This is a genomic window from Rhizobium beringeri (assembly GCF_004306515.1).
Classification (GTDB): Bacteria; Pseudomonadota; Alphaproteobacteria; order Rhizobiales; family Rhizobiaceae; genus Rhizobium; species Rhizobium beringeri.
The window spans coordinates 170,910-401,595 of sequence record NZ_SILG01000003.1; the positions used below are offsets into that span (position 1 = coordinate 170,910).

Genomic DNA, 230,686 nt, shown 5'->3' on the forward strand with positions numbered 1-230,686 from the left:
GAAGGCGCTGATGCAGCGCTCTGATGCGCCGGCGATCCGTGACACGGCCCTCTGGCTCGGCAGCATGGTGGTCCTTGCCGGGCTCGGCGTTTATTTCTGGGGCTCGTGGATCGCGCTGCCCTTCTTCCTCGCCTATGGCGTGCTCTACGGCTCGGCCTCCGATAGCCGCTGGCACGAATGCGGCCATGGCACCGCCTTCAAGACGCGCTGGATGAACGATGTCGTCTACCAGATTGCCTGCTTCATGATCATGCGCAATCCGGTGACCTGGCGCTGGAGCCATGCGCGCCATCACACCGACACAGTAATCGTCGGCCGCGATCCCGAGATCGCCGTCATGCGACCGCCTGATCTCTTCCGGCTGGTGCTTAATTTCTTCGGCATCCTCGACGCCTGGCATGCGATCGTCGACATGCTGCGCAATGCCTTCGGCGGCGTCAGCGCGGCGGAAAAGACCTTCATTCCCGAGATGGAGCAGCCGAAGGCCGTCCGCATCGCCCGCATCTGGCTGGCGATCTATCTTGCAACGATCGCGGCCGCGATCGCCATAGGTTCGATCCTGCCGCTAATGCTGATCGGCCTGCCGCGCCTCTATGGCGCCTGGCACCATGTGCTGACCGGTCTGCTGCAGCATGGCGGCCTTGCCGACAATGTGACCGACCATCGGCTGAACAGCCGCACGGTCTATATGAACCCCATCAGCCGCTTCATCTACTGGAACATGAACTACCACGTCGAACATCACATGTTTCCGATGGTGCCCTACCACGCGCTGCCCAAGCTGCACGCGATGATCAAGCACGACCTGCCGGCGCCGAACCTATCGATCTGGTCCGGCTATCGCGAGATGATCCCGGCCTTCCTGCGCCAGCTGCGCAATGAGGATTATTTCCTGAAGCGCGACCTGCCGGCCACCGCGCGGCCCTATCGCGAGGAATTCCACAACGAGCTGGCCCCGGCCGCGCAATAATTACAATCGAGGGAGGACAAGATGAGCGGAAATTGGATCCAGGTCTGCGACAAGGACGAGATCGACGAGGAGGATGTCATCCGCTTCGATCACGACGGGCGCACCTTCGCGGTCTATCGCAGCCCGGACGACGAATTCTTCGCGACCGACGGGCTCTGCACACATGAACATATCCATCTCGCCGACGGGCTTGTCATGGATGAGATCATCGAATGTCCAAAACATAACGGCCGCTTCAACTACAAGACGGGCGAAGCCAAGGGTGCGCCAGTCTGCGTCAATCTCAAGACCTATCCTGTCAAGATCGAAGACGGCGCCGTCTTCATCTCGCTCTGAGGGAGGCCGGCATGGCTCATTACGTCATCCTGGGCGCGGGCGAATGCGGTGCGCGCGCCGCCTTCGCCTTGCGGGAAAAGGGCTTTGCCGGCGAGATAACGCTGGTCGGCGCCGAGCCGCTTCCGCCCTATGAACGGCCGCCGCTTTCGAAGGCCGGCTCCACCGATGCAAGCGATCCGAAATTCATCGCCGCGGCGGAAAAATATATCGAAAACGGCATCCGGCTGCTGACCGGCCTCGAGGCAAGGTATCTCGACACCGCATCCAGGACCGTCACGCTTTCGGACGGTGCCGTGCTTTCCTACGACAAGCTTCTGCTTGCGACGGGTGCGGCCGCGCGGTCGTTCCCCGGCGCGCCGCAGGGCAGCCCGCATATTCGCGCGCTGAGGACGCATCACGATGCGGCGGCGTTGCGCGATGCGATGAAGCCGGGACGGCATATCGCCATCATCGGCGGCGGGTTCATCGGACTGGAACTTGCGGCAACGGCGCGGCTGCTTGGCGCCGAGGTCACCGTCATCGAGGGGCTGGAACGCGTGCTGAAGCGCGGCGTGCCGGAAGAGATCGCCCATCTGCTCACCGAGCGCCACCGTGCCGAGGGCGTCGACATCCGCTGCGGCGTCTCCATCGAGACGCTGACCGCGGAAAACGGAAAAGCCCTGATCCGATTGTCGACCGGCGAGGTGATCGAAGCCGATCTCGTCCTTGTCGGCATCGGTGCACGGCCGAATATCGAGATCGCCGAAAGGGCCGGGCTGGCAATCGACAACGGCATTGCCGTCGACGCCTATCTCCGGACCTCCGCGCCTGATGTCTTTGCGGCCGGCGATTGCTGTTCCTTTCCGCTGTCGATCTATGGCGGCCGGCGGGTCCGGCTCGAATCCTGGCGCAATGCCCAGGAGCAGGGCACATTGGCCGCGGCCAACATGCTCGGCCTTAACGAGGCCGTTTCGGCGGTGCCGTGGTTCTGGTCGGATCAATACGACATGACGCTGCAGATATCAGGCCTTGCCGAAGGGGCTATCACGCATCAGCGCCGCAAACTCGGCGCTGGCGCCTTCATTCTCTTCCATCTCGACGCCGGCGGTCGATTGATCGCTGCAAGCGGCATCGGGCCGGGCAATGCGGTGGCGCGCGACATCAGACTCGCCGAAATGCTGATCGCAGCGCGTGCCCATCCGGACCCGGCAGCACTCGCAGCCAGCGACATCAAGCTGAAATCCCTGCTGGCCGCCTGAGCTGCCCGATATTTTCACCCGATTTTTTTCAAAGGAATTGATGATGAAAAAACATAGACGCGCAACCGTCGCCGATCTGCTTTCGGAAAAAGGCAAGCGCCAGCTCACCATGCTGCGCGTCACCTCGCTGGAGGAGGCGGAAGCCGCCGAAATGGCCGGAATCGACATCGTCTCCGTGCCGCCCTCGCTGCTCGGGCCAGTCTTTCGCGAGATCGCGCCCACTCCCTTTGCCATTCCGGGGCTCGAATATGGCGATCATGTCTCGGCCGAGGACTATCTGCGTGCGGCCTTCGCGGCGCTGAAGGCAGGGGGTGATGCGGTCTATTGCGCCGCAAGCCTGCAGACGATCCGGCGCATGCGCGATGAAGGCATCCCCGTCTGTGGCCATCTCGGTCTGATCCCTTCCAAGGCGACCTGGACCGGCGGCTTCCGCGCCGTCGGCAAGACGGCGGCGAGTGCGGCCGAGATCTGGCGGCAGACCAAGGCGCTGGAAGAGGCCGGCGCCTTCGCCGCCGAAATCGAAGTCGTCCCAGGGGATATTGCTGCTGCCATCAGCACCAACACCTCGATGCTGATGATCTCCATGGGAGCAGGCAGCGGCTGCGACGCCCAATATCTCTTCGCCGACGACGTGCTCGGCGCCAATCGCGACCACTATCCGCGCCACGCCAAGATCTATCGCGACTTTGCCGCCGAACACGACCGGCTGCAGCGCGAGCGCATCGCCGCCTTCACCGAATTTGCCGAGGATGTCAGGACCGGCGCCTATCCGGAAAAGCGCCATCTCGTCGGTATCGACGACGCGGAACTGGAAATCTTTCTGCAGCGGCTGAAAAGCGAGACGGGCAATAGCTGAGGGCAAACGCGTTCTATTGCCTCGATGATGTGAGAAGCGCCACAAAGGCGCTTCCTCTCCATTGGCTTCCGTCTCCGCCTGTGTCAGGAATTATCCGTTCGATTCATTCGGAACGGAGTATTCGGTCCCCTGTGACGATCGGCTTTGCGCATGCGGAATTGATTGCGGTGCTCGTCGCGGTGACGGGGGACGAGCCGCGCGTAATGACCATCCGTTCCGGCAATGCGCTGCCGTCGGGACCTTTCGAAATGGGTCATCGCACCCTGCAATCGGGCCTGCGCGAATGGGTGCAGGAGCAGACGGAACATCCCGTCGGTTATCTCGAACAGCTCTATACCTTCGCCGACCGCGACCGGAACAACGACATCCCAGGCGGGCGGACGATCTCGATCAGCTATCTCGGCCTCGTCAACGAGCAGTCGGGCGCCGGCCGGCCGGGATGGCACGGCTGGTACGAATATTTCCCCTGGGAAGACCACCGGCAGGGCCGGCCAGCCGTGCTTGACGAGATCATGGCGCGTCTAAGGAGCTGGGCCGATGCCGATCCGGCAAGACGCGACCATCGCCATCGCCGGGCGGATTTCACCTTCGGCCTCGATGGCGGCGGCTGGAACGAGGATCTGGCACTCCAGCGCTACGAACTGCTTTACGAGGCGGGGCTCGTCTCGGAAGCCGGATGCGGGGCGGAGGCCAATCTCGGCCGGGCGATGTTTGCCGATCACCGCCGGATTCTCGCAACCGGAATCGCCCGCCTGCGCGCCAAGATCAAATACCGCCCCGTCGTCTTCGAGCTGATGCCGGAGAGCTTCACGCTGCTGAGGCTGCAGCGCACTATCGAAGCCTTGGCGGGGCTGACGCTGCACAAGCAGAACTTCCGCCGCCTCATCGAACAGCAGGAACTGGTCGAGGAAACCGGCGGAACCGAAAGCGAAACCGGCGGCCGGCCGGCCAAGCTTTTCCGCTTTCGCCACACCGTGCTCGAAGAACGGGCGCTGGCAGGAACGAAATTACCGCTCTCCCGCAATTGACATATGCTCACCGTGAGAATATCTCTTTGCCTATGATATGCTCAAAGAGAGCATAATTAGGAGCCGGTCATGAATTACCCTGTTTCCGCATCCTCGCTCTACGAGCGCGTCAGCCGTGTCATTCCCAAAGCCGAATGGATGACGTTCGAAAATGACGTCGACGCGATCCTCGAGCTCAAGCGCCGCCGCAACGCCGTCATTCTCGCGCACAACTATCAGACACCGGAAATCTTCCACGGCGTGGCCGATATTGTCGGCGACAGCCTGGCGCTCGCCCGCAAGGCGATCGAGGTCGATGCCGATGTCATCGTGCTTGCCGGCGTGCATTTCATGGCCGAGACCGCAAAGCTGCTGAACCCCGGGAAAACAGTATTGATCCCGGATCTCGGCGCCGGCTGTTCGCTGGCGGATTCGATCACGCCCGAGGATATCGCCCTGCTGCGCCAGGCCCATCCCGGCGTGCCCATCGTCACCTATGTCAATACCTCGGCCGCGGTGAAGGCTGCCTCCGACATCTGCTGCACCTCGGGCAATGCCAAGCAAGTGGTGGAATCGCTCGGCGTGCCGAAGGTGCTGATGATCCCGGATGAATATCTGGCCCGCAACGTCGCCCGCGAGACTGATGTCGAGATCATTGCCTGGCATGGCCATTGCGAGGTGCATGAACTCTTCACCGCCGAGGACGTGCGCCAGCTGCGCGAAAACCATCCCGGCGTAACCGTGCTCGCCCATCCGGAATGCCCGCCAGAGGTGGTGGCCGAAGCCGATTTCGCCGGCTCCACCGCTGTCATGTCGGATTATGTCGGCAGGCAGAAGCCGGCGCGCGTCGTGCTGCTCACCGAATGCTCGATGAGCGACAATGTCGCCGTGCACCATCCCGATGTCGAATTCATTCGCCCCTGCAATCTCTGCCCGCATATGAAGCGGATCACGCTGGCCAATATCCGCGCGGCACTCGAGGAAAACCGCCACGAGGTCACCGTCGATCCTGCAATTGCCGTGGCCGCCCGCCGCGCCGTCGAGAGGATGCTGGCGATATGACCGAGATTCTCGAGCAGCTATCAGGACGCACGGTAATCGTCGGCAGCGGCATTGCGGGGTTGATGACCGCGCTGACCCTCGCGCCCGAACCTTCCGTCATCGTCACCCGCGCGGCCCTTGGCGCGGAGACGTCGAGCGCCTGGGCACAGGGCGGCATCGCCGCCAGCATTGGTGCCGACGATAGCGCAGCGCTGCATCTTGCCGATACGCTTGCCGCCGGTGACGGTCTCTGCGATCCGGCCATCGCCGCCGGCATCATTGCCGAGGCGCCAGCGGCGATCGCCGCGCTGGAGCAAGCCGGCGTTCGTTTCGACCGGAATGCCGCGGGAGACCTCTCGCTCGGCCTGGAGGCAGCCCATAATCGCCGCCGCATAGTCCATGCCGAAGGCGACGGCTCCGGTGCGGCGATCATCGCCGCGCTGATCAAGGCCGTGATGAAAACGCCAGCTATATCAGTGCTCGAAGGTTTCGAGGCGCGGCGGATTCTGATGGACGGCGAGCAGGTCGCCGGCCTGCTTTGCGCGACCGCGAATGGCGCCGCCATTCTGCCGACATCGAGGGTGGTGCTCGCCACCGGCGGCATTGGCGGGCTTTACGACGCGACCACCAATCCGATGGGCAATTTCGGCCAGGGGATCGCGCTCGCAGCAAGGGCCGGTGCCGCGCTCGCCGATATGGAATTCGTCCAGTTCCATCCGACCGCACTCGATTCACGCCGCCGGCCGCTGGCGCTCGTCAGCGAGGCGGTGCGCGGGGAGGGGGCTTTGCTCGTCAACGAACGAAGCGAACGGTTCATGGCCCGCATATCAGGCGCCGAACTTGCACCGCGTGACGTGGTGGCGCGTGCCATCAGCGCCGAAATCGCCCGCGGCGGACGAGTCTTTCTCGATGCCCGCGATGCCCTCGGCAGCCGCTTTGCCGCTCGCTTTCCTGTCATTTCCGCCCTTTGCGGCGAGACCGGCATCGATCCGGCGAAAGACCTCATTCCTGTGCGCCCGGCCGTTCACTATCACATGGGCGGCGTGGCCACGGATGCAAATGGCCGCAGCTCGGTTCCCGGTCTCTGGGTTGCCGGTGAGGCAGCCTCGACCGGCCTACACGGCGCAAACCGGCTTGCCAGCAATTCGCTGCTGGAGGCGGCTGTCATGGGCATGCGGGCGGCACGCGACATTTCAGGCATGCCGGCGAGTTTTACCGGCACCATCTCCGCCGGGAGTCTCCCGGCGCCGGCCGATGCGTCATTCGTCCGGCCGATCGTCTCGCGTCATCTCGGCGTGTTGCGCAATGCCGGCGCCATTCATGGCGCGATCGCCGCCCTGCTGCGGCTTGCCGAAGGCAACGGCCCTGCCGCCGATCCGGCCATCGTCGCGCTGCTCATCGCCGTCTTTGCCAGCCTGCGGATGGAATCGCGCGGCGCCCACGCCCGCACCGATTTTCCGTTGAAGCTCGCCAATGCCAACCGGCGCCAGATGTGCCTTTCCGACGTTCTGGAGATCGCCCGCGCGACGCCGCCCTATGCCCTTGCAAGGAGTGCCTGAGATGAGCCTCGTTCCCCTTCCGCGCCTGATCGTCGAACCGCTGGTGCGGGCGGCCCTACTCGAAGATCTCGGTCTTGCCGGCGACATCACCTCGGCATCGGTCATCCCTCGCGATCACCGTTCGACGGTGGTGATGGCGGCCCGTCAGCCGGGCGTAATCGCCGGTCTCGATGCCGCCGAACTCGCCTTCGCCCTCGTCGATCCAGAGATCGTCATGCGCCGCCATCTTCAGGATGGCGACGCAGTAAAGCCTGGCGATGTGATCGCCACCATCGAAGGTCCGTCGCGCGGCCTGCTGAGCGCCGAGCGCACCGCGCTGAATTTCCTCGGCCATCTCTCAGGTATTGCGACTGTGACGGCTCAGATTGCTGCCGCCATTCGCGGCACCAAGGCATCAGTCGCCTGCACGCGCAAGACGACGCCGGGCCTCAGGGCGCTGGAGAAATATGCGGTGCGGGCCGGCGGCGGCATGAACCACCGCTTCGCGCTTTATGACGCAGTGCTGATCAAGGATAATCACGTCGCCATCGCCGGTGGGGTCTCTGAAGCGATCCGCCGGGCGCGGGCCGGCGTCGGCCATATGGTGAAGATCGAGGTCGAAGTGGACACCCTCGATCAGCTGCGTGAAGCGATGGAGACCGGCGTCGATGCCGTTCTGCTCGACAATATGACGCCGGATCAGTTGCGCGAAGCCGTCGCCATCGTCGCCGGCCGGGCGATCACCGAGGCATCCGGCCGCGTCACGCCGATAACGGCCGCCGCAATCGCCGCTTCCGGTGTCGACCTCATTTCCGTCGGCTGGCTGACGCACAGCGCCCCGGTGCTGGATATCGGGCTCGATTTCGTCGAGGCGGCGACCGCAACGGAAACAAGCCCGAGACGGATTGCACAGGTGCTGTAATCTCTTAGGCCCGCTTCGGCTGAGCTTCGACTGCGGCTGAAACGCCAATCCATGATCATCTGGGCGATCTCGTGCGCTTCGGCATATGCTCGAGTTCAACTTCAGACATGCTGACGGCCCAAGGCAATGGGCGATCGCCTGCATACGACGGAGGCATTGGAAACCGTCCAGATGCGGGTCGCTCACAAGAAAAAATGCGCCGGAAAACGCAGATGCAAGCTGAAGGTGCGACAAGAAAATTACGAGCTAAGCGCTCTAAATATTAGAACGCTTATTTCTTCAGCCGCCGCCCCGCTCGGCTGCTGAGGAATTTATACTTTGATTTCAATCAAATAGATGACGTGCCTGCTCACCTCAACCTCAATGCTGTGAATTTCGCCTGTTTTTTCAGCACGAGAATTGAAGCGTTTAAAATCTTGCAGAACGCCGGAAATTCATGAGACAAAAGACCTGCGAGTAGAAGCGGTCTGAGCCTCGGTTCTGGACATTGCTCGACGGGTAAATCTGTCGAGGAGATGTCCTAATGCAGGGAAAAGCCAATGATCTCGCCCCAAAATCCGCAGAGATCGACGCTGGAGCTGGTCACCTTCGCGCGCATCGTTGCTTTGCATGCCTGAGCAGCAAGCATTCTGAAAAACGCGATTGCGCAATTGCCAGGCTCGTCGCGGATGGCTTCGATCCGGAGCGCGTCGCCAATCACTATCCGTCCTTAAAAACCGAACACTAGTTGCGAAAGGTCGACCCATGTCCCGCCACAAGCTTGCCTTCTATGCACTTGCCGCAACCCTTTCTGCCGGCGCCACCTCCGCCGCCGACAAGGTGATCTTTCAGCTCGACTGGCTGCCGGGTGGCGACAAGGCGCCGATCTACGTCTGCATCCAGGAAGGTTTCTGTTCGGACGCCGGCCTTGAGGTGGAGATCGCCTCCGGTCGCGGCTCGACCGACGCCATCTCGCGCCTTGCCGCCGCGTCCTCCGACATCGGTGTTTCCGATATCGGCGCCCTGATGGCCGCCCGCGCCAATGAAGGCGTGAAGGTGACCGCCGTCATGTCGCTGTTCAACAAGGGGCCGCATGCCTTCTACGTCGCCAAGGGCGGTTCGATCGCAAGCGTCGCTGACGTCAAGGGCAAGACGATCGCGACGTCGCCCTTCACATCCTCGAATGTCTACCTGCCGCTGGTGCTCAAGGATGCCGGCATCGACATGGCGGATATCAAGCTTATCAAGGCCGATCCCGGCGCACTCGGCCCGATGCTGATGACCGGCAATGCCGATGGCATCATCGCCTGGATGACCGACCTGACGCGCTATAGCAACCAGGGCAAGGAAGCTGGCAAGGAGATCGTTGCCCTGCCATGGTCGGCAGCCGGGCTCGAGCTTTATTCCGCATCTCTCATCGCCAGCGACGATTTCCTCGCCAAGCGTCCGCAGGTCGCCGCCCGCTTTATCGCCGCCTACAAGAAATCCGTCGAGTTCGCCAAGGAGAATCCGGAGAAGGCTGCCGCTGCTGTCACCGCCATCGTACCGGAACTCGGCTCGGAAGATGTCCAGGGTTCGCTCAAGGACACGCTGCCGTTGATCTTCAACGAGGTGACGGAGAAGGACGGCCTCGGTGCCTTCGAAACCGCCCGCCTTGTCGAAACCTGGCGCCGTGTCTCTGAAGCGCAGGACATCGATCCGGCCAAGCTGGATCCGGAAACCGTGGTCAACCGCACCTTCGCCGTCGCGGAGTAACCGCCATGGCGATGCCCGCTATCCGCTTCGACAGGCTGGGACAGGTTTTCGAAACCCGATCCGGGCGCACGGAAGCCCTGCGCGACGTCAGTTTCGATGTGGCCCGGCATGAGTTTGTCTCGATCCTCGGCCCTTCGGGCTGCGGGAAATCGACCCTACTGCGCATGATCGCCGGCCTGTTGAAGCCGACATCCGGCTCGGTAGACGTCTTCGGTCTGCCGGTGACGGCCCCGCGTGACGACATCGGGATCGTCTTCCAGAAGCCGACGCTGCTTCCCTGGGCGACGGTCGAAGACAATGTCGTGTTTCCCGCCCGCCACAAGACCGGCCGGGTAACGGCAGAGGAGCGCGGGCGGGCGGGTGAATTGCTGAGCATGGTCGGGCTTGCCGGCTTCGAGAAACGCCTGCCGGACGAACTGTCCGGCGGCATGCAGCAGCGTGTCGGCATCGCCCGCGCGCTGCTGATGGACCCGGATATCCTGCTGATGGACGAACCCTTCTCGGCGCTGGATGCCCTGACGCGCGAGGTGATGGGCTTCGATCTGCTGCACATCTTCTCCGAACGTCCGAAGACCGTGGTCTTCATCACCCACTCCGTCAGCGAGGCGGCGCTTCTGTCCGACCGCGTTTTGGTGATGACCGGACGGCCGGGCTCGATCCTGACCGAAGTCACCGTTCCCGTCGGCCGGCCACGCGGCCCTGAAACTGCAAAGGACAAGGCGATCCATGACCTCTCCGATTACCTCCGCGATCTCCTCCTCACCCGTCACGCGGCGTGAGGCCATGCAGAGCCGTACGCCGGTCGCGCTCCTCAAGCAGGTGCTGGCATTGCCGGGCATCACGACCGCCGCGGCCCTGATCGGCACGGTGCTGCTATGGGAAGCGGCGGCGCGGCTCCTGTCGATCCCGACCTATCTGCTGCCGCCGCCAAGCGCGATCCTCGGCTCGTTCTCCTCCATCGGCTTCGAGCGCTGGATGGGTCACATCGCCGCGACGTTGCGGGTGGCGCTGATCGGTTATGCGATGTCCATCGTTATCGCCATTCCACTGGCGGTGGTCATGATGCGATCGCCATTCCTGTCGCGAACGCTCTATCCGCTGCTCGTCATAGTGCAGTCGACGCCGGTGGTGGCGATTGCGCCGATCATCATCGTCGTGCTCGGGGCCGGCGATGCGCCACGCATCGTTATCACCTGTCTCATCACCTTCTTTCCGCTCGTCGTCTCCACCGCAACGGGCCTTGCGGCAACCCCGCCGGAGCTGATAGAGCTGTCGCGAAGCCTGCGCGCCTCGGGCTTTCGTGAGATCACCCAGATACGCCTGCCGTTTGCGGTGCCCTACATCTTCTCGGCGCTGAAAATCTCGATCACGCTTGCCGTCATCGGCGCCGTGGTTGCGGAGTTCTGCGCATCCGAAGCCGGCGTCGGCTATTTCATCCAGCTGTCGACCTCTCTGTTCAAGCTGCCACAGGCCTGGGCCGGCTTGCTGGTGCTCGCCGCCATGTCGCTCTTGCTGTTTCAGGCCGTGGTCCTGACGCAGAAGCTCCTCTTTCCCTGGAGCCTGCCGAAAAACGGCTGAACCCATCCGGAGTAGAAGCAGTCGGGCCTTGCCCGGACATTGCTCCTCAACCGCCGGTTCGCCGGCATTCACGTAAGGAGAATGATATGAATATCCAGACAGACACCCTCGCGGAACTCGCCAAGGAAGCGACCATCGGCGGCATGGGCACGACCGTTGACCGGGAAATCCCCGTCATCGACCTTTCTGACTTCGACAACCGCAAGCACGAGATCGCTGATGCACTCTGGCAGGCCTCGGTCGATATCGGTTTCTTCCAGGTCTACAATCACGGCATCGCCCAGGACGATATCGACGCGGCCTTCGAAACGGCCTGGACATTCTTCGCACTGCCGGCGGAGATTAAGGCGAAAACCCCGATGCCGAAGGGCATCAATGCCGGCTGGGAATTCAAGGCGCAGGTCCGCCCCTCCACCGGTACGCCGGATAACAAGGAGAGCTTCCAGCTCACCCGGCCGGACATGATCCGCCTCAACCTGTGGCCGAGCGAAGACGATCTTCCGGGCTTCCGGGAAAAGATGCTCGGCTTCGAGCGACAGAACTGGGAACTCGGCATGCGCATCCTCTCCGGCTTTGCGCTGAAGATGGGCTTTGCCGAGGATTTCTTCACCAAGGCGCATGACCCGTCTTCGGACCAGTATCAATCGACGCTGCGCCTCATCCATTACATGTCGATGGAAGGCGCCAAGCCGGAAGACTTCTCGTCGTGGCGTGCCGGCGCGCATTCGGACTTCGATTGCTTGACCATCCTTCACCAGAAGGAGGGCGAAGGCGGGCTCCAGGTGTGCCCGGGCAAGGATGCAGCCCTGAAGGAATGGACGGATGTTCCGCCGCGCAAGGGCTACATCACCTGCAACATTGGCGACATGCTGATGCGCTGGTCGGACGACCAGTTGCAGTCGACGCTGCATAGGGTGCGCATGCCGCGCGAGAATGAGTACATGGGCCGCCGACTGTCCCTGCCCTTCTTCTGCCAGGCAAACCGCGATGCGGTCATGCAGGGTCCGCTCGGCAAATACGAGGCGATCACCGCCGGCGAATACCTGACCCGGCGCATAAACGCCAATTTCGCCAAGAAGTAACGTTGAAGATGGTCCGTTGCGGTGACATCGTGGAACAGTCAATCCGACTCCCGTCAGGCAACGGACCCATCATGCTTCATGGACGCGCGCTGCGTTATATCGACGAGGTGGCCCGACAGGGCTCCATCCGCAAGGCGGCAAAGACATTGCATGTCGCCGCCTCTGCGGTGAACCGCTATATCCTGGAGCTTGAGGAAGAGCTGCAGGCACCCATTTTCGAGCGCCTGCCGCGCGGCCTGAAACTGACGAGTTCCGGCGAGATCCTCATCCAGCACATTCGCGAGACACTGCAGGCGCATCAGCGAATGCAGGCGCAGATCCAGTCCCTCAAGGGGCTCAATCGCGGCGAGGTGGTGCTGGCGACCATGGCAACGCTCGCTGCGGGCCGGGTTGCCGAGATCGTTGCCGCCTACCGAGAAAAACATCCGCAGGTCAGCCTGCGGATCATGGTCGGCGACCGGACGACTGTTGCGGAGATGGTTGCGCTCGGCCAGGCCGATCTCGCCATTGCCTACAACCTGCCGGACGATACCCGGCTGCAACGCGCCGCCGAATTCCGCCATGCGCTGGGAGCCGTCGTCGCGCCCGCCCATCCCCTCGCAAACCGCAAGACCGTGCGCATGTCCGATTGCCTGCTCTATCCGCTGGTTCTGGCGGATCGATCGCTGTCGCTGCGCGAGGTCGTCGAGGCGACTGCCCCGGCGCGTGCCACCCTTGTTCCCGTCGTCGAGACCAATTCGATGGAACTGATGAAGCGCCTTGCCCGGACAACGCCTCACATAACCTTCCTCAACCGGCTCGATGTCGACCGCGAAATGGCGACCGGCGACCTGGTCTTCATTCCGCTGACGGGAACCGGCTCGCTGCAACGGCTCAATATCCTCCACCGCGCCCGCGGCTCGCTTTCACCCGCCGGCAGCCATTTCATGCAATTCGCGCAGGAGCGTCTGCTCGCCTCGTTCGACGAGAGCTGACCGCTCGGCAAGCCATCCGATAGAGACCCACCATGAACGATCTTTCCCTGTTTCCCACCCTTGCCGCCCGTCTGGCGAGACAGGAGCGCATTCGTCTTGCGAAGGCGCGCGTCCCGGTCGCGCTGCTTGCAGATGACGTGCCGGGTGGTGGAGAGGTAGACCGGGACGGTTCCGCCCTCGTCGATATTCTGGTCGAGAACGGCATGATCGCAGCGATAACGCCGGCCCTTGCGGATGGTGGCGAAGATGCAGTCGCGCTCGACGGCCGCCATGTCTGGCCGCTTCTGATCGACGCGCACGCCCATCTCGACAAGGGCCACACCATGGGACGTGCGCCCGATTCTGGCGGCACGCATCCCGGCGCGCGCGCCGCGACGACGGCGGACCGGCTTGCCCACTGGAATGCCGACGACCTCCTGCGGCGGATGGAATTCGCTCTTGCAACGGCTGACGCCCATGGCGTGGCCGCTATTCGCACCCATCTCGACAGTCACGAGGGGCAGGCGGAAATCACCTGGAGCGCGTTTGCCGAAACGCGCGAACGTTGGAAAGGCTGCATCACCTTGCAGGCTGCCGGCCTCGTGCCGCTCGATGCCTATCGCGACGACTATGGCACCCGCCTTGCCGATATCGTTGCCGTCCACGGCGGCTTGCTCGGCGGCGTCACCCGCGCCTCCGGGGGCACCCATGGGTCAGGCCTCGACGACATCGACCTGCTGCTCGACCGGTTGTTTGCGCTGGCAAAGGAACGGGAACTGGATGTCGATCTACATGTCGACGAGGCGGCACAGGCCGATGCCCTGCCGCATGTGGCGCGTGCCGCCATCCGCCACGGTTACGAGGGGCGCGTGACGTGCGGCCACTGCTGTTCGCTTGCGCTTCTGGGCGAGCAAGAATTGCGCGACACGATCGCGCTGATCGCCGATGCCGGCCTCTCGATCATCACGCTGCCAACCGTCAACATGTATCTCCAGGATCGCGAAAACGGCCGCACGCCGCGCTGGCGCGGGGTCACGCCCGTGCAGGAATTGCAGGCGGCTGGCATTCCGGTCGCTGCGGCCGGCGACAATTGCCGCGATCCGTTCTTTGCCTATGGCGATCACGACATGCTGGACACCTGGCGGCAAGCGGTGCGCATCCTGCATCTCGACCACCCTTACGCGGATGCGCCCGCTCTTGCCGGCCCGGCTCCCGCTGGCATCATGGGCATCGACGCCGGTACGATCGGCGTCGATCGTCCGGCAGACCTGATGATCCTGGAAGCCTGGAGCCTCGACCAGGTTATCGCCCGTCCGCACTCCGACCGCGTCCTCCTCCGCAAGGGGATCTTCGCCAACAGGACATTGCCCTCCTACAGCATGCTCACAGATTTCCAGACCGCGTGAGCCGCTCTCTAGAGCCAAAAAAGGGACTGGCGAAGCCCGCCGGTCCCCCTTGTCTGTTCAGTCCCGATGTCCGCTATATGACCGCCGATACCAGACCTCCCGGTGCTGGGGCCGCTTTCCGTGCCTGGATCTTCCTTAACAGCAAGAAATAGAGCTTGATGTACCGGCCGACCAGGATCGCGTTGATGGGCATCGTCAACTTAACGAAGGGTGGACTTCGCTGTGAGATCGTTAAGTTTACGATGCTCGCACCACTTTCCCGCGAGATAAAGGCTGAGCATATCGTCACCGAGCATGACAATCCGGCCGATTGGCGCCGCTTCGCCCGGCGTTCGATCGAGCCATCAAAGCGCTCGGACTACACGGTGGCTGCAATTTGGTCGAGAACAGCCCGTGATACGGCCCTTCAATAGCTCAATAACCTGCCGCCAGGGAACGCAAACCGTGTCCTGATGACAGTGTTGATCAAGCATCCCCTGCGCGAGTGACACGCGAATATGCAAATATTCGATGAAATTTCTGCTTTTTAAAGCAAAACCGCTATGCGCCGGGCTCTTATGGCTCTAACATGTCTTTGATTGGCCGGTGCGCTTGTGCGCCTTGGCTTTCAGGGGTGAGAACCGAGATGCGACGGACATCCGGAAGATGCTGACGAACAGGCTGTGCCTGCTCGGAAGACCGCGATTGCTGGCGGCGGGGAAGGAACTCCCCTTGCCGGAGAAGTCTTATTTTCTCCTCGCCATGCTCGCCGCCGAACCCAATTTCGAACTCGACCGCGAAACCGTCAGGCGACAGCTCTGGCAATCGGAGCTGCCGGAAAAACGAGCCGGCAGCCTGCGCCAGCTGCTGGCGCGCATCGAGCAGAGCGTTCCCGCCGGCCTTCCACCGCTGCTTGCCGCGACCCGAACCCATATCGGCCTTGCCGATGGCTGGGAGGTCGACGTTCATATCCTGAAACAGAAGGGGCCGCTTGCACCCGAAGACGGCGGCCTGCTGAACGGCGAATTGCTCGAAGGCGTCAAATCACCGACGCAGGGCGCCGAGGACTGGCTGACCTTTGAGCGCCAGCGTGTCGACGAACTGCGCTCCGCCCATCTCACCCGGCTGGTCGAGACATCAGAAGACAGATCTGATGAAGAGCAGGTCACGCTTGCCAGGCGCCTGCTGGAACTCGACCCTGCCAGCGAGACGGCCTATCGCGCCTTGATGCGCACCTATGTCAGGATGAACGATCCGGCAGCGGCGCGTCAGGCCTATCTGAAGTGCAAGAGCCAGCTGAAGGACGATTTCGACACCGAGCCGGAAGAAAGCACCACCGCTCTTGCGCGCGAACTCAACCTGGTGCCGGCTGCACAGGCGACGTCGGGACATCCTCAGTCGGCGCTTAACCTTTCCGTCGGCCCGCTTGGTCAGCCGCGTATCATCATCCTGCCGCCGGAAAGCATTTTCACCGATCCGCTGATGGAGCGCGTCGGCAGGGCCCTTCTCGAAGACGTCACCATCGGCCTTAGCCAGCAGCGCGGCTTCAAGGTGATCGCGGCGCATACGAGCCTGGAGATCCTCAGCCGTTCGATCGATCCGTCGCGTGCCGTGCCCGGTCCGCTCGACCTCAGCTTCGACTATGCGGTCTACGTCACCATCCAGGGCCGCGACGAGGATGTCTTTGCGACCTGCCGGCTGACGCGGACAACGACATCTGAGGTAATCTGGGCCATCGAACTGCCGCTGGTCATGCAGAAGATCAGCGAATCCTTCGCGCATCTGACGCGGCGGATCGTCTCGTCGCTCGCCGACACGATCGAGCGTCACGAACTGGCGATACCGATCGGCGAAGCGCCGCCGTCCGCCTACCGTCTCTACCTGGAAGGCAAGCGGCTGATTGCCCAGACCGATCTGCAGCATCTGCGCCAGGCGCGCAAATGGTTCAAATCCTCGCTCAATCGTTATGAACATTTCTCCGCCGCCCATGCCGGCATGTCGCGCGCGCTCGGCATGGAATGGCTGATCCGCGGCATGCGGGACAAGGAACTGCTCGACGAGGCGAACGGTGCTGCCCGGCAGGCGCAGCAATCCGACCCGAACAGCGGCCGGGCTTACCGCGAGCTCGGCTTCGTGGCGCTTTATCGCCGCCGCTTCGACGAAAGCCTGGAATATTTCCAGCAGGCCCAGGATCTCAATCCCAACGATGCCGATATCCTCGCCGATTTCGCCGACGCGCTTTCCCATGATGGCGATTTCGATCGAGCACTGGAGCTCAGCCGTGCTGCCTTCAAACTCAATCCGCTGCCGCCAGACTATTATTACTGGAACCTCGGCGGCATCCACTTCATGCGCGAAGAATATGAAATGGCGATCGAGGCGCTGGAGCCGGTGAAGGCGAAGCAGGCAACAGCCCGTCTGCTCGCCGCCTCGCATGCCATGGCAGGCGATACGGGCAAAGCCAGGAATTACGCCAGGGTGGTGCTGGAAAACTTCCCCGATTTCCGCAGCGAGGAGATCCGCCATTTCGTCCCCGATCGCGATCCCGCCTATACGGAACCGCTGATAAAGGGCCTGCAACTTGCTGGTCTTCCGTGATTGCACGGCCTTTTAACGAAGCCTGTAACGCTTAAATGACGGAGGCAATGTTTCTTTCCGATGGTTAACGGCAGCAAGGCGCTGCCCAACCAATCGGAGATGGAACATGAAGACGAATGCTGAAACCACCGCAGCTCAGACACAGTCGCTGCGCTTTTCTGCTGCCGCCAGGGCAGCCCTGAAGCAGGACGAACTCAACGTTTCCGCCAATGCGCTCGAGAGCCTGACGCATGCGCTGAGGTTCCGCTAAGGAACAGATCGGTATGTCCGCTTTCACCGACCTTGAAACGCTAGCCGGTGACCTTAAACGTTCATCGGCCGGTGTCAGCGATTATCATGACCGCGCGGTCACGCCGGCTCAGACCCTCGCGGCCATCAGGCCGCATCTGCGCGAATTCGGCATCACGCGCGTCGGTCTGCTGACTGCACTCGACGTCTTGAACATCCCCGTCGCCTTCGCAACGAGGCCGAACAGCCATACGCTCTCGGTGTTTCAGGGCAAGGGTATCGACAATGATGCCGCCATGACCTCGGCGGCGATGGAAGCGGTCGAGACGCGGATCGCCGAAATTGCCCCCGCCGACCTGACGCAGGCGACGATCGACAGCATGCGGGCGGAGCATGCCGCGATGATCGATCTCGACAATGTCGCACGCTGCGCGCCCGACGAGATCGGCAACAGTCCTATTCCCTGGTGCACGGGGCTCGACATCCCTTCCGGCAGCAGCGTCTTCGTGCCCTGGTGGCTCGTCGGTCTCGACCATCGCGGCGAGAGGCCGCCGGGCTTCGAGCAGTCGAGCGATGGGCTTGCCTCCGGCAACACGCCGTCCGAGGCGGTCCTGCATGGGCTTTGCGAGCTGGTGGAGCGCGACGCCTGGGCCTTGACCCAACTGAAATCGCCGGAACGCCTGAAGGAGAGCCGCGTCGACCCTGCCTCCTTCGGCGATGCGGTCATCGACGTCATGACCGACCGGATCACGCGCGCCGGCATGAAACTGCTGCTGCTCGACATGACGACGGATATCGGCGTTCCCGCCTTTCTGGCCGTCATCATGCCAGGCAATCTTTCCGACCGTGTCGACGCGCGCTGGTCGCATGTTTGCGGTGGCTGCGGCTGCCACCCCGATCCCGTGCGCGCCGCGCTGCGTGCCATCACCGAAGCGGCGCAGAGCCGGCTGACCGCGATCGCCGGCAGCCGCGACGATTTCTCGCCGCGCATCTATCAGCGGCTCGACCGGAGTGCGGCGATGCAGCAGGTGGTCGAACTCTGCGAGGGCGATGGCCGGATGCGCGCGTTCCAGGCCCGCCATCGCCGCCCGGCGACGATCCAGGAATCCATCGGCCATATCGCCGATCGGCTGACGGCGACCGGCATCGAGCAAATCGTCGTCGTGCCGTTTCCGCATCGAGCCCTGCCGATCTCGGTCGTCAGAGTGATCGTGCCGGGACTGGAGGTCGATATCTCAGGCCAATACATTCAGCTCGGCATGCGCGCGGTCAACACCATCAGAGGAGCCGAATCATGAAGGTGCTGTTCGTCGGCCCGAGCCTTGGCAGTGATCTTGCCGCGGCAAGAGCCATGTCTCCTTGCATCGATTTCCGGCCGCCGGCCGCCGCCGGCGACATCCTGAAGGCCGTTCGGAACGGCGCCACGGCGATCGGCCTGGTCGACGGCTATTTCGGCGACCTGCCTTCGGTCTGGCACAAGGAAATACTTTACGCACTCGAACATGATGTCGCCGTTGCCGGCGGGGCCAGCATGGGAGCGTTGCGGGCAGCCGAATGCGCCCCCTTCGGTATGGTCGGGCTCGGCTCGATCTTCGAAGATTACGAGTCCGGACGGCTGCTCGACGATGAGGCCGTCGCGCTGGTGCATGCGCCGCAGGAGCTCGGCTGGCTGCCGCTTTCCGTTCCCTGGGTCGATTTCGAGCCGACGATCGATGCGCTTCACGCCAAAGGCGAGATTTCGCCCGGTGAGCGCAAGAAGCTGTTGCTGGCCGGCCGGTTTCTGCATTTCTCCGAGCGCACCTATGCGAAGGTGGCCGACGAGTGCCATTTCCGCAAGCCGCGCCGCGACCATATCCTCGCCGCCGTCCGCAGCAGCCGCGTCGAGCGCAAGCGCAACGACGCGCGACTTGTGCTGGAATGGCTGCGCCGGGATAAATTCCTCCCCGTCAACCGTGACTGGCGCTTTGCAGCAACCTCACATTGGGAGCTCTTGCACGCCGAAGTCACGCGCAATGCAGTTCCTGTAACGCTTGAATAACGGTCGCGGCGGAAAGATGCAGCAGTGACGGAATCGTAGGGTTCCACGACCAAAGAGGCGGGAACGATGTTTGATCAATACAACGAGGGTACCGGCAGCGAATACGCAAGGATCTTCCGGCTGCTGTCGGCAGCCAAGGATGAGGCTGAAAAGCTTCAGCTGCGCAATCTGATGCACCTGACAAACATGGCGCTGCTGCAGGTCGTCATCGATTGGGACGGCATAGATCCCGACAGGGAGCTTGACGTCAATCTCGAGAAGCTGCTCGGCAGCAAAGCCAAGATCGCAATGAAGGATGCCAGCGAGAATCTAATCCTGATCGATCGCCATTGAGCCCGATCGCTATTGATCCTCATGCCTGATGCCTCATGCGGTCCGTTGGGATCGCGTGAAGGACAACCGGTCTATTCGGCCGCTTCAGCGTCCAACTGTTCGGTCTTGGCAATCGCCTGGACGAGCTTCAGGATCTTCTTGCGAAGCGCTTCGTTCTTGATCGAAAAGAACGCCGCATTGAGAGCCACGCCTTCGCGCGAAATAACGAATTCCTCGCTCGGAGCGGGGTTGTCGTTGGCCGTATCAGGGGTCGACAGATCGTCAAAAAACGTCCTGACATCGACCTTAAGAGCGCCGGCGATTTCGACCAGCATGCTGGCGGAAACGCGGTTGGAACCCTTTTCGTACTTCTGGATCTGCTGGAACGTTACCCCAACACGATCTCCCAGTTCCGTCTGAGAAACTTTCCTCAACAGACGCTGGATACGGATCGTCTTTCCGACGTGAACATCGACGGAATGCGGTTCTTCTTTCATCTCATTTTCCCTTCTGAAGGCAGCGGACAGGGGTCATTCGCCATATCCGTGTCAACAACTTTTAGCCGAGATAAATAAGGCTAGCAATTGCTTGCATGTAGATAGCGTTAAGCCCGAAAATCGGGCGTTTTTTGTCCCGGAACGATACAAAAAACATGCCGAAATGGCACGTCCAGGAGACCGGTCGCTTTATTTTGTGACATCAGAGCGACCAGAGGCGCTGCGCATTGGCGAAAAGCAACTTCGAGCGCTCTGGCTCGCTCACGCCGGAGAGCATCGCATGGGTCGCCGCGACCCAGCTAGAGAGGCCGCCACCGAGCGTGCAGACCGGCCAATCGCTGCCCCAGACGACGCGGTCCCAGCCGAAACTTGCGATCACATGTTCGAGATAGGGCTGCAGCGTTTCTGCCGTCCAGGTCTTCGCATCGGCATAGGCGATAACGCCGGAGACCTTGCAGACCACGTTCGGGCGCCGGGCAATCTCTGATATGCCGGCCTTCCAGGGCTGGAAGGCGTCCGAGCGGATATCCGGCACCCCGCAATGGTCGAGCACGAACTGCACATCAGGCGCAAGATCGACGAGGGCGGTCACACGGCTCGCCTGATGCGGCAATGTGCAGAGGTCGAAAGTCAGGCCGCTGCCGCTCATGCGCCTGATGTTTTCGCGAAACAGGGCGCCTTCGGAGACATCATCGGGCACGACATGCAGCACGCGACGGAACCCCTTGACGAAGGGATCGGCCTTCTGCCGCTCCAGATAGGCGGCAAAGCTTTCCTCTTCGGGCCGGCAGGAGACGATGGCGCCGGCAATCAGACTGCCTTGCTTTTTGGCGATGCTGGCGACGTGATCGGTCTCGGCTTGCATCGCGGCGGGATCGACGTCGACCTCCATATGCAGCACCGTGGTGATGCCGCAGCGCCGGGCCTCAGTCGCATAGGTCTCATAGAGGAAATCATGATCGAGAGCGGGCGCGTCGGAAAGCCACGGATAGGGCAGGGCCGATCGGTCAATGATGTGCAGATGGGTGTCGATGAACACGCTCTTCTCCTCGCAGAGTGGTTTTGCGGCAAACCTATTCCCGGTGAATGGATTGTTCAAATAGAAATTCTAGAGGCCTCGGCCGAGTTGACGACATCGGCGCCGGCAAGCAGCGAAAGCTGGGCGGCGGTCTTCTGCACCAGCGTGATCGCCTGAGTGATATCTGGAGCGGACGGCGCGTTGACGAGCGCGATAAAGGGGCAGGTGAGGGCGGCGATGCAGCGGCGGTCCGGTCCAAGAACGGGAGCGGAGAGATTGTAGACACCTGATGTCTGGGCGCTCGCCATCATCTCGTAGCCGCGCTCGCGGATCTGGTGGAGACGATCGTAGAATTCGGGGCCGAGTTCGATGTCCGAGCGGCTGCGCACATGTTCCGAGATCATCATCTCCCGCTCCTCCTCGCTGCGGAAGGCAAGCAGCACATGCCCCGAGCCGGTGTCGAAGAGGCTGATGTGAGCGCCGATGCGGATCGAGAATCCCCAATAGTCCGGCGCCTCCTGCTGGGCGATGACAACGGCCGCGCCGCGATCGAAGACGGCAAGATGATTGGCCTGGCGCGTGCGCTGGGCGAGATCGCGCATCAGCGGCGTGGCATAGGAGGCAAGCCGGCGCACCGGCGCGTGCAGTTGCGCAAGACCGAAGAGCTTCAGCGTCAGCGAGTAGCGGTCGCCGTCCAGTCGGGTGACGTAACCGCGGCGCACCAGCCGGTCGAGCATGCGGTAGAATTCGTTGGGGCTGCGGTCGAGGCGTTTGGCGATTTCGGCCTGAGTGAGGCCACTGTCGACGCCGGCGAGCAATTCCAGGATATCGAGGCCCTTGTCGAGGGCAGGAGCGCGGTAGCGGTCGGACTCGTCGGTCTCCATTCCTTCCTCCTGTGAATATCACTCTGCATATACGCAGAACCGCAGCCGGAAAAGGAAAACTTCGCACTTGACCCTTGGCCAATCGTCTGTTTGTCTATAAACAGACAAATCATCACTGAAAAGGTCGATCGGAAACGAACGACTGAGGTACCGAAGGCACCCGAGCGGCAGGATCATTAGCAAGCCGGGGCCAGGGAGGAAGACCGTGCAGCGCATGGGAATGGTCATCGGCCCCGCCGCCGGCGGAGATCGCCGAAAAAGCAGCCAATCGGCTGAATCCCCCGCTGATCTGCCTGTGCAACAGCGCCAACTCCTCCATTTAACGCAGAGAGCCGCGAACCTCGGGAAGCAGACCGGCGCGCTCATCACGACCAAGCGTCGCCAAGACATCAACCGCATTCCATCGCCCAGCGTAGACAATTCCAGAAAAGGCCCGTGACATGACAAACAGACTTTCCGGCAAGACCGTTCTCATCACCGCCGCCGGTCAGGGCATCGGCCGGGCGACGGCGGCAGCCTTTGCCGCGATCGGCGCCAAGGTTCACGCGACTGATATCAACACCGAGGCGCTGGCGACGCTTGCAGCCGAAACCGGCGTTTTCACCCATCAGTTGAACGTGCTCGAAGAGGATGCGGTCAAGGCCCTCGTCGCCGAGATCGGCGCTGTCGACGTGCTGTTTAACTGCGCCGGCTTCGTCCATGCCGGCTCGATCCTCGAGATGAAGGATTCCGATCTCGAATTCGCCTTCGACCTCAACGTCAAGGCGATGATCCGCACCATCCGCGCCGTGCTGCCCGGCATGATCGAGCGCAAGGACGGAGCGATCATCAACATGGCCTCCGTCGCCTCCAGCATCAAGGGCGTGCCGAACCGCTTCGCCTACGGTGTCACCAAGGCGGCGGTGATCGGGCTCACCAAAGCCGTTGCCGCCGATTACGTCGGTCAGGGCATCCGCTGCAACGCCATCTGCCCCGGCACGGTGGAAAGCCCGTCGCTGCAGGACCGCATGCGAGCGCAGGGTGATTATGACGCAGCGCGCGCCGCCTTCATCGCCCGCCAGCCGATGGGCCGGCTCGGCTCGCCGGAAGAGATCGCCGATCTCGCCGTCTATCTCGCCGGCGCGACCTACACGTCGGGCCAGGCGATCGCCATCGACGGCGGCTGGACGATCTGATTTCAGCTGATGCGGCCGGCCCGGCAGTCTTGCCGGCCGGCCCGGCCACTGCAATCGGCTCTATATAATCGGCGCATATAATCGGGAGAAACACCATGACCCGCATCACTGACCTTCGTGTCTTCGATCTCCGCTTCCCCACGTCGCAAAGCCTGGATGGATCCGATGCGATGAATCCCGATCCGGACTATTCGGCGGCCTACGTCATTCTCGATACGGATGCGCCTGATCTTGCCGGCCACGGCCTGACCTTCACCATCGGCCGCGGCAACGACATTTGCTGCATGGCGATCGAAGCGATGCGCCACCTCGTCGTCGGCGCCGACCTCGCCGAGGTTCTCGCCCATCCAGGCACCTTCTGGCGGCATCTGACGAGCGACAGCCAGCTGCGCTGGATCGGCCCGGAAAAGGGCGCCATTCATCTGGCGACCGGCGCGGTCGTCAACGCCGTCTGGGATCTGCTCGCCAAACAGGCCGGCAAGCCCGTCTGGCGGCTCGTCGCCGAGATGTCGCCGGAAGAGATCGCCGATATCGTCGACTACCGCTATCTCACCGACGTGCTGACGCGCGCCGAGGCAGTCGAGATCCTCAAGCGCGCCGAGGCGGGCAAGGCCGAACGCATCGCCATCCTCGAAAAAGAGGGATACGCCTGCTACACGACCTCGGCCGGCTGGCTCGGCTACGGCGACGAAAAGCTGCGCCGCCTCTGCCAGGAGGCGATCGATGCCGGCTTCAACCATATCAAGATGAAGGTCGGCCGCGACCTGGAAGACGATATCCGCCGCCTCAGGATCGCCCGCGAGGTGATCGGTCCCGATCGTTACCTGATGATCGACGCCAACCAGGTGTGGGACGTCGGCCAGGCGATCGACTGGGTCAAGGCGCTCTCCTTTGCCAAGCCCTTCTTCATCGAGGAACCGACAAGCCCCGATGATGTCGCCGGCCACCGCAAGATCCGCCAGGCGATCGCCCCGGTTAAGGTCGCGACCGGCGAGATGTGCCAGAACCGCATCATGTTCAAGCAGTTCATCGCCGAGGGCGCGATCGACATCGTACAGATCGATTCCTGCCGCATGGGTGGGCTGAACGAGGTTCTGGCCGTGCTCTTGATCGCCGCCAAGTTCGACCTGCCGGTCTGGCCGCATGCCGGCGGCGTCGGCCTCTGCGAATATGTGCAGCATCTGTCGATGATCGATTACGTCGCGGTGTCGGGCACCAAGAAAGGCCGCGTCATCGAATATGTCGATCATCTTCACGAACACTTCCTCGACCCCTGCCTGATCGAGAACGCCGCCTACATGCCGCCGACCCTGCCGGGCTTCTCCATAGAGATGAAACCGGCCTCGATCAGCAACTATACGTTTCGAGGTTAAGGAAACTTCGCCAGCCGCATGTTAAATTCCTGATTTCGACAGTCTTTCTTGTCGACGATGGGCTTCCAATCTGACGGGACTGCTCCAATTGACTTGGAGGCGGCGAAGCTTGCTTTTTAAAGCGCCAGGAATATTTTCGTAGTGTGAATGCGGAGGGGGCCCAGCACCAGCAGGCCAGCAAATTTTATTTGAACTTAGACAATAGAATGTTTGCGATCGAGCCGAGGGCGTAGAGACCGAAAGAGAAACTGTGCCGCTTACACCTGGGCGGGATCATTTCGAGGTTAGGTATCGAGTGGCACCAACCTTGTAGGGCTATGGCAATTATGGGCCACCGATAGCGCCCCGCCCTTTCATCTTCATCCGGCCGCTCGCGCTCAAGCCGCATACCTCTACACTTTTCAATTCCAAATTTCAAAATACGCGCGTATAATATTGAACTGGGGACTGCAGTATCCGTGCCTTGAGGGGTCGAGGACAATGTGCTGGAATACATCATCAGCATTTACGCCGGTTGGGTTTGCTTTGCGAGGCCCGGCATCTCGCAAGATCGTATGGACGCTGGGCGACGCGGCGCGTCTCCTGATCAACGACTGGCCTTGCGATGACGGCGAGGAATATGTCGCTGCCGTCAAAGCCTGCGTCGACGCATTGAGCGGGAAGATTGCCCCGGAACAATTCCGGGAAGCGCTTCTGCGTGCGGCCGATGAGGCGGGTATCGCCGCTCTATCGCTCGTCCGGCAGGGAGCGGGAGAGCGACGACCGGACCTGCCGTCAAGCGCGCAAAGATAGTCCGAATTTCAAGGGTTACCCGCCTTTTGACGTCACGTTTGTGCGCCAGCAGCGGACATCGTGGCGTCGCAAACTTTTTCTATTTCTCCGTCGATTGGATCACGACCGCCAGGGATATCCTCAATGGGATGGGAAGCACTGGGGCAATGGGGTGAAGGTGCGGTTCGCATCGAACCACTTGCCGGTGGAGTCGCCAACGACGTGTGGAGCCTTCGCATCAACGGGCAGATCGCGGTCGGTCGTTTCGGCTCCAGGACCGACGCTGATCTCGCATGGGAAACCGGGCTGCTCCAACATCTCGACCGTGAAGGGATGACCGTTCCAGTGCCGATCCCCACGACTGACGGCCGGCTGTTCGTGAACGGCCTGGTGGTCATGAAGTACATGGAGGGCGGACCGCCCGAGACGGAGTCCGACTGGCGTCGCGTGGCCGAAACGCTCCGCGAACTGCATCGGTTGACGCAGGGCTGGCCGCAGCGCCCGGGTTGGCGATCGTCGACCGACCTCCTGCATGCCGAAACCGGAACGAGGATCAACCTTGCCGTGATGCCGCCGGAGGGCGTTGTTCGATGTCGCGCAGCATGGGCGCGGCTAGTCGGACGCCAGACATGCGTTGTCCACGGCAACCCCAGCAACCCCGGCAACGTCCGCGTGACCGCGGATCGGGTCGCGTTAATCGATTGGGACGAGGCACATGTCGACGTCCCCGACCTTGACCTGGTGCTGCCCGGCAACGCTGCCGACCTCGACGACGGCGCGCATGACATCGCCGCGCAAGCATCAGCCGCATGGGAAGCCGCCGTCTGCTGGCGGGACGAGTATGCAGTCAAGCGGCTTGCCGAAGTTCGCCCGGTCTGAGCAGTTCCGGCGGATCGACGTTTTCCCGCATCAAGCCGATCCAAGACACCCCACCGATTGAAAGCCTCGATGTCGAGGATACGGGAAATCGGCTCCGCTGAACGGGCGGCACGGCCGTCTCGAGAGGCTAGTTCTCATTTTCGCCGGCTACCGACCAGAGCGCGTGGCCGGTAAATTTACCCCATTCGATCAAGCATTTCGCTTGAATGCCAAACGGCACACTCGGTGTCGCGGAGACCAGGGCTCGGTGACGCAACTTCAAAAGGGTGAACATTATGGACAGACTTTTCTATGTTGGCGTGTCGGCCGCTCTCTTTGCGGCCTTTGCCTTTTCGCTCAACTTCGTCGTGCCCTTTATTATCGGTGACTATTCCACCTTTGATTTTGCCCTCATCCGTCACGTCGTCTCGGCACTCGTCGGGCTTTACATTCTGTTTTCCGAGAAGGGTGTCATGCGCCACCTCACGCTTCGAAACTGCCTGCAAGCCATCTGGCTCGCCTTCGTCGGCTATGTCGGCTACTTCCTGACAGTGACGGGAGCGGCCCTCTTTGCCGGCCCAGTCATCGCTCCGGCCTTTCTCGGGCTGGTACCAATCGTATTGATGGTCATTGGCAATCAGGGTCAGGCATCATTGCCATGGCGATCCCTCATGGTGCCTCTGGCACTGGTGCTGGTCGGCCTTGTTCTCGTCAATGGCACGGCATTCACGGCCGAAGGACTGGACTCTATGCGATCATTGTGGATTGGCGTGCCGCTGGCGCTTGCTGCCGTGGGCCTTTGGGTCTGGTTCGCGCTTTCCAATCAGGCAGCACTCGCCGCACGGCCGGACATGCCCTCCGGCGTGTGGTCGGCGCTGACACTGGTTGGCGGCGGCGTCTTGATGCTGGCCTTCTATCCCATCGGTGCCGCGATGGACCTCTTCCGGCTTCCTACATTGGGATTCGGCTGGAGCGCTGCCGGCAACCTCTATCTCTGGGGCACAACTCTCGCGCTACTGGCCACCGTGGGCGGCGTCTGGGCCTGGAATATCGCCTCACGCAGCCTGCCGGTTGCCTTGGCCGCGCAATTGATCGTCTCAGAGACTGCCTTCGGCGTGATCGGCGGACTTCTCGTGCATGCGCGCTGGCCAACTCCGATCGCAGTCGCCGGGGTTGTTGTCCTGATCGCCGGCGTTGTTCTGTCGGTTCGGATTTTCTATGATCGCCAATTTGCATCTGGAAAGACAGTGCTTGCGAACGAGTGACCCGCTGGACACAGGGCCAAAAACAGGCGCAGGCATCGGAGATGCAATCACGTTCAACGTAAAATCCGCTTTTGACGCAAACATGCCGCCTCGCCAGTCCAATGCGTTGTCCGCTTTCAAGCCGCCGCTTGGCCGGGCTCTGCTAGAGATATGAGGGCGCAAAGCAGCCTTATCCTTCGACGGCGAATAAGTTCGCTTAGGGCCGAACTCCGCCACGGCTCCGATGCACCAAAGGCAAATTCCCCGGCGAAGTCGGCTGCCCAAAGGCTTGCGTGCGGTGGAGTTGCGGCAGCCAGTAAAGTCAACCGGCCGCCCTTCACATTCAGCACGGGAGCCGAGGGCCGGCTCCCTGTCCTATACCATGGTGGCGGCGTCCGCAGTTCGAGCCTTCGACGCCGCAGGCCGTCTCTCAGACTTCAGATTTCAGCTTGCCACCAACCGCCCAGGAATCCTTGGCGATCTCCGTTATCAGGATTTCCAGCGACTCGGGCGGGCACGCCAGGGTTTCGACGGCGGCCTTGGTGGCTTCGCGCGCGAAGGCGCGTTTCTGATCGTCGGTGCGGCCGGGATGCATCTGCAGGTGAAGAATGGGCATGGTTTCTCCTTGGTCAGTGGGGTGGTGTCCGTCGTCTTGGCGTGGGCATGAAGACTATGTTGTAAATGCCCAGGTTGATAAATAAGCTGCGGGTATCGTCATTCGAAACCAACAGGTAGGCAATCGTGGACAAGCTGGCCGGCATGGCGATGTTCGTCAGGGTCATCGACAATGGCAGTTTCGCGGCGGCCGCGGAGATCGCGCAAGTGTCCCCTGCCATGGTTGCCAAGCACATCAAGACCATTGAGACCCGGCTCGGGGCGAAGCTGATCCATCGCACAACGCGACGCCATCAGCTCACAGAGGTTGGCCAGCTCTATTATGAGCGCTGCAAGCGCGCCCTTTCCGAAGTGGCGCTGGCCGAGGCTTCGGCGAGCGAGCTGCAATCGGCGCCGCGCGGCCGGCTTCGGTTGGTGGCACCCGTCAGCTTCGGGACGCAAGTCCTGGTGCCGGCGCTGATCGATTACCAGAACGCCTATCCCGACGTCAGGATCGAGCTATCGCTCGACAACAATGTCCATGACCTCGTCGGCGAGGGGTTCGAGCTCGGTATCCACATCGGCCCGCTCTCGGACAGCACCCTCGTCGCCCGCCCGCTCACGCCCTACCGGCGGATTCTCGCTGCCTCGCCGGACTATCTTGCCCGCCATGGCCGGCCGGCCTCGCCGGAGGCTCTGACGAACCATCTCTGCCTCGGCCACTCCTATTGGCGCATGCAGGATCGCTGGCACCTCGTCGGACCGGGGGGCGAAATGCGCGATGTATTGATTTCCGGAAAATTCTCGACCAACCAGGGGGCGGCGCTACGTATGGCCGCGCTCAGCGGCGCGGGAATTGCGCTTCAGCCGGAACTGCTGCTCGCCGCCGATATCGCCGAAGGACGGCTTGAGCAGGTGCTGCCGGAATGGTCCTACAAGCCTGTACCGATGTCCCTCATCTATGCGCCGAACCGTCGGCCGACAGCTATGTTGCGGACGGTGATAGATTTCCTGGTGGAACGGTTTGGGTAACGACGCTCGATCGAGGCCGACATCGCTGTGCGGCTCTTGGCAGAAACAGCTCATCATGCCAGCCGGTAAAATAAATCCGACATCGGCATAAAGAGCCGTCAGATACTCATTAGGGGCGGCCATTTGCCACGCCCCTTTTTAGCCTATGGACGTCGAAGTTTCCGCATCTAGATGATGATCGGTTGTGGATAGCGTTTGATCAACTGCCTGTCGCCCAGCGGAACAACTCAATGCAAATCACAAGGCTTGCTTTCGGACTTTTGCTCATCGCTATCGTGCAGCCTAACCCTGCGGCTCACGCTGACGAGTTGGTGCGCTTCGACAGCGCAGTCACAAAGCCAAGTCCATTCCTGGAACGCAAGGCCAGGGAACAAGGTGTCACTCTCCCGCAGGCCCAAGCTACGCACTTGCTGGGATATCTGAGCCGACCAGAGGGAGATGGTCCCTTTCCGGCCGTCGTTGTCATGCATGGTTGCGGAGGTATTCGGCCGAACACCAAGACTTACTGGCCGCAGCGGTTGACCTCATGGGGATATGTCGTGCTGGTGGTCGACAGCTTCACCACCCGCAACATTGACAACACCTGTGAACGCTATCTTCCCGATCGAGTGTTCGATGCCTACGGAGCTCTCGATTTCCTATCGACATACACCTTCGTTGACGCCCGACGTGTGGGGCTGATGGGCTTCTCGGCTGGTGGAATCGCAACGCTGGAAGCCACGAAAGCCGAAGGCAACGAGCAGTTTATGGATCGAAAGTTCAAGGCTGCAGTCGCCTACTATCCGGTTTGCGCTCCCCATGAGGGCGATGCGACGGTGCCAACTTTGATCCTAAATGGCGAACTGGACGATTGGAGCCCCGCCGAAAGGTGTCGGCAGAGGCTTTCTCACCTGAGTGGCAAAGGTCCGCCAATCGAACTCAACGTCTATCCGGGTGCATACCATGATTTCGATTCCCCTTATGTCACGGTGGCAACGACGGCATTCGGTCATCGGGAAGAATATAATGCGACGGCGGCCGAGCAGTCCTTTAGCAGCGTTCGAGCATTCCTGGACAAGTATCTCTCTAAATGAAGCCCGCCAGCGTCAAGCTCGTCTGCCCCGCAACAGCATTCATTCTGAGCAAAAAAGGAGCACCAGTTGCAACTGACTTTGGAGCTATTTGTCGAAACGACTGAGAAATCGCTCCATTTCTATCAGCGTGTCCCGGGCTTTGAAGTTCAGGGTTCGGCAAGCGTCGAATACACCATGTTGAAAAACGGTGACGCAGTGATCGCGATCAATTCGCGCAGCGCCCTTTCGAGCGATCATCCGCTACGGATCGAAATCGGCGAAAGGGTTGGTCTCGGCGTCGAGATCGTCTTGAAGGTCGCTGACGTCGAGGATGCCTATCGCACGGCGAAAAAGAGCGGCTGGCCGGTCTCCGGTCTTGCTCTACAGCCTTGGGGGTTGCGTGACTTTCGCCTTGTCGATCCCGACGGCTATTATGTCAGAGTGACCAGCCATCATACGAGCTGATGCGAGTCCGGGCGCGAGCCCGAGGCGGACGAAGACAGATCCCGCTTTGCCCCAACCGCGGTCATCAGATGAGGAGCGCCCGCCCCATCTGGCCGGACACGGACGCGCCACTCCTTCTCATCAGGTTGCTTCGAGCACCATGTTGAGCGGGGTCTGGGCTGCTCGCCGGACATGTGTGAACCCGCCTGACCGGATCACCTCCGTCAATCGCTTCTCTCCCGCCTGGGCGCCAAGTGCTAATCCCGTCTCCTGCGCCAGGGAGGTGGGAACGCAGATCATCGTCGAGGCGGAGTAATAGAGCCGCCCGACCGGGTTGATATTGTCCTCGAGCGTATCCCCGGCCGTGGGCTCGACCACCATCCACGTGCCACCCTGCTTCAGCGCCTTTCTGATATGCGCCGCCGCGGTCTTGGGATCGCCCATGTCGTGCAGGCAGTCGAAGCAGGTGATCAGATCGAAGTCGCTTCCGTCGAAGTCCTGCGCCCGGCCCACCTTGAAGTGCACGTTCGTCAGGCCATCTGCCCGGGCATGGGCAGTCGCGGCCGCAATCGAATCCGCATGGAAGTCGTAGCCGATGAACCGGGAATTGGGGAAAGCCTGCGCCATGAGGATCGTCGACAGCCCGTGTCCACACCCCACGTCGGCCACAGTCGCGCCCGCCTTTAACCTGTCGACGACTCCATCGAGCGCAGGCAGCCAGTCCTGCACGAGGGCGTTCACATAGCCGGGCCGGAACAGCCTCGCCACGGCGCAGAACATGCAGCCGGCCTGATCCCCCCAAGCCACGCCTCGGCCAGTCTTGAAGGCAGACTGCACCTTCGGCTGGTTTTCGACCATCGCGGCCGCCGTATCGAAGGCGCCGATCAGGTTGACCGGGCTGTCGGGTTCAGCAAACACGTAGGCCTGCTCAGGCGTGAGCGAGAACCGGCCATTCTCGTAATGCACGTAGCCCGAAGCCGCCTGCGCTGCCAGCCACTCGCGCACATAGCGCGGCGCGCATGCCGCGGCGTCGGCGAGATCGTCGGCACTCGCGGGGCCGATGTCCCTGAGGGTCTTATAGAGGTCGAGCGCGTCTCCGATCCGCACCAGCGGCACGCTGACTGCACCGCCAAGGTCGCCAAGGATGCGGCCCACGAGCTCATTGAGCGTTGTTTCGTTGAGTTGGGTCATGTCGGATTCCTCCTGATTTACGGGCGGCCTCTTGCCGATCGCGGTTGAAGGATGAGACCCGTCGCGCCTGACGGCATGAGACAGTTGTCCCGCGCAGCTGCGGATTCAGGCCCGACAAAGGGGCGATTGTCCCAAAGGTGGGGGCGACGCAGCGCGCTACCTGGAAAGCGCCATGACGATCGCCTGCGAACGGTTATGCACGCCGAGCTTGCTGAAAATCACCGACAGTTGGTTGCGCACGGTCTTCACGCTCTTGCCAAGGCGGGCTGCGATCGCGCGATTGTCGAGCCCCTCCGCGACGAGGTCGAGAAGCGCCGCCTCGGCCGGTGTCAGACCGGCGTCGCGAACTGCGCGCGGTCGCACGGGTCGATCCTGCCCGAGGAAGGTTGCGAGTTCGGCATGGAAGACGGCCCAGGCCGGTTCGTCTGGCAAGAGCACATGGTTCTTGCTCTCGAGCGGTATGAAGCGTGCTCCGGGAATCGCGGCCGCAAGCTTGCGGCCTTGGTCGAACGGCACGCGCATATCGCCGCGGCTATGCGCAACCAAAGTCGGGACGCGAAGTGTCGTCGCCAGATCAAGCACATCGAGCCCCTGCATCTGCCAGAGCAATTGCGCGGCAACGTCGGGTGCTGCCGTCACACGCTCCAGATCACCCCACCATCGATGCTGTTCGGGTGTCCCATCAGGAATGAAAAGGTTGGTAAAAAACCGACAGAACGCCGGATTGTCGCGGCCCCAGCCGATGCGGATGAGGTTGACGAGCGTCTCGGCCTCCAAGCGCTCGGGCTCGGTCTGCGCGCGAGCCCGCGCACCCTGACTATAGGCATTCAGGAGCACCAGATGTGACACCCGCTCGGGATGCCTCAGGGCGAATGCGATACTGAGGGCGCCGCCTTGCGAAAGACCGAGGAGGACGAAACGCGGTTCCTCGATGGAGGCTGCCACGGCATCCAGGTCCGCGTGCCACGCTTCAACCGAAAGATCGGCGACATGCCGGTCCGATAGGCCGCAGCCGCGCGGATCGTAGCGCACAAACCGGTTGCCGGCCGAGAGCGCCTGCAGCCATGGTCGCCAGACGGGGCTCTCGACATCATAGTCGACATGACTAAGCCAGTGAGCCGCCCGCAGGATCACTTGTCCCGTCCCGCACGACGCGACGGCTATCCGGGTGCCGTCGGCGGAGGCGCAGAACCGTATGGTCTGGCTGAGTTTCATCCGTCAAGATTAGCGCATCGAGAGGTTGCGCAACAGGGCCGTCCCGCGACGGCACAGGGCCGAGACAATTTCGCGTTGCGCACCGAGCAGACATGCCGTTTTGGCGGTGTGCTAGTTGCGGCGCGGCGATGGGTGTAGACTGCCGACACTATTGCATGTTCATGCAAGGCAACGATGATGGGCACCCCCACGCTTGACCGGAAGCTGCTCGCGATCCTGGCGGCGGATATGGTCGGCTACTCGAAGGCGATGGAGGCCGATGAGGCCGGCACCATCAAGCGACTGAAGGCCATCCGCGCCGAACTGATCAATCCCGCCATCTCCCAGCGCCATGGCACCGTTATCAAGCTGATGGGTGACGGCACGCTCGTCGCCTTCGACAGCGTGGTTGATGCGGTTGCCTGCGCCGCGGAGTTTCAGAATGTCGTGGCTGCGCGCAACGCCGACCTACCGGAGCCTGAGCGCATCGTATTTCGCGTCGGGATCAATCTGGGCGATGTGGCCTTGGTGGATGGCGATGTGTATGGGGATGGAGTGAATGTCGCCGCGCGGCTGGAGCATTTGGCCGAGCCGGGCGGCGTGGTGGTGTCGGGCACGGCATACGATCACCTCCAGGGCAAACTCGACTGGCCGCTCGATTTCGCCGGCGAGCAGCAGGTCAAGAACATCAGCCGCCCGGTGCGGATGTATCGGCTGAGACTCGACGGCAAACGGGCGCGTCGGTCCCTTCTCAAAATGATACCGCGCTGGGCCAAGACGGCTGCAGCGGGGATCGTGGCGCTTGCTCTCGCAGGCGGCGGGGTCTGGTGGTTCTCGCAGCCCGAACCTTTGGGTGGCAAGCCCTCGGTGGCGGTGTTGCCCTTCGACAATTATGGCGGCGACGAGGCCAGCGGGCGTCTTGCCGATGGCCTGACTGAGGACATCATCACCGACCTCGCGCGGTTTCCCGAATTCGAGGTGGTGGCGCGGAATTCGACGGAAGTTTATAAAGGCAAGCCCGTGGATGCCCGCCAGGTCGCAAGCGCGCTCCATGTCGGCTTTGTACTGGAAGGCTCGATCCAGCGGCAGAGTGGCCGGGTACGGATCACAGCACAGTTGATCGATGCAAAAACCGGCCACCATCTTTGGTCGGAGAATTGGGACCGGCCCGACGAGGACGTGTTCGCCGTTCAGACCGAAATCGCAGAACAGGTCGCCAACCGCCTCGGCGGCGGAGTGGGACTGATTCAAGAAGCCGGGCGGGCTGCAGCCAAACGCAAACGGCCTGAAAACCTCAATGCCTATGATTACTATCTTCTCGGGTCCGAGAAGATCGAAAAGCTCACCAAAGCCGATGACGAGGAGGCCATCACGTTCCTCAACCGCGCCGTCGAGCTCGACCCGGGGCTGGCACGGGCCTGGGTAGAACTTTACCATGCTCATGATCTGATGGGTGTGTTTGGCGTCAATCCCGAGAGCAATCGCAAGGTGGCCGCCGATGTGGCCGAACGCGCAGTGCGGCTTGATCCGAGCGACGCTGAAGCCCATGCGGTGTTTGGTATGAGCCTTGCCAATAAGGGCGATATGGGCCGCGGCAAGTCCGAATTCGACACGGCCCTTCGTCTGGCTCCGGGTTCGTCCGAAATCCTGACTTTTTACAGCGGCTATGCAGCACGCTTCGGTGAACCAGAACGCGGTGCTCAAATGGTTGACAAGGTCATGCGGCTCGATCCGAATTATCCGATGTGGGCGTCCAACTTCTTCGCACCTGCCTATTTTATGGCGGGGCGGTATGAGGACGCGGTGACGATGCTGGAGCGCATGACGCCCAACAACTACCAAAGATGGACTTGGGTGGTCCGTAGCAGCTCGCTTGCGGCACTGGGTCGAACCGATGAGGCGCATGCTTCAGCTATGGAAACTCTCAAGCAGCACCCCGAGGTGACTGTCGAGAGCATGATCAGTGAACCCGGCCTAAGCATAATCGAGCGCAATCGGTTCATAGAGACAATGCCGCTCGCCGGCTTCCCGGCATGCGCCAAGCCCGAGGCGCTGGCGAACCTCGCCAAACCTGTGCGACTGCCGGAGTGCGAGGCGGGGAAGGCCGAGCCCCTCGGGCAGCCATAGAGCAGCCCTGTGCAACGCCCGCGCCGCTGATCACCCCGGCACCGGCGAGCATTGCTTGCTACATTGCTTACTACAGGCCTGCGATCAATGCCGTGCAGGCGGCTTCACGGCGGCGCGGCGCTGCAGCGCGAAGCGCGCGGCCGAGCAGTTGATGTCGAGAACGCGATCGTAGGTCTGCTGGTAGAGCGTCTGCGCCAGCGTATTGTTGCCGCGATTTTCCGAGGCAAGGGCTGCAAGTGCCGTGCGCTTGTAAGCCTCGACGATCGGCTCGGCGGCATCTTCCGCGTCACCGCCGAATTGCCCTGACTGATCGGAAGTCTAGAGACCGGAAAGGGAAAGCGGTGTGCCGCTTGTACCGTTTATTGCCCCAGAGTGGACCAGGGTTCGTACCTTCCACCGTGCGAGAAGGCAGTTTCCCCATGCCTGAGCGCATTTCGGCGCCGCTTGGCCGATGCTTTCATGCAGGCGAGGCATTTCCGATCGCCCCTCAAAGCAGCACGCGAAGCGAGGCGGCCATGCGGGCGAAATCGGCCTGGCGGCGCGTTCCCGTCTTGGCGAAGATATTGCGGATATGCGTCTTAACCGTGCTGGCGGACAGGCCGAGCTGTTTGGCGATCGCCTTCGGCGCTTCGCCGCGGGCGATCAGCTCGAAGATGCGGGTTTCCGCTGGGGTCAGGCCGTAAATCTGGGTCACGGGTTCGCTCGGCAGCAGCGCCTGGCTGCCGGCCGGCACCAGGAAGAGAGCGGCCGATGCCGGCAGGCAGAGCGCGCCGCGGCTCTGGCGCTGGCGCAGCGGCAGGACATGCACGACATAGGCCGCGCCGTCGGCATGGCGCACGGGAATGCCGGCGCCACCGCTCCGGCCAAGGGCTGCCTCGTCGGATGCGGCCTTGGCGATGGCCTGTTCGAGCGCTTCAGCACCCTCGGCCCTCACCGCCAGCCGGTTGCCGGCCGACCGAAACGGCCCCGGCCGCGACAGCAGGCTTTCGGCGGTCGGATTGGCATGGATGATGGTCATCAGCTCGTCCACCAGCAGCACGCCGACCGGCAGGCGCTCGACCACCGAGGCATAGGCGGATGCTGCGATCGACTGCAGCTCCAGCTGCTGGGCGATGGAGATGGCGCGGCGCAGATGCGGCGCAAGGAGACGCAGCAGGCCAAGCTCGCTTTCGCCCACCGGGCCGGCCGAAGCGTGGCGCCCGAGCGCCAGGCTGGAGACCATATGCGGGTTGCGCTCCAACCCGATCGCCACGGCGTCGATATAGCCCTGCGGCGCGAACCAGCCGCTGTAATAGGGATTGGCCTTCAACCGGCGGCCATCGGCGATCTGCGATTGCAGGATGGGTTCTTCCAGCGGGTATTGCTGGATCCGCGCGTCACCGCCCCAGATATCCATGATATCGGCCCAGTAGCCCGGTAGCTTTTCCATCCACGGCCCTTCGATCCCGACGCTGACGCCGAAGACGGCGTTGCCTTCGGGGAAGGCGCTGATGCTGAGCAGGCCATAGGAAAAGTCGAGCTCGCGCAGCAGCTCGCTGACGAAGGCCTCCCATTTGACCGGTTCGAGAACGCAGTCATAGATCATGCCGACGAGATGCGAGATCAGTTGAAGCGGCGGATGAATATTCATCGGGAAGGGCTACACCGGTGAGGACAGGGAATGGACGAGCCGCACGAGATCGGCCTGCCTGTTCGTGGAGGTCTTGGCGAAGATCCGCAGCAGATGCGTCTTCACCGTCGAGCGCTTCGATTGCAGAGTGCTGGCAATGTCGGCCAGCGTCGATCCCGCCCCCAGAAGCTGGAGGACGCGAGCCTCAGCCGGCGTCAGGCCGTAAAGCGCGCTCAGCGCCTGCTGTGGCGGCGAGCGCGTGGCCATTGGCGAGATCAGCACGATGGCGACTGCCGATTGCCGCACGGGAAGCGGCGGCCTCAAATCCCAGCGCACCGCCATCACCTGGATCACAGCCGGAACGCCGGCGCCGTCGACAGCGATGAAATTGATCGGCACCCCTGATCCGCCGGTTTCGCCGGTCGCCTTCTCCACGGCCTGCTCAAGCGCCTTCTGCGCCGAGGCCGGCCTGAGTTCCAGGCATCCATGCCGCAGACGCACCGGATTGCCGCTTTCGATCATGCTCTCGCCGGCCCGGTTGGCGCGAATGAGGTAAAGCGCCTCGTCGACGAGAAGAACCCCGCTTTCCCAGCCATCCACATTGGCCTCGTGCAACTCGGATGCGATCGCCCGATCGCGGGCGATGCGGCCGATCGACGCAGCCCGCTCGAGATGCCCGATCAGGATGGTATCGAGGGCCGGCCGGGTGGCGATCCTGATATCGCCGTCCCCCCTGTTGCCGTGACCGGCAGCGTCGGCTGCCAATGTCGACAGACAGGGCTGTTCGAAGTCCAGGCCCGATATACCAGATAAAAGGCGCCGGATAGTCTCGATTGTGGCAGGCCAGCGTTCCGGAAAGAGCGCACATTCGTAAATCTGCCCAAGCACGGACGAAAATACATCCGGCGAAATATTTGATGCCATTTGCGATGCTCTTCGGATTTACTGCAATGCAGCAACGATAGTGCAGTCCAAAAATGGGCTCAAGCTGTTTCTCATCCCAATGGTGGACGCCGTTATTTACAACCCTCACTACAGTCGCACCAGAATTCGTCCCGACGCAACGATGAAGGTACGACATGACGACACCGATCATTCTCTCCTCGAATGCTGACGGCGAAGCCGGCAACGGCAATTCGGGTGTGGCCGGCAGCGGCAGCATCTCCCCCGATGGCACTAGGGCGGGCTTCACCTCCTCTGCCTCCAATCTCGTCGCCGGAGACGCGGACGGCCATTCCGACATCTTACTGAAGGACCTGGTGACCGGAGCAGTCACCATTCTCTCGGATGCGGCAGGTGCCGGGAATGCCAGCCTCACGCCGGACTGATCGAAGGCCACCTTCGTCTCGGCGGCAAACAATCTCGCTGTTTTGGCTTAGGTGCTGGAATTCGATGCACCGTTAAATTCTAAGACATTGATTTGGAAGGAATTGTGATGTCTGACATAACTGAAGCCGCACTTACATCCGCCGAAACAGGTGATAGCGCAGACGTAAGCCCCTCAGGAAATCCGAATATCGACCCGCTTCTTTCGGGTACCCGTTGGACGTCGACGACCCTTACTTACAGCTTCCCTGCTCAAGGTTCTTCCTATTCCTATTATCCCTCCGGCGGCTTCGAATATCCGGGCGTCGGACTTGGGCCCTGGTGGGCGCAGCATGTGGGCTTCACCGCCGCTCAGCAGGATGCGACCCGCTCCGCCCTTGCCACGGTCTCCTCTTACACGGGCCTCAACTTTACCGAAGTTACCGAAACGGCGACCGACCACGCCATTTTGCGGTTCAGCCAGTTGAAGACCGTCTACGACAGCGACGCGCCACCCATCGAGAATTTCGATTCGACGATGTTCAATGCCCCCGGTCACACGCCCGAAGCGGGCGACGCATGGTTCAGCCAGGATAATTTCTTTTTTGGCCAGCCGGTAAAGGGAAATTTTGGTTTTCTGGAGATCATGAGGGGCGTGGCGCAGACCCTCGGCCTGGATCAGGGTGGCCATAGCGCCGACGAGTCCATCTTCTTCGGATCTGACCATTCGTTCGGCTACTACGCGGGAGACCAGTCGCAACAAAGCTTCATGCCGGCAGATATCGCGGCTCTTCAATATCTCTACGGCGCCAACTTCACCACCAACGGCGGCGACACAGCCTATTCATGGGACCCGGCCACAGGCGAGCAATTCCACAACGGTGTCGGCCAGGGCGCCCCGGCGACGAACACGATCTACGGCACGGTCTGGGATGGCGGCGGCGTCGACACCTATGACCTGTCGAGCTATGGCAGCGACCTCAAGATCGACCTCGCCCCGGGTGCGTTGTCGACTTTCTCCGACAGCCAGCTGGCCGTTCGCCAACTTTCGGCGAGCAACATCATCACGCCGCCCGAGGGCAATATCGCCAACGCGCTGCTCTATGACAACGATCCGCGCTCGTTGATCGAGAACGCCATCGGCGGATCCGGAGCGGATACGATATCGGGCAACATCGCTGACAACACCTTGAGCGGCGGCGGCGGCAATGATGCGCTCTCGGGCAAGGCGGGCAACGACACGCTGAACGGCGGCGCCGGCAATGACGGACTGCTGGGCGGGGCCGGCAATGACATCCTTCGCGGCGGCGCGGGCGCGGACGTGCTCTACGGCGACGATCAGCCGGCGGGCGTCGGCCTCGGCAGCGGCACGGTGGCCAAGCCTGTCGGCAACGCCATTTCCTCCTTCGCCACGGCGCTCGATATCTCCAACAGCTTCAGCGTCTTTGCCGATGCCAATGTCCAGGATTCGACCGCGGTCCCGCATGTCACGATCAACCTGCCCGACGAAGAAACCTACAGCGAGGGCTATTATCGCGTCCATCTCAATGCCGGGACGACGCTGACGCTCGATATCGACGGCCTGCCTTACGGGACATACAGCCAGGTCGGCCTCTACGACTCGGCGCACGCCTTGGTTGCCTTCAACAAGGCGATGAGCGGACAGCTCGATCCCGGTTCGGTTAACTCGATCGACTCCTTCATCACCTTTACCGTCGCCACGACAGGCGATTATTACATCACGCATTCCGGCAACGGCAATATGGCGCACCAGCTGCATGTCTCGGCGGATGGCCCGGTTTCGCCGATCGGCACGGGCAGCGGCGAGGTCGTCAAACCAGCCACGCTCGATCTTTCCTCCGCTGCCAAGGCGCTCGATCTGACGGATCGCTTCAGCCTGGCGGCCAACGCCGACATCGCCAACGCCACGTCGTTGCCGCACGTGACGGTTAACGCCTCGACCGGTGAGAACGGCTTCGACTACTACCATCTCCGGCTCCTTGCCGGCACCACCGTTAGCTTCGACATCGACAGCACGTCGCCGAGCGTGACCACGGACACGAACATCCGCTTATACGCCGCGCGAGGGCTCGACCTCGCCTACAATGACGATATGACTGGGCCGCTCGATCCGGGATCGACGAATGTAAAAGATTCCCACCTGACATTTACGGTCCAGAATACCGGCGACTATTACCTGGTGGTCGATAATTACTACAACAGGGCCTATGATTATCAGCTGCACGTCTCGGTGGATGTGCCAAGCTACGGCGCGGTCGCTTCCGGCAATGACACCGCCTCCTATTCGGATGCGACGCAGGCCGTGACGGCCAGTCTCGCCGACTCCTCCGTCAACACGGGGGATGCGGCGGGAGACAAGTATTTCTCGATCGAGAACCTCACCGGCTCCGACTACGGCGACACCCTTATCGGCGACAGGCTTGCCAATATCCTGAGTGGCGGCAAAGGTGACGACCGGATATCGGGCGGCGGCGGTGACGACATTTTTTCCGGTGGTGATGGCACCGACACAATCGTGTTTGCGGGCAAATACGCCGATTACCAATGGAACTCGGATCTTCACACCATTGCCAGCGTTGCGGAAGGCAAGGACACATACGGTCTCGATGTTGAATTCGCGCAATTCGCGGATCGCACGGTCGATCTGGGAACCGGCGAGCCGCCTCCGGTCAACACCGCGCCGACCAACATCCAGCTCTCCAAGATGGTCGTCGCCGAGGATACGCCGCAATGGACGACGCTCGGCCTGCTTTCGGCCTTCGACGGCGACGGCGACACGCTGAAATTCAAGCTCATCGACGACGCCGACGGGCAGTTCTCGCTGAAAGGCGACAGGCTGGTCACCGCCAAGGCCTTCGATTTCGAGGCGAAGAGCTCGTTTTCGATCATCGTCGAGGTCTCTGACGGCACCGTGTCAGTCGACAAGACCTTTTCGATTTCGGTCAAGGATGTCGCCGAGCCCGCGGTAAACACCGCCCCGGCCGAGCTCAAACTCTCCCGCGCCAGCATCAAGGAGAACATCAAGGTCGGCTCGTCGGTCGGCCTATTCTCGGCCACGGACGCTGAAGGCAATACGATGAAATGGTCGCTTCTCGACGATGCCGACCATTTCAAGATCGTCGGCAACAAGCTGCAGACGACGGCGGCGATCGACTACGAGACCATTGCCGACCACGCCCTGACAATCACCGCCCAGGCGACCGACAGCCTCGGCGCATCGACCGTCAAGTCCTTCACCATCGACATCCAGAACGTGGCCGAGCCCGTCCTGGCGGTGGCAGCCCATCACGACATGTTTATGTGAGGCGGATATGCCGCTTCTCGCCTCGCTTGCTCTATCGTATGCATTGGTTCTGATCGCGCCAGGGCCAAACCTGCTTATTGTGCTTCGCGTGGCCGTAAGGCCGTCCTGGGGTCGCTTGCTGAGCGTGGCCGCCGGGATTGCCTCCGGCGCCGCCATGGCCTCTTATCTCGCTGCGATCGGAGCCACGTCCCTTTACATGCTGGATGACCTGGATATGTGGGCTTCAGTTGTTCTGTCCTCAATTCTCCTTTATTCAGCCGTCCGGCTTGCGCGCCGTCCTCTTGCGGGAGCGCCTCCTCAACAGCTTGGATCGGATAGCCTGAGTCTCAGGCTCTACAGCTTGGGCTTGGCAACAGCGCTAAGTAACCCATTGTCGGTTCCTTTCTTCGTTGGCCTCTATCTCACACAGCCCGACTTCAGGACCGGTTTGGGTGACGCGGCCTCCTGCGTCATTTTCCTCATGGCCCTCTCCTGGTTTACCTTGGTTGGACTTGTTTTCTCCGTCCCCGCCATTCAACGGCTCGACACGATCTGGGCGAGGGCTGCCCAAACCGTCCTGGCAGCCGCCATGGGGCTTTATGGTTTAATACTGCTTTATGAGCATGTGCTTTGATCCAATCACTCAGGGAGCTAACCACGTTATCCGCGAAGCGATGCGCGATTGGTCCGCCAAATGGCAGCAGCGCAGTGGCGATATCGAAAAGCTGCGCGAGATGTGGGCCGACGGTGGCGGTGAGCGTGGCGGGCTATAGCAGGTCCGGCGATCACCGTCTGGCGACCGGTTTCACGGCGGCGCGGCGCTGCAGCGCGAAACGCGCTGCCGAGCAGTTGATGTCGGGAACGAGATCGTAGGTCTGCTGGTAGAGGCTCTGCGCCAGCGTGTTGTTGCCGCGGGTTTCCGAGGCAAGGGCTGCGAGTGCCGTGCGCTTGTAAGCCTCGACGATCGGCTCGGCGGCCTTTGCCAGCGCCGCGTCATCAGACGGTTCGGCTGCCAGCGAAAGGGCGGCATAGGTTGCATCGCCATCCCTCCCGACGCGGCCGCCGACAGCGCCGTTAAAGCTTTGCTCGGAAACCTGGCGCATGCGCCGGGCATTCTTGATGCATGTCGGAATGCGGCCGGCTTCGGCATTGATGCGCTCGGCCGTCGGGCCGCTTTCCGCGCTGCCGCTGTCGGACAGGATCACGTAGCCGATGATGCAGACGATGGCGAGATAGGCGACACCCATGCCGGCCAGGAAGGCCGGCTGCTTGAGGAGCGATTTTTTCGGCTTGTCGTCACCGACCTTGGAGGCCTCCTTCTTGGGCGCCTCCTTGGCGGCGGCTTTGACGACGAACTGGAACTCGACGTCCTTGCCGAGACGGAAGCTGTCGCCCGCCTTCAGTGACGCCGTCTGCAACAGGGCTTCGCCGCGCAGCATGATCGGGTTCAGCCCCATGCGGCGAATGATGAAGCCGCCGTCGCTCTGCCGCTCCGCCCGCTTCAAGTGCACCGGCCGGCGCCGGGTGATCGAGAATTTCCGAGATCAAGGGCCTGAACAATGACGGCCAGTATATCGTCGAAAGCATCTACAAGCTCGAGGGCGACGGACATTCCAATCCCGATGGCGCACTGCTGTGGACCGGTGTCGTGCCGAGCTTTGCCGCCAATGCGGTGGAAGAGCTGCAAGACGCGGAGCGCCCCGAGTGGGTCGGTGCCGCCGCGCTGCATACAGCTTGAAAACGATCGAAACTCGCCTCTATCAGACGCCGTCCTTTTCGGCGCTGGCCGCCATGTGCGCGAGATCGTCCCAGAGGCTTTCGGCAAAACTGCGCAGGACCGTGAGTTCGAAGCTGTCATCGCCGGTGCGGACGATCTGCACCGAGAGATGACCGATCATCGTCATGGCCGAATGGCCTTCCGGAAAGGCGAAAGGATCGAGATCGACGGCGGTCCCCCTTGAGAGAAGTGCGCGCGAAGAACGGCCGGAAACGCCGATACGCACGCGCCCGTGGCTCTGGTCCATGACGAAGGCCTTTCCCGCAAGCGCCGCAACGAGAGCATCGAGGCTGGCCGGGATAAGCGGCTCGTCGCCGGCGACGAACCATTGCCGGAAGCCTGCCTGGCGGATCGAACTTTTCGCAAAGCCTGCTTTCACCAATTCCGCGGCGAGCGCGGTTGGCTCGATCGCACCCAGCACATGCAGAAGGTGGCCCTCCGGCAAGGCTTCCAGCCGGATGCCCGGCCCTGAGATGCCGTTATATGCTACCCCGGCAAGAACCGGTTTATGTTGCGGAAGATCACGCATGGAGCTTCTCGTTTTCGGGATCGATGAAGACGGGATGGCAGAGCACGGCATCGGTGAATTCGTTGCGCAGGCCGTTCCAGACCGTCACCTTTTCACCGATGCGCTCCGGCCCACGCCTGACGAGCGCCAGGCCGATCGTATGGGCGAGCCCCGGCGAAAAGGCGCTTGATGTGACGTAGCCCTGGTCGTTTTCGAGCGTCGCCGCAACGCCGTCGGCAAGAATATGCGAGCCGGTGCGGAAACCGCTTGCCGGATCGAGCGGCTTGACGCCGACGAGGCGCGGCCGTTCAGGATCCTGCAGGCCTTCACGGGCAAGCATTGCCTTGCCGATGAAATCCGGCTTGGTTGATGAAACCATGCGGCCGAAGCCGAGATCGCCTGGCGTCACCGTGCCGTTGATCTCGGCATGGGTGACATGACCCTTTTCGATGCGCATGACGCCGAGCGCTTCGGCGCCATAGGCGCAGATGCCATGTTTCTCGCCCGCCGCCATGATCGCATCGGCGACCCCTTCGCCGTAGCCGGCCGGTACGGCGAGCTCGTAGGCGAGTTCGCCGGAGAAGGAGATCCGGAAGAGGCGGCCTTCGAGGCGGCCGCCGAAGAGGGAGACCTTGCGGGCACTCATGAAGGGGAAGGCCGCATCCGACAAGTCCTCATCGACGATCTCCTGGAGAATGGTACGCGACTTCGGCCCGGCGACGGCCATCTGCGCCCATTGATCGGTCGAGGAGGCGAAGCAGACGTCGAGTTCCGGCCAGAGCGTCTGGGCGTAGAATTCGAGATGGGTCAGCACGCCGGCGGCAAGTGCGGTCGTCGTGGTCATGAAGAAATGGTCGTCACTGAACCGGCTGGTGGTGCCGTCATCATAGATGAAGCCGTCCTCACGCAGCATGATGCCGTAACGCGCCTTGCCGACGGCGAGCTTGGCGAAGCCGTTGCAATAGATGCGATCGAGGAAGGTCGCGGCATCCTTGCCTGATATTTCGATCTTGCCGAGGGTGGAGACGTCGCAGAGGCCGGCATTCTTCCGGATATTCAGCACCTCGCGGTCGACGCTTTCGCGCCATGTCGTCTCGCCGGTGCGCGGGAACCAGGAGGAACGGTACCACAGTCCGGTTTCGACGAAGACCGCGCCGTTCTTCTCAGCCCAGCCATGCAGCGGCGATTTGCGCGCCGGCTGGAAATGTTTGCCGCGCGATGTCCCGGTCAAAGCGCCGAATGAAACCGGCGTATAGAAGGGCCGGAAGGTCGTCGTTCCCACTTCGGCGGGTGACACGCCACGCGCCTCGGCAAGGATGCCGATGGCATTGATGTTGGAAAGCTTGCCCTGGTCGGTCGCCATGCCGCTTGTGGTGTAACGCTTGGCGAGCTCGACATGGCCGTAGCCTTCGCGGACGGCGAGACCCAAATCCTTGAGATGCACGTCGTTCTGATAATCGACGAAAGCCTTGCCCTTCGAGCCCTTGACCGACCAGAGCGGCTTTGCCTGTGCAGCCGTCTCGGAAGTCGCGGCAAAGGCCGGCTCCGCCGCTGCAAAACCGATCGCCTTCAACGCGGCAGCTGCCTTTGCGGCGCCATCACCGAGGCAGGTCGCGGTTTGCGCCATGCCGGCGGCCGAGCCGGCAACGGTCAGACCTTCCTGCTGGACAGGCGCCAGAAACGCCGAGGCCTCGTTTGACCATTGCGGTTTTGCACCGCGATGACAGGCAAGGTGGATGATCGGGCTCCAGCCGCCCGACATGGCAAGCGCATCCGCTTCGATCCGACGGGTGCCGCCTGCTGCCTCGACGCTGACGCCGCGCAGGCGCTTGCCGCCAAACGCATCGATGACCCTGGCACCCTTCAGCACTTCGGCGCGGCCCTGCCAGCTCTCGCCCGCATCCCCGCGGCTGTCGACGATCGCCGCGACCACGAGGCCAGCGGCCTCGAGATCGGCGGCGGTGCGATATCCGGCATCGTTGGTGGTGAAGATGACAGTGCTTCTGCCGGGCGCGACCGCCTGCCGGTTGAGATAGCTGCGCATGGCGCCTGCCATCATCACACCGGGAATATCGTTGCCGCCGAAGACGATCGGCCGCTCTTCGGCGCCCGTCGCAAGGATCGCCTGGCGGGCGACGATGCGCCACAATCGTTCGACAGGACGATCGGGATCGGGCATCGCTACATGCTTCTGCACCCGTTCGACGGCGCCGAAGACATTGTCGTCGTACCAGCCGAAAACCGTCATGCGCGGCAGGCGGCGCACGTTCTCCAGGCTCGCCAGCTCGGCAAGCAGCTCTCCCAGAAGCGCGTCCGCCGGCTTGCCGTCGACAGTGCCGCTGTCGGAAAGCAGGCTGCCGCCGAGTTCGGGTCCCTCGTCGGCGAGGATGACGCGCGCACCGGCGCGGCCGGCGGTCAACGCTGCGGCAAGACCGGCAGGGCCGGCGCCGATCACCAGCAGATCGCAATGCGCCCAGCATTTCTCGTAGGTATCGGGATCGGCCTCGTAGGAGGCCCTGCCGAGGCCTGCCGCCTTGCGGATCACCGGCTCGTAGAGCTTTTCCCACAAGGCCGCCGGCCACATGAAGGTCTTATAGTAGAAACCGGCGCTGAGGAAGGGCGACAGCAGCCCGTTGACGGCGCCGACATCGAAGCCGAGCGAAGGCCAGCGGTTCTGGCTCTTTGCCGTCAGCCCCTGGTAAAGCTCGATCATCGTCGCGCGCGTATTCGGCTCGGTGCGCCCGCCGCTGCCTGTCGTCACCAGCGCGTTCGGTTCGGCAGCCCCCGCCGTCAGGATGCCGCGCGGGCGGTGATATTTGAAGCTGCGGCCGACGAGCTGGACGCCGTTGGCAAGCAGCGCCGAGGCGAGAGTGTCGCCCGGATGGCCTTCGAGCGGCCTGCCGTCGAAGGTGAAGCCGAGCGTCGTGGCGCGGTCGATGCGGCCGCCGGAGGAAAGGCGGAAGCTCGTCATGCCGGTTCTCCGCCGAGCTTGGAAAGGGCGGCATCCCTGACGCCGTGGACCGCATGGGTGACGGTATCGCGTTCGACGATCAGCCAGCGGCGGCATCCGGAGGAGTGGTGCCAGTATTCGCTGTGCCGGCCCCTCGGATTGTCACGCAGATAGACATAATCGAACCAGGCATCCGCACCGGCATCCGGCGCCGGCCGAGCAAGGCCCGCATCGCCGCGGATCGAAAATTCCTCTTTGGGTCGGGCGCCGCAATGAGGACAGGAAATCAGGCTTGCCATCGTCGAATGTCCTCAGTGCAGATTGGGCTGGGCGCCGACGCCCTTTTCGTCGATCGGGTAGCCGCGCGCGAAGCGGTCGAGCCGGAAGGCGCGGGCGGTCTGATGCGGCGCATTGCGGGCAATCAGATGGGCGTAGCAGAAGCCGGAGGCGGGCGTGGCCTTGAAGCCGCCGTAACACCAGCCGGTGTTGAGATAGAGATTGTCGATATGGGTGCGGTCGATGATCGGCGAGCCGTCCATGCTCATATCCATGACGCCGCCCCAGGAGCGCAGATACCGCACCCGCGACAGCGACGGGATCATCGCCAGCCCGGCTTCGGCGACATGCTCGACCGAAGCGAGATTGCCGCGCTGGGCATAGGAATTGTAGCCGTCGATATCGCCGCCGAAAACGAGGCCGCCCTTGTCCGACTGGGACACGTAGAAATGTCCGGCGCCGAAGGTGACGACCGTGTCGATAAACGGCTTCAGCCCTTCGGAGACGAAGGCCTGCAGTACATGGCTTTCGATCGGCAGGCGAAGGCCGGCCATATCGGCGACGACGGTGGAGTTGCCGGCTGCCGCGAGCGCCAGCTTACCGCAGCCGATGAAGCCCTTGCTGGTCTCGACGCCGGTCACCTGGCCGTTTTCGCTGCGGATGCCGGTCACCTCACACTGGGTGATGATGTCGACACCGCGCTGATCGGCGCCGCGCGCATAACCCCAGGCAACCGCATCGTGGCGCACCGTACCGCCGCGCGGGTGGAAAAGGCCGCCCATCACCGGGAAACGGGCATTGTCGAAATCGAGGAAGGGCAATTTCTGGCGCACCGCCTGCCTGTCGAGAAGCTCGGCGTCGACGCCGTGTAGCCGCATAGCGTTGCCGCGGCGCGTATAGGCGTCGCGCTGGGCATCGGAATGGAAGAGGTTGAGCACGCCGCGCTGCGAGACCATGGCGTTGAAGTTGAAGTCCTGCTCCAGCCCCTCCCAGAGTTTCATCGACAGCTCGTAGAAGGGATTGTTGCCGGGCAGCAGGTAGTTCGAGCGGATGATCGTCGTGTTCCTGCCGATATTGCCCGAGCCGAGATAGCCCTTTTCGAGGACGGCGACATTGGTGACGCCGAATTCCTTGGCAAGATAATAGGCGGTGGCAAGACCATGGCCGCCGCCACCGACGATGATGACGTCGTAATGCGGCTTTGGCGCCGGGTCGCGCCAGGCAGGCGCCCAGCCTTTATTGCCGCGAAGGCCGTTCAGGAAAATCGAAAGAGCGGAATAGCGCATGGGTCACCCCGGAAAGAACAAGTCCATGATGCCAGAAAGAGGCGCGTTGACTTGCACAATAGGGACATTAATCGCTAAGAAAGGGACATGTCCTCACTTGATAGCAGAAATGCCCAGACGATCGGCTTCATCCTTATCCCGGGATTTGCGCTGATGTCCTATGCCTCGGCGACCGAGCCGCTGCGGGCGGCAAATCTCTTGGCCGGACGTGAGATCTATCGGCTGCAGATCTTCTCGCCCGATGGCACACCGGCGCTTTCCTCCTCAGGCGTCAGCGTCCCCGCCGAACCTCTGCCCGTCAGGGGCGCGGGGCTCGGGACGGCCTTCGTCTGCGCCGGCGGGTTGCCCCGCGACTGGCGGTATCCCGGCGTACTTGCCTGCTTGCGGCAGCTGTCGCGCGAAGGCGTGAGGATCGGCGGCATCTCGGGCGGTCCCTATCTGATGGCCGCTGCCGGACTGCTTGACGGCCGCGACTTCACCATCCACTGGGAGCATGCCGCAGCCCTTCTCGAAGCCTTCCCGGACCTCACGCCGCGCCAGGCGCGCTTCCTGATCGACGGCAACCGGATTACCTGCGGCGGCGGCATCGCACCGCTCGACATGATGCATGTGCTGATCGCCGAGCGCATGGGGCCGGATTTCGCCCGCCGCGTCAGCGACTGGTATCTTCATACAGAGGTCAACGAACCCGCTGCACCCCAGCGCGCCTCGCTGGCGGAGCGCTATGGCGTCTATCATCCCGGCTTGCTCAGCGTTCTCGAACGGATGGAGGAGACGATCGAGATGCCGCTCGAGCGTGCCGCCATGGCGCGCATCGCCGGCGTCACCACCCGCCATCTCGACCGGCTCTTTGCGGCCCAGCTCAATACCACCTTCCTCGATCAATACCGCAGGATCAGGCTGCAGCATGCCCATCGTCTGCTGAAACAGAGCCCGCTTTCCGTCTCGGAAATCGCGGTGGCGACCGGTTTTTCCAGTCTGAGCCATTTTTCCCGGATGTTCCGTACCCTCTATGGCATCGCTCCGCGCGAGGCGCGGCGGGAATAGGTTTTCTTCACGGTTGAGAAATTTTCACTATGACGATAGGGTTGCCTTCAGACAAAAGAGAAGGCGGCAGTGGAAAACCCATGAAATCCAAGCGTGAAGCGGCAGAGCAACCGGAACAGGCGCATAGTGGACGCGCTCCCTTTTCCCAGGACCCGCACGCCGTTCGCGAGCCGAAGGAAAACAACCTCGAAATGGCGATCGGCCATGAGGTGCGCGCCTACCGCAAGAAACTCGGCATCACGGTCACCGATCTGGCGGCCGCGACCGGCATTTCACTCGGCATGCTGTCGAAGATCGAGAACGGCAACATCTCGCCGTCGCTGACGACGCTGCAATCGCTGTCGCGGGCGCTCGGCGTACCGCTGACCGCCTTTTTTCGCCGCTATGAGGAACCGCGCAATGCCGTCTTCGTCAAGGCGGGGCAGGGCATCGAGCTCGAACGGCGCGGCACGCGCGCCGGCCATCAATATAATCTGCTCGGCCATATCGACAACAATACCAGCGGCGTCATCGTCGAGCCCTATCTCATCACATTGACGGCCGATTCCGACACCTTCCCGACCTTCCAGCACGAGGGCATGGAATTTCTCTACATGCTCGAAGGCGTGGTCGTTTATCGCCATGGCGACCAGCTTTTCCAGATGGAGCCGGGCGACAGCCTGTTCTTCGATGCCGACGCGCCGCATGGGCCGGAGCAGTTGGTGAAACTCCCGAGCAAGTACCTTTCGATCATCACCTATCCTCAGCGGAGCTCGAAAGGCTGACTTGCCTTAAAAGAAAAAATCTTTCTTCCGAGTTGAAATCCCAAAACAGACCTGCTAGTCCTTTCTCAACACGAACGGAGGTCTGGTCATGTGCGGAATTGTGGGTCTCTTCCTCAAGGATAAAAGTCTCGAACCGGAGCTCGGCGCGCTCCTGTCGTCCATGCTGGTGACGATGACGGATCGGGGGCCGGACAGCGCCGGTATCGCGATCTATGGCGACGCCAGCGGCAGCAATGCCAAGATCACCATCCAGTCGGCCAATCCGAAGAAAGATTTCGCCGGCCTCGAGGCCGAGCTCGGCCAGGCGGTTGGCGCACCGGTCGCCATCCAGGTGAAGAGCACGCATGCCGTCATCACGCTTGCGAAGGATCTGCTCGACGCGGGCAAGGCAGCCGTCGCGGAACTGCGTCCGAACGTTCGCATCATGAGCAGCGGCGATGCCATCGAGATCTATAAGGAAACCGGCCTCCCGAAGGATGTCGTTTCCCGCTTCGCGGTCAATTCAATGGCCGGCACCCACGGCATCGGCCATACCCGCATGGCGACGGAATCGGCCGTCACGACGCTCGGCGCTCATCCTTTTTCCACCGGCTCCGACCAATGCCTGGTGCATAATGGCTCGCTCTCGAACCACAACAATCTGCGCCGCGAGCTGAAGCGCGAAGGCATGACCTTCGAAACGGAAAACGATACCGAGGTCGCCGCCGCCTATCTGACGGCAGAGATGGCCAAGGGCAAGAATCTCGGCCAGGCGCTGGAAGGCGCGGTGGATGACCTCGACGGCTTCTTCACCTTCGTCGTCGGTACGAAGTCCGGCTTCGGTGTCGTGCGCGACGCGATTGCCTGCAAGCCCGCTGTCATGGCCGAAACGGACCAGTATGTCGCATTCGGTTCGGAATACCGGGCGCTCGTCAATCTGCCCGGCATCGAGAATGCCCGGGTCTGGGAGCCGGAGCCTGCAACCGTCTATTTCTGGGATCACCAGAAGGTCGCTTGACCGGCACCTCATGCGCATTCTCCAAGGGTTATCGAAACATGCCTGTCATTGATCTCGCCACTACGCCGTTACGTGAACTCAACAGCGCCCTGCACAACATCCAGAACGGTTCGAACGATCTTTCCTTCGAAGTCGTCAATCCGCGCGGCAGCCATTCGGTTGCCGTCGGCATCGATACGCCCGTCACGGTCGACGTGAAGGGGTCCGTCGGCTATTATTGCGCCGGCATGAACGACGGCGGGACCGTCACCGTTCACGGTTCGGCAGGTCCGGGTGTTGCGGAAAACATGATGTCTGGAACAGTCGTCATCGAGGGCGATGCCAGCCAGTATGCCGGCGCAACCGGCCGCGGCGGCCTCCTTGTCATCAAGGGCAATGCGGCGTCACGCTGCGGCATCTCGATGAAGGGCATCGACATCGTCGTTCATGGCAATATAGGCCACATGTCCGCCTTCATGGGCCAGTCCGGCCACCTCGTGGTGCTCGGCGATGCCGGCGATGCGCTTGGGGATTCGCTCTACGAGGCGAAGCTCTTCGTGCGCGGTTCGGTCAAGAGCTTGGGTGCCGATTGCATCGAAAAGGAGCTGCGTCCAGAGCATCTGACGAAGCTGGCCGAACTTCTCGAAAAGGCGGGCGTGAGCGAAGTGAGGCCCGAGGAATTCAAGCGTTACGGCTCCGCCCGCAAGCTTTACAATTTCAATATCGACAACGCTGACGCATATTAAGGCGAGGGACCATCATGAGCTATCACAACCCCTATACCCCGCCGCGCAAGTCCGCGACCTTCGACGATTACACGCTGGCGGAAATCCGCCGTGCTGCGGCGACCGGCATTTACGACATCCGTGGCGCCGGCACCAAACGGAAGGTTCCGCATTTCGATGACTTGCTGTTTCTCGGCGCATCGATCTCGCGCTATCCGCTCGAAGGTTACCGCGAGAAGTGCGACACGTCAGTCGTCCTCGGCGCGCGCTTCGCCAAAAAGCCCATTCACCTGAAGACGCCGATCACCATTGCCGGCATGAGCTTCGGCGCCCTGTCCGGCAATGCCAAGGAAGCGCTCGGACGCGGCGCGACGATTGCCGGAACCTCCACCACGACAGGCGACGGCGGGATGACCGATGAAGAGCGCGGCCATTCACAGACGTTGGTCTACCAGTATCTGCCGTCGCGATACGGCATGAATCCCAAGGACCTGCGTCGCGCCGATGCGATCGAAGTGGTTGTTGGTCAAGGTGCCAAGCCCGGCGGCGGCGGCATGCTGCTCGGCCAGAAGATCTCCGATCGCGTCGCCAATATGCGCAATCTGCCGAAGGGCATCGATCAGCGCTCGGCCTGCCGCCATCCGGATTGGACTGGCCCGGACGACCTCGAAATCAAGATCCTGGAACTGCGCGAGATCACCGACTGGGAAAAACCGATCTATGTGAAGGTCGGGGGCGCGCGTCCCTATTACGACACAGCGCTCGCCGTGAAGGCCGGTGCCGACGTGGTGGTGCTCGATGGCATGCAGGGCGGAACCGCGGCGACGCAGGATGTCTTCATCGAGAATGTCGGCATGCCGACGCTCGCCTGCATCCGCCCCGCGGTCCAGGCGCTGCAAGATCTCGGCATGCATCGCAAGGTGCAATTGATCATCTCGGGCGGCATTCGTTCGGGCGCCGACGTAGCCAAGGCACTGGCGCTCGGTGCCGATGCCGTTGCCATCGGCACGGCGGCCCTCGTTGCGATCGGCGACAACGATCCGCACTGGGAAGAAGAATACCAAAAGCTCGGCACCACGGCCGGCGCCTACGACGACTGGCACGAGGGCAAAGACCCGGCTGGCATCACGACGCAAGACCCGGAACTGATGAAGCGCCTTGATCCGATCGCCGCCGGCCGCCGTCTCGCCAACTATCTGAAGGTTATGACGCTGGAAGCCCAGACCATCGCGCGCGCCTGCGGCAAGAACCACCTGCACAACCTGGAACCGGAAGATCTTTGCGCCCTGACGATGGAGGCGGCCGCCATGGCCCAGATCCCGCTCGCCGGCACAAACTGGTATCCCGGCAAGGGAGGCTACTGATTTCTACCGGCCGGGCAAACGTCCCGGCCGTCTCGCATCCATAACCAAAGTGTCTCCAAGAAATCCAAAGGGGAACGAGAATGACACTGGACCTTGCTGCTTTTGCCAGAGACAAAGGCATCAAATATTTCATGATCAGCTATACCGACCTGTTCGGCGGCCAACGCGCCAAGCTGGTCCCCGCGGAAGCCATCGCCGATATGCAGAAAGATGGCGCCGGCTTTGCGGGCTTTGCAACCTGGCTCGATTTGACGCCGGCTCATCCCGACCTGTTCGCGGTTCCCGATGCTTCCTCCGTCATCCAATTACCCTGGAAGAAAGACGTCGCATGGGTTGCTGCCGACTGCGTCATGGACGATCAGCCTGTCGAACAAGCACCGCGTGTGGTGCTGAAAAGACTGGTCGCTGAAGCTGCGAAAGAAGGGCTCCGGGTGAAAACCGGCGTGGAGCCCGAGTTCTTTCTTATCTCTGCGGACGGCTCGGTGATTTCTGACCAGTTCGATACAGCCGAGAAGCCTTGCTACGATCAGCAGGCCGTGATGCGTCGATATGATGTCATCGCCGAGATCTGCGACTACATGCTCGAGCTTGGCTGGAAGCCCTATCAGAACGACCACGAGGACGCGAACGGCCAGTTCGAGATGAACTGGGAATATGACGACGCTCTTCAGACGGCAGACAAGCACTCCTTCTTCAAGTTCATGGTCAAGTCGGTCGCCGAAAAGCACGGCCTTCGCGCCACCTTCATGCCGAAGCCCTTCAAAGGCCTGACCGGAAACGGGTGCCATGCCCACATCTCGGTCTGGGACATCGATGGCAAGGTAAACGCCTTCGCGGACAAGGAAATGGCCTTTGGGCTCTCCGCTCAGGGTAAAACCTTCCTCGGCGGCATCATGAAGCACGCCTCCGCGCTGGCCGCGATCACCAATCCGACGGTCAATTCCTACAAGCGCATCAACGCGCCGCGCACGACATCTGGCGCGACCTGGTCGCCGAACACCGTGACCTGGACGGGCAACAACCGCACCCACATGGTGCGCGTGCCGGGACCGGGACGTTTCGAGTTGCGCCTGCCGGACGGCGCGGTCAACCCATACCTGCTGCAGGCGATCATCATCGCCGCCGGCCTCGACGGCATCCGCAGCCAGGCCGATCCCGGCCGGCACTACGATATCGACATGTATGCCGAGGGGCATCTGGTGAAGGACGCGCCGCGCCTGCCGCTCAACCTGCTCGACGCGCTGCGTGCCTATGATGCCGACGAGGGCTTGAAGGAAGCGATCGGGGCTGAGTTTTCCGCCGCCTATCTCAAGCTCAAGCATCAGGAATGGAATGCCTACTGCTCGCATTTCACCCAGTGGGAACGCGACAGTACGCTCGACATCTGAGTGGCTGGACGCCTCTGGCGCATAACCCCGAAAATCGGAATCGATTTTCGGAAAGGATTATGCGCAGATTCAAAGTGATAGAGCGTCCTTGGCGCGTCTGAAAGACGCGCGGCGCTCTATAGACACGCTGACCCGCCGGGGCGAACAGGCTCCGGCGTTATCAGGCCCCCTGCACTTGATATGGCGAAGAAAGTGACAGCATGAAGAACTTCGTACTCACCGTATCCTGCAAATCGACGCGCGGCATCGTCGCGGCGATTTCGAGCTATCTGGCCGACAAGGGCTGCAACATCATCGACAGCTCGCAGTTCGACGATCTCGATACCGGCAAGTTCTTCATGCGCGTCAGCTTCATTTCGGAAGAGGGTCTTTCGGGCGCCGATATCGACACCGGTTTTGCAGCCGTCGCCGCTCCTTTCGAAATGGATTACGATTTTCACGACAGCGAGAAGCGCATGAAGGTGCTGCTGATGGTGTCGCGCTTCGGCCACTGTCTCAACGACCTGCTCTACCGCTGGAAGATCGGCGCGCTGCCGATCGATATCGTCGGCGTCGTCTCCAACCATTTCGACTACCAGAAGGTCGTGGTCAACCACGACATTCCCTTCCACCATATTCCGGTCACCAAGGCCAACAAGGCGCAGGCCGAGGCCCATATCATGGAAGTGGCCGAGCAGACCGGCACGGAACTGATCGTACTCGCCCGCTACATGCAGATCCTGTCGGACGAGATGTGCCAGAAAATGTCCGGCCGGATCATCAACATCCACCATTCCTTCCTGCCAAGCTTCAAGGGCGCCAACCCTTACAAGCAGGCCTACGGCCGCGGCGTGAAGCTGATCGGGGCAACTGCGCATTACGTCACCGCCGATCTCGACGAAGGCCCGATCATCGAGCAGGATACGGCGCGCATCACCCATGCGCAGTCCCCCGACGATTACGTCTCGATCGGCCGCGACGTCGAAAGCCAGGTGCTGGCGCGTGCCATCCACGCCCATATCCACCACCGCACCTTCATCAATGGCAATCGTACCGTGGTCTTTCCGGCAAGCCCCGGCAGCTACGCCTCCGAACGCATGGGTTAGAGACGGGCTGGGGGACGGCAAAAGTTTGGGAAATGCATGTCGGGCGGGGTTGCCACGGCGCGAAAGACTTATATAGTCAGGAAATAAATATTCCGTAGAGGAAACAAAAGGGAACGGACAATGGCTTTATCATGGCGTTTCTCCGTCTTGGCGGATCGGCATCGCGCTCTGGGATCGAAGCTCGAGGACTGGAGCGGCATGGGCACCGCCTGGACCTACGACAAGGACATGTCTGAAGAGCATGTCGCCGTCCGCACCAAGGCCGGCATCATGGATGTCTCAGGCCTGAAGAAGGTGCACCTGGTCGGCCCGCACGCCATCGCCGTGCTTGACTCCATCACCACCCGCGACCTGACGAAGATCTACCCCGGCCGGTCGGTCTACGCGACCATGCTGAACGACCGCGGCCATTTCACCGACGACTGCATCGTCTATCGCACCGGCCCGAATTCCTGGATGCTCGTGCATGGCTCCGGCTCCGGCCACGAGGAACTCGTCAAGCAGGCGGCGGGCCGCAATTGCGCCGTGCTCTTCGACGATGACCTGCACGACCTGTCGCTGCAGGGTCCGATCGCGGTCGACTATCTCGCCAAATATGTCCCCGGCATCCGCGACCTCAAATATTTCCACCACATGCAGACGACGCTGTTCGGCGCACCGGTGATGATCTCGCGTACCGGCTATACCGGCGAACGCGGCTACGAGATCTTCGTACGCGGCCAGGACGCCGTCATGGTCTGGGACAGGATCGTCGAGGAAGGCAAGGAAATGGGCATCATCCCCTGCTGCTTCTCCGTTCTCGACATGCTGCGGGTCGAAAGCTACCTGCTCTTCTACCCCTACGACAATTCGCAGATGTATCCCTTCGCCGATCAGCCGCCCGGCGACAGCCTCTGGGAACTTGGCCTCGACTTCACCGTCAGTCCCGGCAAGACGGGCTTCCGTGGCGCCGAGGAACATGCTCGGCTCAAGGGTAAGGAACGCTTCAAGATCTTCGGCATGCTGATCGATGCCGACGGGCCGGCCGATCTCGGCGACGAAGTCTTTGCCGACGGCAAAAAGGTCGGCGTCATCACCTGCCCGAGCTATTCGTCGCTGACGAAGAAATCCATGGCGATTGCCCGTCTGGACGTTGACAAGGCGGTGCATGGGACGAAACTCGAAGTCCGCGGCAAGACCGTGAAGGCAGGCGCCACCGCCCACACGCTTCCTTTCGACGATCCGGAGAAGAAGAAGAGGACCGCCGTAGGTTAAGGAGCACGCGAATGCTCGTTGCAGGCATCAAAAGCCGACCAGTCTACACAGGCTTAACCATCCAGCCGCGCGCCCGGCGGCACATTTTCGCGCTCGAAGGGGAGGGCGCCAAGGCTCTGCTCGATCAGCAGCCGGCGCTTGACGAAACGGCGCTTTCCCGCAGCGAAATCCTCTATGTCGCCCGCGGCTCGCAGGGTACCGGCCTGGACGAGGCGCTGCGCCGCCTCGGCGCCGACATGTTCTTCACGGCCCCAACGATCGCAACGCTGCTCTTCCGATTGAAGGGTTCGCTTGCCACGGCCCATATGGGCACGCGGCTTTATCTATCGGGCACGGAAGGCTTCATCGGCCAGGCAATGCTGGTGGCGCTCGATTACGGCATGGACTATGCCTCCGTCATCACCGAGCATCGCGGCTCGCTGGCCCGGCGTGTGCAATGCGTCCACTGCAAGGGCGTCACCGACGACGTCACCACCAGCCCCTTTGCCTGCAGCCATTGCGGGCTGACGCTTTTGGTGCGCGACCATTATTCGCGCCGGCTCGCTGCCTTCCAGGGCGTCAATATCGACGCCGAAGAACCGGGCAGCGCGCCTGATCCGGAGGAGTTGTTCCTTTGAGCGGTGGCACTGAAATTCCTGTCCGCGTGACGCGGATCACGCCGATCGCCGAGCGCGTCAAGCGCTTCCGTTTCGAGCGCCTTGACGGCAAGGCGATGCCTTATTTCTCCGGCGGCGCCCACGTCATCGTTTTGATGAACGATGGCGGCCATATGCGCCGCAACGCTTATTCGCTGATGTCGCCGCCGCATGATTGCGCAGCCTATGAGATCAGCGTGCTGCACGTCGAGGATTCGCGCGGCGGCTCCACCTTCATGCATGAGAAGCTCAGCGAAGGCGACGAGCTGAAGGTCAGCTATCCCGTCAACCTCTTCCAGCCGGACTGGCGCGGGCGCAAGCACCTTCTGATCGCCGGCGGCATCGGCATTACCCCCTTCATTGCGATGATGGAGCAGTTTTCCCGCGAGGGCGCCAATTTCGAGCTGCATTATGCCATCCGCACGCGCGACCGCGGTGCCTATTGGCAGCAACTTGTCGAGCGCTATGGCGGACATCGCATCAAGATCTACTGCGATGCCGAAGGCGGCGCCATCCCCCTGACGCGCCTGCTCGGCACCCAGCCGCTCGGCACGCATCTTTATGTCTGCGGCCCATCCGGCATGATCGACGGCGTGCTGAAGGCGGGACTGGACGCCGGCTGGCCGGAGCAGAACCTGCATTCGGAACGGTTCCTGTCGTCGCTGCCCGGCAAGCCCTTCGCGATCGAGCTCCTGCGGTCCGGCAAGACCGTGAAGGTCGGCCATCACGAAAGCATGCTGGAGGCGATCGAGGCGGCGGGCGTCGACGCGCCCTTCCTCTGTCGCGGCGGCGCCTGCGGTCAATGCGAGACCGGGGTCGTCACCTGCGACGGCAAGCTGCTGCACCATGACGTCTATTTGACGAGCGACGAAAAAGCATCCGGCCGCAAGGTGATGATCTGCGTTTCCCGCTTCGAGGGAAACACGCTGCATCTTGATCTCTAGCGGCATCGGAAGCGGAACAAGGAGACCGGACATGGCAATCGTCTTCAAGCAGGAAACCTTCCGGAACGATTTCAGCTATCGTAATAGCCTCGAGAACATCCGGCGTTTCCCGTTTCCCTTCGACCGCGACGAATACATGTATTCGGTCAACATGGAGCCGCATGTGCACGGTCGGGCGGGAACGGTCTACGAAAGCCTGATCGACGTCGACGAGCATTACGTCGCGGAGATGCACGACCGGGCGCTGGTCCTGAAGGAAGATCCGCTACGCTATCAGGCCCTGCCGCATATGATGAGCGCGCAGTGGGACACGCTCGAACTTTTGATGGAAGAGCAGGCGGCAGGGTACCCCGACCATTTCACGCTGATCCGCAACGGCGACCAGTGGCGCTGGATCAACCGCCCGCTCGGCATCGACGACAGCTTCACCTTCGGCGATGCTTCGACGCTGCCCTATGAGCCCTTCGAATATATCACCCGCCAGGCCCAGGGCGATTTCTGCATCGTCGACCAGCGCGACAGCAATCTCTGGATGGATGCCGGCATGGTGACGACTCAGGCCGACTGGTCGCTCGATTTCGATATCGGCATGAACTTCATGGAATGGCACGGGCCGGTGCCGCTCGCCCACCAGATCGGCGTCTTCGACAGGGCGCTGAAATTCCTCCTGAACCTGCAGCAGGGCAAGCCGACACGGCGCTTCAACTGGACGATGACGATCAATCCGCGGCTCGACACCAGCCCCGAGAATTATCACAAATGGGGTCCTGACCGCACGACGGTGACGCCGGAGAATGTCGGCGAGAAGGTGCATCTGCGTGTCGAATTGCAGAGCCTCTGGCGCCTGCCGCGCTCGAACGCCATCCTCTTCGTCATCCGCTGCTACCTGATGAACATGGAAGAGCTCGTCACCGTGCCGAAATGGGCGCGCCGCTTTCCGCGCGTGCTGAAAACGCTGCCGCCCGAGCTTATCGACTACAAGGGCCTCACCCGCTTCCGCGAGACGACGATCGACTGGCTTTCCAAATATGACGATGGGGCGCCGACCAGCCCCGGCATCTATCCGGACTGAGGCGCAGCGAATGTGCGAGATAATGCGATATAATCAAGAGGGGAATGCTTCATGACAAGAGTAGCCGTCATCGGTGCCGGTCCTTCCGGGCTGGCGCAGCTGCGCGCCTTTCAATCGGCTGCCCAGAAGGGCGCCGAAATCCCGGAGATCGTCTGCTTCGAAAAGCAGTCGGATTGGGGCGGGCTCTGGAACTATACCTGGCGCACCGGGCTCGACGAATATGGAGAGCCGGTCCATGGCAGCATGTATCGCTACCTCTGGTCGAACGGCCCGAAGGAATGCCTCGAATTCGCCGATTATTCCTTCGAGGAGCATTTCGGCAAGCCGATCGCCTCCTATCCGCCGCGCGCCGTGCTCTGGGATTACATCAAGGGCCGCGTCGAGAAGGCGAACGTCCGCCACTGGGTGCGCTTCAGCACGCCGGTGCGCATGGTCCGCTTCGACGAAGCGACGAAGAAATTCACGGTCACGGCGCATAACCGCATCGAGGACCGGATGTATGACGAGGAATTCGATTACGTCGTCGTGGCATCAGGTCATTTCTCGACGCCGAACGTGCCCTATTTCGAGGGCGTGAAGACCTTCAACGGCCGCGTGCTGCATGCCCATGATTTCCGCGACGCGCTGGAGTTCAAGGGCAAGGATATTCTGCTCGTCGGCCGCAGCTATTCGGCCGAGGACATCGGCTCGCAATGCTGGAAATACGGCGCAAAATCGGTGACGACGAGCTACCGCTCGAAGCCGATGGGCTTCAAATGGCCGGAGAATTTCGAGGAGCGGCCGCTGCTGACCAAGCTCGAAAACCGCACGGCGCATTTCCTCGACGGCTCGACCAAGGAAGTCGATGCCGTGATCCTCTGCACTGGATACCAGCACCATTTCCCCTTCCTGCCCGACGATCTCCGGCTGAAGACGGCCAACCGCCTCTGGGCCGACAGCCTCTACAAGGGGGTGATCTTCGACAAGAACCCGCAGCTTTTCTATATCGGCATGCAGGACCAGTTCTATACCTTCAACATGTTCGACGTGCAGGCCTGGTGGGCGCGCGACGTGATGATGGGCCGCATCACCCTGCCATCCGAAGAGGAGCTGAAAGCCAATTTCGACATGTGGCGCGCCCGCGAGGAAACGCTCGAGGATGCCGAGCAGATGATCTGGTACCAGGGCGACTATGTGAAGGAATTGCTTGCCGAAACCGATTATCCGAGCTTTGACATCGAGGGCACCAACCAGACCTTCATGGAGTGGGAACATCACAAGGCCCATAACATCATGGGCTTCCGCGACCATGCCTACCGGTCGCTGATGACCGGCAACATGTCGCCGACGCACCACACGCCCTGGGTCGAGGCGCTCGACGATTCCATGGAGGAATATCTGCGCAACTGATGAGGCGGACCTGCATTGCCGGAGGAGGGTGTTCGTGCTCTCTTCCGGCATTGTGACGTGCGCCTTTTTAAATGAGACGACATAAATCCATCTGCAACTCTTCTCTTCGGATGTGGCCTTCATGGATTTTCAAACGAGCATTCTCGGGCGCATGAGCGGTTTTCTCTATCGCTGCCGCGCCGACGAAAACTACACGATGCTTGAGATGACCAACGGCATCGAGCGCATCTTCGGTTATCCGGCCGACGAGATCATCGGCAATCGCACGCGGACCTTCACCTCGATCATGTACGAGGAAGACGTGCCGCTGATGGACGAGATCGTCGGACGGGCGCTGGAGAGGCGCACAGACTGGACGATGGAATACCGCATCCGTCACGCCATGGGCCATCTCATCTGGGTCACCGAGACGGGCGGCGGCATCTGGGACGAGAAGGGTGAACTTCTCTATCTCGAAGGCAGCATCATCAATATCGAATCACTCTATCAGCGAATCGATGACCAGACCGCCGATATGCGCGTCACCGCCTCGAAGACCAATGAGATCCTGCAATCGCTGCGTTACCTGAAGCTGCTCGCCGTCAATGCCGGCATAGAGGCCGCCCGCGCCGGCACGGCCGGATCGGGCTTTGCCGTGCTTGCCGCCGAAATGCGCACGCTCGCCAACTCCTCCGAAGAGGCCGCACGCGCCATTTCCAACGCACAACGCAAGGCGGAAGGCTGAGCGTTACCCAAGCAGCGGCAGATTGGCAGCTCACGTTTGAAGCCGCATCATTAACCGTTCAGTGCTTCCAGAGATTGCAACGCTTTTCCAATGACTTGCGGTAATCCTGCGTTTGAAGAATCTGCTGTGATTATGGGTAATGTTAAGGCCGCGTTAACTTTTTGTTAACCATAGCAGCGGTAGACATGGTCAACGATTTCTTCACATAGATGACCAAAGTGCTAACAGACGCTCGCTCTATCCGCATCAAGGGCCGCTCTTTCCTCGCGGTCATGCTGTCCCCGGATCTTCCGATCGATGATTGGTTGATAAGGCTGGACGATCTGGCCGCGCGTTCGGCCGGCTTCTTCCTCGGACGGCCTGTCGTGCTCGACCTGACGGACCTGCAAATCGACCGGCCGCAACTAAAGGACCTGATTGCCGAACTTGCCAAGCGCAATGTCAGCATCATGGGCATCGAGGGCGCGCGGCCTTCGATCCTCGGATCCGGCATGCCGCCCGCACTCAAAGGCGGTCGGTCGGTTTCCGATATCGAGGTTCAGGCAAAGGAGCCTGTCGATCCGCCCGGTAAACCGGCAGTGGCAGAGACCCGCCCGGCAATGCAATCGATCGTCATCAGGGAGCCTGTGCGCTCGGGGCAATCGGTGATCTTTCCGGAAGGCGACGTCACCGTCATCGGTTCGGTCGCCTCGGGTGCCGAGGTCATCGCCGGCGGGTCCGTCCATATCTATGGCACCTTGCGTGGCCGAGCCATGGCGGGATCCATCGGGAACGCATCGGCGCGGATCTTTTGCCGCAAGCTCGAGGCCGAGCTGGTCGCAATCGACGGCATCTACAAAATGGCGGAAGACATGGCCCCCAATCTTCGCGGACAGGCTGTTCAGCTCTGGCTCGAAGACGACGCGATCATGGCAGAGAAACTGATCTGACGGCAGCGCCGCGCGTCTCTTCGAGAGCCGCAAAGGACGCTTTAACACTTTGAATTACTGGGGCCACGGCAAAGGAGAGACAATGATGGGGAAAGTGATCGTCGTCACGTCAGGCAAGGGCGGGGTTGGCAAGACGACCTCGACCGCCGCATTGGGAGCGGCGCTGGCGCAACGCAATGAAAAAGTCGTCGTCGTCGATTTCGACGTGGGCTTACGCAATCTCGACCTCGTGATGGGCGCCGAACGCAGGGTCGTCTACGACCTGATCAATGTCATCCAGGGCGACGCCAAGCTTACCCAGGCGCTGATCCGCGACAAGCGGCTGGAAACGCTGTTCCTGCTGCCGGCCTCGCAGACGCGCGACAAGGACAATCTGACGGCCGAAGGCGTCGAGCGCGTCATCAACGACCTGAAGCGCTATTTCGACTGGATCATCTGCGACAGCCCCGCGGGGATCGAGCGCGGCGCAACGCTTGCCATGCGCCATGCCGATGTTGCCGTGGTCGTCACCAATCCCGAGGTCTCGTCGGTGCGCGATTCGGATCGCATCATCGGCCTGCTGGATGCCAAGACCGCCAAGGCCGAACGCGGCGAGCGGATGGAAAAGCACCTGCTGCTCACCCGCTACGACGCCAATCGCGCGGAACGCGGCGACATGCTCAAGGTCGACGACGTCCTGGAAATCCTTTCCATCCCGCTCCTCGGCATCATACCCGAAAGCATGGATGTTCTGCGGGCATCCAACATCGGTGCGCCGGTCACGCTGGCAGACAGTCGCAGCGCGGCTGCTATGGCCTATTTCGATGCCGCTCGCCGGCTCGCCGGTGAGACGGTGCCGATCGCGATCCCAGAGGAAAAGAGGAATATTTTCGGCAAGATCTTCGGACGGAGGGCGGCATGAATATTTTCCGTCTTTTCAACAAGCAGAGAACCGCACCGGCCGCCCGCGAACGGCTGCAGGTCCTTCTCGCCCATGAACGTTCCTCGGCGGGGTCGGACCTCGTCTCCCTGCTGCGCGAGGAAATCCTTGCGGTGATCGCAAAGCACGTGCAGCTCGACCACGACAAGGTTCAGGTGACGATCGATCGCAACGAATACGTCTCGACCCTTGAGATCGACGTCGAAATCCCGCTGAATGCAGCCGTGCAGGCCGCGTGAACGACAGCGCGCTGCCTGTTGCGACAACAGGCAGCGCTGACAGTCAGGACTTTCTGGCTTTGCGATTGGCGTAACGCAGGTCGCGTTCGGCCTTTCGGGCCGCTTCATCGGCAATCACACGAGCGATCCGGTCTTTGTCAGCCGCTTCGCGCGCGTCGACTTCAGCGCGCGCTGCGGCCTCGGCGGCAGCCTGACGTTCTGCTTCCGCGGCCTGAGCCCGCTCCAGCTCCTCGAGCTTGACACGTTCTCGCGCAGCGCGACGTTCTTCCCTGGCCGCGGCAATGGCTTGACGCTCCGCCTGCTTTGCCAGCCGGGTGGGTTCGGCCGTATCCTTGGCGTTGCGATACGCATTGAGGAGAGCGGCCTTGGCTTCGGCAGCTGCGCTGCGGCGATCGGAAAGCTCGTTGTTTCTGGCGTTTTTCAAATCTGTTTCCTGACTGTTTGACTTCGACCCTACAGCGCCGCGCGTCTTCAGACGCGCAAAGGGCGCTGCAATATTTTTAACTACCGCATGATTTATCCTGAAATCGAATCCGATTTAAGGAATTATGCGGCAGGGTCAGATTTTCTTTTTCCGCTTCGCGGCAGGCGCAGTCGTCGCTGTCAAGCGATCCTGCAATTCCTTGGCCTCACGGGCCTCGCGTAACCGCAAGGTTTTTTCCTCGCGGGCCCGCACTGTCGAGTCGATCTCTTCGACCGCGCGGCTTCGCTCCAAGAACTGCGACTGCACGTTTCCGAAGGCAATCTCCGCCTGCTTGCGTGATTTGCTGTGTGTCTCTGTCATATTCTTCCCGGATTTTATTACAGCGCCGCGCGTTTTTCAGACGCGCAAAGGACGCTGTAACGCTTTGAATTACTGCATAATTCCTTAAATCGATTCCGCGTTTAAGGAATTACGCAGCAGCCCGCTGGCCGACTCAGCAAAAAGGCCAGGCAACGTGCCTGACCTCAATAGTATCATGCTTTCGACAATGCCGGTACATCCGCGGTCAAAGGAAAGCTGATGTCAGTTCAGGCAGCTTGGAGATTGCAAGCGGACATTTTGCCCGACTTGTTATCGCGCTCAAGCTCGTAGCCGATCTTCTGGCCTTCGACGATTTCACGCATTCCAGCGCGTTCGACGGCAGAGATGTGGACGAAGGCGTCAGCGCCGCCGTCGTCAGGCTGAATGAAGCCGAAGCCCTTGGTGGAATTGAACCATTTAACTGTGCCAGTGGTCATAACAAACCCTTTCATAGCAATTGAACGACCGCACGTGCGGAAGCACGACGGATGATGATCTCGATTTTGAAGAGGGAAGTTCGTCCAGGGCACGTTGCTAGCGTGCGATAACAAAAGTCAAACAAGCAATATCGACTACCGAGATATAGTCATTCAACCTGAATTTGTCAACTTTTAGTTTTTCAGGAATGCGCACTCACCATCAGGTTGCATCTCGATCGCTTTGCATGCCGAGACGCCAATCACCGTCCTCGACCCTAAAAGCAGGCATTATGAGCGTGGCAACGTCTTCTGCGGGTCGTAATGCGAAAGCGGCACGATCGTCGCCGGCAGGCGCTTCTGGTGGCCGTCGAGCTTGCCGATCTCGACCTCGGTGCCGGGGCTTGCATGCATCACGTCGATGCGGGCGAGCGCGATCGTCTTGCCGAGGATCGGCGAGCGCGTGGCGCTGGTGATAACGCCGACCTGGGCGCGGCCGATATGGATGCAATCGCCATGGCCGACGGCCTCGTTGGCCTTGATGTCGAGGCCGACGAGCAGATGGCGCGGATGCTCCTTGCGCCGGATCAGCGCCTCGCGGCCGATGAAATCGTCCTGCTTGGATTTCAGCGGCACCGTGAAGCCGATCCCGGCCTCGAACGGGTCCGTCTGGTCGGTGAATTCGTGATGGGCGAAGATCAGGCCCGCCTCGATGCGGACCATGTCGAGCGCCTCCAGCCCCATCGGCTTCAACCCGTGCGGCTGCCCTGCCTCCCAGACGGCGTCAAACACCGTCAGCGCATCCTTCGGATGACAGAAGATCTCATAGCCGAGTTCGCCGGTGTAACCCGTGCGCGAGACGACGACGGGGGCACCCTCGAAGCCGCCGATGCGGCCGACGGTGAAGCGGAACCATTCGAGCTCGCCGATCGTCGGCTGGCGCGGCGCCGTCCAGATGATCTCCTTCAGGATATCGCGGCTTTTCGGACCCTGCAGGGCGATATTGTGCATCTGATCAGTCGAGGAGCGGACCCAGGCCTTGAAGCCTTTCTTCTCGGCCTGCTGGCGCAGCCATATGCCGCTGAAATCATCGCCGCCAATCCAGCGGAAGTTCTTGTCGCCGAGCCGGAAGAGCGTCCCGTCATCGATCATGCCGCCGTTTTCGTAGCACATGGCGGAATAGACGACCTGGCCGGTCGACAGTTTGCGCACGTCGCGCGTCAGGCAATATTGCAGCAGCTCCTCGGCATCCGGCCCCGTCACCTCGAATTTCCGCAAGGGCGAGAGATCGATGACGGCGGCGCGCTCGCGGCAGGCCCAGTATTCCTCGACCGGCCCTTCGCTGGAAAAGCGGTTCGGCAGCCAGTAGCCGCGATATTCGGTGTAGTCCCGCGTCAACGCGGAGAGGCGGGGATGGAAGGCGGTTTCGCGTGTCAGTTCAGCGTCGGCATCTGGGGTCATGCGATAGGCTACCGCTCGTGAGAATTTCTCTTTTCCGGAAAAGGTGCGGACGTGGATATCCGTCGGATCCCAGCCGTTCGCCGCGTCGATATCGTCAGGGCAGGACGAAGAGACGCAGACGAGGTCGGTCAGCGCCCGCATCAGCACGTAATCACCAGGGCGCGACCAGGGCTCGTCGAGATAGAGCTGGTTGTTGTGGTCGATATTGGTGTTGTAGAAATAGTTCAGCGCTTCCCAGCCCTTGCGGCCGGCAATGCCGTAGGGCGCCAGCGCCGCGTTGAAATTATCCGTACAGTTGACGTGGCCGGGATAACCCATGTCGTCGTAATAGCGCGAATTGCAGGCGGTCGCGAAAGCGTCGTGACGCCCGACCGTATCCTGAACGATCTCGACCAGCGGCTCGAAGTCGCGGTCGAAGGCCTTGGAGGGCAGGCCCGGCATCGGATAGCTGCGGCCGAGCAGCGTGCGGGTGACGGTGGAATCAAGCGCGAGGTCGAGACCCTTGTCGACCTTGCGGGCGGCAAAAGCCTGGAAATCCGTGCACTGACGTCCATAGACGTCGATGATCTGGATGAATTCGCCGGCCCGCACGAAATAGGCTGCGGCGGTCGCCGCCCGGATGCGGATGTCCTCGACCGGATCGGCGGCCGGTTCCGGCAGGGCGGCGGCATAATCGCGGATCAGCAGGCTGCGTTTGATCCTGATCTCGATCGGCGTCGCCGTATCCTGCGCCTCCGGCGACATGGCGCTAGCGGGTGCTGCGACGATCAACAGGCCCTTCAGGGAGATCGTGAATTCCGCCCGGCTGCCCGGCGTCGATCCAGCCCCGAAGATGCTGAGCGCGCCGGCCACCGCCAGATCGGCGCCGCGACGCTGAAGTGCTGCTCGCGTGCGGGCAGCACTCTCATCCTCCGCCTGAAGAATGGCCTTCAAACCCTCGGCCGAATTGCTGAATGCCGTTCCGAGACCGGCCGCCAGGAAGCGCCCTTTCTCATCGAGGAAAGAGATCTCGCAGACCTGTCCGCCCTCGCTGTCGATAACGCTGACGCGGTCGCCCGGCTCGACGCGCACGACGACCGATCCACCGCCCTTTGCCCTGTAGCGCTCGGTTCCCTCCGGCAGGGTGGGAATGCCGGGATAGTGCACGAGGCTCGGAGCCGCCGGCCGCAGGCCCGTCATAGCAGGATGAAGTTCTCGCATACTGCCCTCATGGGAGGATCGGGCGTCCTCGGACACCCACCCATACAGGTTACAAAATGCGCCAGGAAAGTAAAGTCGAGTTGACTAAAAAGAAAAAATCTTCACTATGCATCAAGAGTTGAGACTCGGAGAATCCGTCGGGAACGCGGATCGCCAAAATCATCCGGGCCGGCTTGAGACTGTCAGGGAGACACGTTCAGGGAGACGTACAAAGATACGTCCGGAACAATAGAATGGGGAATTTCACCGATGACAGATGTTGTGGAGGCCGGGATTGCATCCGGCACCGAAGGTAAGCTTGTACGTGCGCTCGACTGGAAGGGCGCATTCTGGGTGGCTGCGGGCGTGCCGCCGCTCGTTCTTTTCTCCATCGGCGGCATCGCGGGCACGACAGGCAAGCTCGCCTTCGTCGTCTGGATCATCTCGATGGTGATGGGTTTCTTGCAATCCTTCACCTATGCCGAAATCGCCGGCATGTTCGCCAACAAATCCGGCGGTGCTTCGGTCTATGGCGCCACCGCCTGGCTGCGCTATTCGAAATTCATCGCGCCGCTGTCCGTCTGGTGCAACTGGTTTGCCTGGTCGCCGGTGCTGTCGCTCGGCTGCGCCATCGCCGCCGGTTACATCCTCAACGCATTCTACCCGATTCCCGCGGCGGATTCGCAGATGGTCCTCGACTGGATCTCAGCGCATGCCGCTTCCATCACGGCCGACAGCCCCCGCGTCGCCGAATATATCGCAGCCCATGCCGGCACCACGCCGGATGACGCCGTCAAGGCGTTGCTCAGCACCGACGGTATCGCCGCACTGACGCCGGCGATCCGCAGCTGGTCGCTCTTCAGCTTCAACATTCCCTTCCTTGCCACCGCCAATATCAACGCCACCTTCTTCATCGGCGGCATCCTGATGCTGATCATCTTCGCGATCCAGCATCGCGGCATTTCGGAAACGGCAAGCGTGCAGAAGTGGCTGGCAATCATCGTGCTGGTGCCGCTGCTCATCATCGGCCTCTATCCGATCGTCAGCGGCCAGATCCTTGCCGCCAACGTCACCGGTCTCGTGCCGCCGACAGCCGCCTATGCCGCCGTCGACGGCACCTGGAGCAACGGCGGCTGGACGCTCTTCCTCGGCGGCCTCTATATCGCCGCCTGGTCGACCTACGGCTTCGAGACGGCGGTCTGCTACACTCGCGAACTCAAGAACCCGAAGACCGACACCTTCAAGGCGATCTTCTATTCCGGCCTTGCCTGCTGCCTGTTTTTCTTCCTCGTGCCCTTCGCCTTCCAGGGCGTTCTCGGCCATACAGGCATGCTGGCCCCCGGCATCGTCGATGGCACGGGTGTTGCCGAAGCGCTCGGCGGCCTGATCGGCGCCGGCCGCGTCGTCACCCAGCTTCTCGTCGTACTGATGATCATGGCGCTCTTCCTCGCCATCATGACGGCGATGGCCGGCTCATCGCGCACGCTCTATCAGGGCTCGAAGGACGGCTGGCTGCCGAAATATCTCGACCACGTCAACGAGCACGGCGCGCCAACGCGGGCGATGTGGACCGATTTCGCCTTCAATCTCTTCCTGCTGGCGATCGCCTCCGATGTCGGCGGCTATTTCTTCGTGCTCGCCGTCTCGAATGTCGGCTACATCATCTTCAACTTCCTGAACCTCAATTCCGGCTGGATCCACCGGATGGATTCCGGCCATATCGAACGCCCCTGGAAGGCGCCGACCTGGCTGATCGGCCTCAACACCGTGCTGGCTTTCGTCAACGCGCTGTTTCTCGGTGCCGGTGCCAAGGTCTGGGGTTATTCCAATGCGCTCTGGGTCGGCTTCATCTTCGCCGCCCTGATCCTGCCGGTCTTCGCCTATCGCCACTATGTGCGCGACGGCGGTAAATTCCCGGCCGGTGCGATGGAGGATCTTGGTCTCATCGGCCAGGATCTCGGCGTCAAGAAAGCCGGCATCCTGCCCTATCTCGCGCTCGCCGCGGGCCTCGCGATCGTTCTGATCGCCAACGTGATCTTCCAGCTTCCGGCCTAAAATCGCCTCCCAAGCAGAAAGGCCGAAAAGCCGCCATGGAAACATGGCGGCTTCTTCATTGGTGGTTGAAGACCGGGCGAGACGGCTCATCCGGTTATAGACGGAAGCTCAGCGGCCGCCCTCGATCTTGCGGTGGCGCTGGTTGATGCCGCCCTTGCCATAGGGATAGTCGAGTGGCTGAGGGGCGCTCACATCGTTCAGTCTCGCCATCTCGTCGTCGGAAAGCTTGAGCTTCATGGCGCCGAGATTGTCGGCGAGCTGCTCCGGCGTACGGGCGCCGAGGATGACTGACGTAATCGCCGGCCGCGCCGCCGTCCAGGCGAGCGCCACCTGCGCCATGCTGACGCCATGCGCCTTGGCGATTTCCTCGACGACGCCGATGATCGCCCAGGTTCGCTCCAGCGCATTGCGCGGCGCATAGGATTCACCGCCGCGATTGGGGTTTTCGCCGAGGCGGGTGGCGCCCGTCGGCATCTCGTCGCGCTTGTACTTGCCGGTCAGCCAGCCGCCGCCGAGCGGCGACCATGGCAGCAGGCCCATGCCGGCATCCTGGCAGGCCGCGACGATCTCGAGCTCGATGTCGCGCACCAGCAGGTTATATTGCGGCTGCAGCGTCACCGGGCGGGTATAACCCCGCGCCTTGGCGATCTCCGAGGCCTTGGCGATGTGCCAGCCGACATAATTGGAGAAGCCGTAATAACCGATCTTGCCGGATGAAACCGCATCGTCGAGGAAGCGCAGCGTCTCCTCGATCGGCGTCAGCGCGTCCCAGGCATGCATCTGGTATAGGTCGATCTGCTCGAGGCCGAGGCGGCGGAGCGAATCGTCGAGCGCCTGGCCGAGATGCCGGCGCGACAGGCCGATATCGTTGGGTCCGTTGCCCATCGGAAAGCGCCCTTTGGTGGCGACGATCGCCTGGCGGGCCTCGGTCGGGCGCGCCTTCAGCCAGCGTCCGATGATCTCTTCCGACTTGCCGGCGCTGTAGACATCGGCGGTATCGATGAAATTGCCGCCCCAGGCGAAATAATCGTCGAGCAGCTTGTGCGAGGCGGCCTCATCAGCCTCCGCGCCGAAGGTCATGGTGCCGAGGCAATAGGCGGTGACGACGGTCCCGCTGGGACCGAGCTTGCGATAGTCCATTTCTTCCTCCTCATGCGGATACCCGCAGCCGACACGCAAACGGTCGGGGTAGAAGCCGGGGCTCCTGCAATCAATGACAATATTGTGCTTGAGGCGGCCGCTTGCCGCCGGATGACGTATAGCGCCCCAGGCTGGGAGCACAGGGGCCGGGGGGAGCATAACCAATCCCGCCCGCGCGACAAGTGAGAAAAAAATATTCCTGCCGTTGTGGCCGGCGACGATCACGGACTTTGCGAAAACGAGCCGGCGATCAGATCGGCTGCGGCGACACCGGTCTCGTAGGCGCCGTGCGCCGTCGAATAACGCGACTTCGAACAGGCTTCGCCGGCAAAGAAGATCCGCTCGTCATGTGGCGCGGCGAGACGGCCGCGCAGATCGGAGGCGCCGGGTTCGGCATAGGAATAGGAGCCGCCGATATGGGGTGTTGCGGCCCAGGCCGACATTGCCGCCACCGACAATTCCTTGCGGATGTCCGCGCCGAAATGTGCCGCCAGTTCATCTCCGGCGAAGGAGAAGGCAGCCTCTCTGCCTTGCCCCTCCAGATCATGCGCGAGGTTGCCGGCAAAATAGGCCTCGACGACGGGCGCGCCGAACGGCCGCAGCTGATAGGTGCCGGTCGCGCCGCGACTGGCAGAGCCGAGCATATGGGTGTCCGCCGGCAGCGCCTCCTGATTTGCGAGCCTCAGGAAGAGCTTGTCGGCGAGCCCGAGCGGCAAACGGGCCGCTGCCTCGATCTTGTCAGGCAAAGGCGGGTCGAAGGCGATCTTGCCGGCGGCAAGCACATTCGTCGACACGGTTACCAGCACCGCGCGGGCACTGAGCACACCCTGGTTCGTCTCGATGCCGATACGGCCGGCGTGACGATGGTCGATGCGTGTCACCTCGGTGCCGAGCTTTGCCCGAACCGGCTTGCCGTAAAGCGAGACCAGCGTTCCATAGCCCTCGCGTACCCGCCAGTCAGGGCCAGGGCCGGGATCATATCTGTTGTAATCGACGACCGACGACCGCTCCAGTTCGGCGCCGGTGATATAGGTGCCGATCGCCCGGATCTGGCCATTCCAGGGATTGCCGGGCTCGAGCATATCGGCCATGGCTGCATCATTCCCCTCATGGCTCTCGAGACGCTCGAAATAGGCGCCGATTGCCTCCCTTGCGGCATGCGCCTCCGCGTCATCCCGCTGAAGCCGCCGTCCGCCATCATTCCAGGGCGCCGGCGTGCGGTCGACCGTCAGTCCGACCTCGCCGGCGATGGCAGTCCAGGCATTGGTCCGCGCGCCATGCAGCCAGCCGCAGCCGAGATCGAGCGCGATATCGGCGTCAGCCAGTCCGACCGTCCAGGCGCGCCCGCCGAAACGGTCGCCGGCTTCAAGCAGGAGGATGGAAAGATCCGGGCGGATTGCCTGCAGGCGGCGGGCGGCGGCGATGCCGGCGGCACCGGCGCCGATGATGACGACATCCTCTTCGGCGCCCTTGCTGTTGTCACCCGGCATGTATTTTCCTTCGGTCGTGCGACGGTTAAGTGGAAAGGGTCGTCTCAAGCCAGCCCCGCTTCGCTATTGCAGCTGCTCCAGCAGCCGCCGGAGTGCTGTCCGCAGATCGTCCATCTGCTGCGGGCTGGTCAAAGCCCCCCAGCTTTCATCGACGCGGCGGCCCGCCGCCATTGCGATCGGCCTGACCCCCTGGCCTTTTTCCGTCAGAAACACCAGCCGGCCACGCCGATCGTTCGGATCGGGCCGGCGCTCGACATAACCCAGGCGCTCGAGTTCTTCCACGGCCTGCGTCATCGTCTGCTTACGAACCCGGGCGAGCTTGGTCAGCTCGCTGACCTGGATGCCCTCGGGCCGCGCGAAAGTGAAGACGTTGGCATGCGGCGGGCGGATATCGCCATAGCCGGCCTCATCGAGTGCCGCTTCGACGGCCTGTGTCCAATGCTGATGGACCAGACGCAACAACAGGCCAAGGGAAGAAGACGACATGAAACCCCGCGCAGCAATATAGACAGGTAACTGTCTATATGATAAATGGACAGCTGCCTGCCTATATAGCACGAAAGCGCGGAGCTCCATATGCCGACCATCGATATCCTCACCTCGTTCATCTCCTACGAGGAGCTGGGGGAGGGCGACCCGATCGTCTTCCTTCACGGCAATCCCACCTCATCGCATCTCTGGCGGAACATCATGCCCGGTATCGGGCCTAGCCGCTGCCTGGCGCCCGATCTCATCGGCATGGGACGATCCGGCAAACCCGACATCGGCTATCGCTATGGCGATCACATCGCCTATCTCGACGCCTGGTTCGATGCGCTTGACCTCGACGACGTCGTGCTCGTCGGTCACGACTGGGGTGGCGCGCTGGCATTCGACTGGGCTTCACGCCACGCCGAGCGGGTGCGCGGCATCGCCTTCATGGAAACCATCCTGCGGCCGATGAGCTGGGAGGATCTGCCAGGCGGCGGAAAGGCGCGTTATGAACTGTTGCGGGGTGCGGGAACCGGCGAGGCCAAGGTCCTCGACGAAAATTTCTTCATCGAACAGGCCTTGCGCGCGACCACGCTGAAAGGGCTCAGCGATGCCGACTGGGATGTCTATCGCGCACCCTATCCGAACCGCGACAGCCGGCGCCCGCTGCTGGAATGGCCGCGCGCCATGCCGATCAACGGCGAGCCGGCCGATGTGGTCGCCAGGATCGAGAGCTATGACCGCTGGCTTTCTGCCAGTCATCAGACTCCCAAGCTGCTGCTGATCTTCGACGGGCCTGCCGAAACGCTGTTGATCGGCAGCGAGATGATTTCGTGGTGCCGCGACAACATCGCCGGCCTGGAGATCAGAGGGTGCGGGCCGGCGCGCCACATTGCTCCCGAGGACCAGCCCGAGGCGATTGCCGCCGAAATCAAAAGCTGGATCGATCGGAAGGGGCTCAGAACAGCACAGCGGAAGGTCGCCTCTCAGGCATAAAAATCTGCGTCTGCGTCACCGTGACTGCGACATGACAGACTGTTGCAATGTTGAGCCGGTTCATGGGTGGGATCAATCAACCACTGTGAAGGTCCAATGCCACGTTTCGATCGACGACGCTTTTCTTCTTGCCTGGCTTCGCGCGCCGCTGCGCATTGCTTCGATCACACCGTCAGGTTCCCGCCTTGCTCCCTGCAACGGGAAATTCGACAGAGAACAGCCGATTTCGATCAGAGGTAAGTCTGTTTTCGTCCCTCCGGATAGTCACCAACCACCCATATGGAGCTCTGAACGTCTAAGCGATCAACTGGTCGAATCGAGGCTCACTTTCCACGATCGACACGCGAAGGAGATCTTTGTCAACTTCAGCAATTGCGGCAGATCGATTTATGTATTGCAGAAAGGCTATCGCTTCGTGTGTAAACAGGTAAATTAGCAGATATTTCGGCGACAAATATACTTCCTATTTTCAATCGTACGGGTGGCAGGCGGACAAGCAACGTTTGAGGCTTTGCACCGATGGATTCGGGCACGGCCTTTCCATGGGAGCGATGGTGATGGTGTTCACATTTGCGCAGGGGCGGGGCCCACGTTTCCTCATCTGCCTATTTCTGCTAATCGCGTTTCAAATCTTGGCGTCACCTGCTCACGCAGAGAAGCGCGCTGCAATCGTCATCGGTAACAGTGACTATCCCTTTGCGCCGCTGAGCAATCCTCACAACGACGCCAAGCTGATCGCGAATACCCTGACTGAATTGAATTTCGACGTCCTTCTGTTTTACGATCTGAAGAAAGAAGCGGTCAAAGACCTGAAAGAGACCATCCGCACCCATCTGATCGGGGCCGACATTGCCGTGTTCTACTATGCCGGCCACGCCTTGCAGGCAAGTGGCCGCAATCTGCTGCTGCCAGTGGATGTCGATACCAGCTCGGCGCAAAAAGTCGTCGCGGATGCGGTCGCCCTCAACGACCTCATCGATATTGTCAAGGACGATCCAGTCGGACTGAAGCTCTTCATTCTTGATGCGTGCCGCAACAATCCGGCTGCAAATTTCGAGGGTCTTCATCAGGGGCTGGCGGATACCGAGGCCGGCAGCGGACAGGTCCTGATGGCTTACGCGACCAGCGCCGGTGAAGTTGCTTATGATGGTACTGGGCTGAACAGCCCCTATTCGTCGGCGCTCGCCAATGCCCTGCAGCGACCGAATCTGGATGTCTACGACACGTTTCGAACAGTTCGCGGCGATGTCAGGCAAGCCACCGGCAATGCCCAAATACCGTGGATCACCGGCTCGATCGAAACACGGTTCGTGTTCCGGCCACAGGCAGCCGTTCTCAACGCAGACCCTGTCGTTCCGCCCACGGAAACGTCTAGTCCGGTTGATATCGACGAGGTACTTTGGACCTTCATTAAGGATAGTCCAGATCCTGCTGATTTCGAGCGCTTCGCCAAAATCTTTCCCAACAGCGCGCATGCGGCGGAGGCGGAAGAAAAGAGCCGTGTCCAGGTTGCCGCCCTTTCCAAACGCGGGCTCTATGTCCGCGAAAGCTTGGTGGCCTCCTCCATTGCCAGTCAGGCGCCGAGCGCAGACGACGCCGAGGCCAAAGAATTCGTGTTCCAGCAATCCGGCGAGCGAGCGGTGAGCGAAACATTCCGGATGTGGCCAAGCGTCTTGCCCGAGGTGGCCGGCGGGATGCGCAGTCTTGTCACCGACTGCGATCTCTACGGTGCCGACCCGAACGATCCCCAGCGACAGGTACCAGGGGTCAGCAATGGCCTCGTCAATGTGCGCGACGCATTACGGGCCTGCGCCTTTGCGCTTGCTGCAGATCCGAACAACGCAAGACTGCAATATCAGCTTGGTCGCGTTCTCGAGATCGCCGGTCGGTACAATTGGGCGGAATATTTCTACAAGATCGCCGGCGGTCACCAGTATAGCGCCGCTCTCGTCAATCTCGGCTACATGGCTCGCATGGGAATCGGCCGCAAGGTCGACTACGATCAAGCCCTCTCCTACTACATGGCGGCCGCAAAAATGGGCAACCTGCGTGCACGCACAAATGTCGGCACCGCTTATATTCTTGGCCAGGGTGTCTCGAAGGAGCCAGAAGAAGGGGTTCTCTGGTATCGTCTTGCCGCATCCAGTGGTTGGGCCAACGCAATCACGGCGCTGGGTGACTGCTACAGGCTGGGCACGGGTGTAAAGCAGGATGCCACGCGGGCCGTTGCACTTTACACTGCGGCAGCCGACACGGGCCAGATCGACGCCATGGCAAATCTGGGTCAGGCCTACATCAGCGGAGAGGGCATCAAGAAAGATCCCGCACGCGGCCTGGAGACTCTGCTGAAGGCAACGGACATGGGCAACAAATACGCCCCCTACTATGCCGCAAGGCTGTACCTGAAAGGCGCCGATAAACTTCCTGCTGATCGAAACCGCGCGCTCTCCCTCTTCAAGCTGTCGGCCGACCGTGGTCTTGAACTCGCCAACCTTGATCTTGCCTTCGGCTACGACAAGGGCAGCTTCACGGGAAAGGCGGATGTGCCGCTTGCATATTATTATGGCGTTCTGGCGGAGAAGCTGGGCGTTAACCGGGCCGATGAAGCGCGCGCGGCAATCGCCAAAAAGCTTGACGCTGCAACGCGGCAAAAAATGGAAGCGCAGGTCGATCTCTTTGTGGAGCAGAACGGCAAATGACAGCCGCGCAACTGACGTGAACAATGGAGCATCGAAAAGCGGATGCAGTACCGCTCGATATCGGATCTTCACAGAGCGATCGTCAACGGGTTGCACATGCTGCCTCGCGATATCGACCTAGTCGTCGGCATTCCACGCAGCGGCTTGCTAGCCGCCAACATGCTGGGTCTTGTCGCCAACCTGCCGATGACCGATCTCGACAGCTTCGTGGAAGGCCGTGTTTATTCCTTCGGCGCGACGAAGAATACGGCTACGTTCAGGGGCGCATCAGACGTTCGAAAGGTGCTGGTCCTCGACGACAGCATCAATACCGGTGGGGCCATGCGGCAAGCCAAAGCCAAGTTGTTGGCATGCGAAAGCCCCGCTCAATTTGTCTTTGCAGCAGTCTATGGCCTGGGCGATAGGGTTGAGGGCGTCGACTTCATATTCGAGGTGGTTGAACAGCCCAGGCTGTTCCAGTGGAATTTCATGCATCATGGACTGTTGTCGAAGGCATGCGTCGATATCGACGGGGTGCTCTGCCTCGATCCGACAGAGGCGGAAAATGACGATGGTCCGACCTATGACTCCTTCTTGAGAAATGCTCGCGCGCTTCACAAACCGACGCGTTTCATCGCCTATCTCGTTACGAGCCGCCTGGAAAAGTATCGGTCCCTGACCGAAACATGGCTTCGCACAAATGCAATCGATTACGGCAAGCTCGTCATGCTCGATCTGCCGACCGCGACGGAGCGTCGGCGGCGCGGCATCCATGCAGGGTTCAAGGCCGCCTTTTATCGGCATAGCGATGCTGAAATCTTCATCGAGAGCAGTCTCAGACAGGCAACCGAGATTGCCAGCATATCGAACAAGCCGGTCCTTTGCACGGAGACCCACCAGATGGTTTTGCCGACCCCTTTGCGCAGCTTGTTCAGAATGAGAATTCCTTTCGACGCCTTTGCCTTTCTGAAGCGAGCGCAGGCAATGCCCGAGGAACTCCGCTATACGATCGCCGACGCGCAGAACCGCGCAAAATCCAGAACTCTCGTCACCTGGCTCGGGCCAAGGCCGGACGGCTTTGTCGATGCCATCGAATCCGTTCGAAAGATTTGCGTAGCCAAGAACGAATATCCGATCATCGTCCTTTCCGAATTCCATCAGGAACTGATGTCCCAGGCAGACACGCCGGTCGAATTTATTCCGCAGGTGCGCCACCTGCCGTCGCTTTCGGCCGGCCAATATCAGGACTACGCGCGCAGGCGTCACGACCTCATGTTGCGTAAATGGGCAATTTCGCGCGAGATCACGTTGGGGCTGGGCTTCGAGGAATTCCTTGCCGAGCAGTTGTCGTAGCGGAAAAGACGAACACACTTAAGACAAACCGCGGCTCAATCTTAAGGTTGAAAAGTGCATCTATTTGGTGCTTGAAAAGCCAGAGCAGTCCTTCAAGTCTGGATAGAACCATAGAAATAATGGGTTTCATCTTGCGGGCATTGACTTTCACAACTTGAAACTGCTTACTAAGAACAAGCTGCGGGGAGGGCAATATATGCTTCGGAAAATCTCTATCCTCGGAACGCTGATACTTGCTTCGTGCACGTCTCAAGGCTCAAACATGACGCTGGCGTCGATGATGAGCGGTTACCGGGGCGCACCGACCAGTGCGGAAACCGTGGCTTGGCGCAACGCACAGCGTAGCAACACCGATCAAGCCTATCGCAATTTCATCAGCCAGTATCCGAACAGTTCCTACGTCCCGGTCGCGACATCGAGGATCACCCGGTCGGTCAATCCCAAACCCGTTGCCGTCAGGGATTTTGGCGGTTCCGATCGCAGCTCATCTTTCGGTCGGAGCGGAAGCGCTTATTGACGCGGCTTGCCGGAAGACTGGCAATTCAATCTGGTAGCTCACTGTGGACCCGATCTGGCTTTCTAATGCATTTTGATATTGTCCATGCAGCCGATCCTCGATTTTATGGAGGCGCGTCATCGGCGGTGCGGGTCGAGATCCAAGCCGCCCGGCAATTTGGTCTCTCGACAGCGCTCCTTCCATTTCTGGGCGTTTCCGACATCCGCTCCAGGCGGTTCGAGGAACGTCTTCTCGACGTTCTCCAGCATCAGGAGGTGCCGTGGCTGACCGGCGAGGAGACAGTCGAGTGCGACATTCTATTTGCGCATAATCCTCTGGCGTTCGCGCACATGCCGACACGGCCACTGCGAATAAGATCGAAGGTCGTCCTACTTTCGGTCCAGCACCCGCCATTCGACGGGGCTGGAAATGCCCAATACAATATCGACGTGGTCAAACGGAACCTGGAGAGAATGTTCGGGGCTCCCGTCATCTTTGCTCCGGTCGGTCCCAAGGTGCGCAATCAGTTCGAAGACATCGTCGCCGGCAGACCCGAGCTCTTGGGTCATGATCTGTTCAACCTCATCGACCTCGGCGAATGGCCAGACAGGGCCGCGCCGCCGCCGCGCGAGCGGGCTATTATCGGCAGGCATTCGCGTCGCGATCTCTTGAAATGGCCGGACACCGAGGCTGAACTGCGCGCAGCCTATCCCGATCTTGGTAATGTCCAGGTGAAGATCATGGGCGGCGTGCCTGACCAGCTCGTGCCTCTTGTTGGATCCAACTGGAACGTCTCGCCCTATTCAAACAGCGGTGTGCCGCAGTTTCTGAACAGGCTAGATTTCTATGTGTTTTTTCACAGTCGACGCTGGATTGAGGCGTTTGGCATCGGCATTGCCGAAGCGATGGCGAGCGGGCTTGTGACCATCCTGGATCCATCGTTTCGGGACCTGTTCGAAGACGGTGCAGTCTATTGTCGGCCTAAGGAGACACCTGACGTGCTGGAGAGATATCTCGCGTCTCCCGAGGAGTTCAGCGCCCAGTCGACAGCCGCGCGCACATTGGTCGAGAGGAAGTTTTCGACGAGCCGCTACCCGGAAAGAATGCGTGCGCTCTATGACGCCCTCGGGCTTTGTGTGCCCCCCACGCTTGCCGTGGTCGACAAGCCCGTCGATGGTGACGGTTTCTCCGCGTCGCACGAGGGGGCAACGGTCCCTTCCGGGCCGCACAGATCGCAACGGTCGCCGATGGGACGACGGCGCGTTCTGTTTGTTGCGACAAACGGCATAGGCCTTGGCCACATTACGCGATTGATGGCGATCGCCGAGCGCATGTCGTCTGACATAGAGCCTGTCTTCCTGACAATGTCGGCCGGCTCTTCCATTATCGAAGCACGCGGGCATCCGGTTGACTATATACCGTCCGCCCCGAAGATCGGTGTGACTGACGACAGCTGGAACGAAGTCTTCGCACAGGAATTGCTGGCTGCCGTCGAGGCGTTTGCCATCAACAGCGTCGTCTTCGACAGCAACCATCCCTTTCCCGGTCTTCTAAAGGTTCTGGCGGCCCGTCCCGATCTGAACTGGGTCTGGATCCGCCGTGGGATGTGGGCTTCCCGACATGGTCTCGATCCGTCAATACAGCGTCTGTTCGACATGGTGATCGAGCCGGGTGAGTTCGCCGCGGACGAGGACCACGGCATCACCGCGCAATTGCGCGCTGGCGTGATCGGCGTTCCTCCCATCCTCCTCGTTGACGAGGAAGACAGGCTCCCGCGTTTGGAGGCTGCATCGGCTCTCGGTGCCGATCCGGCCGGTCTTGTCGCCGTCGTGCAGCTTGGTTCGGAACGCAATTTCGACGTCAGCCGGCTGCGGCCGGCGATCATAAGCGGGCTGCTCAAACATGGCGTCCAGGTTATCGATGCAGTTAATCCTCTCGCCCCGAAGCGAGAAGGCCATATCGGCGGCACCCTCCAGAAGGCCATATATCCGATCGCCAGATATTTCAACGCTGTCGACCTGATGATCACGAATGCCGGCTACAACAGCTTCCATGAATGTATTTATGGCGGCATCCCGGCAATCTTCGTTCCGAACGAGGCGCCCGTAATGGACGAGCAGGCCGTCAGAGCCGCCTATGCGCAAAGCTCCGGATTGGGGCTATGTCTGAGATCGGTGGATGTCGTGCGAGCGCACGAGGCGATCGAACTTGCCTTGTCGGAGGATTTTCTTGCCCAGCATCGCACGCGAGCAGGTCGCATCGTTTTTGCCAATGGGGCGCGTGAAGCGGCACTGGCGATCGAAGAGCTCGTATTCTCCGTCAGGACGGATCGCGCGCTCGGGGGATCGATTGCGCGCGTATGACGTTTTCGCCGCGCCGGTCCGATTGTGCAGGTCAGACCGATCCGCGCCTTCCGGGCGCGTCTTGCCGTCTCCCCGACCACCACTCGACAGGCGCTGGCCTGCTGCACTGTCGATGTCACTTCCGCAGCGACGGGCCTTTATGCTAGGCTTCTCCATCAGGATCGCCGGCGTCACGAGACAGGGGCATTCTCCGCATGGCTGATGATCGCAAGACAACCGTCCAGACGCCGCTCGGATCCGAAGCGCTGACGTTCACGCATCTCATCGGCCGCGACGAGGTCAGTCGGTGTTTTGCCTTCACGGTCGGCTTCATCAGTTCTGACGAGAATGTCGACGCACTCAAGCTGCTTGGAAAACCCCTGTCGGTGGAAGGGGAAGGCGGAGACAAGAAACGCTGGTTCAGCGGACTCGTCACTGACTTTCGCCTGACGCGCATCGAGGAAAGGTTCGCCTACTACGAGGCAGAGATGCGGCCTTGGCTTTGGCTGCTCGGCAACAGCACGGATTGCCGTATCTTCCAGAATATGAGCGTCGTCGAAATCGTCGAGAAGGTCTTTTCGAAGTACAAGGTGGCAAAATTCGAGAAGCGGTTGCAGGGTTCCTACGAGGCGCGGGAATATTGCGTGCAATATGACGAAACCGACCTCGACTTCGTGCAGCGGCTGCTCGAGCACGAAGGCATCATGTATTTCTTCGAGTATGACGAGGGTGAACACACACTCGTGCTTGCGGACGCCATGAACAAACTGAAGCCGGCACGAGGCTATGAGAGCGTCAAGTTCCGGGCCGAGGGCGATCCCGTGCGCCGGGACGAGGAATATATGACGGACTGGGTTGCGACCAGTTCTGTCCTGCCGGGCACCTTCGCCCACACGGACTACGATTTCACCAAGCCGGGCGCCGACCTCATGACGCAATCGGCGCAAGCTTTCTCTCACGCGGAGGCACAGGGCGAGCATTATCGCCATCCCGGTGCACATTTGACGGTCAGCCGCGGTGATGCAGTGGCCGTCGTGCGGCGGGAGGAAATTCAGGCGGCGCATCAACGGATCGCGGCCGCCGGCACCGTACGCGGCCTTGCCTCGGGTTGCAGGTTCAAGCTTGAAAATTTTCCTCGCAAGGATCAGAACGCGGAATATGTCGTGCTTCGCGCAGATTACCGTCTGTTCGACCCCGGCTACCGTCCCGCCGCCGATGCAAGGGAAGAAACCTTCCGGGCGATGTTTCAGGTCGCTCCGGCCTCCATCAGTTATCGGCCGCCTCGCATCACGATAAGGCCGGTCATGCGCGGGCCGCAGACAGCGACCGTAGTCGGTCCTGCGGGCGAGGAGATCTTCACAGACAAATATGCACGCGTGAAAGTCCAGTTTCACTGGGATCGCCTCGGCAAGAAGGACCAGAACAGTTCCTGTTTCGTGCGCGTGTCGCAGACCTGGAGCGGTGCCGGCTGGGGTTTTATCCAGATCCCCCGGATCGGCCAGGAAGTAATCGTTGACTTTCTCGAGGGGGATCCTGACCGGCCCATCATCACCGGCAGGGTCTATAACGGCAAGGAAATGCCGCCCTACGAGTTGCCGGGACATGCCACGCAATCCGGATTGAAGACGAATTCCTCGCCGGGGGGCGGTGGTTGGAATGAATTGCGTTTCGAAGATAAGGCCGGATCGGAGGAGGTCTATTTCCAGGCTCAGAAGGATCACAATCTTTTGATCAAGCACGATCGCAGCAAGCTCGTCCAGCACGACCAGTCGGACCGCATCGACAACAATGCCAAGCACTCCGTCGGTGTGAACCTCGACGAGGATGTCGGCAACAACAAGACGACCAAGGTGGGGGTCCACCGCACTGTCAATATCGGATCGAACGATACCGAGACGGTGGGGGTCAATCGATCTCTGACCGTGGGCGCCAACGAGACGATCAGTATCGGCTCGAACTCGACCGAGACAATCGGCGCCAATCACACTCAGACCGTGGCCATCGTCCAGACGGTGACGGTTGGCGCGGCCCGCGTCGACACCGTCGGCGCGGCGGAGACACGATCGGTCGGCGCGGCTCAGATGAATACGATCGGCACTGCCCGGTCGGTTAGCGTCGGTGCTGCCCAGAGCCACGAGATCGGCGCCTCTGACAGCTGGAATATCGGCTCTGACCAGGACGTGTCGATCGGCGGCGGTCAGGCGAGCAGCATCGGAAAGGGTCGCAGCGCCAAGATCGGCGACGACGACGCGACGGAAATCGGCGGAGGCCGGGCGGTGAAAGTCGCTAAAGGCAGTCTCGTCGAGGTAGGCGAGGATGGAGCGATCAAGATCGGAAAGGACCTTCTGATCGAAGCGGCAGACTCGGTCGTCATCAAATGCGGGTCGGCAAGCATCGCGATGAAGAAGGACGGCACAATCTCGATCGAAGGCAAGGACATTTCGATCAACGCCTCGGGCAAGTTCAATGGCAAGGCTTCGGGAGAGGTCACTTGGAAGGGCAGCAAGATTAACCAGAATTGAGGAACGGTCATATGTCCGATGTTACGGAGCGTATCGAGGGCGTGGTCATCGGCCTGCTTCTTGGTCTTGATGCAGGCGTGCCGCTGGTCGTTTTCCCCGGCAACCCCCAAGATGTTGCCTTGCGCGCGCGAAGCCTAGCCGAGCTGACCTCGGCCATGGTCGGGTCCGAAGTTGCGTTACTCTTTGAAGGCGGAGACGCCTTACGACCGCTAATCGTCGGCCGCATTGTCGATCCGGCTCGTCGCTCGCCAATGCCGAATGTGATCCGTGACGGTGAGCGTGTGCAGATCACTGCCGGGGAGCGGATCGAGCTTCGTTGCGGCAAGGCGACGATCATCATGGAAAAGGATGGGCACATTACCATTCGGGGCACGTATGTGACGAGCCACGCGAGCGCAGCCAATCGCGTCCGCGGCGGGTCGGTGAATCTCAACTGATGACAGCCGCGCCCGTTCTCCGCGAAATCGTCCGGCAACATGCCGAAATGGCGGCGTTCTTATGGACCGTCTATGATTATCACTTGCTTCATCCAGATGAAAATCCGGACATGGATGAGGAGCGCCTTGCTCGACTGGTTGAGAGGCTGGAGGCTCATCTGGACGGCGTGCGCGTGGCAGGAGAGGCGGGGCAAGAGATCGCGAAGGAACGATATGCCGAGTTTCCGGAAGCCGGAGAATTGTTTGTCATCAGGATGCTGTCCGTCAAGGAGCCGCCGCGAATTGCCGATCTCGACCTCGCGAAAGTAAGAGCCTATCTGAAAGCAAATGAACCGAACTGATCCTTCAACGCAAACATTTAAACATCCGATCAGTGGTATCGAACACCAAACCAAGCTGTTCCGTCAAATCGGGCGGCCACAGTGTCTCCTGCACTTGCGATATAGTTGTCGTTCGGGGCCAGTCGATAGGACGTGATCGTGTCTTTGACGTTGGTCACCGATATGCCATCGAACCGGAAAATACCTTCGCCGCCGCCAGCGAGATAAATTTCCTTGCGGAATTCAACAAGGGCGTGGAAGTTGTGACCGGGCTGAGATCGATCGTTCCAGATAGAACCCGCCCCCCGGAAGAGCGTGCCGCCTGCGCCGCAGACAAGGACGTCGCTTGCGTCTCGCGTAAGTAGGCCCAGCAATCGTTGGTTGGTTGGCAAATCGATCGGGGTCCAGGTGCCGCTAGAAAAATGCCAAAACAACCCATTGGCGCCGCAAGCATAGAGATTGTCAGAAGACGTGCCGCGGATCGAGAATATGACATCACCGAGCGGCGAACTGATGGCCGCCCATGCGTTGCCGTCCCAACGATGGACAATCCCTTCGTCGCCAGCTGTATAGACGTTATCGTCTGCGAGACCCCAGATGCAGGTCAGTGCCTGCGAAGAAATCTGCCAGACCGTCCAGCCTGTCCCGTTGTATCTGTGCACATTGCCCTCGGAATCCGTAACGTAGAGGAAACCGTTATCGGAACGCCAGATCGACGTCAGCCATACCTGTATGTCCAACAAGACAGTACGGACATTTGGTGCTGCTTGATCTGCAACGTCAGACTCTCGGCACACATGGGAATTGAAACCTTCGCCATCGCTATAGATGACGATACTGAAGATCGCACCATTGTCATCGAGCGCAACACCGTCGCAGCTCACAGAGTAATTGGCCATATCATTCCTCCTCGTTATAGGGGACCATTGGTTCCTGCGACCTGCTGCTTGAATGAGCCAGTCTTGGGCGCACGACACTGCGTGCTTTCCTTTGCCTGATCGTCACTGCCACTCATCATCGGTTTGAAAAAAGCGTCGCAGATCATGCGCAGGCAACTGACTGCAGGATGTTCTTTGCCGTCCGGGCCATCATTCATCGCTGGCGCCTTGGCTTTCTTCATTGCGTTCAAATTGCCTTCACGAACCTCGCTATACGTGGGGTTCTTGCCAGTATCGCGTTGCTTCTTGGCCCAGTCGTTTTGGGCGGCTGTTTTCTCGCCATGCTCCGTACCTCGCGTGGTCTTGTCGTCGAGGCACACGCACGGTGCGTCGCCGATCTTGTAGTCGGGCGTCGTACTGATCGCAGTGCCGCCACGTGAATTCTGAAAACAGGCATTTTGTAAGATATGGTCGGACTGCTGACTGGAGGAGCATTCCTTGTCGGCGTGTTTGTATGCGTGAACCTTCATTCCGAGATTCGCTAGGATTGACGCGCAGTCCACGCCGCCGATGCTCAGCTGGCCGATTTTTGGCCAAGGCGGGGCGTTGCCGGTCGGAGAGGCGTGGTTGTTGGTCGACAAATCACTCATCCGGCTGACGGGCTCGCCGTCAGCTTTGACGTTCCCGGACCAGGCAACGGCATATTCCTTTCCGGTGTTCGTCGACGTGATTATACCCTTCTTCGCCGCGCAACCGGCCTCAGTTCCGCTGGTTCGCGTGTAATATGACTTATTTTTCTGCGTTATCGTCTTGCCGCCGATCTTGACCGTACCGGTCCCATTGTCGGTATCGGAATCCATGCCAAAAGATGGATAGGGCACGGGCACCCCGGGAGGCGTGGCAGGATTTTCTGGCGGCGTGAAGCAAACATCAGGAAATGCCGCGATCACTTGGTTGGCCTGCGCCTTGCAGGCGACCTCAAGTCCATTTGCGAAGACGGTCATCGGTCCTCCCAAAGGCAAACACAGCAGCGCCGCAAGCGCCGGAATCACTGGACGCTTCGATGAGAACCGGATTGCCGGCAGCATAACCCTTACGGGCTGCCGAGTATGCCATTCCGATCATCATGGGGACGGCCGCGGCACCGACGTTGCCAAGGCTTTCCGCAGCGGACCACAGGTCTTGGAACTCATGCCGACCACGCAACAAGCGCAGGCTTGCCAGTGCGGTCTGCTTGAACCAGTAGGACTCCCCTATGAGATCGGCAACGCGGTAGCCTAGCTGGTTCATTTCGATGCCGGTCTCGTCAAGTGCAGTTCGATAGGCCTCCGTCATGCCGTCACCGCGAAACGGCAGATCTGCGGTATTGTGGATAAAGGCAGGGTCACGCGTAAGACCAAGACCAAAAAGCTGGAATCCACCGCCAACAGAATGGGCGCACAAAACGGCGGCAGCCGCTTCACCAGGAATGAACCCATCCGGATTATCTGCAGTCAGCAGGCGATCGCGCGCAACGTAATGAGCGACGGCGTCCGACGTCAGGTAGCTGTCGACGCCCGCTATGATCACGAATGGGACAGTACCTCGATCGAGCAAACTTCGGGCTTGACCGAGTGCGACATGGCCGGAGGGCCTGCCATAAGCTATGATGCGCGCATGTTGATCAATGCCGATATCGGCGATTTCACAAACTTGTTGCAGCAACCCCAAATCGTCCCGCACGGGCCGTCCCGGGCGGTTCTCTTCTGGCAGGCACAGCATGAGCGCAGTATTGCCGCGCGCCTCCGGCACCTTTTCGAGCGCCTCACAAATGGTCGCCGCTGCCATATGGGCAAGGCGTTTCTCGCCGACGAAATTACGCGGCATTGGTACGGGCGCGCCAATCAACCACGCACCGTCTGAGCCGACAAACCGTGTCTCCTGAAAGCCGTCGAGGCGCGCTCGCATAGCAGCACAAGATGACGGCGCATCAAGACCGACCGCCGTCACCATGCCGATTGATAGAATATCCAGCCTGGCGTTCATGCAGCATCAGCCTCCGCGTTGAACCGGGCGGGCAGATCAAGAAGGCGGATGTAGCGCTTGCCGCTAACACGCGCCCTCAGCATTCCCCTCGTCGGAGGTCCGATCCAGCATTCAGAGAAATCGAGGATCGATCGATGAATTCGCTGCGACACGCGCCAGACAAATGAAAAGCGTCGGTTTTCCAGATCGAATAAAATCGTATCGGGCAATACCGGCCTCTCGAAGGACTTCTCATCGCCTCTGAACAGGGTGATCGGAAGACTGGTGGGCGGTAGCCGGAAACTTTCACGCCCTGACGGGGTCAAGTTGACGATCACCACTTCCTCACCGCCGCTCGGGAAATTTGTCTGCTGATCGGGCGGCGCCATCTGGAAATAGCGCTCATCGAAATCGGCAGGAAGGAAGGGGAAAACGTTGTCGATCCAGTTCTGGTCATAAGTCCCACCGAATTCGATCCTGTCGGGCCAGGCCCGGCCGTAAGGGCCGAAGCTCATAGGGCGGTAGTCGCCGAAGGGCGATCGGACCTCCTCGCCTGTGGCCTGGGTGTTGGGCAAGCGCAGCCCGGGAACGAGACGCTGATTGCCGGTGCGCGCCCAGCCGGTGCCAACTGGGTTTTGCCTGTAGCTCGCGGGCAGCTTGTCGTTAGGATCGAGGCGATCGGTGCCACCCCATGCGGTATCATATGAGAAGGGTTGACGCAGGAAGGGTTGCGGGGCGGAGGCGGCAAAGACCGGTCCCAGCGCCCGCCACTCGCGATCTCCGAGCACATCGAACACTTTCGACCAATTCCCGAGCTTTATTCCAACCGTAACACGTTCGGCCGGTCGGCCCCCGGGAGCATAGGCGCATCCGTTAGCGATGACGTCGCAGCGCGGTTTGCGGAATGCAAAATCCGTCTCCCACAGGGGGGCCGAAAACCCAGGCGCCCCGGTGTGTGTGTCGGCCATGACCAGCGGCATCTGCACAGGTGATTTGCGCACGGCACCACCGGGGGTTTGCGGGAAGTCGAAGGTCCCCTTGACGACAACAACAACATATTCGTGACCGGCCTTGTCCATGCCCATGGTGAATTCGGTCGGATAGCTCGTTTGATTCCAGATCTTCATCAGGTGTCACCCGGGTCTTCGGGGAAAAACTGGCGCAATGCCATGTCGGGCGCGCCAGGGTCGATCTCCACGCTTGCGCAATGGCTCATCCAGAATCTCATACCGCCGACAATATCGCCGGAGGCGGCAGCGGCAGGATAAGGCAGCGTCGCAAGACGCGTGGCCAATGCATCTCCGTCAATCCCTTCCTCTCGTGCCGCTATGCCTGCCGCTTCCAGGTCATCGAACCAGTCGGCCGCAACGCTGGCAATCTCGGCGGCCGCAAGGGGCGGCGCTGCTGCGATCGTCAGCGGAAACTGGCGGCCTGCGCGGTCGGCGCTTGCCAGGATCACGCCCGTCATCGGACCAAATGTGTCGCTGCCGAGGAGAAAACGCAGGATCGGGGGGTAGCCCTGAGGCCCTTGCGAAAGCCGGTGAACCAGATGCCGGCTGATCCAGCAATCCCACCGCCCGACGAAGGAGGCAGGCAGCCGGCGGGTGACGAAATCTCCCATCGCCGGCAACTTTCCGAAAAATCCTGGCAGGATCAAAGCTGCGTCGGGCACGAAAACCTCGCAAACATCTTCAGGTCGAAGGGATTGGCCACACTCCCCGCCCTGAGCTCGAAATCGGCATAATAGCTCTGGGCGGCGAGCCGCAGTTTGAAAAGCTCGGCGAGATTGGTTCCGGTGAGCCGGCCGGCGCGCAGCATTCGCAGGAAGGCCCAGCTCCCGGTCTCGCTGGCCATGACTTCGGGTGAGCCGTCGATCGGCTGGAAGGAGAGGATGATCACGCCGGTACCATCCTTGCCCGGCCAGGTCATTTGTTGTGGGCGGGTAGGGTTGTTGAAATAGGACAGACTCTGCCCGTCGACGTTCAGGGTCACGCGGCTGACCGTGGGCGAAAGATCCTTCGGCTCAAGTGTGAAGGTCAGGATCGGTCCCGCACCGCCAGGAAACAGGCTGTCACGGATCAAGCGGGCTTGCTCCAGCGCCACGAGCGGCGCGGGATCGAGTTTGATGTCGGAGCGCCATTTCCAGGGATGGCTGGTCGTGTCGATATAGTTGACGAGGTTGTTGTTGGTGAAATTGTCGATCAGTCCGCCGGGGCCGAAGACGCGCTGGAAGTCGACCACCGTGACATCGATTGGACTGTCCGGGACGAAGGGATATCGGTTGGTCAATGCCGCCTGACAAAAGGGAAGCACATCGGCGCGCCAGATCGCGTTCAGCTCCGAAGTGACCGCGCCGGTCGCCAGCTCACTGGTATCGCCAGCCAGTCCCGCCAGCCAGTCGTCCAGCGGATCGGGAAGGGTAACGGCCTGTTTTGCCACCGCCCCGGTCAGTTCCGCCAGGCCACCTTGCCGTTTCATGGCGTCCTGGGCATCCGGGCTTGCCGAGACCGTCTGGAGCATGTTCGAGAGGGCAGTCAGGGCTGCGACCGCATCGTTGAGCGCCGGAGGCTGGCCGTCGACCTCGACGACGGCGGCCTTGATCGGTTTAAAATGCTCGGCAACCAGGGCACCCGACAGGTCCACATCCGACTTCGCGCCGGCTGCTGGCATCATTTTCACGCCCTTGGAGGCAAGCTTGCCGATCTTGCCGAGCTTCGACAGGAGTTTGGATGTTCCAGCCGGCGGGGTCTGGCCGCCACCGTCATCCTCGGGGCGTGTCAGTTCCGTCTCGCGCACGATGGCGGTCAGCAAACGCTTCATGGACGAGTCCGCGCTCGAAAGATCCTTGAGATTTTCACCGGCCGTCTGCAGGTCAGAGAGCGGCGCAAGCCGGACGTCCCGCATGAAGCCGTCCCACTTGGCGATATAGTCGTCATAATAGAGCTTGAGGATGTCCTGCGAAAGCGCCGCGACCGACGGGCTGGCGCTTTCAGAGCATCCGCCTGCAAAGACGGAGCGGTCCAGGGCGGCCTGGGTGGCGACATCTTCGAGGCGGGCGAGGATGACGTTGTGAAAACCGTCATAGGTGAAAGCACCGCTGATGCCCACCCTGAGCGTCTTGTCCGAGCGGCGTGCCAGCACCTTCAGGCCATTCGGGCCGACATGGTCGGCCGGAATCCACTGCTTCAGCGCCGCGACCTCCGGATCCGAGAGCAGCGCATTATAGGCGCGCACAGGCAGCGGGATCGAGCAGATCGTCCGCAGAGCTTCGGCCACCAGTGCTTCGTCGGGGGCGACGAAGGCCTGTTCCGTCGCCATATTGTCGATCGCCGCAAGTTGATGATCCGATGCCATTTCGGTCTTGAAGGGCGGTATGGGTGCTGAGCCCGGCAGCGTCTCGACCCACCATAGCTTGGCGAAGTCCGGATCCATCGGCGACAGCCCGGTCATCATGCGATAGGTCTTCAGCGCACCCAGCTGGAATTCGGGATCCCGGATTTTCCGCCACATTGTCGCCTCAAGCAGAGCGACCATGCGCGGCTCCAATATATTGCGCAGCGTGCGGTCATAGGCATCCGACTGCGCCTGATGGATCGCGGCTTCAGCCGAAGGTCCGATCAGAGCGGCCGCGCCTCCAGGCGGGTCCGTGCGGGCGTTGGCAACTTCCGTTGCCGCTTCGAGGCCGAGATCGAGGTCGAGTGGGTCGACAGGTGCCTGGCGCGCGGCAACCGGGGAGAGGGGAAGCTGCAGGCCCTCAAGTTGCTCGGCTTGCGCCGCCAGAGCCGCGTCGTTTCTCCTATAGGACAGGGTGAACAGCAAGGTAGAGATGACCACGAACGCGGTCGCGGCCACCACTGCGCCGCGCCAAATCCAGATACGCCGTTCTTCTGCCGCCGGGTCGAACGTGCCGAGCCCCGCTTCCCTGAAAATCACCTTCGTCAGCAGGTCCTTCAGGAAGAAGCTGCGTTTCTCCACCCGCAACATCGGGGAGGCGGGTTGGGCAGGCAGTCCAAAGGATGACGCCAGCGCCGCCGTCAACCTGTCGATTGCCGTGCCTTCCTGGGTCGCCGACGTCAGATAGATGCCCCGCAACCACGCGCTTTCGGCATACTTGCTTTCGCCGAAGACGGTTTCGATCAAAACCCGCACAGGTTCTGAAAGGCTTTCAACTTGGGCCGGGAACCGGAATATCTCTGCCCGGTCCGCGAGACTTTCCTCGCCTTCGAGCCGCGGGATGAGACGCCGTTCGAGCACGCCTGCAAGTGTGGAAATCTCTTGCGTGACTTCGGCGCCGTCGATGCGCGCGCCCGGAGCAAAGGTCGCCCCCCACACCTGTTCCCGATCTGCCGTCGACAACGACCCGAAGAATTTCTCGAACCCCTTTATCAGGTCGGCCTTTGTCAGCATGAGATAGACTGGCAAGCGGATTCCGAGGCGCTCCTGGAGTTCCGCCAGCCGTTTGCGGATCTGACGCCCATGCATGCGGATTGCCGCATCGTCTTCGGACAGCGTGTCGATACCAAGCGCCACGATCACGCCGTTCAAGGCGCGACGACCCCTATGCTTCTTCAGGAGATCGAGGAAGCCCAGCCATTCGGCGGCATCGACTTCCGGCTGGCTCTCCTGCTGAACATAGCGCCCCGCCGTGTCGATCAGCACCGCTTCCTCGGTGAAGAACCAGTCGCAATTGCGCGTGCCGCCAACGCCATGCAGATCGTCGGTCAGATCGATCGGAAAGCTCAGTCCGGATTGCCTGAGGGCTGTGGTCTTGCCGGTCGCAGGCGGACCGATGATGACATACCAGGGCATCTCGCGCAGAAACTTTCGGCCGCCGACCTTCTGGCGTTTGAGACCCGCCATGACCTCGCGGAATTTTGCACCGACGGCGGCAACGCCTTCTTCGGACGGACTTGGCGGCGCTTCAGGCTGGGGAGCAATTTCGGAAACGAAGAGGCGATTGGCGCGTACCGCACGCCGCCGCGCCACAATCCACCAGAGGATGAACAGGAGAAACAGAAGGCCGATGATGACCAGTCGCACGATCTCGGACGCAAAGGGCGCACTGTCTCCGACGCTGACGATTGGACCGAAGATCCACACGATTAGGGACAACAGGATGAGCCCGATGAAGGTCCAGAGCCAGCGAGACGTGACAATGGCCCAGAGGAACCGGAAGGTCGCCATCTCAGAGCCTCTTTTCAATCAGGATTTCGATGCGCCGGTTGGCAGCCCGCCCCTCGCGCGTATTGTTGCCGGCGAGCGGCTGGCTTGCCGCGCGTCCTTGTGACTTCAACCGTTCGGCCGGCACCCCGGCAGCTGCGAGCAACGAGGCAATGGTTGCAGCGCGCGCCTCGGAAAGGCGCTGATTATTGGACAGGGGATTGGATGCCTGGACCGGGACATTATCGGTATGGCCGGTGATCGTAACGCCACCGATCAATTCCGCATTCTGCTTGAGAACCGTTGCAATGGAAGCAACGAGAGGTTCAAAGTCCTTGGTCAATTCGGGTCTGGCGGACTGGAAAAGCTCAGGTGTGCTTGATTGCAAGAGAAGCGTGACCGAAGAGGCGTTTTCATTTCCCTTCAGGGCCGGGAGCAGCGGCGCAGGGGCGGCGGCGCGGAATTCCGGCAGCAGCTCGATAACGACCGGCTCCACCGGCGGCGCGTTTGGCGGCGGGGTGCGCTTTTCCGGCCGGTAGATTTCGGCGCGCTCGGGCGGTGGCAGTGCCCGCACGAGCGCAGCAAGCCCCTCCGCCTTGGTATCGAGGCGCATTGACAGCGCCAAATAGATCGCGGTCGAGAGTGCGACAGCAACGACAGCCAGGACCCAGATCGGCACGGCAAACCGGGATGGTTCGTCGGCCGCAGCGATCCCCTCCCATCGGGGTGACAGCGGCGCGTCCTCCGCATCGGCATCTTTGAGGAAGCGGGCTGCCGCCGCACGAACGGCGCTGATCGAGCGGTCGCCGGCGCGGCCGGGCACGCGATACTTGCCGCGAAAACCGAGCGCCAGGCAGAAATACTGGAGTTCGAGCAATTCCTTATCGCGCCCGGGATGGCGTTCAAGTTCTTCCAGCCTTGCAAAAAACTGCGCGCCGGCATCGACATCGCCCCGCAGCATGACGACGAGCGGCTGGCGCGGCCACGCGCTTGCTCCACCCCAGGGCGTGTTCAGCGCCAGATCGTCGAGCAGCGAGGCGACAGCCCAGGCGGCCGCGTCTGCACGCTGCAGGACCGAACCGGACGCCATCGCCGCGTCCCGCGCCACCACAAGGTCATCCATCAATCTCGTTCGCAGCACTTCCGGGTTGTTCGGCGGCAAGGCGCTTTCGAGTTCGGGGGCAAATTCCAGCAATTTGGCGAACGCATTGATCAATGTGTTCGGATGAGATCGTGCCCGCCTTGCCAGGCTGGCTGCAGCGGCAGCCTGCCTTGCGCCCGACGATGGCGGAGGCCGGATACGTGTCCGGCCCTGATCGCCCGATAGACCGAATGGATCCTCACTTGCCATGGCGCTACCTGTTTACCGAATAGCAGTCGACCTGTGGTTCACTGGGCAACACGCCGGACACGCCAATCACGAAGCCGGGCGAGCGCAGCAGGGATTCCCAATGTTCGCTGCGCTGATCGAGCTCGAGGCAAAGACGGTCCCCGTCATAGGGAATTTCGCGCGGCTGCGAATGAAGCGGCTTCAGACGGATGCCGGGCAACCTGGACTTCCACAAGGCTTCGAACTCGTCTGCTGCACCGACGGTGACCTGATCGACGAAGATCTTGCGCAGCGCGTCTTCTGACATGTCGCATCCGACGCGTACGACAATACGGCTTGCGGTCAGCAATTCGGGATTATCGACCCGGACCTTCCAGACGTTTGTCGCATGTTTGAGAACGGGCAGTGCCCTTGATTTCGGCTCCACGTAACGCAGGCTGAGGATCAGCGAACGTAGGGTGTCAGCGAGCGCGGCATAGGCGGGTCCCGGCAGCATGTGGTCATAGGTCGGTAGTTCGGTCAGCCGGCGCGACCCTGACCCGTAGGTCGCCATCCGTCCTGCAAGTCCGCTGAGCTCCAGAAAGAGCTCGGCCGGGTGAAAGACCTCCTGGGGAAGGATATGTGCTAGCCGCGCCCGCGCGGTGTTTGCAAGATCGAGCACCAAAAGGTTTTCCACGCTGCGGCCCGCACCGCCGAGGACCATCTTTCCGTGCGCATCGGCAATGCGGTCGAGGCCGGTGATCACTTCCTGCATGAGCTGGCCGTAGAAGGCCACCGCACCGGTCACGAGAGCCGGCGGCAGAAAGTTCTCCCCGATCGCGACGCTCCCGTCAGCGAGCAGTCCGTTGACCTTTGCGACCGGCATCGCCGTATATCCGCCGGTTATTTGCGCCGGCGACAGAAGTAGGGCTTGCGGCCGGGCGATCTCGATTTCCTCCGGATCGGCGCCGCCGTGGACGGCATCGCGCATCGGCTCGATCTGGCCTTTGTAGCGCGCCCCGGTCGGCTCGCCATGGGCGGCATCGAAGCTCACGCCTCCGGGCGGTTCCAGCGGAAGGGCAAGCTGCACCAATCCAGAGCCCATGTCGCGGGCGATGGACAAAGGGGCGGGTGCATCCATGGTCTCGGGAATGGAAAAGGGCGTGCCGTCCGGGAAAATGCCGCGCGCCGACAAGACCGCCACCCGGCCGGCTTCGAGCTGTGCGGCATCCAGCATCAGGGATCTGAAGCCGAACGTCTGCAGCCGTCCAGCCTGCAGCGCGCCGCGCATCAGCGCCTCGGTATATCGATCCTGCTGTTGAAAATGCTGCGTCCGCAAGAAGAGCCCTTCGGACCAGAGCACCTTATTCGTATCGGTCATGGGGAAACGCCCTCCCTTCAGGCGATCGAGAGCGCCATGCCGCTGCTACTCAACGCCACATTCGCGGTTACCGTCGATTCCGGCTTGATCGGTACCGCCCTTCGCCAGACACGCCCGCCTGGCGTCCTGAAGAATGCGACGACCCCGAGGAACGTCGCCTCCGGAGGGAAGGCTACCGTCTTGGAGGCCGATGCGCCGGGCGAGATCGTCAACTGATCGGCGCCAACGAGATCGGCTCCAAGCGCGGAAGACGGATCAGACTGGAGAGCGAAAACATCGGCCGTGTTGAATTTTGAAACGTCCTTGAGCCTGAGGACGAGGAGTGTCACCGGGCGGTCACCGCCGTCCGGCGCAAGATTCATACCCGCCTGTCCCGTCGCCGTGACGGTTACGGTCGAGGATTTCGGCGGTCCGCCCACACAACCGGAAATCAAGGCTGTCGTGCCAAGCATCATCAGAAAGCCGCGTCGGTGAAGCATTATTCTTTCTCCCTCTCTTCATAGCCATCCCGGAAGTCGCTGCCGATCTCGCCGAGAAAACGCGTCGATGCATTCCTGGCAATTTCGCGGTAGCGCTTCTCGTAAAGTTCCCAGAGCTTGGCACGCCGTCCGCCTGTAAGCACCGCGTCCCATGTCGATTGCGACTTCAGCTCGCTTTCAAGCGCTGCCGGATCGAAACGGTCGATCATCCTTGCGAGCGCCGCCTGGACCCCGCGCCACGTGCCCACGTGATGGTGGGCCAGGTCGCGGATGGAGCCGCTGATTGCGGCTTCCGCCGGTAGAAAACCTACGGTGCGCTGTGCGAGGAAGGTCGCGATAACATCGTCGACCGTCGGCATGAATTTGAGCGGATTGACTTCGGATGCACCGACAACGGTTTGCGCGATCCTGGCTTCGCCTTTTTCTTCGGCTCGCTTGCGCAGGAGATGGATCAGGCCCTCCAGCATCATCCGGTACTCCCGCCCGAAACTCTCCATTTGCGCGATCGAATCGGCGGCTGGAAATTCATCCCCGTCAAAACCTAATCCGCGCAGAAACGCTTCGCGCAGCCCGGCATCGGTTGATGGGCTCGCCTGCGGCGGCATTTGCGGCGGCAAGTCAGGTCTGGATTGGGGCTTTGCCTTCTGTTCGGATGCCGTGCGGTCAGGAACCGGCTGATCCGCGTGCCCGCCCGTCAGGAAAAGGTTCAATGCCTTGTCGTCCTGCCTCTGGGCCGGCAGAGGATCGAGACTGAACGGATCATCAAATGGCTGACCGCTCTTTGTGGCTTCCTGCCGATTTAGTGCCTCAAACGCCCCCGCGGCGGGCTGTTCGAACGGGTCCGGCAATCCGGCAGGTCGTCGCGGGGGAGGCTCCACCTTTTCGCTGCGCTCGGAAAAGAAAGTGTCACGCTCGAAACTGATCGGGGCGGGAGACGGCGGGCGTTCAGGCAGGCGATCCGAGGGTGTGCCCTGAACCTCGACACGGACGATATAGTTGCCGAGCTGCAATCTGGCCCCGTCGTGGAGAGGGGCGGAATTTCCTGACCCAAGCGGAACGCGCGATCCATCGATGAAAAGGCCCCCGCTCGACGTATCCGTCACCTCATAGCGGCCATGAACGCAGGCAATCGTGCAATGGGCGCGGGAAATATACATGTCCGGGTCGTCGATCCGCCAGTCGGCATCGGCGCTGCGACCGATCACGAGCTCGCCTTCCACGAGCCGCATCTGGCGAACCGCCTGCTGTTGCGGCGACTGTTCGAGAGTGAGTATCAGCGACATGGCGAATCCTCCGCAAAACCGGCGCGAAAGCCGACGAGTGTGCGCATGCACAAATCGGAAGCGTCGCAATCCTGCTTAGGAGCGAGCCAGGCAATGTGTCCGAGCCGCGCATTGCTCAGCCGCGATGCCGGAACCTCCTCTTTTGCAAGCACCAGCCTGACGTCGATGTCGAGCCCGTTTCCAACCAGATCGCGAATTGCGGTTTTAAGGGCCCTGTGCCGGTCGCTGCCAGGAAGAAACGCGGTGTAATCGGAAAGGGTCAACGGTCCGACCGAAAGCTCAATTCTCTGTTGTCGCTGGAACGTTCTCGGCCCGATCGTCGCGCTTCGGCCAAGCTGTGCGTAGGCGCCGGCGAGGCGGGACTGGAGCCTTTGCGGTATGTCCATCCAGACGCCGACAAACTCGCGAAGCCTGATGGGAACCTTGAAGTGGTCGCCGAGAAACTGCGTGAGCCTTTCGGGCCCATCGACCTGATGGGCAAGGGCTGCGGCGTGGGCGAGCTTCGTCATGTCGATCGCTGTCGGCGCGCGGTCTGCCCTGCCTCGCAGGCCGATCCCCGCCATGGCCGCCGCCATGGCACGAATGCGTCCGCCCTCGGTGCGCTCGATCTGAACGGCCGGGTGCGCATCCGCCCAGGCCCGATAGAAGAGCGCGATCATGCGATGTTGCAGCACATTGACGAAGTCGACGAACGTCGTGTCGCTGACCTCGCGCATGTCGGCACCGGCAAACCAGCGCTGCGACAGGCGATCCAGCACCCAGCGCGTCAGATAAAGCGGCATCGGGCCTTCCGGACCGAGCAGGCCGATAGTCGCGACCGTTACCCGGGCGGGCGCTGTTTCGGTGGCGGGCTCTAGCCTTGCGACATCCTGTACGGCAAAACCAAGCCGAATGTGTTGCCCGAGCCTGGCCGGTTCGCGCTGCGGAGGGCCTGCCTGACCGAAGATCCTGTCGGTATTTTCGAGCTGCCGCAGGAGCTCGAAAAAGTCGAACAGCTCGGCAGATTGGGCGACGTCATTCCTCAGATCAGGAAGCGGTTGCCCGGCGTTATCGGCCATAGCACATCCTCCTGTTTCTGCAGGATTCTCGCTCTTGTGCGCACGAATCCGTTAATCGCCGCATAGCGTGCAAAAAGCCTCGAGAGCAGCGCCGTAAGGAGCAAACTGCTATGCCCGGCAAGCACCGACTGGTCGACATGGAGCGTGATGTCGCTGCCGCGGGCAAAGCACATCGGCCCAGCGATCGGCAGGCGCTCGATGAGAGGTCGGGCCTCGACCCGCGCAATGGCGCGCACATGCCGCGAGAGGCTCGGATCTCCCCGCTGCGCATAAAGATCAAGCAGGGCATGAAGAGGGTCGACCCCGCGGCCTTCCTCCGAAAGACTGAGAAAGTTCAGCGACAATTGTGCAATAAAGCGCCAGGCGAGTTCGTCGGCTCTCGAGGCGTCGACGGCACCGGCTGGCAGCATTGCCGGGATGGATGGCCAAGGTTGGCGCAACGCACCCAGCAATTGGACGGCCTCTACCGGATCGCCGCTTTCGAGCGTCAGAGAGGGCGTGTCGTCCAGTATCGGCAGGTCGCGGTTGGTGCATAGGGCCGTCACCTCGATCCGCTTGGGCGGTCGGGTCGCCTTCGACTGCGCCGGGCGTGAGAGGGTAATGAATACGTCGTCTCCGACGTAGGACGTGCGGGTTTGTCCCTGACGAAGCTCGTCCTCGCTCGGCCGCCGTGGGCGACGTTCGGTATAATAGACCCAGCCGCTTGCGCGGTTCTGACCGAGACTGAAAAGTGCTGGTATCTCGGCATCGGAGCCTTCGCCATCGGCATCCTCGACACGCAACGCGCGATAGATTTCGAAATCGCGCGGCCGCGTCCGATCGGCGTGGAGCACCTGGCGGGTCCGCCGGGGATCGAGCTCGATGACACTGCACGAGCGCTCGAACAGATTGATGATCGGCGTTGCGAAGAGGTCGAGATCCTTCGCGGTAAGACCCGTAAGCTCCGGGACGGGTCGCCGGAGCAGGAAGACCAGTTCCAGCCTCTCGCCGCAATGGCGAACGACCGGCCGCATGCCCGTCACACGGGCATAGTGAAACCGCTCGGGGGCGATGAAATATTCGCGTAAAAGCCGGTAGCCCTCAAAGGTTTCCCTCGTTCGGGGCATGAGCGCCTCGTCGTCCGATATGCCGACCATCTCCGGCGCAGGCAACGGGCTTAACGGATTCTCGCGGCCCTCCGGGCGCGCGCCAACGCCGGTGCAGGCGCCAAACAGCGTATCGAAGAGCAACGGCGCCTTGCTCTTTTCGCTGAAGTAAAGGTCCAGGCGATCGAGCGCCAAGTCGGCGAGCTTACCCTTGCCGGTTCGATTGACCGTGATGCTCAATCCCGAGGCGCCGGGAACCCCGTCAATGGCGCCGATCCCTGCAGCCGCAAGTGCGCTTCGGTCCTGCATGTAGGTCACGGAGCTGATTGCAAGCGGCCAGAGCGTCACGTCCTGGACCGTGGTGAAGATGGACCTTGTGGAAATTCCGGGCCGCACGCTCGAAACGAGCCGCGTTCCCCGCTTCACAAGGTGACCGGCCAGCATCGTTTGAACCTGCTGGCCGGGTTTGAGCAAAGCCATGGCCGTTGCTGGGGCCGGCGAGACGAGGTCCGGATAGAAGTTTTCGAGCACGCTGCGGACATAGCGCATGCTTTCTGCGTCAACCTTCTGGCGTGTGCGGGCGGCCAGAAATGCGACGCCGTCAAGAAGCCGTTCGACGAAGGGGTCGGGGCACGGGACGGTATCGAGCGAAAGATTGCGCGCTATCGAGGGATGCATATCGGCAAACTCGGCGGCAAGCGCGCGAATATGGGTGAGTTCCTCCTCATAATATTCCAGGAAGACGCGATCCATTTCAGGCGTCCTTCAATTCGGTCCTTGCCGAGCCATTGTCGAGATCGAGGATGGTACGGATGCGTAGCCGTTCCGGTGCCGGCGTCGTCAGGAGCAGTGCGTCGATGTCGATCCTGAGACCAACCGACTTGTCGCCAAGGCTGACGGTGACCTTGGTAGCGCTTTCCTTCAGCCGGGGCTCGAATGCCGCAAGCACCTGGGCAATTTCCTTGGCGAGTTCCTCGCGGTCGAAGTCGCGCGATGAGCGGCCCGAAAATGGCGGCACCCCGTAATTGACGACACTGCGGCGAACCAGAGGGAAATCCTCAAGCGATGGAGGGTTGTCGCCGGCCTGGTCGGCCTCTGCATCGGTCAAGAGGGGAGAGGATTCGAAGCGTTGCACATTGAAAAGCGCCTCAATGTCGCGCCGCACCGCCTCGCGAAGCACATCGGTCGATACGACCACGCCGCGACTTTCGAGTTCTGTGCGACGTCGTTCCAGGGAAAGCAGACGATGGATGTTCTTTTTCTGCTCGATGCTGAGATCCGTTGCAGATTCAACTTCCCTGACGCCGCCAGCCACCATTGCGTCCAGCCGCTCTGCGTCTGTGTCGCCTTGCAGCATCTGCCGCAGATCTTTTATTTCGGAGCTGAGCCCCGGCAGGTCATTGACCAGGCGATCCCACAAAGACGGCTGGATGGTTTCGCGGGTTGCGCGCTGGTGCCCGCCAAGGGGCCTCGACTCCCTTCCAAATTCCTTTCGCCAGCCGTCACTTGCCGACATAGACATCCATTTCGACCTCGTCCTTGTCGTCGTAGTTGAACGTGATGTTCTTGTAAGCGAAGCCGACGCGCTCTTCGATGAGATCGGGCTCGTCCTCGCTTGGCATCATATTGTACTTGGTGACCGAAGCCTCCTTCAGCGTAACGACCAGATAATCGCTCGTCTCGCCTTCGATCGTTCTACGCGCCGAGAACTTGACCTCATCGAGAAGCGTGTTGTCGAAAAGCGCCTTCTTCAGATACGGCGAGGATTTGTCGTAATGCTTGATGAACGTGATCATGCCCAGACTGACGCGACCTCGTCGCGAAAGTGAGTTCGGATCGTAAGGACCGACCATTTCAAATTCCACGCCGTGGATTTCGATCTCGTCTTCGTGGCCATCACGTACGCTCGGTCCCGTAATGTCGGGCACCTTGAGAAAACCGTCAATTTTCATGGATAACCTCCAGTTCCCTTGTGAGTTCAGGTCTTCGTCGACGGCAGCTCCGATACGAGGCGCAGCGACGCGTTGATGCCTTCCAACTGATAATGGGGCCGCAGATAAAACCGGGCATTATACCACCCCGGGCGGCCTTCGACGCTGTCGACCTGAACCTCCGCCGCAGCAAGGGGCCGCTTGGCGCGGGCCTTGTCGTCGGCAAAGGCAGGGTTGGCAAGGACGTAGCGGTTGATCCACTCCGTCAGCCAGATCTGCATGTCGGACCGCTCCTTGAACGAGCCGATTTTGTCGCGGGCGATCGCCTTCAGGTAATGGGCGAAACGCGAGACCGGGAAAAGATAGGGCAGATTTGCACTCAGGCGCTCATTGGCCTGTGCATCCGGATCGACCAGCCGCCCGGCACGCGTCTCGTCGTCCTGTAGCGAATGCGCACCGATAAAGGCCGCGATGTCCGTGTTCTTCCGATGGAGGATCGGCATGAGCCCAAGTTTGGCAAGCTCAGCCTCGCGGCGATCGTCGATGGCGACCTCGGTCGGGCATTTCATCGCGACCGTACCATCGTCGGTCGGGAAATTGTGAACCGGAAGGTTGATGACCGCTCCACCGTTCTCGACGCCGCGAATTTGCGTGCCCCAGCCAAACAGCTTGTGGCTTCGATTGATATTGACCCCCATGGGGAAGGCAGCGTTCATCCACGCGTAGCGATGATGATTGCCCTGTACGTCCTCCTCGAAGGCGAAGCCCTTTACCGGAACGGTTTCCGCACCGTAAGGCAGGCGCGCAAGGACCCGGGGCATCGTCAGCCCGATGTAACGCGAATCCTCACTCTCACGCAGCGACTGCCAGGACGCATAGGCGGGCGACGAGACGATCTGTTGCAGGTCCTGGGGATTTGGCAGTTCCTGCCAGCTTTCCATGCGGAAGAGGCGGGGGGCGGCGGCGGCGATGAAGGGCGTATGCGCCGACGCGCAAATGCCGGACATGTTGCGCAGAAGGGCGACGTCCTTTGGGTGATTGGAGAACTCGTAGGCACCGATCAGGCAGCCGTACGGGCTGCCGCCAAGCATGGAATACTCGTCCGTATAGACTTTCTTGAATATGGGACTCTGATCCCACATCTGACCCTCGTAGTCTTCGAGCGTGTCGGCCAGTGCTTCTTTTGATATGTTCATGACGCGGATCTTCAGTTTCTGATCCGTCTCGGTATTGTTGACGAGATACCACAAACCACGCCAGGTTCCTTCGATCTGCAGCACTTCGGGCGCATGGAGGACCTCGTTGACCTGCTCGGTCAGAAGTTTGTCGATGCCGAAAATCAGCGATTTGATCGACTTGATCGCGTTCGAGGAAATCGCCGTCGATTGAGAACGAGCGCGTGCTGCAAGCGCGAGATTCTTGACAAGGGTTTGCAGCTTGTCGCTGTCGTCCTTCTTGACCTTGAAGTCCTTTTCGAGAAGATCACTGAATTCATGAAGATCGACGCCTTCGGCTTCCTTGACGTCGACAGCGGCGGTTCTTTCCTGTTCGGCCATGGTTTAGCCCTCCAACTTGCTGCCATCATCGATCGCCTGGTCGGCGATCTTTGCTAATAGGGGCTCGTTGTTCAAAAGCTGGGCGATGCGCTTTTCGGCGTCGACGCGGCCATCCATGAAGCCCAGCAGTTCCTCTAGCTGGCGGCGCATCTTCAACAGTTCAGCGAGCTGCGGAACCTGTTCGGCAATCCGGTCCGGCGCAAAGTCCCCCATGCTCGTAAAGGTCAGGTCGACGGCGAGTTCCTCGTCCCGCTCTTCGCCAGGCGGTTGAGGAAGCGTGTTCTTGACCCGCGCCTTGACCCGCGGGCTCAGCGCCTCCATGAAGCGACCGAACCGGTTCGCATCGGTTTCGACGAAGGTCCTGTCCCGCACGGATTTGAGAGCCTCCGGCGTTTCGGACGCACCGGCAAGATCAGCCATCACGCCCATCACGAAGGGCAACTCGATCGTGGTCGGGCTGCCATACGTTTCCACTTCATAGGCGATCTGGACGCGAGGCGCCCTGTTGCGTTCTATTACCTTCGCCTTAGTTTCGCTCATTGGTGGTCACCTTTTGTCCCAGGGGCAGGTTTCTTGCTTTCCGAAACGCCGGCTAAAAGCCGGAATTCTTTCAGCCCGGAGGGAGCCAGGTCCTCCATGAGCTCGAGAAAATCCATCGGCACCATGCGCTTGATCCTGCGGGCCAGATGGGGAATGGGGCTTGACGGCTCCGTACGGTCGTAGAAAGCGATGATAAGGTCGATACAACGCGTGACCTCGTCTCGCGAGTTTAGGCGGGAGGGAAAGACTGTCGCTGGCCAGATGGGGGCCTGGTCTGCCGCAGCGCTGACGGCAGCGAGCGTACGCTCGCCGCCAGACGGGTCCTCTTTTGGGCCTTCCTGTTGCGCATTGGGTTTGGCACGCTCCAGGGTCGCTGACACGCGATGCAGAAATCGGCTCAGATCCGGCAGGCCAACGCGCAAATCGCCACCGATCTGCAGGTTGAGCGACTGTTCCGCCGCCTCCAGAGCTGCAACGGCAGCACTTGCACTGGCGGCGATCGCTGCTGCTTCTCCAGGCGCCTGTTCGGCAAATGCCGCGCAGCTGGTCCGTATGCGATTGAGCAATTGATCATGCTCGTTGACAAGCGAGGTCTTTTCAGCAGCACTCAAACCAGGCGCCGCTTCGTTAATAACGGTACGACCGTCGATTGCCCCCCGCTCCAGATCGCGTCCCGTCACCGGACTGACGCCACGTGGAGCAAAGAACGTCATCTTTCGCAGGTCGCCGAGCAGGCCGTCCTTGTCATTTTGAAGCTGTATCAGTGCATTGATGCGGCGAAGAGCGGCATCACGGGGGGGCTGGCCGTCGCGAAGTTCCGGATGCATTGTCTGCCAGTGCATGTCGAAGGTTTGGGCAATCAGCTTCAATCCGTCGGCAAGGCCAACAAACCCCCGCTCATTTGCGAGGGCACGCGTCACGATCACAAGCAGCCTGAGATCGCGCCCGTGCGCTCGCAACTCTTCTGATTTGCGAAGCACGACAGACCAATCGACTGGCACTTCCGTTCGTGAAACGGGGTTGTTGCGCTCGTCTCGGCTGATTTCGATCTGGGGCTGTACGAGGCGCTCGAGTTCGTGGAATCGTCCGTCATTCCGCAGGCTTTCGCCGGACGGGTTGTCACCGTTTATCGGATTCAACCAGAGTGCAGATTCGAACAACATATCCCCCGTTTACCGACTAATATTGTTCTCTCAATCCTGTTTTAGCATAACTTTTCGTTCTGTACTAATGCCACTTGCGGCCAAGCAGCAACTAATTCCGAGTATCGATCAATCGGGTCGTAGTCGATAGGATCGAAACCTGCCCGCTGGCAATAACTGCATGTAAATCCTCAGCAAAGGACTTCGTGGATTCGGTTGTAGGGCGAAGTTGCGAAAATAGAGGACGGTCAGTCTGCATCGCGATTATCAGACTTCTGCCGAAGGTATTGTCGACGGCAAAGGAAAGCTTTGCGGGGTCGGTCGCTCCATCAGCCGTGGAGTAGGCGACACGGATCGTCCGCATGCCGTTGGACACGGTCCCGAGACCGGAAAGCGCGTTGTCCGGGCGCTTGATGTTCGGAAGGACGTTGAACAGATTGCCGGTGACATCGGCGATCGCGACCCAGAGGTAGCCGTTCTTAATCGTAGCCGGAGCAAGCACATCGATGACTGGATTGTCGCCGACCGCGTAGATGCCGGACATGTTTGGCTCGGATTTGTCGCCATAACCGAGCACGATCGTCATCGGTCCCTGCGGCGCATCGGGCAACAATGACTGGACTACGCACAGCTGGCTACTGAGCACTGTCGTATCAAACCGGAGATCGCGATCGCCGAGACGCGGCGCAAGCGTCTGCCGGAGCGCTTCAACATCGCCGCTGGCGGCGACGGCTCCCCGAATAGTGACTGTCGAACCGAGAGGAAAGTTTGTCCCTTCCGGCGCGTGGACGACAAGCGGACCGCAAGTCTCCAGTGGTGCGATGGCCGATTTCAGCTCGTCGGGCGTCAGACTTCTCGGACCTGCGGCAATTCGCACGACCGGCTGGTAGCCCGCGGCCTTGCTCGCCTCGTTGAATCGGCTGACGGCGGCGTCACGTGATGTCTTGTCGGGCGCAAGGCCGGTCAGGCGAACGGTTCGATCCGTAACGTCAAGCTTCCACTCGTCTAGTCCGTCGGCGGCTGCAAAAAAGCTGTCGATGTCCTGTGCCCAGCGCTCGGAAGGTTCGCCCTTCGCGAGACCGAGTGCATCCTTGGGTGCTGCAAGCCCGGCTGCGCGGGTAAAACCTGCCAATATCGCCTGCCGCTGGTCGGCATCGGGAGCGAAACCGGACAAGGTCGTCTGGTGTTGCCCATCGAGCCCGGCGCTGAGTTTATAGGGTGCCTCGACCGGCAGGCTTTTCACAAACAGGCCATCAGGAAAGCCCCCAAACCAAAGCCCCGCGATCGCCGCCACGGCAGCAATGGCTAAGATCGCCAGCCATGGTCGCCAGCCTCGCCTGGCGCCGTGCCCGCCTTCCTGCTGGCCTATACGACCGGTCCGCCACAGCTCGCTCACCTGCTTGACGACGGCCGCAGCGGTTGGCGGGCGTCGCGACGCGTCAGGTTGGGTCAGATCGTCGATCAAAGCCTTGAGTGGCTCGGGAACGCCCGCTGTATCGAGCCGGCGCTCCTTGTAGCGGACGACCTCACCAGGGCTCGTCCCGACAGTTGGAATTTTCCCCCGAAAAGTCGCAAGCAAGGATGCGCCGAGGGCATAAAGGTCCGAACGCGGCTCGGCCTGCCCGTGCAATTGTTCGGGCGCTGCATATTCATATTTGCCGGCAAACTCATTGCCGACGATTGTGCGCGCGCCCGTCGTGCTGTCCTTGGCAATGCCGAAGTCGATGATGACGGCCTCCTCGGGCCGGCCGTTGCGGAGGATGATGTTGTCGGGCGACAGATCGCGATGGACGATTTTGCGTTCGTGTGTCGCAACTAGGCCCTCGGCCACCCTTTGGGCCACGACCAGCAGATCGCCAGCGGAAATCCCGCCACGCTCGAGATAGTCGCTGAGTGGCGTGCCTGCGACGTAATCCATGACCAAATAGACGTGACCCTCGGCTGTCTGGCTGCAGTCGGTATACCGTACGACCGCGTCATTCGAGATGCCGCGCATCTCTTCTTCCCGCTTCATCAGCTCCAGATAGTTGGCATTGGCCGATAGCTCCCGCTTGAGAGCCTTGAGCGCGACGACACGGCCGGTGATCTTGTTGCTGGCGCGGTAGACTTCGCCCGTTCCGCCGCGACCAAGCACACCCTCGATCTCGTAGGTATTGTTGAGTACCTGGCTTTTGCGAAAGATGTCACCGGGCAATGGATCGATCATCTGGCAACTCCAAACCACGCGGTCACACTATTCATCAAAGACATGCGGTTCGAATATTTGTCAAGGACACTATAATGTGGCAGGTTGCCATCGACATCGAAGACTAGGCTTGTTCGTTCCAGAGCACATGGCAGGAGCCCGACCGGCATGCAGCAGAACATGTCTTCCCAGAGCTTCAAGCGTAAAGAACTGATCGGCAAGCTCGATCCGATTTGCCTGCGTGGATTTAAGGCGGCGGCTGACGCCGCCAAGCTTCGGGGCAATCCTTATGTCGAACTCGTGCATTGGATCGAGCAGCTGGCGCTCGTCGACCGCGGGGATTTCCAGTTCATCCTCGCCGACGCTGGCGTGGACCTCGGGCGCCTTGCAGCCGACATGGCGCGGTCGATCGACAAGCTGCCCTATGGCGCGACGTCCATTGAAGAGTTTTCGGACCATATATTCCACGCTGTCCAGGAAGCCTGGAGTCTCGCAAGCCTTCAGTTCGGCTCAGAGGTGGTTCGTGGCGCCTACGTCCTTCTAGCCTGCAGGAAGGTGCCGGTGCTTGACGGCCTGCTCTCGAAGATCAGCGGTGAGTTCGACCGGATCGAGGCCGATTCTGTCCTTGCCCGCTTGGACGACGTACTCTCGGGATCGCTTGAAAATAGCGACAGAAGCGACGCTGGCGAACTCGTGCGCAAGGAACGCGCGGCGGGGGGCGATTCCGCGTTGGCGAAATATGCGACGGATCTGACCAGGCGTGCTCGGGAAGGGAAGATCGATCCGGTTCTGGGTCGCGATCCGGAAATCCGCCAGATCGTCGACATTCTCATGCGCCGACGGCAGAACAACCCGATCCTGACGGGCGAGGCCGGGGTCGGCAAGACGGCGGTCGTCGAAGGCTTTGCACTTCGCCTTGCTGCGGAGGACGTGCCGCCGCCCTTGAAAGGGGTTGCGCTCCACATGCTGGATGTTGGTTTGATGCAGGCTGGCGCAAGCGTCAAAGGCGAGTTCGAAAAACGCCTCAAGACAGTGATCGACGAGGTTCAGGCATCGGAAACGCCGATCATCCTCTTCATCGACGAGGCACATACGCTGATCGGAGCGGGCGGAGCTGCGGGAACGGGGGACGCGGCCAATCTTTTGAAGCCGGCATTGGCGCGCGGCGAACTTCGCACGATCGCGGCAACGACATGGGCGGAGTACAAACAGCATATCGAGAAGGACCCGGCGCTGACCCGACGCTTCCAGGTGGTCAAGATTGAGGAGCCCAGCGAAGAAAGCGCCATCCTTATGCTTCGAGGCGTGGCGGGCATCCTCGAGAAACATCATCAGGTGCAGATCCTGGACGAGGCGATCGAAACGGCTGTCAGCCTTTCGCATCGTTACATTCCGGCCCGACAGCTGCCTGACAAGGCAGTCAGCTTACTGGATACCGCTTGCGCACGTGTAGCGGTATCGCAGCACGCGACGCCGGCCGAGGTTGAAGATCTTTTGCGACGCAAACAGTCGCTTGAGATCGAACAGGGGATCATCGGCCGTGAAAGGTCCATCGGCATTGAAGTTGCAGACCGCCAGGTCAAGGTCGACAAGGCACTCGGCGAGGCGGATACAGCCCTTGCCGCGGCGCGTGCCCGCTGGGAGAGTGAACGGTCGATTGTCTCAGAGATTCTCGACTTGCGGGCGAGGCTACGCGAACAGGGCGTTCGCCTCGATGCGGCGCTGTCGCGGAAAGATGAAACTGCGCCCGTTGCGACGGTCCCAGACGAAAATCCCTCCGCAAAGGAACGCGACAAACACTCTCCCGATGGAAATGCCGATCTTTTGCGCCTGACGGCGCTCACGCAAGAACTTGCCGAGATGCAGGGCGAAACGCCACTGATGCTGCTGTCGGTAGACCGCAACGCCGTAGCCTCGGTGGTTCAGGACTGGACCGGAATTCCCGTCGGGCGAATGCTGGCCGGCCAGACCGAGAGGGCTCTCAAGCTTGCCGGAATTCTGGGCGAACGCGTTGTCGGCCAGGACATTGCCATGGAGGCGATAGCGCGTCGGGTGCGGACCAGCCGCGCAGGACTAGGGGCGCCGGAAAAGCCGGTCGGCGTTTTCCTTCTTTGTGGACCATCCGGCGTCGGCAAGACGGAAACGGCGCTTGCTCTTGCTGAGGTATTGTACGGAGGCGAACAGAACCTGATCTCCATCAACATGTCAGAATTTCAGGAAGCCCATACCGTCTCGACCTTGAAGGGAGCACCGCCAGGCTATGTGGGCTATGGCAAGGGAGGTATTCTGACCGAGGCTGTTCGCCGCAGACCCTATTCCGTCATTTTACTCGACGAGGTCGAGAAGGCGCACCCCGATGTCCACGAGATCTTCTTTCAGGTCTTTGACAAGGGAATGATGGACGACAGCGAGGGTCGACGGATTGATTTTAGAAATACCCTCATTTTGCTGACCTCCAATGTCGGTTCGGATGTCATCATGAGGCTGACAGGCAACGGGCTCTCCCGCGCTGCCACCGAAGAGCTCGAAGCTGCGTTGCGGGCTCCGTTGCTGCAAGTGTTCCCGGCCGCCTTCCTTGGGCGCGTCATTGTTGTGCCTTATTATCCCCTCTCCGATTCCATGATCGAAGCGATCACGCAGGCAAACTTTAAGAAGATTGCAGAGCGACTGCGTACGAGCCATAACGCCGAGCTGGTCATAGGAGAGGGCGTTCTCGAGCTGATCAAGACGCGCTGCACAGAAGTCGAGTCGGGCGGCCGCATGATCGATGCGATCTTGACCAACACGCTTCTGCCGGCGCTCAGCACAGGCATATTGAACTGGGCGCTGGACGGCAAACGCTTGACGAAGGCAACGGTCGGAGCGTCTGCGGACGGCTTCACCTACGCCTTTGAATAGCGCTCAGATACTATTGCGAGCTGCCATTCGCCTTTAGCTGACTGCCTGGAATTCCACGCGTCGGTTCTCGTCCGCTTTCGGCGTTTGCGGATTGAGTGGAAACTGCTCGCCAACGCCAACAGCCTCGAGCCGTTCACGGGGAACATGGCAATCCTCCGTGAAGAAGCGCGCCACTTCCCTGGCGCGCAGCGTGGAGAGGCTCTGATTGTACCGCGCTCCGCCGGAAGCATCGGTGTGACCGATGATGCGAACGAGCTTGATATCCATTTCTTTTACGACACTGCAAAGCTTCTGCAGCATCGGCTTCTGCTTCGGTTCGATGGCGGAGGAATCAAAGGCGAACTGCACGCGATAGTTGATTTGATCATCATCCGGCAACTTCCAGTAAGTTTGAGGTGTCGTTATCGTCGCTGCTGCAGTTGCTGGTGAAGTCTCCGCCGACCCCTGTCCGGACGACGGGGTCGCCTCGACTGTTGCCCCACTGATTGCATTTGCCGGAGTGCCCGAATTGCTACTCGCCTGGCCGGATCCGGTCTTGGCTCGCGTGGTCTCGGGCGTTGCGATCGGCACTGGCGTCGCCTCGGGTGCAGGCGCGGAATTGGTCAGCACGAGGCCGCGGGACGACCCCAGCTTGGCGGCCTTGAACAATTCCATTTGCCTTTGGAAACGTTCCTTGAGCGCCGATTCGTTTAGTTCCTGCGCATTCAATTCACTTCGCAACGCGAAGAATAAAGCGAGAGACACCAGCAGCTTCAAAGTCAGAAGGCGCTTCATTTTAGGTTCCTCTCGGCAAAAATGTTTCGCGTTGCCAAAAATTACTATAGGATGACTTTGGGTGCAACCGCTCCGGTGCCGGCCCTCACGACGGAGCGAATGATGAGGTTCTTCCGGTCATGACCGCGGAGTATCCCAATAGTCCCTCGACGCGCGTCCCGAGCTCGCCGGGCAGGCCGCAAGGGGCTGGGCTGAGTCACACCGGTCATGTTCGCAAACGCAACGAGGATGCAATACTCACGGATCCCTCGGGTGTGCTGTGGGCCGTTGCGGACGGTATGGGCGGCTATGGCCACGGCGACGTTGCGGCCGACCTGGTGATCGAGCACCTGGCCCTGCTTCCCCATGCTCCAATCACGAGCGCCGATCTCGTGGGCGCCCTCGAGGCCGCCAATTCCGCCGTTCGGCGATGGGCAATCTCCGCCGACGTAGCGCAGATGGGCGCAACGGTAGTGGCTGCGCTCCTGGACGGCGGCACTGCTACGCTCGCCTGGGCGGGCGATAGCCGTGCCTATCGCTGGCGCGATCGGGAACTACTGCAGCTGACGCGCGATCATTCGGTCGTGCAGGAGCTTCTCGATGACGGACGCCTTTCTCCCAATGAGGCCTGGCAGCACCCGCAAGCTCATATTGTCACCCGCGCAATTGGAGCGTCCGATCATCTTGTCGTCGAAACCACGGAAGTTTCATTCCGCCCGGGTGATGCCCTCATTCTCTGCTCCGACGGACTGACCGACTGTGTGGCGGATGCCGAGATCACTGCCCTTATGAATGCCGTTTCAACGCCGCCGGTGGCCTGTCAGCGATTGATCAGTGCTGCTCTCGACAACGGTGCCCCGGACAACGTGTCCGTGATTGTCGTCCAGATTGACGGAGCAGCGATATCTTGAGGCCCATGAATGCCATCGCGGCCGTCGTCATCGGCATGAGCATCGTTCTCGCGGCCGTCATCTTTGCGTTTGTCGGTAACCTCCTCCAAGATACGGAATTTGACCCCAATGCGGGCAAATTAGATCGCCTCACGCAGCAGCTTGCCCAGCAGGACAGCGAAATTCGAGGGCTTCGCTCTGAATTGAACGCCCTGAAAGGACGGGTGTCGGACGTCGATGGCAGGGTGACGGAGCTGGAAAAAACACCACGTCTCGACCCTGCTCAGACAGCCCCTGTCATCAGCCCGCAAGGCGGCCAAGCGCCCGATCCGTCACTCCACTTCACGGATCAGTTCGGTGGCATGGCACCGCAGGAAGAAGAAGAAAATCTGACTGAACCGATGCAACTGGCCAAGAAGCGCTTCAACGAGAATGTCATACGCCCGACCCCGGCAGTGCTACGGCAGATATTGGGCGAACCGCGAAGCACCTATTCGACGACCTGCGAACCGATCACCAATCCAAAATTGCTGAATGCACTCGAAACCCGGAATATCGGCCATGTTCGGCTGACCATGATCAGGCCGGCGCTGGATTCGCTGCAGCAGATCATGGCGCGCCTCCAGAAAGAGGAGCCCGATATCTATGCTGCAATCGGGACCGAGGGCGCGCTCTGTGCACGCTATGTGCGGGGGTCAGCGAAGTCGGTGTCCTCACATGCGTGGGGGGCGGCGGTCGACCTGAAACTAAAGAAGAACCTCGACAACATGGGCGACAACAGCACGCAATTCGGGCTCGTGGTCCTCGCGGAATTCTTCAATGAGGCCGGCTGGTATTGGGGTGCGGGCTATAGCCGCGAAGATTCCATGCACTTCGAGGTAGGCGAGGCGCTCCTGCGAAAATGGGCGGCCGAGGGCAAGCTGTGAAGGGCCATCTCGAACCGCCGGGTCCAGCCGCTATCCAGGCAGATGTGCTTCCCGCACTGGCACAGCCCCTGTTGGATCTGGCAAAACGTGCCGAAACTGAAAAGCATCCAGATCCTCGCGAGCTCGCGGCAACGGCGCGTAGCCTCGTCGCCAATTTCGAGACGGAAGCGCGACGCAGGAAGGTTCCACAGGACTGGCTGCTCGACGCACGCGATGCACTCGTCGCTCTGCTCGACGCGCGCGCGCGCAACAATCCGGCATTGTCGATCCGAAAATGGGAGCGCGCGCTTGCCGCTGCTCTTCCGATTGGCGGCGTTATTGCTGCCAGCAGCCTCGCCGAACGGGCGACGGCGGCTGCAAGGGCAGGGCCTGCGCGCCGGGATCTCGCGCGCTTCCTTGGTCACTGTAACGATGCTGTCCAGGCAGCGCTCCTGTCGGCCACTCAGCATAAAACGCGGGCGGATCGCGGTCTTTCTGCTCTTGTGATCGGACTTTTCCTGGCAATCCTCGTGATTTGGGCAGGATGGGCCGAATGGCAGTTTCGCGAGCGGCTTTTGTCGCAACTGCCCGATGTCGCACGCGTCATAGAAGCCGGTCAGGCGGCAACACCTGCCGCGCGCGCGGTTCAACTCGATGCATTCCTGGCCGCAGTTCAGCTCGTTGAGCAGGATGCGAAGCGTTCTCCGCTTGGTCTCATTCATCACATAGGCATGCTCGACCCGGCAGAGGCCGCACGCCGCCGCTATGGCCAAGCCGTCGACGCCCTGGCCGCCAGCCCGCTCGCTGAAGCCCTTGGTGTTGCTCTTGCAACGGAAGGGGAGGCGACTGCACTTTACGATTCCCTACGCGCCTGGTCCATCTTGAGTGGCACATCCGACTGGCAACCGTGGTTTCTGGCAGGCTGGATCGACGATCGAGCTCAGACATTTCCCGAACTTACCGGCCTGGCAGTACATGTCGCTGCCATGTCAGCGGGCCCGGCAGATCTTCAAAAGCCGGATTCCGAAGCAATCGCCCAGGCGAGACAGTTTGCTTCAGAGGGCTCTGCGACCGAGCGTGCCATGCTCGAGCTTTCCCGTGCCGAGAAATCCGCGACCGTGCCTGCCTGGTCTCTCGGGCAGGCGGCCCCTGGTCTCGACAAGATTTTGATCCGCAGGTCCGGACGACCTATCGAGCGGACCGTGCCCAGTCTTTATACGGAGACAGGGTGGGCTTATGCGCGCTCTGGCGCCGCAGAGGAGGCGATCGGGAAGGCAACAGCCGAAACTGCGAAACTCCTGGGCTCCGCCGACAAAACGAGCGCTGATGCAGTTATGGACCTCCTTCAGAAACGAACTCTGGAGACATGGTCGCAGTATCTCGGCGATCTCCGTGTGCGGCCGTTCACCGATCAACCGAGTGCTGTGATCGTCAGCGGTGTACTAAGCGCCAGCAACTCGCCGCTCTCGGCACTGATCCGTGAGGTTTGGCGCCAGGCGGGTGGCACCGACCGTAGCCGAAGCCACGCGAACCAGCTTCGGATTGCCGCGACACTCGGGCCTGCGATCCAGTTCGTGGAACAGGGTCGCATGTCTGAAATCTCGCGCCTTTTCTTATCGCTGAATGTCGCGCTTGCCCTTCTGGACGGAAACACGGAAATCGGAAAAAAGTCGTTGATGGATGCACAGGATCGCGCCAATTCCGTCGTCGCCCTGCAGCAGGCCCCGCTCCTCGTCGTACAAATGGTCGAAGACGTGATCTCGCAGACTGCCTCTCCAAAGCCGGTAGAAAAGCCCGCCGATCCAGTTCCGGCAGCAAAGCCGTCGGGGGCTTGGGGCGAGGTCGCTGTGGCCTGCCAGGCGGCTGTCGCAGGCCGCTATCCGTTCTATGACGGGGCGGACGCGGATATGGCGGAAGTAGCGCGCATTTTCGCTCCGAATGGGCTCGTAGAGACATATTTCCGTACCCAGCTGGCGCCTTTGATGGATACGTCAGCGTCCCCGTGGCGCTGGAAACCCGAAGCCAGGCTCTCCGGATACGCGCCCGAAAGCGCAGCATTCTTTCAAAGGGCTTCCGCGATCGGCGACGCTCTCTTTCGTCAGGGAAGCTCGCCGCATGTCCCTTTGTCGCTTGAGGCGCTGGCGCAACGCGGTGCCGCAACCATCTCGATCGGCGGCGCTCACGCTCCGGTTACCACGTCAGGCGGAACGGTGACTCTTAACTGGCCAGGCGACCTGCCGGCGCGCGGCCTTGAGATCTCCTTCGACAGTAGTGGCGCGGTCGAGAAAAAGAGCGCGCCCGGGCCCTGGGGCCTATTGCGCTTTCTGGACGGGTCACGCTTGCGACCACGCGACGGCGGCCAGCGCTTCCTCGTCGACGTGCGGACGACCGGCGCGCGCGCCTACCTTCAGATGTCATTCGCCGGGCCAGCCAATCCCGTCTCCGCGCGTTTGTTGATGCGGGGATTGACATGTCCGTCGGCGCTCTGAGAGCAACATGGGAGCGCCCGCCCGGTGTGAGTTAATGCTGAAACGCCAACCGCAGTCTTTTGGCCGGATAATCGAGCCGTTCTTCAAGCGCCATCACGACGGACGCGGCGCCGGCCTCGGCCTCAATCTCGTTCGTGACATCCTGCGCATGCACGGCGGCGAGGTGACGATCGACAACCGCAACCCCGGCGCGGTCTGCCGCCTGAGCTTCCCACCGGACAAAACGGCAGGCGTTCACACGCCGCCGCGCCTGGCGACTGCTTAATTCAAAGGGCTAAAGCGTCCTTTGTGGCGCTCGAAAAGATGCGCGGCGCTGTCGTGCGATGGATTAAATCGCGTCTCCGTGACATATAGATTCGATGAGCGTGCACAGAGATTCGCAACTCGACATGTTTGCCAAGGCATCGCCCGCGATTGCCAAGGTGCGCGGTCCAGCGCGCCGGCTACCTTCCCAACCGACCGCCTACTCTGATGAAGACATGGCGCAGACGCTCGAAGAAAGCGGCAACTATCGCATCTTGAGAAAGCTGACCGCCCGGCCGGTGGCGTCAGTCAGACGGCCGGAGTTTTCGCAGCTCGGCGTCATTCTCGATACGGAGACCACCGGTCTCAACCACCGCAGCGACGAGATCATCGAAATCGGCGCCGTCGCCTTCACGTTCAACGATAATGGGGCGGTCGGCGATATCGTCGGCATTTACGGCGGCCTGCAACAGCCGTCCCTTCCGATCCCGCCCGAGATCACCCGGCTGACGGGTATCACCGATGCGATGGTCGAAGGACAGCTCATCGATATCCAATCTCTGAGAGCCCTGATCGAACCGGCGGATCTGATCATTGCCCACAATGCCGGGTTCGACCGGCCGTTCTGCGAAGCCTTCTCGACGATTTTCGCCGGCAAGGCCTGGGCATGCTCGGTTTCGGAGATCGACTGGAGTGCCCGTGGCTTCGAGGGTACGAAGCTCGGCTATCTCGTCGGCCAAGCCGGGTATTTCCACGAAGGCCATCGCGCCGTGGACGACTGCCATGCGCTCCTCGAAATCCTAGATCGAGAGCAGCGCGACGGTGAAAGCCCGTTCACCGAGCTCTACCGCGCCAGCCAGCGCGCGCGCATCCGTATCTTTGCCGAACACAGCCCGTTCGAGATGAAGGACCACCTGAAGGCGAGGGGTTATCGCTGGTCGGACGGAAGCGACGGTCGTCTGAAGTCCTGGTGGATAGAAGTCGGCGAAGAGGATCTCGGCGACGAGCTTTCCTATCTGCGTTCGGAAATTTACCGGTGGAAAGAAGCGGAGCCGCCGACGGTGCGGCTGACGGCCTTCGATCGCTTCAAACTCTGACCGCGGAGCGGTTCGGTCCTGATCGGGAAATCGCTTCCCGATATGACGATCCATGCAATTGCTGCATAGGTGCAGTGATGCATTGGCGCTGTAATAGTCAGAGGTCTCATATTATATACAACTCATCGAAGCGAACGAAGCGCCAAGGACTGGCAGCTGAGCTTCGAAAGCCCACGAAAGGGGATCATCATGAACGTAGCACGCTCTTTCAATAACTGGCGCAAGTACCGTCAGACGGTCGCTGAACTGGGTCGTATGTCCGCACGCGAACTCGACGACCTCGGCATCGGCCGCAGCGAAATCCGCAACGTCGCCCGCGCGGCCATCGCCCGCTAACGGCAAATTAGACCAAGCATCTTCGTGACTATGCCAGCGCCTGCTTCCTCCCGAGCGGGCGCTTTGCTTTTGTGCGTCCGGCGGATGGAGCAAGGTGATCAAGCCGCCCGCTTTTCGCATAACGCATAGCTGCATTGCAAAGAAATGCCTATCAACTGAGCAAGAAATAAGTATGATTATTTCTATCGAAGCGATGCACCTCCTCCCGCGTCCCTTCGATAGACAGACGCCCCATCCTCCTCCCAGGGTCGTCTGTGGAATGACAGCACTCCTCCTCCCAGCTGTCGTTCGGTTTTTTTCGAAAGCCTGCCGCACCTCCTCCCGCGGCAGGCTTTTTCGTTTTGGCCCAAGAAAATACCGGACCGCGCCGAAGCGACCACTTGCGATCATCGCTTATGGCGTCATCATCTCCGGAAATTCTCCTGTCTATTCCCAGATTTTCTTTCGTGCACTTGCCGGTCCCGCGTCTCCTCAAGCGCGCACCGACAAACCTGTTGACACCAAACTTGTCGTACAACTATGTAACCGGATGGATACCGCCGCAGCGGAACAGGCCGGACAAGATCGGCTTCCGCAATAGCGACGACCCGTGGCGACAATGAAGCGGAAGGAAAATTGACATGCAGATCGACGTGAGGCACGCCTCCCATCCAGAGGCCGTGCGTGATTTCGACACGGAGGCGCTGCGGCGTCACTTTCTGGTGGAAACCGTCTTCGCGAGCGGTGAGATCCGGCTCACATATTCGCATTACGACCGGATGGTCATCGGCGGCGCGACGCCGCTCGGCTCCGGGCTGACGCTGACGGCGCCGACGGCGATCGGACAGGAAACCTTCCTTGCCGAGCGTGAGCTCGGCGCCCTGAACATCGGTGGTGCCGGCCGCGTCATCGTCGATGGCACGAATTACGATCTTGCCAAATATGATTGCCTCTATGTCGGCAAGGGTGCCAAGGACATCAGGTTCGAGAGCGCGGATGCTGCCAATCCGGCAAAGTTCTATCTGGTCTCGACGCCAGCGCATCAAGCGCACCCGACCGTGTTGCTCACCCGCGAAAAGGCCCGTCACCTGACGCCGGGCGAAGCCGCAACAGCCAACAAGCGGTCGATCTATCAGTTCATCCATCCGGAAGTCTGCCAATCCTGCCAACTCACCCTGGGCTTCACCATGATCGAGCCGGGCAGCGTCTGGAACACCATGCCGGCCCATACGCACGACCGCCGCATGGAAGCCTATCTCTATTTCGATCTCGAAGCGGAGCAGCGTGTATTCCACTTCATGGGCGAGCCGCAGCAGACCCGGCATATGCTTGTCGCCAACGAACAGGCGGTCATCTCGCCGCCCTGGTCGATCCATTCGGGCGCCGGCACCAAGAACTACAGCTTCATCTGGGCGATGGCCGGCGACAATAAGAGCTTCACCGACATGGACCATATCGCCATTGCGGATCTGAGATGAGCATCGTGGCAAATCCCTTCGACCTTTCCGGCCGGGTTGCCCTCGTCACCGGCGCCAATACCGGGCTCGGCCAGGCCATCGCGGCCGCACTGGCAGGGGCCGGTGCGTCGATCGTCGCCGTCGGACGCTCCTCAATGGACGAAACCGAGGCGCTGGTGAAGGAAGCGGGAAGCCGCTTTCATGTCGTCAAGGCCGATCTTGCCAGCATCGAACCGGTAAAGGGGATCGTCACTGAGACCATCCAGACCTTCGGCGGCCTCGACATCCTCGTCAACAATGCCGGCATCATCCGCCGTGCCGATGCGCTCGACTTCACCGAGGAAGACTGGGACGCGGTGATCGACGTCAACCTGAAGACCGCCTTCTTCCTGTCGCAGGCCGCCGGCCGTCACATGGTCGACAAGGGCAGGGGCAAGATCATCAACATCGCCTCGCTGCTTTCCTTCCAGGGCGGCATCCGGATTCCGTCTTATACCGCCTCGAAAAGTGGTCTCGCCGGACTGACCAAGCTGCTGGCCTGCGAATGGGCCGGCAAGGGCGTCAACGTCAACGCCATCGCCCCCGGTTACTTCGTCACCAACAACACCACGGCGCTGCGCGAGGATGCCGATCGCAATGCTGCCATCCTTGCCCGCATCCCGGCCGGGCGCTGGGGAACGCCGTCCGAACTCGGCGGTGCCGCCGTATTCCTGGCATCGTCGGCGTCCGACTACGTGCATGGAACGGTACTGCCCGTCGATGGCGGTTGGTTGGCGCGCTGATCGGTCTCACCAACCGATCAGCCCCAGAGCGCCGTGCGTCTTTTCAGACGCGCTAAGGACGCTCGATCGCTTTGATTTTCCGCATAACCCCGAAAATCGATTCCGGTTTTCGGGGTTATGCGCTAGAGCATGATGCCGAAAAGTGTGAGCGGTTTTCGGACGACATCATGCTCTAACTATATAATGTAGAACAGGATTCAGATTTTAGGCCAACCCGGCCTAAAATCATCCTGTTCTAGGGCTGCTGCCCACCGGATCGGCGTGGATACGGAATACGAACAGGAAACGAGGTCGGCGCAGCCGCCTCGACACCAGGATTTCGAAACAGGATGGCAGATAAGGACAACGCGGTCTTCAATACCATTCAGCAGGCGCCGAACCTGCGCAGCAACCTTGCCGATATGTTGACGGCGCAAATCGAGTCCGGCGACCTGAAGCCCGGCCAGCGCCTGCCGACCGAACAGGCGATCATGACGGCGACCGGCGTCAGCCGGACGATCGTTCGCGAAGCGCTCGCCGCCCTGCGTGCAAAGGGGTTGATCACCACGCGGCAAGGCCTTGGGGCTTTCGTCTCGAACGATCCGACGCCGAGATCCTTCTCGATTATTCCGAACGACCTGCAGTCGATCGACGAGGTTCTGTGCGTGCTGGAGCTGCGCATGGGGATCGAATACGAAGCCGCCGGTCTTGCCGCGCTGCGGCGCACGCAGGAGGACATCGACCGCATGCAGGACCGTCTCGATGCCCTCGACAAGGCGCTCGAAGAGGGCGGATACGGTGCGCAAGAGGATTACGCCTTCCACAGATCCATTCTGGTCGCGACGCAGAATTCCTATTACGGCCGCCTCTTCGATACGTTCGGCAACATCATGGTGCCGCGGCAATGGGCGCGCTTGGACAAGATGACATCAGCCGAGCGCAAGCGCCATGCGGCGCGCATGCGCAGGGAACACCATGCGATATTCGCGGCGATCCGCGACCGCGACGAATCCGCCGCGCGCCGCGCTATCCGAAGCCACCTGTCGAAGAGTGCCGCGCGCTTCGAAGAGCTGCGCGACGCTACCGCATAATCCCGCAGTGAATGGCGTCCGGCCGCTTCACACCTCAGGCTTCGGCTTCATCAGCCGCCGCCAGGCGGCATGGTCGGTTTGCAGATCGGCAGAGGCGTGGATCGCAGGCAGAAGCGGTTTGCGTTTGCGCCGGCCGAAGCGCCGTTTGAAGCCGAGGATATTTTCGACGAAGCTCCTGGTGTAGAGGCCGGGGCCGCTCGAATAGATCCGCCATCCGCCGTCGACGGCGATCTCTCCCGCCTTGACGCGCTGCCATTCGGCCGCCGCCTGATAGCGGTCATGGAAAGCCGCATCGCTGCTACTGAAATAGGTATTGCGTTGGCGCAGCGACGCATGCGGCAGTGCCGATGTGACTGAAATCGGATTGACGACGGCGATCGCCTTCCAGAGTTCGTTCGCCTCGGCCTCCAGCGCCAGCGTCTCGCAGTAGCGCAGATGCGCATGCACATACATCAGCCCGATCTCGCGGCCGAAGAAGGAGGAAGATTCGGCGCGGCGAAACAGCGTCTCGGGGCCGCCGGCATAGGTCGCCGGCTTTTCCATCAACCGCACGCCGTCGGGGAAGAGCAGATGCTCTTCGATCAGCTTCATATGATCGCGTCGCTGAACCGGCGTGAAGAGGCGGCCGAGCATCGCCTGCGTCATCGAGATCAGCGAGTAATGCAAGCCGGTGCGCCGGTCGCTCGGGTGCAGCAGCAATTCGACGCCATCATGGCTGGGATCGAAGATGCCATAGCCAGCAACGACGCCATCGCGCACGAGATGGCGGTTGAAATCCCGGCGCATCGCCGTTGCGATCTTCCGCAAGCCTTTGGCCTTGTCGCCATGGCCGAGGCGGCGCAGGATCGCGGAATAACGGACGATCTGCTCATAGAGCAGGGCAACGGTCCAACTGCTGACCATCCAATCGCGCAGATGCGGATCGGCCGGCTGCAGGGAATCGTTCCAGTCTCCCTCGCCATAGCGGATCAGATGCGTTCCCGGGATGAAAGCTTCGCGGACGGTCTCGAGCAGCTTCTCGACATGGATCGCAATGGTGTCGGGCTCCGGCGCCCTGGCCATCGTCTTTTCATCACGCCAGGAGACTTTCTCGTCGAGGATGGCGAGATCGCCGGTCGCTTCGATATAGTCGCAGAGCGCCTTCAACGGCCAGACGACGATGTCGCCGTGACTATCGCCCGCCCGGATGTTGGCATAGGGCTCCAGCATGAACCATTGCGGCCAATCGCCTTTTTCCAGGTATTGTTCGCTGAAAACGGTTTTCAGCACCTCCTTGGCTTCGCGGTCATGCTCATAGGCAAGCAGGAATTCGATCGGGCCCTGGCAGGCGTCGCGTGTGCCCCAGGCCGCACCCGTATATTGCTCGAGGCCGTGCGGTACGCTCAGATGCACGATCGCGTCATGCGCAAGCCAGGGCAGCAGGGTCGTCTGCGCCGCAAGGTCGGGCGAGGTGCTGCCGATCGTAATGCCGCGCACGGCGTTCCGCCAGAATTTTGATGCCGGCGCAAGCATGGCTTCATCGGTGACGCCCGCCTCATAACGCTGCGCCAGGCGCTCGGCTTCCGCCGCATCAGTCATCGAGCCGACGACGGCAAAGGAGAGCGCCTGTGTCGGCCGGGATCTGAGCGCGACGAAGGCGCCGTTGCGCGCAACCCCGTCGCTATAGAGCAGTTCGTCGCCGCCGATCTCCTCGATCGCATCGGGCGTCGAACTCACCAGCCAGTAGCCGGCATCGGGATAACGCTCGCCCCAGAGCCAGGCTGGGTCCGGCCGGAAAAGAACGCGTTTGCCTGCCGTATCGAATTCGATCCGCCCGCCCGCATCATATTCGCGCTCGCCGAGCACGACATGGCCGAACACCAGGAAGCGGCATGGCTCGCCCTCGACGGAGACGGTCCACTGCATCGCCGCATCCTCGCCGGAGGCGACCGCCGACACGATGATCGTGCGTTCGGGGAGGCGATAGATCCAGCGGCAATCGCTGAGCCCCATTTCGAAAGCCGACGGCACCGCCAGAAGCTGCCAGCCGGCGCCGACATCCGCCATGATGCGCAGCCCGCTGGCGCGCGTCAAATTGTAGGGATCGCGGGAGACGGAAAAGAGCTTGTGAAAAGACGTATTGCCGATCGTCAGCTGGGCGGCGAAAATGCCCTGCATCCAGCAGGTCGCGGCAAGCGTCGCATCATCGAGCAGCATATTCTCACCGCTTCTGACGATCGCGCCGTGACGGCGCGCCACGATGAGCTCCTTGTCACGCAGGACCACATGGCGGTTCAAAACGCCGTCCGACACGAAAAACGAAAGAAGCTTTCCGTCGACACGCTCTTCCAGGCTCCGCTCCGGATAGAGCTTGGTGGTCGCCTTTTTATCCAGCGCCTCGGCCTTCAGCAGGGCAGCATCCTGTAGCAGGCTGCGGACCGGCGCTGCCTCTGCAATATCGGCGGCTGCACTGTCGGTCGCCGCGAGCTCGTCAAGCCGTGAAAGGTCGGCATCGCTCGACGCCTCGGGATGATCGGCGGCAAACACGGCAAAGAAGGTCGCGGTCACACCGCTTGCCGGGACGGAGAGCGATTTTGACTGGATGGCGGGACATGCCGTCTCCTGTTGGCGCCGTTTGCTCGGCAGGCTGGTGCCGAAGGGGCCGACCAGCAAGTCGTCGAGGCGGTCTTTCGCCTGCACCAGCTGGATCGCATCCGTGGCATAGGCAGCCGCCCCATCACGGCAGCCTTGCACGAGCCAGGGGTTGCGGGCACCGGACTGCTTGAGATTTTGGCGGTTCATCACCACTGGGCCGAAAGTCTCGTGATCGGCGATATGGTGATCGACATATTGCGAGGCATAGGCTTCGCTGTTCATCAGGAAGCCGCGATCGCCGAGACCGACGTCCTGGACCAGCACCAGATCGACCGGCAGCGTCCCATCCTTCAGATGACGGATGGAGGCACGCCAGAACCAGGCCGTTTCGGAGGGATGAAGCTCGAGGCGGACGGTGTAGCCGATATCGCCGCTCTTGCCGCTCCAGGAGAAGCTTGTCGCACCGTGCCCGAAGCTGCCATTGGCGCGAGGCCCGACAATCTCGACGACATCCGACGCAGCACCGCCGATGCGCAGATAAAGGCGACTGACGCCGCCGGTGAGCGGCGAACCCTGGATCTGGTTGATCTGCACCGAACCCCTTTCATCGGCATATTCGATGGCAAACAGCGTGCCGTTCGGCAGGGCCGATATCGACAGGCCGGACCCATTGCTGATCGTGAAGAGGCCAAGCTCTTCGCGTCGGGGCATTTGAAAACTGCGCGTAAGGTCCGGGGCCATTGAGATCTCGTCGATTGGCTTCAGAGGGGAACTGGAGGATGACGCAAAATGATTGAGAGAAATCTTACCGGCGACCGGAAGATCGGCAACTTATCACCACGGTTTTCACGTTGAGGCCGGCCGCCTGGCGAAGGGCACCGAGAGCAGGGCGCAGCCGGTCAGGACGGCGATGACCATCCAGGCTTCGTTGATCGCCTGAACGCTTGCCGCGGTCTGGACCAGCGGATCGAGCAGCGCCGTGGTATCCGCATCAAAACTGCCGCTATGTCCCGATATGGTCTGGAGAGGCGCGCCGACGAATGTCGCTGCCTCGATGTCGCCGGCTTGAAGGCGGGTCCAGAGGGCTTGTCCCAGCGGTTCCGAGCGCGTGTAGATGATGGTGTCGATCAGCGCGATGCCGATCGCCCCGCCGAGATTGCGCATCAGGTTGAAAAGTCCACTGGCATCGGGAATGCGATCTGGCGGAAGTGTGCCGAGCGCCAGCCGCGTCGGCGGCAGCAGGCAGAACATGATGGCGACGCCGCGCACGACCTGCGGCCAGAACATCGCGTCGTAATCCGTGCGAGGATCCTGAAACGCGCTCATCCCGACGCCGATCGCAAAGAGCGCGAAACCGGCCGCCGACAGCAGCCGCGCATCCATGCGCTTCTCCAGCGCGACCGCGATCGGCGCCGTCACCAACTGCGCGATGCCGGTGACCAGCATCGTCATCCCGATCTCAAGCGCGTCGTGTCCTCTGATGAAAGCGAGGAAGACCGGCATGAGATAGACCGAACCGAAAAGGCCGATGCCCAGCACGAAGCTCAGAACCGATCCAACGAGAAAGTTCCGATCGCCGAAATTGCCGAGATCGACGATCGGCCTGTCTCGGCGCAGCGTTCGCCAGACGAAGACGCCTCCCGATGCAAGGCAGACGGTTAGCAGGCTGAGCACATAGGCCGAGATCCAGCCGCTCGTCGGCGCCTCTTTCAGGCTGAGCTCCAGGCTCGTCAGCGCGGTTGCCATCAGCAGGAGCGACAGTCCGTCGAGATGCCTGAGTTCGGACGGATCGGTCGCCTGCCGCGGCAAGGACCGTGCTGCCAGGATTGCCGAGACGATACCGGGGATGATGTTAATCAGGAACAGCCAGTGCCAGGAATAGGTCTGCGTCAGCCATCCGCCGACGATCGGTCCGACGGTCGGCGCCAGCACCGCCAGCACGCCGGCGATCGTCGTCGCAAGCGCCTGCCGCTCGTTCGGAAAGAGAATGAACACGGCTGAAAATACCGAGGGGATCAGCGTTCCGCCGGAAAAACCCTGAAGCACCCGCCAAGCGACCAACTCGCCGAAGCTGCCGCTCGCAGCACAGCCGGCGGAGGCTGCGACGAACAGGCTGATGGCGGTAACGAACAGCCATCGCATCGTCAGCAGCCGGGTCAAGAAGCCGGTGAGCGGGATCGCCACCACTTCGGCGATGAGATAGGCCGTCTGTATCCAGCTCATCTGGTCCGGATCGATGCCCAGCGCCGACTGGATGGTCGGCAGCGATGTAGCCACCACCTGGACGTCGAGGATCGCCATGAACATGCCGACGCACATCGCCATGAAGCCGAGCCAGACGATGGCGGGCGTTTCGTCAGGACGGGCAGATTCAAGTCGTTCCGACATGCGATGATCCCGCGCGCTGCATTCTTCGCCTCGGGTGCGAAGACTAAGGCCAATCGTGGTTGCGATCGAGACGACGGACAGCATGGCTCGGAAGTGAACCGCGATTTCGCCGATCGCGACACCATAGTTCGGATGAGGACAGGAGGGATAGGGACCCGCCGGCACAAATTTGCACGAGTGAGTTGAACGCGATCGAGCCCGACCCGGTGGGCCAGGCTCGATCGTGTGATCAACGGATTTGCTCCGAGCGTCCTATATATCCGGCGTTTAGCTGCGGAAGAGCGACAGGATATTCTGCGACGACGAATTCGCGATCGATAGCGACTGGATCGCAAGCTGCTGTTGTGTTTGCAAGGCAGAGAGTTTGCTCGACTCCTCCTCCATGTCGGCATCGACCAGCCGGCCCACACCCGAGTCGATCGAATCGGAAAGCGCACCGACGAAGTCTTCCTGCAGATCGATGCGCGTCGAGATCGAACCCAACTGCGCACCGGCAGAGGTCATTGCCGACAGTGCGGATTCGATGGTCGACAGCGCCGACTGGATCTGACCGGTGGTGAAGTCGGTGATATCAAGCGAATAGACGGAATCGCCGTTTGCGTCCACCGTTCCGAGGATGCCGGACGCGGTATCGATCGTCCCGCTGCTCATGCCGAACAGCACATTGCCCGTGGAGCTGGTATCCAGAGCATATTCCGTCATTTTAACGGAAACGGCGCCGGAGCCGTCGCGAACGAAGGACGATACGACACTTTTCGTACCATCCGCGCCCGCGACCCAGTTTTCACCCGAGAACGACGCCGACTGGGCAATGCTCAGCAGCTGTTCCTGAAGCTGACTGATTTCTTCCTGGACCTTGGACTTGTCGACACCGTCCTCGGTTGCTGCGACAAGCTTGGATTTGATCTCGTCGACAACGTCGATCGCATTGTCCATGGCCATATAGGCAGTATCGACCTTTGCTGCGCCGAGGCCAAGCGCGTCGGACACGGCCGAGAGCGCCTTGTTGTCGGACCGCATCGTGGTTGCGATCGACCAGTAGGCGGCATTGTCGGATGCGGTGTCGACCCGATAGCCGGTGGAAACACTGTTCTGTGTCGTTTCGAGGCTGGAGTTGATGCTGCGCAGCGTCTGAAGGGCAGACATCGCTGAATTGTTCGTATTGATGCTCGTCATGGGAAATTCGACCCGCTCTTAGAAGTTGAATGTGTTGCATCCCGGGGAACATCCCGGCCGTGGCGAGCAGCCTCATGCTTATCGACCAATGTTCGATCAGGTCGATTCGCCATCGTTGAAAACAATTATGGTACTTAAAGGTACATTAATTATTAACGCCGGAATTATCCTTACAAAACAATGCAGGGAACCGGCCCGGAGACCGTTGCAAAAAGTTTGAGATCGGCAATTGACGTGTCGGCAGGAAACTGACTATCAATATTAAATCAATTTGATTGACTTCAAAAAAACAACAAGGGGAACGATGGAATGAGATTGAGCAAGAGTGCAATCGGCAACAATTCCATGCGTGCCGGCTTTGCGGCGGCAACCGCTCTGACGGCGCTCGTCGTTTTTGGGGCGGGTGGTGCAACCGCAGAGTCGGTGCTGACGATGCATATCGAGGAGCAGAGCAGCTGGGTTCAGAACTTCAATCCGTTCGACCTTGCCGGCCGCCGACAGAGCACGATGGATTTCATCTACGAGCCCCTGGTCATCTTCAATGCCGAGGATGGCGGCAAGCCGGTGTTTCGCCTGGCGACCGACTATAAATTCTCCGAGGATATGAAATCCGTCACCTATACGCTGCGGCCCGGTGTGAAATGGTCCGACGGGCAGCCGCTGACCTCGGCCGACGTAAAATACACTATCGATCTCATGCTGAAGAACGCCGCGCTCGATACCGTCGGCGTCGGCGAGACCGTTGCCTCAGTCGAGGCGCCGTCGGCGACCGAGGTCAGGATCGATCTCAAGGCCGTGAATTCCGATTTCCCAGAAACGCTTGCCGACCTCGCCGTCGTTCCCGAGCATATCTGGAAGGACGTTTCCGATCCGGTCGCCTTCAAGAACGAGAAGCCGGTCGGCTCAGGTCCGATGACGGAGCTGCGCCGTTTCACGCCGCAGGTCTACGAGCAATGCCGCAACCCGAACTACTGGGATGCCGCCTCGCTGCATGTTGATTGCCTCAGACTGCCGCAGATTTCGGGCAACGACCAGATGCTTGCCATCCTGCCGGAAGGCAATATGGACTGGATCGGCTCCTTCATTCCGCAGATCGACAAGACCTTCGTGGCGCTCGATCCCGACCATAACGGCTACTGGCAGCCGCCAGCCGAGACCGTCGCCTTCCAGATGAACTTCAAGAGCGGCAATGAGGGCAACCTTGAGGCCTACAAGGACCTGAACTTCCGCCATGCCTTCAGCCTCGCCATGGACCGCGCGTCGATGGTCGATATTGCCGGCTTCGGCTATCCTGTCGTCAACGAGCATGCGACCGGCCTGCCGCCGCGCTTCGAGACCTGGCGCAACAAGGGCGCCGAAGGCGACAAGGACGCCTTCATGGGCTTCGATACCGAGAAGGCCAACAAGATTCTCGACGATGCCGGCTACAAGAAGGGTGCTGACGGCTTCCGCACCACGCCGAGCGGCAAGCCGATCACCTTCCCGATCATCGTCCCGAACGGCTGGACGGACTGGATCGATGCGGTCCAGATCGCGGTCGAAGGACTGCGTGCTGCCGGCATCAACGCGTCGGTTGCCACCCCGGAATATGAACAATGGCGCAAGCAGATCATCGACGGCAGCTTCGAGGTCGTCATGAACTCCCGCGCCGACGGCGCAACACCGTTCCGCGGTTATTACCAGAGCCTGTCGACCGCTTATGGCGGGCGCATCACCGGCGCCCCCTCGCGCTATTCGAACCCGAAGCTGGACGCGCTTTTCGATCAGTATCTGAAGGCGACGTCAGAGGACGATCACAAGAAGATCTTCAACGACATCCAGCTGCTGATCGCCGATGACTTTCCTGTCGTGCCGGTATTCAACGGGCCGACCTGGTATCAGTTCTCCAGCAAGCGCTTCACCGGCTGGGTCACCGACAAGGATCCCGTCATGAATCCGGAGGATCATGACAACAACCGCATGCGCCTGATGCATCTGCTGCGCCTCAAGCCGGTCCAATAAGCCTCGCGAGGGAGCGGAAATGCGCGTTTCGAGCCGGCGCCTCGGCGTCTATGCAGTCGCCCTGGCGTTCGCCATCGTCATGAACTTCATTCTTCCCCGGCTGATGCCGGGGAGTCCTGTCGATGCCATGGTCGCCCAGCTCGGCCCGCGGGCAACACCTGCCGCCGTCGAGGCGATCAAGGCGCGTTTCGGCGCGGTCGACCAGCCGATGCTCTGGCAGTTCGTCGATTACGTGAAGGGGTTGGCGACCCTCGATCTCGGCGTCTCGGTCAAATATTACCCCCAGACCGTCGTCCAGGTTCTTGGCCGTTCGACGCTCTGGACGGTCTTCCTTGTCACCACCGCGATCATCTTTTCGCTCTGCGTTGGTGTCGTGCTCGGCGCGATCTCGGCGTGGCGCCGTGGCGGACGCTTCGACACCATCGTCTCGCCGCTCTCCGTGATCATGATTTCGGTGCCGCCTGTCATCGTGGCGCTGACGACGCTTTTTGTCTTCGCGGTCTCGCTGCGCTGGTTTCCGGTGGGCTACGCCTACGATCCGAACCTCGATCCCGCCTTCGATTTCACCTTCATTGGCAGCGTCTTCGCCCATGCCATCCTGCCGGTCCTGACGCTTTCGCCGTTCCTGATCGGCGAATTCCAGACGACGATGCGCTCGTCGATGATCTCGGTACTCGGCGAGGACTATGTGACCATGGCGCGAGCCAAGGGGCTCAGCCACCTCACCGTCATGTTCGGCTACGGCGCACGCAATGCCATGCTTCCCGTTTTGACCAACCTAGCGCTGATGCTCGGCGCCGTCTTCGGCGGCTCGATCGTGACCGAGATCGTCTTCAACTATCCGGGATTGGGACTGACGCTCTATACTGCGAGCATCGCCCGCGATTACCCTGTCATCCAGGGGCAGTTGCTGCTGATGACGCTCGCGACGCTGGGCGCCAACTTCCTCGTCGACCTCATCTACGGGCTCGTCGATCCCAGATTGCGGGAGGCCGTATGATGGGCTTTACGCTGCGGCCTATCCTCAGGCAGAAGAAAGCGCTGGCCGGCCTCGTCATCATTGTGGCTCTGTGGCTGATGGCGCTGTTTGCGCCGATCGTTGCGCCCGGCGAGCCCGGAGCGCGTGTCGGGCGCTCGCATCAGCCGCCGTCGATCGAACATGTCATGGGCACCACGAAGATGGGGCGGGATGTCTATCGCCAGTTCGTCTGGGGCGCCCGCAGCTCTCTCTCCGTCGGTTTTGCCACGGGCATTGCCATCACCGTTCTCGGCACGGCCATCGGCCTCATCGCCGGTTATGCCGGCGGCAGGACCGATGCGGTGCTCGATCTTGCGACCAATGCCGTGCTTGTCGTGCCGAATATGCCGCTTCTGATCCTGCTCGCCTCCTTCGCCGGCACGGTTGGGCCGATGACGATCATGGCGATTATCGCGCTGACCTCCTGGCCCTGGGGTGCTCGAATGACACGCTCGCAGACAATGGCGCTTCGCAATCGTGACTTCGTCACGGCCTCCAAGATGATCGGAGAGCCGGCCTGGCGCATCATCTTCGTGGAAATCCTGCCGAACCTGACGACGCTGATCGGCATCAACCTCGTCGGCAGCATCATCTACGCCATCGTTGCCCAGACGACGCTCGAATATCTGGGCTTCGGCGATCCGCTGAAAGTCTCCTGGGGTACGATGCTCTACAATGCCCAGAATTCCTCGGCGATCATGGTCGGCGCATGGTGGGACATCGGGGTGCCGGCACTCGGCATCGCGCTGACGGGGCTAGGCCTTGCTCTTTTGAATTTCACCTTCGACGAGATCGCCAATCCGCAGCTCCGCTCCGGCCCGGCGCTGACGCGCTGGTTCCGCCTCACGCGCGCCCGCAACAGGGAACTGGAGCTTGGCCGATGAGCGACAATCTTCTGGAAATCGAAAAGCTCAATGTCGACTACCTCGTCGACAAGGGAGAATTCCGCGCCGTGAAGGAGGTCTCCTTCAATATCGGCCGCGGCGAGATCTTCGGGCTCGCCGGTGAATCCGGTTGCGGCAAGAGCACGATCGCCTATGCCATCACCCGTCTTTCCAAGGCGCCTGCCTGGATCAGCGGCGGCAGCATAAGGCTCGATGGACAGGATCTCCTGAGGCTGCCGGAACGCGAGTTGCAGAGAATCCGCTGGAAGCGCATCGGCATGGTCTTTCAGAGCGCGATGAATTCGCTCAATCCGCTGATGCGGGTCGAGGCGCAGTTCCATGACGTTCTGCGCCGGCACACCGGTTGCTCGCATGAGGAATCAAGGGCTCGGGCTGAGGAGATGTTCCGTCTCGTCGGTATCCCCACGCATCGCATCGGCGATTACCCGCACCAGTTCTCCGGCGGCATGCGTCAGCGCATCGTCATCGCCATCTGCCTGGCGCTGAGGCCCGAGCTTATCATCATGGACGAGCCGACAACGGCTCTCGACGTGGTCGTGCAGCGGGAGATCCTCGAGCAGGTCCTCGATCTGCAGCGGACCTATGGTTTCTCGGTGCTCTTCATCACCCATGACCTGCATCTGATGGCGCAGCTCTGCCAGCGCATCGGCGTCATGCTGAAGGGCGAACTCGTCGAAGTGGGAGACGTGCGCCAGGTCGCCCAGGCGCCGCTGCACGATTATACCCGCAAGCTTTGGAATGCCATTCCGCAGCTTCCAGGCAATCCGCATCTATCGGGAGTCTTGGCATGAAGGCGGAGGCAAATCCTGTGGTGGCTGAAGCCGTGATCCGGCTCGAAGATCTCAAACGTAATTTCGGCCCGGTACAGGCGTTGAAAGGTGTGTCCTTCTCGCTCTTTCCCGGTCGGGCCTTGGCGCTGGTCGGCGAATCCGGCTGCGGCAAGACGACTTGCGCCCGCATCATCGCACGCTTGGACAAACCGACGGGCGGCAGGCTGTTTTTCCGCGGGCAGGATCTGACCGCCCGCGGCGAGGCGAAGGATGAGCATCAGTACCGCAGAGAGGTGCAGATGGTCTTCCAGGATCCGTTCTCATCGCTCAACCCGGCCTTTACGGTCAGCCATCATCTGGCGCGGCCGCTGCAATTGCACCGGCAGAGCGGCTCCAGGGCAGATCTTGCCGAAGAGATCGGCCGCCTGCTGACAAGCGTCGGGCTGGAACCTGATTTGACCAGGCAGAAATTCCCGCATGAGCTCTCGGGGGGCCAGCGGCAGCGGGTGAATATCGCGCGCGCCCTTGCCGTCGCGCCGAGCGTGCTGGTCGCCGATGAGCCGACCTCGATGCTCGATGTCTCTATCCGCAAGGACATTCTCGATCTGCTCGCGACGGTGAAACGGGAAAATGACCTGGCCATGCTCTATATCACCCACGACATCGCGACGGCCGCACATGTGGCCGAGGAGATCGTCGTCATGTTCGCCGGCCAGATGGTCGAATGGGGCGACACCGATATGGTTCTGTCCGATCCACGCCATCCCTATACAAGGTTGCTGCTGTCAGCCGTTCCGGACGGCAGCCGGCCGTTCGTGACCGGCGGAAGCGCGCGTTTCCTTGAGCAGGCGGAAAAGGTACGCTCGCTCAGCCGTCCTGAATCGACTGTCATCGAGCAGGTTGGCTCCAACCATTTCATACGCGCACTCGGCGTTTCCAGCTGAAGGATGGCAAAGTGGACTATCTCGTCAACCTCTCCACCCTGTCGCCAGACACGCAGTCGCCCGAACGAATGGCGCGCGAGGGTGTGACGATCCGCCGGGCTCTGCCGCCGGAATTCCGGCTGATCACTGGCTGGATCGCGGAACAATTCGGTCAGGGATGGGCGAGCGAGGCATCCGTCGCGATGACCCGCCAGCCGCCGACCTGCTTCATCGCCACCCGCGAGCAGAAGCTCGTCGGTTTTTCCTGCCATGAAGCAACGGCGCGCGGCTTCTTCGGACCGACCGGCGTCGACGAAGACCTTCGCGGGCTCGGCATCGGCCGGGCATTGCTTTTTGCCAGCCTGAACGACCTGAAAGCGATGGGCTATGCCTATGCAATCATCGGCGACGTCGGCCCTTCTGCCTTTTACGAAAAGGCGGTCGAGGCAATGCCGATCCCCAATTCCGCTCCCGGCATTTACGCCGGGATGCTCAAGAGCTGATTTTCAAAGGCCCGATCGTCAAAAAGGCCAGATCTTCAAAAGGAAAGAGTGACCATGTCCACATCACGACCGAAAGCCCTGCGGCTTGAAACCCTTTGGAATCCGCCTGCTGATGGTAAGGAGTTTTCCTACGTCCTGCGCCTCAAAAACCTCGGCACCGAGCCGCTTTCGAATTTCTCCCTCTGCGTGAGCGGCCCGGGCCGTGTCGATCCGGCCGGTCGTGTCGAAGGCGCCACGGTTTCGCAGCGGCTCTCGAATTTCACCGAATTCCAGCCGCCGGCCAATTTCGTTCTCGGCGCCGGCGAGACGTGGACGATTTCAGTCTATGCGCTGAGCTGGCAGTTCCGCCACTGGACGGACGGCGCGACGAGCGGCTATCTCGCTCTGGCCGATGGCAGCACGATCGTGCTCACCATAGAGCCGACGCGATCTTCGGTCAGCAACGCGCCCTTGAAGCGTGGCGCCGAGATCTATCCGGTTCCCGTCAATGCGCCTGTTCAGGTGTCGATCATCCCCTGGCCGAACCATGTGACGGTGGCATCGCGCCGGCCGCTGCCGGCCGGTTTTGCGCCGCAGGCGCAAAACGCTGCAGGGGAGGCGGCAGCCCGCGGCTTCGCAGCGCTGGTCGAGCATCTCTTCGCCGTCGAAGGCATCGTGCGGAGCGAGACGGAAGGCGCGGTTCCGGTTGCCCTGAAGGATGCCGCCGGCTTCGGGCAGGAGGCCTATCGGCTGAGCTTCGAGGGTGAGACGATCGCGATCGAGGCAAGCAGCCAGACCGGCTTCCTCTACGGCCTCGTCACACTCGGCCAGATCTGGCGCGGTGCCAGACTGCATCCCGAGGTCTTCCAGTTTCCGGCATCCGGCGAGATCATTGATGAGCCGTCGATGGGCTGGCGCGGCCTGCACCTCGATGTCGCCCGCCAGTTCTACGGTGCGGCCGAGGTCAAGAAGCTGGTGGCGGTGCTTGCCTGGAACAAGCTCAACCGCTTCCACTGGCACCTTTCCGACGACGAAGCATGGCGCGTCGAGATCGACGCCTATCCTGATTTGACCGCGGTCGGTGCCTGGCGCGGCCACGGTCTGGCCGTTCCGCCGCTGCTCGGTTCGAGCCCGGCCCGCACCGGCGGCTATTACACCAAGGCTGCCATCCGCGAGATCGTCGCCCATGCCAAGAGCTTCGGCGTGGAGATCGTGCCGGAGATCGATGTCCCCGGCCATTGCTACGCCATGCTGCAGGCGATACCGGAGCTGCGCGATCCGGCTGAGGTCGGCAGCTATTATTCGGTTCAGGGCTTTCCCGATAATTGCATCAATCCGGCCCGCGAGAAGACCTATGAGATCATCGAGACGATCCTCTTGGAACTCATCGAGCTCTTTCCGTTCAAGACCATCCATCTCGGCGCCGACGAAGTTCCGCTTGGCGCATGGTCCGGCTCGCCGGAAGCGCTCGAGCGCCTGCGCACGGTGGCGGGCGACGAGGTTGCCGATGCGCATGCCAAGCGGCTGAACGTTGTGACCAATACCCATGGTGCCGATGACATCCACGGCTCGGGTGCCGCCATCCTGCAGGCGGAGTTCCTGAACCGTGTCCAGCGCTTCCTTGCGAGCAAGGGCTGCATCACCGGCGGCTGGGAAGAGGCGGCCCATGGCGATGTCATCGACAAATCGAAGAGCTATCTCTGCAGCTGGCGCAATGTCGAGGTCTCGGCCGAACTTGCCGAACGCGGCTACGAAATCGTCGTCTGCCCCGGACAGGTCTACTACCTCGACATGGCGCTCCGGCCTGACTGGGATGAGCCCGGCGCCAGCTGGGCAGGCACCTCGGATGCCGAGAAGCTCTACAATTTCGACCCCATCGGCGGCTGGACGGCGAGCCAGAAACAGAAACTCCTCGGCATCCAGGCCTGCATCTGGTCCGAGCCGATGACGGATCGCGCCGTTTTCGACCGCCTCGTCTTCCCCCGCCTTTCCGCACTTGCCGAAACAGGCTGGACGAAGCCTTCGTCAAAGTCGTGGGAGCGTTTCAGGGCGCTCGCAGGACTGATGCCACTGCTCTACGGGCTGCAGCAGTCGTAGCACTCAGGTTGGGACCGCGGGTTTTGATTTGACGATCACCCTTGCCATCGCCGGAGACAGTGATGGCGGGGGATACTGACATCGCTTTCAAAGGGCGTTGTCAGGTGCCGCTTCATCTGCCGCGGGCTGACATCCAGGGGCGGCGATACGAATAGGACGTGTTCCAATCGGAGCGCCGGTCGCGCGGTCGATGGTGACGGGATCGATCTCCGTACCGGTCTCAGCGTCGAAGAAGCGGGTGACTGCACCGCCGCTGCGGTGCTTGCGGCCCCAGGCGCCGATTGCGAACAGCACCGGCAGAAAGTCGCGGCCGGCTTCCGTCAGCACATATTCGTCGCGCGGCGGACGCTCGGAATAGCGACGCTTTTCCAGCAATCCTTCCTCCGTCAGCGACGACAGCCGCCCCGTCAGCATTGTCGGGACGATGCCGAGGCTTTTGCGAAATTCATCGAAGCGGGTCAGCCCCGCATGGGCGTCGCGCATGATCAGCATGCTCCACGCATCGCCGACGAGCGCCAGGCTGCGGGCGATCAGGCAGGGCTGTTTGGAAAGATTCTTCATGTCGATATCTTTTTAGTAGTGACTTGCTATCGATTTGATAGTAACAGAATGCGCATGGATGTTCCACGACAAAAACGAAGGCAGACGTCAATGAGCAAGAAAGAACGCGGCATTGCCCTGGTCACCGGGGCTTCCTCCGGCATCGGGCTGGTGACGGCGAAGGCGCTGCGGCGCGACGGTTACCGGGTGTTCGGCACCAGCCGAAAGCCGATGGCCGACACTGCCGAGGGCATCACCATGCTGGTCTGCGACGTCATCGACGATCAATCCGTGCAGAGCGTCGTCGACGAGGTTCTGAAACGCACGGGACGGATCGACCTTCTGGTCAACAATGCCGGGATCGGCCTGCTCGGCGGCGCCGAGGAATCGACGACGGCGCAGGCCAAAGCCGTATTCGACGTCAACGTCTTCGGCACGATGCGCATGACCAATGCGGTGCTGCCGGTGATGCGGCGGCAGCGCAGCGGCCGGATCGTCAACCTGAGCTCGATCCTTGGGCTGATCCCGGCGCCCTTCAACGCGCTCTACGCAGCGACCAAACACGCGATCGAAGGGTATTCGGAATCCCTCGATCATGAAGTGCGCACACAGGGCATCCGCGTCGTGCTCGTCGAGCCGGGTGTCACCCGCACCTCCTTCGAGGAGAACATCACGCGCCCCGACCGGCCGCTTGCCGTCTATGATGCGGTGCGCGCCGAGGCGGAAAAGCTGATGCGCGAGATCGTCTCAAAAGGCGATGCGCCCGAGGTGGTCGCCGCAACTGTCATCCGGGCTGCCAATGCGCCATCGCCCAAGCGACGCTACACGGCCGGAAAGGCCGCAGGACAGGTGCGTTTCATCCGCCGCTTCCTGCCCGAGTCCTTCGTCGACAAGAGCCTGCGGAAATTCAACAAACTTCCCGATTGATGCTGGCTTGCCGTATTGTCGGCTCATCGCAAAACGAAAGTTCGCCCTCATGAAAGCATTCCTGATCGATCGCTACAAGAAAGGCGGCGCCCTCAGGCTCGGCCAGAGCCCTGAACCGCAGCTGCGCGAGAATGACGTCATGGTCGAGATCCATGCCGCCAGCGTGAACCCGCTGGATGCCAAGATCCGGGACGGAGAGTTCAAGCTGATCCTGCCTTACCGGCTTCCATTGGTGCTCGGCAATGATGTCGCTGGTGTCGTGGTCCGGGTCGGCGCCAATGTCCGGCAATTCAAACCCGGCGACGCGGTCTATGCGCGCCCCGGCCAGGATCGCATCGGCACCTTCGCCGAGTATATCGCCATCGACGCTGCCGATATCGCCCTGAAACCCGCCAATCTCAGCATGGAAGAGGCCGCATCCATTCCGCTTGTGGCGCTGACCGTATGGCAGGCGCTGGTCGAGCGCGCCAAGCTGCAGAAGGGGCAGAGGGTGCTGATCCATGCGGGCTCCGGCGGCGTCGGCACCATCGCGATCCAGCTTGCCAAACATCTCGGCGCCCATGTGGCGACAACGGCGAGCACAGCAAATATCGATCTGGTGAAAAGCCTCGGCGCCGACGTGGTGGTTGATTACAAGAAGGACAACTTCGAAAAGGTGCTGAAGGGCTATGACGTCGTGCTGAACAGCCTCGGCAAGGATACGCTGGAGAAATCGCTCGCCGTCCTGAAGCCCGGCGGCAAGCTGATCTCGATATCAGGTCCGCCCGATCCCGATTTCGCCAGGGAAAACGGCTTCGGCTGGCTGCTGCAGCAGGTCATGCGCTTCTTGAGCTTCGGCATCCGGCGGAAATCGAAACGTCGGGGGATCGGCTATTCCTTCCTCTTCATGACGGCAAACGGCGCGCAACTCGGCAAGATCACCTCGCTGATCGAGGCAGGCGCCATCCGCCCCGTCATCGACCGGGCCTTCCCGTTCGAGAAGACCAACGAGGCGCTGGACTATGTGGAAACCGGCCGCGTCAAGGGCAAGGTCGTCATCGCGGTGAAGTGAGGTCTGCAAGGCCGAAGAGCCCTCGGTTTAGCCGAGCGGCTTTTGCAGGACGTCGAAGCGCAGATTGGTTGCGGAAAAGACAAGTGCGGTCGAGCGAAGGGGCTTCACTGTCGTTGCCGGTAGGCAGAGGGTGTGGCGCCTGTGCCCAACTTGAATGCCCGTGTCATGTGGCTCTGGCTGCTGAAGCCGCAGGCCGAAGCAATCTGCGCTATCGGGTCCATGCCTGATAACATCGATTTGGCGCGCTCGACACGCCGGTGAGCCACCCAGCCATGTGGGGACACACCATAGCTTGCCCGGAACATCCGCTGAAAATGAAAGGCGCTGAGCTGCCCGATCGCCGCCAGATCCTGCAAGCGGATTGTCTCACCGAGATTGGCCTCGATATACTCCAGACTCCGGCGCCGCACATGAGGAGCGAGCCCGCCGCTGATCGCGCAGGGACGCATCCCTCCAAAACGCGGATCAACGAAGAAATCGTTGATCGTCTGTGCCATGGCTTCTTCAGCCTGCAGATGACTGCCCGCCACGATCGCTTGCGTCATCTGCCGAAGCGTGCGCGCCAAGGCGGGTGCATCTGCGAAGGTCACTTCGGGAAGAGCCATGAGCCGAGCATCGCGGTCAAACGTCTCCGCAAACATCCGGCGGATCTGGTCGTCGGGAACATACAGATGGACGAATTGGGAGAAGTCGGTGATTTCCCATTCGGACGAGTGCTCCTGTGGCATGATGCACAGCACTCCCGGACGGCCGCGAACGGCGGGGCTGCCATCCAGACGACGCGTTCCGGCGCCACCCCTGAGATAAAGGCTGAACGTATGACCGTTCGGCCGCTCATAGCTCATCCGGTCGTGCGCATTGCTCCAGATGGCAGCTGATCGCCCAAACCCCAAATCGATGGACTGTGACATCCGCGCAGTGGGAGATGCGGACAAAAACCTGAAAACCGAGGGGTGACTATATTTCACCAATTCTTCCCCACACCTGACCATGCCGCGCGAACAATACCGGCGGACGACGCGCATGGCGAGCCGGAAGTCCGGGCAAATCGATTTCATAGCAAGAATCTGCAAGAGGCCTGCTCACGGTTCGCCTATTGGTCGGGAAAACGAGGATCACTCCATGGCAAATGCCGCTCTTTTCATCGCGACCGTCCTCATATGGGGGACGACTTGGATCGCCATTGCGATGCAGGTCGGTCCCGTGTCGGTCTTGGTCTCAGTCTTTTACAGATTTGCGGTCGCAGCAGTGATCCTCGTCGCCATCCTGGCGGTCATGCGGCGGCTCAAGCTCCCTGCCTTGCGCGATCAACCTTTCATCCTTGCGCAAGCGCTCTGCCTGTTTAGCCTCAATTTCATCTGTTTCTACAACGCCGCCGCCTCTATCCCGTCCGGGCTAATCTCCGTGATCTTCTCGCTCGCAACGATCTACAATGCCGTCAATGCGCGCCTCTTCTTCGGCGACCGCATTACAGGCCGCACGCTTCTCGCAGCCGCGCTCGGAGCAACCGGCCTTCTCCTGCTTTTCGGACCGGACGTTGTCGTCGATTTCGATATGGGCACGTTGAAAGGGATCGGGCTCGCAGCGCTTGGCACGCTGTTCTTCTCACTGGGCAATATGGCATCGCGTCGAAACAGCGCGGTCGGAATCTCACCGCTGACCGCCAATGCCTGGGGCATGACCTATGGCACGATCATCCTCCTCTTCCTGATTGCCGTGACGCAAACGCCGATCGTGGCGCCGCCCAACATCACCTATCTTGCCGCGCTGCTCTATCTCGCGGCAATCGGATCGGTGATCGGCTTCACCACCTACCTCATGCTGGTGTCCCGCATCGGCTCCTCACGCGCTGCCTATGCCACCGTCCTGTTCCCGATCGTCGCCCTGTCGTTGTCGACGGTCTTCGAGGGCTACCACTGGACCGGCCTAGGCCTGATCGGCCTGGCGCTGACGCTTCTCGGGAACGTGGTCATCTTTGCGCGACCTCTAGCCCGTCGCTCGCCGCAGTCAGATGCGAGGCTGCCGGCAGGCGGTTGAGAGGCCGGCCTCGGCAATCTCCTGGGCCGAGGTATACTAGAGCCTTTCCGTTTGTCTCCGAATCACGGAAATGCTCTATCTCTTTGTTTTCACGCAATTCCGGACGCAAAACCGCTACGCACTTTTGCTGGAATTGCTCTAGCCGAGCGGCTTTTGCAGGACGTCGAAGCGCGGATTGGTTTCGGAAAAGATCGGCAGAGCGGCGGCGCCGAGGATTGCCGTATCCTTGCCGGTCATGCCGATCATCACCCGAGGTACCGTCCGCTTCTGGTTGGGATCGATCGGGGTGTGCAGCGGCTCCAGCCGCTCTGCAAGCCGAAGCATCAGCGATGTCGAGATGCTGCCGCCGAGCACGATGGTCTGCGGATCGAAGGCAAGCTCCAGAAAATCGACGGTCTGCCGTAGCGGCTGGACGGCCTGATCCAGCCAGGCGTCGAGACCTTCGCTGCCCTTGGCGATCAGCGCATCGAGATCGTCGGGCGACAGCTCCTCGGCATTGGCAATGCCCATGAATTCGTAGGCAACCGCCGGCGAGACGTAGCGATCCAGACAGCCGCGCTTGCCACAGCTGCAGAGCTTGCCATGCGGTTCGACGATGATATGCCCGATCTCGCCGGCATTGTTGCGGCTGCCCTTGTAGAGGTGGCCATCGAGGAACATCCCGGCACCGATGCCGCCGCCGCCGGCGAGAAACAGATAGACGAAGCTGCCCAAACCGCGGGCGACACCGTGAAGACGCTCGCCGATCGCTGCTGCCGTCGCATCGTTCTCGACGAGCACCGGCACTTTTACCCGCTGTTCCAGCTCATGCCCGACAGGAAAACCCTGCCAACCGGGCAGGTTTAACGGGCTGAGAGAGGTGGTGCCGCCATCGGCATAGCGGCCGGGCAGGGCCATCCCGACGCCGAGCAGCCTGTTCCGGTCGAATGCGAAGGCCTGCTGAAGATCCTCGACGATGGCTTGGAGCGCCGGCATGGCCCGTTGCGGATCCGGATGTTCGACATGCCGCTCGATGCGCGCGCAGACAGCGCCGGAGAGATCCGTCAGAACGCCGCTTGCGCGCTGGCGGCCAAGTTCGAGGCCTATCGAATAGGCGCCGCGCGGATTGATGGTGTAAGGGATGATCGGCTGGCCGCGCGCCAGCTTCTGCGCCTCTGACGGAACGAGAAGGTGCGATCGCTCCAGTTCCTCGACGATATTGGACACGGTCTGGGCGGTCAGCGCCGTCATCCGGGCGATCGCTGCGCGCGACAAGGGACCATTCGTGCGGACAGCCTCGATGACCACACGCCGGTTGTGAGACTTGGCCTGCTCGAGATTCGTGCCGGAAATCGCCTTCATGTCGCCTTCAAAGAAATGGTGCGTCACCCTTGTCACAAGACGAACACCGATGAAAGCCACATTCTTCGTCACGTCCCTGGACTAAAGCATGTCGCGCAAAAGTGTACAGCGCTTTTGCGACAACGACATGCGTAAGAACAAAGACCTAAAGCGCGACAAGCGAATCTGAAAGATCGTGACGCGCTTTAGTGGGCTTTGCCTCTATGCAGGAGGCCGATGATCGCTATCCCCGCCAATCCGGTGACGGCGCTCAGGATCGCGGTTCCCGGATAGCCTGTCACATAGGTGCCGGCGGCAAAGACCAGCGCGCCGATCCCGGCGCTGGCAAAGATATTGACGGAGATCAGTGCGCTGCCGAGCCCCGGCCGGTCGGCGATCAGATCCTGCAGATAGGTGATCGGAATGCTGATGATCGCCGACGCTCCCATGCCTGCAAGCAAGGTGAGCGCATAGAGGTGCCACGGCTCGGAGGCAAAGCCGAGCAGGCTGAGGAACACGGCATAGATGATGGTACCGGCGGCAAGCGCTGTCATCTGGCCGGCCTTCCGCGCGATCCGCGACCAGACGATGATGAAGACGACTTCCAGCAATGCGACGATGCCGACGAGAATGCCGACGTCGCTCAGCCTGCCATGCGCAGCGCCAGTGGCGATCAATGGCAGAAGGGCGTCGTTGAGATGCAGCGTGCTGGTGATCAGCGCCACCCCGCAAATATGCGCCGAGATGCGCGGCGAAACCACCTGGCGAAGCGCGCCGAGATAGCTGAGATGATGAGCCGCGGCCATCTCCGTTCCCGTCCGCTTCGGCAAGGCGAAGACGATGATCCCCTGGCAGAGCAGGCACGAGATGCTGGCAAAAAGGTAGGCCGGCAGCATGCTCGATGCGCCTGACAGCAGCAGGCCGGTTATCCCTGGGATCAGCACCCAGGACAGCGAGATCATGGCGCGCACGCCCGAGTTGGCCGTCACCATGTCGCTTCGGTTCATGCCGTGCATCGCCGCGCGCGCATTGGCAAACAGCAGCGAGTTCAGCGCCCCGTAGATCGGCAGGGGAAGCAAGCCGCTGATGACGAATATGGCCGCAGTCGGAAACGCGTAGACCATGCCGTAGCCGACGATGCCGAAGAGGCAGGCGCCGATCATCGTCGACCGGTACTCGCCAAGCCGGTCGGCGAGATTGCCGAGCAGAATGCTGATGACGACGTTGACCGCCGCCGAGACGAAACTCAGGAAGGAATAGAGGCCGTCGCTCAAGCCCAATTCGCGGATACCCACGACCGAACGATAGGGTGCGGTCATCGCCCCCGCCATGCCGAAGGTGAAAATGGCGATCATGCTGGCGCGGATCGCCGGATTGCGGAAGACGTCGGGAAAAAGTCGGCTCATGCGGTCATCGATCAGAAGTAAGCCGGCTTCACAACCTGCTCCTCTCGTCTTCCTCTGGAGCAATTCCAGGAAAAGTGCGAAGCGGTTTTTCGTCCGGAATTGCGTAAAAACAAAAAGTTAGAGCGGTTCTGCGGTTCCATGAAAAGTTGAACCGCTCTGAATTTCAGTAATGTTCCGATTGCGAGAAGGTTCGCGCGAGCTCGGCCTGGCCGGCCGTGAGGCCGCAATCGACAGGCAGGCAGACGCCGGTGATCGCTGCGGCCAGGGGACCGGCAAGGAAGGCCACGGCATTGGCAACATCTTTCGGATCGACAACGCGCTGCAGCGGATACCAGCGGCGTGCTTCCTCGAAAACATTCGGATTGGCTGCCGCGCGTGCTTCCCAGGCCTGCGTCTTCACCGTGCCGGGTGCGACGGCGTTGGAGCGGATGCCGAACTTGCCGTATTCCACGGCGACCAATCGGGTGAAATGCAGAAGGCCTGCCTTGGCGACGCTATAGGCCGGGTGCCCGAACACATGCATGCCGTTGACCGAGGCAATGTTGACGACGGAACCCTTCGAGGCGTTCAACATGGGCTCGAATGCACGAAAACATAAGAATGCAGCCTCCAGATTGAGCGCATTGTCCGCCCGCCAGATCTCGGGCGTCGTCTCGTGCAGGCTGGTGGCGCGGGCGGCACCGGCATTGTTGACCAGGGTTCGAACCACACCGACCTCGGCAGCGCGTCTTGCCAACTCCGCGATGCTCGTCTCGCTGGTCACATCGCATCCGACGGCGACGAAACGATTGTCCGGCCCGAGCTTCGACGCCACCGCAGAAGCAGCCGCAGCATCGATGTCGGCGAGAAACACGATGTCGTGGTCATCGGCGAGCCGTGCGGCGATCGCCGCGCCGATATCGCCGGCAGCGCCCGTAACGATGGCTATCGACTGCGTCATTTTCTGTCGCTCCCGTTCATGAACCTCAATCTCCAAGCAATTGCCGGTCGTCGCCGTCGCGGTGAATGACCAGCTGTTGCTTGATGCGCCGAAGCGTGGTCGTCGCCTTTGGCTGAACGGCGTAGGCGACCAGGCTCGACAGGATATCGACCGTCGCGATGTAGGCGATGCGCGTGGAGGTCGGGCGATAGATATTGTTGCCTTCGGGAAGGTCGATCGGCACGACAATTTCGGCAGCCTTGGCAACCGGGCTGGCCGTCTGGGTCAGGGCGATCGTCTTCACCTTGGTCTGGCGGGCAAGCTCGAACGCCCGCACCAGCTCCATATTCCGCCCGGAGAAGGACGAGCCGATCAACACGTCGCCCGGCCGTGCCGCGGCAGCCATCATCAGCTGCATGCTGTGGTCGGAACTTGCCGTGATGCGAAGCCCGAGACGGAAGAGCCGGTTCTGGAGTTCGTCGGCGATCATCGACGAATTGCCGCCCGACCCGAACGCATAGATCATATCGGCCTTGGCGATATGCGAAACGGCGGCTTCGATCGCGGCAAGATCGAGCGACCGGTGCAGGAGAAAGAGCGCGTTCTGGGCCTTGGTAATGATATCCTGGGCGACATCGGCCGGATCGGTGCTTTTCGACTCCGGTTTCAGATAGCGAACGCCGATATGGGCGGTACGGGCGAGTTGCACCTTGAAGTCGGAAAAGCTCTCGCAACCGAGCCGCCGGCAAAAGCGGGTGACGGTCGGCGGCGACACCTCGGCTCGTTCCGCAAGCTCGATGATCGAGGCATTCACGGCAAACTCGAAATCGTTGACAATGATCTCCGCGATGCGGCTCTCGGAGGGAGAGAGCCTGCTCTTGTCTTCCTGCAGCGTTGAAAAGATATCCAAGCCCGTCCCCCCGATGGTTCTCTATTTATCCTTCGTCTTATAGGCCACGCAGTCGATCTCAACCTTGCAATCAACCATCATCGACGATTGCACACAGGCGCGTGCCGGCGGATGTTCGCCGAAATACTCCTGATAGATTTTATTGAAGGTCCAGAAGTCGCGCGGATCATCGAGCCAGACGCCGACGCGCACGACGTCCTCGACGCCGTATCCTGCCTCATCGAGGATCGCCAGGACATTGGCGATTGTCTTATGGGTCTGAGCAATGATGTTGCCGTCGATGATTTCGCCATCTTCCATCGCAACCTGGCCGGAAACATACAGCCATCCGTCGGCTTCGACCGCACGTGCGAAAGGCAATGCCTTGCCGCCGGCGCCCGTTTGAACAGTGCCATAGCGCTTGATGGGCATGCTGAAGTCCTTGCAAATTATTTTCTTGATAAGTTGACAAGTGACCATAGAAAGCAGAATTTGACCAGTGAAAAACACGATTTATGAAAAGAATTTCAATCTGGGGCAGATATGCGCGATCCTTTCAAGAATCCTTTCCCGTCCGACAGCGCCCGGTACGCTATCTGGGAGATGCTCGTTCCGCGCGATATCGATGCCTTTCTGGCCGCCGATTGGTCGATGGTCGAACATGACTTCGTGGAAGAGGGCTTCATCGGTATCGATGGCCAAAAGGAAGTCAGCCCCGACAAGTGGCGCCTCGCATTTCCGACGCTGTCGGCCTATCGCCAGGAATGGCTGAGGCAGGCAGAGGATTTCGCCAAACAGAGTTTCGCGGAAGATACGCGCACGGCGATCTTCACCACGACAACGCTGGAAGATATCGAAATCGAAGGCGACATGGCGCTTGTCCGCAAGAAATTCGACGGCGGCATTTCAAAGCCTGACGGTACCCGAGACGTCATGCAATGGCAGACGCTCTATTATTGCAGGCTTCACCAAGGACGCTGGAAGATCTCAGGTTTCACCGGCTATCTGCCGAACCCGATGGGTTGACGCGGGGCCGACAACACGAAGGCGACTTTCTTGCGCATTTTCACGGCAGCACTGGCGACCGAGACCAACACCTTTTCCCCGATCTGCGTGGATCGTCGCGCATTCGAAGCCTCTCTTTATGCCCCGCCCGGCCAACATCCCGAAACGCCAACGCTCTGCACCGCGCCGATCACCGTCGGAAGGCGCGTCACCGCTGAAAAGGGCTGGGAACTGATTGAGGGAACCGCCACCTGGGCCGACCCCGCAGGCCTCGTCAACCGGGCGACCTACGAGGAATTGCGTGACGAAATCCTCGGTCAACTCAGCGCGGCAATGCCTGTCGACGCTGTCGTCATGGGCCTGCACGGCGCCATGGTGGCCGCCGGATACGAGGATACCGAAGGCGATCTGCTGTCGCGCATCCGCGAGATCGTCGGGCCTGATGTCCTCATCTGCGCCGAACTCGATCCACACAGCCATCTCACCGCAAAACGCGTCGCAGCGCTTAATTTCGCTGTATATTTCAAGGAGTTTCCACATACGGACTTCGTCGACCGCGCTGAGGATCTCTGGCGCATTACGGTCGAAACGCTTGAAGGCCGGATCAAGCCTGTTATGTCGGTGTTCGACTGCAAGATGATCGACGTCTTCCCGACATCGCGCGAGCCCATGCGTTCCTTCGTCGACAAGATCATGCAGATCGAGAGGGATGATCCGGACATCCTGTCGATCTCGGTGATCCATGGCTTCATGGTGGGCGACGTTCCCGAAATGGGGACGAAGCTGCTTGTCGTGACTGATAACAAGTCGGGAAAGGGCGCGGTTTTGGCGCGCGAGCTCGGCCTTGAGCTATTTTCGAAGCGTGGCACCTTCATGGTCCCGCAGATCGACGAGAAGGAAGCCGTCTCGCGCGCGATGACTGCCACCGCATGGCCTGTTGTCATTGCCGACGTCTGGGACAATCCGGGTGGCGGCACCGCAGGGGATGCGACTGTCATCCTCGGGGAGCTCATGGCCCGCGGCGTCAGGAGTGCTGCGATTGGCACCATCTGGGATCCGGTGGCCGTCCAGATTTGTTTTGCGGCAGGCGAGGGGGCGGAAATTCCACTGCGCTTCGGCGCCAAGTCGGCGCCCGGCACCGGCAATCCTGTCGACGGCACCATCAAGGTCGTCAAGCTGGTGAAGAATGCCGAGATGCAGTTCGGCGAGAGCCTCGCACCTTTCGGCGATGCCGCACATATCGTCCTCAACGGTATCGACATCATCCTCAATTCGACGCGCGCTCAAAGCTTCGATCCGAGCCTTTTTTCGGCGATGGGCATCGATCCCGCCAGGCAGAAGATCCTGGTGATCAAATCCACAAACCACTTCTTCGCGTCCTTCTCGAAGATCGCGGCGGAGATCCTTTACTGCTCCGCCGGAACGCCTTATCCCAATAATCCGGCGACGACACCGTACCGGCGGGCACCGAAGACCATATGGCCGATCGTCGCCGATCCACACGGACCAGAACGCGGAGCCGCCTAGATGCATGACAACAGGTTTGCCGTCGTCGCCAAGGCAGGCGACAGGATCGCCGATCTCTCGACGCCGCGCCCTGTGATCGACGAAGACAGGTTGGCTGCAAACATAAGCCGCGTTCAATCCTATATGGATCAGCACGGGCTGAACTTTCGACCGCATATCAAGACGCACAAGATCCCGGCCCTGGCCGTTGCGCAGGTTGCCGCAGGCGCCAAGGGCATCAATTGCCAGAAGGTCACGGAAGCCGAAGTCTTTGCCGAAGCCGGCTTCGAGGACATCCTCATCACCTTCAATATCCTCGGACCGCAGAAGCTCGAGCGGCTGGCCAAGTTGAACGAGAGAATTTCGGCCCTCAAGGTCGTCGCCGACAGCGAAGTGACGGTCGACGGGCTCGCAGCACATTTCTCCGGCCACAAGCCGCTGAACGTGCTGGTCGAATGCGATACCGGCGGCAGCCGCTGCGGCGTGCAGACCCCGGGGGAGGCGGCCTCGCTCGCCAAGCGCATCGCCGCTGCTGACGGCCTCACCTTCGGCGGCATCGTGACCTATCCGAAACCGCAATCGGCCGCCGCCGTGGAAGCCTTCATCGCCGAAACGCTCGAACAGCTGACATCGGAAGGCATAACCTGCCCGATCGTCAGCAATGGCGGAACGCCGAGCCTCTTCGAGGCGCATCTCGTCACCTCGGCCACGGAACACCGCGCCGGCACCTATATCTACAACGATCGCCAGATGGTGCGCATGGGCCATTGCACCGAGGACGATTGCGCGATGCACGTGCTGGCGACCGTCGTGTCGCGGCCAAACGCCGACCGTGCCGTCATCGATGCCGGGTCGAAGGCGCTGACATCGGATCTTCAGGGTTTTAGCGATTACGGGCTGATCGTCGGCTATCCCGAGGCGCGGATCAGCAGCCTCTCGGAAGAACACGGCGTGATCGACCTGTCGAATTGCACCGGCCCCCGGCCGCAGATCGGCCAGAAGCTCTTCATCATCCCGAACCACACCTGCGTCGTGTCCAATCTGTTCGACACGATGGTCTTCCATCGGGGCGGCATCGTCACCCGCGTCGAGGAAGTCGCCGCCCGCGGCCTCGTCTGGTAGAGGTCGGTTCCGATTGAAGGCGAAGTGGCCCTGATCACCGACGACCGCAGTGATTGGCTGATTGCTCGCGGTCTCGGTATCAGCAAGAATGCAGTCGCTGATATCGCAAGACATGCACGCGGCGGATGATTTCGTTGCGCCAATAACAGACATCAGCTCAGCACCGACGGATGACCGATTTGGGCCGGAAACTGACGGTCGGTTTTCGGCTTCTAAGTATTGAGAGAGCAGCCGTTCCATAGCGCTCGATACGGGACGCAAACCTAGCCCGCAATCAATCGAGATTGCCAGCGCTTCCCCCGACGCTGGATTGTTCAAGATCATCGAGTGGCGTGAGTATTTCGGAGACCTGATCGCGCAGCCAAGTGTGTGCACGGGAGGCCGAATTGCGCCGGTGCCAAATCATTGCCAACAGTGTTGGCGGCAAAGCAAAGGGCAGCGGATGAATGGCAAGCCCCTCTGCAATGGCCACTTTCACGGCCATCCGGCGCGGTACAATTCCGACAAGGTTTGTCGCGGCCACAGACCGCAAGACGGCCGCAAAGGTCGGTACCGAGAGGACGACCTCACGTTGCAGGCCCAATGCAGCAAGTGCGGCAGTTTCTCGATCGGGCGCCATCTCGATGACGCGGAAGGCGGCGTGGCGCAGACTGCAATACAGTTCGACGGGCATCGCCGCCGCCGGCGTAACACCGTGCTGGCGTAGAACCGGATGATCCTGCCGCGCAACAACAGCGTAACTGGCATGAAAGATGGGTCGCCAATCGACCCAGGGCGAAAAATTGCCCGCAGGCAACAAGATCAGATCCAGCCTGGCTTCTCGTAGGTCGTCCATGGTCTGAAGATTGAGCGAGTCGGTATAGCGCAGCGAAATGCCCGGTGCCCGCTGTTCCAGGTTAGCCATTAGGCCGGGTAGCATCATCTCGGTGAAAAAATCCGACGCTGCAATGCGGAAAGTCTGCACCGCACTCACCGGATCGAAGCTTGCCGGGTTTAAGAGGCGGCTTGAATCCTCAAGCAGTTGCGTCAGCGGCAACACCAAAGCAAGTGCAAATTCGGTCGGGCGCATTTGCTGGCCATCACGCATCAGCAGTGGATCGCCGAAGGCGGCGCGCAACCGCCCAAGGGCCGCCGACACGGCCGGCTGCGATAGGCCAACCCGCTCCCCGGCGCGCACGGTAGACCGTTCGCGCAACAAGGCATCCAGCACTTTCAATAGGTTGAGGTCGAAGGCGGATAAATTCATGGGATCAATTCAGTCGATATAATCATCCAATTTATCACAAGCCCGGCGGCGCGCTATTTCGGGGGCCTTCCGATCAACCAACCACGAAGGTCCCTGTATCATGAACATATATACCCAGCCACAGCAGTCTCATAGCTGGAACGGCACCACCTATCGCATCCTGTTGTCCTCCGCCGAAACGCAAGGCGCCATGTCCATCGTCCACGGCGTTGCCGGCCCGCTTGAGGGCCCGCCTTCGCACATCCATGAGGCCGAGGACGAAACCTTCCTTGTGCTGGAAGGCGTCATTGATTTCGAACTTGAGGGCACCGTGTTTCGGCGCGGTCCGATGGAGACTGCGCATATCCCACGTGGCAAGCGTCATAGCTTCCGCACCGGTCCCGACGGCGCTGTTTGCATCGCCGTGCTGACGCCGGGTGGCTTTGAAGGTTTTTTCGAAGAAGTCGCCGCAGCCGGTTTTCAAATACCGCGTGACATCGCCGCGGTTGCCGAATGTGCGGCACGCTATGGCTCGCAGTTTACCGGCCCCGGGCTGGCGCAGAGAGGCTGATATGCGTGACATCGCCTTTATCTTTTTTCTCGCAGCGGTCGTGTGTGTCACCTCTGGCATGGTTTGGGGGATCCAGATGGCAATCAGCGAGGACCACTTGCTGGCGCCGGCCCATGCGCATCTCAACCTGGTGGGATGGACGACGCTAGCGTTGTTTGGCCTGTACTACCGGCTGACCCCCACCGCAGCGCGGGGGATACTTCCCCGCGTTCACGCCGGACTTGCCATCCTCGGTGTCGCTCTCATGGTCCCCGGTATTGCCATGGTCATGGCCGGAGGTTCGCCCGCTCTGGCGAGTGCCGGCGCGATACTGACTTTGGCCTCGATGCTGCTGTTTCTGGTGACCGTTGCCCGCTACGGATTTGGTGCAGAGGCGTGACGACTGACCGCGGGCTTCGCAACGCCCGCGGTCAAAAGGCTTGGTTTAGCCTCCGGGCATTATAAGAAAAGCGGACCGAACGCCGCGAGAACTGCCGTCCGATTGCCAGAGGTTCTGTGGCGGCATGGAGGAATTCGTGATCTAATCACCCGCATGGGGTGGAATATGAACGCCGGCGCAACTCGACCAGCAGGTATCTGGCTGGACCGGCTCAACAATGGCGGAAGGCTGATCCTACCGCTTACCACTGATCTTGGATTTACCAGCAGCAACTGGAGCAACAGGCACCTTCGCGGGCCGGACTCTGCTATCTGCAGGAGATTGTCCAAAGACGTTCGTGGAGTGAAAAGCACCCCGAAATCATGCCGGCGGGCAGCCGTAATTGCTTGGGGTGTCATTCGCGCCTAGCCGAATCCGACCCCTGGCAGGACGAACCGCCGAAACAGGGCCAGTCGGCTCAGGCCGCCGTCGGATTGATCACGTTCATATCGATTTCGGTCAGTTCCACGCGCCGCTCGAAAGCTATGCCCGCCTCGTCGAAGAGGTGGCAATCTGCGGCATTGATGCCGGTTGCAACCGGCACGTCCGCGCGGATGCCGACGCTGCCCGGCAGCATGGCGCAGAAATTTTCGGCCTCTCCGTTGAGCGAGGCGTAAGCGACCGTATTTGCCCCGAGGCGCTCGATAACCGTCGGCGTCACGGTAAAGACGATATCGCCGCCGTTAAGCTGGATATGCTCCGGCCGGATGCCGAGCGTCAAAGCCTTGCCGACAATGCCGTCGCGCGGCGCCACGGGCAAAAGGGCTGTCTGGCCCTGATAATCCACCTCGACGCCATTGGCGCTGACGCTTTTACAGGTCACGGGAAGAAAATTCATTTTCGGATTACCGATGAAGCCGGCGACAAACTGATTTCTGGGCTTGTGATAAAGCTCCAGCGGCGCCCCAGTCTGGGAGATATCGCCGGAATCCAGCACGACGATACGGTCGGCCATGGTCATGGCCTCGACCTGGTCGTGCGTCACGTAGATCATCGTCGCCTTCAACTGCCTATGCAGCTTGGCAAGCTCGATGCGCATGTCGGCGCGAAGTGCTGCGTCGAGGTTGGACAGCGGCTCGTCGAACAGGAATATCTTCGGTTCGCGCACAATTGCCCGGCCGATCGCGACGCGTTGGCGCTGGCCGCCGGAAAGCATGCCGGGTTTCTGTTGCAGCCGCTGTTCGAGGTGAAGGATGCGCGCTGCATTCTCCACCTTGGCCTTGAGCTTTTCCTCCTCCATCTTTTCGACGCGAAGCGGAAAGGCGATGTTCTCGAAGACTGTCATGTGCGGGTAGAGTGCGTAGGACTGGAACACCATGGCGATGCCGCGCTTGACCGGCGGCAGGTCATTGACCCTGATACCATCGATGACGATGTCGCCCGCGCTCGTCGCGTCGAGACCGGCAATCATGCGCAGCAGGGTGGACTTGCCGCAGCCTGACGGGCCGACGAAGACGACGAACTCGCCGTTCTTCACATCGAGCTGCACGCCCTTCAGAACTTCGTAATCGCCATAGAACTTCTGAACTTTGTTGAGAAAGAGCTGTCCCAAAAATCTGTCTCCGCCAGCGGCCTTCGTCGCACATTCGATTACTATCCCTGCATAATTCCATAATCGGATTCGATTTAAGGATAAAATTATGCAGCAATTCAAAGTGCTACAGCGTCCGTTGCGCCTCTCGAAAAGACGCGCGGCGCTGTAGGGGAGGGATCGCGGATGTTGCCTCCCGCGATCCCAAAGAAGCTTACTTGAACGCCTCGACTTCGCCGGCAGCCTTCTTGAGTGCTGCCTCCGGCTCGGCCTTGCCCGTCACCACGGACTGGATCATCTCGATCATCGAGTTCTGGAAGCCCTTATAGTCGGTGAAGAGCGGCTCCGGACCACCATAGCTGATGCCGTCGATCAAGGGCTTCCAATAGGGATCCTTGGCGACGAATTCATCGACCTTTGCGGACGGGCGCAGCGGGGTGAGGCCGGCGCCGCCCTGCAGTTCGTATTCGGACTGCACATCGGGCGAGGTGATGAACTTGGCGAATTCCGTCGCCTTGTCCTCGACCCCCGAACCCTTGAAGATCGCCAGGCTGTCGGTGATCAGCAGCGTGCCGGGGCCCTTGGCGTCGGGACCGAGCGGCAGTGTCGTGATGCCCCAGCTGATCTTCGTTTTCTTCAGGCGGTCGGCCGCACCCGAGCCTGCCTGGATCATCGCGACCTTGCCGTCGAGGAAGATGGCGCGGACTTCGTTCTGCTCGTAGGCCGTCGGGCCTTCTTCGGCGTAGGGAACGATGTCCTTGTAGGCCTTCAGTGCAGCAAGAATCTCAGGGCTGTCGAGCGTGACCTTGCCGTCGGCATCGATCACCGCGCCATTATTGGTGTAAACCCAATGCATGAACTGGTGCATCGTGTTGTCGAACGTCTTGGCGGAGAGACCGAAGCCCGGAATGCCGGTCTTTTCCTTGATGGTCTTTGCCATCTCGATTTCTTCGGCCCAGGTCTTCGGCGGCGTCTCGGGATCGAGGCCGGCCTGCTTGAAGAGATCCTTGTTCCAGTAGAGCGCCTTGGTAGAGAAGGCGATCGGAACGCCCCACTGTGAGCCCTCAAAGGTGACCGTGTCGACGATGTGCGGATAGTAGGTCTTCTTCTCGTCGTCCGTCATCGGCACCGGAACGATGAGGTCGTTCTGCGCGAATTCCTTCAGCGTGCGCGAACCGACATAGGCCATCGCCACCGGCGTACCGGCGGCGGCGAGCGTCGTTGCCTTGTCCTGGCACTGCGCCCATCCGACGACTTCGGGGGCGACCTTCCAGCCTGCGTTCTTTTCTTCCCACTGCTTGATGTATTTGATGTGGACCGGGTCGATCGTGTCGCCGCAATAGATCCAGCTGATTTCCTTGTCGGCCGCCTGGGCAGTGACGGCGGTCAGTGCCGTCGAACCGAGCAGGGCGAGCGCCATAAGGCCTGTCTTGATTGTAATGCTCACGTCGTGACTCCCATTCTTGTGTTAGCTGTTCACTCGTTTTTTGGTCTTATTGTTTCACCGCACCGGCGGTCAGCCCGCCGACAAGGTAGCGCTGAAGGAAGAAGATGACGACCATCGCCGGCGCGATACCGACGAAGGAAGCCGCCATCAGTTCGTTCCAGATGACCTCCTGCTTGCCGAAGTAAGCAAAGAGCCCCACCGGCAAGGGCATGTATTCGGTCTTCGAGTTGAACGTCAGCGCGAAGATGAATTGCTGGGCGTAGGCGCCGATGAAGGTGGTGATGGCGACGACGATAATCCCCGGCATCGCAATGGGCAGGATGACACGGCGCAGCGTGTAGAAATGGCTGGCGCCATCCATGTAGGCCGCTTCGTTGAGTTCCTGTGGAATACGGATCATGTAGGTGCGCAGCAGCCAGATCGCCGACGGAATCAGGAAGGCGACGCCCGGCACAATCATGGCGAGATAGGTGTTGAGCACACCGATGCTGCGCATCAGCCGGAAGAGCGGGATCAACAGCACGGCGCCGGAGAACATGTTCACCGTCAGGAACGCGCCGAGCAGGATCCCCATGCCCTTGAACTCGAACTTCGCAAAGGCATAGGCCGCCGGAATGACGAGGCAGAGCACGATCAGCGTGACGATGATCGAGATGAAGAACGAGTTGAAGATATAGCGCCCGAAGCCCGGCACGCTGATCCACATCGTCCGATAGGCTTCAAACGAGCCGTTCTCCGGCCAGAAGCGGTAGGGCGAGGAGAAGAGCTGGCTGAGCGGCTTCAGCGAAACCAGGAAACCTTCGACGAAGGGCGACAGCACGAAGAAAAGAAACAGCGCGATGCCGCAATAGATCAGGATGATTTCCCACCAGCGGTAACGGTCGATCATGGCTGCATTGCTCATGCGCGCTTCTCCGGATTGAGGCGGCGGGTGACGCGGAAATAGGCGAAGCAAAAAAGCGACAGGAAGATGCAGATCAAAACGGCGCGCGCTGCACCTTCACCGTATTTCTTCGAGCCGATCGCGGTCTGATAGGTATCGATGATCATCGTCGTCGTCTCGCCGCTCGGTCCGCCCTGCGTCAGGATCCAGATGATGTCAAACGAGTTGAAGGTAGCGATCAGCGACAGCATCGACATGGTGATGATCGCCGGAACCATCAGCGGCAGCGTGATGCGGCGGAAACGGTACCAGCGGCCGGCGCCATCGGTCCAGGCAGCCTCGTAGAGATCCTTCGGAATGGATTGGATTGCGGCCAGGAAGTAGATCGTCACCAGCGGCACGCCGATCCACACGTCGGTGATGATCGTTGCCCAGAAGGCGGTGCTTCCATAAGCGAGGAAGGCGACCGGACCATCGACCAGACCGAAGCGCTGCAACATGCCTGATATCATCCCGAACTGGCCGTTATACATCCAGCCCCACATGAAGATGCCGATCGCCATCGGCACGATCCATGGCGGCATGGTCAAAAGCCGGAACAGCGAGCGGCCGGGGACCGCGGCATTCAGCATGGTCGCACCGAAAGTGCCAATCACCATTTTCAGGGCGACCGAGAAGAATGTCCAGATGAACGTACGGATGATAACTTCTGCAAACCGCTCGTTGAAGATCTTCTCGTAATTGGCCCATCCGACCCAATTGGTGGTCTTCCTGAGGGACGCGTCGGTGAAAGAGAGAATGAAGGTATCGACCAGCGGATAGGCGACGATCGCCAGAACATAGAGCACAGCCGGAAGAAGAAGGATGCAAGCGAAGATGAAGGTGCTTCTTTGAACACTCATCTTGCCGCCCTCCTCAAGCCGCTCTTGCGTGAAGGGCTTCGTCGAAGCGGTCCCAGATCGGACGCAGATCGACGACCGCTTTCTTCATCCTCGCTTCGTCCATCGCCAAGGCGAGGATGCCGGCCTCGAGCGCATTCAGCGTGGAAACAGGAAGTTCGAGCCCGGTGCGCACGCTTTCAAGCAGGTCGCTCGCCATCTGTTCATCGGCGCCGTAGTGCTGGGAGAGCTCGGTGGCGGCATATTTGTTTTCGACAATCTTGTTGCCGGTCAGCTGTTCGTGCACATCGAGATAGCCGCGGACGAAATCGCCTTCGGCCATGCCGCGCGAGCCCATGATGGCAAAACGGCGGAATTGATCGGGCACATTGAGATTGGTGTGAAAGTTCATGCCGACGCCATTGGCATATTCGACGATCGCCACCTGATAGTCGATGATATCGGCATCGCTGTCGAAGACCTTGTCCGATCCCATCCACCCGCTCGGCTTGCGGTGAAAAAGCTCGAGGTCGTTGATACCTTCGCGCGCCGGGTCGTTGGCCGGAGTGAAGCTCTTGCGGCCGCCGAAACTTGCGACGCGCTCAGGCCGCGCGCCGACGACACCATTATAGAGATCGAGGTCGTGGCAGCATTTCTCCAGCATGAAGCTGCCGGAATAGCGCTCATAGCGGCGCCAGTCGCGCATGAAGAAGGCGCCGTGATAAGGCTCGATATGTTCGGAGGCCTCGATCGACACGATCTGACCGAGCTTGCCCTCGGCCTGGATGGCGCGGAGATCCTTATAAAGAGGAGAATAGCGCAATACGAGGCCGACCATCAGCCGCTCGTGGCCGAATTTTGCCATCAGATGGGCAAGTTCGATGCTTTCGGCGATCGTGGTGACGATCGGCTTTTCGCAGAAAACCTTGAGACCGGCCTGAAGTCCGAGCCTGATATGATCGAGATGCATGTGATTGGGGGAGCCGATCATCAGGAGATCGAGCTTTTCCGAAGCGAGGAGCTCCTCCGGCGAACCATAGGCCTTGCCGACCGAAATTCCCTTTTCCGTCAATCCGGGAAGTCCGGCGGGTTCCGGATCCACATAGCCTACGATGTCGAAGCTGCTATCGATTGCCTTGAAAACATAGCCGAGATAGCCGAGCCGGAATCCTAGCCCGATGATTCCCACTTTCATGCCGATCAAGTTCCCATTTAGTAATTTATTTTCTTTAAGTTGGGACAAAAATCGGGAGGCGTCAATAGAAAACGGGCCTCAAAGCGCGAGTATGAAATTAATTTTCATAGATCGGTAGCCGGCGGTCGATTGCTGGCTGCGACCGGCCGGACGCCGATTGCCAATGGCAATAGTGCGCATCTCTTGAAGCCAGGGCCGCGAATTCGGCGCCTGTTGGCGCAGCCAGCAATCGCCCCGGCAAGCTCACGCGGAACTCGCGAAATGTTGAAAAGAGCCGCGAGTTTACGTGTGTAGGATGGGGCGACAAGCCGGAGGCAAGGAGGAGCCATCATGACACGTATGACAGCCAAGGATTTCCCTCAGGAACTTCTCGAACTCTACGATTATTACGCGCACGGGAGAATTACCAAGCGCGAGTTTCTCGACCGGGCCGGCAAATTCGCTGTCGGCGGCGTGACGGCAGCCGCCATTCTTGCATCACTGAGCCCTGACTATGCGCTGGCGACCCAGGTCGAGTTCACTGACCCCGATATATCAGCCGAATACATCACCTATCCTTCGCCGAAAGGAAATGGAGATGTCCGCGGCTATCTCGTCCGCCCCAAAAACGCGACCGGCAAAATCGCCGCCGTGGTGGTCGTTCACGAGAATAGAGGCCTGAACCCCTATATCGAAGATGTGGCGCGGCGCGTGGCAAAGGCGGGTTTCATCGCACTTGCACCGGATGGCCTGACCTCGGTCGGAGGCTATCCCGGCAACGATGAAAAGGGGCGGGAGCTCCAGCAGAAGGTCGACCCGGAAAAGCTGATGAACGATTTCTTCGCGGCGGTCGAATTTTTGATGCACAGCGATCTCACCACCGGCAAGGTCGGCATCACCGGTTTCTGCTATGGCGGCGGCGTCGCCAATGCTGCGGCGGTCGCCTATCCGGAACTTGCCGCAGCCGTGCCCTTTTACGGCCGGCAGCCGCGCGCCGAGGACGTGCCGAAGATCAAGGCGCCGTTGCTTCTCCACTATGCCGGGCTGGACAAGGGGATCAACGAAGGCTGGCCGGCCTACGAAGCTGCGCTGAAATCGTCTCAAAAAACCTACGAGGCCTATGTCTATCCCGACGTCAATCACGGCTTTCACAATGATTCCACACCCCGCTACGACGAAGCGGCAGCCAAGCTCGCCTGGCAGCGAACGGTCGACTGGTTTACGAAATACCTTGCCTGACAACGCCGCGGCCTGAACGATGCTGCGGGCGGGGAGGCTTTCCCCGCCGTCTATCCATCTCCGTGGCTTGTCAGGGCGACTGACGGTCTGCAATCAGGCTCCAGAAGGGATCGTCGCCGGACAGGTTTTCCAAATCGGCAAGCCTGCGAAGCTGCAGGAAAGAGGCGCCGGACACATTCCGATTTCCCCAGCGCAAGCAGTCGATGAATTTGACTTCACGTTCATGAACGCTCATCGGCGCTTCGAGCGATCCCTTCGCATGCAAGCGGGACTTGTTCAAAATGCGCCCGTCGCGCATCGTGACCGTGACGACATGCGGGAGGCGCTCCACGCCTTTTTCCTCATCGGCCGAATAGGACTGCATTTCGATGCGCGGCATGAATTCCCGGATTTCCGGCCGCCCTATCTCCTGCCGCGTAAAATCGGAAAGGCTAAGGGAGCCTTTGAGGAAAGCTGTCGCCAGGCAATATTGCATCGAGAAGCGGGCCTGCATCTCGTCGGCGGGCTCGGGATAAGCGAGGTTGCGGACAGCGGATATGCCGACTTTCGTCTTGATCCTGGCAATGTCCCCCGCCAAAAGCCCATGCTCCTGCTTCAGATCCAGAAGCGCGTCGATTGCGCGATGGGTCGAAGCGCAGCAGGGATGGCGCTTGGTCACCACACCACGGCTTTCGACGATATGCTCCTCCTCGAATGTCAGGCCCTCCCAGCCCTTGGCATCATCGCCTCCGAAAAGATCGAGGAAGCCTTGCGGCCGCTCGAGGATATCCGCCCGCCCGCTCATGCCCGCAAGCGCCATTCGTGCCGCATCCACGGCATTGCGCGCGGCAATGCCGGCATGAAGCGGTTTGGCGGTCGTGCCGAATTGCCCTTTCGGGCCGCAGGCAAAGCTCGTCGCGAGGCTCATCGCCGCGGCTAGGCTCTCCTCGTCGGCACCGAGAAGCCGTGCCACACCAGCCGCGGCCCCGATGCTGCCGACCGTCGCCGTTGCGTGCCAGCCCCTGTTGTAGTGAGAGGGATTGACGCCAAAGCCGACAGCCGCCTGCGCTTCCAGCCCGGCCAGGTAGGCCTCAAGAAAGCGTTTTCCGCTTGTCACCTTGCCACTCGTCAGAACCGCCAGCAGCGCCGGCACCAGCACCGCGGAAGCATGCGCCCTCGCCGGATGGAAATTGTCATCGAAATCGAGCGCATGAGCCGCCGTTGCGTTGATGAGTGCGGAGAGAGAGGGCGAGGCGGAGCCGCCGATAACGAGCCGCGCTTCGCCGCCTCCGGCGATTTCCCCGTCGAAAGCGCGGGTGAGCGCTGCGACGCTTTCATCGCCGCTGCCTGCAATCATGCAGCCGATGGTGTCCACCGCAGCATCTCTTGCCCTGTCCATGGCGAGGTTTGAGAACGTCGTTCGCGACAGGACCTGTCCCGCGATCTTCCGGAGAATGGTGGCCATTGACGAAAGTCTTTCCGTGAGTTTGGTTCTCAGCGGAAAATGTTCAACTTTCCGCAGCTCCGCAATCTTATGCGGTTTGCGGGTAGGGCTATCGACACTGGAGATAGAATGGCGCGAGACACGAGTGCGGCGATCAGCCTGAAGCATATCGAGGCCTATGACGCCATCGCCGCGACGGGCTCGACGATCGCCGCTTCCGTCGAACTTGGGATCTCGCAATCCAACGCCAGCCGCTTGTTGCAGCAACTGGAAGACTATCTCGGCGTCCGGCTTTTCGACCGGGAAAAGAACCGGCTTCAACCGACCCGCGAGGGGCTGCAGCTCGGCCCGGAAATCCGTGCCATTTCCGACCGGCTACGCGCCTTGAAAACGGCGGCGATGGAGCTCGAGAGCGGCCGATCGCGCGAGATCATGCTGCGGCTCGCCTTTCCCGCCAGCCTTTCCTCGACGCTCATTCCGAAGCTGGTGAAGAACTTTCTCGCCGCGAATGGTCCGATGCGCGTCGAGGTCGCATCCGGCAGCTATCTGGCAATTGAACGGATGGTGGCCGACGGCGAGGCCGATCTCGGCTTCGCGCGTCTGCCGCTGATGAGCCCGGGATTGAAACAGGAGAAGATCCTGTCGTCGCGGATCATTTGCGCCCTGCACAATGATCATCCCAAGGCCGGCAGCCGCCTATTGTCTGTCGGCGACCTGAAGGGGCAGGATCTGATCATGCTGAACAGGGAGCGACCGGTTCGCCACGAGTTGGAGGCGTTGTTCTACAAGGCCGGCATCCGTCAACGCCCCTTGCTCGAGGCACATTCGGTGGCGAGTGCCTGCGCGCTGGCCGCCCAGGGGCTCGGCATTGCGCTGGTCGGCGAGATCATCGCCCGCGAATATGCGACGCTGCCGCTGCAGTTCATTCCGCTCGAACCCGAACTGCCGGTTGCCTACGCGCTGATCAGCGGAGAGAAATTTCCGATGCCCAAGGCCGCCAGCCTATTCCTTCAAAGCATTTCGGATTGGGCATGATGACGGTGCTTGAACTGTCCCGGGGGATTGCGAACACATGAATATCAAGCAACTGGAAGTCCTGCGCACGCTTCTGGCGACGGGGTCGACGATTGCCACGGCAAAGACGATGGGTCTCAGCCAGTCCGGCGTCAGCCGCCTCCTCCAGCAGCTCGAGGCGGATCTTTCGATGTCGCTTTTCGTGCGCGACAAAGGCCGTCTCGTTCCGACCCCCGAGGCCCTGCTTCTTGCCCGCGATGCCGAGAACATCCTGCTGGCGGTCGATCGGATGTCGGGTCATGCGGAGGACTTAAGAAGTGGCGCCGCCGGCCCTGAGATCGTCCGCATCGGCCTGCCGAGCAGCATGTGGGAGCATTTCGCGCCGGCAATGCTGGTCGATTACATCAGCGATTTCCCCGGTGTGCGGATCGAAACCTTCTTCGAGACGACGACCGCGATCAACAAGCTCGTCGAGCAGAGGGTGATCGACTTCGGCTTTCTGCGCATGGAGGGCGAGAGCGGACCGGGCATCGAGGTCGAGCGCGTCGCTACCGGCGAAAGCGTCTGCGTCGTTCCAAAAGACCATCCTCTTGCGAAACTGGAGGAAATCACGGTCAAGAATTTGCGCGACGTTCCTCTCATTCTGATTGGCCGCCAACGGCCGAACCGCATGGCGCTCGACCAGACCTTCCGGCGGGCCGGCATCAAGCAGATCGTCAAAATCGAGACGCATACCAACAGTTCCGCCTGTTCCTATGTCGCGCATGGCCTTGGGGTCACGATCATCAGCAGCTTTTATGCGAACCTCTATCGCCACCTGCCGGTGGTTCACCGTCCTTTCGTGCCACGCGCGACCCAGGAATTCGGATTGGCAAGGGCGGTCGGGACGCCACTCTCGATTGCCGCCCACGCTCTGAGCGATGCCTTGAAGCGACAGATCCAGCTTTCGCAAAAAGACATTTAAAATCAAATTTTTAGCCTGAACTCTTACGCGAACGCAGCCGCTTTGGTTGCGGTCGTATTCCGCATAGACTTATGACGGAATCGCATAATATTGCGGATATTTCTTCATTCGATCATAGTCTGCGGCAACGAAACCGATGGCGCCGGGCACTGTCCGTCGCCCATCGCGGGGAACAAAAATGCTTAAATTCGTTCTAAACCGCCTGCTGATGGCATTGCCGACGATCGCCCTCGTTTCGGTGACCGTCTTCACGCTGATCCGCTTCATACCCGGCGATCCGGCGGCACTGATGCTGGGCGACATGGCTGAGCCGGCTCAGATCGCGGCAATGCGCTCGGAACTCGGCCTCGACAAATCGCTGCCGCAACAGTTCCTGATCTGGACCGTCAATGTCGTGCAGGGTGATTTCGGCCGCTCGATCGTCAATGACGAGGCGGTTCTGCCGCTCGTCGCATCACGTTTTCTGGTCAGCGCCGAAGTCGTCGTCGTCGCCGTGCTTCTGGCGAGCCTCATCGCCGTGCCGGCCGGCGTCATCGCCGCCTGGCGGCAAAACAGTCTGACGGACCTGGCGCTGGTCGGCACGGCCACGATCCTGCTGTCGATCCCGACATTCTGGCTCGGACTCCTGCTTCTGCTTTTCTTCGGCTTGAAACTCGGCTGGTTGCCGGTCCTGGGCTATGTCTCGATCGGCAGCAACGTCACCGGTGGCCTGCTCTACCTCGTGCTGCCGATCATGACCCTTGTCATTCATGAGATGGGTGTGTTGATCCGCATGGCACGCGCCTCGACGCTGGAAGTGCTGCGTCTCGACTATATCACCCACGCCCGGGCCAAGGGGCTTTCCGAGAGCGCCGTCCTCTGGCGGCACGCCTTCAAGAATGCCTTCGGACCGACCTGGACAGTCATCGGTCTGATCCTCGGCAATCTGCTCGGCGGCATTGCCGTCATCGAGACGGTCTTCACCATTCCGGGGCTCGGGCGACTGATGGTCGACAGCATTTTTGCCCGCGATTACCCCGTGATCCAGGGGTGTCTGCTGTTCGTCTCGCTTTCCTATGTGCTGGTCAATTTGGTCGTCGACCTGCTCTATCCCCTGTTCGATCCGCGGGTAGTCGCCGAATGAAAAACGTCACCTTCAACGGCTTCATCGGCAGCATTCTGATTGCCGTATTGCTCATCTCCGCTGCGATCGGCCTTTTCTGGACCCCCTATGATCCGATGAAGCTCGGCTTCACGGCACGGCTGGCGGCGCCAAGCAGCGCCCACTGGCTCGGAACCGACGAATTCGGCCGCGACGTGCTCAGCCGCCTGATCGTCGGCGCCCGGGCGAGCGTCTGGATCGGCACCTTGACGGTCGTATTCGCGACGGTCTGCGGCACGCTGATCGGTCTCGTCAGCGGTTACGCCCGCGGTTGGATCGATGCAGTCATCATGGCCGTCAACAATGCGCTTCTCGCCTTTCCGGGCATCCTTCTGGCGCTTGGATTGCTCGCCGTCTTCGGCGCCAACCAATATGGCATCATCTTCGCGCTGGGCATTGCCTATTCGCCCTCCATGGCCCGCGTTGTCCGGGGTGCCGTCCTGTCGCTGCGCGAGCGGGAATTCATCGAGGCCTCCAAGGTGATGGGCAATGGCGAGCTCTACACCATGTTCCGCCATATCCTCCCCAATTGCATCGCCCCGATCACCGTGCTTGCGACCTCGATGTTCGGCTGGGCGATCCTTTCGGAAAGTGCGCTCAGCTTTCTCGGTCTCGGCGTCCCGCCACCGGCGCCGACCTGGGGCAACATGCTGGCCGCCGGCCGACCATTCATCGAGCAGGCTGTCTGGCTGGGTCTGTTCCCGGGCCTGGCGATCGCCCTGACGCTCCTCGGCATCAATCTTCTGGGCGACGCTCTTCGGGACAAGCTTGATCCGCGGATGAGGGGGCTGAAATGACCAATAGAACGCTTTTGAATGTCCGCAAACTGTCGCTTCAGGTCACTGGCACCGGTGTGCAGGTCGTCAAGGACGTCAGTTTTGACATCGCGCCAGGCGAGATCTTCGGCATCGTCGGAGAAAGCGGATCGGGCAAGACACTGGCAACACGCGCCCTGATCTCGCTGCTGCCGGCACCCATCAAGGTGATCGGCGGCTCCGTTACATACAAGGGACGCGACGTGCTTTCCATGAACGGCGCGCAATTGCGCCAATTGCGTGGTGCGGAAATCGGTGTCGTCTTTCAGGAACCGATGACCTCGCTCAATCCCTCGATGACCGTCGGCCGCCAACTCGAAGAAGGGTTGCAGCTGCATACGAAACTTTCGCGGGAAGAGCGGCGCAGCCGGATCCTCGACATGCTGAACCGGGTCGGCATCCGCGATCCCGCCGGGGCTCTCTCTTCCTATCCGCATGAATTCTCGGGTGGCATGCGCCAGCGCATCATGCTGGCATCGGTCATGCTGCTGAAACCGGCGCTGTTGATCGCCGACGAGCCGACAACCGCGCTCGATGCCGTGATCCAGCGCGACGTCATGGAATTGATGGTGGAACTGACGCAGGCGGAAGGCACCGCCGTGCTGCTAATCAGTCACGACCTGCCGATGGTTGCCCGTTACACGGACCGCATCGTCGTCATGGAAAAGGGCGTGATCGTCGAAGAAGGACGCACCGCCGATCTGCTCGACGCACCGCAGCGTGCCTATACGAAGAAACTGCTTTCCTCCCTGCCGTTTCGTGGAGAGACGCGGACGATCGACAAGACCAAGGCGCCGATGGTTTCGGCGCGGGATATCGTCGTCGATTATGCGGGCCGGCGGTCGCTGATGAAGAAGGCAACGCCAAAACGGGCGCTGCATGGCGTCAGCATCGATATCCACGAGGGCGAAGTCGTGGCACTAGTCGGCGGTTCGGGTTCCGGCAAGACCACACTCGGCCGCACCATTGCCGGACTGGTCCGGGAGAGCGAAGGCGATATCCGCTTCAAGGGACGCAGCCGCGACGACGACTGGATGGACTATCGGCTGAATTGCCAGATGGTGTTTCAGGATCCTTATTCCTCGCTCAATCCGCGCATGACCATCGTCGCGCTTGTGGAAGAAGCGCTGCGGCTCGTTCCCGATCTCGACACTGCGGCAAAGCGCAAGCGCGCCCTGGAGACGCTGGAAGAAGTCGGGCTTGGGGCCGACTTCGCCGGGCGCTACCCGCATGAGCTTTCGGGCGGCCAGCGTCAGCGCGTAGCGATCGCCCGGGCCATTGCGCGCCGGCCGAAATTCCTGATCGCCGACGAACCGGTATCGGCCCTCGACGTGACGGTCCGGGCGCAGGTGCTCGAACTCCTGTCCGATCTGCAAAAACGCTACGGCTTTTCCTGCCTGTTCATCAGCCACGATCTCGGCGTGGTCGAACAGGTGGCCGATCGCGTCGTCGTCATGCAGGACGGCCGGATCATCGAGGAAGGCGACCGCGATACGGTTTTCGACAGCCCGAAGGAGGCCTATACGCAAAGGCTTCTCTCGGCCATCCCCGCTCTGGACCACAATGCTCAGGGCGGCGTGATCCTCAAATGGCGCCTGGAGAACTGACATGACGACGATGATTGAATCCGCAAAGCTCGCGGAGCGATTGAACGCGATCTGCGATGCCCAGCCTTTCGTGACGCGCTTCATGGTGCGTGCGCTTGGCAGCGGTGAAACGATCGGCAGAGGTGCGGATGAGGAAACGCCCTCCGCCAGCACCAGAAAGACCTCGATCATGATGGCGGCCCTGAAGGCCGCGCATGAGGGGCGCCTGGATCTGGACGAACGGATTACCTACGAAAAGCGTTTCGCCGAGGAAGTGGCGAGCGGGATGTTCCGCTATCTGACGCCCGGTATCGTCATATCGCTGCGCGATGCCATTACCGGCATGATGGTGCTGAGCGACAATGTCTGCACCAAGATGGTCTTCGAAAGGCTGACGCTAGAAGAGGTCGACGATTATTGCAAGTCGATCGGCATGTCAGGCACCAACCATCGCTTCCTCATCCCTCCCTTGGCGCTGTCGCCCGATCATTCCTTGAAAGCCGTCACCACGACGACGGCACGGGATCAGGTCTATCTGCTGCAGACCATCCTGGATGCCCAGGATTCGCGGGAAGCCGCGGACCGGCTCGGCTGCTCGCAGGCGCTGTGCGCTTACGCGCTTCAAACCCTGAAGAACCAGATCCTGCGTTATGCCATTCCTTCCCGGCTGCCATTCGGTGCGCTCGTCGCCCACAAAGGTGGCACGGGAAAGCGCGGCCGCATGAATGCCGGTATCGTCTATCGCGACGGGACCCCCTTCTACATCATCGCCGCCTATACCGACGACGTGCCGCAGGAAATGCCGGACGGCACCCCTGGCTATACAGTCGCGCTTGAAACCATCGGCAGGCTTTCACGCGCCTGCTGGGATGAACTCCAATCCTAACAATCCATAAAAGAGGGTAGAACAATGCATAAGCTTCTTCTTGCAGGGACCATGTTGATGGCGACGACCGGCGTGGTCCACGCCCGCGACATCGTCGTGGCGCAAAGTTCCGATCTGCGCAGCGCCAATCCAGGCGTCAATCGCGACGGCAATACCGATGGCGTCATCCTGCATATCGTCGAAGGGCTCGTCGGCTATGCCAACAACGGCGAGGTCAAGCCGCTGCTGGCAAAGAGCTTCGAAGTCTCGGCGGATGGGCTGACCTACAGCTTCAAACTGCGTGACGACGTCAAATTTCACAACGGCCAGAAATTGACCGCCGATGACGTCGTGTGGAACTGGAACCGCTATCTCAAGCCCGAAACGAAATGGACCTGCCTTCCTGATTTCGACGGTAGCGGCAGCGTGCATGTTACCGGGGTCAAGGCAGTCGATGCTTCGACCGTCACCATCACGCTGGAAAAGCCATCCGCGGTTTTCCTTGGCCTGATGTCGCGCCCCGAATGCGGTTACACCGGGATGATTTCGCCGGAATCGGTCGGCGCGGATGGCAGCTTCATCAAGCCGATCGGCACCGGTCCCTTCAAATGGGATGAATGGAAGAAGGGCGAGTATATCCATCTCGCCAAGTTCGACGATTATGTCTCGCCCCAGAACGACGGCAAACCCGACGGCATGGTCGGATCCAAACGCCCTCTCGTCGATGGCATCAAGTTCATGGTCATTCCCGATGCTTCGACCGTAAAGGCCGGCCTTCAGTCCGGGGTGCTCGACACCGCGGAGATTTCGCCGGACCTCATTCCCGAATTCAAGACGAGCGATACGATGCAGCTGATCGTGGCGCGCAACAACGGCAAAAACCTCTTCTACATCCAGACGCGCGACAAGGTTCTGAGCAATCCCGGCGTGCGCCGCGCCATGGCGATGGCACTCGATCTCGATCAACTCGTCGAGGCAGCCTCCAATGGCACCGGCGCAGCCAACGGTTCCATGGTTTCGGAAGACTCGCTCTATTTCGACGATGTCCAGAAGGAGCGTTTGCCCTACGACCTTGAGGCCGCGAAGAAGGAACTTGCAGCGGCCGGCTACAAGGGCGAGCCGATTTCCATCATCGCCAACAAGCGCAGCAACGTGCCAAGCTTCCCGGCCGCGGTGATGGCGCAGGCCATGATGCAGCAGGCAGGTCTCAATGTGCAGATCGAGGTGCTCGACTATGCGACGCAGGTCGATCGCCGCCGGTCCGGCAACTACCAGATCATCTCGCAATCGGTCGCGCCGCGGCTCGATCCGGCGCTGATGTACGGCTTCTATGTCGGCAACAAGGACAAGAATGCGTCTTTGATGTGGGATGACCCGAAGGCAGTCGAGTTGATGAAGGCCGCCTATGCGGAGTCCGACCAGACGAAGCGTCAGGCGATCTTCGACGAGTTTCACACGCTGATGCTCAAGGAAATGCCGGGCATCTTCCTCTATGACATGGTCGATGTCTGGGGCGCGACCAAGAAGCTGAAGGGCCAGCCCGTCTGGCAATCGAATGCCCGTCTTTGGGAAGTTTCGCTCGACAACTGATCCTGAACTGCCGCGCCCGGTGGTCGGGCGCCACCATCCCGCTTCGACAGTCAACAGAAGATCCGGCAGGCAGTCCTGCCGGGTCCGGTGCAACACATCCCTGTGGCGGCAGGGCAGACAGCGAGGAAATACCATGAATCTTGACGCGATCAGCTCCATTGCCGCGACGATCGAAATGATGAAGCCGGATTATACCGCCCTCAGCGACAGTATCTGGGATTTCGCGGAGTTGAAGTTCGAGGAGCGGCGCTCGTCGCAATTGCTGGCAAGGACACTCGAGGAAAACGGCTTTGCCGTGCGCCGCGGCGTCGCAGACATGGAAACGGCCTTCATCGGCGAATCCGGCAGCGGCAAGCCGGTGATTGCTTTCCTCGGCGAATTCGATGCCCTGGCCGGAATGAGCCAGACCGCCGACGTGGCCGAGCCTCTTCCCGAGGCGGCGGGAGCAACCGGTCACGGCTGCGGGCACAATCTGCTTGGCGTCGGGTCGCTGATGGCGGCGGTTGCGCTTGCCCGCCACCTCAAGGAGAACAACCTGCCCGGGACGGTGCGCTATTACGGCTGCCCGGGAGAGGAGGGCGGTTCCGGCAAGACCTTCATGGTTCGCGCCGGCGCATTCGATGACGTCGATGCCGCCCTGACCTGGCATCCGGCTCCGTTCAACGGCGTTCGTTCGACGAACAATCTTGCCGTTCTCGAATATTACTATCGCTTCAGGGGTGTCGCGGCACATGCTGCCAACAGCGCCCATCTCGGCCGTTCGGCGCTCGATGCGGTCGAACTCATGAATGTCGGCGTCAATTTCCTGCGCGAACACATGCCGCAGGATTGTCGCGTTCACTACGCGATCACCGACACCGGCGGCAGGGCCGCCAATGTCGTGCAGGCCAGCGCCGAGGTTCTTTATCTGATCAGGGCGCCTGACATGCCGCAGGCGCTTGAGCTTGCCGGGCGCGTCGAGAAAGTTGCACGAGGTGCCGCGATGATGACCGAAACCGCGGTCGAGATCGTGTTCGACACCGCTTCGACCAACCTTCTTCCCAACATCACGCTTGAAACGGCAATGCACGAGAACATGGTCGCGCTCGGGCCGATAGCCTTCGACGAGGCCGACATCGCCTTCGCCAGGAAAATCCAGGATACCTTCACTGAGGAAGCGATCAGGAGCAGCATCCGCCTCTATCAGATCAAGGGCGATGTGTTCGCCAACGCCAAGGTCGATGGCTCGACGCCCTTGCACACTGGACTGCGCGATTTCGAGGGACAATCGCATTTCCGGGCCGGATCGACCGATGTCGGCGATGTCAGCTGGGTGACGCCAACCGCGCAATGCTGGGCGCCAGCCTGGGCGATCGGCACCAATCCCCATACCTGGCAGGTCGTCGCGCAGGGAAAAAGCCCGGCCGCGCACAAAGCCATGGCGCATGCGGCCAAGACGCTTGCGACCACGGGTCTGGCATTGATGTCGTCATCCGACCTCCTGGCAGCCGCGACGGCCGAGTGGCGAGAAAAGACCAGCGGCAAAGCCTATACATGCCCGATCCCCGACAATGTGATGCCCGCAACGGTTCACGGCCGGTAGTTCCCGGCCGCTCGGGCTTCCCGGCTATTTCCGCTTGTCGGGCGCGTGCATACTGGTCTTGGCCGTTCTTTACGGCGGGGAGCCATTCTTCGCCGTCCATCCGTCCCCTTGCGACCCGCCGATGAAATTGCCCGGTCAGCGACGGCACCGGAATCGCAGCACGGCGCTTGGCTATTGCGAGCCGCCGGCTTTGCGTCGTCGCCGGCTGACCATCATTCCGCCGACGATGAGAACAATTCCAGCCGCGTTCGCCCAAAATGACGCTGGAACAGCGCTGATATAATCAAACGCTACCCCTGTTACCATCTGGCCACCGATGATCAGCAGAGCCGAATTAACCGCACCTATTCGGGCAATGACCCAACTGCCCGCCGCCACGAAAATAACGCCGATGGAACCACCCAGATAAGCATACCAAGGCGCCTCGGCAGCGCCCGCAGGAAGCAGGCCCCCGACAACGAGGCCAAGGCAGGTGAGGACAGCAAAGCCTATGGCATGATTCCAGAAGGATGCAATCAGCGGCGTGGTGGATATGCTCAACCGCCCATTGAGCTGACGACTGAGGCCGACGAGCACACCGCCCAGGCAGGCGAGGAGAATGAACACCATCACGCCGCGCCTCGCCCAAACAGGATGATGAGTGCAGCCCCCGTGACGACCAAGCCGAGCGCGGCGATGTCTCGTGTATCCGGACGCCGCTTTGGCAGACCGAATAAACCCCAGCTGTCGGCCGCGACGCTGAAGGCGACCTGGCCTGCCAAACCCAAAGCCAAGGTGCCGGAGAGCCCGAGCGGTGAGTTGACCGCAGTTGAGGTCAGAATAACCGTTGCCGCACCGGATATCCCACCGAAATAGGCCCACCAGGGCGCGTTGGGGGCTTTTTCCACCCTTGGCGTGCGCCGGCGGTGGACCACCAGGAGAAGAATGACGGCTGCGATGATGCCCGTGCCGTGTGCGGTCCAAGATGAGAACAGGGGATTCCCATAACGGGCCAACTCCCCATTGAGGTGCACCATGAAAGTCAGGAGCCCGCCCGTGGCAAAAGCTCCGATGAAATAGATGGGATGCGCATTACGCGCTGCTTCGGTGGTCATTGCGGATCCTGTCAAAGAATCGATTGCGCCCGATATTTTTCAAATTGCCACTAAGGCCATTCATCGGCATTTTCAGCAAGATGATTAGCACCGTGCGTCTGTCAGACCGGCCCCTCATTGATGGTGTTCAGGAAGCACGTTTCGAGCGATGCACGGGTGGTGTATTTGACAGGCTTAATTCGAGCGATGCCCCATAATGCAAGATGATGCCATGTCCGTGGACCTCGATGGTCCAGACGCCTCCACGATACCGAAAGCCGGATTGTCGGAAATCCTCGCTCCTGGTCTCTCCGTTATTTTCTGCGGATTGAATCCGGCTCTGTCCGCAGTTCGCGACGGGCATAATTTCTCGAACCCGAGCAACCGTTTTTGGCGGGTCTTGCATCTGGCTGGATTTACACCGCGTCTGCTGCGGGCGGATGAAGAGCGCGAGCTGCTGCAATATGACTGTGGTCTGGCATCCGCGGTTTCACGCCCCACGAAAAGCGCAAGCGAGCTCAAAAGGCAGGATTACCTCAGCGCCGCGCCCATCCTGGAAAACAAGATACGAAAGTTTGCGCCAGCCAATCTGGCCTTCCTTGGAAAGGCGGCATACGCGGCCATCAGTCTTCGAGCCGACGTTGAATGGGGTCGGCAGCCCGAGGAATTTGCCGGCGCCGTCATCTGGCTGTTGCCAAATCCGAGTGGCCTCAACAGAGCCTTCACCTTGACGACATTGACCGAACACTATCTCGAGCTGAGATTGACGTTGTAGCCATCCTCCGTCGATCTCGAAATTGCGGTGATCGTCATTCGGGAGAAATGTCATGGTACACTTGCTTTCGATCAATGTGGGCCTGCCGCGCGACGTCACCTGGCAAGGCAAGATCGTAAACACTGGCATTTGGAAGACGCCGGTCGACGGCCCGCGTATGGTGCGGCGCCTGAACGTGGACGGCGATGGACAAGGCGACCTCGCTGGCCACGGCGGCGAACGCCGCGCAGTCTTTGTCTATCAAATCGATTCCTATCGGTACTGGCAGGAGCAATTGCGCCGAGACGACTTCGTCTACGGGCAGTTCGGCGAGAATTTCACCGTCGATGGCTTACCCGACGCAGAGGTATGCATTGGAGACCGTTACCGGATCGGCGGCGCTTTGTTCGAAGTGACGCAACCGCGCGTCACCTGCTACCGGCTCGGCATACGCATGGACGAGCCGGAGATGGCCGCGCTGGTGGTCAAACACGGTCGGCCTGGTTTCTATTTCCGTGTGCTGGAGGAAGGGGAAGTGCAGGCCGGCGACGAGATCACGAAAGTAGCGTCCGGGCCTGAGGGCATGAGCGTTTTCGAGATCAACGCATTGCTTTATATGCCGGGCCACCCCCGCGATCAGTTGGAACGTGCGCTGCGCATCCCGGCGCTGAGCCCAGGCTGGCGTCATTCTTTCCAAGCGCTGCTCAAGCAGGAGCAGAAGCAGGGCGCGACGACAGGAAATGCCGGGCTGACAGCCGCGTCCGGCCCACCTCCGGCATGGCGCGGGTTTCGCCCGCTGCGTGTGTCGCGCAAGGTGCGCGAAAGCGGCAGCGTGGTTTCCCTCGTACTCGAACCGGCGGATGGCCAACCTGTTGCCGCCGCACTCCCCGGGCAGTTCGTGGTGCTGCGGCTCGGAGGGGCTTTTGCACCTGCGCTGATGCGCAGCTATTCGCTCTCGGGCGAGCCCAGCGCCACGCACTACCGCGTCAGCATCAAGCGGGAAGCCCATGGCGCTGCCAGCGGCTACATCGACGACGAGCTGCAGGTCGGCGACATCGTGCAGGCAAGTGCCGCACGCGGCAATTTCACATTGCGGCCGGGCGATAGGCCGGTTGTTCTGATGAGTGCCGGGATCGGAGTGACGCCGGTGCTCGCGATGCTTCATGTTTTGGCGGCCGAAGCATCGACCCAGGAAGTCTGGTGGTTATATGGAACCCGCAATGGTCGCGAACATCCGTTTGCCGAGGAGGCGCGCGGGCTGCTTAAGGCGCTCGCTCATCATCACAGCCATATTTGCTACAGCTCTCCCGACTCTAAGGATCGGCCCGATATAGATTTCGACGCTCGCGGTCATCTGGATGCGCAAGCGCTCAAATCGCTTAACCTGCCGCGCGATTGTGACGTCTATGTCTGCGGACCGTCGAGCTTCATGAGCGATCTGACCGTCGGCCTTGCTGCCTTGGGCATCGCACCGGATCGCATCCACACCGAGATGTTTGGCGCCGGTCCTGCGATGACCCCCGGCATAGCTGCTTCATCTCGCCGGCCGCCACATTTGCCGGCAGGGCTTCCAGGCTCGGGGCCGCTGGTGTCGTTTGCCCGCACCGGTCTTAATGTGCGCTGGGAGCCGACATTTCAGAGCTTGCTCGAACTGGCCGAGGCCTGCGACGTACCGGTGCGATGGTCGTGCCGAACCGGCGTCTGTCACACTTGCGAGACCGGACTTGTGGAGGGAAGCGTCGGCTACCGGCCGGACCCTGTCGATGCTCCGGCGGATGGCAATGTGCTGATCTGCTGCGCAAAACCTGAGAGCGACATCGTGATTGATTTGTAATGCCTGGACGAACGCGCCGGCCGATTTTGCTCACGACGCGCGGCGCGGTTATGGCCCGGTGTCGTCACTGCCTTGCAAGCATGGAGGATGCGATGCTGCTCAAGGGCGAACGAACATTCGTGGTGCGGGATAGGGGAGGCTTCGTCGCGCACCTCAACATGCCGGGGTGGTTGAAGCCGAAGCCTACCGATCACGGCCAGGGCTCTCTCGCCATGGTCGTTGAATCCATCCTCGATCCTGGCCGCCTGATCGCCATGCACGAGCACAGGAACGACGAGATTATTTCCTGGGTGCCCGAAGGCGTCATGCGTCACGACGACAAGGCCGCTGGCCGGTTGGTAGTCGACCGTGACCATCTGATGGTGATGAATGCCGGAAAAAGCTTTTGGCATTCCGAAGAGACGCTGGCATCCGATCCGCCTCTGCGAATGCTGCAGATCCTTATTCGCCCTTATGCGGTCGATCTGGAGCCGAAGATCCAGCACGGGCCGATGCCAGCTGCCGCGGCAAACGCCTGGCGACACCTGGTCGGGCCGGAAGGAGAGGGCGCGCCGTTCTATGTCCGCAGCGCAATCGACTTCTTCGACATGCGGCTAGACGCGGGCGTACGGGTGGAATTCCCGCAGAAACAAAGCCGAGACCTCTATTTCTATGTCTTTAGCGGTTCCGTTGTCGTCGATAAGCAGACCTTCGCCGAAGGCGAGCAGGGGCTGCATTTATCTGATGACAAGCTCGAAGTAGAGGCGCAGAGTGCAAGCACGTTGGTCGCGTTTCTGCTCGACCCGAACGCATCTATCACCAGGCAGGGGACTGTCGGCGACCACAAGAAGATCCCGCCGGCAATCATCATTCGCGCGTTCCTGCGATGGAAGAAATTTCGCCATATGTGGCGTCGTCATCTTTAGCATCGCCGCTCGAAGACCGAAAAGGCGATATGAATGGAACAAGGATGCCCCTAACGGGTTTCGAACCTTAGCGTTCAATAGGAGGAGCATTTCATGCCTACGGTTGCCGCCACACCCATCACCCCACCAGACCAGCACGTTGTAACAGCGCGCGAAGCCATCGAGCCGCTTTATGAGAAGCTTGAGCTTCAAATGGAATCGCTGGTCCTGTCTGCGGCGCTGGAAGCGGGATGGTCTTCGGATGAGGCAACCGAGGCACTGGCGGCGCTTAGACTGCAGGATGCACTTTCCACCCTTGGACGAACGGCCTGACCGAAAAACCTCCGAGAATAATTGAGTCTCTTTGACAACTCCGACAGATCGGTCGCACGGGCAGATCTACCGTCGGCGACAAGCCAGTTGTGTTGCTACGATGTTGATAATCCAATCAGCTTCAACACGCAGAGCGCGCGATTGGCAAGTTTCCGAACGTTTGGTAGCAGCGCAGGGCTAACCGGATCACAGTAATATCCGCGCACCCAAATGGGCGTAGTGCATCAACTAGTGGTGCATGCCGCAGGCGCTGTCGTCGCTTAGTCCTCACACCGGAACTTAAAACATTCCCCCAAGACATTGATCCGTTAGTTCAATCATTCCGTTCGGTGATGATTTCACATAACAAGACGAAGGAAATGCAGTTTTCCCAATCGCCACTTACCGAGGTGCTACTGTAACTGTCTCACCATGCCCCCGAACAATTTTGGCCTCACTTGTTTTGTAAGCGGTGACTTAACCGGCAATCTTATGATTCTGATTTGATGCCTGGGGTCTCTCGTTTTGCTGCAGCACGAATACGGCTTCTCCGAAGATCTCCCGTCGCCGCTTTGTCCTGGCGCTCAACGCGCGAGCTTGCTCCGACTTTGTTTGGTCGGTCGCAACCGATGTCTCGTTCTCTACCATGTCTAGGAGGAGGTTGCGCATCACCGCATTTTGCTCCCTCAAGTGCATCACCTCCAGGTTCAGAGGAGATGTGGAAAGCTTTCGTGCAATTGCTCGGTCAAGCATGGCCTGGGCTAGTCGCGCCTTGATAGCATAGGACTTTCCCACGAAAATCGCGCACGCAATGACGAACAGGGCAGGGATGAGGTACAGCACTTCAGGGCTCCGATTGCCAATCTCAGATCGTGATCTTTGGAGCGTATTTCAATATGCCCGCGACGGAAGGTACTGTTGCCTGGCGCTGCCGTTCACTATGCGGCGAGGCGCGCACGCAGAGCATGATCTTCGGGTAGCCGCGGGTCTCATCAAGAATACTTGTCCGGGTGGAAAGTTCGCGACGATGACCGAAGAGAATGCGGGTGCGCTTGTGAACAACAAAACCTAGAAGTAATCCAATTATTACGTTCAAACTGCGTTCATCGGCACGGCGCTATAAATCATAACAAGATGAAATGGGTCAGAGACGCCTCGTAAACCGCTGGCAGCGCTTAACTATTTTATAGCCATGGAAGGCGTCCAACAAATTCACGGTGACACTATGGCCGCACCGGCAGGGAGTTGAACGTGAGACACACCCTTCTCAAGATTGCTGCAGCAAGTCTGCTTTTGCTGGCGCCCGCTTTAGCCCAAGCTGCCGAAGGCTATTCGACAGCGAACGTCAACATGCGTGCCGGTCCAAGTACCGGTTATCCCGCGGTTGCCGTTATTCCTGCTGGCGAATCCGTCGAAATCCACGGGTGCCTTGCGGACGTTCCATGGTGCGACGTTGAATTCTATGGTGGCCGTGGCTGGGTTGCTAGTCGCTATGTCCAGGTGCTCTATCAGAGCCGCCGCGTCTATGTCGGCCCGGAATATTATCGCCCACTAGGCATTCCCACGGTGGTCTTCAGCGTTGGCAACTATTGGGACCGCTATTACCGCAACCGCGATTTCTACCGTGACCGGGACCGCTGGCGCCGCGGCCCTGATTTCTACCGCCCGCCGTCGCCCCGCGACGTCGACCGTCGTCTGGATTTGGACAGGCGACCTGATTCTGATCGGCGGCTTGACACTGGCCGGCGCCCCGAATTCGATCGTAGGCCTGACTTTGATCGGGCGCCGGATGACAGTCGCCGCCCGAACGTCAATCGCGACCAGGAGCGTCAACCCGCTTTTACGCGCGATCGCGACAACCGCAGGCGGGATGCCGTCGATGACCAGAACCGCCGCCCGCAATTCGAGCGCCGACCAGATTTCCGCCGCGACGGCAATGACGGTGGCAACCGTGTTCGACGTGACTTTCAGCGTCGGGGCAACGACGGCGACAATAGCCGCGACATCCGGCGCGGAGGCGATCACCGCACGCCGGGTAATGATCGTAGGAGGCCGGGCGGCGCCTGCGATCCAAAGGATCCGAATTGCAACAACTGAATATAGGGGCGGCATTCTTGCCGTCCCTTTTCGGTGAACACCTCGATCGATCGACTCTTCAATTGACGCAGATATTTGGCGATCTTCCACAAAATCCTCGACCATGCGGTATCTTGTCCGTCCGGGCCGTTTGAACTCGACGATCATCACTATGCGCGGCGGCGCCACTTCCCGTATGCTGCCGGCTCGCGTCGTCAGGTATTTCCATGAATCGTTCCTAGAAAATCCGGTCTTCCGACCGCAGCCACGTCGTTGGCAAATGCGCATTCAGTTCCAAAGAGTGCGGTTTCGGCTCTGAAGCTGGGTGAGTGAGTGGATGAGATGATTTGCCCAGCAGGCCATGCACGCTACTGAACGATCTAAAGTGTGTTGCACACCTCAATTTGCAGGATTTGTTGCTTTCCGTCGAACGTCGATCTGCAACACGATGAAGTCGTGTTGCAGATCGATTAGAGGACGCTGTTGCTTTATTGAAGCGGTGCGAACGAACGGTTCATCGCCACTCTGTCCTCATGGGTCGCGTCCGGTCCTAGCGCTGCCATCTTGCTCTTGAACACTGACCATCTCGTGGGTGCTTCACCCTCGACCGCAGCATCGAACGCCTTGCGCATGGTGGGGGCGTCGAAGTCGCAGCAATATCCGGGTGTCAGCGGCTGCTGCCTCCAGGATTCGGCGAGCGATCCACCGTCAACCGGATCGAACCCGACCTCATTCGAGATTGCCATGGCGATCTTCTTCGCGGCGGCGTCGTCTCCTGCGACCGCCACGGCCAAACGACCGGGCGTGCCTTCGGGCTGACCCAGTTCCGCCAGGGAATACGCGAGGATGTTGTTGAAGGCCTTGATGATGGGGCGGCCGATCTGTCTGGAGACCCAGACGCTCTCGACCTCGCCTGCGTCGAGGTCGGCTATCTGCGGGTCGCGTAGGCCCGGATAGTAGTTGCTGGTGTCGATGACCGGAACGTTGGCAGGTAGGTCCTTGAAGAGGTCCTTCGGCAGGTTTTCGATGGCGAGAAGCGGAATTGAAAGGATGACCGCGTCCGCGCCGGAGATCGCCCCCTTCGTGTCCGTCGCAGTGGCTCCGATCTCGTCGGCGAACGGCCTGACGGCGTCGGCTCCCTTCGAGTTCGCCACCAAGACCTCATGTCCCGCTAATGCGAGCTTGCGGGCGAGAGTGCCACCGATGTGGCCAATTCCGATGATGCCGATTTTCATGCTGGTGCTCCTGTTGTGCTGCCTACCAAGATAATGGATACTGCGACTTCAACAAGAACCGACAGATAAGTGGGTTACCCACTAAAAGGTAAGTATGGCGCAGGACCGAGAGTGGAGATGCGGAGACCCGCAGCAGCAGCGCAAGTGGGCGGACGCGACGACCGACGCCCTGCGGGTCCTCGAAGGCAAATGGAAGATCGTCATCATCTGCCAACTATTCGGAGCCAAGGAGGCCCTTCGTTTCTCGGAACTCGAACGACGGTGCGAAGGCGTGAACCAGAAGATGCTCATCCAGCAACTCAAGGAGCTGGAGAAGGACGGGATCGTGACACGTACCGTCTATCCCCAGGTACCGCCAAAGGTGGAGTACGCGCTGACGGAGATGGGCAAGGCCCTGGGGCCGTCCATGGCCGAACTCATCGACTGGGCCTTCATGCGAAGGGAGTGGATGGCGGGCGAACTCACACCGTGAGCCATCGCTAGTTCTCGTCGAACCGGAGCGCCGTGGTTCGCTGCAAGCTCGACGGAGCCGCCAAGACAATCTCGTTGATGAGAGCGATGTCGCCGACGAGAACGACGGTCTCTATGCCGCGAGTTATAGCGGTGTAGAGCATGGTGCGGTCCAGCAGCTTCGACCCAACGACGGGGATGATGACCCGTTTGAATGCCGACCCTTGCGCCTTGTGGACGCTGATCGCCCAGCCGTGCGTGAGCTTCTCAAGGTCGGCCGTGGTGATTGCGTCTCAATGAACGCAACCATGCCATCGGTTCGCTTCAACGCAACACCGCAAACCGCAGCATCTCCAGTTTTCCACAGTCGTGCAAAACGCGGTTTCGGGCCAAAACGCAATAGCCAGCAAACCGCCTGGATGTTCCATAAGATAGATTACGCCACTTTTACAGTTATAAGTTGCGTAATTGTGGGAGCGCCCCTCGTAGTTGGTGCCGATCGGCGGCTGGGTTCAAATGCCGTTTGATGATCGCAGTTCATAGAGCACGTGACGGCGCAACGGATGCCCTTCGGCCAAATTGGGATGATCGAACTCACCGATCCGGTTCATTCCCAATCGCCTCATCAAACCCCAGGAATTGCTGTTTGCGGGCACCGTGAAGCTCACGATGCGGTCAAGCTTCAGATCGTTGAACGCAAAATCGAGAGACCGTTCCGCGGCCTCGCGCGCATATCCGGCGCCGTGCCGCGACGCTGAAAGCCGCCAACCGATTTCGACTGCCGGGGCAAACGGCAAAGCCGGCGAAACATTGTTGAGACCGCAAAGGCCGATCAACGCGCCGCTTGCCTTCTCCTCCAGTGCCCAGAACCCCCAGCCATGATGCTCGAAGTGAAGGTCGATGCGGTCGAGCATCGCATTCGACTGTTCGTCGGTCAGAGGATTGAGATATCTGACAACATCGGGCTCGGCATTGATCGCAGCGAAGGGCTTGCGATCCTGTAGTCGCCAGGGTCTCAAGATCAGACGTTCGCTTTCGAGCCTCATCGTCCCCCTGCGATAGATCCTACCAGAGCGTCATGTGACGGTTGACGTCCTTGTAGAGCAGGTAGCGGAAACGGCCGGGGCCGCCGGCGTAACATGCCTGCGGGCAGAAGGAACGCAACCACATGAAGTCGCCGGCCTCGACCTCGACCCAATCCTGGTTCAGCCGATAGACCGCCTTGCCCTCAAGCACATAGAGACCATGTTCCATGACATGGGTTTCCATGAAGGGGATCACGGCGCCCGGCTCCAGAGTCACGATATTCACGTGCATGTCGTAGCGGACATCGGCCGGATCGATGAACCGGGTCGTCCCCCAGCGTCCATCGGTGTCCGGCATCGCCGAGATGGCGTGTTCGTCCTCATGCGTGACGATCGCCGGTGGCGGCTCCAGCCCCTCGACCTCCTGAAAGGCCTTTCGAATCCAGTGGAATTTTACCGCAGTCGAGCCGCCGTTTTTCAGGTGCCAGACCGACCCCGCCGGAAGATAGGCGAACGAGCCGCTGCGAAGCGCATGGCTGACGCCTTCGAGTTCCACTGTCATCTCGCCTTCGACGACGAACAGAACCGCTTCGGCCCGCTTGTCGGGCTCCGGCCGATCGCTTCCGCCGCCCGGCTGAACTTCCATCACATATTGCGAGAAGGTCTCGGAGAAACCGGAGAGCGGCCGGGAGAGAACCCATGCCCGTGTCCCCGTCCAATGCGGAAGGGCGCTGGTGACGATATCCGTCATGACGCTGCGCGGGATGACCGCATAGGCGGTGGTGAAGACGGCCTTGCTGGAAAGCAGCTCGGTTTGCGGCGGCAATCCGCCGAGTTTGGAATAATAATCTCTGTTCATCGGTCCAGGCTTCGCGGCATGTGGCACTGCATCAGCTTTATGCGCCGCTCACCTTCCAGGCAACTCTTAATTCGACCGTGAAAATCGATGCGGAGCCGCCCGGCCGTGTTTCCGTCAGAACTCGACTTCCAGCTCGACGATCTCGTCCGGCCCGACCAACGCCCCTTCGGTCCATTCGCCCATCAGCGGCCAGGACAGCACCGTCTCGACATAGGTTGCAAGCCGCGGCTCCAGTTCCACCGCATAGGTGCGAAAGCGGGTGCAGACCGGCGCGTACATCGCATCGGCCACAGTTGGCGCGGCCCCGAACAGCCAGGGTCCGCCGCTTGCCTCGAGGCACTCGGTCCAGATCGCCTTGACGCGCTCGACATCAGGCCGCGCGCCCGAGAATATCTTGAAGCTTGCATGCCGCGCCTTGAGGTTCATCGGCAATGCCGAGCGCAGATTGTGGAAACCGGAATGCATCTCGCCCGAGACCGACCGGCAGCGGGCGCGCGCCGCGCGCTCGGCCGGCCAGAGCCCGGCATTGGGCGCCACCTCGTGGAGATATTCCGCGATCGCCAGCGTGTCCCAGACCGTCACGTCGTCATGGGTCAGCCTCGGCACCAGAACCGACGGTGAAAGCAGAAGCAGTTCCTGGCGCGCCTCGTCATCCAGCTCCACAAGGACTTCGGCGAAGTCCAGCCCCGCCATCCGGCACAGCAGCCAGCCGCGCAACGACCATGAGGAGTAGTTCTTCGAGGAAATCGTCAGTGCCGCCTGCGACATCGGGCTCTATCCTTGTCGGACAATGTTGCTTCTTCCTCGATAATCTTCTCGCATGGCAGGACATATTCCACTAGCATTTTTTGCACCGCCGCATTGATGCGGCAGTGCGGGAGATTTCGGCCATGCTCTATCAGGCCTATCAGTTCCAGGATGATCTCATCGCGCCGCTCCGCGATCTGGCACGGCGCCTGCAGATCTTCTCCGCGACAGCGTTCTGGGAACCTGTCGGCAGTATGGGCCAGCATTTCACCGCCGCGCTGGAGATGATCTCACGCTTCGAGATCACCCACGAACGTCCAGACTTCGCCATCACCTCGGCGATGATCGGCAACCGCATGGCGCCCGTCACCGTCGAGACTGTGCTCGACATGCCCTTCGGCACGCTGCTGCGCTTTGCGGTGGAAACAGACGCGCAGAGACCGCGGGTGCTGGTCGTCGCACCGCTGTCCGGTCATTTCGCCACACTCCTGCGCGGCACCGTGCAGACCCTGCTGCGCGATCACGACGTCTATATCACCGACTGGGCCAATGCCCGCGACGTGCCGCTGTCGGTAGGGCGTTTCGGCATGGACGATTATGTGGACTATATCATCCGCTTCCTGGAGGAGATCGGTCCGGGCGCTCATATCCTCGCCGTCTGCCAACCCTGCGTGCAGGCGCTGGCCGCCGTTGCCGTGATGTCGGAAGAGCGGCATCCCGCCACCCCGCGCACCATGACGCTGATGGCCGGGCCGATCGACCCGCGCGAAAGCCCAACGAAGGTCAACGAGCTTGCCGTGTCGAAGTCGCTCGCCTGGTTCGAGAATTCGTTGATCACAGCTGTTCCCTGGCGCTATCGGGGCGCCGGACGGCGCGTCTATCCCGGCTTCCTCCAGCTCGTCGCCTTCATGTCGATGAACATGGAGCGCCACCAGGACGCTCATCGCAAGCTTTACGACCATCTGGCGAAGGGCGAGACCGCCGAGGCCGGCAAGATCAAGAATTTCTATGACGAATATTTCGCCGTGCTCGACCTCACCGAGGAATTCTACATCGAGACCATCGAACGCGTCTTCCAGAAAGCGGAACTCGCAACCGGCGACTTGACCCACCATGGCCGCAAGGTCGACCCGGGCCAGATCCGCAACACCGCGCTTTTGACCGTCGAGGGTGGGCGCGACGATATCTGCGCCCTCGGCCAGACCTCGGCCGCGCACGATCTCTGTCGGGCGCTGCGCCCGCATCTGAAGCGCCATCATCTTCAAGCCAATGTCGGGCATTACGGCGTCTTCAACGGCCGCCGCTGGGAGGGGGAAATCTACCCCGTCGTGCGCAACATGATCCTGGCGATGGAATAGCGCCGGCCAAATCCGAAACGCGATGGCTAGTCTACCGCTCGGCCATCACCAGATGCCCCGGCCCGACCTCACGATAGGAAGCGCTCGCCGGCTGGTAGTCGACCGGGCGCATCGGGCTCTTGATCTCGTCATTCGCCACCATCCGCTTTTCGTGGCGACGGTCCGGATCGGGCACGGGCACTGCCGCGATGAGTTTCTTTGTATAGGGGTGTTGCGGATTTTCGAAGACCGCGGACCGTGGGCCGATCTCGACGATCTCGCCGAGATACATCACCGCTACGCGATGGCTGACGCGCTCGACGACCGCCATGTCGTGCGAGATGAACAGGAAGGCGAGGTTGAGCCTCTGCTGCAGGTCCAGCATCAGGTTGATGACCTGCGCCTTGATCGAGACGTCGAGCGCCGAGACGCTTTCGTCGGCGACGATGACCTTCGGCTGCAAGGCGAGCGCGCGGGCGATGCAGATGCGCTGGCGCTGGCCGCCGGAAAACTCATGCGGATAACGCGCGGCCATATCCGAGGACAGACCGACTTTCACCAGCAGGTCGGCGACGACGTCCTTTGCCTGTTTCGAATTGCCCATCCTGTGTTCGAGATAGGGTTCGGCGATCGCAGCACCGACCGTCATGCGTGGATTGAGGCTGGCAAAGGGATCCTGGAAGATCATCTGCACGGATTTGCGCATCTCGCGCAGATCCTTCCTGTCGAGGCCGAGCACCTCCCTGCCCTCGACGAGAACGGAACCGGCCTGCGGTTCGATCAGCCGCATGATGGCGCGGCCGGTCGTCGATTTGCCGCAGCCGGATTCGCCGACCAGCGACAGCGTCTCGCCGGCATGAAGGTCGAAGGAGACGTTTTCGACGGCATGCACCCGGCTGGTCAGCCGGCCGAACAGACCGGAATGAATGTCGAAACGCTTGGTGAGGTTCTTCACCTGCAGGACCGGCGTCGCAGCGACGGTATCGGCGACCTCGGCGGGAATGTCCGATTCCCCCGTCGCCGTATTGACCACGGGGAAGCGCAGCGGCCTTTGCCGGCCCTGCATCGAGCCGAGCACCGGCACGGCTGATAGTAGCGCCCTGGTATAGGGATGTTTGCCGCGGTGGAAGATATCGGCGGTCGCACCGCTTTCCACCTGTTCGCCGCGATACATCACCACCGTCCTGTCGGCGATCTCGGCAACGACGCCCATGTCATGGGTGATGAAGAGAACGGAGGTCCCCTCCTCGTCCTGCAGCATCTTGATGAGATCGAGGATCTGGCCCTGGATCGTCACGTCGAGCGCCGTCGTCGGCTCGTCGGCGATCAAGAGCTTCGGCCGACTGGCGAGCGCCATGGCGATCATCACCCGCTGGCGCATGCCGCCGGAAAAACGGTGCGGATATTCGCCGAAGCGCGAGGCGGCCGAGGGAATGCGGACCTTTTCCAGCAGCCTTATCGTCTCGGTCCTGGCATCGGCCCTGCTCATATCGGAATGGCAGAGCAGTGCTTCGGAGATCTGATCACCGATGGTGAAGAGCGGATTGAGCGATGTCATCGGCTCCTGGAAGATCATCGCCACCTCGTTGCCGCGCACCTGCCGCATGGCATTTTCCCGCAATGTCAGAAGGTCGCGCCCGCCGAGCATGACGCGGCCCTCGACGCGGCTCGTATCCGCCTGCAGCAGCCGCATGATCGAGAGCGAGGTGACGCTCTTGCCCGAGCCGGATTCGCCGACGATCGCCACCGTCTCCGCCGGCGCCACCGTGAAGGAAACATCGCGCACGACCGGTTTCCAGACGCCGTCCACCAGGAAGGAGGTCGTCAGACCTTCGACAGAAAGAACGTCGGTGGTCGTCTGGATCGGTTGGGTTTGGACACTGGCCATGGTGGTTCCTCTAGCGACAGATGAGCGTCGGCGGATCAATCCGGCCAGCGCAGCGCACCGTCGAAGCGGTGCCTGCTGCGGTTCTCGATCGGCGTTGCGATGATCTCGTTGGAGGCGCGCGCCTTGTCCAGCTCCTGCGCCAGGCGCTCCGCGACGATCGTCTCCTCGCCCGGATGCAGGTTGCACGGATCGAGATAGAAATAGCGATGCTCCACTTCGTGATCGCGCACGATGATCGGCGGGCTGCCCTTGGCAAGCGCATCGGCCAGATCCCAGGCGGTAATATGCGCCTGCTCGGGATCGACAATCAGGCGCAACCGGTCGAGCGGATTGTTGGTCGGGTCGGGCTCGATTAGCGCGGTGAGGCCAGGGCGACCGTCGAGCGTGCGCTGCCACAGGTGGAGATAGCTGGTCTCGCGTTCCCGGATGCCGGCATGGTCGCGGTTTTCCCAAGCTTCGAGCGCTGCCATGACGCCGAAGATGCTCTCCTTGCCGACCTTCATGCCGCGGCCGATGCCCATATTCTGCAGGAAGGCATGACGCACCAGCTCCTTTCTGCCGGCAACGATGCCCGAAGTCGGGCCGCCGAGGAATTTGTGGCCGGAGTAAAGCGCGATATCGGCCCCCTGCTCCAGGAAAATCCTGAGATCATATTCCGAGGCCGCATCGACGATGACGGGCACGCCCTTGGCATGGGCGATCTCGACGAATTCCTTCAGGTTCAAAAGGCCGTAATCGACGACATGGTGGGAGACGACATAGACGGCGGCTGCGGTCTTGTCGGTGATGGCGTTTTCCATGTGGAAGCGATGCGTCGAGGTCGCCTGCCCCACAAGCACGACCTTGCCGCCGGCAAGCCGGATCGCCTGGTCGACCGGAGCGCCGTAACTGACGACATGGCCCATCTGCACCAGCACTTCGTTCTTCTCCGGCACGACATCCGGCAGCCTCTCGATCGCCAGCAGATTGTTGCCAGTGATCGCGCCGGCAACAGCCAGCGAAATGCCGGCCGAGCAGGAGGCGGTGACGAAGCCCGCCTCGCCGCCGGTCAGCCGGGCGATGACGGCGCTTGCCTTGCGCTGCAGATCGTTGATCTCGACAAAGTGCGGCAGGATCGATGCCATCGCGCTGATCGCTTCGGGAACGACGATCGAGGCGCCGAGGCTGGTCATCGTGCCCGATACATTGATGACAGGGCGAAGGCCAAGCGACGGGCGGATATCAGTGGACATGGAGATCTCCAGGATTCTGGGTCGAAAAACGAAACATGGGGCGGTCGATCAAGTGTGTCGAGCTCCCGTCAGCCGTGCAAGGCGACGATCGCCTCGATCTCGACGGTGATGTTGCCGGGCAGCGAGCCGAAGCCGACGGCCGAGCGGGCATGTTCGCCAGCCGTCCCGAAGACTGCGATCAGCAGATCCGAGCAGCCGTTGATGACGCTCGGATGATCCTCGAACTCAGGCACGGCATTGACCATGCCGAGCAGTTTCACCACGCGTTTGACCCGGGTGAGATCGCCGAGCGCATCCTGCATCACGGCAAGCAGGTTGATGCCGGTCAGCCGCGCATGGCCATAGGCCTCCTCGACACTGATGCCGGCGCCGACCTTGCCGGCATGCATGAAACCGTCGGCCTCGCGCGGTCCCTGGCCGGAGAGGTAGAGCATATTGCCTTCGATTACGTGCGTCACGAAATTGGCGATCGGCGGCGGTGGCGGCGGAAGCGCAATACCGAGGGCGGCAAGCCGTTCGCAAGGCGAGTTCTCGACCTTGCCGGCGGCGGTAGGAAACTGATTCACGCAAACTCCTGTCATGCAATTTTCGATTGGGCGAATTTCGATTGGGCCAACGCTTGGTCGGCGGATTAAAGATCCTTGCGAAGTCTGGGATCGAGCATGTCCCTGAGGCCGTCGCCGACCATCTGCAGCGACAGCACGGAGAGAATGATGGCGACGCCAGGAAACAGCGTCATCCAATCGGCCTGGCCGATATACTGGCGGCCGGCGGCGATCATCGTTCCCCAGGTCGGGATCTCGGGGCTGACGCCGAGCCCGAGGAAAGACAGGCCGGCTTCGGCAAGCATGGCGCTGGCGAAGAGGAAGGTCGCCTGCACCAGGATCGGCGACAGCAGATTGCGCAGCACATGCCGCGTCATGATATGGAATGTCGAGATGCCAAGCGCCCTCGCCGCCTCGACATAGGGCAGTTCGCGAATGACCAGCGTCGAAGCGCGGACGATGCGGGCAAGGCGCGGCGCATAGACGATCGACAGCGCGATGATGACGGTCGTCAGCGACGGGCCGAGGGCGGCGACGAGCGCGATCGCCAGCAGAATATCCGGAAAGGCCATCATCGCGTCGATCAGCCGGGCGATCGGCGTGTCGAGCTTCTGGAAGAAGCCGGCAAGCAGGCCGAGCGTCACGCCGATTATGGCCGAGAGCGTCACGACCGCAACACCGACGAGCAGCGACAGGCGGCCGGCGAAGATCGTCCGCGAGAAGACATCGCGGCCGAACTCGTCGGTGCCAAAGTAAAAGGTGCCGCTCGGCGGCTTCAGCCGGTTGACGATGGAAAGCTTGGACGGCGAATAGGGCGCGACGACAGGCGCGAAGACCGCCAGAAGCACGAAGATCGTCAGGATCAGCAGGCCGCAGGCGACCGTCTTGCGCTTCAGCAGGCGCCTGGCGAATTTGCTGCCCTCGCCTTCGACTGATTTGATTGCGATATCGGCCATCAGTAGCGCACCCTCGGATCGATCAGCAGATAGAGCATGTCGATCGCAAAATTGATCAGCACGTAGAGGGCGGCGATGACGAGCAGCGCCCCCTGAATGACGGGGTAGTCGCGGCGCAGCACCGCCGAGACGACGAGATTGCCGACACCCGGCAGGCCGAAGACAGTCTCGGTGACGACAGCGCCCGATATCAGCACCGCTGCCGTCAGGCCGATCACCGTCAGGATCGGGATCAGCGCATTCTTCAGTGCGTGCTTGAGGATCACCCGGCGCTCGATCAACCCCTTGGCGCGGGCCGTGCGGATATAATCGTCGCCGAGCACATCGAGCATCGACGCACGGGTGAAACGCAGGATCAGCGCCGAGGAGACGATGCCGAGCGCAAACGCCGGCAGCGTCAGGTGATACATGCGCTCGAAGAAGGTCGAGCCCGGACCGCCATACCCTGAGACCGGGAAGAGGTTCAGCCTGACGGCGAAGAACTGCATCAGGATCAGGCCGAGCCAGAAGCTCGGAATGCTGGCGGCAAACATCGCCAGCGTCGTTGCCGCCTGGTCGACGAAGGAGCCGCGCCGATAGGCGGCATAGATGCCGATCGGCAAGGCGATGATGCTGGCGATAGCAAGCGAGAACAGCGTCAGGAAGAAGGTCGGCTCGGCACGGTCGAGCAAGGCCGAGGTGACAGGCATGTTGAGGAAGATCGACTGGCCGAGATCACCCTTCAGCAGCTGGGCGATATAATAGATATATTGCAGGCCGAGCGACTGATCGAGGCCGAGCCGGGACCTGAGGTCGGCAATATCCTGCGGCGTCGCATCCGGCCCGAGCATGACGGCGGCCGGATCTCCCGGCGTCACGCGCACGATGACGAAGACGATCGTGACGACGAGAAACATCACGACGATCATGCCGAACAGGCGCTGGAGGATGTAGCGTATCATGAATGCCTGGTAAACCTTTGCAGACGCTGCGAAAAAGAAGAGCGATACCGGCCACGGCGGGCCGGTATCGGTGACGATGCTTACTTCTTGATCGAAGCATTCCAGAAATACGGCCACGGAGCCGGATCGACGCCTTCGAGCTTGGTCGATTCCGCCGAAACGGCGTTGAAGTCGCCGATCTTCATGAAGGGTGCGTCGGCATAGATCGCCTTCTGGACATCGGCCCAGAGCGCCACGCGCTTCTTCGGATCGACTTCCGAGGTGAAGGCATCGACGGCGGCCTTGCGGGCCGGGGTATCCCACCAGCCGGGCGAACTGGTCGAGAGCGAGCCGATAAGAGCCGGCTCCGGCAGGAAGGGGCTATGAGTGATGTAGATATCCCAAAGCTTCGGATCGGTGCGGCGCTGCGTCAGCGTCGCCCAGTCCACAACCTGCATATCGACGGTGAAGCCGGCAAGCTTCAGATATTCGGCGGCGACCTGCGCCATCTTGTAGTGGAACTCGTACTGGCGGCTGGTCAGAATCCGGATCGGTTCGCCGTTGTAACCGGCCTTCTTGGCGGCAGCCGCCGCCCCTTCTGGATCGGCGACGTTATAGGCGCCCTCGACGCCGGCATCCGTCGACCAGGCAAAGGTCTTCGGATAGATGGCGCCGTCGAGCGCGTAGAAGTCCTTGCTGCCGAAAGCTGCGGCCAGCATGTCTTCCATGCTCAGCGCCTGGCGGATCGCCTTGCGGACTTCGACATTCTTGTTGATGCCATCGGCCGTGTTGAAGACGAAGACGGGATAACCGAAGGGCTTCAGGATGATCGGCTGCGAGGCGGTGGAGGCTTTCAGCTTGTCGTAGGATTCCACAGGGATCGAGTCGACATAATCATACTGGCCGGAAATGGCCGCCTCGACGCGGGTGTTCGGGTCGGGCACCGGCACGAAGCGGATTTCATCGAGATACTGGTGGCGGGCGCCGCCATAACCGTTGCCGTCGCCCTCGCGTGACTTATAGCCGTCGAAGCGGACAAGCTGGATATACTGGTCGGCCTTGCGCTCCTTCAGCATGTAGGGACCGGTGCCGATGAAGTCCTTCATCGGCTCGTCCTGCTTTTCGGAGGGGATGATGATCGCGGCCGAATTGTTGAAGGCAAGCAGCGAGGTCAGCGGCGCATAGGGCTGCTTCAGCGTGATCGTGACGGTCGCCGGATCGACGGCGGTGACCTTGTCGATGAAACCGGCCACCTGCTTGCCGCGCGATGCGATCTTCATCCAGCGGCCGAGCGAGGCTACGACATCTTCCGAGGTCATGTCGCTATTGTCGTGGAACTTGATGCCGGTCCTGAGCTTGATCGTATAGGTTTTGCCGTCGGCGCTGATCTCAGGCAGGCTTTCGGCCAGAAGCGGCGTGACGTTCCAGCTCTTGTCGAAAGTGTAGAGCGTTTCGAAGATGTGCTGCGTGACGATGCCGACCAGATCGGCCGTCGACGACATCGGATCGAGCGTCGGCGGCTCGCCGATCGTCGCGACGTTGATGACGCCGCCCTTTTCCTGGGCAAGGAGCGTCGAAGGCAGGGCGACGAGCGCAGTGCCGAGAAGGAATGCGACCAGTGTTTTCATGTGAGGGCTCCCGTTTAGTTCCACAATTATGTAATTCATCTTTTTGTAACAGAATAGGAGATGGATCGATCCTGTCAAGCATGAGCGACGGATTATGCCCGCGGCGGATACCGCGACCCCGGAAAAACACACAATCTTCGGCTGCGCCCGCCTGCACCAAGACCGCGCGTTATGCCAAGGTGAGTCAATCGCCCTGCGGTGAGGCTTTAACGGAACGGGAGAACAGGATGAGCATCGATTTCAACGACGGCAAATGGCTGAACGAGCCGGCACACTGGCTGGCGAACGAAGCCGGCCTCACCCTGACGACGGACGAAAAAACCGATTTCTGGCGGGAGACCCATTACGGCTTCACCCGCGACAGCGGCCATTTCCTCGCCTTTCCCACGGCCGATAGCTTTACCGCGCAGGTCCGCGTCCAGGGTGAATTCCGCACGCTCTACGACCAGGCCGGCCTGATGGTGCGCATTGACGAGAAACGCTGGGTGAAGTCAGGCGTCGAGTTCACCGACGGCGAAGCCTTCCTCAGCACCGTCGTCACCGATGGCCAGTCCGACTGGTCCGTGGCGCAGCCCTTCAGGGAGTTGGAAGATTTCCGCATCCGCGTCACCCTGGCAAATGGAGCGATGCGCATCCAGGCTTCGCGTGATGGCAGCTTCTGGCCGCTGCTGCGGCTCGCCCCCTTCCCGGCAGCCACGCACTATGAGGTCGGACCGACTGCCTGCACGCCGGAGCGTAGCGGGTTGAGGGTGCGTTTCTCCGAATTCTCGATCGGGCCGGCAATCACTAGGGATCTGCATGATTTGAGCTAGAAGAGCGTCCTTTCGCGGCTCTACCGAAAGAACAAGATCAAATGACTGCGAGTGCAGCGCAGCACACTTGACAAAGATAAGCTGCCTGTATTTTACTCAAGCCTGCGGATTAGGCAGAAGGCCTGCCGCGTTGACATGACTCCGATAGTCTCTGGGCAGTTTCGCCCCATGACGCCTCATCGCTCGATGGGACCAGCGTCGTGGGGTTTTTTGATGTGGTCACTTCATGAATGACGCGCTGAAAATCGGCATCCTCTTTTCGACCACCGGACCCTACGGCTCGATGGGCCGCGACGCGCGCGACGGCGCCGATTTCGCGATGGCCGAATATGCCGGCGTCGAAGGGCTGGCGATCGAGCCCGTCTTCTTCGACCCGCATGCCGATCTTGCCGCCTATCTCGACGGTGCGCGCCATCTTCTGCGCGCCGGCTGCCGCCATATCGTCGGCACGATCACGTCTGCGGCGCGCAAGGAAGTCATCCCGCTCGTCGAGAAACATGACGGCCTGCTCTGGTACATGTGCCCCTATGAAGGTTTCGAGGCCAACGAGAACGTCATCTATGTCGGCGGCTGCCCGAACCAGCATCTGCTGCCGCTATTCGAGCACCTGATCCCGCGTTACGGCGCAAGGCCTTATCTCGTCGGCGCCAACTATGTCTGGGGCTGGGAGATGAACCGGCTCGCCCGCGAACTCATTACCAATGCCGGCGGCGAAGTGCTTGGCGAACGCTATCTTCCGCTCGAGGAAACCGCCGTCGAACGTATCGTCGCCGAGATTGCGCAACGCCGCCCGAGCTTCATCCTCAACAATCTGATCGGCCCCTCGAGCTATGCCTTCCTGGAGGCGATCAAGACCCTCGGTGATTGCGACCCGGCCTTCCGCGCGGAAAACTGCCCGGTTGTGAGCTGCGACCTGATGGAATGCGAGCTCGACGATATCGCCGCCGGTGCGGCCGCCGGCCAGCTTTGCGCCGCCTCCTATTTCGACAGTATCGCGACCCCCGAAAATGCCGCCTTCAAGGCCCGTGTCACGGAGCGTCACGGCGCGGAGCGGCGTGTCTCCAGCGTCTTTGCCAGCGCCTATACGGCCGTCCGGCTTTGCGTCGACGCGATCGTCGCTGCCGGCGGTGACGAGCCCGACGCCGTCCGGCGCGAGCTCTACAATCGATCCTGGCCGACCCTGTTCGGCGCGCTTTCGATCGACCGCGAGACCAATCATGCCGCCCTGCCCTTCCATCTCGGCCGGATCAACGCCGACAACGGCTTCGATGTCGTCGCCTCGCGGCCGCCGCTCGCCGCCGACCCCTATCTGACCGGCCGCAACCGACAGGCCTTGCCGCGGCTGAGGGTGGTGTCATGAGAGAGACACCCAATTTCACCGGCTGGCAGGCGATGGTCCTGCATCGCGAGGACGGCAACACCGAAAAGCTGATCCGCCAGCTTCGCCTGCTCGGCATCCATGCAACGCTGCAATGGGCGCCGCTTTCGGCCGCCGTACTGCCTGACCTCGTCATCGTCGATGCCGACCAGGGCTGGGACGATCTGCTGCCCTGGAACGGCGAAACGCCCGCCTGCCCTGTTGTCGCGCTGCTTGGTTCGGAAGCGCCCGGCCGCATCGCCTGGGCGCTCGGACAGGGTGCCGGCGCAATCATCGCCAAGCCGATCGCTACATCGGCCGTCTATCCGGCGCTTGTCATGGCCGTCTCCATTCATCAGGAGCGCAAGGCGACTGCGGAAAAGCTGCAATATCTCGAAGAGCGCGTCCGGCTGCGGCCGCTCGTTCACGCCGCCGTCGCAAAGCTTCAGGCCGCACACGGCATCGACGAGGAGAGCGCTTACGCAATCCTGCGCAATTGCGCCATGCGCCGCCGCCTGCCGATGGAGCAGATATCGGCCTTCATCCTGGCGGGTGCCGAACCTCTGCCGGAGGCGGGCTGATGCATGTGCTGAAACAGATGATCCGCCAGCCGACGGCCCTCTTCGGCGTGATCGTCGTCACCCTCGTCATCGGGCTCGCCATTGCAGCGCCGTGGATCGCGCCGTTCAGCCCGGACGAGCAGATGTTTGACGGCCTCTCGCTCGAAGGCGCGCCGCTGCCGCCGGGCGGTCCCTATCTCCTCGGCACCGACACGCTCGGCCGCGACCTCTTTTCCCGCCTGCTCTTCGGTGCCCGCACCTCGCTGATCATCGGCCTTGTCGCCAATAGCATCGCGGTGGCGATCGGCCTCCTCGTCGGCATCGTTGCCGGTTATCTCCGCGGGCTGCCGGGCAACATCCTGATGCGCTTCACCGATCTGATGATGGCCTTTCCGGCGCTGCTGCTCGCCATCGTGCTGGCAGCCCTTCTGAAGCCGAGCCTCTGGATCGTCGCCATGGTGATCGCGCTCGTCAACTGGGTGCAGGTCGCCCGCATCGTCTATACCGAGACGCGCGGCCTGGTGGAGCGCGATTTCATTATGGCCGAACGCTCGCTCGGCGCCGGCCATATGCGCGTGCTCTTCATGCATATCCTGCCGCATCTCATGCCGACGGCAATCGTCTGGGGAACGCTCGGCATCGCCACCACCGTGCTGCTCGAGGCCACACTCTCCTTCCTCGGCGTCGGTGTCCAGCCGCCGCAGCCCTCCTGGGGCAACATCATCTTCGAGAGCCAAAGCTATTTCCAGGCTGCACCCTGGCTGGTCTTCATTCCGGGCGCGATCATCCTTCTGACGGCGCTTTCCTTCAATCTGGTGGGCGACGCACTGCGCGACATTCTCGACCCGACCCAGCGCGGGAGGGGCTGATGGCGTCACTCATGCTGCGCCGGCTGGCGCAGGCGGCTCTCATCCTGCTCGGGGTCGCGGCGATCACCTTCGTGCTGCTCTATGCTCTTCCGGCCGACCCGGCCCGCATGATCGCCGGCCGAAGCGCCACCGCCCAGACGGTCGCCAACATCCGCCATGAGCTCGGCCTCGACCAGCCGCTGCTGGTCCAGTTCGGCACCTATCTCGGTAATCTGCTGCACGGCAATCTCGGCCGCTCCTATGCGCAGAAAACCGATGTCTGGACGCTGATTGCCGCCCGCCTGCCGGCGACGCTGACGCTGATGCTTGCCGGCATCTTCGTCGAGGTGGCGCTCGGCCTGACACTCGGCACCATCGCCGCCGTGCGCCGCGGCGGCTTCATCGACCGGCTGGTGATGATGGCCTCCTTCGTCGGCACCTCCGCGCCGCAGTTCCTCGTTGCCCTGCTGCTGCTCTACCTGCTGGCGGCAACGCTCGGCTGGTTTCCGATGAGCGGCTACGGCAGCTTCTCGCATCTCGTCCTGCCGGCCGTAACACTCGGCATCTGCGGCGCCGGCTGGTACGCCCGCATGGTGCGCTCGTCGATGATCGACGTGCTGAACCAGGATTATGTCCGCACGGCGCGCGCCAAGGGTCTTTCCTCGAAGCGAGTCATCCTGCGGCATGCACTGCCCAATGCCGTGCTGCCGATCATCGCCATGATCGGCATCGATATCGGCCAGTTCATGGGCGGCGTGGTCGTGGTCGAGGCCGTTTACGGCTGGCCCGGCATCGGCCAGCTCGCCTGGCAGGCGATCCAGCAGGTCGACATCCCGATCATCATGGGCGTCACGCTGACCTCGGCGCTTGCCATCATCATCGGCAACCTGTTTGCCGACCTCATCGCGCCGGTCGTCGATCCGCGCATCCGCACACGCTGACAGCAACCAAAGAAGGGGAACCAAGATGTTCAAACGCTGGCTGCAACAGACGACCATGGCAACGATGGTGGCGCTCGCCCCATTGTCCGCCATGGCTGAGGAAACGCCCAAGCAGGGCGGCGATATCGTCGTCACCTACAAGGACGACATCACCACGCTCGACCCGGCGATCGGCTACGACTGGGTCAACTGGTCGATGATCAAGAGTCTTTATTCCCGCCTGATGGATTATGCGCCCGGCACGCCGAACCCGGTTCCCTCGCTTGCCGAAAGCTTCACCGTTTCGCCCGACGGCTTGATCTATACCTTCAAGCTGCACAAGGGCGTGAAGTTCTCGAACGGCCGCGAGGTCGTCGCCTCCGACGTGAAATATTCGATCGAACGCGCCGTCGACCCGAAGACTCAAGGACCCGGCGCCGGCTTCTTCGGCGCGATCAAGGGCTTCGAGGATGAAACCGGCGGCAAGTCGACGACGCTTTCCGGCATCGAAACGCCGGATGACAGCACCGTCATCTTCAACCTCTCGCGCCCCGACGCCACCTTCCTGCACGTGCTGGCGATCAACTTCGCTTCGGTCGTGCCGAAGGAAGCCGTCGAGGCGGCCGCCGGCGACTTCGGCAAGAAGCCGGTCGGCTCCGGCACCTTCATCCTGAAGGACTGGACGATCGGCCAGCAGCTCGTTTTCGAGCGCAACAAGGATTATTTCGTCAAGGGCGTTCCCTATATCGACAGCTTCAAGGTCGAGGTCGGCCAGGAGCCGCTGGTGGCGCTCTTGCGCCTGCAGAAGGGCGAGGTCGATATTGCCGGCGACGGCATTCCGCCGGCGAAGTTCCTCGAGATCAAGAATTCGGCCGACGGCGCGCAGATGATCGTCGACGGCGAACAGCTGCACACCGGCTACATCACACTGAACACCAAGGTGAAGCCCTTCGACAACGTCAAGGTTCGCCAGGCGTTGAACATGGCGATCAACAAGGACCGCATCACCCGCATCCTGAACGGCCGCGCAACGCCTGCCAACCAGCCGCTGCCGCCACTGATGCCGGGCTACGACAAGGCTTTCACCGGTTATGCCTATGACGTGGCGAAAGCCAAGGCGCTGCTTGCCGAAGCCGGTTATCCCGATGGCTTCGAGACCGTGCTCTACTCCACCAACACCGACCCGCAGCCGCGTATCGCCCAGGCGATCCAGCAGGATCTGGCCGCCATCGGCGTCAAGGCCGAAGTCCGGGCGCTGGCCCAGGCAAACGTCATCTCGGCCGGCGGCACGGAAGGCGAAGCGCCGATGATCTGGTCGGGCGGCATGGCCTGGATCGCCGACTTCCCGGATCCGTCCAACTTCTACGGCCCGATCCTCGGCTGCGCCGGCGCTGTTCCGGGCGGCTGGAACTGGTCATGGTACTGCAACGCCGATCTCGACAGGCGCGCCGTTGTCGCCGACTCCATGTCCGATCCGGCAAAGGCGGCCGAACGCACCGCCGCCTGGGGCAAGATCTTCACCGACATCATGGCCGATGCGCCGTGGGTCCCTGTCATCAACGAGCGCCGCGTCGTCGCCAAGTCACTGCGCATGGGCGGTGCTGACAACATCTACATCGATCCGACCCGCGTCATCAATTATGACGCGATCTATGTGAAGCAGTAAGCAGCCGCTCGTTATCGGCTGCCCTTCATCCGGCTGCCGCCACCTTCTCCCCGTCGATACGGGGAGAAGGGATATGCCGCTCCCGCTTCCTCATCCTCGAGCGCTGCGTGTGGCAAGTCCCCTCTCCCCGCTCGCGGGGAGAGGGTTAGGGTGAGGGGCAACCCGCGCCGAAACCAATTCCGGAGAATTACCATGTGCATCGCCTGCACCCACACCATCCACCGCGCCCAGCATAATTTCGGCTGGAACAAGGATTTCGCCCCCGCCGTCGTCGCCAAGCCCGGCGAGACGATCCACTTCGAATGCATGGATTCATCGGGTGGCCAGCTCGGAAGCGACGCGAGCCTGGAAACGCTGAACGCACTCGATTTCGGCAAGATCAATCCCGTCTCCGGCCCGGTCTATATCGAAGGCGCCGAGCCCGGCGACGCACTGAAGGTGACGCTGCGCAAATTCATTCCGTCGGGCGTCGGCTGGACGGCCAATATCCCAGGCTTCGGCCTGCTTGCCGACCAGTTCACGGATCCGGCGCTGCATGTCTGGTCCTATGACGCCAACAGCATGGTGCCTGCCCTTTACGGTCCGGGCGGCCGCGTGCCGCTGAAGCCCTTTGCCGGCACGATCGGCGTCGCACCCGCCGAGCCCGGCACCCATTCCGTCGTTCCCCCACGTCGCGTCGGCGGCAACATGGACATCCGCGACCTGACGGCGGGGGTGACGCTCTATCTGCCCGTCGAGGTCGACGGCGCGCTGTTTTCGATCGGGGATACCCATGCCGCCCAGGGCGATGGCGAAGTCTGCGGCACGGCGATCGAAAGCCAGATGAACGTCGAAGCGACGATCGAGCTCATCAAGGACGCCAAGCTGCAGACGCCGCGCTTCACCACGACCGAACCGGTGACCCGCCATCTCGACGGCGCCGGCTACGAGGTCACGACAGGCATCGGCCCTGATCTGATGACCGGGGCGCGCGAAAGCGTCATGCGCATGATCGATCTTCTCGGCGCCGAACACGGCATGAGCGCCGTCGATGCCTATCTGCTCTGCTCGGTCTGCGGCGATCTCCGGATCAGCGAGATCGTCGACCAGCCGAACTGGGTGGTTTCCTTCTACTTCCCGAGGATCGTGTTCGCGTGAACGAAGCCATGCCCGCCGCCGCACCGGTGCTCAGCCTTCGCAATCTGAGCGTCGATGCACGCACGCCCGAAGGCCGCAAGCCGGTGCTCCAGGATGTCAGCTTCGAGCTTGCAAGCGGCGAAACGCTCTGCATCGCCGGCGAATCCGGCTCGGGCAAGTCGGTCACCTCGCTGTCGATCATGGGGCTGTTGCCGAAAGCCTCGCTGCGGGTCGCCTCCGGCAGCGTGCTGCTTGGCGAGCGCGACCTGCTCACGCTTTCCGACCGGGCGATGCGTAGCGTGCGCGGTGGCGATATCGCCATGGTGTTTCAGGAGCCGATGACCTCGCTCAATCCGGTCATGTCGGTCGGCAACCAACTGACCGAGGCAATCCGCGCGCACCAGGGCAGCGACAATGCCGAGGCGGTGGCGCTGAAGATGCTCGATGCCGTGCAGATCACCGAGCCGGCCCGGCGGCTGAAGCAATATCCGCACGAGCTTTCCGGCGGCATGCGCCAGCGGGTGATGATCGCCATGGCGCTCTCCTGCCGGCCGAAGGTGCTGATCGCCGATGAGCCGACGACGGCGCTCGACGTCACCGTACAGGCGCAGATCCTCAGGCTGATGCGCGAACTCAAGCGCGAATTCGGCGCCTCGATCATCCTGATCACTCACGACATGGGCGTCGTCGCCGAAATGGCCGATCGCGTCGTCATCATGCAGAATGGCAGGATCGTCGAGCAGGGAACGGCGCTCGCCATCTTCCAGCGGCCGAAGGAGGCCTATACCCAGCAATTGCTGGCCGCCGTCCCGCGGCTCGGCGCGCTTGCAGGCACCGACCGTCCGCCGCGCATCACCCAGCGCGCCGTCGAGACGCTGCATCCGGACCGCACGCCGGTTCTGAACGTGCGCGACCTCACCGTCACCTATGGCAATGCCACAAGCCGGTTTTTCAAGGGCAAGCCGCCGGTTGCAGCCGTCGATGGCGTCTCCTTCGATATCCTGCCGGGTGAAACGCTCGGCCTCGTCGGCGAAAGCGGGTCGGGCAAATCGACGACGGGCAAGGCCGTGCTCGGTCTCATCCCCTTCAAGGGCAATGTCCTGATCGACGGCCGCAATATCGCCGGCCTCAGCCAGCGCGAGATGCGGCCCGTGCGCCGCTCGGCGCAGATGATCTTCCAGGATCCCTATGCCTCGCTCGACCCGCGCATGGCCGTCGGCAAGGCGATCGGCGAACCGATGCTCATCCACGGCATCGGCAACCACAGCGAACGGCAAGACCGCGTCGCCGAACTGCTGCGCCGGGTCGGCCTGACGCCTGATGCAGCGACGCGCTATCCGCACGAGTTTTCAGGCGGCCAGCGCCAGCGCATCTGCATCGCCCGGGCGCTGGCACTGGAGCCAAAGCTGATCGTCGCCGACGAGAGCGTCGCAGCGCTTGACGTCTCCGTCCGCGCCCGGGTGCTCGACCTGCTGCTCGAACTGCAGGAAACCATGGGGCTCGCCTATCTCTTCATCTCCCACGACATGGCCGTCGTCGAGCGCATGTCCCACAACGTCGCCGTCATGCGCGCCGGCCGCATCATCGAAACCGGCACACGACGGGATATCTTCGAGAACCCGAGGGATGACTACACCCGCGCACTGATCGCCGCGGTTCCGATCCCTGATCCGGAGGTCTATCGCGGCAGGGAAGCGCATGCGTGACTGAGGGCCATTGGTACCGCATTTGAGATCACGAGATTCCGTCGTTGTATGGCGCCTTACGCAAGACTTCCTTGATTTCCAATTCTCTTTTTAGCCGCCATTCCTCTAACGCGAGTCCCAATAGCCTAAGCTGCTCCTGAAACATAAGCCTTCTGAAATCGACGCCCTTCTTCTTATGGGTCGCTGCATAGGCGAAAGCCATGTCATGAGTTATACTTGAGAATAGAAAATACAATACATCGTCAATTGACGAGCATTTTTTTCTTTCTAGTTCAACACCACGTTCTTCAACAACGTAATACATTTCGTCGTTGTCTTTAATATCGATGTATGGTGCCGCCATTCCATCACCCTGGAATTGGATTATAGCCTTTGCGGCAGGCAAGCTAATTTTGCCCGCGATATCCAAGAAGCGTGTTTCGATCTCTGTCTTTTTCGACATCTTATCTTACCTCGCGGGTCCAATGAAGCCGGCATCTATCAAGTCCTGTACGGACATCTGCGTCTTGAATTGCAACCCTCCTCCGGGCTGGTCAAACCATGAAGTTGCTAGTCCCGCTTGCACCGGAAGGGGCTTTAAAACGACATACTGTGTGTATGTACCGTTAGCAGATGCAGCAGGCAATGCGCGTTGCTCAAATGGTGTACCTGTGAGCGCTAGAAAATTGCCGGTCGTTAGTCCATAACGATCAAGCAGTATTCCTTTCCGAAGTGTCAAATTTTGCGCTACGCCGACGAATCCATCGTTTGGAGGCCAATTGATTTGGCCATTCGATGCGATCCACTTGGGGTCAACTTGGAGTTGCTTGGCCTTGGCGACTTGCTCAGCCGTCAATGGGCCTCTTGTAGACGCGCTCTCCGTTGCCAGCAACTCGCGTTCGGCGACCTTTTGCTTGATTGCGAACGGCCCGCCTACGCCGGCGAAAATGCCGCTGAAGATATCCCACGGCAAAAGAGCCTGATCGACGCCCGCATTTCCGGAGTGGATGCTGCTGATAATTTGCGCCTGCCGGAAGAGACTGTCGGCGATATCGATATGGGTTAGATGTTCGCTGTTGTAGACGGATGACGCGAGATTGTAGAACTCCACGATCTTGGGAAAGAATTCGGCGTTGATCGACGTATCGCGATAAATATCGCCGCTCGCGTGGAAATAAACCTGACTGCAGGCGGTGGAACCGACGTTGCAGAGACCGGGAATGGAACCTTTCGGCGCGATGCTATCAAGGAAGGCCGATGCCGCATCGTTCTGCGGCAGGTCGGCTTGCGAAATATCCACCTGCTTGAGTGCCTGTTTGGTCAGTTCGCCGATAGCGAGCTCGATCGCGGCGCTGGAGCAATCGTTAACGCTCGTGCAATACCCCTGCTGGACAGCATAGCGCGCGGCGTTGGCGCCGATGAGCCTGGCTTCATCGAGGTGAAGCTGTCTGTTGAAGGTCTCCGCGTCGAGTGCGGTGGCCGCTCCCTGATTTCCCCCGACTGCCGCGCCAACGAGAACCGCCGCCCATTGGCCGAGCGCGTTGCGCTCCTCCTGCGTCAGGTTCGGATTATCCATCAGCGCCTTGCCGATGACCGCGCCAATCAGTTCCTGTGTGCCGCCTGCGACGGCACCGAGACCTATGTTTCCTCCCGAAACCACCGCCGTCAGCGCGCCGGCGGCCGCGTGCATGGCGATCTTCTCAGGACTTCCCTCCGCAAAGCCAAGTTTCTGGGAGATTTCGCCAATCGCCATGTTAAGGAGTTGCGAAACGGCTGCGGCACTTTCCTGCCGACGTTTCAACGTTTCAATGTCATAGAAATCGGCCTGCGTATTCGCCTTCGATAAGTCGGTATTGAGGCCGGCGAGATCCTGTTTCTGGTCACTGAGTGTCAATTTGCCCGGCGACAGGGTCGCGAGCGCTTTGCCGTGATCTTCCTGCCTCGCGGGCGTATCGACGGCCGGCAGCGGGATGCCGCTTGGGCTGAGGACGAACCCATAACCGGAAGTGGAGGCACTCGAGGCGTTTTCTATATTGGAATAAGTTAGCGCCTTAGCACTCAGCTCGTTGTTTAGAGGATCGGCGGTCGAGGCGATGACGCCACCCTTGAGATCGACGGTGCCGCCGGCAGCGACATGGTAACCGCCGCCGCCTGCGACGATGCCACTCTGTTCTGAGACATTGGCATAATCGCCCTTGACCTTCCCGGTGCTGGCGCCGCCGGACAGTCCGCCGCCGGGCGACACCCCGATCGATGCGCCCGCCGTTGTTTCCCTGTAGGCGGACGTGTCCTGCTGACTGACGATATTGAGATTGCCGCCCACATTCGCAATGACGGTGTTGCCGGAGACGACGGCCCCCTTCAACGAGGTATCGTTACCCGAGTTAAGGGCGACGGCGCCGGAGCCCATGACATGGCTGTTCAGTTGCGTAACACCAGTTTCGCCTACTTTGCCCATCCCCGCGCTAGCGCTGCCAGTCAGGCCAATCCCACCCCCGGTAGGACCGCCGATCTCAGCGCCGATGCCAATGCTGGCGCCCGCCGACGTACTTTTGCTCGAACTCTCATTCGTCGCCTGAGCACTTTCCAACGTGATGTCATGACCTGCCGACAGCAGGACATTGCCTACGTTCGCATCACCCGAGACCGTCGGATTGCCGTTTGCATCGTAGCCGGCGGCGATCTGCGCGCCATGGCCGGTAAGATCACCCGATGTTGCCTCTATCGCTATTGCCCCTCCTGCCCGCACCGCAGTGACGACGGGAGAGGAACTGGAAGCAGCGTTTTCGTACTTCTGGTAGGTGAAGCCTGCCGTCAGCGACACGGAAGCGAGACTGCTGTCACCTTTGGTGATGCTGTCGAGCGTCTTATAGGCGTTGATCGCCGCGAGTACCGTTGGTGCGGCGGCGTAAAGGCCGGCATTGTCGCCGAGCCCGCTGGCCGCCGATTGCACGCTCTCGGCGGCGCTAACGAGCCCAGACGAGACCGACAGAGTGATGCCCGCGAAGAACTCCTCGTGCAGATGCTCGTAGTTTGTCTGATCCTGAGCCGAGAGCAGGTTGACGTCGCGGTCGGCGAGGATGGCCACATCGTGTTCTGCCGAGACTTGCGCGGCCTGCAGGTTGGCATCGCGCCCTGCCGATATCGTCAGGTCGCGGCCGGCAGACAGGGTCGAGACGGCGTTGGTCGCCGAGGACTGCGCGGTCTGATCGACCGACTTGCCAAAGCCAATACCGATCGAGGCGCCGCCATTACCCGAACTGAATGCGATGCCGAAGCCGGAACGTTTTTCCTTCTCCTCAGACGAAGCACTCTCGGCTCCCGGTGTGATATTGACATCGCGTGCCGCGTCGAGAGTAAGGTCCTGCCCGGCGTCGATGCTTGAGCCGATGATATTCACATCGGTCTCGCGGGACCTAAGCACTACGTCCGTTCCGGCAGACAGCACCGATGCTACATTCAGCGCGGATGCCTGGCTGCCGCTCTTCTGCTCCTTGCCCCAGATCGATAGGAAGCCGTCGCCCGAGCCGACGAAGATGCCGGACTTCTTCCGCTCGATCTCAAGCTCATGCTGCTCGGCCGCGCCGATGACCGAAACGCTGTCGCCCTCGATGGAAATCGAGCCGTCGGCATTGGCCTTGGAACCAGCGATCACCGCCGCGCCGCCGGCATTCAGGCTGATGTTGCCGGATGCGCCGAGCTCGGAGGCAACAGTCGTCTCGTCATAGCTCTTGTAGCTGGATGAGCCTTTGGACAGGAAGCCGCTGCGCGAGCCCTTGTCATCCTTGGCGCTGGTGTCCTTGCCGGAGGCGATGATGAGGTCGCCCTTGGTGGTGATGCTCAGGTTCGCGGCGCCGGCCTCATTGCCGGCTTCGATCTTCGAGGCCGAGATGACCGTGTCCTTGCCGGATTCAATGTCGACGCCGCCACCGCCTGTGATGGCGGAACCGACGGCCGTCGTCGTTTCCAGGTGCGTGGTCGTCTTCTCGCTGCTGCCGAGGAAACCACCCTTGATGTTGAGTTTGGTGTCGAGCGTCGCTGTGTCGGTGGCTTCGGCGATTGTCATATCGCCGTCGGCCTTGAGACCAACCTTGCCGTCGGCGGCGAGCCTGCTTCCGATGATGTTGATGTCGTGATCGCCGCTGCCGCTGCCTGCCGTCACCGAGAGATCGCCGCCCGCCGATATCTCCGAGCCGACATGGGTGATCGACGAGGCGGATTTCTTGCCGAAAGAGCTGGCGGATGTTTCTTGCGCGGCGGTGATATCGATGTCGTCGCCGGCACTCAATGCGGCCTTGCCCTCGGCCTTGACGGAGGAGCCGGAGAGCAGGATGTCGTCGCCGGCCTTGATCGTCGTATCCGTGCCGGAGGAAAGCTGCGACTGCTGCTGGTCGGCGGAGAGGGTCTTGCTGTAGCCGGATTGGTTGTTGCGGGCGACATCGGTCGACACCACGGCCACCGAGCCATTGTCGGCAGTCACCTCAAGCGTCGTTCCCGCCTTGGCGGAGCTGCCGATGACGTTGACATTGTCGGTTGCCTTGATCGTCAGGCTGCCGCCGCTGGCGACTTGGCTGCCAGTGGCGTTCTGCTGGCCCGCATTGTCGACCTTGAGGGCATCCAGCGTCACGTCCTTGGCCGTCAGTGAGACGTTGCCGGTGGCGTTGACCGCAGCACCCTTCAGCGTCAAGTCGGTCGCCGCAGCAAGCGTCGCCTTGCCGCCGGCGGTGACCGCGGCATTCGGATTGACCATCGCCTGGCCGCCGAGATCCATGGATTGCGCCGTCAGCGTCAGCGTGCCGGAAGAGGTGAGGGACACATTATTGCTGGCCTTGAACGTGCCGCCGTTCGAGGCAATCGAGGAGCCCGAAACGGAAAGATCGTTGGAGGCGACCATGGCGCCGGAGTTCTTGATCTCGCCGCCTGTGACGGCGACCGATGCGCCTGAGATCAGTGCACCCGAAGCCGTCAGCTGCGCCGTCGCCGCACTCGGGAGATAGACGACTGGCACCAGCACTTCGATGCCTTGGACCATCTGCTTCTCGTAGATGACGACAGGCTGGGTCAGCGCCGCGACGGCCTCGGGGGAGAGCGCCTGGCCGACCTGCAGGTTATGGCTATTGACATAGGCAATGCCATTGTCGAGCAGCTTCTTGACCTGTTCAGTGGCGTCGCTGCCGGGAATGAAGGAACCTCGCCCCAGCCCTTCGCCAGCGAGCTGCCGCAACTGCGTGTCGATCAGCTGGTTCTCGAAATAGGCATCGCCCAGGAACGGAACCGTCGTCTCCGGCTTGTAGCCGATTTCTTTCATGAAATAGCCGGAGCCATAGAACTTGCCGACATCGAGATAGGCTGCGCGGGTTTCGAACAGGAAGATCTGTCCGGGTATGGTGCCGCCGACGCCGCCCGATTTCGGCTTGGTGGCGGCCGCAAGGGCTGCGCCGTCGACGCGGATGCGCTCGGCGATATTGCCGAGCCCGGCAAGCAGGCTGCCGCCGTTGGCGGCAACGCCCCCGAGCGCCGCGTTGACGTTGAACAGTGCTCCGCCGGCAGTCAGGTCGGAGAGCGCCGAGAGTGGATCGCCGGGATTACCGGCCGCCGCGACGCTGGCGCCGCCGGCAACCGAGCCGGCCGCCGACGTATTGTTGACGCTGCCGAAGTTGACCGAGAGGGCACCACCGGCCTTGATGTTGGCCGATACGCCGCCGATCACCTGGACGGAGCTGACGATCGTCGAGCCGTTGGCGATGTTCTTCGAGGGATTGGCGTGGCCGCTGGCGTCATAGGCCGTGCAGGCGCCCTGCGCCTGGCAGGTCGTCGTCGTCGTGCGAAACAGGCTGACGCCGGTATTGGTCAGCGTTGAGCCCTTCAACGTCGCGTCGCCGCCGGCCTCGATCGAGCTGTAGGAATTGGTAAGATTCGTGGCGTCGATCGAAAGGTTGCGGCTCGCCCGGATCGTCGCTTCCGGGCTCAGCGTACCGATCAGGCGATCTTCGTAGACCGACTGACTGAGGTGGGACGACCAGTCCCAGGAGTAGGTGGTGCTTTCGTCCGAGCCGCTGAAATTCACCTCGTCGACGATGAAGTATCGCGACGGATTGTTGGGATCGACAACGGGATTGCCGTTCGCGTCCCTCGGCACCCGGTCCCTGATCCAGTCGATGATCGGCTCGACCTTCTCGGGTCCGTCGGCCGAGATCCAGGTCCATGCATGATAGGTCGTGCCGTCGGCAAGCGTCGCCTTCGACCAGAGCAGCGGCTGATAATCCTGCCATAGCCCCGGATCCACGCCGGCATAGAGCTGGTACATGTTCTGATCTGCGGTCTCGAGGTAGCCGAACGGCAGGCCGGCGGCGACGGGATTCAGCGTGAAGCCGCTGACGACGCCTGAAGACACCAGCGTCCCGGTCGTCCATTGCGGCGTGGCGGCCCGCTGGTTGGTCAGGTTGCTGGTCAGGATCGACATGTCGTTCCCGGCCTGGATCAGACCGGAAATATTGGTGACGGCTGTGCTTCTCTGTCCGGCCGCCACCCCCGCGATCTGAAGGTCGTGGTTGGCGAGGATGGAGCCCTGATTGTTGGTGAGCACGCCGCCGACGAAGAGGCTGGCATCGTTGCCGGCATAGGCGAGGCCCGTGGCGCTGTTGGTAAGGTTGCCGGAAATATTGAAGGTGAGATCGTTGCCGGCTGCCAATTGCCCGGCATTCGTCAGCGACGGCAGCGTCAGCGTCAGGTCGTTGGCGGCGAGCAGCGCGGTGCCGGCCGTCGTGGTAAGACCGGTCGCATCGATGGCGATATCGCCCGAACCGCCGGCAGTGGTAATGGCATTGACCCTGCTGCCGCTGAGATCGGCCGTGCCGGAGAGGTTGAGAGCCAGTCCGCCGAGAGTGAGACTGCTGTTGGCCAGGTTGGCGTTCGCCGCATTGAGCGTCAGCGTACCGCCGGCAGCAATGTTGCTCGCCCGGCCATTGGAGAGATCGATATTCGTCGTGGCGAGCGTCAGGTTGCCGGCGGTACGGGTGGGATTGCCGTAGCTGATCTGGCCGCCCGACGCCGTGAGCGCAGCGCTGCTGAGGCTCTGGAGCTGGGCATAGGCAATATTCTGGCTGGCGCTGGCCGAAAGAGCGCCGCTGCTCAATAGCGCGTTGCCGGCGGTGATCGAACCGCTTGTGGCCGCAAGGTTCATGCTGCCGGTCTGCTGGAGCTTCAACGTGCCGGCGGATGCACTCGTGGCGGCGAAGTCGAGGCCGGAAACGAGAGTATCGACGGTGATATCCCGCGCCGAGAGGCTGGCGTTGCCGGCGGCGAGCGACTGGCCGACGAGATAGATCGAGCCGCCGGCAACGATAGACAAGTCCTGATGGGCGACCACATTGGCGCTGACGTCTTCCGCTGCGCTGGCATCGACGCTTCCGGCGGCAAGCAGGTTGCCGGCGCTGATATCGGTGGCCGTCGCCTTGAGCGTGAGATCGCCGGTCTGCCCGAGGGCGATGTCGCCATTGGCCGACTGGGCGGTGGCGGCAAAATCGACACCGGAGACGATGGCGCCGGCCTGAATGGCCGGACCCGTGACCGAGACGTCGCCGGCGCCAAGGAGCTGGCCGGTGACGGATGTATCGGCGTTGATGGTAACGGCTCCGTGGCCGCTGACGGTGTCGGCCTGGAAACGACCGGCATCGATGAGGAGAGCGCCTGCAGCAACCAGCGTGTCGATATCGACGCTGCCGCTGCTGCCGGCGTCAAGCATCAGGTCGCCCGACGAGCCGACGGCGATGGCGCCGCCCGGCGAGGCGGCGGTGGCGGCAAAGTCCATGCCGGCGACGATCGTGCCCGCCGCAATCGAGCCGCCGCTGATCGATACATCGCCGGCGCCGAGGAGCTGGCCGGTGATATCAGTGTTGCCGGAAAGCGTGATCGCGCCATGGCTGGTGATGGCGGCGGCACTGAGGTTGGCGGCGGAAGCCGAGAGATTGCCTGCCGCAAGCAGGGTGCCGGCATCGATGTCGCCGCTCGCGGCAAGGGAGAGATCGCCGACCTGCGTCAACACGATATTGCCGCCGGCCGCTTCCGTTCCCGCAAAGTCGATGCCGGCGATGATCGCGTCAGCAGCGATGGCCGCGCCGGTGAGGTCGATGTTGCCGCCACCGAGGATCTGACCGCTGACATCCGTGGCCGCGTTGATCGCGATGGCGCCATGCGCGATGACGCTCTGGGCCCTCAGCGCCGCTGATGTGACTGACGTATCGCCGGCCGACAGGAGCGCGTCGACATCGACGGCGCCGCTGCTGGCGGCAAGCCGGATTTCACCGGTGCTGGAAAGTAGCGTGCTGCCGTTTGCCGCCGCATTCGTCGCAGCGATGTCGAGGCCCGAAACGACCGTATCGGCCGAGATCGAGCGGCCTGAAGCCGTGACGTTGCCCTGCGCCAGCATATCGCCGGAGATGCCGATATCGGCGCCGGCGGAAAGCGCGATATTGTTGCTGCTGACGAGCGAGGCAGCCGAGATCGCGCCTGATGTGGCGGTGATGGAGAGCGCCCCGGTGCCCTTTACCGCCCCGGCGACCTCAATGTCACCCGACGTGCTGGACAGGGTAAGCGCATTGCCGGCGATAACGCTGCCGGCGGCAATGCCGGCATCCGACGACATCAGCACGTTGGCGGCACTGTTCACCTCGCCGCCGACACTCAACAACCCGCTGCCGCTCGACAGCACGATGTCGCCATCGGCAGCGACCGTATCCAGGGTGATGCCCTGATCGGCCTGAACGGCAACCTTGGCTTTTGACGCCACCTTGGCGGCCGTCACCTTCGCCTTCGAAGAGATCGAAACGTCCTGCTGGCCGGAGACGTTGCCGAGCGAGATCTTGCCGTCGGCCGACAGTGACAATTCGTTGGTGTTGGCCGCAAGATCGCCGCTCATGCGCACACCGGCGCCCTTTTCGGTGACGACGATCTTGATGCGGTCGGCCTGCATGGCGCCAAGTGCTGCGCCGTCGATCGCATATTCCGGTGTGCCCGAGATCGGAGCGAGCGCCTGTGCTTCACCTGTCGCATACTCGAAATTGGCGGCACCCGCGGTCAGGCGCAGCGATTTGCCATAGACCGGACCGTTGACATGGATGGTGCGCGAGACGATGTCGAACAGGTCGACCGCACCAGGCCCGGCAGCGAAGTTGCCGCCGTTCGGTCCAATGGTGACATCCCCGCCATTGACGATAAAGCCGTTGAGCTTGCCATCGGCCCCAATCTGCGGCGCGCCTGTGGTCAGCGTCGCATGCGGCGTGTTGATGAAGCCGCAGCCGTCGCAGGTGATGCCGTTCGGATTGGCGATGACGACATCGGCGCGGCCTCCGAACACCTCGGTCGGACCATTCAATGCCGAGCGGTTGCCGCTCGTGATCTCATTGAGGATGACCGATGCGGGACCTGATGTGTTGAGATTGGGATTGCCCGGCGTAAGGCCACCGAGATTGGAGGTGCCGACCTCGCCCTTGTAGTTGTTGAGGATGAGGCCCGGCGTGCCGACGTTGAAATTGTCGTATTTGTTATGTGACAGGCCGGCCGCATTCGGGGTGACGATGTCGATGAGCGGCACACCGTTCGGGGCGACGCCGACGCCCGGCTGGTTGGCGGCGGGCGCCGTGGTGCTTGCCGACACAGATTGAGCATTGGCAAGCATCGGCTGAAAGACCAGCAGCGCGCTGAGCACGGTGGCAAGCGAGCGATTGGCAATTCTGCCGAGCCAGCAGCCAAGACCCCTTGCTTCAGAACCAAGACCGATTTTCACACTCATCGTTTTGTCTTTCCAAACGCACAACTGGTTTTGTGTCTCGACATCAATCGTGGCTCGGCGTCGCCCTGACTGCGGCGGCGCCCAACCTCATCGCAGGATTATTTCTGGGTGAGCCACGTCTTCACATTACGTGTGAAGGACTTCGACAACCGCTGCGCCATGATGTCAGGCGCCCCTGACGTCGTGGCCGCGTTGATCGCAACAGCGACGATCACGCCATAGCCGCTCCCGCGCATGGAGAGATCTTCGCCATGGATGTTTTGCGCTTCGGCGATCAGTTGCCCTGTTTTGGCGTCTTCCAGCCGCACTGTCCCATCGATCATGCTGTCATGGCCGCCAATAATCCGGGCCTGCTTGGTGGTGACGTCGAACACATGCAGCGTCACGACCAGCCTGCCGCGTGTGGGTCCGCCGGGCACGCCGATCAATTCCTTTGCCATCGTCGCCTGGAGCGTGCGAACCGCCTCCTGGACCTGCTGGTCCGGCTTGTCGCCGAAACCGAATGTTTTGACGTCGGGGGCCAACTCAATCCGGATTTCGCGCACCGAGGTTCGTTGAAGGGCCGCTATCAGCCGGGGATCAGTCGTCGTGACGCAGGACGCAAGCGTCGCCGCCAGAACGAAAAGGGTCAGAAAACGCACGATACGCATACAGAGCTCCAGGATTCAGGCATAAGGTTCGAATGTCAGCGAAATTCAGTTCCGGCCGTCCGATGACGACGCAGGCTTGGCCTTGGCGTCGAGATGTTTGTAAAGCTCGGTCAACTGGGACTTGGGCGCCGGGCACCCCTTCGATTTGGCAATGCTGGTCAGGACCTTGTTTCTGTTGCGCAACGCATCGATCTCGACCTTTTCGGGCGATTTCGGATCCATGAAAAACAGCGCCGGCAGAAACAGGAGGACGCCGGTCGCGCCGAGGACGATGTTTTTGCCTTGCGCGTCCGTCCGCTCCTTCACTGTCGACGTGATCTGCCGTTCGTTCGCCTCGAATTCCCGCGCGATGCCGGCGCAGTCGAAGGCGCTGTCGCTCGGGTTGGTCGAAGCGACCGGCCGGGCCTCCCGGCCGGCGCAGCCGGCAAGCGAGATGGAGAGGGCAAGGATCAGCGCTGTCGATCTTGAAAAGGTCTGAGTGCGATTATTCTTCGAAATATTGCCGGTGGTCATTTTTGCTTCCGTTACCAATGAGTGGATGCGCTGAAATAAAAGAGCCCGCCGTCGACGTGGTCGAGGCTGCTTGCAACGATGTCGGAATAGCCGAGGTCGGCGCTGATATTACCGCCGACAGCGCGGATACCGGCCGTCCAGCTGGCGAGGTCGCCCCCCGTCATGTCGAAGCGTTTTTGCGAATAGACGTGGCCGTAATCCAGGCCGAGGTAGGGGCGCAGCTCACCGAGGACCTTCGCGACTGCGTCGCCGCTTTCGTTGGATTTCGTTCTCCAGACAATCTCGTTGTGGCTGAACATGCCATTATTGCCGAAGAGCACGCTTTCGCGCGTGCCGCGGACATTGCTGTAGCTGCCGAGGGAAATCTGTTCCGCGCCGAGGAGATTGTCTGGGGAATATTGACCGCTGACCAGCGAGGTCAGTTCGAATTGCCGACCGGCGGCCTGGAACGGCTGCGTCACGCTGATCGTGGCATTGAACTTCGAAAATCGCGGATCGGCGTTGCCGGCGCCGGGATCCCCTGGTTCCACGGCATCGAAGAGACCGAGCCCCTTGTCGTAGCTGGCATCGAACACCCAGATGCCGCCGAACATGCGGCGGGAATGGGAAACGCCGATCTCGCCGACCGTATATCGACGGCTGCCGACCTCGATCAGATTGCCGAGCAGGAAGTTGTTCGTCTGCTTGTAGGTCAGGCTGCTGCGGACAGTCGTGATCGAATCCTTGTCGCGCAAGACGACGCGATCGATGCCAAGGCCCGCCTGCCCCGAATTGCCCGAGGTTTCAAGCGATTGGAAGTTTCCTTCGACCGCACTTTCATATTGGTACCAGGAGCCGTTCAGCGAAACAGTGGAGTAACCGTAGGGGACGCTGACACTACCGGAATAGCTGTTGCCATATCCCTTTCCGTCGTTGCTCCACGGATAGTTGGGACCGCTATGCTCGTAGGAGAACGACCACTGATCGTTGATATCAAGCAGGTCGTCGAAGGTGAGCGATGCGGAGCTCCGGGAGAAACCGGTGCTTTCCTGCCCCATATTGTTGTTGCCGATGGAGGCATGCCAGGGCCGGCCCGGGCGGTTTTCGATGTTCAGGATCGACGTTCCGTCCTTGGGGCCTGGCAGCATAGCGGATTTGGCGTCGTTGGCTTGCAACCGGTTCATCTGGTCGAGCCCCTGCTCGATATCGCGGATATTGACGACCCGGCCGATCAGGCCCGGAAAGGCTGTCGCCAGCGAACCGCTGCCGGCGACTTTCTGGCCATTGAGATAGATGTCCGAGAGCGTGCCTTCGACGACGAGCAGGCGGAGGATCCTGGTCTTGCGGATATCCTGCTGCGGCACGTAGGCACGCGAGGTTACATAGCCATGATCGATGTAGAGGTGCGTGACATCCCTCAGCACCGCATTGATCTCCGCAAGGCCGACGCATCGGTTGCCGTAAGGTGCGGTCACCTTGCCGATCTCCTGCGCCGATAGCAGGTTTGCCCCATCGATCTCGACGCGAGTGATGTTGAAACAGGCAGCATTTGCCTGGCTAGCCGGCAAAGAGCCGTTTTCCGTGTCCGCACTGCCGCCCGGTGTTGCGCGGCGCAGGGCATCCAGTCGCTGCGTCTGCGACTGCTCTTCCTGGCGGCGGTTGAAATCGTCGGCAGGCGACTGCGCGTAAGCGGGTGCAATACCCATCACGAGGACGGCGCCAGCGACCAGGGAGTATCGAATTTCTGTCGTCATTTTGAAATTCGGCTACTTCGCGGCAATGGATTGAAGTTCGTCGAGGGCCGGTTGCAGCCCTTTCAGCGAGAAACGGATATTGACGTCCTGGCCGTTCATCAGCCGCACCAGCCCTTCGGCGGTTGAGCCCTTCTTCAGCGCCGTCGCCGTCTTCGTATCCAGCGCCAGCTGCGCCCAGCATCCGGACTGGTTGCAATTGCGATAGTCGAGTTTGGCGACCGGCTTACCATCGGCCTTGATCGACAGGCCGGAGGGCAGGTAGACGTTGAGCGGCAAAAGGGCGGTCAGCAGCAGCCGTGGCTTGCCCTTGTCGCCCTTGCCCTTTTCGCCCTTGCCCTGGGAACCGGCCGGCGAAGCTGCGATCGCCAGCGTCAGGATATTGACGGGTTTGCCGTCTTTGGCGACTTGCGCGACCTGGGCGACTTCGCAAGCCTCAGTGCCTGCCGAACCGGTGCAGCGATAATACCAGTCGTCGAATTTCTGGGATTTCATGGCCGGCGCCGGTTGAGCGGGCGCCTGCACCTGTTCCGGTCCTTGATCGGCTGGAACAGGTGATTGCGAAAAAGCCGGGTTGGCGCAAGCGATGAATATCAAAACGGGGGCGATAGTCGGAAGGGCCCGCTTCATGCCGATTTTCAAAAATTTTCTCATCTAAAATACAACTTCAGGAAGATTTTATTCGTGTGTAAAGCCGTATCGCTACAATCCGTCATTTAGTCAACCTAAGCGTGTCAGCACGGTAAAGTTTCCGTTAGATATTTACTTCACGTTCTGAGAGATCAAGTCTTGCGCTCGGCCGAGACTCGCCCTCATCGAATTCGCCAAGAGATTTCAACGCTCGAATAAAACCGATTGGCGAGGACCATGAGACGACGCGCAACTTACGCGAAGCTGTCCACCTGCCCGTCTTCATTGAAAATTCGACAGATGAACGGATAGGATGAATAATTCCGCACTATCCCCACTGCTGCAAAGTCTTGAAAAGATGAGCCTCATTCCTGCGAAGAAAAGAGCCTCTCCGGCATCTGCGTTTTTCCCGATGCTCCTCACAAATACAGAGATGTATTTTAGAAATTCATTGCACCCACGGTTGCTACTGTTATTCTTCTCGAAAAACGAGAGGACAGCCGCATGGCAAAACGGCAACGACGAGGGTAGCCCGGAACAGAACCGGCGGACGACATTCGGGAAAACCTGGTCAAACCCGAATCGGCGGCGATCTCTCATCCTTCATGAAGGGCGATCCAGACCCATAAATCATCCATAGCCATCGCGCGGCGCGTCGGTCGCATGATTGTCATTTTCGAGGTGACATCAGGCCCGTTCTCTGCGAAAAAGAGCGCGATGAGAGACAGGGGCGTTCGTCGACAGACGGGCTGAGAAGCACCCTTCGAACCTGAACCGGATAATGCCGGCGGAGGGAGTCGCTCGGGGTCGCGGCTTAGCCCGCACGAACCGCCCCGTGCCCGCCCCCGCCTGAAAGGGGCCATATGCAGACCAAGACTACACCCGGAGCGATGCTGAAGGCGATGCGCGAGAAGCCGCCGCTCGTTCAGTGCATCACCAATTACGTCGCCATGAACATTGCCGCAAATGTTCTGCTTGCCGCGGGCGCCTCGCCCGCCATGGTGCATGCTGCGGAAGAAGCCGGCGAATTCGCCGGGATCGCCAGTGCGCTGACCATCAATATCGGCACGCTGTCGACGCAATGGATCGACGGTATGCAGGCGGCGGCAAAGGCTGCGACATCAGCCGGCAAGCCGTGGGTGCTCGATCCTGTCGCTCACTATGCCACGGCTTTCCGCCGCAACGCCGTCGCCGACCTCCTGGCGCTGCGTCCGACCGTCATCCGCGGCAACGCTTCCGAGATCATCGCGCTTGCCGGCGGAGAGAGCCGCGGCCAAGGCGTCGACAGCCGCGATCCGGTCAAGCAGGCGGAAGGTTCGGCGCGATGGCTGGCTGAGCGTCAGCGGGCGGTCGTCGCCGTGACCGGCGCCGTGGATTTCGTCACCGACGGCGAGCGGGCCGTGCGCATCGAAGGCGGATCGGCCTTGATGCCGCAAGTCACCGCGCTCGGCTGTTCGCTCACCTGCCTCGTCGGCGCCTTTGCCGCGACGGCGCCTGAGGATATCTTCGGCGCGACGGTTGCTGCGCTTTCAACCTTCGCCATCGCCGGCGAGGAGGCAGCGCTTGGGGCGGCCGGCCCCGGCTCCTTCTCCTGGCGCTTCCTCGATGCGCTGGCCGCGCTCGACGCCGAAACGCTCGATGCCAGGGCGAGGATATCGGCGGCATGAAGGCTTTCGACCTTTCTCTCTACCTCGTCCTCGACCCCGATCTCTGCGTGGGGATCGGCATGGTCGAAACTGCGCGCCTTGCCGTTGCCGGCGGCGCGACGATGGTGCAACTGCGCGACAAACATGCCGGCACCATCGGGATGATCGAGACCGGCCGCGCCTTGAAACAGGCGCTAGATGGGACCGGCGCCCTTCTCATCGTCAACGATGACGTCGAGGCGGCAATCGCCATCGGCGCCGACGGCCTGCATATCGGCCAGGATGATATGGATGCATCCAGAGCGCGCACCCTGATCGGCCCTGACATGATCCTTGGCCTGTCGGTCGAGAGCGAGGCGCTCGCCGGTGCCGTCGATGCTGATCTCATCGATTACACCGGCGTCGGGCCAGTGTTTGCGACACCGACCAAGGCCGACCACAAGCAGCCGATCGGCTTTGACGGTCTTGCAAGGCTGGGGAAGGCCTCGCCGGTGCCGTCGGTCGCGATCGGCGGGCTCAAGGCGGATCATGTCGCCCAAGTGTTCGCCGCGGGCGCCAAAGGGCTTGCCGTCGTTTCCGCCATCTGCGGTACGCCGGACCCCGAAGCGGCCACGCGCCGCATCGCCGCAGAAATTCGAAAGGTCCGCGCATGATCCGCAACGTTCTCTCGATCGCCGGCTCCGATCCCTCCGGCGGCGCCGGCATCCAGGCCGATCTCAAGGCCTTCTCCGCTCGCGGCGTCTACGGCATGGCGGTGCTGACCGCGCTGACAGCGCAGAACACGCAAGGCGTCAGCGGCGTGCATCTGGTACCGCCGCAATTCGTCGCCGATCAGATCAATGCCGTCTTTGCCGATGTCCGCGTCGATGCCGTCAAGATCGGCATGATCGCCAATGCCGGCATCGCCGATGCCGTTGCCGGTGCGCTGACTGACCACCGCGACATTCCGATCGTCATCGACCCTGTCATGATCGCCAAGGGTGGAGCCGCCCTGCTCGCGCCTGAAGCGGTCGACGTGCTGACCCGGCGGCTGCTGCCGCTTGCCACGCTGCTGACCCCGAACCTGCCCGAAGCCGCCGCGCTGCTGCACCAGCCGGTGGCGACAAACCGGGCGGAGATGGCGGCGCAGGCCGAACGCCTGCTGGCGCTTGGCCCGGCCGCAGTGCTGGTCAAGGGCGGCCATCTCGACAGCGACGAGAGCCCTGACGTGCTTGCCACCGCCGCCGGCCTGCACTGGTTCGAAGCCAGGCGCGTCCCGACCAAGAACACCCATGGCACCGGCTGTACGCTCTCCAGCGCCCTGGCGGCCGAGCTCGCCAAGGGCGCCTCGGCGCGGGAGGCCGTCGCCATTGCAAAGGATTACCTCGCCGGCGCGGTCGCCGCTGCCGGACACCTCACTGTCGGCTCCGGCCACGGCCCGGTGCAGCATTTTTATGCGCTGTGGAAAGACGGAGAATAGGCGCTCGCTCAGCGAACATGCCACCAATCGAAAACGGCCCGGCCTTGCCGGGCCGTTTTTGCGTTCGGCACCTACTTTGCGTTGAAACCGCGGCGACTGCGGCAGGTCGTCCCTTTGCCCCTTTGAAAAACCCTGTTGACAAGCCCGGCCAGATGGCCAAGTCTATGACACTAAAAGGGGATACATTCCGCAATAACGGAATAACTGGAGGAATGACAGGTGCCAGACCTGCTTGTGAGCTTATACTCCGCTAAGCTCGCCGACCTGAAACAGAAGGCCTACCGTGTTGGCGTCTCCATCCGTCCGGCCCTCCCCCCGGAACTGCATCTCATCGCCAACTGGGTTCGCGAACAGTTTAGTGAGAACTGGGCAAGCGAAGTCACGGTCGCCTTTTCCCGCCAGCCAATCGCCTGCCTGATATCAGTCGACGGCGGTAAGCTCCTGGGCTTTGCCTGCTATGACACGACGGCGCGCGGCTTCTTCGGCCCGACCGGCGTCGACCCGCAAACGCGCGGCAAAGGCATCGGGCTCGCCCTGTTTTCCGCCTGCCTTCAGGCCATGAAGACGCTCGGCCACGCCTATGCCTTCATCGGCGATGCCGGCCCGGTCGATTTCTACGCCAAGACCGCAGGCGCAACCGTCATCCCCGCCCCCGACAAGGGCATCTACGAAGGCATGTTGAGAAGCACGCCGAAATGACCATCTGATCCCGGAGCTACAGAATTGTCCTCGACCCCGCTCGCCCTTTTCGTCGGCCTTCCGAATCCCACTATTTCGGAGGATGAATTCGCCCTCTTTCGCGAAACCAATCCGCTCGGCCTGTTCGTCGGCCGGCGCAATCAGCGCGAGCCGGAGCAGACGAGGCGGCTGATCGACCGCTTCCGCGAAGCTGTCGGCCGCGATGACGCGCCTGTCTTCACCGACCAGGAAGGCGGTCGCGTTCAGCATCTCGATGCCGGCCCCTGGCCGCTCTTTCGCAGCTTCGGCCAGTTCGCCGAACTTGCGCGCCGCGATTTCGATCTCGGTAAAAAAGCACTGCGCCTTTCCTCCCAGGCCATGGGCGCGATGATGACGGAACTCGGCCTTTCCAGCGGCTGCTCGCCCGTTCTCGACCTCGTCTTCGAGACGACGAGCACGGTCATCGGCGCCCGCTCCTTCGGCCCTGATCCCGATTTCATCGCTGCCCTCGGCCGCGAGGTGGTCGACGGTCTGCTCGAGACCGGCAACATGCCTGTTATCAAGCACATTCCCGGCCATGGCCGCGCGACGCTCGACTCCCACAAAGAGCGTCCGGTGGTCGACGCCAGCCGCGAGACGCTCACCGCGACCGATTTCAAACCCTTCGTGGCGCTGAAGGATACGCCCTGGGCGATGGTCGCCCATGTCGTCTATTCGGCCTATGACGCGGAACTGCCGGCGTCCGTCTCGCCGATCATGCATGACGTGATCCGCAAGGAGATGGGCTATGAGGGCGTGCTGATTTCCGACTGCATCTTCATGGAGTCGCTCTCCGGCACCCTGCCGGAACGCGTCAAACAAGTGCTCGACGCAGGCTTCGACATCGCGCTCCACAGCCACGGCGACATTCCGGAAAGCGAAGCCGCCGCCAAGGCCGCCCGTCCGCTGACGGAAGCCGCCCTGCAGCGGATCGCCGCCGGCAAATCCCGACTCGGCAATCTCAAGGTCGATTTCCGCGCCGCCCACGCAGAAGTCGAACACATGTTTGCAAGCGTGCTGGTCTCCTGACCGGCACGTCATCTCTCACCGCATAAGAAAAGGGGAATAAGACATGAAAAAATATCTTCTTGCCGCCGCCGCGCTGACACTGCTTTCGGGATCTGCCATGGCGCAGACGATCCTCACCGTGAATATCGAACCGGCGACGACCTGGGTTCGCAACTTCAACCCGTTCAACCAGACCTCGTCGCGCCAGTCCACGCTCGACTTCATCTATGAGCCGCTGGTTATTTTCAACCGCTTCGACAGCAACAAGCCGGTCTATCGCCTGGCTGAAAGCTTCAAGCTCTCCGACGACCTGAAGAGCATCGATTTCAAGCTGCGCCCGAACCTGAAATGGTCGGACGGCAAGCCGCTGACCGCAGCCGACGTCAAGTTCACCTATGATTACCTGAAGAAGTTCCCGGCGCTCGACTTCGTCAGCATCTGGACCTTCATCACCGATGTCCAGACCGTCGACGGCCAGACGGTCCGCTTCACGCTCGCCAATCCGAGCTCGCTCGCCGCCGAGCAGATCTCGCAATTGCCGATCGTTCCCGAACATATCTGGAAGGATGTCGCTGATCCCGTCACCTTCGCCAGCGAGACCCCTGTTGGCAGCGGCCCGCTGACGGAAGTGCCGCGCTTCACCGGCCAGACCTACGACCAGTGCCGCAACCCGAACTACTGGGACAACGAGCACCTGAAGGTCGATTGCATGCGCTTCCCGCAGCTTGCCGACAACAACCAGATGCTGACGGCAACGGCCGACGGCACGCTCGACTGGGGCGTCTCCTTCATTCCCGATATCGACAATGTCTATGTTTCCAAGGATCCGGCGCATTTCCACTACTGGTATTCGCCAAGCAGCATGGTCGCCTTCCTGTTCAACTTGGAAACGGCGAACGAGGACAACAAGAAGGCCTTCAACGACCTGAAATTCCGCCGTGCCGTCTCGATGGCGCTCGACCGCAAGACGATGATCGACGTCGCCGGCTACGGCTATCCGACGCTGAATGAAGACCCCGGCCTGATGGGCGAGCTCTACAAGAGCTGGGCGGACCCGTCCGTCAAGGCCGACTTCGGCAAATTCGCGACCTATGATGCCGATGCCGCCAAGGCCCTGCTCGACGAGGCGGGCTACAAGGACAAGGACGGTGACGGTTTCCGCGACAATCCCGACGGCACCAAGATCTCCTTCTCGATCATCGTCCCGAGCGCCTGGACCGACTGGATCGACACCGTCAACCTCGCCGTCGAGGGCATGCAAGCGGTCGGCGTCGACGCCAAGATCGAAACGCCTGAGGAAGCCGTCTGGACCGGTAACCTCATCAACGGCACCTTCGATGCGGCGATCAACAGCCTGCCGGCATCGGCTTCGCCCTATTACCCCTACAAGCGCGCCTTCAGTGCTTCGGACAAGGGCAAGACCCGCTTCACTGCGCAGCGCTGGTTCAACCCGGAGGTCGAGAAACTCGTCACCGAGTTCACGCAGACTGCCGACCTTGCCAAGCAAAAGGACGCGATGAACAAGGCGCAGCGCATCGTCGCCGAAAACATGCCTGTGATTCCGGTGTTCAACAATCCGAACTGGTATCAGTACAACACCAAGCGCTTCACCGGCTGGTCGACCAAGGAAAACCCCTTCGTCAATCCGTCGATCTCGCGGACCAATCCGGCACGCCTGCTGAACCTCCTGGCCCTCGAGCCGGTCAAGTAAGCAACGCAATCCTCGGGAGCGGCGTAAAGCGCCGCTTCCGTCACGACGGAGTCCCCATGGCTTTCCTGCTTCGCCGCCTCGTCTTCTATATGGCAGCCTTCATCGCGGCAGCGACGATCAATTTCTTCCTGCCGCGTCTGATGCCGGGCGATCCGGTGCAGATCATGTTCTCGAGCGCCGGCACCGAATTGCCGCCGGAAAGCCTGCAGGCGCTGAAGCTCACCTTCGGCTTCGTCGACGGTCCGCTCTGGCAACAATACCTCACCTATCTCGGCAGCATCTTCACCGGCGATCTCGGCCGCTCGATCAAATATTTTCCGCTGCCGGTCACCTCGGTGCTCGGCCATGCCCTCGTCTGGACGGTCGGCCTGATGGGCACCGCGACGATCGTGAGCTTCGCGCTCGGCACCTTCCTCGGCATCGTCGCCGCCTGGCGCCGCGGCAGCAAGTTCGATGTCATCGTCTCCGTCGGAGCGATCTTCGCGACCTCGGTACCGGCCGTCGTTACCTCGCTGATCGTGCTCTTCATCTTCGGCTTCACGCTCGGCTGGTTTCCGAACGGTTATGCCGCCGACCCATCGCTCGATCCGGCCTTCAGCCTGCAATATATCGGCAGCCTCGCCTATCATGGCATCCTGCCGATGGTGACGCTCTGCACCGTGCTGATCGGCGGCTTCACCGTCACCATGCGCAACAACATGATCAACCTGCTCGGCGAGGACTATATCGTCATGGCCCGCGCCAAGGGCCTTTCGGACCGGCATGTGATGCTCTGGTACGCGGCGCGCAACGCCCTGCTGCCGACCGTCTCCAGCCTTGCCATCGCCATCGGCACCATCCTCGGCGGCTCGCTGGTGACCGAGGTCGTCTATAACTATCCCGGCCTCGGCAACATTCTCTACCAGGCGATCCTCGCCCGCGATTACCCCGTCATCCAGGGCCAGCTCCTCATCATGACCGCGACCATGCTGATCGCCAATTTTATCGTCGACGTCAGCTATATCATGCTCGACCCGCGGCTGAAGGGAGCGTGAGATGAAGACCCTGCTTCAAAACCGCAAGGCGCTGATCGGCCTCGTCATCATCGCCCTCATCGTCCTCGTCGCGATCGCAGCGCCGCTGCTGACGCAGTACGATCCCGCCGCCCGCACCGGGCGGCCGCATCAAGCGCCGTCACTCGACCATATTCTCGGTACCACGCGCATCGGCCAGGATGTCTTTGCCCGGCTGATCTACGGTGCCCGCACCTCGCTTGCCGTCGGCTTCGGCGCCGGCCTGCTGATCACGCTGGTCGGTACCGCGCTCGGCATCATCTCCGGCTATCGCGGCGGCAAGACCGACGAGATCATCAGCTTCTTCACCAATATGGTACTGGTCGTTCCGAACCTGCCGCTGCTGCTGGTGCTCGCCGCCTTCATCGGCCAGGCTAGCCCCCTCGTCATCGCCCTCATCCTCGGCGCCACCTCCTGGGCCTGGGGCGCACGCGTCACCCGCGCCGAAACGCTCTCCGTCAAGCAGAAGGATTTCGTCAAATCCGCCGAGATGATGGGTGAGCCGCAATGGCGCATCATGACATTCGAGATCTTTCCCAACGTGATTTCAATCGTCGGCATCAATTTCATCGGCAGCGTCATCTTCGCGATCATCACCGAGGCGACGCTCGAATTCCTCGGCCTCGGCGATCCGAGAGCGATCTCCTGGGGCACCATGCTCTACAATGCGCAGAAGGCCTCGGCCCTTTCGGTCGGCGCCTGGTGGGATATTCTCACCCCCTGCTTCGCGCTCGCCTTCCTCGGCATCGGCATGTCATTGCTGAACTTCGCCGTTGACGAAATCGCCAACCCACGGCTGCGCACCGGCAATCACCTGAAGCGCTGGTCCCTGCTCGTCCGCTCCGGGGAGGGCCGCCTGTGACGCAGCCGCTGCTTTCGGTGAGGAACCTCACCATCGACTATATCGGCGAGGAGAAGGATTTTCGCGCCGTCAACGATGTCAGCTTCGACGTCGCGCCGGGCGAGGTCTTCGGCCTTGCCGGCGAATCCGGCTGCGGCAAGAGCACCATCGCGTTTGCCATCAGCCGCCTGCACAAACCGCCGGCGCTGATCCGCAAGGAGAGCCGCATCCTGCTCGACGGCCGCGACGTGCTCGGCCTCGACCGGCAGGCGCTCAGCGCCTTCCGCTGGCGCGAGGTCGCCATGGTCTTCCAGAGCGCCATGAACTCGCTGAACCCGGTGCTGCGCGTCGAAACGCAATTCTACGACATGCTGCGGACCCACAAAGGCATGAGCCGCGCGGAAGCCCGCGACCGCACCGCCGAGATGCTGACGCTCGTCGACATCCCGCCGGATCGCATGCGCGACTATCCGCACCAGTTTTCCGGCGGCATGCGCCAGCGCATCGTCATCGCCATCTGCATGGCGCTCGATCCGAAGCTCGTCGTCATGGACGAGCCGACGACGGCGCTCGATGTTGTCGTCCAGCGCGAAATCCTACAGCGCATCAACGAACTGCGCCGCAGCTTCGGCTTTTCCGTGCTGTTCATCACCCATGATCTCGGGCTGATGGTGCAATTCTGCGACCGCATCGGCATCATGCTCGCCGGCCAGTTGGTGGAGCAGAACACGGCCGAGGCGATCTACAGGACGCCCAAGCATGACTACACGAAAAAGCTCTGGGCCTCCTTCCCCTCGCTGCATGGAGGAGTGCTGTTATGACAGACGCCATTCTCGCGCTCGACCAGGTGACGAAGACCTTCGGTCATGGTTCCGCGGCCGTGCATGCGGCGCGCGCCATCTCGTTTTCGCTGCATGCCGGCCGCGCGCTGGCGCTGGTCGGTGAATCCGGCAGCGGCAAGACCACCTGCGCCCGCATGGCGATGCGCGAATATCTACCGACATCGGGCCGGATTCTCTACAAGGGCCGGCCTGTCGAGGCCGCCAAATCCGCCGAGATCGCCCGCTACCGCCGCTCGGTGCAAATGATCTTCCAGGACCCCTTCGCCTCGCTGAACCCCGCCCACACCATCGCCCATCATCTCAGGCGGCCGCTGAAGCTCCATCGCCCGGAGATCAGGGGGGCAGAGATCGACGTCGCGGTCCGCGAACTGCTGCAGCGCGTCAGGCTCGATCCCGATCTCGTCGCGCCGAAATATCCGCATGAACTCTCCGGTGGCCAGCGCCAACGCGTCAACATCGCTCGCGCCTTGGCCGTCAAGCCGGAGGTGATCGTCGCCGACGAACCGACCTCGATGCTCGATGTCTCGGTGCGCCTCGGCGTGCTGAACCTGTTGAACGAGATGAAGCAGGAGATGAATCTCGGCCTGCTCTACATCACCCATGATATTGCCACCGCCCGCTATGTCGCCGAGGATATCGCCGTGATGTATGCCGGCCAGATCGTCGAATGGGGCAGCGTCGCCAAGGTGATCGACAATCCGCTGCATCCCTATACCCGTCTGCTGCTCTCGGCCGTACCCGATCCGGATGTCCGCTTCGACGACCCGAAGGCCCGGCTGAGGCCCGACGAGGTGGAGGATATCCGCCGCCGTTCGGCCGTGCCGCAGGACGACATCGTCGAATTCGAGCAGGATCATTTCATGCGGATGATCTAAGGCCGGCTTGCTGGCCTCATCTGACGCCCTATGCTAGGGGACGGTCTCTTTCATATGAGGCGAAACCGTCATGCTGCCCTGGATCCAGCTCGATTCCGCGACCATTCCCGGCGAAACCGGTGAATTGCGGCTGAAGCAGCGCGGCAGCGAATTTTCGATCATGCTTGGCGCCAACGAGCTGATGAACAGCCGTCTCAGCGGCTCGGAGGAAGCGCTGGCGACCCTTTCCTGGGATCGGATCAAGTCGCACTCGAAGCCAAGGATCTTGATCGGCGGGCTCGGCATGGGCTTTACCCTGCGCGCCGCTCTCGCCGTCCTTCCCGAAGATGCCGGCGTCACCGTCGCCGAACTGGTGCCGGCCGTGATCGCTTGGGCACGCGGGCCGATGGCCGAGGTCTTCCAGGGCTGTCTCGACGATCCGCGCGTCGGCATCCATCAGGGCGACGTCGGCGAGGCGATCCGTTCCGGTAAAGGCGCCTATGACGCGATCCTGCTCGATGTCGACAACGGCCCTGATGGCCTGACCCGCAAATCCAACGACCGGCTTTATGATTTCGCCGGCCTTCGCGCCGCCGGCGACGCGCTGCGTCCCGGCGGCGTGCTCGCCGTCTGGTCGTCCGGCCCGGACCCGGATTTCACCCGGCGTCTCAAGGGCAGCGGTTTTGCCGTCGATGTGGTCAACACGCGCGCCAACGGCAAACGCGGCGGCGCCCGCCACGTCATCTGGCTGGCCGTCAAACCGGTGAAATGACGTTCAAGCCGAAGCGATCCTGCGGGCGGCATTGATGGCGCGGCGGGCGCCGGAGCGCAGTTGCGCTGTCTCGGCACCGGCAATGACCAGATCGAAGCCGAATTTCAGGAGCTCGCCGGCCCGCTCGCCGTCGCCGGCGAAGGCGCAGGCGAATTTGCCGTGGGCGCGGCAGCGCGAAACCGCATGCTGCATGGCGCTGTCGATCTCGGCGGCGTTCGGCGCCACCTGGTCGCCGTTCGACAGTGCGATCGAAAGATCGGAGGGACCGATGAAGATGCCATCGATGCCGGCAACGCCGAGAATGCCGTCGATCGCCTCGAGTGCTGCCCGGGTCTCGACCATCGCGATGGCGACGGTGAGCGCGTTGGCGTTTTTCAGATAATCATCGGCGGACAGGCCGGTATGGTTAAGTGCCAGCGACGGTCCCCAGCTGCGGTCACCAAGAGGCGGGTATTTCGTGGTCTTGACGAAAGCTTGCGCGTCTTCGGCCGAATTGATCATCGGCGCGATGATGCCGGAGGCCCCGGCATCGAGCAGGCGCGAGGCGGAAGCGAAATCACCGACCGGTATGCGCGCCAGCGCCGGCTTGCCGGCAAGGCGCACCTGGGCGACGGCGTTCGCTGCCGAGGGCATGTCCCACATGCCGTGCTGCATATCCAGCACGACGGCGTCGAAAGCCTCCTGCGCCAGGTGGTTGGCGAGCGTGGCGTCCGGAATACCCACCCAGGCGGAGATCATGCCGCCCTGGTGGTTCCTGATCCGCGCCGCGAAACCGTCGATTTCAGCTGCGCTCATGCCATTCTCCTCAGTTCATTGGCTCGGTCAGAAGGGTTCACGGCCTCATCCTCTCCGGTGTAGCCGCGAAAGGACGATCATGACCACGACTCCCAGTCCCGCCAGGATGGCTCCCCAAAGGATCCAGATCGTTTGCCTGATCATGAAGCTGGACGACGGATAGGGAAAATAGCCACTTCCCTGGCCGATCCAGATCAGTCCGAAGATGATCATAAGCACTCCGAGAACATATCCGATCGTTCGCCACATGCTTCAGGCGCCTTCCCTATCGATTCGATCCCACAATGGCGACCGGCGTCGTTCATGACAAGGCTTCTCCTGGGCACAAACGTCGGCGTTGGGCGTGGTGAGCCGCAAGGCTGCTGCTAGCCACCCAGATCGGCGGGCATCCATGCGGCGCTTTTGAAATCCCGATATAGACCAGGAGAACGAGATACACCCGCCCACTTACCGAATGCCCTCTCTATTACTCATGTTGCATAGATCGCCAGCAAGCCACGATCCAGTACGGGAGGAAGAACTCCATCGAATCTCGCAAATCCGAAGGAATCACAACTCGCTGAAATCACTCAATTCTTTTTGAGGCAGCCTCTCATGCGCTTCAACAACCCAGCCATGGTCATAGTGATTATCGCTGTACGCCCAATGAATGACTTTAGATTCGTGAAAATATCAATCACTATGAGCCGCGGACAATCCCAACTAACGAGTCCGCTGCCGAACAATATTGCTTGGCTTTTCTTTGGTCTCTGATGATGTTGCACGCGAATTCTGCTGGGTAGAGCACGCCGGACATTGCCGTGCTGGAGTTTCGATGAAAAAGGTGGCGCCATGACCCATATTGCACTTCGCTCCCTAGCCAAGGGAGTGGGTTCCTTTGTCCTTCCGCAACTGCGAAATACGCACGTAGAAGGGGGCACTGCTTCTGCGCGCCACTGTTATGACCTTTTCTTTCGCCACTACGGTCACCTAGCGCCTTGGCTGAACGGCAAACGACCTGAAGTATTGGTCGAGGTCGGCCCTGGAAGTTCGCTTGGCGTTGGGCTTGCCGCGCTACTTGCGGGCGTCGACACGTACATCGGGCTGGATTTGCAAGACCACCGGAGCATCGAGCACGATCTTGAAGTCCTGAACGGTTTGATTGAACTCTTCGGCGAGCGGGCCGCATTTTGGGATAACACCGTATCGGGCGACATCTTTTTTCCGCCGTCACCGACAAACTTCGCCTGGGATCGGATAGATGGGATCGTGCAACAGCGCCTCAGTGCGGAGGCAATCGACGCGCTGAAGGCGGACCTCGTGAATGGCAGCGAACGATTAAAGTTCGTCGCACCATGGACCGATTTCAACGTACTGCAGGCGGGTGTGGCTGACTGGCTGATGACGCATTCAGTCATGGAACACGTGGACAACCTCGTTGATACCTATATCGCTATTGCCCGGTGGCTGAAGCCAGGAGGGTTTGCGACGCACCTGATCGATTTCCAATCTCACGGTCTGTCAAGCGACTGGAATGGGCACTGGGTTTTGAGCGCGCCCACGTGGACGATGATGCGTGGACGACGACCTTACCTGATAAATCGGAAGTGGCGCAGCCATCACATCAATCTGATGCAGGAGAGCGGCTTCGAAATCCTTGCAGAACTCCAGTACATCCGCACGGACGGACTAGGACGGAAGGAATTTCGAGCGCCGTTCACGTCAATGCCAAATGGTGACGAAAAAGTTGCGATGAGTTTCTTTGTGACGAGAAAAATCGGCTAAGAGTCGGCGGAGATCATGCCGCCCCGGTGTTGCCTGATCCGGTCCGCAAAGCCGTCGATTTCAGCTGCGCTCATGCCATTCTCCTCAATTCGACAGGCCGCCGGCGGCCAGATATTTCACCTCGGGGAACTCTTCGATGTCGAATTCCCTCAAAGCCATGCACGGGTTGCCGGCTCATCCTCTCCGGCGCAGCCGTGAAATAATGACCGTCACGGCGATCCCCGCGACAGCCATGATGCTTCCCCAAAGAACCCAGATGCTTTGGTTGATCATGAAACTGGATGAGGGATAGGGAAAATAACCGCTTCCCTGTGCGATCCAGATCAGTCCCAAGAGGATCATGAGCAATCCAACGACGTATCCGACGGTTCGCGACATGCTTCGGCCCTTCCATATGAATCGATGCCACAATGTCGATCGGCGTCGGTCATGACAAGGCTTCCCTCCTGAGCGCGACCATATTCCGGATGCAATGACGCGCCGGCCTCGTTCTGAATGTCAGGTCCTGCCGACTTCATCCACCAGCCAGGTGCTAAGCCTCTCGCTATGAATATTTGCCGATCGCGGCGGTATCAGCCAGTATCCGCGGTCGCATGCCTCGAGCGGCGGCCCGGCTTCCACCAGCATATGTGTGGAGAGAAGCGTATCGACCAGCCCCATCCATCCGATCGCCACGCCCTGCTCGCTGAGAGCGGCCTGGACGACCAGCGAGTAAGTGTTGAAGCTGACATCCCCGCGGCCGGCTTGGAGATCGCGTGTAACGGAGAACTCGGCAAGATAACTTCGCCAGTCGAACCAGGGCGATGGCATCGGCGAATCGAGGTGGATCAGGATCGCCTTGGCAAGCTGCTGCGGATCGCAGAACGGGCCGTTGCGATCGAGAAAGCCTCGCGTGCAGACAGGCACGACCTTTTCCTGCAGCAGAAGCGATCCGACGGCACCGAATTCCGCCTTTGTGCCGAAAACCACCACCACATCTGCGTCGTCACGAAAGCCGGGCTCAAGCCGCTGCGTCGCGACGATCTGTATATCCGTTTCCGGATGAAGCTGGCGAAAGCCGTGCATGCGCGGGATCAGCCAAAGCGCCGAAAAAGCATAGTCGGTTCTAAGTCTGACGACTGGCCTTTGAGCCTCAGTGCGGAAGCTGCGCGCCAGGGCATCGATGTCACCGACCGCCTTGGCCGCGACCTGGAAAAGCCGCTCCCCCTCCGCGGTCAACTCGACGCCGCGATGCTGGCGGCGCAGCAGGCTGACGCCGAACTGCTCTTCCAGCCGCCGGATCTGATAGCTGACGGCGGGCTGTGTAAGGCCAAGAACTGCCGCCGCGGCCGAAAGGCTGCCGAGCCTTGCGACCTCCACGAAGATGCGCATCCATCCCAGCTCGGGTCGGCGCTCTGGCATAAAAATTCCTTTAGGCAGTGATCGAAAAAAGCCAGCTTTACAAGCACGATGATACTGGCTTTGATAAGATCTGCAAATAGCAAGGGGGCGCGCTCTTCAGCGAGACCTTTCCTGGCATTTGAGACCTCAGGAGACAATTTCACATGGCGCGTCCGAATATCCTCATCCTAATGGTCGATCAGTTGAATGGCACTTTCTTTCCCGATGGCCCGGCCGATTTTCTTCATGCGCCGCATCTGAAATCATTGGCTGAACGTTCCGTGCGTTTCACCAACACCTATACGGCAAGCCCGCTCTGCGCACCGGCGCGGGCCTCCTTCATGTCCGGACAATTGCCGAGCCGAACCCGCGTCTACGACAATGCGGCGGAATTTGCCTCTGACATTCCGACCTATGCGCATCATCTGCGCGCCGCCGGATATCAGACGGCGCTTTCCGGCAAGATGCATTTCGTCGGCCCCGACCAATTGCATGGCTTCGAGGAACGTCTGACGACGGACATATACCCGGCCGATTTCGGCTGGACGCCCGACTATAGCAAGCCCGGCGAACGCATAGACTGGTGGTATCACAATCTGGGTTCCGTCACCGGCGCCGGCGTTGCCGAGATCACCAACCAGATGGAATATGACGACGAGGTCGCCTACCACGCCGGCCGCAAGCTGTTCGATCTCTCGCGCGGACACGACGAGCGCCCCTGGTGCCTGACCGTCAGCTTCACCCATCCGCACGATCCCTATGTCGCGCGCCGCAAATTCTGGGACCTCTATGAGGATTGCCCGGCACTTGACCCAGTGGTTGCGCCGATTGCCTTCGAGCGGCAGGACCCGCACTCGCAGCGTCTGATGAAAGCCTGCGATCACGACGCTTTCGACATCAGCGATGAGCAGATCAGGCGGGCAAGGCGGGGCTATTTCGCCAATATCTCCTATGTCGACGAGAAGATCGGTGACATTCTCGGCGTCCTCGAACGGACCCGCATGGCCGAAAACACCATCATCCTCTTCGCCTCCGACCATGGCGACATGCTCGGCGATCGCGGCCTCTGGTTCAAGATGAACTTCTTCGAAGGATCGGCCCGCGTTCCGCTGATGATCGCGGCACCCGGCTGGAAGCCCAAACGGATCGATCAGCCTGTCTCCACGCTCGACGTGACGCCGACGCTGGCGGGTCTTGCCGGGATCGATATCGCCTCCCTGAAGCCGTGGACCGAGGGCGAGGATCTCGCAGCGCTTGCCGAAGGCACCGGCAGCCGCAGCCCTGTGCCGATGGAATACGCCGCGGAAGGTTCCGAAGCACCACTCGTCTGCATCCGGGATGGCCGATACAAGCTCTCGCTCTGCGAGAAGGACCCGCCGATGCTGTTTGATCTCGAGACCGATCCTAGGGAACTCGACAATCTGGCGGCCGACCCGGCGCATGCCGAGATCTTGGCAAGGCTTGTCGAACAGGCCGGCCGACGCTGGAACCTTTCCGATTTCGACGCAGCCGTGCGCGAAAGCCAGGCGCGCCGCTGGGTGGTCTATGCGGCGCTGCGCAATGGGGCCTATTATCCATGGGACTACCAGCCGCTGCAGAAAGCCTCGGAGCGCTATATGCGCAACCACATGGATCTGAATGTGCTGGAGGAAAACCAAAGGTTCCCACGCCAGGAATGAGCAAGAAGCGCTTCTGATTTAAGCCGTCTTGCGCGCCGGCGCCTCGCGCAGGAAATCCTCGATGAACGTCTTTTGCAGCAGGATGCCGTCCCATTCGTCTGGGAAGAAGGGCGAGTCATAGATCAGCGTGAAGGGACCGTCGTAGCCGGCCCTCTCGCACATCTCCAGGCATGTGCGGTAATCGTCGGCATCGAGGCCGGCGACGCCGTAATCGGCCTTGGCATGGCAGATTTCCGCTCGGCCCATGATGTCGGCGAGGCCTTCATATTTGGCTGGCGCCGTCCAGTTGCCGAGGTCGCCGTTGAGGCCGACCTTGCCGTTCAGCCGGTCCAGCAGCCAGTTCATTTCGACCGGCGTCGGCAGCAGGTCGAACCAGTTCTCGACGACGACGCGCACGCCGCTGCCTTCCGCCTGTCCGGCCAGCCAGTTCAGATGACGGGCGGCGCGGGTGAGATTTTCTTCCGTCGGCTTCTGCTTGCCGGCTATGACGCGCATCCTCTGCGCCCCGAGGGCTGCGGCGATGTCGATCCACTCCGCCATCCATTTGACGTCGCGTTCGGCCGTCTCTGGATGGCTCGGATCACCATCCTCGACGAGCAGCGTCTGGAACAGCACGTTCGAGGCCGCCATTGCATCGCGCAATTCGCTTTTATAGGTGGCGTCGAGGCTCGGCAGATGGAAGGAACAGACCTCCAGCCGGTTGACGCCGCGTGCCGAGAGCGCCGCCGGCACGTCGATCAGCGCCGTGGCGCCGGGACCATAGGGCTCTTTCGCAGTAGCACTTTTGTCAGGATCGGGACTATAGGCATAAACGGCGCCAAGCAGCCGATGCAGCGACCATGTCGAAACCGCGAAACGTCCGTTTTGCAAAACCTGCACTTGCTTTCCTCCGGGATCTCCTCATGCCATCAATGGCAACTAAATCCCGGCGGTTCAATTGCCAATTCAGGCAAAATCGTCGCGGATGACCGGCTCCGCGGCAAGGGCAATCCCCAGCAGCGCCTCATCGCGATGGGCGGTGGCCGAAAGCAGCAGGCCGACCGGCATGCCAGCCTCGCCGGTGCCGCAGGGAATGGAAACGCCGCACCAGTCGAGGAAATTGCCGAGCGCAGTGTTGCGCAACGTCTTGTTGTTCGTCGCGAAGAACAGCTCGTCGTCCTGCTCCAGTGGTCCGATCGGCGGAGCGACATGGGCAACGGTGGGAAAGGCGAGCAGCCGGTCGCCGACGAGGCGCTCGACATCGGCGATCAGGCGGCTGCGCGCCTCGAGGATCGCCAGGTAATCCGGCAGCGTCGTCTTGCTTCCAAGACGGGTGCGCATGACGACACGGTGGTCCATCCTGTCCGCGTCCGGTCCGGCCAGCCGTTCGCGGTGAAGTGCGAAAGCCTCCGCCGTCACCAGCGGACCATATTTCGTCATCAGATCGAATATCTCGTTGAAGGCGGGAATGACGGTACGGGCAACATGGGCGCCGGCCTTTTGAAGACGTTCCAAAGCTGCCTCGAACGCAGCGGCGACGCCGGCTTCAGCTCCGTCGAAGACGACGTTTTCAGGCACGATGAGTTCCAGCCCTTGCAGAGGACGCTCCACGATAACAGGCGCCGTCAAGCCGCGCATCGCCGCATCGATCCAGACCGCGTCCCTGACGCTGCGGCAGAGCGGTCCCAACGAATCCAGGCTCTTTGCCAACGGATAGACGCCTGCCATCGCGTGGCGGCCGCGCGTCGCCTTGTAGCCGACGATGCCGTTGAAGGCGGCGGGAATACGCACCGAGCCGCCGGTATCGGTGCCCATGGCGACCGGAACCATCCCGGACGCGACGACGACACCAGCACCCGAGGACGAGCCGCCCGGAATGCGCCGGAGATCAGTACCGCGCGGATTTACCGGCGTGCCGTAATGCGGATTGATGCCGAGGCCGGAAAAGGCGAATTCGCTCATATTGGTGCGCCCGACGGCGACCATGCCCGCCTGCCTGAGCAAAGCGACGACAGCCGCATCGCGCTTGGCCGGCATGTCCTTTGCCAGAACGACGGAGCCCGCCGTCGTCGGCAAGCCTTCAATGTCGAAAAGATCCTTCCAGGCTATCGGAATGCCGTCCAGCAATCCAAGCGAGCGCCCTTCCCGCAGACGTCGCGAAGAGGCGCGCGCCTCCTCCATCGCCCGGCTTTCGAGCAGTGTGGTGAAAACCGCCTTGTCGGCATAATTCGCGATAGAATCGAAAACCGCCTCGGCCACCTCGACCGGATCGGCCGCATCACCTTGAATGAGGACGGAAAGTTGCGCGACCGACATCGCGCCGAAGGATTTGCTCATGGGACTATCCAGAAGAAAGATGTTCCTCTCTGGACTACCTCGGATCATTCCGGTGAACCAGAGCTTCACGATATTTTGCATTTATTGGTACGATTTTTTGAACACTGAGTTTGAATATCGCCCCTTCAATTGCCACGATCGAAGACACACATGCTGCACGCATGCGGAAGCGGTTCGGCACGAGGGTGAGAGTTTGCTCTAGAGAGACCGGCGCCGCATGTGTTGCAGGAGTAATTAAAATGACAGATTGTGAAACTTTAAGCCGTCGCCAGGATATGGTGACCCTTCATGTAAAAGAGGACGAAACCGCCGGTTTGGGCGAGCGTGATTATGTGGAACACGTCCGCGCCCAGAAACTTTCGGCCTTCGAACGCATTGTCGTGGTCGGAGCGCTGGTTCTCTTGAGCTTTGCGGGTTTTGCCGCATATTCTTCCGGCAATACGGACCCGATGACGACATCGGCCATTGCCGCCCCATCAGGCGATAACATGCCGCCTCATCCGGCTTACGGCCATTGCCGCGACAGCAGCCCCTACGCTGAGAGGGTCTGCTAACAGGAAAGCCACCGCATAATTCCTTAAAACGGAATCGATTTAAGGATAAAATTATGCGGTAATTTAAAGTGCTACAGCGTCCTTTGCGCGTCTCAAAAGACGCGCGGCGCTGTAGATCGCCGGGCATGGAGACCTTGAGCCTAGGCTGCATTGACAGCAGGAAAGGGAAAAGGACCATGGCCGGTGATATCGATTATAATCTCGATCGCTTCATCGATGCTCAGAATGGTGTCTATGAACAGGCGCTCTCAGAGCTGAAGGGAGGGCGCAAGACCTCCCATTGGATGTGGTTCATCTTCCCGCAGATCGCCGGTCTCGGCACATCGGCGATGGCCGAAAAATATGCGATCCGCTCGGCCGAAGAAGCAACCGCCTATCTCGCCGATCCCATTCTCTCAAGCCGGCTGCTGCGCTGCGTCGAGGCGATCCTGTCCGTCGGCGGCAGATCGGCGCATGAAATCCTGGGCTCACCCGACGACCTCAAGCTGCGCTCGTCGATGACTTTGTTTGCCGCGATCAGCGACCATGGTTCGCCCTTCCACCGAGCGATCGAGCATTTCTATCAGGGGAAATTCGACGAGCGGACGATAGAGATCCTTGGCGCGGATTAGCGGCCCGGCCTGCTCTCCAGCGTAGCAATTTCCTCGGAGATCTCGCTCAACCGCTGACGTAGATCGCTGTCGGTGCCATCATCGACCTCTTCCTCGCCGAAGCAATAGCGCGCATCATGAAGCTCCAGCTTGGCTTCGAGCTCGGCGCGTTTGTCATATAGGCGTTTGAGATAGACGTAGTTCATCTCCCTGCCTCCGCATCACCCCGGTGATGGGAAAACGGCATGGAAGCGGTAAGGTTCCCCCCGCTGACAATTCAGCGATTCAAAGTGCTACAGCGTCCTTTGCGCGTCTGGAAAGACGCGCGGCGCTGTAGAGAGGGCGGTCAGGCGAAAGAAGCGATCGCCGCGTGGCAGGCCTTGGCGAAATGACCGCAGCAGCCGGCAGCGCCCATGGCCTGGCGGCTGACACGCGCACCTTCGAGCAGCAGTGTCAACGTATCGGCCAGAAGCTGGGGTTCGCGCGCGCCGGCCGCCGAACAGAGCGCGGCCAAGCGATCACGCTGTTCGGCCTTGTGCCGCTCGATCATTTCGTGGGCGGGATGGCCCTCGCCCTTCAGCTCGATGGCGGCATTGGCGAGATCGCAGCCGGCGGGCTCGCCGTTCAAACATTGCGCCCGCAGCTCCACCCAGGCGTCCAGCTGGGCGCGCGGATTGCCGGGATAGGCCGCGTCCAGATCGCGCCAGATGGTACCCGCCTTTTCGGAGGCGCGGCGCAGCGTTTCGCAGACGAGTTCGTCCTTTGAGCCGAAATGCCGGTAGAGCGTCATCTTGTTGGTCAGAGCCGCGTCGGCGATGGCGTCGACACCGATGCCGCGGATGCCGCGCTCGCGGAAAAGCTCCGAGGCGGTCGAGACGATACGCTCCCGCGGCGGGATGCGATCTTCTGGAACAGCTGCGGAGATTTCATTCGAAGTTTCTGATTTTTTTGCGGACGTAGTCCTTGACATCAATGTGACCGATCGGTAACAAATGCATTGTTACTTACCGGTAACACCACCAAACGTGAAAGTCAATGCCGAGGGCATGGCAGCGAAAGGTGGAAGACGGGCGACCGCCCACGAAAGGAGGACAACCATGACAAAGACCAGAGACGATCTGACGATATCCGAAGCCCTTCGCGACCCCCTGATTGCCATGGTGTTGCGCGCCGACGGCGTGAAGCTTGAAGACTTCAAGCAACTCCTGGAGACGGCCGCCCGCAAACGCGAACCGCGCTCGACTTCGGTGGGCAATATGATCGGAGCACTCGCAAACCGCGCTAATCTGCCGGCTATGCCCTGCTTCGGCTGAACAAGCCGCCTGAATAGCTTGGGGATCTCTCCCTGCCCCCGTCAAGGGCTGCCGTCACAACCAGACGGCGGCCCTTGCCGCTTTAAAGCGTGTCGCGCAAAAGTGTGCAGCGGTTTTGCGACAACGGCATGCGTAAAAACAAAGACTTAAAGCGCGAGGAGCGAATCTGAAAGATCGCGACGCGCTTTAGAGGATCGGCTTGCCGCCAGTCACCGCAATTGTCGTGCCGGAGACATAGCTCGACAAGGGATCGGCCAGCATCACATAGGCTGTCGCCAGCTCGGCCGGCTGTCCCGGCCGTTTCATCGGCACCTGCTTGCCGAAATTGCTGACGCTTTCTTCAGGCAGTGTCGAAGGGATGAGCGGCGTCCAGATTGGCCCGGGCGCCACCGCATTGGCGCGAATGCCTTTCTCGGCCAGAAGCTGGGCAAGGCCGGCGGTGAAATTCTGGATCGCGCCCTTGGTCGTCGCATAGGCAAGCAGCGTCGGGTTCGGACTGTCCGAATTGATCGAGGCGGTGTTGATGATGGCGCTGCCGGGTTTCATATAAGCGACGGCGGCCTTGGTCAGGTAGAACATCGAATGGATGTTGACCTTGAAGGTCAGTTCCCACTCCTCGTCGCTGATCTCGTCAATGCTCTTGAAGCTTGCCTGATGCGCGGCATTGTTGACCAGAATGTCGATACCGCCAAGTTCCTTGACCGCCGTCTCGACGATCTGCCGGCAGTGGGCCGGATCCTGGATGTCGCCGCTGACGAGGATAGCCTTGCGTCCGGCCTGCTCGACGAGCCGTTTCGTCTCATCGGCATCCTCATCCTCGTCGAGATAGGAGATCACCAGATCGGCACCTTCCCTGGCGTAAGCGATTGCCACTGCCCGACCGATGCCGCTATCGCCGCCGGTGATGATCGCCCGCTTGCCTTTCAGTCGCTCGGAACCGCGATAGCTCTTTTCGCCATGGTCGGGAACGGGGTCCATCTGTCCCGTAAAACCCGGCATAGGCTGTTTCTGGGATGGAAAAGGGGATAATTTGGCATCATGACCTCCTGGGTTCAGGGGCAAACTCAGGCTAAGATTTGTTGTTCCAGCGATCTTGCGGCAGATTTGTTTTCGGACTAGAATGACTAGAAAATTGGTCATCAAGAGGGTGTCATGGCGAGTGTCAATTTAGCGGAAGCCAAGGCCCATCT

Annotated in this window: 210 protein-coding genes, 3 pseudogenes and 1 riboswitch (2 of these 214 only partly in view); of the genes and pseudogenes, 126 read left to right on the forward strand and 87 right to left on the reverse strand. The window is 61.2% G+C overall.

From position 1 onward, the window contains the following. From ELH03_RS28325 to ELH03_RS28420, 21 genes are all read left to right on the forward strand, one after another. Positions 1–970, forward strand: partial view of a fatty acid desaturase family protein gene (locus ELH03_RS28325; RefSeq protein ID WP_130767029.1) — the 3' portion only. 119 nt of this gene lie to the left of the window's left edge; 970 of the gene's 1,089 nt are visible here — the last part of the coding sequence; the start codon falls outside the window, past its left edge; it ends in the stop codon at positions 968–970. A 21-nt stretch (positions 971–991) separates the two neighbouring features. Then, on the forward strand, positions 992–1,306 hold the full coding sequence (locus ELH03_RS28330; protein ID WP_003548266.1) for a MocE family 2Fe-2S type ferredoxin: 315 nt from the start codon (positions 992–994) through the stop codon (positions 1,304–1,306). Positions 1,307–1,317: 11 nt separating this feature from the next. Then, positions 1,318–2,544, forward strand: a complete 1,227-nt coding sequence (locus ELH03_RS28335) for an NAD(P)/FAD-dependent oxidoreductase (protein ID WP_130659787.1) — start codon at positions 1,318–1,320, stop codon at positions 2,542–2,544. A 40-nt stretch (positions 2,545–2,584) separates the two neighbouring features. Then, entirely contained in the window at positions 2,585–3,400 is an 816-nt protein-coding gene (locus tag ELH03_RS28340) for a 3-methyl-2-oxobutanoate hydroxymethyltransferase (RefSeq protein WP_197730018.1), read from the forward strand. Positions 3,401–3,429: 29 nt separating this feature from the next. After that, a complete protein-coding gene (locus ELH03_RS28345) occupies positions 3,430–4,428 on the forward strand; it encodes an NUDIX hydrolase (RefSeq protein WP_197727807.1) in 999 nt (332 codons plus the stop codon). A gap of 69 nt (positions 4,429–4,497) precedes the next feature. Continuing rightward, a complete protein-coding gene (nadA, locus tag ELH03_RS28350; protein WP_027665421.1) occupies positions 4,498–5,469 on the forward strand; it encodes a quinolinate synthase NadA in 972 nt (323 codons plus the stop codon). After that, entirely contained in the window at positions 5,466–7,007 is a 1,542-nt protein-coding gene (locus ELH03_RS28355) for an L-aspartate oxidase (protein ID WP_130767031.1), read from the forward strand. Before nadA ends, ELH03_RS28355 begins: the two co-directional genes overlap by 4 nt. Further along, on the forward strand, positions 6,985–7,908 hold the full coding sequence (gene nadC, locus ELH03_RS28360) for a carboxylating nicotinate-nucleotide diphosphorylase (RefSeq protein WP_197730019.1): 924 nt from the start codon (positions 6,985–6,987) through the stop codon (positions 7,906–7,908). The genes ELH03_RS28355 and nadC overlap by 23 nt, the downstream gene beginning before the upstream one ends. A gap of 523 nt (positions 7,909–8,431) precedes the next feature. Next, positions 8,432–8,635: a hypothetical protein gene (locus ELH03_RS37595; RefSeq protein WP_165420542.1), complete on the forward strand. Its 204-nt coding sequence runs from the start codon at positions 8,432–8,434 to the stop codon at positions 8,633–8,635. Positions 8,636–8,652: 17 nt separating this feature from the next. Further along, positions 8,653–9,642, forward strand: a complete 990-nt coding sequence (locus tag ELH03_RS28370) for an ABC transporter substrate-binding protein (protein WP_130767034.1) — start codon at positions 8,653–8,655, stop codon at positions 9,640–9,642. A 5-nt stretch (positions 9,643–9,647) separates the two neighbouring features. Next, a complete protein-coding gene (locus ELH03_RS28375; protein ID WP_018071607.1) occupies positions 9,648–10,421 on the forward strand; it encodes an ABC transporter ATP-binding protein in 774 nt (257 codons plus the stop codon). Between the two features lie 4 nt (positions 10,422–10,425). Beyond that, positions 10,426–11,220, forward strand: coding sequence for an ABC transporter permease (locus tag ELH03_RS28380; protein WP_130659870.1), 795 nt, complete (start codon positions 10,426–10,428; stop codon positions 11,218–11,220). Between the two features lie 86 nt (positions 11,221–11,306). Beyond that, the gene (locus tag ELH03_RS28385; RefSeq protein ID WP_130767035.1) at positions 11,307–12,302 is read left to right on the forward strand and encodes an isopenicillin N synthase family dioxygenase; all 996 of its coding nucleotides are present in this window, start codon (positions 11,307–11,309) and stop codon (positions 12,300–12,302) included. A gap of 2 nt (positions 12,303–12,304) precedes the next feature. After that, on the forward strand, positions 12,305–13,276 hold the full coding sequence (locus ELH03_RS28390) for a LysR family transcriptional regulator (RefSeq protein ID WP_130767036.1): 972 nt from the start codon (positions 12,305–12,307) through the stop codon (positions 13,274–13,276). 32 nt (positions 13,277–13,308) lie between these two features. Continuing rightward, entirely contained in the window at positions 13,309–14,661 is a 1,353-nt protein-coding gene (locus ELH03_RS28395) for a cytosine deaminase (protein ID WP_130806838.1), read from the forward strand. A 185-nt stretch (positions 14,662–14,846) separates the two neighbouring features. Continuing rightward, positions 14,847–15,074, forward strand: a complete 228-nt coding sequence (locus tag ELH03_RS28400) for a hypothetical protein (protein ID WP_245504898.1) — start codon at positions 14,847–14,849, stop codon at positions 15,072–15,074. A gap of 172 nt (positions 15,075–15,246) precedes the next feature. Continuing rightward, on the forward strand, positions 15,247–17,238 hold the full coding sequence (locus ELH03_RS28405) for an AfsR/SARP family transcriptional regulator (protein ID WP_197729793.1): 1,992 nt from the start codon (positions 15,247–15,249) through the stop codon (positions 17,236–17,238). A 106-nt stretch (positions 17,239–17,344) separates the two neighbouring features. After that, positions 17,345–17,488 carry a hypothetical protein gene (locus ELH03_RS37600; RefSeq protein WP_003553391.1) on the forward strand — a complete coding sequence of 48 codons (144 nt, stop codon included), beginning with the start codon at positions 17,345–17,347 and terminating at the stop codon, positions 17,486–17,488. A 13-nt stretch (positions 17,489–17,501) separates the two neighbouring features. After that, positions 17,502–18,764, forward strand: coding sequence for a YcaO-like family protein (locus tag ELH03_RS28410; RefSeq protein ID WP_130767039.1), 1,263 nt, complete (start codon positions 17,502–17,504; stop codon positions 18,762–18,764). Continuing rightward, on the forward strand, positions 18,761–19,504 hold the full coding sequence (locus ELH03_RS28415; RefSeq protein WP_128403616.1) for a TfuA-like protein: 744 nt from the start codon (positions 18,761–18,763) through the stop codon (positions 19,502–19,504). Before ELH03_RS28410 ends, ELH03_RS28415 begins: the two co-directional genes overlap by 4 nt. Before the next feature lie 66 nt (positions 19,505–19,570). Further along, the gene (locus ELH03_RS28420) at positions 19,571–19,837 is read left to right on the forward strand and encodes a hypothetical protein (RefSeq protein ID WP_011655326.1); all 267 of its coding nucleotides are present in this window, start codon (positions 19,571–19,573) and stop codon (positions 19,835–19,837) included. A 71-nt stretch (positions 19,838–19,908) separates the two neighbouring features. Here ELH03_RS28420 and ELH03_RS28425 read toward each other — a convergent pair whose 3' ends face one another. The 3 genes from ELH03_RS28425 to ELH03_RS28435 all read right to left on the reverse strand — a co-directional run bounded on the left by ELH03_RS28425 (position 19,909) and on the right by ELH03_RS28435 (position 22,215). Then, positions 19,909–20,313, reverse strand: coding sequence for a helix-turn-helix domain-containing protein (locus ELH03_RS28425; protein ID WP_128403618.1), 405 nt, complete (start codon positions 20,311–20,313; stop codon positions 19,909–19,911). A 202-nt stretch (positions 20,314–20,515) separates the two neighbouring features. After that, positions 20,516–21,352, reverse strand: a complete 837-nt coding sequence (locus tag ELH03_RS28430; protein WP_130767040.1) for an amidohydrolase family protein — start codon at positions 21,350–21,352, stop codon at positions 20,516–20,518. Positions 21,353–21,408: 56 nt separating this feature from the next. After that, positions 21,409–22,215 (reverse strand): IclR family transcriptional regulator, encoded by an 807-nt coding sequence (locus ELH03_RS28435; protein WP_128403620.1) that lies wholly within the window; start codon positions 22,213–22,215, stop codon positions 21,409–21,411. A gap of 440 nt (positions 22,216–22,655) precedes the next feature. On the opposite strand from ELH03_RS28435, the gene ELH03_RS28440 reads away from it, so the two are divergent. The 5 genes from ELH03_RS28440 (at position 22,656) to ELH03_RS28460 (ending at position 27,657) form a co-directional block, all read left to right on the forward strand. After that, on the forward strand, positions 22,656–23,390 hold the full coding sequence (locus ELH03_RS28440) for an SDR family oxidoreductase (protein WP_027687646.1): 735 nt from the start codon (positions 22,656–22,658) through the stop codon (positions 23,388–23,390). 95 nt (positions 23,391–23,485) lie between these two features. Continuing rightward, positions 23,486–24,763, forward strand: a complete 1,278-nt coding sequence (locus ELH03_RS28445; RefSeq protein ID WP_130659774.1) for an L-fuconate dehydratase — start codon at positions 23,486–23,488, stop codon at positions 24,761–24,763. 480 nt (positions 24,764–25,243) lie between these two features. Then, a complete protein-coding gene (locus ELH03_RS28450) occupies positions 25,244–25,555 on the forward strand; it encodes a DUF982 domain-containing protein (RefSeq protein ID WP_130659761.1) in 312 nt (103 codons plus the stop codon). Positions 25,556–25,678: 123 nt separating this feature from the next. Next, complete coding sequence (locus tag ELH03_RS28455) at positions 25,679–26,413, forward strand: phosphotransferase enzyme family protein (RefSeq protein ID WP_130767041.1); 735 nt, start codon at positions 25,679–25,681, stop codon at positions 26,411–26,413. A gap of 275 nt (positions 26,414–26,688) precedes the next feature. Further along, the gene (locus ELH03_RS28460) at positions 26,689–27,657 is read left to right on the forward strand and encodes a DMT family transporter (protein WP_130767042.1); all 969 of its coding nucleotides are present in this window, start codon (positions 26,689–26,691) and stop codon (positions 27,655–27,657) included. A gap of 409 nt (positions 27,658–28,066) precedes the next feature. On the opposite strand, the gene ELH03_RS28465 is transcribed toward ELH03_RS28460, so the two are convergent. Then, complete coding sequence (locus ELH03_RS28465; protein ID WP_130767043.1) at positions 28,067–28,252, reverse strand: 4-oxalocrotonate tautomerase; 186 nt, start codon at positions 28,250–28,252, stop codon at positions 28,067–28,069. Positions 28,253–28,377: 125 nt separating this feature from the next. Here ELH03_RS28465 and ELH03_RS28470 point away from each other — a divergent pair, with 125 nt between their 5' ends. The 3 genes from ELH03_RS28470 (at position 28,378) to ELH03_RS28480 (ending at position 30,779) form a co-directional block, all read left to right on the forward strand. Beyond that, positions 28,378–29,262 (forward strand): LysR substrate-binding domain-containing protein, encoded by an 885-nt coding sequence (locus tag ELH03_RS28470; protein WP_130767044.1) that lies wholly within the window; start codon positions 28,378–28,380, stop codon positions 29,260–29,262. Between the two features lie 230 nt (positions 29,263–29,492). Next, entirely contained in the window at positions 29,493–30,335 is an 843-nt protein-coding gene (locus ELH03_RS28475) for a dienelactone hydrolase family protein (protein ID WP_130767045.1), read from the forward strand. A gap of 66 nt (positions 30,336–30,401) precedes the next feature. Beyond that, positions 30,402–30,779, forward strand: a complete 378-nt coding sequence (locus tag ELH03_RS28480) for a VOC family protein (protein ID WP_130767046.1) — start codon at positions 30,402–30,404, stop codon at positions 30,777–30,779. Positions 30,780–30,899: 120 nt separating this feature from the next. Here the strand turns inward: ELH03_RS28480 and ELH03_RS28485 are convergent, their stop codons facing one another. Both ELH03_RS28485 and ELH03_RS28490 read right to left on the reverse strand, forming a co-directional pair. Continuing rightward, entirely contained in the window at positions 30,900–31,949 is a 1,050-nt protein-coding gene (locus tag ELH03_RS28485; protein ID WP_130767047.1) for a class I SAM-dependent methyltransferase, read from the reverse strand. 156 nt (positions 31,950–32,105) lie between these two features. Next, the gene (locus ELH03_RS28490) at positions 32,106–33,164 is read right to left on the reverse strand and encodes an alpha/beta fold hydrolase (protein ID WP_130767048.1); all 1,059 of its coding nucleotides are present in this window, start codon (positions 33,162–33,164) and stop codon (positions 32,106–32,108) included. A gap of 177 nt (positions 33,165–33,341) precedes the next feature. Between ELH03_RS28490 and ELH03_RS28495 the strand changes: the two genes are divergently transcribed. Further along, positions 33,342–35,270, forward strand: a complete 1,929-nt coding sequence (locus tag ELH03_RS28495; protein ID WP_130767049.1) for an adenylate/guanylate cyclase domain-containing protein — start codon at positions 33,342–33,344, stop codon at positions 35,268–35,270. Positions 35,271–35,354: 84 nt separating this feature from the next. On the opposite strand, the pseudogene ELH03_RS28500 reads toward ELH03_RS28495, so the two are convergent. The 3 genes and pseudogenes from ELH03_RS28500 to ELH03_RS28510 all read right to left on the reverse strand — a co-directional run. Next, positions 35,355–35,546, reverse strand: a pseudogene (locus ELH03_RS28500) (FHA domain-containing protein); the annotation flags it as partial. 211 nt (positions 35,547–35,757) lie between these two features. Then, complete coding sequence (locus ELH03_RS28505; protein ID WP_130767050.1) at positions 35,758–36,900, reverse strand: helix-turn-helix transcriptional regulator; 1,143 nt, start codon at positions 36,898–36,900, stop codon at positions 35,758–35,760. A 9-nt stretch (positions 36,901–36,909) separates the two neighbouring features. Next, the gene (locus tag ELH03_RS28510; protein ID WP_130767051.1) at positions 36,910–37,803 is read right to left on the reverse strand and encodes a helix-turn-helix transcriptional regulator; all 894 of its coding nucleotides are present in this window, start codon (positions 37,801–37,803) and stop codon (positions 36,910–36,912) included. Positions 37,804–37,958: 155 nt separating this feature from the next. On the opposite strand from ELH03_RS28510, the gene ELH03_RS28515 reads away from it, so the two are divergent. The 3 genes from ELH03_RS28515 to ELH03_RS28525 all read left to right on the forward strand — a co-directional run bounded on the left by ELH03_RS28515 (position 37,959) and on the right by ELH03_RS28525 (position 42,122). Further along, positions 37,959–38,207: a hypothetical protein gene (locus ELH03_RS28515; protein WP_130767052.1), complete on the forward strand. Its 249-nt coding sequence runs from the start codon at positions 37,959–37,961 to the stop codon at positions 38,205–38,207. A gap of 107 nt (positions 38,208–38,314) precedes the next feature. Further along, entirely contained in the window at positions 38,315–41,509 is a 3,195-nt protein-coding gene (locus ELH03_RS38545; protein ID WP_130767053.1) for a M10 family metallopeptidase C-terminal domain-containing protein, read from the forward strand. A gap of 7 nt (positions 41,510–41,516) precedes the next feature. After that, positions 41,517–42,122 carry a LysE family translocator gene (locus ELH03_RS28525; RefSeq protein ID WP_130767054.1) on the forward strand — a complete coding sequence of 202 codons (606 nt, stop codon included), beginning with the start codon at positions 41,517–41,519 and terminating at the stop codon, positions 42,120–42,122. A 151-nt stretch (positions 42,123–42,273) separates the two neighbouring features. Here the strand turns inward: ELH03_RS28525 and ELH03_RS28535 are convergent, their stop codons facing one another. Continuing rightward, positions 42,274–43,017, reverse strand: a complete 744-nt coding sequence (locus tag ELH03_RS28535) for an FHA domain-containing protein (RefSeq protein ID WP_245504907.1) — start codon at positions 43,015–43,017, stop codon at positions 42,274–42,276. Here ELH03_RS28535 and ELH03_RS38140 point away from each other — a divergent pair. Then, a pseudogene (locus ELH03_RS38140) lies at positions 42,983–43,226 on the forward strand (CpaF family protein); the annotation flags it as partial. The gene ELH03_RS28535 and the pseudogene ELH03_RS38140 overlap by 35 nt on opposite strands. Before the next feature lie 22 nt (positions 43,227–43,248). Here the strand turns inward: ELH03_RS38140 and ELH03_RS28545 are convergent. The 4 genes from ELH03_RS28545 to ELH03_RS28560 are packed head-to-tail and all read right to left on the reverse strand — an operon-like array spanning position 43,249 to position 48,285. Then, positions 43,249–43,794: a sarcosine oxidase subunit gamma gene (locus ELH03_RS28545; RefSeq protein ID WP_130767055.1), complete on the reverse strand. Its 546-nt coding sequence runs from the start codon at positions 43,792–43,794 to the stop codon at positions 43,249–43,251. Then, complete coding sequence (locus ELH03_RS28550) at positions 43,787–46,744, reverse strand: sarcosine oxidase subunit alpha family protein (RefSeq protein ID WP_130767056.1); 2,958 nt, start codon at positions 46,742–46,744, stop codon at positions 43,787–43,789. The genes ELH03_RS28545 and ELH03_RS28550 overlap by 8 nt, the downstream gene beginning before the upstream one ends. Further along, positions 46,741–47,022 (reverse strand): sarcosine oxidase subunit delta, encoded by a 282-nt coding sequence (locus tag ELH03_RS28555; RefSeq protein ID WP_003548150.1) that lies wholly within the window; start codon positions 47,020–47,022, stop codon positions 46,741–46,743. The genes ELH03_RS28550 and ELH03_RS28555 overlap by 4 nt, the downstream gene beginning before the upstream one ends. A 12-nt stretch (positions 47,023–47,034) precedes the next feature. Continuing rightward, complete coding sequence (locus ELH03_RS28560; RefSeq protein WP_130659734.1) at positions 47,035–48,285, reverse strand: sarcosine oxidase subunit beta family protein; 1,251 nt, start codon at positions 48,283–48,285, stop codon at positions 47,035–47,037. An 87-nt stretch (positions 48,286–48,372) separates the two neighbouring features. On the opposite strand from ELH03_RS28560, the gene ELH03_RS28565 reads away from it, so the two are divergent. The 16 genes from ELH03_RS28565 (at position 48,373) to minE (ending at position 63,739) form a co-directional block, all read left to right on the forward strand. Then, complete coding sequence (locus ELH03_RS28565; protein ID WP_130659733.1) at positions 48,373–49,332, forward strand: GlxA family transcriptional regulator; 960 nt, start codon at positions 48,373–48,375, stop codon at positions 49,330–49,332. Positions 49,333–49,412: 80 nt separating this feature from the next. Further along, positions 49,413–50,096 carry a helix-turn-helix domain-containing protein gene (locus tag ELH03_RS28570; RefSeq protein ID WP_105009579.1) on the forward strand — a complete coding sequence of 228 codons (684 nt, stop codon included), beginning with the start codon at positions 49,413–49,415 and terminating at the stop codon, positions 50,094–50,096. 88 nt (positions 50,097–50,184) lie between these two features. Further along, positions 50,185–51,093 (forward strand): class II glutamine amidotransferase, encoded by a 909-nt coding sequence (locus tag ELH03_RS28575; RefSeq protein WP_128411919.1) that lies wholly within the window; start codon positions 50,185–50,187, stop codon positions 51,091–51,093. A 38-nt stretch (positions 51,094–51,131) separates the two neighbouring features. Further along, the gene (locus ELH03_RS28580; RefSeq protein WP_128403638.1) at positions 51,132–51,818 is read left to right on the forward strand and encodes a GltB/FmdC/FwdC-like GXGXG domain-containing protein; all 687 of its coding nucleotides are present in this window, start codon (positions 51,132–51,134) and stop codon (positions 51,816–51,818) included. Between the two features lie 14 nt (positions 51,819–51,832). Further along, positions 51,833–53,161 carry an FMN-binding glutamate synthase family protein gene (locus ELH03_RS28585; protein ID WP_003548137.1) on the forward strand — a complete coding sequence of 443 codons (1,329 nt, stop codon included), beginning with the start codon at positions 51,833–51,835 and terminating at the stop codon, positions 53,159–53,161. Between the two features lie 80 nt (positions 53,162–53,241). Further along, entirely contained in the window at positions 53,242–54,549 is a 1,308-nt protein-coding gene (gene glnT / locus ELH03_RS28590) for a type III glutamate--ammonia ligase (RefSeq protein WP_130659732.1), read from the forward strand. A gap of 200 nt (positions 54,550–54,749) precedes the next feature. Then, positions 54,750–55,634, forward strand: a complete 885-nt coding sequence (gene purU, locus ELH03_RS28595; protein ID WP_105009575.1) for a formyltetrahydrofolate deformylase — start codon at positions 54,750–54,752, stop codon at positions 55,632–55,634. A gap of 120 nt (positions 55,635–55,754) precedes the next feature. Continuing rightward, positions 55,755–56,888, forward strand: a complete 1,134-nt coding sequence (locus ELH03_RS28600; RefSeq protein ID WP_130659730.1) for an aminomethyl transferase family protein — start codon at positions 55,755–55,757, stop codon at positions 56,886–56,888. 11 nt (positions 56,889–56,899) lie between these two features. Continuing rightward, positions 56,900–57,505, forward strand: coding sequence for a dimethylamine monooxygenase subunit DmmA family protein (locus ELH03_RS28605; RefSeq protein ID WP_130659729.1), 606 nt, complete (start codon positions 56,900–56,902; stop codon positions 57,503–57,505). Beyond that, a complete protein-coding gene (locus ELH03_RS28610) occupies positions 57,502–58,467 on the forward strand; it encodes a PDR/VanB family oxidoreductase (protein ID WP_130659728.1) in 966 nt (321 codons plus the stop codon). Before ELH03_RS28605 ends, ELH03_RS28610 begins: the two co-directional genes overlap by 4 nt. Before the next feature lie 31 nt (positions 58,468–58,498). After that, a complete protein-coding gene (locus ELH03_RS28615; protein ID WP_130659727.1) occupies positions 58,499–59,539 on the forward strand; it encodes a heme-dependent oxidative N-demethylase family protein in 1,041 nt (346 codons plus the stop codon). 51 nt (positions 59,540–59,590) lie between these two features. Next, on the forward strand, positions 59,591–60,928 hold the full coding sequence (locus tag ELH03_RS28620) for a trimethylamine monooxygenase (RefSeq protein ID WP_128405551.1): 1,338 nt from the start codon (positions 59,591–59,593) through the stop codon (positions 60,926–60,928). A 121-nt stretch (positions 60,929–61,049) separates the two neighbouring features. After that, complete coding sequence (locus tag ELH03_RS38550; RefSeq protein ID WP_018448673.1) at positions 61,050–61,652, forward strand: methyl-accepting chemotaxis protein; 603 nt, start codon at positions 61,050–61,052, stop codon at positions 61,650–61,652. 209 nt (positions 61,653–61,861) lie between these two features. Then, positions 61,862–62,581: a septum site-determining protein MinC gene (minC, locus tag ELH03_RS28630; RefSeq protein WP_128412376.1), complete on the forward strand. Its 720-nt coding sequence runs from the start codon at positions 61,862–61,864 to the stop codon at positions 62,579–62,581. Positions 62,582–62,666: 85 nt separating this feature from the next. Continuing rightward, on the forward strand, positions 62,667–63,482 hold the full coding sequence (gene minD / locus ELH03_RS28635) for a septum site-determining protein MinD (RefSeq protein ID WP_018448670.1): 816 nt from the start codon (positions 62,667–62,669) through the stop codon (positions 63,480–63,482). Next, on the forward strand, positions 63,479–63,739 hold the full coding sequence (minE, locus tag ELH03_RS28640) for a cell division topological specificity factor MinE (protein ID WP_003574994.1): 261 nt from the start codon (positions 63,479–63,481) through the stop codon (positions 63,737–63,739). The genes minD and minE overlap by 4 nt, the downstream gene beginning before the upstream one ends. Before the next feature lie 43 nt (positions 63,740–63,782). On the opposite strand, the gene ELH03_RS28645 is transcribed toward minE, so the two are convergent. The 4 genes from ELH03_RS28645 to ELH03_RS28660 form a co-directional block, all read right to left on the reverse strand. Further along, entirely contained in the window at positions 63,783–64,163 is a 381-nt protein-coding gene (locus tag ELH03_RS28645) for a DUF6481 family protein (RefSeq protein WP_128404464.1), read from the reverse strand. 135 nt (positions 64,164–64,298) lie between these two features. Beyond that, positions 64,299–64,523, reverse strand: a complete 225-nt coding sequence (locus ELH03_RS38155; RefSeq protein WP_027687567.1) for a hypothetical protein — start codon at positions 64,521–64,523, stop codon at positions 64,299–64,301. Between the two features lie 227 nt (positions 64,524–64,750). Continuing rightward, positions 64,751–64,960 (reverse strand): cold-shock protein, encoded by a 210-nt coding sequence (locus ELH03_RS28655; RefSeq protein ID WP_003548109.1) that lies wholly within the window; start codon positions 64,958–64,960, stop codon positions 64,751–64,753. Between the two features lie 270 nt (positions 64,961–65,230). After that, positions 65,231–67,600: a trimethylamine N-oxide demethylase gene (locus ELH03_RS28660; RefSeq protein WP_130767058.1), complete on the reverse strand. Its 2,370-nt coding sequence runs from the start codon at positions 67,598–67,600 to the stop codon at positions 65,231–65,233. A gap of 249 nt (positions 67,601–67,849) precedes the next feature. On the opposite strand from ELH03_RS28660, the gene ELH03_RS28665 reads away from it, so the two are divergent. After that, on the forward strand, positions 67,850–69,634 hold the full coding sequence (locus ELH03_RS28665) for a trimethylamine N-oxide permease (RefSeq protein WP_130767059.1): 1,785 nt from the start codon (positions 67,850–67,852) through the stop codon (positions 69,632–69,634). Positions 69,635–69,742: 108 nt separating this feature from the next. Here the strand turns inward: ELH03_RS28665 and ELH03_RS28670 are convergent, their stop codons facing one another. The 3 genes from ELH03_RS28670 to ELH03_RS28680 all read right to left on the reverse strand — a co-directional run bounded on the left by ELH03_RS28670 (position 69,743) and on the right by ELH03_RS28680 (position 72,840). Next, complete coding sequence (locus ELH03_RS28670) at positions 69,743–70,774, reverse strand: aldo/keto reductase (RefSeq protein WP_027687564.1); 1,032 nt, start codon at positions 70,772–70,774, stop codon at positions 69,743–69,745. 221 nt (positions 70,775–70,995) lie between these two features. After that, positions 70,996–72,264, reverse strand: coding sequence for a flavin monoamine oxidase family protein (locus ELH03_RS28675; RefSeq protein WP_130767060.1), 1,269 nt, complete (start codon positions 72,262–72,264; stop codon positions 70,996–70,998). Positions 72,265–72,327: 63 nt separating this feature from the next. Next, positions 72,328–72,840, reverse strand: coding sequence for a MarR family winged helix-turn-helix transcriptional regulator (locus ELH03_RS28680; RefSeq protein WP_130767061.1), 513 nt, complete (start codon positions 72,838–72,840; stop codon positions 72,328–72,330). Between ELH03_RS28680 and ELH03_RS28685 the strand changes: the two genes are divergently transcribed. The 8 genes from ELH03_RS28685 (at position 72,841) to ELH03_RS28725 (ending at position 83,900) form a co-directional block, all read left to right on the forward strand. Continuing rightward, positions 72,841–73,731, forward strand: a complete 891-nt coding sequence (locus ELH03_RS28685; RefSeq protein WP_130767062.1) for a haloalkane dehalogenase — start codon at positions 72,841–72,843, stop codon at positions 73,729–73,731. 557 nt (positions 73,732–74,288) lie between these two features. Continuing rightward, complete coding sequence (locus ELH03_RS28695) at positions 74,289–76,430, forward strand: caspase family protein (protein ID WP_130767063.1); 2,142 nt, start codon at positions 74,289–74,291, stop codon at positions 76,428–76,430. 42 nt (positions 76,431–76,472) lie between these two features. Beyond that, positions 76,473–77,762 (forward strand): phosphoribosyltransferase family protein, encoded by a 1,290-nt coding sequence (locus ELH03_RS28700; protein ID WP_130767064.1) that lies wholly within the window; start codon positions 76,473–76,475, stop codon positions 77,760–77,762. 262 nt (positions 77,763–78,024) lie between these two features. Beyond that, positions 78,025–78,279, forward strand: a complete 255-nt coding sequence (locus ELH03_RS28705; protein ID WP_245511452.1) for a hypothetical protein — start codon at positions 78,025–78,027, stop codon at positions 78,277–78,279. A gap of 125 nt (positions 78,280–78,404) precedes the next feature. Continuing rightward, positions 78,405–80,621: a glycosyltransferase gene (locus ELH03_RS28710; protein WP_245504899.1), complete on the forward strand. Its 2,217-nt coding sequence runs from the start codon at positions 78,405–78,407 to the stop codon at positions 80,619–80,621. Between the two features lie 194 nt (positions 80,622–80,815). After that, on the forward strand, positions 80,816–83,122 hold the full coding sequence (locus ELH03_RS28715) for a type VI secretion system Vgr family protein (protein ID WP_130767067.1): 2,307 nt from the start codon (positions 80,816–80,818) through the stop codon (positions 83,120–83,122). 11 nt (positions 83,123–83,133) lie between these two features. Then, positions 83,134–83,559, forward strand: a complete 426-nt coding sequence (locus ELH03_RS28720) for a DUF6484 domain-containing protein (RefSeq protein ID WP_130767068.1) — start codon at positions 83,134–83,136, stop codon at positions 83,557–83,559. After that, the gene (locus ELH03_RS28725; protein ID WP_130767069.1) at positions 83,559–83,900 is read left to right on the forward strand and encodes a hypothetical protein; all 342 of its coding nucleotides are present in this window, start codon (positions 83,559–83,561) and stop codon (positions 83,898–83,900) included. Before ELH03_RS28720 ends, ELH03_RS28725 begins: the two co-directional genes overlap by 1 nt. A gap of 29 nt (positions 83,901–83,929) precedes the next feature. Here ELH03_RS28725 and ELH03_RS28730 read toward each other — a convergent pair whose 3' ends face one another. The 18 genes from ELH03_RS28730 to ELH03_RS28815 form a co-directional block, all read right to left on the reverse strand. Then, on the reverse strand, positions 83,930–84,778 hold the full coding sequence (locus tag ELH03_RS28730) for a WD40/YVTN/BNR-like repeat-containing protein (RefSeq protein ID WP_130767070.1): 849 nt from the start codon (positions 84,776–84,778) through the stop codon (positions 83,930–83,932). A gap of 14 nt (positions 84,779–84,792) precedes the next feature. Next, positions 84,793–85,761 (reverse strand): DUF4150 domain-containing protein, encoded by a 969-nt coding sequence (locus ELH03_RS38160; RefSeq protein WP_245504900.1) that lies wholly within the window; start codon positions 85,759–85,761, stop codon positions 84,793–84,795. Then, a complete protein-coding gene (locus tag ELH03_RS28740; protein ID WP_130767071.1) occupies positions 85,736–86,782 on the reverse strand; it encodes a 3-oxoacyl-ACP synthase in 1,047 nt (348 codons plus the stop codon). The genes ELH03_RS38160 and ELH03_RS28740 overlap by 26 nt, the downstream gene beginning before the upstream one ends. Beyond that, on the reverse strand, positions 86,779–87,888 hold the full coding sequence (locus tag ELH03_RS28745; protein ID WP_130767072.1) for a DUF2169 family type VI secretion system accessory protein: 1,110 nt from the start codon (positions 87,886–87,888) through the stop codon (positions 86,779–86,781). Before ELH03_RS28745 ends, ELH03_RS28740 begins: the two co-directional genes overlap by 4 nt. After that, on the reverse strand, positions 87,888–88,433 hold the full coding sequence (tagF, locus tag ELH03_RS28750) for a type VI secretion system-associated protein TagF (protein ID WP_130767073.1): 546 nt from the start codon (positions 88,431–88,433) through the stop codon (positions 87,888–87,890). Before tagF ends, ELH03_RS28745 begins: the two co-directional genes overlap by 1 nt. Further along, entirely contained in the window at positions 88,415–91,945 is a 3,531-nt protein-coding gene (gene tssM / locus ELH03_RS28755; RefSeq protein ID WP_130767074.1) for a type VI secretion system membrane subunit TssM, read from the reverse strand. Before tssM ends, tagF begins: the two co-directional genes overlap by 19 nt. Position 91,946: 1 nt before the next feature. Next, positions 91,947–93,272, reverse strand: a complete 1,326-nt coding sequence (gene icmH / locus ELH03_RS28760) for a type IVB secretion system protein IcmH/DotU (RefSeq protein ID WP_130767075.1) — start codon at positions 93,270–93,272, stop codon at positions 91,947–91,949. A gap of 4 nt (positions 93,273–93,276) precedes the next feature. Beyond that, a complete protein-coding gene (tssK, locus tag ELH03_RS28765; protein ID WP_130767076.1) occupies positions 93,277–94,611 on the reverse strand; it encodes a type VI secretion system baseplate subunit TssK in 1,335 nt (444 codons plus the stop codon). 17 nt (positions 94,612–94,628) lie between these two features. Then, positions 94,629–95,090, reverse strand: coding sequence for a type VI secretion system lipoprotein TssJ (gene tssJ, locus ELH03_RS28770; protein ID WP_130767077.1), 462 nt, complete (start codon positions 95,088–95,090; stop codon positions 94,629–94,631). Beyond that, on the reverse strand, positions 95,090–96,373 hold the full coding sequence (gene tagH / locus ELH03_RS28775; RefSeq protein WP_130767078.1) for a type VI secretion system-associated FHA domain protein TagH: 1,284 nt from the start codon (positions 96,371–96,373) through the stop codon (positions 95,090–95,092). The genes tssJ and tagH overlap by 1 nt, the downstream gene beginning before the upstream one ends. Beyond that, entirely contained in the window at positions 96,364–97,431 is a 1,068-nt protein-coding gene (gene tssG, locus ELH03_RS28780) for a type VI secretion system baseplate subunit TssG (protein WP_130767079.1), read from the reverse strand. Before tssG ends, tagH begins: the two co-directional genes overlap by 10 nt. Then, the gene (tssF, locus tag ELH03_RS28785; RefSeq protein WP_130767080.1) at positions 97,395–99,269 is read right to left on the reverse strand and encodes a type VI secretion system baseplate subunit TssF; all 1,875 of its coding nucleotides are present in this window, start codon (positions 99,267–99,269) and stop codon (positions 97,395–97,397) included. The genes tssG and tssF overlap by 37 nt, the downstream gene beginning before the upstream one ends. Position 99,270: 1 nt before the next feature. Then, entirely contained in the window at positions 99,271–100,032 is a 762-nt protein-coding gene (gene tssE / locus ELH03_RS28790) for a type VI secretion system baseplate subunit TssE (RefSeq protein ID WP_130767167.1), read from the reverse strand. Beyond that, positions 100,019–100,468 (reverse strand): Hcp family type VI secretion system effector, encoded by a 450-nt coding sequence (locus ELH03_RS28795; protein WP_065277759.1) that lies wholly within the window; start codon positions 100,466–100,468, stop codon positions 100,019–100,021. The genes tssE and ELH03_RS28795 overlap by 14 nt, the downstream gene beginning before the upstream one ends. 26 nt (positions 100,469–100,494) lie before the next feature. Then, positions 100,495–102,003, reverse strand: coding sequence for a type VI secretion system contractile sheath large subunit (gene tssC, locus ELH03_RS28800; RefSeq protein ID WP_130767081.1), 1,509 nt, complete (start codon positions 102,001–102,003; stop codon positions 100,495–100,497). A 3-nt stretch (positions 102,004–102,006) separates the two neighbouring features. Continuing rightward, a complete protein-coding gene (gene tssB, locus ELH03_RS28805; RefSeq protein WP_130767082.1) occupies positions 102,007–102,543 on the reverse strand; it encodes a type VI secretion system contractile sheath small subunit in 537 nt (178 codons plus the stop codon). Further along, entirely contained in the window at positions 102,540–103,703 is a 1,164-nt protein-coding gene (locus tag ELH03_RS28810; RefSeq protein WP_130767168.1) for a type VI secretion system protein TssA, read from the reverse strand. Before ELH03_RS28810 ends, tssB begins: the two co-directional genes overlap by 4 nt. 94 nt (positions 103,704–103,797) lie before the next feature. Beyond that, on the reverse strand, positions 103,798–105,891 hold the full coding sequence (locus tag ELH03_RS28815) for a serine/threonine protein kinase (protein ID WP_130767083.1): 2,094 nt from the start codon (positions 105,889–105,891) through the stop codon (positions 103,798–103,800). A 147-nt stretch (positions 105,892–106,038) separates the two neighbouring features. On the opposite strand from ELH03_RS28815, the gene tssH reads away from it, so the two are divergent. After that, the gene (gene tssH, locus ELH03_RS28820; RefSeq protein WP_130767084.1) at positions 106,039–108,768 is read left to right on the forward strand and encodes a type VI secretion system ATPase TssH; all 2,730 of its coding nucleotides are present in this window, start codon (positions 106,039–106,041) and stop codon (positions 108,766–108,768) included. A gap of 33 nt (positions 108,769–108,801) precedes the next feature. Here tssH and ELH03_RS28825 read toward each other — a convergent pair whose 3' ends face one another. Further along, positions 108,802–109,542 carry an OmpA family protein gene (locus tag ELH03_RS28825; RefSeq protein WP_130767085.1) on the reverse strand — a complete coding sequence of 247 codons (741 nt, stop codon included), beginning with the start codon at positions 109,540–109,542 and terminating at the stop codon, positions 108,802–108,804. Between the two features lie 119 nt (positions 109,543–109,661). On the opposite strand from ELH03_RS28825, the gene ELH03_RS28830 reads away from it, so the two are divergent. The 10 genes and pseudogenes from ELH03_RS28830 to ELH03_RS28875 all read left to right on the forward strand — a co-directional run bounded on the left by ELH03_RS28830 (position 109,662) and on the right by ELH03_RS28875 (position 118,769). After that, positions 109,662–110,432: a PP2C family protein-serine/threonine phosphatase gene (locus ELH03_RS28830; RefSeq protein ID WP_130767086.1), complete on the forward strand. Its 771-nt coding sequence runs from the start codon at positions 109,662–109,664 to the stop codon at positions 110,430–110,432. Positions 110,433–110,437: 5 nt separating this feature from the next. Further along, on the forward strand, positions 110,438–111,337 hold the full coding sequence (locus tag ELH03_RS28835) for a M15 family metallopeptidase (protein WP_130767087.1): 900 nt from the start codon (positions 110,438–110,440) through the stop codon (positions 111,335–111,337). Positions 111,338–111,369: 32 nt separating this feature from the next. Beyond that, entirely contained in the window at positions 111,370–113,805 is a 2,436-nt protein-coding gene (locus ELH03_RS28840; protein ID WP_130767169.1) for an ImcF-related family protein, read from the forward strand. Between the two features lie 64 nt (positions 113,806–113,869). Then, positions 113,870–114,070: pseudogene (locus ELH03_RS28845) on the forward strand (ATP-binding protein); the annotation flags it as partial. 94 nt (positions 114,071–114,164) lie between these two features. Continuing rightward, a complete protein-coding gene (locus tag ELH03_RS28850; RefSeq protein ID WP_130767088.1) occupies positions 114,165–115,145 on the forward strand; it encodes a 3'-5' exonuclease in 981 nt (326 codons plus the stop codon). A 189-nt stretch (positions 115,146–115,334) separates the two neighbouring features. Beyond that, positions 115,335–115,481, forward strand: coding sequence for a DUF1127 domain-containing protein (locus ELH03_RS28855; protein ID WP_003548073.1), 147 nt, complete (start codon positions 115,335–115,337; stop codon positions 115,479–115,481). A gap of 259 nt (positions 115,482–115,740) precedes the next feature. Next, a complete protein-coding gene (locus ELH03_RS28860) occupies positions 115,741–116,061 on the forward strand; it encodes a hypothetical protein (RefSeq protein WP_128404453.1) in 321 nt (106 codons plus the stop codon). Between the two features lie 40 nt (positions 116,062–116,101). Next, positions 116,102–116,938, forward strand: a complete 837-nt coding sequence (gene kduI, locus ELH03_RS28865) for a 5-dehydro-4-deoxy-D-glucuronate isomerase (RefSeq protein ID WP_130767089.1) — start codon at positions 116,102–116,104, stop codon at positions 116,936–116,938. Continuing rightward, the gene (gene kduD / locus ELH03_RS28870) at positions 116,935–117,699 is read left to right on the forward strand and encodes a 2-dehydro-3-deoxy-D-gluconate 5-dehydrogenase KduD (RefSeq protein WP_130767090.1); all 765 of its coding nucleotides are present in this window, start codon (positions 116,935–116,937) and stop codon (positions 117,697–117,699) included. The genes kduI and kduD overlap by 4 nt, the downstream gene beginning before the upstream one ends. Before the next feature lie 329 nt (positions 117,700–118,028). Further along, positions 118,029–118,769, forward strand: coding sequence for a FadR/GntR family transcriptional regulator (locus ELH03_RS28875; RefSeq protein ID WP_128412387.1), 741 nt, complete (start codon positions 118,029–118,031; stop codon positions 118,767–118,769). A gap of 27 nt (positions 118,770–118,796) precedes the next feature. Here ELH03_RS28875 and ELH03_RS28880 read toward each other — a convergent pair whose 3' ends face one another. The 3 genes from ELH03_RS28880 to ELH03_RS28890 form a co-directional block, all read right to left on the reverse strand. After that, positions 118,797–122,084 (reverse strand): GH36-type glycosyl hydrolase domain-containing protein, encoded by a 3,288-nt coding sequence (locus ELH03_RS28880; RefSeq protein ID WP_130767091.1) that lies wholly within the window; start codon positions 122,082–122,084, stop codon positions 118,797–118,799. 105 nt (positions 122,085–122,189) lie between these two features. Further along, complete coding sequence (locus tag ELH03_RS28885) at positions 122,190–123,731, reverse strand: DHA2 family efflux MFS transporter permease subunit (RefSeq protein WP_128404448.1); 1,542 nt, start codon at positions 123,729–123,731, stop codon at positions 122,190–122,192. Positions 123,732–123,998: 267 nt separating this feature from the next. Continuing rightward, a complete protein-coding gene (locus ELH03_RS28890) occupies positions 123,999–124,907 on the reverse strand; it encodes a flagellin N-terminal helical domain-containing protein (protein ID WP_130767093.1) in 909 nt (302 codons plus the stop codon). Positions 124,908–125,216: 309 nt separating this feature from the next. Here ELH03_RS28890 and ELH03_RS28895 point away from each other — a divergent pair, with 309 nt between their 5' ends. From ELH03_RS28895 to ELH03_RS28925, 7 genes are read left to right on the forward strand one after another with little or no spacing between them, the layout of a single operon-like run. After that, positions 125,217–126,908, forward strand: coding sequence for an ABC transporter substrate-binding protein (locus ELH03_RS28895; RefSeq protein WP_128412391.1), 1,692 nt, complete (start codon positions 125,217–125,219; stop codon positions 126,906–126,908). A gap of 19 nt (positions 126,909–126,927) precedes the next feature. Beyond that, positions 126,928–127,908 (forward strand): ABC transporter permease, encoded by a 981-nt coding sequence (locus ELH03_RS28900; RefSeq protein WP_128412392.1) that lies wholly within the window; start codon positions 126,928–126,930, stop codon positions 127,906–127,908. Continuing rightward, the gene (locus ELH03_RS28905; protein WP_128404444.1) at positions 127,908–128,810 is read left to right on the forward strand and encodes an ABC transporter permease; all 903 of its coding nucleotides are present in this window, start codon (positions 127,908–127,910) and stop codon (positions 128,808–128,810) included. The genes ELH03_RS28900 and ELH03_RS28905 overlap by 1 nt, the downstream gene beginning before the upstream one ends. Continuing rightward, positions 128,807–129,622, forward strand: coding sequence for an ABC transporter ATP-binding protein (locus tag ELH03_RS28910; RefSeq protein ID WP_128404443.1), 816 nt, complete (start codon positions 128,807–128,809; stop codon positions 129,620–129,622). The genes ELH03_RS28905 and ELH03_RS28910 overlap by 4 nt, the downstream gene beginning before the upstream one ends. Continuing rightward, a complete protein-coding gene (locus tag ELH03_RS28915) occupies positions 129,619–130,545 on the forward strand; it encodes an ABC transporter ATP-binding protein (RefSeq protein WP_128404442.1) in 927 nt (308 codons plus the stop codon). Before ELH03_RS28910 ends, ELH03_RS28915 begins: the two co-directional genes overlap by 4 nt. 11 nt (positions 130,546–130,556) lie before the next feature. Then, positions 130,557–131,027 (forward strand): GNAT family N-acetyltransferase, encoded by a 471-nt coding sequence (locus ELH03_RS28920; protein ID WP_128404441.1) that lies wholly within the window; start codon positions 130,557–130,559, stop codon positions 131,025–131,027. Between the two features lie 54 nt (positions 131,028–131,081). Then, positions 131,082–133,103, forward strand: coding sequence for a beta-N-acetylhexosaminidase (locus tag ELH03_RS28925; RefSeq protein WP_130767094.1), 2,022 nt, complete (start codon positions 131,082–131,084; stop codon positions 133,101–133,103). 87 nt (positions 133,104–133,190) lie between these two features. On the opposite strand, the gene ELH03_RS28930 is transcribed toward ELH03_RS28925, so the two are convergent. Continuing rightward, entirely contained in the window at positions 133,191–133,664 is a 474-nt protein-coding gene (locus ELH03_RS28930; protein ID WP_128404439.1) for a winged helix-turn-helix transcriptional regulator, read from the reverse strand. 90 nt (positions 133,665–133,754) lie between these two features. Between ELH03_RS28930 and ELH03_RS28935 the strand changes: the two genes are divergently transcribed. Both ELH03_RS28935 and ELH03_RS28940 read left to right on the forward strand, forming a co-directional pair. Beyond that, positions 133,755–134,570, forward strand: coding sequence for an oxidoreductase (locus ELH03_RS28935; RefSeq protein ID WP_130767095.1), 816 nt, complete (start codon positions 133,755–133,757; stop codon positions 134,568–134,570). 49 nt (positions 134,571–134,619) lie between these two features. Then, positions 134,620–135,621 (forward strand): NADP-dependent oxidoreductase, encoded by a 1,002-nt coding sequence (locus ELH03_RS28940; protein WP_130767096.1) that lies wholly within the window; start codon positions 134,620–134,622, stop codon positions 135,619–135,621. Positions 135,622–135,725: 104 nt separating this feature from the next. Here the strand turns inward: ELH03_RS28940 and ELH03_RS28945 are convergent, their stop codons facing one another. Continuing rightward, the gene (locus tag ELH03_RS28945) at positions 135,726–136,589 is read right to left on the reverse strand and encodes a helix-turn-helix domain-containing protein (protein WP_497006781.1); all 864 of its coding nucleotides are present in this window, start codon (positions 136,587–136,589) and stop codon (positions 135,726–135,728) included. A 154-nt stretch (positions 136,590–136,743) separates the two neighbouring features. Between ELH03_RS28945 and ELH03_RS28950 the strand changes: the two genes are divergently transcribed. Continuing rightward, positions 136,744–137,658: a DMT family transporter gene (locus tag ELH03_RS28950; RefSeq protein WP_128404437.1), complete on the forward strand. Its 915-nt coding sequence runs from the start codon at positions 136,744–136,746 to the stop codon at positions 137,656–137,658. 138 nt (positions 137,659–137,796) lie between these two features. On the opposite strand, the gene ELH03_RS28955 is transcribed toward ELH03_RS28950, so the two are convergent. The 5 genes from ELH03_RS28955 to ELH03_RS28975 all read right to left on the reverse strand — a co-directional run bounded on the left by ELH03_RS28955 (position 137,797) and on the right by ELH03_RS28975 (position 142,624). Next, on the reverse strand, positions 137,797–138,999 hold the full coding sequence (locus ELH03_RS28955) for an ROK family transcriptional regulator (RefSeq protein ID WP_128412398.1): 1,203 nt from the start codon (positions 138,997–138,999) through the stop codon (positions 137,797–137,799). 185 nt (positions 139,000–139,184) lie between these two features. Continuing rightward, positions 139,185–140,384 (reverse strand): MFS transporter, encoded by a 1,200-nt coding sequence (locus ELH03_RS28960; protein ID WP_130767097.1) that lies wholly within the window; start codon positions 140,382–140,384, stop codon positions 139,185–139,187. A gap of 163 nt (positions 140,385–140,547) precedes the next feature. Further along, positions 140,548–141,324, reverse strand: coding sequence for an SDR family oxidoreductase (locus ELH03_RS28965; protein WP_130767098.1), 777 nt, complete (start codon positions 141,322–141,324; stop codon positions 140,548–140,550). A gap of 25 nt (positions 141,325–141,349) precedes the next feature. Beyond that, positions 141,350–142,213 (reverse strand): MurR/RpiR family transcriptional regulator, encoded by an 864-nt coding sequence (locus tag ELH03_RS28970; RefSeq protein WP_130767099.1) that lies wholly within the window; start codon positions 142,211–142,213, stop codon positions 141,350–141,352. Positions 142,214–142,234: 21 nt separating this feature from the next. After that, a complete protein-coding gene (locus ELH03_RS28975) occupies positions 142,235–142,624 on the reverse strand; it encodes a RidA family protein (protein ID WP_128404465.1) in 390 nt (129 codons plus the stop codon). Between the two features lie 111 nt (positions 142,625–142,735). On the opposite strand from ELH03_RS28975, the gene ELH03_RS28980 reads away from it, so the two are divergent. Genes ELH03_RS28980 through ELH03_RS28990 form a run of 3 tightly spaced genes read left to right on the forward strand, consistent with a single transcriptional unit; the run spans position 142,736 to position 145,825 of the window. Then, on the forward strand, positions 142,736–143,218 hold the full coding sequence (locus ELH03_RS28980) for a hypothetical protein (RefSeq protein ID WP_128404432.1): 483 nt from the start codon (positions 142,736–142,738) through the stop codon (positions 143,216–143,218). A 30-nt stretch (positions 143,219–143,248) separates the two neighbouring features. Continuing rightward, positions 143,249–144,724, forward strand: coding sequence for a M81 family metallopeptidase (locus ELH03_RS28985; RefSeq protein ID WP_128404431.1), 1,476 nt, complete (start codon positions 143,249–143,251; stop codon positions 144,722–144,724). Then, on the forward strand, positions 144,725–145,825 hold the full coding sequence (locus ELH03_RS28990) for a D-TA family PLP-dependent enzyme (RefSeq protein WP_130767100.1): 1,101 nt from the start codon (positions 144,725–144,727) through the stop codon (positions 145,823–145,825). A gap of 274 nt (positions 145,826–146,099) precedes the next feature. Here ELH03_RS28990 and ELH03_RS28995 read toward each other — a convergent pair whose 3' ends face one another. After that, a complete protein-coding gene (locus tag ELH03_RS28995) occupies positions 146,100–147,071 on the reverse strand; it encodes a LysR family transcriptional regulator (protein WP_130659704.1) in 972 nt (323 codons plus the stop codon). 100 nt (positions 147,072–147,171) lie between these two features. Between ELH03_RS28995 and ELH03_RS29000 the strand changes: the two genes are divergently transcribed. After that, complete coding sequence (locus ELH03_RS29000) at positions 147,172–147,621, forward strand: cupin domain-containing protein (RefSeq protein WP_130657304.1); 450 nt, start codon at positions 147,172–147,174, stop codon at positions 147,619–147,621. Between the two features lies 1 nt (position 147,622). After that, entirely contained in the window at positions 147,623–148,000 is a 378-nt protein-coding gene (locus ELH03_RS29005) for a hypothetical protein (protein WP_128412405.1), read from the forward strand. A gap of 457 nt (positions 148,001–148,457) precedes the next feature. On the opposite strand, the gene ELH03_RS29015 is transcribed toward ELH03_RS29005, so the two are convergent. The 5 genes from ELH03_RS29015 to ELH03_RS29035 all read right to left on the reverse strand — a co-directional run bounded on the left by ELH03_RS29015 (position 148,458) and on the right by ELH03_RS29035 (position 153,973). Continuing rightward, on the reverse strand, positions 148,458–149,591 hold the full coding sequence (locus ELH03_RS29015; RefSeq protein ID WP_128412406.1) for an ABC transporter ATP-binding protein: 1,134 nt from the start codon (positions 149,589–149,591) through the stop codon (positions 148,458–148,460). 193 nt (positions 149,592–149,784) lie between these two features. Further along, positions 149,785–150,990 (reverse strand): ABC transporter substrate-binding protein, encoded by a 1,206-nt coding sequence (locus ELH03_RS29020; protein ID WP_027687532.1) that lies wholly within the window; start codon positions 150,988–150,990, stop codon positions 149,785–149,787. Positions 150,991–151,063: 73 nt separating this feature from the next. Then, the gene (locus tag ELH03_RS29025; RefSeq protein WP_018071212.1) at positions 151,064–151,921 is read right to left on the reverse strand and encodes a carbohydrate ABC transporter permease; all 858 of its coding nucleotides are present in this window, start codon (positions 151,919–151,921) and stop codon (positions 151,064–151,066) included. Then, positions 151,918–152,802 carry a carbohydrate ABC transporter permease gene (locus ELH03_RS29030; RefSeq protein ID WP_018495148.1) on the reverse strand — a complete coding sequence of 295 codons (885 nt, stop codon included), beginning with the start codon at positions 152,800–152,802 and terminating at the stop codon, positions 151,918–151,920. Before ELH03_RS29030 ends, ELH03_RS29025 begins: the two co-directional genes overlap by 4 nt. Positions 152,803–152,815: 13 nt before the next feature. Then, complete coding sequence (locus ELH03_RS29035; protein ID WP_130659703.1) at positions 152,816–153,973, reverse strand: Gfo/Idh/MocA family protein; 1,158 nt, start codon at positions 153,971–153,973, stop codon at positions 152,816–152,818. A gap of 330 nt (positions 153,974–154,303) precedes the next feature. Here ELH03_RS29035 and yghX point away from each other — a divergent pair, with 330 nt between their 5' ends. Further along, positions 154,304–155,191: a YghX family hydrolase gene (gene yghX / locus ELH03_RS29040; protein ID WP_128412407.1), complete on the forward strand. Its 888-nt coding sequence runs from the start codon at positions 154,304–154,306 to the stop codon at positions 155,189–155,191. Between the two features lie 70 nt (positions 155,192–155,261). Here yghX and ELH03_RS29045 read toward each other — a convergent pair whose 3' ends face one another. After that, on the reverse strand, positions 155,262–156,635 hold the full coding sequence (locus ELH03_RS29045) for an MmgE/PrpD family protein (protein WP_130767101.1): 1,374 nt from the start codon (positions 156,633–156,635) through the stop codon (positions 155,262–155,264). 39 nt (positions 156,636–156,674) lie between these two features. On the opposite strand from ELH03_RS29045, the gene ELH03_RS29050 reads away from it, so the two are divergent. The 8 genes from ELH03_RS29050 to ELH03_RS29085 all read left to right on the forward strand — a co-directional run bounded on the left by ELH03_RS29050 (position 156,675) and on the right by ELH03_RS29085 (position 166,171). Beyond that, the gene (locus ELH03_RS29050; RefSeq protein ID WP_197730020.1) at positions 156,675–157,649 is read left to right on the forward strand and encodes a LysR family transcriptional regulator; all 975 of its coding nucleotides are present in this window, start codon (positions 156,675–156,677) and stop codon (positions 157,647–157,649) included. Between the two features lie 37 nt (positions 157,650–157,686). Beyond that, on the forward strand, positions 157,687–158,592 hold the full coding sequence (locus ELH03_RS29055) for a LysR family transcriptional regulator (RefSeq protein ID WP_128404422.1): 906 nt from the start codon (positions 157,687–157,689) through the stop codon (positions 158,590–158,592). A 178-nt stretch (positions 158,593–158,770) separates the two neighbouring features. After that, complete coding sequence (locus ELH03_RS29060; RefSeq protein WP_128412410.1) at positions 158,771–159,715, forward strand: ABC transporter permease; 945 nt, start codon at positions 158,771–158,773, stop codon at positions 159,713–159,715. Further along, on the forward strand, positions 159,712–160,530 hold the full coding sequence (locus ELH03_RS29065; RefSeq protein WP_128412411.1) for an ABC transporter permease: 819 nt from the start codon (positions 159,712–159,714) through the stop codon (positions 160,528–160,530). Before ELH03_RS29060 ends, ELH03_RS29065 begins: the two co-directional genes overlap by 4 nt. Beyond that, complete coding sequence (locus tag ELH03_RS29070) at positions 160,527–162,155, forward strand: ABC transporter ATP-binding protein (RefSeq protein WP_128412412.1); 1,629 nt, start codon at positions 160,527–160,529, stop codon at positions 162,153–162,155. Before ELH03_RS29065 ends, ELH03_RS29070 begins: the two co-directional genes overlap by 4 nt. A 1-nt stretch (position 162,156) precedes the next feature. Next, positions 162,157–163,020: a serine hydrolase gene (locus tag ELH03_RS29075; protein WP_128404418.1), complete on the forward strand. Its 864-nt coding sequence runs from the start codon at positions 162,157–162,159 to the stop codon at positions 163,018–163,020. 24 nt (positions 163,021–163,044) lie between these two features. After that, positions 163,045–164,589, forward strand: a complete 1,545-nt coding sequence (locus ELH03_RS29080) for an ABC transporter substrate-binding protein (protein WP_130767102.1) — start codon at positions 163,045–163,047, stop codon at positions 164,587–164,589. A gap of 133 nt (positions 164,590–164,722) precedes the next feature. After that, positions 164,723–166,171 carry a M20 family metallopeptidase gene (locus ELH03_RS29085; protein WP_128412414.1) on the forward strand — a complete coding sequence of 483 codons (1,449 nt, stop codon included), beginning with the start codon at positions 164,723–164,725 and terminating at the stop codon, positions 166,169–166,171. A 171-nt stretch (positions 166,172–166,342) separates the two neighbouring features. On the opposite strand, the gene ELH03_RS29090 is transcribed toward ELH03_RS29085, so the two are convergent. Both ELH03_RS29090 and ELH03_RS29095 read right to left on the reverse strand, forming a co-directional pair. Then, entirely contained in the window at positions 166,343–166,783 is a 441-nt protein-coding gene (locus tag ELH03_RS29090) for a DMT family transporter (RefSeq protein WP_128412415.1), read from the reverse strand. Then, positions 166,780–167,265 (reverse strand): DMT family transporter, encoded by a 486-nt coding sequence (locus ELH03_RS29095; protein ID WP_128412416.1) that lies wholly within the window; start codon positions 167,263–167,265, stop codon positions 166,780–166,782. The genes ELH03_RS29090 and ELH03_RS29095 overlap by 4 nt, the downstream gene beginning before the upstream one ends. Before the next feature lie 196 nt (positions 167,266–167,461). Between ELH03_RS29095 and mug the strand changes: the two genes are divergently transcribed. The 4 genes from mug (at position 167,462) to ELH03_RS29115 (ending at position 171,049) form a co-directional block, all read left to right on the forward strand. Beyond that, positions 167,462–168,019, forward strand: coding sequence for a G/U mismatch-specific DNA glycosylase (mug, locus tag ELH03_RS29100; RefSeq protein ID WP_128412417.1), 558 nt, complete (start codon positions 167,462–167,464; stop codon positions 168,017–168,019). A gap of 52 nt (positions 168,020–168,071) precedes the next feature. Continuing rightward, positions 168,072–169,832, forward strand: a complete 1,761-nt coding sequence (locus tag ELH03_RS29105) for an MOSC and FAD-binding oxidoreductase domain-containing protein (protein WP_130767103.1) — start codon at positions 168,072–168,074, stop codon at positions 169,830–169,832. A gap of 92 nt (positions 169,833–169,924) precedes the next feature. Beyond that, the gene (locus tag ELH03_RS29110; protein WP_128404411.1) at positions 169,925–170,737 is read left to right on the forward strand and encodes a pirin family protein; all 813 of its coding nucleotides are present in this window, start codon (positions 169,925–169,927) and stop codon (positions 170,735–170,737) included. 93 nt (positions 170,738–170,830) lie between these two features. Further along, positions 170,831–171,049 (forward strand): hypothetical protein, encoded by a 219-nt coding sequence (locus ELH03_RS29115; RefSeq protein ID WP_130767104.1) that lies wholly within the window; start codon positions 170,831–170,833, stop codon positions 171,047–171,049. Between the two features lie 456 nt (positions 171,050–171,505). Here ELH03_RS29115 and ELH03_RS29120 read toward each other — a convergent pair whose 3' ends face one another. Together ELH03_RS29120 and ELH03_RS29125 are read right to left on the reverse strand one after the other, a co-directional pair. Continuing rightward, entirely contained in the window at positions 171,506–171,871 is a 366-nt protein-coding gene (locus ELH03_RS29120) for a hypothetical protein (protein WP_128404410.1), read from the reverse strand. Between the two features lie 22 nt (positions 171,872–171,893). Then, positions 171,894–172,124 carry a hypothetical protein gene (locus tag ELH03_RS29125; protein WP_128404409.1) on the reverse strand — a complete coding sequence of 77 codons (231 nt, stop codon included), beginning with the start codon at positions 172,122–172,124 and terminating at the stop codon, positions 171,894–171,896. Positions 172,125–172,279: 155 nt separating this feature from the next. Between ELH03_RS29125 and ELH03_RS29130 the strand changes: the two genes are divergently transcribed. After that, positions 172,280–173,125 carry an SH3 domain-containing protein gene (locus tag ELH03_RS29130; RefSeq protein WP_130659697.1) on the forward strand — a complete coding sequence of 282 codons (846 nt, stop codon included), beginning with the start codon at positions 172,280–172,282 and terminating at the stop codon, positions 173,123–173,125. Between the two features lie 467 nt (positions 173,126–173,592). Here the strand turns inward: ELH03_RS29130 and ELH03_RS29135 are convergent, their stop codons facing one another. Further along, a complete protein-coding gene (locus tag ELH03_RS29135) occupies positions 173,593–174,378 on the reverse strand; it encodes an NADPH-dependent F420 reductase (protein ID WP_281023950.1) in 786 nt (261 codons plus the stop codon). Positions 174,379–174,433: 55 nt separating this feature from the next. On the opposite strand from ELH03_RS29135, the gene ELH03_RS29140 reads away from it, so the two are divergent. Beyond that, positions 174,434–174,811: a winged helix-turn-helix transcriptional regulator gene (locus tag ELH03_RS29140; protein ID WP_012757092.1), complete on the forward strand. Its 378-nt coding sequence runs from the start codon at positions 174,434–174,436 to the stop codon at positions 174,809–174,811. A gap of 7 nt (positions 174,812–174,818) precedes the next feature. On the opposite strand, the gene ELH03_RS38555 is transcribed toward ELH03_RS29140, so the two are convergent. From ELH03_RS38555 to ELH03_RS29160, 4 genes are all read right to left on the reverse strand, one after another. Beyond that, complete coding sequence (locus ELH03_RS38555; RefSeq protein ID WP_348633883.1) at positions 174,819–175,076, reverse strand: ATP-binding domain-containing protein; 258 nt, start codon at positions 175,074–175,076, stop codon at positions 174,819–174,821. A gap of 225 nt (positions 175,077–175,301) precedes the next feature. Beyond that, positions 175,302–175,835 carry a GNAT family N-acetyltransferase gene (locus ELH03_RS29150; protein ID WP_130767106.1) on the reverse strand — a complete coding sequence of 178 codons (534 nt, stop codon included), beginning with the start codon at positions 175,833–175,835 and terminating at the stop codon, positions 175,302–175,304. A gap of 19 nt (positions 175,836–175,854) precedes the next feature. Beyond that, entirely contained in the window at positions 175,855–176,673 is an 819-nt protein-coding gene (locus tag ELH03_RS29155; RefSeq protein WP_130767107.1) for a bifunctional allantoicase/(S)-ureidoglycine aminohydrolase, read from the reverse strand. Between the two features lie 114 nt (positions 176,674–176,787). Further along, positions 176,788–177,441: a glutathione S-transferase gene (locus ELH03_RS29160; RefSeq protein WP_130767108.1), complete on the reverse strand. Its 654-nt coding sequence runs from the start codon at positions 177,439–177,441 to the stop codon at positions 176,788–176,790. Positions 177,442–177,563: 122 nt separating this feature from the next. On the opposite strand from ELH03_RS29160, the gene ELH03_RS29165 reads away from it, so the two are divergent. After that, positions 177,564–178,778 (forward strand): polyhydroxyalkanoate depolymerase, encoded by a 1,215-nt coding sequence (locus ELH03_RS29165; protein WP_130767109.1) that lies wholly within the window; start codon positions 177,564–177,566, stop codon positions 178,776–178,778. Between the two features lie 31 nt (positions 178,779–178,809). Here ELH03_RS29165 and ELH03_RS29170 read toward each other — a convergent pair whose 3' ends face one another. The 6 genes from ELH03_RS29170 to ELH03_RS29195 form a co-directional block, all read right to left on the reverse strand. Next, on the reverse strand, positions 178,810–180,645 hold the full coding sequence (locus ELH03_RS29170) for an ABC transporter ATP-binding protein (protein ID WP_130767110.1): 1,836 nt from the start codon (positions 180,643–180,645) through the stop codon (positions 178,810–178,812). A gap of 35 nt (positions 180,646–180,680) precedes the next feature. Then, on the reverse strand, positions 180,681–181,877 hold the full coding sequence (locus ELH03_RS29175; RefSeq protein ID WP_130767111.1) for an aminotransferase class V-fold PLP-dependent enzyme: 1,197 nt from the start codon (positions 181,875–181,877) through the stop codon (positions 180,681–180,683). A gap of 68 nt (positions 181,878–181,945) precedes the next feature. Beyond that, positions 181,946–182,458: a RidA family protein gene (locus ELH03_RS29180; RefSeq protein ID WP_130767112.1), complete on the reverse strand. Its 513-nt coding sequence runs from the start codon at positions 182,456–182,458 to the stop codon at positions 181,946–181,948. A 50-nt stretch (positions 182,459–182,508) separates the two neighbouring features. Continuing rightward, positions 182,509–183,378, reverse strand: a complete 870-nt coding sequence (locus ELH03_RS29185; protein ID WP_128403972.1) for an ABC transporter permease — start codon at positions 183,376–183,378, stop codon at positions 182,509–182,511. Beyond that, positions 183,378–184,319 carry an ABC transporter permease gene (locus ELH03_RS29190; protein WP_164902659.1) on the reverse strand — a complete coding sequence of 314 codons (942 nt, stop codon included), beginning with the start codon at positions 184,317–184,319 and terminating at the stop codon, positions 183,378–183,380. Before ELH03_RS29190 ends, ELH03_RS29185 begins: the two co-directional genes overlap by 1 nt. A gap of 80 nt (positions 184,320–184,399) precedes the next feature. Then, positions 184,400–185,926 carry an ABC transporter substrate-binding protein gene (locus tag ELH03_RS29195; RefSeq protein WP_130767113.1) on the reverse strand — a complete coding sequence of 509 codons (1,527 nt, stop codon included), beginning with the start codon at positions 185,924–185,926 and terminating at the stop codon, positions 184,400–184,402. Positions 185,927–186,153: 227 nt separating this feature from the next. On the opposite strand from ELH03_RS29195, the gene ELH03_RS29200 reads away from it, so the two are divergent. The 8 genes from ELH03_RS29200 (at position 186,154) to ELH03_RS29240 (ending at position 194,911) form a co-directional block, all read left to right on the forward strand. Continuing rightward, a complete protein-coding gene (locus tag ELH03_RS29200) occupies positions 186,154–186,738 on the forward strand; it encodes a DUF1349 domain-containing protein (RefSeq protein WP_130767114.1) in 585 nt (194 codons plus the stop codon). A gap of 226 nt (positions 186,739–186,964) precedes the next feature. Next, a complete protein-coding gene (locus ELH03_RS29205; protein ID WP_130767115.1) occupies positions 186,965–188,098 on the forward strand; it encodes a transporter substrate-binding protein in 1,134 nt (377 codons plus the stop codon). Then, the gene (locus tag ELH03_RS29210) at positions 188,095–188,676 is read left to right on the forward strand and encodes an ANTAR domain-containing response regulator (protein ID WP_130767116.1); all 582 of its coding nucleotides are present in this window, start codon (positions 188,095–188,097) and stop codon (positions 188,674–188,676) included. The genes ELH03_RS29205 and ELH03_RS29210 overlap by 4 nt, the downstream gene beginning before the upstream one ends. Further along, positions 188,676–189,524 carry an ABC transporter permease gene (locus ELH03_RS29215; protein WP_130767117.1) on the forward strand — a complete coding sequence of 283 codons (849 nt, stop codon included), beginning with the start codon at positions 188,676–188,678 and terminating at the stop codon, positions 189,522–189,524. Before ELH03_RS29210 ends, ELH03_RS29215 begins: the two co-directional genes overlap by 1 nt. Beyond that, positions 189,524–190,444: an ABC transporter permease gene (locus ELH03_RS29220; protein WP_130767118.1), complete on the forward strand. Its 921-nt coding sequence runs from the start codon at positions 189,524–189,526 to the stop codon at positions 190,442–190,444. Before ELH03_RS29215 ends, ELH03_RS29220 begins: the two co-directional genes overlap by 1 nt. 25 nt (positions 190,445–190,469) lie before the next feature. Continuing rightward, positions 190,470–192,089, forward strand: coding sequence for an ABC transporter substrate-binding protein (locus tag ELH03_RS29225; protein WP_130767119.1), 1,620 nt, complete (start codon positions 190,470–190,472; stop codon positions 192,087–192,089). A 192-nt stretch (positions 192,090–192,281) separates the two neighbouring features. After that, positions 192,282–193,226 carry an acetamidase/formamidase family protein gene (locus ELH03_RS29235; RefSeq protein ID WP_130767120.1) on the forward strand — a complete coding sequence of 315 codons (945 nt, stop codon included), beginning with the start codon at positions 192,282–192,284 and terminating at the stop codon, positions 193,224–193,226. Next, positions 193,223–194,911 carry an ABC transporter ATP-binding protein gene (locus ELH03_RS29240; protein ID WP_130767121.1) on the forward strand — a complete coding sequence of 563 codons (1,689 nt, stop codon included), beginning with the start codon at positions 193,223–193,225 and terminating at the stop codon, positions 194,909–194,911. The genes ELH03_RS29235 and ELH03_RS29240 overlap by 4 nt, the downstream gene beginning before the upstream one ends. A 28-nt stretch (positions 194,912–194,939) precedes the next feature. On the opposite strand, the gene ELH03_RS29245 is transcribed toward ELH03_RS29240, so the two are convergent. From ELH03_RS29245 to ELH03_RS29270, 6 genes are all read right to left on the reverse strand, one after another. After that, positions 194,940–195,353: an Imm63 family immunity protein gene (locus ELH03_RS29245; RefSeq protein ID WP_245504902.1), complete on the reverse strand. Its 414-nt coding sequence runs from the start codon at positions 195,351–195,353 to the stop codon at positions 194,940–194,942. A gap of 6 nt (positions 195,354–195,359) precedes the next feature. Further along, a complete protein-coding gene (locus ELH03_RS29250) occupies positions 195,360–204,680 on the reverse strand; it encodes a hemagglutinin repeat-containing protein (RefSeq protein WP_130767122.1) in 9,321 nt (3,106 codons plus the stop codon). 98 nt (positions 204,681–204,778) lie between these two features. Further along, positions 204,779–205,330 (reverse strand): hypothetical protein, encoded by a 552-nt coding sequence (locus tag ELH03_RS29255; RefSeq protein WP_027687482.1) that lies wholly within the window; start codon positions 205,328–205,330, stop codon positions 204,779–204,781. A 45-nt stretch (positions 205,331–205,375) separates the two neighbouring features. Then, positions 205,376–205,843, reverse strand: a complete 468-nt coding sequence (locus tag ELH03_RS29260; RefSeq protein ID WP_128403961.1) for a hypothetical protein — start codon at positions 205,841–205,843, stop codon at positions 205,376–205,378. Positions 205,844–205,854: 11 nt separating this feature from the next. Next, the gene (locus ELH03_RS29265) at positions 205,855–207,576 is read right to left on the reverse strand and encodes a ShlB/FhaC/HecB family hemolysin secretion/activation protein (RefSeq protein WP_130767123.1); all 1,722 of its coding nucleotides are present in this window, start codon (positions 207,574–207,576) and stop codon (positions 205,855–205,857) included. A 12-nt stretch (positions 207,577–207,588) separates the two neighbouring features. Then, positions 207,589–208,227: an invasion associated locus B family protein gene (locus ELH03_RS29270; RefSeq protein ID WP_128403959.1), complete on the reverse strand. Its 639-nt coding sequence runs from the start codon at positions 208,225–208,227 to the stop codon at positions 207,589–207,591. Positions 208,228–208,919: 692 nt separating this feature from the next. Continuing rightward, a riboswitch (TPP riboswitch) is annotated at positions 208,920–209,016 on the forward strand. A 50-nt stretch (positions 209,017–209,066) separates the two neighbouring features. Here ELH03_RS29270 and thiM point away from each other — a divergent pair. The 11 genes from thiM (at position 209,067) to ELH03_RS29325 (ending at position 219,105) form a co-directional block, all read left to right on the forward strand. Continuing rightward, positions 209,067–209,870, forward strand: coding sequence for a hydroxyethylthiazole kinase (thiM, locus tag ELH03_RS29275; RefSeq protein WP_130767124.1), 804 nt, complete (start codon positions 209,067–209,069; stop codon positions 209,868–209,870). After that, a complete protein-coding gene (gene thiE, locus ELH03_RS29280) occupies positions 209,867–210,502 on the forward strand; it encodes a thiamine phosphate synthase (protein ID WP_130767125.1) in 636 nt (211 codons plus the stop codon). The genes thiM and thiE overlap by 4 nt, the downstream gene beginning before the upstream one ends. Further along, positions 210,499–211,308 carry a bifunctional hydroxymethylpyrimidine kinase/phosphomethylpyrimidine kinase gene (gene thiD, locus ELH03_RS29285; protein WP_130659673.1) on the forward strand — a complete coding sequence of 270 codons (810 nt, stop codon included), beginning with the start codon at positions 210,499–210,501 and terminating at the stop codon, positions 211,306–211,308. Before thiE ends, thiD begins: the two co-directional genes overlap by 4 nt. A gap of 219 nt (positions 211,309–211,527) precedes the next feature. Continuing rightward, positions 211,528–212,007, forward strand: a complete 480-nt coding sequence (locus tag ELH03_RS29290; RefSeq protein WP_130767126.1) for a GNAT family N-acetyltransferase — start codon at positions 211,528–211,530, stop codon at positions 212,005–212,007. A 24-nt stretch (positions 212,008–212,031) separates the two neighbouring features. Beyond that, on the forward strand, positions 212,032–213,054 hold the full coding sequence (locus ELH03_RS29295; RefSeq protein WP_128403954.1) for a glycoside hydrolase family 3 N-terminal domain-containing protein: 1,023 nt from the start codon (positions 212,032–212,034) through the stop codon (positions 213,052–213,054). 43 nt (positions 213,055–213,097) lie between these two features. Continuing rightward, complete coding sequence (locus tag ELH03_RS29300; protein ID WP_130767127.1) at positions 213,098–214,744, forward strand: ABC transporter substrate-binding protein; 1,647 nt, start codon at positions 213,098–213,100, stop codon at positions 214,742–214,744. 56 nt (positions 214,745–214,800) lie between these two features. Beyond that, complete coding sequence (locus tag ELH03_RS29305) at positions 214,801–215,778, forward strand: ABC transporter permease (protein ID WP_128410633.1); 978 nt, start codon at positions 214,801–214,803, stop codon at positions 215,776–215,778. 1 nt (position 215,779) lies between these two features. Then, the gene (locus ELH03_RS29310) at positions 215,780–216,658 is read left to right on the forward strand and encodes an ABC transporter permease (RefSeq protein WP_128410632.1); all 879 of its coding nucleotides are present in this window, start codon (positions 215,780–215,782) and stop codon (positions 216,656–216,658) included. Next, complete coding sequence (locus ELH03_RS29315) at positions 216,655–217,458, forward strand: ABC transporter ATP-binding protein (RefSeq protein ID WP_130659667.1); 804 nt, start codon at positions 216,655–216,657, stop codon at positions 217,456–217,458. The genes ELH03_RS29310 and ELH03_RS29315 overlap by 4 nt, the downstream gene beginning before the upstream one ends. Then, positions 217,455–218,354: an ABC transporter ATP-binding protein gene (locus tag ELH03_RS29320; protein WP_128410630.1), complete on the forward strand. Its 900-nt coding sequence runs from the start codon at positions 217,455–217,457 to the stop codon at positions 218,352–218,354. The genes ELH03_RS29315 and ELH03_RS29320 overlap by 4 nt, the downstream gene beginning before the upstream one ends. A gap of 70 nt (positions 218,355–218,424) precedes the next feature. After that, complete coding sequence (locus tag ELH03_RS29325; RefSeq protein ID WP_130767128.1) at positions 218,425–219,105, forward strand: spermidine synthase; 681 nt, start codon at positions 218,425–218,427, stop codon at positions 219,103–219,105. Between the two features lie 3 nt (positions 219,106–219,108). On the opposite strand, the gene ELH03_RS29330 is transcribed toward ELH03_RS29325, so the two are convergent. Further along, the gene (locus ELH03_RS29330) at positions 219,109–219,900 is read right to left on the reverse strand and encodes an HpcH/HpaI aldolase family protein (protein ID WP_025397501.1); all 792 of its coding nucleotides are present in this window, start codon (positions 219,898–219,900) and stop codon (positions 219,109–219,111) included. Between the two features lie 45 nt (positions 219,901–219,945). Continuing rightward, the gene (locus ELH03_RS29335; protein ID WP_025397500.1) at positions 219,946–220,149 is read right to left on the reverse strand and encodes a hypothetical protein; all 204 of its coding nucleotides are present in this window, start codon (positions 220,147–220,149) and stop codon (positions 219,946–219,948) included. 582 nt (positions 220,150–220,731) lie between these two features. Here ELH03_RS29335 and ELH03_RS29340 point away from each other — a divergent pair. Further along, entirely contained in the window at positions 220,732–221,664 is a 933-nt protein-coding gene (locus ELH03_RS29340; RefSeq protein ID WP_128403946.1) for a hypothetical protein, read from the forward strand. Positions 221,665–221,838: 174 nt separating this feature from the next. On the opposite strand, the gene ELH03_RS29345 is transcribed toward ELH03_RS29340, so the two are convergent. Further along, entirely contained in the window at positions 221,839–222,042 is a 204-nt protein-coding gene (locus ELH03_RS29345) for a hypothetical protein (RefSeq protein ID WP_033183634.1), read from the reverse strand. A gap of 120 nt (positions 222,043–222,162) precedes the next feature. After that, complete coding sequence (locus ELH03_RS29350; RefSeq protein WP_130767129.1) at positions 222,163–223,065, reverse strand: choline sulfate utilization transcriptional regulator; 903 nt, start codon at positions 223,063–223,065, stop codon at positions 222,163–222,165. Between the two features lie 143 nt (positions 223,066–223,208). Between ELH03_RS29350 and betC the strand changes: the two genes are divergently transcribed. After that, positions 223,209–224,723, forward strand: coding sequence for a choline-sulfatase (gene betC / locus ELH03_RS29355; RefSeq protein WP_130767130.1), 1,515 nt, complete (start codon positions 223,209–223,211; stop codon positions 224,721–224,723). 18 nt (positions 224,724–224,741) lie between these two features. Here the strand turns inward: betC and ELH03_RS29360 are convergent, their stop codons facing one another. Together ELH03_RS29360 and ELH03_RS29365 are read right to left on the reverse strand one after the other, a co-directional pair. Next, entirely contained in the window at positions 224,742–225,602 is an 861-nt protein-coding gene (locus ELH03_RS29360) for a sugar phosphate isomerase/epimerase family protein (RefSeq protein WP_130767131.1), read from the reverse strand. A 66-nt stretch (positions 225,603–225,668) separates the two neighbouring features. Next, the gene (locus tag ELH03_RS29365) at positions 225,669–227,039 is read right to left on the reverse strand and encodes an amidase (protein ID WP_130767132.1); all 1,371 of its coding nucleotides are present in this window, start codon (positions 227,037–227,039) and stop codon (positions 225,669–225,671) included. A gap of 275 nt (positions 227,040–227,314) precedes the next feature. On the opposite strand from ELH03_RS29365, the gene ELH03_RS29370 reads away from it, so the two are divergent. Together ELH03_RS29370 and ELH03_RS29375 are read left to right on the forward strand one after the other, a co-directional pair. Next, positions 227,315–227,593, forward strand: a complete 279-nt coding sequence (locus tag ELH03_RS29370) for a hypothetical protein (RefSeq protein WP_130767172.1) — start codon at positions 227,315–227,317, stop codon at positions 227,591–227,593. Positions 227,594–227,769: 176 nt separating this feature from the next. Beyond that, entirely contained in the window at positions 227,770–228,204 is a 435-nt protein-coding gene (locus tag ELH03_RS29375) for a DUF1810 domain-containing protein (protein WP_128403940.1), read from the forward strand. Here the strand turns inward: ELH03_RS29375 and ELH03_RS29380 are convergent. Next, positions 228,201–228,389 (reverse strand): hypothetical protein, encoded by a 189-nt coding sequence (locus ELH03_RS29380; protein WP_018071149.1) that lies wholly within the window; start codon positions 228,387–228,389, stop codon positions 228,201–228,203. The genes ELH03_RS29375 and ELH03_RS29380 overlap by 4 nt on opposite strands. Positions 228,390–228,529: 140 nt before the next feature. After that, on the reverse strand, positions 228,530–229,153 hold the full coding sequence (locus ELH03_RS29385) for a TetR/AcrR family transcriptional regulator (RefSeq protein ID WP_018246544.1): 624 nt from the start codon (positions 229,151–229,153) through the stop codon (positions 228,530–228,532). Positions 229,154–229,280: 127 nt separating this feature from the next. Between ELH03_RS29385 and ELH03_RS29390 the strand changes: the two genes are divergently transcribed. Then, positions 229,281–229,496 (forward strand): hypothetical protein, encoded by a 216-nt coding sequence (locus ELH03_RS29390; RefSeq protein WP_018448558.1) that lies wholly within the window; start codon positions 229,281–229,283, stop codon positions 229,494–229,496. Positions 229,497–229,682: 186 nt separating this feature from the next. Here the strand turns inward: ELH03_RS29390 and ELH03_RS29395 are convergent, their stop codons facing one another. After that, positions 229,683–230,495 carry an SDR family oxidoreductase gene (locus ELH03_RS29395; protein ID WP_130767133.1) on the reverse strand — a complete coding sequence of 271 codons (813 nt, stop codon included), beginning with the start codon at positions 230,493–230,495 and terminating at the stop codon, positions 229,683–229,685. A gap of 153 nt (positions 230,496–230,648) precedes the next feature. Between ELH03_RS29395 and ELH03_RS29400 the strand changes: the two genes are divergently transcribed. After that, positions 230,649–230,686, forward strand: the beginning of a protein-coding gene (locus ELH03_RS29400) for a type II toxin-antitoxin system Phd/YefM family antitoxin (protein WP_128403938.1). 211 nt of this gene lie beyond the right edge of the window; the window shows 38 of its 249 coding nt (coding positions 1–38); the start codon lies at positions 230,649–230,651; the stop codon falls past the right edge of the window.

What these genes read in the sequence shown, in the direction of transcription:
- kduI (WP_130767089.1), top strand. Translation starts at nt 116,102, where the DNA reads ATGCAGATCGACGTGAGGCACGCCTCCCATCCAGAGGCCGTGCGTGAT.
- ELH03_RS28745 (WP_130767072.1), bottom strand. Translation starts at nt 87,888, where the DNA reads ATGAAGATCTGGAATCAAACGAGCTATCCGACCGAATTCACCATGGGC.
- ELH03_RS28880 (WP_130767091.1), bottom strand. Translation starts at nt 122,084, where the DNA reads ATGGCCCCGGACCTTACGCGCAGTTTTCAAATGCCCCGACGCGAAGAG.
- ELH03_RS29055 (WP_128404422.1), top strand. Translation starts at nt 157,687, where the DNA reads ATGAATATCAAGCAACTGGAAGTCCTGCGCACGCTTCTGGCGACGGGG.
- ELH03_RS28550 (WP_130767056.1), bottom strand. Translation starts at nt 46,744, where the DNA reads ATGACGAGCTTCCGCCTTTCCTCCGGCGGCCGCATCGACCGCGCCACG.
- ELH03_RS38160 (WP_245504900.1), bottom strand. Translation starts at nt 85,761, where the DNA reads ATGACCGTCTTCGCAAATGGACTTGAGGTCGCCTGCAAGGCGCAGGCC.
- ELH03_RS28890 (WP_130767093.1), bottom strand. Translation starts at nt 124,907, where the DNA reads ATGACGAGCATCAATACGAACAATTCAGCGATGTCTGCCCTTCAGACG.
- ELH03_RS28935 (WP_130767095.1), top strand. Translation starts at nt 133,755, where the DNA reads ATGAGCAAGAAAGAACGCGGCATTGCCCTGGTCACCGGGGCTTCCTCC.
- ELH03_RS29080 (WP_130767102.1), top strand. Translation starts at nt 163,045, where the DNA reads ATGCATAAGCTTCTTCTTGCAGGGACCATGTTGATGGCGACGACCGGC.
- ELH03_RS28830 (WP_130767086.1), top strand. Translation starts at nt 109,662, where the DNA reads ATGACCGCGGAGTATCCCAATAGTCCCTCGACGCGCGTCCCGAGCTCG.
- tssG (WP_130767079.1), bottom strand. Translation starts at nt 97,431, where the DNA reads ATGGCCGATAACGCCGGGCAACCGCTTCCTGATCTGAGGAATGACGTC.
- ELH03_RS28990 (WP_130767100.1), top strand. Translation starts at nt 144,725, where the DNA reads ATGCATGACAACAGGTTTGCCGTCGTCGCCAAGGCAGGCGACAGGATC.
- ELH03_RS29030 (WP_018495148.1), bottom strand. Translation starts at nt 152,802, where the DNA reads ATGAGTGTTCAAAGAAGCACCTTCATCTTCGCTTGCATCCTTCTTCTT.
- ELH03_RS28940 (WP_130767096.1), top strand. Translation starts at nt 134,620, where the DNA reads ATGAAAGCATTCCTGATCGATCGCTACAAGAAAGGCGGCGCCCTCAGG.
- ELH03_RS29225 (WP_130767119.1), top strand. Translation starts at nt 190,470, where the DNA reads ATGTTCAAACGCTGGCTGCAACAGACGACCATGGCAACGATGGTGGCG.
- ELH03_RS38545 (WP_130767053.1), top strand. Translation starts at nt 38,315, where the DNA reads ATGTCTGACATAACTGAAGCCGCACTTACATCCGCCGAAACAGGTGAT.
- ELH03_RS28620 (WP_128405551.1), top strand. Translation starts at nt 59,591, where the DNA reads ATGACAAGAGTAGCCGTCATCGGTGCCGGTCCTTCCGGGCTGGCGCAG.
- ELH03_RS28510 (WP_130767051.1), bottom strand. Translation starts at nt 37,803, where the DNA reads ATGGCATCAAATATTTCGCCGGATGTATTTTCGTCCGTGCTTGGGCAG.
- minE (WP_003574994.1), top strand. Translation starts at nt 63,479, where the DNA reads ATGAATATTTTCCGTCTTTTCAACAAGCAGAGAACCGCACCGGCCGCC.
- ELH03_RS28980 (WP_128404432.1), top strand. Translation starts at nt 142,736, where the DNA reads ATGCGCGATCCTTTCAAGAATCCTTTCCCGTCCGACAGCGCCCGGTAC.
- ELH03_RS28655 (WP_003548109.1), bottom strand. Translation starts at nt 64,960, where the DNA reads ATGACCACTGGCACAGTTAAATGGTTCAATTCCACCAAGGGCTTCGGC.
- ELH03_RS29395 (WP_130767133.1), bottom strand. Translation starts at nt 230,495, where the DNA reads ATGCCGGGTTTTACGGGACAGATGGACCCCGTTCCCGACCATGGCGAA.
- ELH03_RS38550 (WP_018448673.1), top strand. Translation starts at nt 61,050, where the DNA reads ATGGATTTTCAAACGAGCATTCTCGGGCGCATGAGCGGTTTTCTCTAT.
- ELH03_RS28525 (WP_130767054.1), top strand. Translation starts at nt 41,517, where the DNA reads ATGCCGCTTCTCGCCTCGCTTGCTCTATCGTATGCATTGGTTCTGATC.
- ELH03_RS28665 (WP_130767059.1), top strand. Translation starts at nt 67,850, where the DNA reads ATGACAGATGTTGTGGAGGCCGGGATTGCATCCGGCACCGAAGGTAAG.
- thiE (WP_130767125.1), top strand. Translation starts at nt 209,867, where the DNA reads ATGAAGGCTTTCGACCTTTCTCTCTACCTCGTCCTCGACCCCGATCTC.
- ELH03_RS29350 (WP_130767129.1), bottom strand. Translation starts at nt 223,065, where the DNA reads ATGCCAGAGCGCCGACCCGAGCTGGGATGGATGCGCATCTTCGTGGAG.
- tssF (WP_130767080.1), bottom strand. Translation starts at nt 99,269, where the DNA reads ATGGATCGCGTCTTCCTGGAATATTATGAGGAGGAACTCACCCATATT.
- purU (WP_105009575.1), top strand. Translation starts at nt 54,750, where the DNA reads ATGAAGAACTTCGTACTCACCGTATCCTGCAAATCGACGCGCGGCATC.
- ELH03_RS29105 (WP_130767103.1), top strand. Translation starts at nt 168,072, where the DNA reads ATGGTACACTTGCTTTCGATCAATGTGGGCCTGCCGCGCGACGTCACC.
- ELH03_RS29185 (WP_128403972.1), bottom strand. Translation starts at nt 183,378, where the DNA reads ATGGCCGATATCGCAATCAAATCAGTCGAAGGCGAGGGCAGCAAATTC.
- ELH03_RS28615 (WP_130659727.1), top strand. Translation starts at nt 58,499, where the DNA reads ATGGCAATCGTCTTCAAGCAGGAAACCTTCCGGAACGATTTCAGCTAT.
- mug (WP_128412417.1), top strand. Translation starts at nt 167,462, where the DNA reads ATGCAAGATGATGCCATGTCCGTGGACCTCGATGGTCCAGACGCCTCC.
- ELH03_RS28495 (WP_130767049.1), top strand. Translation starts at nt 33,342, where the DNA reads ATGGGCACCCCCACGCTTGACCGGAAGCTGCTCGCGATCCTGGCGGCG.
- ELH03_RS28950 (WP_128404437.1), top strand. Translation starts at nt 136,744, where the DNA reads ATGGCAAATGCCGCTCTTTTCATCGCGACCGTCCTCATATGGGGGACG.
- ELH03_RS28555 (WP_003548150.1), bottom strand. Translation starts at nt 47,022, where the DNA reads ATGGCAAGCCTGATTTCCTGTCCTCATTGCGGCGCCCGACCCAAAGAG.
- ELH03_RS28705 (WP_245511452.1), top strand. Translation starts at nt 78,025, where the DNA reads ATGACGCTGGCGTCGATGATGAGCGGTTACCGGGGCGCACCGACCAGT.
- ELH03_RS28885 (WP_128404448.1), bottom strand. Translation starts at nt 123,731, where the DNA reads ATGTCGGAACGACTTGAATCTGCCCGTCCTGACGAAACGCCCGCCATC.
- tssH (WP_130767084.1), top strand. Translation starts at nt 106,039, where the DNA reads ATGCAGCAGAACATGTCTTCCCAGAGCTTCAAGCGTAAAGAACTGATC.
- ELH03_RS29000 (WP_130657304.1), top strand. Translation starts at nt 147,172, where the DNA reads ATGAACATATATACCCAGCCACAGCAGTCTCATAGCTGGAACGGCACC.
- ELH03_RS28675 (WP_130767060.1), bottom strand. Translation starts at nt 72,264, where the DNA reads ATGCCGGGTGACAACAGCAAGGGCGCCGAAGAGGATGTCGTCATCATC.
- ELH03_RS28925 (WP_130767094.1), top strand. Translation starts at nt 131,082, where the DNA reads ATGTCCACATCACGACCGAAAGCCCTGCGGCTTGAAACCCTTTGGAAT.
- ELH03_RS29270 (WP_128403959.1), bottom strand. Translation starts at nt 208,227, where the DNA reads ATGAGAAAATTTTTGAAAATCGGCATGAAGCGGGCCCTTCCGACTATC.
- ELH03_RS28695 (WP_130767063.1), top strand. Translation starts at nt 74,289, where the DNA reads ATGGTGTTCACATTTGCGCAGGGGCGGGGCCCACGTTTCCTCATCTGC.
- ELH03_RS29085 (WP_128412414.1), top strand. Translation starts at nt 164,723, where the DNA reads ATGAATCTTGACGCGATCAGCTCCATTGCCGCGACGATCGAAATGATG.
- ELH03_RS29245 (WP_245504902.1), bottom strand. Translation starts at nt 195,353, where the DNA reads ATGTCGAAAAAGACAGAGATCGAAACACGCTTCTTGGATATCGCGGGC.
- ELH03_RS28330 (WP_003548266.1), top strand. Translation starts at nt 992, where the DNA reads ATGAGCGGAAATTGGATCCAGGTCTGCGACAAGGACGAGATCGACGAG.
- ELH03_RS28955 (WP_128412398.1), bottom strand. Translation starts at nt 138,999, where the DNA reads ATGAAGGCGATTTCCGGCACGAATCTCGAGCAGGCCAAGTCTCACAAC.
- ELH03_RS37595 (WP_165420542.1), top strand. Translation starts at nt 8,432, where the DNA reads ATGCAGGGAAAAGCCAATGATCTCGCCCCAAAATCCGCAGAGATCGAC.
- ELH03_RS28795 (WP_065277759.1), bottom strand. Translation starts at nt 100,468, where the DNA reads ATGAAAATTGACGGTTTTCTCAAGGTGCCCGACATTACGGGACCGAGC.
- ELH03_RS29190 (WP_164902659.1), bottom strand. Translation starts at nt 184,319, where the DNA reads ATGATACGCTACATCCTCCAGCGCCTGTTCGGCATGATCGTCGTGATG.
- ELH03_RS29210 (WP_130767116.1), top strand. Translation starts at nt 188,095, where the DNA reads ATGAGAGAGACACCCAATTTCACCGGCTGGCAGGCGATGGTCCTGCAT.
- ELH03_RS29325 (WP_130767128.1), top strand. Translation starts at nt 218,425, where the DNA reads ATGCTGCCCTGGATCCAGCTCGATTCCGCGACCATTCCCGGCGAAACC.
- ELH03_RS28580 (WP_128403638.1), top strand. Translation starts at nt 51,132, where the DNA reads ATGCCTGTCATTGATCTCGCCACTACGCCGTTACGTGAACTCAACAGC.
- ELH03_RS28605 (WP_130659729.1), top strand. Translation starts at nt 56,900, where the DNA reads ATGCTCGTTGCAGGCATCAAAAGCCGACCAGTCTACACAGGCTTAACC.
- ELH03_RS28465 (WP_130767043.1), bottom strand. Translation starts at nt 28,252, where the DNA reads ATGCCCATTCTTCACCTGCAGATGCATCCCGGCCGCACCGACGATCAG.
- kduD (WP_130767090.1), top strand. Translation starts at nt 116,935, where the DNA reads ATGAGCATCGTGGCAAATCCCTTCGACCTTTCCGGCCGGGTTGCCCTC.
- ELH03_RS29170 (WP_130767110.1), bottom strand. Translation starts at nt 180,645, where the DNA reads ATGGCCAGTGTCCAAACCCAACCGATCCAGACGACCACCGACGTTCTT.
- ELH03_RS29075 (WP_128404418.1), top strand. Translation starts at nt 162,157, where the DNA reads ATGACGACGATGATTGAATCCGCAAAGCTCGCGGAGCGATTGAACGCG.
- ELH03_RS28450 (WP_130659761.1), top strand. Translation starts at nt 25,244, where the DNA reads ATGTGCTGGAATACATCATCAGCATTTACGCCGGTTGGGTTTGCTTTG.
- ELH03_RS28875 (WP_128412387.1), top strand. Translation starts at nt 118,029, where the DNA reads ATGGCAGATAAGGACAACGCGGTCTTCAATACCATTCAGCAGGCGCCG.
- ELH03_RS28715 (WP_130767067.1), top strand. Translation starts at nt 80,816, where the DNA reads ATGGCTGATGATCGCAAGACAACCGTCCAGACGCCGCTCGGATCCGAA.
- ELH03_RS28900 (WP_128412392.1), top strand. Translation starts at nt 126,928, where the DNA reads ATGCGCGTTTCGAGCCGGCGCCTCGGCGTCTATGCAGTCGCCCTGGCG.
- ELH03_RS28855 (WP_003548073.1), top strand. Translation starts at nt 115,335, where the DNA reads ATGAACGTAGCACGCTCTTTCAATAACTGGCGCAAGTACCGTCAGACG.
- thiD (WP_130659673.1), top strand. Translation starts at nt 210,499, where the DNA reads ATGATCCGCAACGTTCTCTCGATCGCCGGCTCCGATCCCTCCGGCGGC.
- ELH03_RS28375 (WP_018071607.1), top strand. Translation starts at nt 9,648, where the DNA reads ATGGCGATGCCCGCTATCCGCTTCGACAGGCTGGGACAGGTTTTCGAA.
- ELH03_RS28720 (WP_130767068.1), top strand. Translation starts at nt 83,134, where the DNA reads ATGTCCGATGTTACGGAGCGTATCGAGGGCGTGGTCATCGGCCTGCTT.
- tssM (WP_130767074.1), bottom strand. Translation starts at nt 91,945, where the DNA reads ATGGCGACCTTCCGGTTCCTCTGGGCCATTGTCACGTCTCGCTGGCTC.
- ELH03_RS29115 (WP_130767104.1), top strand. Translation starts at nt 170,831, where the DNA reads ATGCCTACGGTTGCCGCCACACCCATCACCCCACCAGACCAGCACGTT.
- ELH03_RS28825 (WP_130767085.1), bottom strand. Translation starts at nt 109,542, where the DNA reads ATGAAGCGCCTTCTGACTTTGAAGCTGCTGGTGTCTCTCGCTTTATTC.
- ELH03_RS29070 (WP_128412412.1), top strand. Translation starts at nt 160,527, where the DNA reads ATGACCAATAGAACGCTTTTGAATGTCCGCAAACTGTCGCTTCAGGTC.
- ELH03_RS28570 (WP_105009579.1), top strand. Translation starts at nt 49,413, where the DNA reads ATGAAATCCAAGCGTGAAGCGGCAGAGCAACCGGAACAGGCGCATAGT.
- ELH03_RS29310 (WP_128410632.1), top strand. Translation starts at nt 215,780, where the DNA reads ATGAAGACCCTGCTTCAAAACCGCAAGGCGCTGATCGGCCTCGTCATC.
- ELH03_RS28435 (WP_128403620.1), bottom strand. Translation starts at nt 22,215, where the DNA reads ATGGAGACCGACGAGTCCGACCGCTACCGCGCTCCTGCCCTCGACAAG.
- tssC (WP_130767081.1), bottom strand. Translation starts at nt 102,003, where the DNA reads ATGGCCGAACAGGAAAGAACCGCCGCTGTCGACGTCAAGGAAGCCGAA.
- minD (WP_018448670.1), top strand. Translation starts at nt 62,667, where the DNA reads ATGGGGAAAGTGATCGTCGTCACGTCAGGCAAGGGCGGGGTTGGCAAG.
- ELH03_RS28545 (WP_130767055.1), bottom strand. Translation starts at nt 43,794, where the DNA reads ATGCGTGATCTTCCGCAACATAAACCGGTTCTTGCCGGGGTAGCATAT.
- ELH03_RS29065 (WP_128412411.1), top strand. Translation starts at nt 159,712, where the DNA reads ATGAAAAACGTCACCTTCAACGGCTTCATCGGCAGCATTCTGATTGCC.
- ELH03_RS28385 (WP_130767035.1), top strand. Translation starts at nt 11,307, where the DNA reads ATGAATATCCAGACAGACACCCTCGCGGAACTCGCCAAGGAAGCGACC.
- ELH03_RS29175 (WP_130767111.1), bottom strand. Translation starts at nt 181,877, where the DNA reads ATGTCCACTGATATCCGCCCGTCGCTTGGCCTTCGCCCTGTCATCAAT.
- glnT (WP_130659732.1), top strand. Translation starts at nt 53,242, where the DNA reads ATGACACTGGACCTTGCTGCTTTTGCCAGAGACAAAGGCATCAAATAT.
- ELH03_RS28685 (WP_130767062.1), top strand. Translation starts at nt 72,841, where the DNA reads ATGCCGACCATCGATATCCTCACCTCGTTCATCTCCTACGAGGAGCTG.
- ELH03_RS29390 (WP_018448558.1), top strand. Translation starts at nt 229,281, where the DNA reads ATGACAAAGACCAGAGACGATCTGACGATATCCGAAGCCCTTCGCGAC.
- ELH03_RS28370 (WP_130767034.1), top strand. Translation starts at nt 8,653, where the DNA reads ATGTCCCGCCACAAGCTTGCCTTCTATGCACTTGCCGCAACCCTTTCT.
- ELH03_RS28355 (WP_130767031.1), top strand. Translation starts at nt 5,466, where the DNA reads ATGACCGAGATTCTCGAGCAGCTATCAGGACGCACGGTAATCGTCGGC.
- ELH03_RS28835 (WP_130767087.1), top strand. Translation starts at nt 110,438, where the DNA reads ATGAATGCCATCGCGGCCGTCGTCATCGGCATGAGCATCGTTCTCGCG.
- ELH03_RS29020 (WP_027687532.1), bottom strand. Translation starts at nt 150,990, where the DNA reads ATGGCGCTCGCCCTGCTCGGTTCGACGGCACTGACCGCCGTCACTGCC.
- ELH03_RS28815 (WP_130767083.1), bottom strand. Translation starts at nt 105,891, where the DNA reads ATGATCGATCCATTGCCCGGTGACATCTTTCGCAAAAGCCAGGTACTC.
- ELH03_RS28740 (WP_130767071.1), bottom strand. Translation starts at nt 86,782, where the DNA reads ATGAACGCCAGGCTGGATATTCTATCAATCGGCATGGTGACGGCGGTC.
- ELH03_RS29305 (WP_128410633.1), top strand. Translation starts at nt 214,801, where the DNA reads ATGGCTTTCCTGCTTCGCCGCCTCGTCTTCTATATGGCAGCCTTCATC.
- ELH03_RS37600 (WP_003553391.1), top strand. Translation starts at nt 17,345, where the DNA reads ATGAAGACGAATGCTGAAACCACCGCAGCTCAGACACAGTCGCTGCGC.
- ELH03_RS29320 (WP_128410630.1), top strand. Translation starts at nt 217,455, where the DNA reads ATGACAGACGCCATTCTCGCGCTCGACCAGGTGACGAAGACCTTCGGT.
- ELH03_RS29195 (WP_130767113.1), bottom strand. Translation starts at nt 185,926, where the DNA reads ATGAAAACACTGGTCGCATTCCTTCTCGGCACTGCGCTCGTCGCCCTG.
- ELH03_RS28600 (WP_130659730.1), top strand. Translation starts at nt 55,755, where the DNA reads ATGGCTTTATCATGGCGTTTCTCCGTCTTGGCGGATCGGCATCGCGCT.
- ELH03_RS28670 (WP_027687564.1), bottom strand. Translation starts at nt 70,774, where the DNA reads ATGGACTATCGCAAGCTCGGTCCCAGCGGGACCGTCGTCACCGCCTAT.
- ELH03_RS29050 (WP_197730020.1), top strand. Translation starts at nt 156,675, where the DNA reads ATGTTCAACTTTCCGCAGCTCCGCAATCTTATGCGGTTTGCGGGTAGG.
- ELH03_RS28425 (WP_128403618.1), bottom strand. Translation starts at nt 20,313, where the DNA reads ATGAAAGAAGAACCGCATTCCGTCGATGTTCACGTCGGAAAGACGATC.
- ELH03_RS38155 (WP_027687567.1), bottom strand. Translation starts at nt 64,523, where the DNA reads ATGACAGAGACACACAGCAAATCACGCAAGCAGGCGGAGATTGCCTTC.
- ELH03_RS29255 (WP_027687482.1), bottom strand. Translation starts at nt 205,330, where the DNA reads ATGCGTATCGTGCGTTTTCTGACCCTTTTCGTTCTGGCGGCGACGCTT.
- ELH03_RS28680 (WP_130767061.1), bottom strand. Translation starts at nt 72,840, where the DNA reads ATGGAGCTCCGCGCTTTCGTGCTATATAGGCAGGCAGCTGTCCATTTA.
- ELH03_RS29155 (WP_130767107.1), bottom strand. Translation starts at nt 176,673, where the DNA reads ATGAACAGAGATTATTATTCCAAACTCGGCGGATTGCCGCCGCAAACC.
- ELH03_RS28960 (WP_130767097.1), bottom strand. Translation starts at nt 140,384, where the DNA reads ATGAGCCGACTTTTTCCCGACGTCTTCCGCAATCCGGCGATCCGCGCC.
- tssK (WP_130767076.1), bottom strand. Translation starts at nt 94,611, where the DNA reads ATGACCGATACGAATAAGGTGCTCTGGTCCGAAGGGCTCTTCTTGCGG.
- ELH03_RS29265 (WP_130767123.1), bottom strand. Translation starts at nt 207,576, where the DNA reads ATGACGACAGAAATTCGATACTCCCTGGTCGCTGGCGCCGTCCTCGTG.
- yghX (WP_128412407.1), top strand. Translation starts at nt 154,304, where the DNA reads ATGACACGTATGACAGCCAAGGATTTCCCTCAGGAACTTCTCGAACTC.
- ELH03_RS28490 (WP_130767048.1), bottom strand. Translation starts at nt 33,164, where the DNA reads ATGAAACTCAGCCAGACCATACGGTTCTGCGCCTCCGCCGACGGCACC.
- ELH03_RS28700 (WP_130767064.1), top strand. Translation starts at nt 76,473, where the DNA reads ATGCAGTACCGCTCGATATCGGATCTTCACAGAGCGATCGTCAACGGG.
- minC (WP_128412376.1), top strand. Translation starts at nt 61,862, where the DNA reads ATGACCAAAGTGCTAACAGACGCTCGCTCTATCCGCATCAAGGGCCGC.
- ELH03_RS28445 (WP_130659774.1), top strand. Translation starts at nt 23,486, where the DNA reads ATGACCCGCATCACTGACCTTCGTGTCTTCGATCTCCGCTTCCCCACG.
- ELH03_RS28975 (WP_128404465.1), bottom strand. Translation starts at nt 142,624, where the DNA reads ATGCCCATCAAGCGCTATGGCACTGTTCAAACGGGCGCCGGCGGCAAG.
- nadA (WP_027665421.1), top strand. Translation starts at nt 4,498, where the DNA reads ATGAATTACCCTGTTTCCGCATCCTCGCTCTACGAGCGCGTCAGCCGT.
- ELH03_RS29380 (WP_018071149.1), bottom strand. Translation starts at nt 228,389, where the DNA reads ATGAACTACGTCTATCTCAAACGCCTATATGACAAACGCGCCGAGCTC.
- ELH03_RS29110 (WP_128404411.1), top strand. Translation starts at nt 169,925, where the DNA reads ATGCTGCTCAAGGGCGAACGAACATTCGTGGTGCGGGATAGGGGAGGC.
- ELH03_RS28905 (WP_128404444.1), top strand. Translation starts at nt 127,908, where the DNA reads ATGGGCTTTACGCTGCGGCCTATCCTCAGGCAGAAGAAAGCGCTGGCC.
- ELH03_RS29340 (WP_128403946.1), top strand. Translation starts at nt 220,732, where the DNA reads ATGACCCATATTGCACTTCGCTCCCTAGCCAAGGGAGTGGGTTCCTTT.
- ELH03_RS28730 (WP_130767070.1), bottom strand. Translation starts at nt 84,778, where the DNA reads ATGGCCAATTACTCTGTGAGCTGCGACGGTGTTGCGCTCGATGACAAT.
- ELH03_RS29335 (WP_025397500.1), bottom strand. Translation starts at nt 220,149, where the DNA reads ATGTGGCGAACGATCGGATATGTTCTCGGAGTGCTTATGATCATCTTC.
- ELH03_RS28395 (WP_130806838.1), top strand. Translation starts at nt 13,309, where the DNA reads ATGAACGATCTTTCCCTGTTTCCCACCCTTGCCGCCCGTCTGGCGAGA.
- ELH03_RS29150 (WP_130767106.1), bottom strand. Translation starts at nt 175,835, where the DNA reads ATGAGGCTCGAAAGCGAACGTCTGATCTTGAGACCCTGGCGACTACAG.
- ELH03_RS28415 (WP_128403616.1), top strand. Translation starts at nt 18,761, where the DNA reads ATGAAGGTGCTGTTCGTCGGCCCGAGCCTTGGCAGTGATCTTGCCGCG.
- ELH03_RS29140 (WP_012757092.1), top strand. Translation starts at nt 174,434, where the DNA reads ATGGCGCAGGACCGAGAGTGGAGATGCGGAGACCCGCAGCAGCAGCGC.
- ELH03_RS28725 (WP_130767069.1), top strand. Translation starts at nt 83,559, where the DNA reads ATGACAGCCGCGCCCGTTCTCCGCGAAATCGTCCGGCAACATGCCGAA.
- ELH03_RS29375 (WP_128403940.1), top strand. Translation starts at nt 227,770, where the DNA reads ATGGCCGGTGATATCGATTATAATCTCGATCGCTTCATCGATGCTCAG.
- ELH03_RS28410 (WP_130767039.1), top strand. Translation starts at nt 17,502, where the DNA reads ATGTCCGCTTTCACCGACCTTGAAACGCTAGCCGGTGACCTTAAACGT.
- ELH03_RS29385 (WP_018246544.1), bottom strand. Translation starts at nt 229,153, where the DNA reads ATGTCAAGGACTACGTCCGCAAAAAAATCAGAAACTTCGAATGAAATC.
- ELH03_RS29205 (WP_130767115.1), top strand. Translation starts at nt 186,965, where the DNA reads ATGAATGACGCGCTGAAAATCGGCATCCTCTTTTCGACCACCGGACCC.
- ELH03_RS28660 (WP_130767058.1), bottom strand. Translation starts at nt 67,600, where the DNA reads ATGCGAGAACTTCATCCTGCTATGACGGGCCTGCGGCCGGCGGCTCCG.
- ELH03_RS29095 (WP_128412416.1), bottom strand. Translation starts at nt 167,265, where the DNA reads ATGACCACCGAAGCAGCGCGTAATGCGCATCCCATCTATTTCATCGGA.
- ELH03_RS28560 (WP_130659734.1), bottom strand. Translation starts at nt 48,285, where the DNA reads ATGCGCTATTCCGCTCTTTCGATTTTCCTGAACGGCCTTCGCGGCAAT.
- ELH03_RS28910 (WP_128404443.1), top strand. Translation starts at nt 128,807, where the DNA reads ATGAGCGACAATCTTCTGGAAATCGAAAAGCTCAATGTCGACTACCTC.
- ELH03_RS28460 (WP_130767042.1), top strand. Translation starts at nt 26,689, where the DNA reads ATGGACAGACTTTTCTATGTTGGCGTGTCGGCCGCTCTCTTTGCGGCC.
- nadC (WP_197730019.1), top strand. Translation starts at nt 6,985, where the DNA reads ATGCCCTTGCAAGGAGTGCCTGAGATGAGCCTCGTTCCCCTTCCGCGC.
- tssJ (WP_130767077.1), bottom strand. Translation starts at nt 95,090, where the DNA reads ATGCTTCACCGACGCGGCTTTCTGATGATGCTTGGCACGACAGCCTTG.
- ELH03_RS28565 (WP_130659733.1), top strand. Translation starts at nt 48,373, where the DNA reads ATGTCCTCACTTGATAGCAGAAATGCCCAGACGATCGGCTTCATCCTT.
- ELH03_RS28455 (WP_130767041.1), top strand. Translation starts at nt 25,679, where the DNA reads ATGGGATGGGAAGCACTGGGGCAATGGGGTGAAGGTGCGGTTCGCATC.
- ELH03_RS29250 (WP_130767122.1), bottom strand. Translation starts at nt 204,680, where the DNA reads ATGAGTGTGAAAATCGGTCTTGGTTCTGAAGCAAGGGGTCTTGGCTGC.
- ELH03_RS28400 (WP_245504898.1), top strand. Translation starts at nt 14,847, where the DNA reads ATGGGCATCGTCAACTTAACGAAGGGTGGACTTCGCTGTGAGATCGTT.
- ELH03_RS29025 (WP_018071212.1), bottom strand. Translation starts at nt 151,921, where the DNA reads ATGAGCAATGCAGCCATGATCGACCGTTACCGCTGGTGGGAAATCATC.
- icmH (WP_130767075.1), bottom strand. Translation starts at nt 93,272, where the DNA reads ATGGCAAGTGAGGATCCATTCGGTCTATCGGGCGATCAGGGCCGGACA.
- ELH03_RS28380 (WP_130659870.1), top strand. Translation starts at nt 10,426, where the DNA reads ATGCAGAGCCGTACGCCGGTCGCGCTCCTCAAGCAGGTGCTGGCATTG.
- ELH03_RS29045 (WP_130767101.1), bottom strand. Translation starts at nt 156,635, where the DNA reads ATGGCCACCATTCTCCGGAAGATCGCGGGACAGGTCCTGTCGCGAACG.
- tagH (WP_130767078.1), bottom strand. Translation starts at nt 96,373, where the DNA reads ATGTCGCTGATACTCACTCTCGAACAGTCGCCGCAACAGCAGGCGGTT.
- ELH03_RS28515 (WP_130767052.1), top strand. Translation starts at nt 37,959, where the DNA reads ATGACGACACCGATCATTCTCTCCTCGAATGCTGACGGCGAAGCCGGC.
- ELH03_RS29235 (WP_130767120.1), top strand. Translation starts at nt 192,282, where the DNA reads ATGTGCATCGCCTGCACCCACACCATCCACCGCGCCCAGCATAATTTC.
- ELH03_RS28335 (WP_130659787.1), top strand. Translation starts at nt 1,318, where the DNA reads ATGGCTCATTACGTCATCCTGGGCGCGGGCGAATGCGGTGCGCGCGCC.
- ELH03_RS28930 (WP_128404439.1), bottom strand. Translation starts at nt 133,664, where the DNA reads ATGAAGAATCTTTCCAAACAGCCCTGCCTGATCGCCCGCAGCCTGGCG.
- ELH03_RS29165 (WP_130767109.1), top strand. Translation starts at nt 177,564, where the DNA reads ATGCTCTATCAGGCCTATCAGTTCCAGGATGATCTCATCGCGCCGCTC.
- ELH03_RS28420 (WP_011655326.1), top strand. Translation starts at nt 19,571, where the DNA reads ATGTTTGATCAATACAACGAGGGTACCGGCAGCGAATACGCAAGGATC.
- ELH03_RS28895 (WP_128412391.1), top strand. Translation starts at nt 125,217, where the DNA reads ATGAGATTGAGCAAGAGTGCAATCGGCAACAATTCCATGCGTGCCGGC.
- thiM (WP_130767124.1), top strand. Translation starts at nt 209,067, where the DNA reads ATGCAGACCAAGACTACACCCGGAGCGATGCTGAAGGCGATGCGCGAG.
- ELH03_RS28340 (WP_197730018.1), top strand. Translation starts at nt 2,585, where the DNA reads ATGATGAAAAAACATAGACGCGCAACCGTCGCCGATCTGCTTTCGGAA.
- ELH03_RS29060 (WP_128412410.1), top strand. Translation starts at nt 158,771, where the DNA reads ATGCTTAAATTCGTTCTAAACCGCCTGCTGATGGCATTGCCGACGATC.
- ELH03_RS28575 (WP_128411919.1), top strand. Translation starts at nt 50,185, where the DNA reads ATGTGCGGAATTGTGGGTCTCTTCCTCAAGGATAAAAGTCTCGAACCG.
- betC (WP_130767130.1), top strand. Translation starts at nt 223,209, where the DNA reads ATGGCGCGTCCGAATATCCTCATCCTAATGGTCGATCAGTTGAATGGC.
- ELH03_RS29300 (WP_130767127.1), top strand. Translation starts at nt 213,098, where the DNA reads ATGAAAAAATATCTTCTTGCCGCCGCCGCGCTGACACTGCTTTCGGGA.
- ELH03_RS28850 (WP_130767088.1), top strand. Translation starts at nt 114,165, where the DNA reads ATGAGCGTGCACAGAGATTCGCAACTCGACATGTTTGCCAAGGCATCG.
- ELH03_RS29365 (WP_130767132.1), bottom strand. Translation starts at nt 227,039, where the DNA reads ATGAGCAAATCCTTCGGCGCGATGTCGGTCGCGCAACTTTCCGTCCTC.
- ELH03_RS29330 (WP_025397501.1), bottom strand. Translation starts at nt 219,900, where the DNA reads ATGAGCGCAGCTGAAATCGACGGTTTCGCGGCGCGGATCAGGAACCAC.
- ELH03_RS28915 (WP_128404442.1), top strand. Translation starts at nt 129,619, where the DNA reads ATGAAGGCGGAGGCAAATCCTGTGGTGGCTGAAGCCGTGATCCGGCTC.
- ELH03_RS29005 (WP_128412405.1), top strand. Translation starts at nt 147,623, where the DNA reads ATGCGTGACATCGCCTTTATCTTTTTTCTCGCAGCGGTCGTGTGTGTC.
- ELH03_RS29370 (WP_130767172.1), top strand. Translation starts at nt 227,315, where the DNA reads ATGGTGACCCTTCATGTAAAAGAGGACGAAACCGCCGGTTTGGGCGAG.
- ELH03_RS28440 (WP_027687646.1), top strand. Translation starts at nt 22,656, where the DNA reads ATGACAAACAGACTTTCCGGCAAGACCGTTCTCATCACCGCCGCCGGT.
- ELH03_RS29260 (WP_128403961.1), bottom strand. Translation starts at nt 205,843, where the DNA reads ATGACCACCGGCAATATTTCGAAGAATAATCGCACTCAGACCTTTTCA.
- ELH03_RS29345 (WP_033183634.1), bottom strand. Translation starts at nt 222,042, where the DNA reads ATGTCGCGAACCGTCGGATACGTCGTTGGATTGCTCATGATCCTCTTG.
- ELH03_RS28965 (WP_130767098.1), bottom strand. Translation starts at nt 141,324, where the DNA reads ATGACGCAGTCGATAGCCATCGTTACGGGCGCTGCCGGCGATATCGGC.
- ELH03_RS29200 (WP_130767114.1), top strand. Translation starts at nt 186,154, where the DNA reads ATGAGCATCGATTTCAACGACGGCAAATGGCTGAACGAGCCGGCACAC.
- ELH03_RS29220 (WP_130767118.1), top strand. Translation starts at nt 189,524, where the DNA reads ATGGCGTCACTCATGCTGCGCCGGCTGGCGCAGGCGGCTCTCATCCTG.
- ELH03_RS28475 (WP_130767045.1), top strand. Translation starts at nt 29,493, where the DNA reads ATGCAAATCACAAGGCTTGCTTTCGGACTTTTGCTCATCGCTATCGTG.
- ELH03_RS29180 (WP_130767112.1), bottom strand. Translation starts at nt 182,458, where the DNA reads ATGACAGGAGTTTGCGTGAATCAGTTTCCTACCGCCGCCGGCAAGGTC.
- tssE (WP_130767167.1), bottom strand. Translation starts at nt 100,032, where the DNA reads ATGTCGGCAAGTGACGGCTGGCGAAAGGAATTTGGAAGGGAGTCGAGG.
- ELH03_RS28585 (WP_003548137.1), top strand. Translation starts at nt 51,833, where the DNA reads ATGAGCTATCACAACCCCTATACCCCGCCGCGCAAGTCCGCGACCTTC.
- tssB (WP_130767082.1), bottom strand. Translation starts at nt 102,543, where the DNA reads ATGAGCGAAACTAAGGCGAAGGTAATAGAACGCAACAGGGCGCCTCGC.
- ELH03_RS28860 (WP_128404453.1), top strand. Translation starts at nt 115,741, where the DNA reads ATGACAGCACTCCTCCTCCCAGCTGTCGTTCGGTTTTTTTCGAAAGCC.
- ELH03_RS29160 (WP_130767108.1), bottom strand. Translation starts at nt 177,441, where the DNA reads ATGTCGCAGGCGGCACTGACGATTTCCTCGAAGAACTACTCCTCATGG.
- ELH03_RS28485 (WP_130767047.1), bottom strand. Translation starts at nt 31,949, where the DNA reads ATGACCCAACTCAACGAAACAACGCTCAATGAGCTCGTGGGCCGCATC.
- ELH03_RS28505 (WP_130767050.1), bottom strand. Translation starts at nt 36,900, where the DNA reads ATGAATATTCATCCGCCGCTTCAACTGATCTCGCATCTCGTCGGCATG.
- ELH03_RS29215 (WP_130767117.1), top strand. Translation starts at nt 188,676, where the DNA reads ATGCATGTGCTGAAACAGATGATCCGCCAGCCGACGGCCCTCTTCGGC.
- ELH03_RS29035 (WP_130659703.1), bottom strand. Translation starts at nt 153,973, where the DNA reads ATGAAAGTGGGAATCATCGGGCTAGGATTCCGGCTCGGCTATCTCGGC.
- ELH03_RS28995 (WP_130659704.1), bottom strand. Translation starts at nt 147,071, where the DNA reads ATGAATTTATCCGCCTTCGACCTCAACCTATTGAAAGTGCTGGATGCC.